201 protein-coding genes, 1 tRNA gene, 2 pseudogenes and 1 riboswitch (2 of these 205 running past the window's edge) are annotated in these 230,001 nt (G+C 64.2%); of the genes and pseudogenes, 108 read left to right on the forward strand and 96 right to left on the reverse strand.

Annotation, left to right across the window (positions count from 1 at the left end):
* A protein-coding gene (locus FJ946_RS14600) for an IlvD/Edd family dehydratase (protein WP_140497024.1) crosses the window boundary here: on the reverse strand, positions 1–1,184 show its 5' portion. It extends 622 nt beyond the left edge of the window; 1,184 of the gene's 1,806 nt are visible here — the first part of the coding sequence; the start codon lies at positions 1,182–1,184; its stop codon lies beyond the left edge, outside the window.
* A gap of 151 nt (positions 1,185–1,335) precedes the next feature.
* Between FJ946_RS14600 and FJ946_RS14605 the strand changes: the two genes are divergently transcribed.
* Positions 1,336–1,788, forward strand: a complete 453-nt coding sequence (locus tag FJ946_RS14605; protein WP_140497026.1) for a carbon monoxide dehydrogenase subunit G — start codon at positions 1,336–1,338, stop codon at positions 1,786–1,788.
* A gap of 37 nt (positions 1,789–1,825) precedes the next feature.
* Here FJ946_RS14605 and FJ946_RS14610 read toward each other — a convergent pair whose 3' ends face one another.
* From FJ946_RS14610 to FJ946_RS14620, 3 genes are all read right to left on the reverse strand, one after another.
* On the reverse strand, positions 1,826–2,995 hold the full coding sequence (locus FJ946_RS14610) for an Mrp/NBP35 family ATP-binding protein (protein WP_140497028.1): 1,170 nt from the start codon (positions 2,993–2,995) through the stop codon (positions 1,826–1,828).
* Positions 2,996–3,072: 77 nt separating this feature from the next.
* Entirely contained in the window at positions 3,073–4,077 is a 1,005-nt protein-coding gene (locus FJ946_RS14615; RefSeq protein WP_140497030.1) for an inorganic phosphate transporter, read from the reverse strand.
* A gap of 3 nt (positions 4,078–4,080) precedes the next feature.
* Positions 4,081–4,722, reverse strand: a complete 642-nt coding sequence (locus tag FJ946_RS14620; RefSeq protein WP_140550195.1) for a DUF47 domain-containing protein — start codon at positions 4,720–4,722, stop codon at positions 4,081–4,083.
* Positions 4,723–4,931: 209 nt separating this feature from the next.
* Here FJ946_RS14620 and FJ946_RS14625 point away from each other — a divergent pair, with 209 nt between their 5' ends.
* The 12 genes from FJ946_RS14625 to FJ946_RS14680 all read left to right on the forward strand — a co-directional run bounded on the left by FJ946_RS14625 (position 4,932) and on the right by FJ946_RS14680 (position 17,393).
* Positions 4,932–5,309, forward strand: coding sequence for a VOC family protein (locus tag FJ946_RS14625; protein WP_140513034.1), 378 nt, complete (start codon positions 4,932–4,934; stop codon positions 5,307–5,309).
* Positions 5,310–5,401: 92 nt separating this feature from the next.
* Positions 5,402–6,301: a LysR family transcriptional regulator gene (locus FJ946_RS14630; RefSeq protein ID WP_140523710.1), complete on the forward strand. Its 900-nt coding sequence runs from the start codon at positions 5,402–5,404 to the stop codon at positions 6,299–6,301.
* A 132-nt stretch (positions 6,302–6,433) separates the two neighbouring features.
* Positions 6,434–6,913: a formate dehydrogenase subunit gamma gene (locus FJ946_RS14635; RefSeq protein ID WP_140564912.1), complete on the forward strand. Its 480-nt coding sequence runs from the start codon at positions 6,434–6,436 to the stop codon at positions 6,911–6,913.
* The gene (locus tag FJ946_RS14640; RefSeq protein WP_140564914.1) at positions 6,910–8,466 is read left to right on the forward strand and encodes an NADH-quinone oxidoreductase subunit NuoF; all 1,557 of its coding nucleotides are present in this window, start codon (positions 6,910–6,912) and stop codon (positions 8,464–8,466) included. The genes FJ946_RS14635 and FJ946_RS14640 overlap by 4 nt, the downstream gene beginning before the upstream one ends.
* Before the next feature lie 10 nt (positions 8,467–8,476).
* Positions 8,477–11,386: a formate dehydrogenase subunit alpha gene (gene fdhF / locus FJ946_RS14645; RefSeq protein WP_140564916.1), complete on the forward strand. Its 2,910-nt coding sequence runs from the start codon at positions 8,477–8,479 to the stop codon at positions 11,384–11,386.
* 129 nt (positions 11,387–11,515) lie between these two features.
* Complete coding sequence (gene fdhD / locus FJ946_RS14650) at positions 11,516–12,346, forward strand: formate dehydrogenase accessory sulfurtransferase FdhD (RefSeq protein WP_140513024.1); 831 nt, start codon at positions 11,516–11,518, stop codon at positions 12,344–12,346.
* Positions 12,336–12,647 carry a formate dehydrogenase subunit delta gene (locus FJ946_RS14655; RefSeq protein ID WP_140497046.1) on the forward strand — a complete coding sequence of 104 codons (312 nt, stop codon included), beginning with the start codon at positions 12,336–12,338 and terminating at the stop codon, positions 12,645–12,647. Before fdhD ends, FJ946_RS14655 begins: the two co-directional genes overlap by 11 nt.
* A 112-nt stretch (positions 12,648–12,759) precedes the next feature.
* A complete protein-coding gene (locus FJ946_RS14660; protein ID WP_140497048.1) occupies positions 12,760–14,313 on the forward strand; it encodes an alpha/beta fold hydrolase in 1,554 nt (517 codons plus the stop codon).
* Between the two features lie 107 nt (positions 14,314–14,420).
* The gene (locus FJ946_RS14665) at positions 14,421–14,900 is read left to right on the forward strand and encodes a carboxymuconolactone decarboxylase family protein (RefSeq protein WP_140513022.1); all 480 of its coding nucleotides are present in this window, start codon (positions 14,421–14,423) and stop codon (positions 14,898–14,900) included.
* An 18-nt stretch (positions 14,901–14,918) separates the two neighbouring features.
* On the forward strand, positions 14,919–15,347 hold the full coding sequence (locus FJ946_RS14670; RefSeq protein WP_224680761.1) for a nuclear transport factor 2 family protein: 429 nt from the start codon (positions 14,919–14,921) through the stop codon (positions 15,345–15,347).
* 33 nt (positions 15,348–15,380) lie between these two features.
* On the forward strand, positions 15,381–15,695 hold the full coding sequence (locus FJ946_RS14675; protein ID WP_140513020.1) for a hypothetical protein: 315 nt from the start codon (positions 15,381–15,383) through the stop codon (positions 15,693–15,695).
* A gap of 288 nt (positions 15,696–15,983) precedes the next feature.
* Positions 15,984–17,393 (forward strand): FAD-binding oxidoreductase, encoded by a 1,410-nt coding sequence (locus FJ946_RS14680; RefSeq protein ID WP_140497052.1) that lies wholly within the window; start codon positions 15,984–15,986, stop codon positions 17,391–17,393.
* Between the two features lie 151 nt (positions 17,394–17,544).
* On the opposite strand, the gene FJ946_RS14685 is transcribed toward FJ946_RS14680, so the two are convergent.
* From FJ946_RS14685 to FJ946_RS14710, 6 genes are all read right to left on the reverse strand, one after another.
* On the reverse strand, positions 17,545–18,972 hold the full coding sequence (locus FJ946_RS14685) for a gamma-aminobutyraldehyde dehydrogenase (RefSeq protein WP_140559726.1): 1,428 nt from the start codon (positions 18,970–18,972) through the stop codon (positions 17,545–17,547).
* Positions 18,973–19,035: 63 nt separating this feature from the next.
* On the reverse strand, positions 19,036–19,851 hold the full coding sequence (locus tag FJ946_RS14690) for an ABC transporter permease (RefSeq protein ID WP_140556820.1): 816 nt from the start codon (positions 19,849–19,851) through the stop codon (positions 19,036–19,038).
* On the reverse strand, positions 19,841–20,806 hold the full coding sequence (locus FJ946_RS14695) for an ABC transporter permease (protein WP_140497058.1): 966 nt from the start codon (positions 20,804–20,806) through the stop codon (positions 19,841–19,843). The genes FJ946_RS14690 and FJ946_RS14695 overlap by 11 nt, the downstream gene beginning before the upstream one ends.
* Before the next feature lie 223 nt (positions 20,807–21,029).
* Positions 21,030–22,028, reverse strand: coding sequence for an ABC transporter ATP-binding protein (locus tag FJ946_RS14700; RefSeq protein WP_140564918.1), 999 nt, complete (start codon positions 22,026–22,028; stop codon positions 21,030–21,032).
* A 188-nt stretch (positions 22,029–22,216) separates the two neighbouring features.
* Entirely contained in the window at positions 22,217–23,371 is a 1,155-nt protein-coding gene (locus FJ946_RS14705) for an ABC transporter substrate-binding protein (RefSeq protein ID WP_140513012.1), read from the reverse strand.
* A gap of 125 nt (positions 23,372–23,496) precedes the next feature.
* Positions 23,497–24,423 carry a LysR substrate-binding domain-containing protein gene (locus FJ946_RS14710; RefSeq protein WP_140513010.1) on the reverse strand — a complete coding sequence of 309 codons (927 nt, stop codon included), beginning with the start codon at positions 24,421–24,423 and terminating at the stop codon, positions 23,497–23,499.
* Positions 24,424–24,512: 89 nt separating this feature from the next.
* Between FJ946_RS14710 and FJ946_RS14715 the strand changes: the two genes are divergently transcribed.
* Together FJ946_RS14715 and FJ946_RS14720 are read left to right on the forward strand one after the other, a co-directional pair.
* Positions 24,513–24,962 carry an Rrf2 family transcriptional regulator gene (locus FJ946_RS14715; protein ID WP_140497064.1) on the forward strand — a complete coding sequence of 150 codons (450 nt, stop codon included), beginning with the start codon at positions 24,513–24,515 and terminating at the stop codon, positions 24,960–24,962.
* Positions 24,952–25,851, forward strand: a complete 900-nt coding sequence (locus tag FJ946_RS14720; protein WP_140564919.1) for an NAD(P)/FAD-dependent oxidoreductase — start codon at positions 24,952–24,954, stop codon at positions 25,849–25,851. Before FJ946_RS14715 ends, FJ946_RS14720 begins: the two co-directional genes overlap by 11 nt.
* Position 25,852: 1 nt before the next feature.
* Here the strand turns inward: FJ946_RS14720 and FJ946_RS14725 are convergent, their stop codons facing one another.
* Positions 25,853–26,623, reverse strand: a complete 771-nt coding sequence (locus FJ946_RS14725) for a DeoR/GlpR family DNA-binding transcription regulator (RefSeq protein WP_140564921.1) — start codon at positions 26,621–26,623, stop codon at positions 25,853–25,855.
* A 443-nt stretch (positions 26,624–27,066) separates the two neighbouring features.
* Here FJ946_RS14725 and FJ946_RS14730 point away from each other — a divergent pair, with 443 nt between their 5' ends.
* Together FJ946_RS14730 and FJ946_RS14735 are read left to right on the forward strand one after the other, a co-directional pair.
* A complete protein-coding gene (locus FJ946_RS14730; RefSeq protein ID WP_140497071.1) occupies positions 27,067–27,945 on the forward strand; it encodes a phosphotransferase family protein in 879 nt (292 codons plus the stop codon).
* A 4-nt stretch (positions 27,946–27,949) separates the two neighbouring features.
* Positions 27,950–30,403, forward strand: a complete 2,454-nt coding sequence (locus FJ946_RS14735; RefSeq protein ID WP_140564923.1) for an FAD-dependent oxidoreductase — start codon at positions 27,950–27,952, stop codon at positions 30,401–30,403.
* Here FJ946_RS14735 and FJ946_RS14740 read toward each other — a convergent pair whose 3' ends face one another.
* Positions 30,404–31,036: a class I SAM-dependent methyltransferase gene (locus FJ946_RS14740; protein WP_181167620.1), complete on the reverse strand. Its 633-nt coding sequence runs from the start codon at positions 31,034–31,036 to the stop codon at positions 30,404–30,406.
* Between the two features lie 103 nt (positions 31,037–31,139).
* Here FJ946_RS14740 and FJ946_RS14745 point away from each other — a divergent pair, with 103 nt between their 5' ends.
* Positions 31,140–32,042 (forward strand): phosphotransferase family protein, encoded by a 903-nt coding sequence (locus tag FJ946_RS14745; RefSeq protein WP_140564926.1) that lies wholly within the window; start codon positions 31,140–31,142, stop codon positions 32,040–32,042.
* Here the strand turns inward: FJ946_RS14745 and FJ946_RS14750 are convergent.
* From FJ946_RS14750 to ilvD, 3 genes are all read right to left on the reverse strand, one after another.
* On the reverse strand, positions 32,039–32,962 hold the full coding sequence (locus FJ946_RS14750; protein WP_140497079.1) for a DMT family transporter: 924 nt from the start codon (positions 32,960–32,962) through the stop codon (positions 32,039–32,041). The genes FJ946_RS14745 and FJ946_RS14750 overlap by 4 nt on opposite strands.
* Before the next feature lie 102 nt (positions 32,963–33,064).
* Positions 33,065–34,345 (reverse strand): amidohydrolase family protein, encoded by a 1,281-nt coding sequence (locus FJ946_RS14755; RefSeq protein WP_140559733.1) that lies wholly within the window; start codon positions 34,343–34,345, stop codon positions 33,065–33,067.
* Positions 34,346–34,617: 272 nt separating this feature from the next.
* Complete coding sequence (gene ilvD, locus FJ946_RS14765) at positions 34,618–36,462, reverse strand: dihydroxy-acid dehydratase (protein ID WP_140559734.1); 1,845 nt, start codon at positions 36,460–36,462, stop codon at positions 34,618–34,620.
* A gap of 270 nt (positions 36,463–36,732) precedes the next feature.
* Between ilvD and FJ946_RS14770 the strand changes: the two genes are divergently transcribed.
* Positions 36,733–37,200 (forward strand): VOC family protein, encoded by a 468-nt coding sequence (locus FJ946_RS14770; RefSeq protein WP_140497085.1) that lies wholly within the window; start codon positions 36,733–36,735, stop codon positions 37,198–37,200.
* A gap of 170 nt (positions 37,201–37,370) precedes the next feature.
* Here FJ946_RS14770 and FJ946_RS14775 read toward each other — a convergent pair whose 3' ends face one another.
* Positions 37,371–38,963 (reverse strand): peptide chain release factor 3, encoded by a 1,593-nt coding sequence (locus FJ946_RS14775; RefSeq protein WP_140497087.1) that lies wholly within the window; start codon positions 38,961–38,963, stop codon positions 37,371–37,373.
* 139 nt (positions 38,964–39,102) lie between these two features.
* Here FJ946_RS14775 and FJ946_RS14780 point away from each other — a divergent pair, with 139 nt between their 5' ends.
* Positions 39,103–40,170: an FAD-binding oxidoreductase gene (locus FJ946_RS14780; protein ID WP_140564928.1), complete on the forward strand. Its 1,068-nt coding sequence runs from the start codon at positions 39,103–39,105 to the stop codon at positions 40,168–40,170.
* A 42-nt stretch (positions 40,171–40,212) separates the two neighbouring features.
* Here the strand turns inward: FJ946_RS14780 and FJ946_RS14785 are convergent, their stop codons facing one another.
* Positions 40,213–41,007, reverse strand: a complete 795-nt coding sequence (locus FJ946_RS14785; protein ID WP_140497091.1) for a class II glutamine amidotransferase — start codon at positions 41,005–41,007, stop codon at positions 40,213–40,215.
* Between the two features lie 14 nt (positions 41,008–41,021).
* Entirely contained in the window at positions 41,022–41,270 is a 249-nt protein-coding gene (locus FJ946_RS14790) for a DUF6356 family protein (RefSeq protein WP_140564929.1), read from the reverse strand.
* A gap of 115 nt (positions 41,271–41,385) precedes the next feature.
* Here FJ946_RS14790 and FJ946_RS14795 point away from each other — a divergent pair, with 115 nt between their 5' ends.
* The 5 genes from FJ946_RS14795 (at position 41,386) to FJ946_RS14815 (ending at position 45,063) form a co-directional block, all read left to right on the forward strand.
* Entirely contained in the window at positions 41,386–41,856 is a 471-nt protein-coding gene (locus tag FJ946_RS14795) for an Lrp/AsnC family transcriptional regulator (RefSeq protein WP_140497095.1), read from the forward strand.
* A 97-nt stretch (positions 41,857–41,953) separates the two neighbouring features.
* A complete protein-coding gene (dut, locus tag FJ946_RS14800) occupies positions 41,954–42,439 on the forward strand; it encodes a dUTP diphosphatase (RefSeq protein WP_140497097.1) in 486 nt (161 codons plus the stop codon).
* The gene (locus tag FJ946_RS14805) at positions 42,439–43,098 is read left to right on the forward strand and encodes an HAD family phosphatase (protein WP_181167621.1); all 660 of its coding nucleotides are present in this window, start codon (positions 42,439–42,441) and stop codon (positions 43,096–43,098) included. The genes dut and FJ946_RS14805 overlap by 1 nt, the downstream gene beginning before the upstream one ends.
* Before the next feature lie 152 nt (positions 43,099–43,250).
* Positions 43,251–44,051, forward strand: coding sequence for an oxaloacetate decarboxylase (locus tag FJ946_RS14810; RefSeq protein ID WP_140523629.1), 801 nt, complete (start codon positions 43,251–43,253; stop codon positions 44,049–44,051).
* 13 nt (positions 44,052–44,064) lie between these two features.
* Positions 44,065–45,063: a proline racemase family protein gene (locus FJ946_RS14815; RefSeq protein ID WP_140564931.1), complete on the forward strand. Its 999-nt coding sequence runs from the start codon at positions 44,065–44,067 to the stop codon at positions 45,061–45,063.
* Between the two features lie 11 nt (positions 45,064–45,074).
* On the opposite strand, the gene FJ946_RS14820 is transcribed toward FJ946_RS14815, so the two are convergent.
* Positions 45,075–45,788, reverse strand: a complete 714-nt coding sequence (locus tag FJ946_RS14820) for a sulfate transporter family protein (RefSeq protein ID WP_140564932.1) — start codon at positions 45,786–45,788, stop codon at positions 45,075–45,077.
* 416 nt (positions 45,789–46,204) lie between these two features.
* Positions 46,205–47,089, reverse strand: a complete 885-nt coding sequence (locus FJ946_RS14825; protein ID WP_224705481.1) for an EamA family transporter — start codon at positions 47,087–47,089, stop codon at positions 46,205–46,207.
* Positions 47,090–47,306: 217 nt separating this feature from the next.
* On the opposite strand from FJ946_RS14825, the gene FJ946_RS14830 reads away from it, so the two are divergent.
* Together FJ946_RS14830 and FJ946_RS14835 are read left to right on the forward strand one after the other, a co-directional pair.
* A complete protein-coding gene (locus FJ946_RS14830) occupies positions 47,307–48,299 on the forward strand; it encodes an adenosine kinase (protein ID WP_140523618.1) in 993 nt (330 codons plus the stop codon).
* A 470-nt stretch (positions 48,300–48,769) separates the two neighbouring features.
* Positions 48,770–49,465, forward strand: a complete 696-nt coding sequence (locus tag FJ946_RS14835) for a hypothetical protein (protein WP_140564934.1) — start codon at positions 48,770–48,772, stop codon at positions 49,463–49,465.
* A gap of 48 nt (positions 49,466–49,513) precedes the next feature.
* Here the strand turns inward: FJ946_RS14835 and FJ946_RS14840 are convergent, their stop codons facing one another.
* Positions 49,514–51,793 (reverse strand): NADP-dependent malic enzyme, encoded by a 2,280-nt coding sequence (locus FJ946_RS14840; RefSeq protein ID WP_140497115.1) that lies wholly within the window; start codon positions 51,791–51,793, stop codon positions 49,514–49,516.
* Between the two features lie 217 nt (positions 51,794–52,010).
* Between FJ946_RS14840 and mutS the strand changes: the two are divergent.
* Positions 52,011–54,772, forward strand: a pseudogene (gene mutS / locus FJ946_RS14845) (DNA mismatch repair protein MutS).
* A gap of 254 nt (positions 54,773–55,026) precedes the next feature.
* Here the strand turns inward: mutS and FJ946_RS14855 are convergent.
* From FJ946_RS14855 to FJ946_RS14865, 3 genes are all read right to left on the reverse strand, one after another.
* Positions 55,027–55,872 carry an aldo/keto reductase gene (locus FJ946_RS14855; RefSeq protein ID WP_140512968.1) on the reverse strand — a complete coding sequence of 282 codons (846 nt, stop codon included), beginning with the start codon at positions 55,870–55,872 and terminating at the stop codon, positions 55,027–55,029.
* Positions 55,873–55,950: 78 nt separating this feature from the next.
* Entirely contained in the window at positions 55,951–56,343 is a 393-nt protein-coding gene (locus FJ946_RS14860) for a DUF305 domain-containing protein (RefSeq protein ID WP_140564935.1), read from the reverse strand.
* Between the two features lie 43 nt (positions 56,344–56,386).
* Positions 56,387–58,891: a heavy metal translocating P-type ATPase gene (locus FJ946_RS14865; RefSeq protein WP_140564937.1), complete on the reverse strand. Its 2,505-nt coding sequence runs from the start codon at positions 58,889–58,891 to the stop codon at positions 56,387–56,389.
* A gap of 187 nt (positions 58,892–59,078) precedes the next feature.
* Between FJ946_RS14865 and FJ946_RS14870 the strand changes: the two genes are divergently transcribed.
* The 5 genes from FJ946_RS14870 to FJ946_RS14890 all read left to right on the forward strand — a co-directional run bounded on the left by FJ946_RS14870 (position 59,079) and on the right by FJ946_RS14890 (position 66,217).
* Positions 59,079–61,880, forward strand: coding sequence for a [protein-PII] uridylyltransferase (locus FJ946_RS14870; RefSeq protein WP_140564938.1), 2,802 nt, complete (start codon positions 59,079–59,081; stop codon positions 61,878–61,880).
* A 46-nt stretch (positions 61,881–61,926) separates the two neighbouring features.
* Complete coding sequence (murJ, locus tag FJ946_RS14875) at positions 61,927–63,534, forward strand: murein biosynthesis integral membrane protein MurJ (RefSeq protein WP_140564940.1); 1,608 nt, start codon at positions 61,927–61,929, stop codon at positions 63,532–63,534.
* A 172-nt stretch (positions 63,535–63,706) separates the two neighbouring features.
* Positions 63,707–64,774: a tryptophan--tRNA ligase gene (trpS, locus tag FJ946_RS14880; RefSeq protein ID WP_140564941.1), complete on the forward strand. Its 1,068-nt coding sequence runs from the start codon at positions 63,707–63,709 to the stop codon at positions 64,772–64,774.
* Positions 64,775–64,877: 103 nt separating this feature from the next.
* A complete protein-coding gene (locus tag FJ946_RS14885; protein WP_140497131.1) occupies positions 64,878–65,369 on the forward strand; it encodes a universal stress protein in 492 nt (163 codons plus the stop codon).
* A 278-nt stretch (positions 65,370–65,647) separates the two neighbouring features.
* Entirely contained in the window at positions 65,648–66,217 is a 570-nt protein-coding gene (locus FJ946_RS14890; protein ID WP_140497133.1) for a NifU family protein, read from the forward strand.
* Positions 66,218–66,366: 149 nt separating this feature from the next.
* Here FJ946_RS14890 and FJ946_RS14895 read toward each other — a convergent pair whose 3' ends face one another.
* Positions 66,367–66,984: a L,D-transpeptidase gene (locus tag FJ946_RS14895; RefSeq protein ID WP_140564943.1), complete on the reverse strand. Its 618-nt coding sequence runs from the start codon at positions 66,982–66,984 to the stop codon at positions 66,367–66,369.
* 223 nt (positions 66,985–67,207) lie between these two features.
* Between FJ946_RS14895 and cueR the strand changes: the two genes are divergently transcribed.
* From cueR to FJ946_RS14910, 3 genes are all read left to right on the forward strand, one after another.
* Positions 67,208–67,627 carry a Cu(I)-responsive transcriptional regulator gene (gene cueR, locus FJ946_RS14900; RefSeq protein WP_140497137.1) on the forward strand — a complete coding sequence of 140 codons (420 nt, stop codon included), beginning with the start codon at positions 67,208–67,210 and terminating at the stop codon, positions 67,625–67,627.
* A gap of 50 nt (positions 67,628–67,677) precedes the next feature.
* Positions 67,678–68,097 carry an OsmC family protein gene (locus FJ946_RS14905; RefSeq protein WP_140512955.1) on the forward strand — a complete coding sequence of 140 codons (420 nt, stop codon included), beginning with the start codon at positions 67,678–67,680 and terminating at the stop codon, positions 68,095–68,097.
* A 177-nt stretch (positions 68,098–68,274) separates the two neighbouring features.
* Complete coding sequence (locus FJ946_RS14910) at positions 68,275–68,775, forward strand: MmcB family DNA repair protein (RefSeq protein ID WP_140513550.1); 501 nt, start codon at positions 68,275–68,277, stop codon at positions 68,773–68,775.
* Between the two features lie 31 nt (positions 68,776–68,806).
* Here the strand turns inward: FJ946_RS14910 and nhaA are convergent, their stop codons facing one another.
* The 5 genes from nhaA to FJ946_RS14940 form a co-directional block, all read right to left on the reverse strand.
* Positions 68,807–70,003 (reverse strand): Na+/H+ antiporter NhaA, encoded by a 1,197-nt coding sequence (nhaA, locus tag FJ946_RS14915; protein WP_140497141.1) that lies wholly within the window; start codon positions 70,001–70,003, stop codon positions 68,807–68,809.
* Between the two features lie 280 nt (positions 70,004–70,283).
* A complete protein-coding gene (locus FJ946_RS14925; protein WP_140497143.1) occupies positions 70,284–70,847 on the reverse strand; it encodes an ActR/PrrA/RegA family redox response regulator transcription factor in 564 nt (187 codons plus the stop codon).
* 63 nt (positions 70,848–70,910) lie between these two features.
* Entirely contained in the window at positions 70,911–72,242 is a 1,332-nt protein-coding gene (locus FJ946_RS14930) for an ActS/PrrB/RegB family redox-sensitive histidine kinase (RefSeq protein WP_140513548.1), read from the reverse strand.
* A gap of 72 nt (positions 72,243–72,314) precedes the next feature.
* Entirely contained in the window at positions 72,315–74,906 is a 2,592-nt protein-coding gene (gene hrpB, locus FJ946_RS14935) for an ATP-dependent helicase HrpB (RefSeq protein ID WP_140564945.1), read from the reverse strand.
* A 47-nt stretch (positions 74,907–74,953) separates the two neighbouring features.
* Positions 74,954–75,844, reverse strand: coding sequence for a DMT family transporter (locus FJ946_RS14940; protein WP_140564946.1), 891 nt, complete (start codon positions 75,842–75,844; stop codon positions 74,954–74,956).
* Positions 75,845–75,871: 27 nt separating this feature from the next.
* Between FJ946_RS14940 and FJ946_RS14945 the strand changes: the two are divergent.
* The 5 genes and pseudogenes from FJ946_RS14945 to FJ946_RS14965 all read left to right on the forward strand — a co-directional run bounded on the left by FJ946_RS14945 (position 75,872) and on the right by FJ946_RS14965 (position 81,100).
* A pseudogene (locus FJ946_RS14945) lies at positions 75,872–76,560 on the forward strand (PIG-L deacetylase family protein).
* A gap of 243 nt (positions 76,561–76,803) precedes the next feature.
* Positions 76,804–78,711: a propionyl-CoA synthetase gene (locus FJ946_RS14950; protein WP_140564948.1), complete on the forward strand. Its 1,908-nt coding sequence runs from the start codon at positions 76,804–76,806 to the stop codon at positions 78,709–78,711.
* Positions 78,712–78,852: 141 nt separating this feature from the next.
* Complete coding sequence (locus FJ946_RS14955; RefSeq protein WP_140564950.1) at positions 78,853–79,932, forward strand: acyltransferase; 1,080 nt, start codon at positions 78,853–78,855, stop codon at positions 79,930–79,932.
* A gap of 135 nt (positions 79,933–80,067) precedes the next feature.
* Positions 80,068–80,388 (forward strand): putative quinol monooxygenase, encoded by a 321-nt coding sequence (locus tag FJ946_RS14960; RefSeq protein ID WP_140564951.1) that lies wholly within the window; start codon positions 80,068–80,070, stop codon positions 80,386–80,388.
* Positions 80,389–80,734: 346 nt separating this feature from the next.
* Positions 80,735–81,100 (forward strand): hypothetical protein, encoded by a 366-nt coding sequence (locus FJ946_RS14965; protein ID WP_181167622.1) that lies wholly within the window; start codon positions 80,735–80,737, stop codon positions 81,098–81,100.
* Positions 81,101–81,192: 92 nt separating this feature from the next.
* Here FJ946_RS14965 and FJ946_RS14970 read toward each other — a convergent pair whose 3' ends face one another.
* From FJ946_RS14970 to FJ946_RS14995, 6 genes are all read right to left on the reverse strand, one after another.
* The gene (locus tag FJ946_RS14970) at positions 81,193–83,574 is read right to left on the reverse strand and encodes a polysaccharide biosynthesis tyrosine autokinase (protein ID WP_140497157.1); all 2,382 of its coding nucleotides are present in this window, start codon (positions 83,572–83,574) and stop codon (positions 81,193–81,195) included.
* A gap of 237 nt (positions 83,575–83,811) precedes the next feature.
* Positions 83,812–84,708: a UTP--glucose-1-phosphate uridylyltransferase gene (locus tag FJ946_RS14975; protein WP_140512943.1), complete on the reverse strand. Its 897-nt coding sequence runs from the start codon at positions 84,706–84,708 to the stop codon at positions 83,812–83,814.
* A 74-nt stretch (positions 84,709–84,782) separates the two neighbouring features.
* A complete protein-coding gene (locus tag FJ946_RS14980; RefSeq protein ID WP_140523580.1) occupies positions 84,783–85,751 on the reverse strand; it encodes a glycosyltransferase family 2 protein in 969 nt (322 codons plus the stop codon).
* Entirely contained in the window at positions 85,741–86,691 is a 951-nt protein-coding gene (locus tag FJ946_RS14985) for a glycosyltransferase (RefSeq protein ID WP_140523578.1), read from the reverse strand. Before FJ946_RS14985 ends, FJ946_RS14980 begins: the two co-directional genes overlap by 11 nt.
* Complete coding sequence (locus FJ946_RS14990) at positions 86,691–87,680, reverse strand: glycosyltransferase family 2 protein (RefSeq protein ID WP_140564953.1); 990 nt, start codon at positions 87,678–87,680, stop codon at positions 86,691–86,693. Before FJ946_RS14990 ends, FJ946_RS14985 begins: the two co-directional genes overlap by 1 nt.
* Before the next feature lie 15 nt (positions 87,681–87,695).
* On the reverse strand, positions 87,696–88,868 hold the full coding sequence (locus FJ946_RS14995) for a glycosyltransferase (protein WP_140523572.1): 1,173 nt from the start codon (positions 88,866–88,868) through the stop codon (positions 87,696–87,698).
* A gap of 189 nt (positions 88,869–89,057) precedes the next feature.
* On the opposite strand from FJ946_RS14995, the gene FJ946_RS15000 reads away from it, so the two are divergent.
* Both FJ946_RS15000 and FJ946_RS15005 read left to right on the forward strand, forming a co-directional pair.
* On the forward strand, positions 89,058–90,554 hold the full coding sequence (locus tag FJ946_RS15000) for a lipopolysaccharide biosynthesis protein (RefSeq protein ID WP_140497169.1): 1,497 nt from the start codon (positions 89,058–89,060) through the stop codon (positions 90,552–90,554).
* A gap of 49 nt (positions 90,555–90,603) precedes the next feature.
* The gene (locus FJ946_RS15005; RefSeq protein WP_140564955.1) at positions 90,604–91,626 is read left to right on the forward strand and encodes a phosphoribosyltransferase family protein; all 1,023 of its coding nucleotides are present in this window, start codon (positions 90,604–90,606) and stop codon (positions 91,624–91,626) included.
* A gap of 197 nt (positions 91,627–91,823) precedes the next feature.
* Here the strand turns inward: FJ946_RS15005 and FJ946_RS15010 are convergent, their stop codons facing one another.
* The 8 genes from FJ946_RS15010 to FJ946_RS15045 all read right to left on the reverse strand — a co-directional run bounded on the left by FJ946_RS15010 (position 91,824) and on the right by FJ946_RS15045 (position 100,228).
* A complete protein-coding gene (locus tag FJ946_RS15010) occupies positions 91,824–92,903 on the reverse strand; it encodes a glycosyltransferase (protein WP_140564956.1) in 1,080 nt (359 codons plus the stop codon).
* A 65-nt stretch (positions 92,904–92,968) separates the two neighbouring features.
* A complete protein-coding gene (locus FJ946_RS15015) occupies positions 92,969–93,415 on the reverse strand; it encodes a hypothetical protein (protein WP_140497175.1) in 447 nt (148 codons plus the stop codon).
* A 14-nt stretch (positions 93,416–93,429) separates the two neighbouring features.
* Positions 93,430–94,872, reverse strand: a complete 1,443-nt coding sequence (locus FJ946_RS15020) for a GMC family oxidoreductase (protein WP_140497177.1) — start codon at positions 94,870–94,872, stop codon at positions 93,430–93,432.
* 93 nt (positions 94,873–94,965) lie between these two features.
* The gene (locus FJ946_RS15025; protein WP_140556874.1) at positions 94,966–96,297 is read right to left on the reverse strand and encodes a UDP-glucose/GDP-mannose dehydrogenase family protein; all 1,332 of its coding nucleotides are present in this window, start codon (positions 96,295–96,297) and stop codon (positions 94,966–94,968) included.
* A 73-nt stretch (positions 96,298–96,370) separates the two neighbouring features.
* Complete coding sequence (locus FJ946_RS15030; protein WP_140497181.1) at positions 96,371–97,246, reverse strand: family 16 glycosylhydrolase; 876 nt, start codon at positions 97,244–97,246, stop codon at positions 96,371–96,373.
* Between the two features lie 136 nt (positions 97,247–97,382).
* Positions 97,383–97,784: a hypothetical protein gene (locus tag FJ946_RS15035; RefSeq protein ID WP_140512927.1), complete on the reverse strand. Its 402-nt coding sequence runs from the start codon at positions 97,782–97,784 to the stop codon at positions 97,383–97,385.
* A 223-nt stretch (positions 97,785–98,007) separates the two neighbouring features.
* The gene (locus FJ946_RS15040; protein WP_140564958.1) at positions 98,008–99,030 is read right to left on the reverse strand and encodes a glycosyltransferase family 2 protein; all 1,023 of its coding nucleotides are present in this window, start codon (positions 99,028–99,030) and stop codon (positions 98,008–98,010) included.
* Between the two features lie 70 nt (positions 99,031–99,100).
* Positions 99,101–100,228 (reverse strand): nucleotidyltransferase family protein, encoded by a 1,128-nt coding sequence (locus FJ946_RS15045; protein ID WP_140523548.1) that lies wholly within the window; start codon positions 100,226–100,228, stop codon positions 99,101–99,103.
* 522 nt (positions 100,229–100,750) lie between these two features.
* On the opposite strand from FJ946_RS15045, the gene FJ946_RS15050 reads away from it, so the two are divergent.
* The 6 genes from FJ946_RS15050 to FJ946_RS15075 all read left to right on the forward strand — a co-directional run bounded on the left by FJ946_RS15050 (position 100,751) and on the right by FJ946_RS15075 (position 106,592).
* A complete protein-coding gene (locus FJ946_RS15050) occupies positions 100,751–100,903 on the forward strand; it encodes a lasso peptide (RefSeq protein WP_140497189.1) in 153 nt (50 codons plus the stop codon).
* Between the two features lie 166 nt (positions 100,904–101,069).
* On the forward strand, positions 101,070–101,369 hold the full coding sequence (locus tag FJ946_RS15055) for a PqqD family protein (RefSeq protein WP_140564960.1): 300 nt from the start codon (positions 101,070–101,072) through the stop codon (positions 101,367–101,369).
* A gap of 118 nt (positions 101,370–101,487) precedes the next feature.
* Positions 101,488–101,862, forward strand: coding sequence for a lasso peptide biosynthesis B2 protein (locus FJ946_RS15060; protein ID WP_224618327.1), 375 nt, complete (start codon positions 101,488–101,490; stop codon positions 101,860–101,862).
* A gap of 3 nt (positions 101,863–101,865) precedes the next feature.
* Positions 101,866–103,773 (forward strand): lasso peptide isopeptide bond-forming cyclase, encoded by a 1,908-nt coding sequence (locus tag FJ946_RS15065; RefSeq protein ID WP_140564963.1) that lies wholly within the window; start codon positions 101,866–101,868, stop codon positions 103,771–103,773.
* A complete protein-coding gene (locus tag FJ946_RS15070; RefSeq protein ID WP_140512918.1) occupies positions 103,770–104,741 on the forward strand; it encodes a serine kinase in 972 nt (323 codons plus the stop codon). Before FJ946_RS15065 ends, FJ946_RS15070 begins: the two co-directional genes overlap by 4 nt.
* 6 nt (positions 104,742–104,747) lie before the next feature.
* Positions 104,748–106,592, forward strand: a complete 1,845-nt coding sequence (locus FJ946_RS15075) for an ABC transporter ATP-binding protein (protein ID WP_140564965.1) — start codon at positions 104,748–104,750, stop codon at positions 106,590–106,592.
* 18 nt (positions 106,593–106,610) lie between these two features.
* Here the strand turns inward: FJ946_RS15075 and FJ946_RS15080 are convergent, their stop codons facing one another.
* Positions 106,611–106,886, reverse strand: coding sequence for an exopolysaccharide production repressor exox (locus tag FJ946_RS15080; RefSeq protein WP_140512914.1), 276 nt, complete (start codon positions 106,884–106,886; stop codon positions 106,611–106,613).
* A gap of 600 nt (positions 106,887–107,486) precedes the next feature.
* Between FJ946_RS15080 and FJ946_RS15085 the strand changes: the two genes are divergently transcribed.
* Together FJ946_RS15085 and FJ946_RS15090 are read left to right on the forward strand one after the other, a co-directional pair.
* A complete protein-coding gene (locus tag FJ946_RS15085) occupies positions 107,487–108,164 on the forward strand; it encodes a sugar transferase (protein ID WP_140497203.1) in 678 nt (225 codons plus the stop codon).
* A gap of 110 nt (positions 108,165–108,274) precedes the next feature.
* Entirely contained in the window at positions 108,275–109,540 is a 1,266-nt protein-coding gene (locus FJ946_RS15090; protein ID WP_181167418.1) for a polysaccharide biosynthesis/export family protein, read from the forward strand.
* Positions 109,541–109,764: 224 nt separating this feature from the next.
* Here the strand turns inward: FJ946_RS15090 and FJ946_RS15095 are convergent, their stop codons facing one another.
* From FJ946_RS15095 to FJ946_RS15115, 5 genes are all read right to left on the reverse strand, one after another.
* Positions 109,765–111,066 (reverse strand): O-antigen ligase, encoded by a 1,302-nt coding sequence (locus FJ946_RS15095; RefSeq protein WP_140512908.1) that lies wholly within the window; start codon positions 111,064–111,066, stop codon positions 109,765–109,767.
* Between the two features lie 254 nt (positions 111,067–111,320).
* Positions 111,321–112,148: an SDR family NAD(P)-dependent oxidoreductase gene (locus FJ946_RS15100; protein WP_140559760.1), complete on the reverse strand. Its 828-nt coding sequence runs from the start codon at positions 112,146–112,148 to the stop codon at positions 111,321–111,323.
* A gap of 109 nt (positions 112,149–112,257) precedes the next feature.
* The gene (locus tag FJ946_RS15105; protein WP_140564966.1) at positions 112,258–112,764 is read right to left on the reverse strand and encodes an acetone carboxylase subunit gamma; all 507 of its coding nucleotides are present in this window, start codon (positions 112,762–112,764) and stop codon (positions 112,258–112,260) included.
* A gap of 5 nt (positions 112,765–112,769) precedes the next feature.
* Entirely contained in the window at positions 112,770–114,965 is a 2,196-nt protein-coding gene (locus FJ946_RS15110) for a hydantoinase B/oxoprolinase family protein (protein WP_140512902.1), read from the reverse strand.
* A 13-nt stretch (positions 114,966–114,978) separates the two neighbouring features.
* Positions 114,979–117,120 (reverse strand): hydantoinase/oxoprolinase family protein, encoded by a 2,142-nt coding sequence (locus FJ946_RS15115; RefSeq protein WP_281406130.1) that lies wholly within the window; start codon positions 117,118–117,120, stop codon positions 114,979–114,981.
* A gap of 110 nt (positions 117,121–117,230) precedes the next feature.
* On the opposite strand from FJ946_RS15115, the gene FJ946_RS15120 reads away from it, so the two are divergent.
* From FJ946_RS15120 to FJ946_RS15135, 4 genes are all read left to right on the forward strand, one after another.
* Positions 117,231–118,010, forward strand: coding sequence for a helix-turn-helix transcriptional regulator (locus tag FJ946_RS15120; RefSeq protein WP_140497217.1), 780 nt, complete (start codon positions 117,231–117,233; stop codon positions 118,008–118,010).
* Positions 118,011–118,195: 185 nt separating this feature from the next.
* Positions 118,196–118,948 (forward strand): SDR family NAD(P)-dependent oxidoreductase, encoded by a 753-nt coding sequence (locus FJ946_RS15125; RefSeq protein ID WP_140564970.1) that lies wholly within the window; start codon positions 118,196–118,198, stop codon positions 118,946–118,948.
* 213 nt (positions 118,949–119,161) lie between these two features.
* Entirely contained in the window at positions 119,162–120,505 is a 1,344-nt protein-coding gene (locus FJ946_RS15130) for a glucoamylase family protein (protein ID WP_140497308.1), read from the forward strand.
* A complete protein-coding gene (locus tag FJ946_RS15135; protein WP_140564971.1) occupies positions 120,495–122,024 on the forward strand; it encodes a mercuric reductase in 1,530 nt (509 codons plus the stop codon). Before FJ946_RS15130 ends, FJ946_RS15135 begins: the two co-directional genes overlap by 11 nt.
* A gap of 31 nt (positions 122,025–122,055) precedes the next feature.
* On the opposite strand, the gene FJ946_RS15140 is transcribed toward FJ946_RS15135, so the two are convergent.
* Together FJ946_RS15140 and FJ946_RS15145 are read right to left on the reverse strand one after the other, a co-directional pair.
* The gene (locus tag FJ946_RS15140) at positions 122,056–122,637 is read right to left on the reverse strand and encodes a DUF1349 domain-containing protein (protein WP_140564973.1); all 582 of its coding nucleotides are present in this window, start codon (positions 122,635–122,637) and stop codon (positions 122,056–122,058) included.
* A 57-nt stretch (positions 122,638–122,694) separates the two neighbouring features.
* Complete coding sequence (locus FJ946_RS15145) at positions 122,695–124,134, reverse strand: aldehyde dehydrogenase family protein (RefSeq protein ID WP_140512893.1); 1,440 nt, start codon at positions 124,132–124,134, stop codon at positions 122,695–122,697.
* Positions 124,135–124,399: 265 nt separating this feature from the next.
* Here FJ946_RS15145 and FJ946_RS15150 point away from each other — a divergent pair, with 265 nt between their 5' ends.
* From FJ946_RS15150 to FJ946_RS15170, 5 genes are all read left to right on the forward strand, one after another.
* A complete protein-coding gene (locus FJ946_RS15150; protein ID WP_181165292.1) occupies positions 124,400–125,059 on the forward strand; it encodes a TetR/AcrR family transcriptional regulator in 660 nt (219 codons plus the stop codon).
* A gap of 93 nt (positions 125,060–125,152) precedes the next feature.
* Positions 125,153–126,406, forward strand: a complete 1,254-nt coding sequence (locus tag FJ946_RS15155) for a sarcosine oxidase subunit beta family protein (protein WP_140564975.1) — start codon at positions 125,153–125,155, stop codon at positions 126,404–126,406.
* 71 nt (positions 126,407–126,477) lie between these two features.
* The gene (locus FJ946_RS15160) at positions 126,478–126,744 is read left to right on the forward strand and encodes a sarcosine oxidase subunit delta family protein (protein WP_140564976.1); all 267 of its coding nucleotides are present in this window, start codon (positions 126,478–126,480) and stop codon (positions 126,742–126,744) included.
* Entirely contained in the window at positions 126,741–129,620 is a 2,880-nt protein-coding gene (locus FJ946_RS15165; protein ID WP_140564978.1) for a sarcosine oxidase subunit alpha family protein, read from the forward strand. The genes FJ946_RS15160 and FJ946_RS15165 overlap by 4 nt, the downstream gene beginning before the upstream one ends.
* A complete protein-coding gene (locus FJ946_RS15170; RefSeq protein WP_140523503.1) occupies positions 129,613–130,131 on the forward strand; it encodes a hypothetical protein in 519 nt (172 codons plus the stop codon). Before FJ946_RS15165 ends, FJ946_RS15170 begins: the two co-directional genes overlap by 8 nt.
* Here FJ946_RS15170 and FJ946_RS15175 read toward each other — a convergent pair.
* From FJ946_RS15175 to FJ946_RS15185, 4 genes are all read right to left on the reverse strand, one after another.
* A complete protein-coding gene (locus FJ946_RS15175) occupies positions 130,121–130,606 on the reverse strand; it encodes a hypothetical protein (protein ID WP_140523500.1) in 486 nt (161 codons plus the stop codon). The two genes, FJ946_RS15170 and FJ946_RS15175, sit on opposite strands and share 11 nt — an antisense overlap.
* Before the next feature lie 37 nt (positions 130,607–130,643).
* Entirely contained in the window at positions 130,644–130,799 is a 156-nt protein-coding gene (locus FJ946_RS30775; RefSeq protein WP_181165293.1) for a hypothetical protein, read from the reverse strand.
* A 56-nt stretch (positions 130,800–130,855) separates the two neighbouring features.
* Positions 130,856–130,931, reverse strand: a tRNA-Ala gene (locus FJ946_RS15180).
* A 173-nt stretch (positions 130,932–131,104) separates the two neighbouring features.
* Positions 131,105–131,494, reverse strand: a complete 390-nt coding sequence (locus FJ946_RS15185; RefSeq protein WP_140497238.1) for a TIGR02300 family protein — start codon at positions 131,492–131,494, stop codon at positions 131,105–131,107.
* 207 nt (positions 131,495–131,701) lie between these two features.
* Here FJ946_RS15185 and aroA point away from each other — a divergent pair, with 207 nt between their 5' ends.
* The 3 genes from aroA to rpsA all read left to right on the forward strand — a co-directional run bounded on the left by aroA (position 131,702) and on the right by rpsA (position 135,875).
* A complete protein-coding gene (gene aroA, locus FJ946_RS15190) occupies positions 131,702–133,060 on the forward strand; it encodes a 3-phosphoshikimate 1-carboxyvinyltransferase (protein ID WP_140564979.1) in 1,359 nt (452 codons plus the stop codon).
* A 263-nt stretch (positions 133,061–133,323) separates the two neighbouring features.
* On the forward strand, positions 133,324–133,974 hold the full coding sequence (gene cmk / locus FJ946_RS15200; RefSeq protein WP_140564981.1) for a (d)CMP kinase: 651 nt from the start codon (positions 133,324–133,326) through the stop codon (positions 133,972–133,974).
* Positions 133,975–134,177: 203 nt separating this feature from the next.
* Positions 134,178–135,875 (forward strand): 30S ribosomal protein S1, encoded by a 1,698-nt coding sequence (gene rpsA / locus FJ946_RS15205; RefSeq protein ID WP_140497246.1) that lies wholly within the window; start codon positions 134,178–134,180, stop codon positions 135,873–135,875.
* 111 nt (positions 135,876–135,986) lie between these two features.
* Here the strand turns inward: rpsA and FJ946_RS15210 are convergent, their stop codons facing one another.
* The 4 genes from FJ946_RS15210 to FJ946_RS15225 all read right to left on the reverse strand — a co-directional run bounded on the left by FJ946_RS15210 (position 135,987) and on the right by FJ946_RS15225 (position 140,000).
* Positions 135,987–136,694, reverse strand: coding sequence for an SDR family NAD(P)-dependent oxidoreductase (locus FJ946_RS15210; protein ID WP_140497248.1), 708 nt, complete (start codon positions 136,692–136,694; stop codon positions 135,987–135,989).
* 212 nt (positions 136,695–136,906) lie between these two features.
* Positions 136,907–138,487, reverse strand: a complete 1,581-nt coding sequence (locus FJ946_RS15215; RefSeq protein WP_140556907.1) for a 5-guanidino-2-oxopentanoate decarboxylase — start codon at positions 138,485–138,487, stop codon at positions 136,907–136,909.
* A complete protein-coding gene (locus tag FJ946_RS15220; protein WP_140497252.1) occupies positions 138,487–139,158 on the reverse strand; it encodes a TetR family transcriptional regulator C-terminal domain-containing protein in 672 nt (223 codons plus the stop codon). The genes FJ946_RS15215 and FJ946_RS15220 overlap by 1 nt, the downstream gene beginning before the upstream one ends.
* Positions 139,128–140,000 (reverse strand): dimethylarginine dimethylaminohydrolase family protein, encoded by an 873-nt coding sequence (locus FJ946_RS15225; protein WP_140525839.1) that lies wholly within the window; start codon positions 139,998–140,000, stop codon positions 139,128–139,130. Before FJ946_RS15225 ends, FJ946_RS15220 begins: the two co-directional genes overlap by 31 nt.
* A 211-nt stretch (positions 140,001–140,211) precedes the next feature.
* On the opposite strand from FJ946_RS15225, the gene FJ946_RS15230 reads away from it, so the two are divergent.
* The 7 genes from FJ946_RS15230 to FJ946_RS15260 all read left to right on the forward strand — a co-directional run bounded on the left by FJ946_RS15230 (position 140,212) and on the right by FJ946_RS15260 (position 146,453).
* Positions 140,212–141,027, forward strand: coding sequence for an ABC transporter ATP-binding protein (locus FJ946_RS15230; RefSeq protein ID WP_140497256.1), 816 nt, complete (start codon positions 140,212–140,214; stop codon positions 141,025–141,027).
* A gap of 53 nt (positions 141,028–141,080) precedes the next feature.
* Positions 141,081–141,881, forward strand: coding sequence for a transporter substrate-binding domain-containing protein (locus FJ946_RS15235; RefSeq protein ID WP_140512875.1), 801 nt, complete (start codon positions 141,081–141,083; stop codon positions 141,879–141,881).
* Between the two features lie 260 nt (positions 141,882–142,141).
* Positions 142,142–142,807: an ABC transporter permease gene (locus FJ946_RS15240; protein WP_140556911.1), complete on the forward strand. Its 666-nt coding sequence runs from the start codon at positions 142,142–142,144 to the stop codon at positions 142,805–142,807.
* Positions 142,807–143,616, forward strand: coding sequence for an ABC transporter permease (locus FJ946_RS15245; RefSeq protein WP_140497262.1), 810 nt, complete (start codon positions 142,807–142,809; stop codon positions 143,614–143,616). The genes FJ946_RS15240 and FJ946_RS15245 overlap by 1 nt, the downstream gene beginning before the upstream one ends.
* Positions 143,617–143,712: 96 nt before the next feature.
* Complete coding sequence (locus tag FJ946_RS15250) at positions 143,713–144,714, forward strand: Ldh family oxidoreductase (RefSeq protein WP_140564982.1); 1,002 nt, start codon at positions 143,713–143,715, stop codon at positions 144,712–144,714.
* Between the two features lie 238 nt (positions 144,715–144,952).
* The gene (locus FJ946_RS15255) at positions 144,953–145,234 is read left to right on the forward strand and encodes a hypothetical protein (protein WP_140564983.1); all 282 of its coding nucleotides are present in this window, start codon (positions 144,953–144,955) and stop codon (positions 145,232–145,234) included.
* A gap of 244 nt (positions 145,235–145,478) precedes the next feature.
* Positions 145,479–146,453 (forward strand): complex I NDUFA9 subunit family protein, encoded by a 975-nt coding sequence (locus FJ946_RS15260; protein WP_140559777.1) that lies wholly within the window; start codon positions 145,479–145,481, stop codon positions 146,451–146,453.
* A gap of 21 nt (positions 146,454–146,474) precedes the next feature.
* On the opposite strand, the gene FJ946_RS15265 is transcribed toward FJ946_RS15260, so the two are convergent.
* The gene (locus tag FJ946_RS15265) at positions 146,475–147,845 is read right to left on the reverse strand and encodes a cytochrome P450 (RefSeq protein ID WP_140564984.1); all 1,371 of its coding nucleotides are present in this window, start codon (positions 147,843–147,845) and stop codon (positions 146,475–146,477) included.
* 231 nt (positions 147,846–148,076) lie between these two features.
* Here FJ946_RS15265 and FJ946_RS15270 point away from each other — a divergent pair, with 231 nt between their 5' ends.
* The 3 genes from FJ946_RS15270 to FJ946_RS15280 all read left to right on the forward strand — a co-directional run bounded on the left by FJ946_RS15270 (position 148,077) and on the right by FJ946_RS15280 (position 152,609).
* Positions 148,077–148,646 (forward strand): NADPH-dependent FMN reductase, encoded by a 570-nt coding sequence (locus FJ946_RS15270; RefSeq protein ID WP_140497272.1) that lies wholly within the window; start codon positions 148,077–148,079, stop codon positions 148,644–148,646.
* A 346-nt stretch (positions 148,647–148,992) separates the two neighbouring features.
* Positions 148,993–151,464, forward strand: a complete 2,472-nt coding sequence (gyrB, locus tag FJ946_RS15275; protein ID WP_140512864.1) for a DNA topoisomerase (ATP-hydrolyzing) subunit B — start codon at positions 148,993–148,995, stop codon at positions 151,462–151,464.
* Positions 151,465–151,691: 227 nt separating this feature from the next.
* On the forward strand, positions 151,692–152,609 hold the full coding sequence (locus tag FJ946_RS15280) for a hypothetical protein (protein ID WP_140564986.1): 918 nt from the start codon (positions 151,692–151,694) through the stop codon (positions 152,607–152,609).
* Positions 152,610–152,679: 70 nt separating this feature from the next.
* Here FJ946_RS15280 and FJ946_RS15285 read toward each other — a convergent pair whose 3' ends face one another.
* The 10 genes from FJ946_RS15285 to FJ946_RS15330 all read right to left on the reverse strand — a co-directional run bounded on the left by FJ946_RS15285 (position 152,680) and on the right by FJ946_RS15330 (position 165,022).
* Positions 152,680–154,080, reverse strand: a complete 1,401-nt coding sequence (locus FJ946_RS15285; RefSeq protein ID WP_140512860.1) for an NAD(P)(+) transhydrogenase (Re/Si-specific) subunit beta — start codon at positions 154,078–154,080, stop codon at positions 152,680–152,682.
* Position 154,081: 1 nt separating this feature from the next.
* Positions 154,082–154,507 (reverse strand): NAD(P) transhydrogenase subunit alpha, encoded by a 426-nt coding sequence (locus FJ946_RS15290; protein ID WP_140512858.1) that lies wholly within the window; start codon positions 154,505–154,507, stop codon positions 154,082–154,084.
* The gene (locus FJ946_RS15295) at positions 154,507–155,835 is read right to left on the reverse strand and encodes a Re/Si-specific NAD(P)(+) transhydrogenase subunit alpha (RefSeq protein WP_140732240.1); all 1,329 of its coding nucleotides are present in this window, start codon (positions 155,833–155,835) and stop codon (positions 154,507–154,509) included. The genes FJ946_RS15290 and FJ946_RS15295 overlap by 1 nt, the downstream gene beginning before the upstream one ends.
* Positions 155,836–155,922: 87 nt before the next feature.
* On the reverse strand, positions 155,923–156,147 hold the full coding sequence (locus tag FJ946_RS15300; protein ID WP_140501115.1) for an aa3-type cytochrome c oxidase subunit IV: 225 nt from the start codon (positions 156,145–156,147) through the stop codon (positions 155,923–155,925).
* Between the two features lie 213 nt (positions 156,148–156,360).
* Positions 156,361–156,510, reverse strand: a complete 150-nt coding sequence (locus tag FJ946_RS15305; protein ID WP_140501117.1) for a DUF3096 domain-containing protein — start codon at positions 156,508–156,510, stop codon at positions 156,361–156,363.
* Between the two features lie 114 nt (positions 156,511–156,624).
* Positions 156,625–157,392, reverse strand: coding sequence for a hypothetical protein (locus tag FJ946_RS15310; protein WP_140501119.1), 768 nt, complete (start codon positions 157,390–157,392; stop codon positions 156,625–156,627).
* A gap of 340 nt (positions 157,393–157,732) precedes the next feature.
* Complete coding sequence (locus FJ946_RS15315; protein WP_140567808.1) at positions 157,733–160,048, reverse strand: EAL domain-containing protein; 2,316 nt, start codon at positions 160,046–160,048, stop codon at positions 157,733–157,735.
* Between the two features lie 136 nt (positions 160,049–160,184).
* A complete protein-coding gene (locus FJ946_RS15320) occupies positions 160,185–163,661 on the reverse strand; it encodes an indolepyruvate ferredoxin oxidoreductase family protein (protein WP_140567810.1) in 3,477 nt (1,158 codons plus the stop codon).
* 220 nt (positions 163,662–163,881) lie between these two features.
* A complete protein-coding gene (locus FJ946_RS15325) occupies positions 163,882–164,433 on the reverse strand; it encodes a hypothetical protein (protein WP_140558751.1) in 552 nt (183 codons plus the stop codon).
* Positions 164,408–165,022 carry a CGNR zinc finger domain-containing protein gene (locus tag FJ946_RS15330; RefSeq protein WP_140567812.1) on the reverse strand — a complete coding sequence of 205 codons (615 nt, stop codon included), beginning with the start codon at positions 165,020–165,022 and terminating at the stop codon, positions 164,408–164,410. Before FJ946_RS15330 ends, FJ946_RS15325 begins: the two co-directional genes overlap by 26 nt.
* Positions 165,023–165,173: 151 nt before the next feature.
* On the opposite strand from FJ946_RS15330, the gene FJ946_RS15335 reads away from it, so the two are divergent.
* From FJ946_RS15335 to FJ946_RS15350, 4 genes are all read left to right on the forward strand, one after another.
* Complete coding sequence (locus tag FJ946_RS15335) at positions 165,174–166,079, forward strand: branched-chain amino acid ABC transporter permease (protein WP_140501129.1); 906 nt, start codon at positions 165,174–165,176, stop codon at positions 166,077–166,079.
* Between the two features lie 291 nt (positions 166,080–166,370).
* Positions 166,371–166,955, forward strand: coding sequence for a TRAP transporter small permease subunit (locus tag FJ946_RS15340; protein WP_140501131.1), 585 nt, complete (start codon positions 166,371–166,373; stop codon positions 166,953–166,955).
* A complete protein-coding gene (locus FJ946_RS15345; RefSeq protein ID WP_181167623.1) occupies positions 166,952–168,748 on the forward strand; it encodes a TRAP transporter large permease subunit in 1,797 nt (598 codons plus the stop codon). The genes FJ946_RS15340 and FJ946_RS15345 overlap by 4 nt, the downstream gene beginning before the upstream one ends.
* A 19-nt stretch (positions 168,749–168,767) precedes the next feature.
* Positions 168,768–169,796 carry a zinc-dependent alcohol dehydrogenase family protein gene (locus FJ946_RS15350; protein WP_140567815.1) on the forward strand — a complete coding sequence of 343 codons (1,029 nt, stop codon included), beginning with the start codon at positions 168,768–168,770 and terminating at the stop codon, positions 169,794–169,796.
* Positions 169,797–169,944: 148 nt separating this feature from the next.
* Here the strand turns inward: FJ946_RS15350 and FJ946_RS15355 are convergent, their stop codons facing one another.
* On the reverse strand, positions 169,945–171,054 hold the full coding sequence (locus FJ946_RS15355) for a TRAP transporter substrate-binding protein (protein WP_140525590.1): 1,110 nt from the start codon (positions 171,052–171,054) through the stop codon (positions 169,945–169,947).
* Positions 171,055–171,316: 262 nt separating this feature from the next.
* Here FJ946_RS15355 and FJ946_RS15360 point away from each other — a divergent pair, with 262 nt between their 5' ends.
* A complete protein-coding gene (locus FJ946_RS15360; RefSeq protein ID WP_140567890.1) occupies positions 171,317–172,090 on the forward strand; it encodes a gamma-glutamyl-gamma-aminobutyrate hydrolase family protein in 774 nt (257 codons plus the stop codon).
* On the opposite strand, the gene FJ946_RS15365 is transcribed toward FJ946_RS15360, so the two are convergent.
* The 5 genes from FJ946_RS15365 to FJ946_RS15385 form a co-directional block, all read right to left on the reverse strand.
* Positions 172,091–172,495: a hypothetical protein gene (locus FJ946_RS15365; RefSeq protein ID WP_140501137.1), complete on the reverse strand. Its 405-nt coding sequence runs from the start codon at positions 172,493–172,495 to the stop codon at positions 172,091–172,093. It abuts the gene before it with no gap.
* A gap of 86 nt (positions 172,496–172,581) precedes the next feature.
* Positions 172,582–173,565 carry a 2-hydroxyacid dehydrogenase gene (locus FJ946_RS15370; protein ID WP_140501139.1) on the reverse strand — a complete coding sequence of 328 codons (984 nt, stop codon included), beginning with the start codon at positions 173,563–173,565 and terminating at the stop codon, positions 172,582–172,584.
* Positions 173,562–174,584 carry a LacI family DNA-binding transcriptional regulator gene (locus tag FJ946_RS15375; RefSeq protein WP_140501249.1) on the reverse strand — a complete coding sequence of 341 codons (1,023 nt, stop codon included), beginning with the start codon at positions 174,582–174,584 and terminating at the stop codon, positions 173,562–173,564. Before FJ946_RS15375 ends, FJ946_RS15370 begins: the two co-directional genes overlap by 4 nt.
* Positions 174,585–174,650: 66 nt before the next feature.
* Positions 174,651–175,535: a DMT family transporter gene (locus tag FJ946_RS15380; RefSeq protein ID WP_181165295.1), complete on the reverse strand. Its 885-nt coding sequence runs from the start codon at positions 175,533–175,535 to the stop codon at positions 174,651–174,653.
* Between the two features lie 173 nt (positions 175,536–175,708).
* Positions 175,709–176,116: a DUF2000 family protein gene (locus FJ946_RS15385; RefSeq protein ID WP_140567817.1), complete on the reverse strand. Its 408-nt coding sequence runs from the start codon at positions 176,114–176,116 to the stop codon at positions 175,709–175,711.
* Between the two features lie 49 nt (positions 176,117–176,165).
* Here FJ946_RS15385 and FJ946_RS15390 point away from each other — a divergent pair, with 49 nt between their 5' ends.
* Positions 176,166–177,035 carry an AraC family transcriptional regulator gene (locus FJ946_RS15390; protein WP_140525593.1) on the forward strand — a complete coding sequence of 290 codons (870 nt, stop codon included), beginning with the start codon at positions 176,166–176,168 and terminating at the stop codon, positions 177,033–177,035.
* A gap of 16 nt (positions 177,036–177,051) precedes the next feature.
* Here FJ946_RS15390 and FJ946_RS15395 read toward each other — a convergent pair whose 3' ends face one another.
* Positions 177,052–177,522 carry a MarR family transcriptional regulator gene (locus FJ946_RS15395; RefSeq protein ID WP_140525594.1) on the reverse strand — a complete coding sequence of 157 codons (471 nt, stop codon included), beginning with the start codon at positions 177,520–177,522 and terminating at the stop codon, positions 177,052–177,054.
* A 414-nt stretch (positions 177,523–177,936) separates the two neighbouring features.
* On the opposite strand from FJ946_RS15395, the gene FJ946_RS15400 reads away from it, so the two are divergent.
* The 5 genes from FJ946_RS15400 to FJ946_RS15420 all read left to right on the forward strand — a co-directional run bounded on the left by FJ946_RS15400 (position 177,937) and on the right by FJ946_RS15420 (position 183,758).
* Positions 177,937–179,016 carry a GTP-binding protein gene (locus tag FJ946_RS15400; protein WP_140501147.1) on the forward strand — a complete coding sequence of 360 codons (1,080 nt, stop codon included), beginning with the start codon at positions 177,937–177,939 and terminating at the stop codon, positions 179,014–179,016.
* A gap of 128 nt (positions 179,017–179,144) precedes the next feature.
* Positions 179,145–180,119 (forward strand): WD40 repeat domain-containing protein, encoded by a 975-nt coding sequence (locus tag FJ946_RS15405; protein ID WP_140567820.1) that lies wholly within the window; start codon positions 179,145–179,147, stop codon positions 180,117–180,119.
* Positions 180,120–180,217: 98 nt separating this feature from the next.
* Entirely contained in the window at positions 180,218–181,591 is a 1,374-nt protein-coding gene (locus tag FJ946_RS15410) for an aspartate aminotransferase family protein (protein WP_140567824.1), read from the forward strand.
* Between the two features lie 47 nt (positions 181,592–181,638).
* Positions 181,639–183,024 (forward strand): glutamine synthetase family protein, encoded by a 1,386-nt coding sequence (locus FJ946_RS15415; RefSeq protein ID WP_140567892.1) that lies wholly within the window; start codon positions 181,639–181,641, stop codon positions 183,022–183,024.
* Positions 183,021–183,758 (forward strand): UdgX family uracil-DNA binding protein, encoded by a 738-nt coding sequence (locus FJ946_RS15420; RefSeq protein ID WP_281405505.1) that lies wholly within the window; start codon positions 183,021–183,023, stop codon positions 183,756–183,758. The genes FJ946_RS15415 and FJ946_RS15420 overlap by 4 nt, the downstream gene beginning before the upstream one ends.
* Positions 183,759–183,767: 9 nt before the next feature.
* Here the strand turns inward: FJ946_RS15420 and FJ946_RS15425 are convergent, their stop codons facing one another.
* The 4 genes from FJ946_RS15425 to FJ946_RS15440 all read right to left on the reverse strand — a co-directional run bounded on the left by FJ946_RS15425 (position 183,768) and on the right by FJ946_RS15440 (position 188,332).
* Positions 183,768–185,033: a glycerate kinase gene (locus FJ946_RS15425; protein WP_140567827.1), complete on the reverse strand. Its 1,266-nt coding sequence runs from the start codon at positions 185,031–185,033 to the stop codon at positions 183,768–183,770.
* 169 nt (positions 185,034–185,202) lie between these two features.
* Positions 185,203–185,709 carry a heme-degrading domain-containing protein gene (locus FJ946_RS15430; RefSeq protein WP_140567829.1) on the reverse strand — a complete coding sequence of 169 codons (507 nt, stop codon included), beginning with the start codon at positions 185,707–185,709 and terminating at the stop codon, positions 185,203–185,205.
* Positions 185,710–185,798: 89 nt separating this feature from the next.
* Entirely contained in the window at positions 185,799–187,112 is a 1,314-nt protein-coding gene (gene guaD / locus FJ946_RS15435) for a guanine deaminase (protein ID WP_140567832.1), read from the reverse strand.
* Positions 187,113–187,114: 2 nt separating this feature from the next.
* Entirely contained in the window at positions 187,115–188,332 is a 1,218-nt protein-coding gene (locus FJ946_RS15440) for a urate hydroxylase PuuD (protein WP_140567835.1), read from the reverse strand.
* A 138-nt stretch (positions 188,333–188,470) separates the two neighbouring features.
* Between FJ946_RS15440 and FJ946_RS15445 the strand changes: the two genes are divergently transcribed.
* From FJ946_RS15445 to FJ946_RS15455, 3 genes are all read left to right on the forward strand, one after another.
* Positions 188,471–189,391, forward strand: coding sequence for a LysR family transcriptional regulator (locus tag FJ946_RS15445; RefSeq protein ID WP_140501163.1), 921 nt, complete (start codon positions 188,471–188,473; stop codon positions 189,389–189,391).
* A 108-nt stretch (positions 189,392–189,499) separates the two neighbouring features.
* Positions 189,500–190,483 (forward strand): LLM class flavin-dependent oxidoreductase, encoded by a 984-nt coding sequence (locus FJ946_RS15450; RefSeq protein WP_140567837.1) that lies wholly within the window; start codon positions 189,500–189,502, stop codon positions 190,481–190,483.
* The gene (locus FJ946_RS15455) at positions 190,480–191,736 is read left to right on the forward strand and encodes an LLM class flavin-dependent oxidoreductase (protein WP_140567840.1); all 1,257 of its coding nucleotides are present in this window, start codon (positions 190,480–190,482) and stop codon (positions 191,734–191,736) included. Before FJ946_RS15450 ends, FJ946_RS15455 begins: the two co-directional genes overlap by 4 nt.
* A 13-nt stretch (positions 191,737–191,749) precedes the next feature.
* On the opposite strand, the gene xdhC is transcribed toward FJ946_RS15455, so the two are convergent.
* From xdhC to uraH, 4 genes are all read right to left on the reverse strand, one after another.
* Complete coding sequence (gene xdhC / locus FJ946_RS15460) at positions 191,750–192,757, reverse strand: xanthine dehydrogenase accessory protein XdhC (protein ID WP_140567843.1); 1,008 nt, start codon at positions 192,755–192,757, stop codon at positions 191,750–191,752.
* Between the two features lie 62 nt (positions 192,758–192,819).
* A complete protein-coding gene (gene xdhB, locus FJ946_RS15465; protein WP_140567895.1) occupies positions 192,820–195,165 on the reverse strand; it encodes a xanthine dehydrogenase molybdopterin binding subunit in 2,346 nt (781 codons plus the stop codon).
* Positions 195,165–196,646 carry a xanthine dehydrogenase small subunit gene (gene xdhA / locus FJ946_RS15470; protein ID WP_140567846.1) on the reverse strand — a complete coding sequence of 494 codons (1,482 nt, stop codon included), beginning with the start codon at positions 196,644–196,646 and terminating at the stop codon, positions 195,165–195,167. Before xdhA ends, xdhB begins: the two co-directional genes overlap by 1 nt.
* A 3-nt stretch (positions 196,647–196,649) precedes the next feature.
* Positions 196,650–197,024 carry a hydroxyisourate hydrolase gene (uraH, locus tag FJ946_RS15475; RefSeq protein ID WP_140501174.1) on the reverse strand — a complete coding sequence of 125 codons (375 nt, stop codon included), beginning with the start codon at positions 197,022–197,024 and terminating at the stop codon, positions 196,650–196,652.
* Between the two features lie 201 nt (positions 197,025–197,225).
* Between uraH and puuE the strand changes: the two genes are divergently transcribed.
* The 14 genes from puuE (at position 197,226) to FJ946_RS15545 (ending at position 213,295) form a co-directional block, all read left to right on the forward strand.
* Positions 197,226–198,650 (forward strand): allantoinase PuuE, encoded by a 1,425-nt coding sequence (gene puuE, locus FJ946_RS15480; protein ID WP_140567848.1) that lies wholly within the window; start codon positions 197,226–197,228, stop codon positions 198,648–198,650.
* Positions 198,651–198,660: 10 nt separating this feature from the next.
* A complete protein-coding gene (locus FJ946_RS15485) occupies positions 198,661–199,524 on the forward strand; it encodes a bifunctional allantoicase/(S)-ureidoglycine aminohydrolase (RefSeq protein WP_140567850.1) in 864 nt (287 codons plus the stop codon).
* Positions 199,521–200,024 (forward strand): ureidoglycolate lyase, encoded by a 504-nt coding sequence (locus FJ946_RS15490; RefSeq protein WP_140567851.1) that lies wholly within the window; start codon positions 199,521–199,523, stop codon positions 200,022–200,024. The genes FJ946_RS15485 and FJ946_RS15490 overlap by 4 nt, the downstream gene beginning before the upstream one ends.
* Positions 200,024–200,617 carry a nucleoside deaminase gene (locus FJ946_RS15495; RefSeq protein ID WP_140567853.1) on the forward strand — a complete coding sequence of 198 codons (594 nt, stop codon included), beginning with the start codon at positions 200,024–200,026 and terminating at the stop codon, positions 200,615–200,617. The genes FJ946_RS15490 and FJ946_RS15495 overlap by 1 nt, the downstream gene beginning before the upstream one ends.
* 92 nt (positions 200,618–200,709) lie before the next feature.
* Complete coding sequence (locus tag FJ946_RS15500; RefSeq protein ID WP_140567855.1) at positions 200,710–202,695, forward strand: CocE/NonD family hydrolase; 1,986 nt, start codon at positions 200,710–200,712, stop codon at positions 202,693–202,695.
* 153 nt (positions 202,696–202,848) lie between these two features.
* Positions 202,849–204,435 carry an ABC transporter substrate-binding protein gene (locus FJ946_RS15505; RefSeq protein ID WP_140512805.1) on the forward strand — a complete coding sequence of 529 codons (1,587 nt, stop codon included), beginning with the start codon at positions 202,849–202,851 and terminating at the stop codon, positions 204,433–204,435.
* Between the two features lie 15 nt (positions 204,436–204,450).
* Complete coding sequence (locus tag FJ946_RS15510) at positions 204,451–205,410, forward strand: ABC transporter permease (RefSeq protein ID WP_140512803.1); 960 nt, start codon at positions 204,451–204,453, stop codon at positions 205,408–205,410.
* 11 nt (positions 205,411–205,421) lie between these two features.
* The gene (locus tag FJ946_RS15515) at positions 205,422–206,246 is read left to right on the forward strand and encodes an ABC transporter permease (protein WP_140512801.1); all 825 of its coding nucleotides are present in this window, start codon (positions 205,422–205,424) and stop codon (positions 206,244–206,246) included.
* On the forward strand, positions 206,246–207,901 hold the full coding sequence (locus FJ946_RS15520) for an ABC transporter ATP-binding protein (RefSeq protein WP_140501254.1): 1,656 nt from the start codon (positions 206,246–206,248) through the stop codon (positions 207,899–207,901). Before FJ946_RS15515 ends, FJ946_RS15520 begins: the two co-directional genes overlap by 1 nt.
* 117 nt (positions 207,902–208,018) lie before the next feature.
* Complete coding sequence (locus tag FJ946_RS15525; protein ID WP_140567857.1) at positions 208,019–209,602, forward strand: ABC transporter substrate-binding protein; 1,584 nt, start codon at positions 208,019–208,021, stop codon at positions 209,600–209,602.
* A 69-nt stretch (positions 209,603–209,671) separates the two neighbouring features.
* A complete protein-coding gene (locus FJ946_RS15530; protein ID WP_181167429.1) occupies positions 209,672–210,523 on the forward strand; it encodes an alkaline phosphatase family protein in 852 nt (283 codons plus the stop codon).
* A gap of 126 nt (positions 210,524–210,649) precedes the next feature.
* Positions 210,650–211,216, forward strand: coding sequence for a sigma-70 family RNA polymerase sigma factor (locus FJ946_RS15535; RefSeq protein WP_140512795.1), 567 nt, complete (start codon positions 210,650–210,652; stop codon positions 211,214–211,216).
* A complete protein-coding gene (locus tag FJ946_RS15540) occupies positions 211,213–211,881 on the forward strand; it encodes an anti-sigma factor (RefSeq protein WP_140558770.1) in 669 nt (222 codons plus the stop codon). Before FJ946_RS15535 ends, FJ946_RS15540 begins: the two co-directional genes overlap by 4 nt.
* Positions 211,871–213,295, forward strand: coding sequence for a S8 family serine peptidase (locus FJ946_RS15545; RefSeq protein ID WP_140567863.1), 1,425 nt, complete (start codon positions 211,871–211,873; stop codon positions 213,293–213,295). The genes FJ946_RS15540 and FJ946_RS15545 overlap by 11 nt, the downstream gene beginning before the upstream one ends.
* A 74-nt stretch (positions 213,296–213,369) precedes the next feature.
* Here FJ946_RS15545 and FJ946_RS15550 read toward each other — a convergent pair whose 3' ends face one another.
* From FJ946_RS15550 to FJ946_RS15560, 3 genes are all read right to left on the reverse strand, one after another.
* Entirely contained in the window at positions 213,370–214,716 is a 1,347-nt protein-coding gene (locus tag FJ946_RS15550) for an FAD-binding oxidoreductase (protein WP_140501202.1), read from the reverse strand.
* 168 nt (positions 214,717–214,884) lie between these two features.
* A complete protein-coding gene (locus FJ946_RS15555; RefSeq protein ID WP_140501204.1) occupies positions 214,885–215,907 on the reverse strand; it encodes a substrate-binding domain-containing protein in 1,023 nt (340 codons plus the stop codon).
* Positions 215,908–215,923: 16 nt separating this feature from the next.
* Complete coding sequence (locus tag FJ946_RS15560; RefSeq protein WP_140512791.1) at positions 215,924–216,148, reverse strand: hypothetical protein; 225 nt, start codon at positions 216,146–216,148, stop codon at positions 215,924–215,926.
* Between the two features lie 122 nt (positions 216,149–216,270).
* On the opposite strand from FJ946_RS15560, the gene FJ946_RS15565 reads away from it, so the two are divergent.
* From FJ946_RS15565 to ugpC, 5 genes are all read left to right on the forward strand, one after another.
* Positions 216,271–217,626, forward strand: a complete 1,356-nt coding sequence (locus FJ946_RS15565) for an ABC transporter substrate-binding protein (protein ID WP_140567866.1) — start codon at positions 216,271–216,273, stop codon at positions 217,624–217,626.
* Positions 217,627–217,889: 263 nt separating this feature from the next.
* Positions 217,890–218,903 carry a sugar ABC transporter permease gene (locus tag FJ946_RS15570; protein WP_140501210.1) on the forward strand — a complete coding sequence of 338 codons (1,014 nt, stop codon included), beginning with the start codon at positions 217,890–217,892 and terminating at the stop codon, positions 218,901–218,903.
* Position 218,904: 1 nt separating this feature from the next.
* Positions 218,905–220,059, forward strand: coding sequence for a carbohydrate ABC transporter permease (locus FJ946_RS15575; RefSeq protein WP_140501212.1), 1,155 nt, complete (start codon positions 218,905–218,907; stop codon positions 220,057–220,059).
* A gap of 4 nt (positions 220,060–220,063) precedes the next feature.
* On the forward strand, positions 220,064–221,728 hold the full coding sequence (locus tag FJ946_RS15580) for an alpha-glucosidase (protein WP_140567869.1): 1,665 nt from the start codon (positions 220,064–220,066) through the stop codon (positions 221,726–221,728).
* Positions 221,729–221,753: 25 nt separating this feature from the next.
* Positions 221,754–222,866, forward strand: a complete 1,113-nt coding sequence (gene ugpC / locus FJ946_RS15585; protein ID WP_140501216.1) for a sn-glycerol-3-phosphate ABC transporter ATP-binding protein UgpC — start codon at positions 221,754–221,756, stop codon at positions 222,864–222,866.
* An 86-nt stretch (positions 222,867–222,952) separates the two neighbouring features.
* Here ugpC and FJ946_RS15590 read toward each other — a convergent pair whose 3' ends face one another.
* The 3 genes from FJ946_RS15590 to FJ946_RS15600 all read right to left on the reverse strand — a co-directional run bounded on the left by FJ946_RS15590 (position 222,953) and on the right by FJ946_RS15600 (position 223,734).
* Positions 222,953–223,189, reverse strand: a complete 237-nt coding sequence (locus tag FJ946_RS15590; RefSeq protein ID WP_140512784.1) for a DUF680 domain-containing protein — start codon at positions 223,187–223,189, stop codon at positions 222,953–222,955.
* A gap of 71 nt (positions 223,190–223,260) precedes the next feature.
* Positions 223,261–223,467: a DUF680 domain-containing protein gene (locus tag FJ946_RS15595; protein ID WP_140559804.1), complete on the reverse strand. Its 207-nt coding sequence runs from the start codon at positions 223,465–223,467 to the stop codon at positions 223,261–223,263.
* A gap of 69 nt (positions 223,468–223,536) precedes the next feature.
* Positions 223,537–223,734: a DUF680 domain-containing protein gene (locus FJ946_RS15600; RefSeq protein WP_140501224.1), complete on the reverse strand. Its 198-nt coding sequence runs from the start codon at positions 223,732–223,734 to the stop codon at positions 223,537–223,539.
* A 478-nt stretch (positions 223,735–224,212) separates the two neighbouring features.
* Positions 224,213–224,415, forward strand: a riboswitch (cobalamin riboswitch).
* 130 nt (positions 224,416–224,545) lie between these two features.
* On the opposite strand from FJ946_RS15600, the gene FJ946_RS15605 reads away from it, so the two are divergent.
* Positions 224,546–225,793, forward strand: a complete 1,248-nt coding sequence (locus tag FJ946_RS15605; protein WP_140567898.1) for an aromatic ring-hydroxylating dioxygenase subunit alpha — start codon at positions 224,546–224,548, stop codon at positions 225,791–225,793.
* A gap of 19 nt (positions 225,794–225,812) precedes the next feature.
* Positions 225,813–226,913 carry a hybrid-cluster NAD(P)-dependent oxidoreductase gene (locus tag FJ946_RS15610; protein WP_140567874.1) on the forward strand — a complete coding sequence of 367 codons (1,101 nt, stop codon included), beginning with the start codon at positions 225,813–225,815 and terminating at the stop codon, positions 226,911–226,913.
* Positions 226,914–227,008: 95 nt separating this feature from the next.
* On the opposite strand, the gene FJ946_RS15615 is transcribed toward FJ946_RS15610, so the two are convergent.
* The 4 genes from FJ946_RS15615 to FJ946_RS15630 form a co-directional block, all read right to left on the reverse strand.
* Complete coding sequence (locus tag FJ946_RS15615; RefSeq protein ID WP_140567877.1) at positions 227,009–227,407, reverse strand: type II toxin-antitoxin system VapC family toxin; 399 nt, start codon at positions 227,405–227,407, stop codon at positions 227,009–227,011.
* Positions 227,404–227,637, reverse strand: coding sequence for an AbrB/MazE/SpoVT family DNA-binding domain-containing protein (locus FJ946_RS15620; RefSeq protein ID WP_140501232.1), 234 nt, complete (start codon positions 227,635–227,637; stop codon positions 227,404–227,406). The genes FJ946_RS15615 and FJ946_RS15620 overlap by 4 nt, the downstream gene beginning before the upstream one ends.
* Before the next feature lie 143 nt (positions 227,638–227,780).
* Entirely contained in the window at positions 227,781–229,325 is a 1,545-nt protein-coding gene (locus tag FJ946_RS15625; protein ID WP_140558907.1) for a DegQ family serine endoprotease, read from the reverse strand.
* A gap of 197 nt (positions 229,326–229,522) precedes the next feature.
* Positions 229,523–230,001 carry the 3' portion of an MBL fold metallo-hydrolase gene (locus FJ946_RS15630; protein ID WP_140501235.1) on the reverse strand. It continues 241 nt past the right edge of the window, so only the last 479 of its 720 coding nucleotides appear in the window; its start codon lies beyond the right edge, outside the window; its stop codon occupies positions 229,523–229,525.

Consider the following 230,001-nt stretch of genomic DNA (forward strand, 5'->3'; position numbering starts at 1 on the left):
TCGAACAGATTGCCCTTGAGATTGATGAAGCCGGCATTGGCCTTCAGCGGCTCGGCGACAGTGCGGATGACCTCGCGGTTCTCGTTGACGGCATCGCGGCAATTGTCGCCCATTGTCTTGCCGTTGGCGGTCAGAGCATCCGGATGCGGCAGCAGCCCGGCTTTCATGAGCTCCGCCACCACGGCCGGCACGCCGCCCGCGTGATGGTAGTCCTCGCCCAGATATTCGCCCGTCGGCTGGAGATTGACGATGAGCGGCACGTCGAGGCCGATCTTCTGCCAGTCGTCATTGTCGAGCGGCACGCCGAGATGGCGGGCGATGGCGTTGAGATGGATCGGCGCGTTGGTGGAGCCGCCGATCGCCGAATTGACGACGATGGCGTTCTCGAACGCCTTGCGCGTCATGATGTCGGAGGGCTTCAAATCCTCGTGCACCATATCGACGATGCGTTTTCCCGTCTCGTAGGCGATCTGGCCGCGCTCGCGATAAGGAGCCGGAATCGCGGCCGAACCCGGCAGCTGCATGCCGAGCGCCTCGGCCAGCGAGTTCATGGTGGTGGCGGTGCCCATGGTGTTGCAGTAGCCGGTGGACGGCGCCGAGGAGGCGACGATGTCCATGAACTCGTCGTAGCCGATCTCGCCGGCCGACAGGCGCTGGCGCGATTCCCAGACGATGGTGCCCGAACCGGTGCGCTTGCCCTTGTGCCAGCCGTTAAGCATCGGACCGACCGACAGCGCTATGGCCGGAATGTTGACGGTCGCCGCCGCCATCAACAGCGCCGGCGTCGTCTTGTCGCAGCCGATGGTGAGCACGACGCCGTCAAGCGGATAGCCATAGAGCACTTCTACCAGGCTGAGATAGGCAAGGTTGCGGTCGAGAGCTGCGGTCGGGCGCTTGCCGGTCTCCTGGATCGGGTGGCACGGGAACTCGAAAGGAATGCCGCCCATCGAGACGATGCCTTCGCGCACGCGTTTGGCGAGCTCGATGTGGTGGCGATTGCAAGGCGACAGGTCGGAACCGGTCTGGGCGATGCCGATCAGCGGCTTGCCCGACATCAGTTCGGCGCGCGTCAGCCCGTAATTCAGGTAGCGCTCCAGATAGAGTGCCGTCATTCCCGGATTGTCGGGGTTGTCGAACCACTCCTGCGAGCGAAACTTTTTCTTTCCTGTGGGGGCGCCAGCCATCATGGTCTCCGTATTTGTATGACAAATCGATATGACAACGCGCGGATGCAGGCAAGGGGCACGCGTGATCTGAATCCGGACTTTGGTGCGATAGACATCAATCGGGCCGCACGCTACCAACAATCCGACATTGGTCGTCCGGGAGGTTCTGATGGCTTTGGTGATCGAGGGCGAGGAGCGCATCGCCGCACCCCTCCAGAAAGTTTGGGAAGCGCTGAACGATCCGGCGGTGCTGAGAGAAAGCATCCCCGGCTGCCAGAGCCTCGAAATGAAGTCGCCGACCGAGATGGCGGCGACGGTGGTGCTGAAGATCGGCCCGATCAAGGCGACCTTCAACGGCGAGGTGACGCTGAGAAATCTCAATCCCCCGCATGCCTACACGATCCAGGGCGAAGGCAAGGGCGGCATCGCCGGCTTCGCCAAGGGCGGCGCCGACGTGACGCTGACCGAGGATGGGGCGGACGCGACGGTGCTCAAATACGCTGCCAAGGCCGAAGTCGGCGGCAAGATCGCCCAGCTCGGCAGTCGGCTGATCGAATCGACCTCGAAGAAATTGGCGGGACAGTTCTTTTCGAGCTTCGGCGAGAAGGTGGGGGCTGCTTAGGCTGGTCTATCCAGCGTTAGCGCCGCCTGGACGAAAATTACTCGAAGACGATGCTCGGCACGGCGTCCGCGGCCGCGCCGCGCTCTTCGTTGACCCTGTCCCAGACCTTCGAAGCGATATCGCGATAGATCTTCGCTTCGGCACTGTCGGGCTTCGATGCCACCACCGGCGCACCTTCATCCGAGCTTTCGCGAATGCCCATCTCCAGCGGCACCTCGCCAAGGAAGGTGACGCCGAGGCGCTCGGCCTCACGGCGTGCGCCGCCATGGCCGAAGATGTCGTAGCGCTTGCCGGTGTCGGGGGCGAGGAAATAGCTCATGTTCTCGACGATGCCGAGCAGCGGCACGTCGACTTTCCTGAACATGTTGAGGCCCTTGCGAGCATCGATCAGGGCCAGATCCTGCGGCGTCGAGACGATGACCGCGCCGGCCAACGGCACCTGCTGGGCCATGGTGAGCTGGGCGTCACCGGTGCCAGGGGGCATATCGACGACGAGCACGTCGAGCGGCCCCCATTCGACTTCGCGCAGCATCTGCGTCAGCGCCGACATCACCATCGGCCCGCGCCAGATCATCGGCGTTTCCTCGTCGACGAGGAAGCCCATCGACATCACCTTGAGACCGTAATTCTGCATCGGTTTCAGGATCTTGCCGTCGACGGTCTGCGGCCGGCCGCGGATGTTGAGCAGCCTTGGCATGGACGGGCCATAGATGTCGGCATCGAGCACGCCCACTTTCAGCCCGTTGGCGGCGAGGCCGAGGGCCAGATTGACGGCTGTGGTCGACTTGCCGACACCGCCCTTGCCGGACGCAACCGCGATGATCGCCTCGATGCCGGGCACGCCGCGCTTGCCCTGGCTGTGCGAGGCAGGCGCATGGGGCGCCGGGCGCGGCGCGGCAACGGGCGGGGCGGGACGTGGCGCCGGGCGCGCCGCGACAGGCGCCTCCATGCCGCCGCCCTTCTTCTCCGCCGTCAAGGCGACGACGGCGCCGGCGACACCAGGAATAGCTTTCACGACACGCTCGGCCGCGGCGCGCAATGGCTCCATCTCCTGCGCCCTGGCGGCCGGAACGGTGATCGAGAAGAACACTTTCGAATCGGCGATGAAAATCTCGGAAACCATGCCGAGGTCGACGATGTTGCCGGTGAAATCGGGGCCATTGACCGTTTTCAGGCGCTCGATGACGGTTTCCTTGGTGACGGACATGGCTGTTGCTTCCCTGGCGTTCGGCTGCTGCTCACATAGTGCAGATCGCCGGCGGCTCCAAGCGCCAGGCCGCGACATCAGCCTGCCAGGCGAACCGCCAGATAGGTCAGTGCAGAAATCGCCGCCGTCGCCGGCAAGGTGACGACCCATGCGATGACGATGTTGCCGGCTATGCCCCAGCGCACCGCCGAGACACGGCGGGCGGCGCCGACGCCGATGATGGCGCCGGTGATGGTGTGCGTGGTCGAAACCGGAACACCGAGCCATGTCGCGGCGAAGAGGGTGATGGCGCCGCCGGTCTCGGCGCAGAATCCCTGCATCGGGTTGAGCCTGGTGATCTTCGAGCCCATCGTGTGGACGATGCGCCAACCGCCGAACAGCGTGCCCAGCGCCAATGCCGACTGGCAAGTCAGGACCACCCAGAGCGGCACGTAGAAATCCGTTCCGAGCATGCCTTGGGAATAGAGCAGCACGGCGATGATGCCCATGGTCTTTTGCGCATCGTTGCCGCCATGACCGAGCGAATAGAGGGAGGCGGAAAAGAACTGCATGACACGGAAGGTACTGTCGACGGCAAACGGCGTCTGGCGCACGAACAGCCAGGAAACCACCAGGATCAGGAGAAGCGCCAGGACAAAGCCCGTCGCCGGCGACAGGACGATGGCGGCGACCGTCTTGCCGAGCCCCGCCCAGACGATGGCACCCGTGCCGGCCTTTGCGACGCCTGCCCCCACCAATCCGCCGATCAACGCATGCGAACTGCTCGATGGGATGCCGGCGATCCAGGTGACGATGTTCCAGACGATGGCGCCGACCAGGGCGGCGAAGATCACCGCCGGGGTGACGATGCTTGCATCGATGATACCCTTGCCCACGGTTTCGGCGACATGGAGGCCAAAGAACATGAAGGCGATGAAATTGAAGAAGGCCGCCCAGAACACCGCGTAATGCGGTCTCAGCACCCGGGTCGAGACAATGGTGGCGATCGAGTTGGCGGCGTCGTGCAGGCCGTTGAGGAAATCGAAGAACAGCGCGACGGCGACAAGGCCGACCAGCAGGGGAAAGGCGATCGCGACTTCCATCGCCTAGACGTTCTCGATGACGATGCCGCTGATCTCGTTGGCGACGTCCTCGAAGCGGTCGACCACCTTCTCCAATTGGCCATAGATCTCCGAGCCGATCAGATAGGCCATCGCATCGCTGCGGCCGTGCCGCCTGAAGAGATCCTTCAGGCCCTGCTCATGCAGATCGTCGGCTCGGCCTTCGGCACGCATGACTTCCTCGGCGAGTTCGTTCAGGCGCGCACTGTTGGCGCCGACCTTGGCCAGCAGCGGGATCGCCTCCGCGACGAGCCTGGCGGCATCGACAATGACGGCGCCCATTTCCTGCATCAGCGGATCGAATTCCCTCTTCTCGAACAGCCGCACCGTCTTGACGGTCTTGTGCATCATGTCGATGGCGTCATCCATCGACTGGATCAGGTCCTTGATATCGCCGCGGTCGAAAGGCGTGATGAATGAGCGCCGCACGGCAAGCAGGACTTCGGCGGTGATATGGTCGGCCTCGTCCTCGAGATCGACGATCTTTTGGCACCAATGCTCGATGTCCTTGCCCAGGAGGAGCTGCTGCAGGGCCTCCGCGCCACCGACCACCGTGCGGGAATGCCGCTCGAACAGGTCGAAGAAGCGATCTTCGCGCGGCAACAGCTTGCGGAACCAGCCCAGCATGTTCGTCCCTCCCGGCGCACCAGTTCCATCCACATAGCGCCGCACGCGCCCATGGGGAACAGTAAGCCGGCTGAAAGATGTGGATGCAGCCAATTGCAGGCACCGCTCGCAATTGGCTGGCCGCCGGCAAAGCGGGGGTCGTCAAGCGACCGGAGCGACCTATTTCCAAGGAGACGCCGGGGACGACAAGCAGCGAAGGAGAAACGATCATGCTTGCAAACAGCAACGCGACGGCCAACCTCGCGGTGAAAGAGCTGGCGAAGGCAAAGGCTTTCTACGAGGGGACGCTCGGCCTGAAACAGGTGCATGACGAGGGTGGCGAACTGATCGTGTACAAAAGCGGCGACACCACGATCAATGTCTATCGCTCTCAGTTCGCCGGAACCAACAAGGCGACGGCGGTGACGTGGACGGTCGGCGATGAGATCGACACCGTCGTCAGCGGGCTGAAATCGAAAGGCGTTGCGTTCGAGCACTACGAGATGCCCGGCCTGACACTGGAAGGCGACATCCATGTCGGTCACGGCATGAAGGTCGCCTGGTTCAAGGATCCGGACGGCAACATCCTCAATCTCGTCGACCGATAGGTTTCTGCGATCAAGCATCGGCTTGGGGCGATCGACATCGCAGTGGCCGGCAGCCCTCTGGCGCGGTGCGGCGGCGGCGGTTAGCTTCAGATATGATCGACAAGCTGGAATTTTTCATCGCGCTGGCCAAGGAAGAGCATTTCGGGCGGGCTGCCGAAGTGTGCGGCGTCACCCAGCCCACCTTGTCGGCCGGCATCAAGCAACTTGAGGGTCAGCTGGGCGTGATGCTGGTCCTGCGCGGCTCGCGCTTCCAGGGCCTGACCCCGGAGGGCAAGCAGGTGCTGGTGTGGGCGCGCCGCATCGTCGGCGATACCAGAACCATGCGCGAGGAGATGCGGGCGGCGCGGCACGGCTTGTCGGGACGTATCCGCATCGCCGCCATTCCCACCGCGCTCGCCATGGTGGCGCGGCTGACGACGCCATTCCGCGAAAAACACCCCGGCGTCACCTTCTCGGTACTGTCCCGGACCTCGATCGAAGTGCTGTCGCTGCTCGGCAATTTCGATATAGACGCCGGCATCACCTATCTCGACAACGAACCGCTCGGACGAGTGACCAGCGTACCACTCTACGATGAGCGCTATCAGCTGATCACCGCCATCGGAAACCCCTATTCCGACCGCGACAAGGTGACATGGGCCGAGATCAGCCACCTGCCGCTCTGCCTGCTGACCCCGGACATGCAGAACCGCCGCATCATCGACCAGCACCTGGCCGAGGCCGGTGTCGAGGTCCGGCCGACGCTGGAATCCAATTCGATGATCGTGCTGTTCTCGCATATCCGCACGGGCAAATGGTCCTCGATCATGCCGCTCAACCTCACGGAAACGTTCGGCTTTTCCGAACCTATCAGGGCTATCCCGATCGTCGAGCCGGACGCCAGCCACACGGTCGGGCTGGTGGCCGCGTTGCGCGAACCGCATACGCCGCTGGTTTCGGCGCTGCTGGACGAGGCGATGGCGCTTGCAGACGATTTCCGCGCCCACCGGTAGGTTAGGGAATGCAGGCGCTGGAGCTCGATAGAAAATTTCTATCGAGCGACGGATCAGCTTTATTGATTTCAGGGGTTTCTCCTGATTTTGTAAAGACTTAGCGATAAAGCCACCGACCAGGGAGGGCGCTGCGTGACGATGCAGCCTGCAAGTACCGAGATCGCATCGCGCACGGCCGCGATCATCCAGGAGCTGAAATATCTCGAAGGTCCGCTGCTGCCGATCCTCCATAACATTCAGGAAGAGTTCGGCCATGTGCCGCAGGCAGCACTCCCGGTCATTGCCGACGGACTGAACCTTTCCAGAGCAGAGGTGCACGGCGTCGTCACCTTCTATCACGATTTCCGCGCCCGCCCGGCAGGCCGGCATGTGCTCAAGCTCTGCCAGGCCGAAGCTTGCCAGTCGATGGGTTCCGACGTGGTCGCCGCCAGGATCAAGCAATTGCTCGGCATTGATTTCCACGAGACGGCGAAAGACGGTTCGGTGACCCTGGAGCCGGTTTATTGCCTCGGGCTGTGCGCCTGCTCGCCCTCGGCGATGCTCGATGGCGAGGTGATCGGGCGGCTCGACAACGAGAAGATCGAAGAAATCGTCGCAAAGGTGCGCTCATGATCCCGCGCATCTACATTCCCGGCGACTCCGGCGCGCTGGCGCTCGGTGCCGAAAGGGTCGCCAAGGCAGTTCGCGCTGAACTCGCCGAGCGCGGCGTTGAGGCCAAGATCGTCCGCAACGGGTCGCGCGGCGCCTATTTCCTAGAGCCTATGGTCGAGGTCGCCACAGCAAACGGCCGCGTCGCCTACGGGCCGGTGAAGCCGTCCGACGTCAAGAGCCTGTTCGACAATGGCTTTCTCACAGGCGGCCACCACAAGCGCTGGCTGGGCGCGCCGGACAAGATCCCGTTCCTGGCCAAGCAGACCCGTCTGACCTTCGCGCGCTGCGGCATCAACGACCCGCTGTCACTCGACGCCTATAAGTCGCTTGGCGGACTGAAGGGCCTGCAGAACGCGGTGGCCATGGCCCCGGCCGACATCGTCAAGCAGGTCACTGACTCGGGGCTGCGCGGCCGCGGCGGCGCCGGCTTCCCGACCGGCATCAAATGGAAGACCGTGCTCGATACGACATCCGAGCGCAAATACATCGTCTGCAACGCCGACGAGGGCGACAGCGCCACCTTCGCCGACCGCATGATCATGGAGGGCGATCCCTTCGTGCTGATCGAAGGCATGGCGATCGCCGGCATCGCCACCGGCGCGACCAAGGGCTTCGTCTACATCCGCTCGGAATATCCGCATGCGGTGGCGGTCATGAACAAGGCCGTCGAGGTCGCCCGCAAGGCCGGCGTGCTCGGCGTCAGCGTGCTCGGTTCGGCCACCGCCTTCGACATGGAGATCCGCGTCGGCGCGGGCGCCTATGTCTGCGGCGAGGAGACCTCGCTTCTGAACAGCCTGGAAGGCAAGCGCGGCGTGGTGCGCGCCAAGCCGCCGCTGCCGGCAATCCAAGGCCTTTTCGGCAAGCCTACGGTGATCAACAACGTCATCTCGCTGGCTTCGGTGCCTGTCATCATGGACAAGGGCGCCGCCTACTACAAGGATTTCGGCATGGGCCGCTCGCGCGGCACGATCCCGATCCAGATCGCCGGCAACGTCAAGCGTGGCGGCCTGTTCGAGGCGGCTTTCGGCATGACACTGGGCGAAATCGTCGACGATATCGGCGGCGGCACGGCCACCGGCCGGCCGGTGAAAGCGGTGCAGGTCGGCGGTCCACTCGGCGCGTATTTTCCGCGCGCTTTGTTCGACACGCCGTTCGATTACGAGGAATTCGCCAAGCGCGATGGACTGATCGGCCATGCCGGCATCACCGTGTTCGACGACACTGCCGACATGCTGAAGCAGGCGCGCTTCGCCATGGAGTTCTGCGCCATCGAAAGCTGCGGCAAGTGCACGCCCTGCCGCATCGGCGCGACGCGCGGGGTGGAAACCATCGACAGGCTCGCCGCCGGCATAGAGCCCGAGAAGAACCTCGCTCTGGTCACCGACCTCTGCAACACGATGAAGTTCGGATCGCTCTGCGCGCTGGGCGGCTTCACGCCCTACCCGGTGATGAGCTCGATCACGCATTTCCCCGAGGATTTCAAGCCCGCGCCGGCGCGCGTGGCTGCTGAATAGGAGCTGGCAGATGAACATCAAGGCCGACTTCCCGACGCTCATCGAAGAGATCGATTACGGAACTCCGCAATCGAAAGCTGAGAAGCGGATCACGCTGGCCGTCGACGGCCGCAGCATCAGCGTGCCGGAAGGCACGTCGATCATGCGCGCCGCGATGGAAAGCGGGGTCGAGATCCCGAAGCTATGCGCCACGGACATGCTGGACTCGTTCGGTTCCTGCCGCGTTTGCCTGGTCGAGATCGAAGGGCGCGGCGGCACGCCGGCGTCCTGCACGACGCCTGTCGGCGAAGGCATGGTGGTGCGCACGCAGTCGGAACGGCTCGACGCCATTCGCCGCGGCGTCATGGAACTCTATGTCTCCGACCATCCGGTGGGCTGGAACCAGAAGGCCGGCACCGGCGCCAGTGAGTTCGACGCGGTGGCGAAGTCGGTTGGCCTGACCGAGAACCGCTACGGCGTCGAAGGCCGCAATCACGTCAAGGAGGATGGCGTCGCGCCCGGCCACGGCTCGCTGGCCGTCGACTACGTCGCGCGTGACGAATCCAATCCGTATTTCACCTATGATCCGGCGCAATGCATCGTCTGTTCGCGTTGCGTGCGGGCCTGCGAAGAGGTGCAGGGCACGTTTGCGCTGACGATCGAGGGCCGCGGCTTCGAATCGCGCATGGTCGCCGGCATGCACGAGGATTTCATCGCTTCCGAATGCGTGTCCTGCGGCGCCTGCGTGCAGGCCTGCCCGACCGATGCGCTGCGCGAGAAGACAGTGCTCGCCAAGGGCCTGCCGGAACGCTCGGCCGTCACCACCTGCGCCTATTGCGGCGTCGGCTGCTCGTTCAAGGCCGAAGTGAAGGACGACGAGGTCATCCGCATGATGCCCTACAAGGAGGGCAAGGCCAATCACGGCCATTCCTGCGTGAAGGGCCGCTTCGCCTATGGCTATGCCACTCACAAGGACCGCATCCTGTCGCCGATGATCCGCGAGAAGGTCAGCGATCCCTGGCGCGAAGTGAGTTGGGAGGAGGCGATCGCCCACACGGCCAAGGAGTTCCGCCGCATCCAGTACCAGTACGGACGTACGGCGATCGGCGGCATCACCTCGTCGCGTTGCACCAATGAGGAGACCTATCTGGTCCAGAAGCTGGTGCGCCAGGGCTTCCGCAACAACAATGTCGATACCTGCGCGCGCGTCTGCCATTCGCCGACCGGCTACGGGCTCGGCCAGACCTACGGCACCTCGGCCGGCACGCAGGATTTCGATTCCGTCGAATTCACCGACGTCGCCGTCATCATCGGCGCCAATCCGGCTTCCGCACACCCGGTGTTCGCCTCGCGGCTGAAGAAGCGGCTGCGCCAGGGGGCCAAGCTGATCGTGCTCGACCCGCGCCGCACCGAGATGGTCAAGTCGGCGCATATCGAAGCCGACTACCACCTGCCGCTGAAGCCCGGCACCAATGTCGCCGTGCTGACGGCGCTCGCACATGTCATCGTCACCGAAGGCCTGTTCGACGAGGCCTTCGTCCGCGAGCGCTGCGACTGGACGGAATTCCAGGACTGGGCGTCCTTCGTCGCCCTGCCGGAGAACAGCCCCGAAACCGTCGGCAAGCTGTCCGGCGTCGATCCCGAACTGATCCGCGGTGCGGCACGTCTCTACGCCAAGGGCGGCAACGGGGCGATCTACTACGGCCTCGGCGTCACCGAGCACAGCCAGGGCTCGACCACGGTGATGGCGATTGCCAATCTCGCCATGGCCACCGGCAATATCGGTCGCCCGGGCGTCGGCGTGAACCCGCTGCGCGGCCAGAACAACGTGCAGGGCTCGTGCGACATGGGCTCCTTCCCGCACGAACTGCCAGGCTATCGCCATGTCTCGGGCGACGCGGTGCGCGACATCTATGAAAGCCTGTGGGGCGTGAAGCTGGACGACGAACCCGGCCTGCGTATCCCCAACATGCTGGATGCCGCCGTCGACGGCTCCTTCAAGGGCATCTACATCCAGGGCGAGGACATCCTGCAGTCCGATCCCGACACCAAGCATGTCGCCGCCGGACTGGCCGCGATGGAATGCGTGGTCGTGCACGACCTTTTCCTCAACGAGACGGCGAACTACGCGCATGTGTTCCTGCCGGGCTCGACCTTCCTTGAGAAGGACGGCACCTTCACCAATGCCGAGCGCCGCATCAACATGGTGCGCAAGGTGCTGGAACCGAAGGCGCGTTACGCCGATTGGGAAGCGACGCAGGAGCTTGCCCGTTCCGTCGGGCTGGACTGGAACTATGCGCATCCGTCCGAGATCATGGACGAAATCGCCAAGACGACGCCGAGCTTCGCCGGCGTCTCCTTCGAGTTGCTCGACCGCCTCGGATCGGTGCAGTGGCCCTGCAATGAGAAGGCCCCTCTCGGCACCCCGGTCATGCATGTCGACGGCTTCGTGCGCGGCAAGGGCAAGTTCATCCGCACCGAATATGTGGCGACGGACGAGCGAACCGGGCCACGCTTCCCGCTGCTTTTGACCACCGGCCGGATCCTGTCGCAGTACAATGTCGGCGCGCAAACGCGGCGCACCGACAATATCATGTGGCACTCCGAGGACCGGCTGGAGATCCATCCGCACGACGCCGAGAACCGCGGCCTGCGCGACGGCGACTGGGTGCGGCTGACCAGCCGCTCCGGCGAGACGACGCTGCGCGCGCAGATCACCGACAGGGTGTCACCGGGCGTGGTCTATACGACCTTCCACCATCCCGACACGCAGGCCAACGTCATCACCACGGACTTTTCGGACTGGGCGACCAACTGTCCGGAATATAAGGTGACGGCAGTGCAGGTCGGTGCCTCCAACGGACCATCGGAATGGCAACGCGACTATGACGAGCAAGCGCGCAACAGCCGCCGCATCGCCCCGCTGGAAGCGGCGGAGTAGAACTTGGACGAGACATTCGACAATAAGAGCTTCAATCTTGACGGTTGATCGCCCCCTACTTCGTCGAGCTTCGCTCGACACCTCTTCCCCGATCGACGGGGGAGAAGAAAGGCGCGAGGGGTGCGTCTCGTGACTCGCAAACGCCCCGCCATCACCGAAATGTCCCGTCTCGCTCGCCGCGCCAGCGGCACGGCAGCGGCCCGCCGCATGGTGCCGGAAGAAACGCCGGTGGCGTTCTCCTTTGCCGGCACGGCGCACGCGGTGATGATGGCGAGCCCGGCCGATTTGAAGGATTTCGCGCTCGGTTTCTCGCTGACCGAAGGCATCATCGCTTCACCCGAAGAGATCGAGGCGATCGAGGTCGAGGATCTCGGCGCCGGCATCGACATCCAGATTCGACTGAAGGACCAGGCCAACACGCGCTTCGAGGCGCGGCGGCGCAGGCTCGCCGGACCGGTTGGCTGCGGGCTCTGCGGCATCGAATCCATCGAGGAAGCGATGCGCGCGGTCGATTCGGTTGGTGCGTCTAAACTTACGCTTGATGCCGGCGACATCGTCCGTTCCGTCAAGCTTCTCGCCAAGATGCAGCCGCTGCACAGCGAGACGGGCGCGGTGCACGCCGCCGGCTTCTATATCCCCGGCAAGGGCGCCGTCATGGCGCGCGAGGATGTTGGCCGTCACAACGCACTGGACAAGCTGGCCGGTGCATTGGCCAAGGCCGGCATCGACGGCGCGACCGGCGCGGTAGTGGTGACGTCGCGCGTCTCCGTCGAGATGGTGCAGAAGACGGCGACGATCGGCTCGCCCTTCATCATTGCCGTCTCTGCGCCGACCGCGCTCGCCGTCCGCACCGCCGAACAGGCCGGCATGACGCTGGTGGCCTTGGTTCGCGGCGACGATTTCGATATTTTCACCCATCCGGACCGGGTGGTTCGCGGAGTTGCCAAACATGTCGCATGACGAAGACCACATCATGAGCACCAGCGAGAAGCTGGTGCGGATGGCCAACCAGATCGCGGCCTTTTTCCACTCCAGGCCGCGCGAAGAAGGCGTGGCCGGGGTGGCCGAGCATATCAACAAATTCTGGGAGCCGAGGATGCGGCGTCAGTTCTTCGAGATGCTGGACAGCGGCGGCGACGGCTTCGATGAACTCGTCGTGGCTGCCTCGACCAGGATCAAGCAGCCGGTCTCGCCCGCCGAGGCCGATCTGAAGCTCGGGCTCAAGCTTCCCCCAGGCGACGTAGCCGCCTCGCAAAAATAGCCATTGGTTCGCGTCCGCTTATATTTCCTTCCGCTAAAGTTTAAGCTGCCGCAAGCGACGCAGCTCTGCTATGGTCGGCGATCCGAAATCGTCAGGCCGGGCGGAACAACTCGTGAGGCCGATCGAGACCCGATACGCCCGTAGCGGCGACGTGCGGATCGCCTATCAGGTGGTCGGCCAAGGCGCGTTCGATCTCGTCTTCGTGCCGGGCTTCATCTCCAACCTCGACCTGCATTGGGAGGATGAAGGCTATAGCAGGCTGCTGAAACGGCTTTCCGCCTTCTCAAGGCTGATCCTATTCGACAAGCGCGGCACCGGCCTGTCCGACCGCGTCGATGCCAACCATCTCCCCAGCCTCGAAACGCGCATGGACGACGTGCGTGCGGTGATGGACGCGGCCGGCAGCGGCCGCGCGGCCCTGCTCGGCGCCTCGGAAGGCGCTCCGATGGCCATGCTGTTCGCCGCCACCTATCCGGAGCGGACACGCGCCCTGGCGCTCTATGGCGGCTATGCCCATTTCCACCGATGGGTGATGCCGCCGGAACGGCTGGAGGCATTCATCGCGACGACGGAAACCGCCTGGGGCACAGGCGCCACCTTGCCGCATTTTGCGCCCGGCCGCGTCGAAGACAGTCACTTTGCCGCCTGGTGGTCGCGGTTCGAGCGGCTGTCGGCAAGTCCAACGGCGGCGGCGGCGCTGGCGCGAATGAATGCCGGCATAGACGTGCGCGGCATACTCTCGGCGATCAGCGCGCCGACGCTGCTGATCCACCGCCGCAACGACGCGCGCGTCGATCCCGATGCCAGCCGCTTTCTCGCCCGGAAAATCCCGAACGCCCGGCTTGTCGAAATCCCCGGGCGCGACCACCCGGTGTGGACCGGTGATGTCGACCGGGTCGCCGACCTGATCGAGGAATTCCTGACCGGCGAGCCGGCCGTGGCCGACAGCGAGCGCGTGCTCGCCGCATTGCTGGTGACGCGTATCTACGATACGGCGCGCCTCGGCGACCGCATGTGGAGCGAGCGCAGCCAGCGATTCCAGGAGACCTGGCGATTGCTGGTGGGGCGCCATGGCGGACGTGTCGCAGGCACGCATGGCGAGCTGATGATCTCGCGCTTCGACGGTCCGGCGCGCGCCATACGCTGCGCGGCGGCATTGCGCGAAGCGGCGCAGGAGATCGGTGTGGCCAGTGCACAGGGCGTGCATGTCGGCGAGATCGAGATGCGCGGACCGCCGGTCGGCTTGACTGCACGCGTGACCATACAACTTGCGGCCCATGCCAGCCGCGGCGAGATCCTGGCGTCGCGGCTGGTTTCCGACCTGGCGACCGGCTCCGGCCTACACTTCATCGATGGCGGACGCATTGCGCTCGACGAGTTGGACGAGCCGTTGGCGTTTGTTCTTGCGACGTCCGAGCAGCATCTGGAACCCGCCTGCCGATCCAAGCCCAGGCCTGCCGAACCGGCCGCGCTGACGGCGCGCGAAAGCGAGGTGGTGAGCCTGATCGCCGACGGCAAAAGCAATGCCGCGATCGCCGCCGAGCTCAACCTCAGCGAGCATACGGTCAAGCGTCACGTCGCCAACATATTGCTCAAGCTCGACCTGCCGTCGCGGGCGGCGGCGGCCGCGTTTTCGGCACGGAACCCTGGCCCGCACGGGCCATAAAGGCCATGGCGCTTTCGGGCGAAGCGGCCGATGGCGTCGGGGATTATCAATTCTTCCCATGCAGGCCAGGCGATATCGCCGTGACGGTACTGCGAAGGGAGGATGAAATGGTGAAATCAAGTCGCAAGACCAGATTGCTCGTCATCGCGGCCGGCGTCGGCGCCTTGCTGGCCCTGGCTCCGGCGCGGGCCGAGGATGCCTCGGCGACGGCAGCATACAAGGACATAGAGGCCACGCTCGGCTCCATACCGGACATGTTCAGGACTTTGCCTGACGTGGCGGTCGCCGGTGCCTGGGCCGAGATAAAGTCGATGCAGCTCAACCCCAAGACCGCACTCGACGGCAAGACCAAGGAACTCATGGGGCTTGCCGTCGCCTCGCAGATTCCTTGCCAGTACTGCGTCTACTTCCACACCGAGGCCGCCAAGCTCAACGGCGCGACCGACGAGGAGATCAAGGAAGCGGTGGCGATGGCGGCGATCGTTCGCCACTGGTCGACGATGCTCAACGGCAGCCAGGTCGACCTCACAGCCTTCAAGAAGCAGACCGACGACGTGTTCGCGGCCGTGAAGGCCAAGTCGCAGTGACACTATCGCTGCACGGCGATGATCGCCGGGCAGCACTTTGCTCATCAACCGCCCGATCGGGAAGACGGGCCCATGGAGGACGAAATGCTGACCAAGACACAGACCGTTGACGGCGCGGCAATCAAGAAAGCCATCGAAGGGCGCGACGGACAGATGCTGTCGAGCTTTTACGCCGACGATGCGGTGTTGCGGGTCGTCGACCGCAATAATCCGCCGAGCAAGCCGCGCGAGATCCGCGGCCGAGCGGCGATCAGCACATTCTGGGACGACATCTGCAGCCGGGCAATGACCCACAAGGTCGATACCACCATTGCCGATGGCGACAATCTCGCCTTCACCCAAGCCTGCGCCTACCCGGACGGGACCAAGGTGTTCTGTGCGGCGATGCTGGAACTCAAGGGCGGGCGGATTGCACGGCAGACCGTCGTGCAGGCCTGGGACGAGTAAGCGGCATCAGCCGCATCTTCGGAGGAGGAAAACATGTTCAGCGCCAGATGGCAGATCGACGCCAGGTTCGGACACAAGCAGACCGTGCTCGACCTCTTGCGGAAATGGGAATCCGAGATCGGTTTTCAGGTCGGCGTCGCCGACCTGAAGTTCCAGATCATGACGGGTTCGATCGGCGCGCGGGAGGCGACGGTCGAATCTCACCACCAGGTCGAAAGCCTGGCCCAGTTGGAAGAGTTCTTCGCCAGGATCGGCAAGATCGACGCGCATGCCAAATGGGGCAAGGAGATCGAGCCTTACGTCGTGTCGGGCACCAGCCTCTGGCAGATTTTCCGCATCGTCGAATAATGCATGTCGCCCAAAGGTGCCCATAGAACAACGATCTGAAGCGCGCCGCATCGGTCCCTTTCGACGCGACGCGCTTTCGCTACCATGACGGCTTCCGCCTGCCCGCTATGGCTCTCCCGGGCCATTTCCCCACTGGCCCTTTCGGGCGAAGCAGCGAGGAGCCGGATCGGTGCAATGTGCTCTCCTGCACCATCCTGCGCACCCGACGGATGGACGGCACAAGCAAAGCAACAAGATAAATCGTCGCGTCGAAACCATATGGCGCGGGCGCGATCAGGGAGGAAACCGATGACCGACGAAACCTATGCAAAACTGCGTGAAGGCTTGCGCGGAGAGCTGATCCTGCGCGGCGAAGCCGGCTATGAGGAGGCCCGCAAGGTCTACAACGGCATGATCGACAAGAGTCCGGCGCTGATTGCACGCTGCGTCGATGTCGCCGACGTGATCACCGCTGTAAGGTTCGCGCGCATAAACGACCTCCTCATCGCCGTGCGCAGCGGCGGCCACAACGGCGCGGGATTGGGGATTTGCGACAACGGTCTCGTCATCGACCTGTCGATGATGAAAGGCGTCCATGTCGACCCGAAAACCCGCACCGTGAGGGTCGCGCCCGGCTGCACTTCGGGCGACGTGGACCACGCCACCCATCCTTTCGCGCTCGCCGTTCCGTTCGGCATCGTTTCGACCACGGGCGTCGCCGGCCTTACCCTCGGTGGAGGAACCGGCTATCTCACGCGCAAATACGGCCTCACCATCGATAATCTGATCGAGGCCGATCTGGTGCTGGCCGATGGCAGCATGGCGAAGGCCAGCAAAAGCGAGAATCCCGACCTGTTCTGGGCGCTCCGGGGCGGCGGCGGCAATTTTGGCGTGGTAACCAGCTTCCTGTTCCAGGCTCATCCGGTGAACATGATCTTCGGCGGTCCGGTGTTCTGGGACGCCAGGCACGCGTCGGCGGTCATGCGTACCTATCGCGACTACCTGCCGGAAGCGCCGGAAGACCTCGGCGCTTTCGTCGGCCTCAAATCCGTCCCTTCGAGCGATCCTTTCCCGCGCGAGCATTGGGGCAAGCGCGCCTGTGCCATCATCTCGTGCTACAACGGCACGGAGGAGGACGGGCGCAAGGCCATGGCGCCGCTGCTGGACACCTTGCCGCCGCCAATGTTCAACTGGATGGGCGTAATGCCGTTCCCGGCGATGCAGTCGCTATTCGACCCGCTCCTTCCGAAAGGCCTGCAATGGTACTGGAAGGGCGATTTCGTCAAGTCGCTTCCCGACGAAGCGATCGCGACCCATATCGCACAGGCCGCCCAGGCGCCCAGCGAATTGTCGCTCATGCATCTATACCCGATTGACGGCGCCGTCCGCCGCGTCGGCAAGGACGAGACCGCCTGGAACGCGCGTGACGCAAGCTGGTCGATGGTCATCGCCGCCATCGACCCCGATCCGGGCAAAGCCGCCGACCTGACCGCGTGGGCACGGAATTACTGGGCGAGCGTCCATCCCCATAACGGCGAGGGCGGCTACGTGAACTTCATGATGGACGATGAAGGAGACGCGCGCTTGCAGGCGAGCTATGGCGGAAATTACGAGCGGCTGAGCCAGGTTAAGCGAACCTACGACCCATCCAATGTCTTCCGGGTCAACCTGAACATCAAGCCTGCGACATCGGCGATGCCGGGCCGGACGGCCGCGTAGTGCCGGGGTCTCGCCGCTGATGCCGTTCGGCGGCCGTGCCTGTCAGATGCAGCGCAATCGCGAAGTGGAATGGCGCTGACGACCCTCTCAAGCGGGGTCGCCGGCGCCGGCCACAGCCATATAAGATCTGCCTTTGCCGGAAGGAGACAGATTACCCGTGCGCCACCATCACATGGCGCACAGCGGTATAATCCTCCAGTGCGTAGAGCGACATGTCCTTGCCGTAACCGGACTGCTTCAGCCCGCCATGCGGCATCTCGTTGGTCAGCATGAAGTGGGTGTTGATCCAGGTGCAGCCATATTGCAGGCGAGCGGCGGTCGCCATGGCGCGCGAGACGTCCCTGGTCCACACCGACGATGCCAGGCCATAATCGCTGTCATTGGCCCAGTTCACCGCCTCGTCGACATCCGAGAAGCGGGTCACCGAGACGACCGGACCAAACACTTCGCGGCGCACGATCTCGTCCTCCTGCAAGGCACCGGCGACGACGGTCGGCTGGTAGTAGAAGCCGGTGCCCTCGCCCGGCTTGCCGCCGGTGGTGATCTCGATGTGCTTCAATTCCGAGGCGCGCTCGACGAAGCTCGAGACACGGTCGCGTTGGCGGCGCGAGATCAGCGGGCCGATCTCGTTCTCGGCATCGTCCGGCAGATTGTACTTGATGGTCGACACGGCCGAGGAGAGATCGGCGACGAGCTTGTCGTAGACCTTCTTGCCGGCATAGATGCGGCAGGCGGCGGTGCAGTCCTGGCCGGCATTGTAGTAGCCGAAAGCGCGCAGGCCGTTGACCACGGCGCCGAGGTCGGCATCATCGAAGACGATGACCGGGGCCTTGCCGCCGAGTTCCAGATGCGTGCGCTTGACCGACTTGGCGGCCGCCTGCAGCACCTTCTTGCCGGTGGCGACATCGCCGGTGATCGAGATCATGTTGACCTTGGGATGGTTGATCAGCGTATTGCCGACGCTGTCGCCGCGTCCGAGCACGACATTGACGACCCCTTCGGGCAGGATTTCGGCCAGGATCTTCGCCAGTTTCAGCGCCGTCAGCGGCGTCTGTTCCGACGGTTTGAAGACGACCGTATTGCCGCCGCCGATCGCCGGCGCCAGCTTCCAGGCCATCATCATCAACGGGTAATTCCACGGCGCGATGGAAGCGACGATGCCGATCGGATCGCGCCGGACCATCGAGGTGTGGCCCGGCAGGTATTCGCCGGCTACCTGGCCTGGCATGGAGCGGACGGCGCCGGCGAAGAAACGGTAGCAGTCGACGATCGCCGGGATTTCATCATTGAGCACGGCATTGATCGGCTTGCCGCAGTTCAGCGCCTCGAGCGCCGCGAATTCCCTGGCTTCGGCCTCTATGCGGTCGGCGATCTTAAGGAGATAGCCCGAGCGCTGCGCGGGCGTGGTACGCGACCAAGCCGTGAACGCCTTCCCGGCAGCCGCCACCGCCGCCTCGATCTGCGCCGGGCTCGCCTCGGGGAGATTGAGAATGGTCGCCCCGGTCTTCGGATTGAGGACCGACTCCTCGGTCTCGGTGCCTTTCTCGAACTTCGAGCCGATCAGCATCTGGGTGTCCATTGGTTTCTCCTTGAAGAGGAGCGAATGCGAATAGTGCTACCCGCTATTCCCTATTCGCTGTTTTCATTTCCCGCTGCCGGCGATCTGGTCGCCGTCGCGGGTCAGGTAGTAGGCGGCGAGGATCGGCAGCAGCGTCACCAGCACCACCACCATCGCCACGACATTGGTGACCGGGCGCTGGCGCGGGCGGATCAGTTCTTCAAGCATCCAGATCGGCATCGTCTGCTGCTGGCCGGCGGTGAAGGTGGTGACGATGACCTCGTCGAACGACAGCGCGAAGGCCAGCATGCCGCCGGCAAGCAGCGCCGTGGCGATGTTGGGCAACACGATATGCCGGAAGGTCTGGAAACCATCCGCGCCGAGATCCATCGAGGCCTCGATCATCGAGCCCGAGGTGCGGCGGAAGCGGGCAACGGCATTGTTGTAGACGACAACCACGCAGAAGGTGGCGTGGCCGAGCACGATTGTCCAGAACGAGAACGGAATGTCGGCCAGCGCGAAAGCCGAACGCAGCGCAATGCCGGTGATGATGCCGGGCAGCGCGATCGGCAGGATGACCAGCAGCGAAATGGTTTCACGGCCGAAGAATTTCGTCCGTGACACCGCGGCGGCGCACAGCGTGCCGAGAACCAGCGCGATGGCCGTCGAGATGGCGGCGACGCGCACCGAGAGCGACAGCGCTTGCCACACGTCCGGCCGGTTCCAGGTGACGGCGAACCACTGCGTGGTGAGCCCCGGCGGCGGCCAGACGAAGCTCTTCTCCTCCGTCGTGAAGGCATAGACGAAGATCAGCAGGATCGGCAGATGCAGGAACAGCAACCCGCAAGCGGCGGCGATCTTCAGGCCAAGCGGAGCCGATTGGGCACGGTCAGAGCGCATCGAAGGCCCCCATGCGCTTGGCGCCCCAGAGATAGAAGCCCATGATGACGATGGGCACGACCGTGAAGGCGGCGGCGAGCGGGATGTTGCCGGCCGTGCCTTGCTGCGAATAAACGGCCTGGCCGATGAACAGGCGCGACGTGCCGATGATCTGCGGGATGATGTAGTCGCCCAATGTCAGCGAAAAGGTGAAGATCGAGCCGGCGACGATGCCGGGCAGCGCCAGCGGGAACAGCACATTGCGAAAAGTCTGGCCGGGCGACGCGCCAAGGTCGGAAGAGGCTTCGACCAGATTGCCGGGCACGCGCTCGAGGGCTGCCTGCACCGGCAGGATCATGAAGGGCAGCCAGACATAGACGAAAACGATAAAGGTGCCGGTGAACGACACCGACAGCGAGTTGCCGCCGACGACCGGCAGCGACAGCCAGGCGTCAAGCAGCCACAACAGGTTCAGCTTGGCGAGCAGCCAGGTGAGAATGCCTTCCTTGGCCAGGATCAGTTTCCAGGCGTAGATCTTGACCAGGTAGCTCGACCACAGCGGCAGCATGACGCCGAGATAGAACAGCGCCTTCCAGCGGCCGCGCGCATAGCGCGCCGCGTAGTAGGCGATGGGGAAAGCGACGACGGCCGAGGCCAGGGTCACCAGGGCCGCCATCGTCACCGTGCGCAGGATGATGTCGAGATTGGCGGCCTGCAACAGGTCGCCATAGGTCTTCAACGTGAACTCACGATTGATGAGGCCGGAGAACTCGTCGATCGAGAAAAAGCTCTGCGCCAAAAGAGCGAACAACGAGCCGATATAGACGATGCCGAGCCACAGGACCGGCGGCAGCAGCATAAGCAGAAGGAGCAGTTGCGGCCTGCGCCAGAAGAGGTCGGAGAGCGCGCCGCGTATGCCGCCGCTGCCGGGCAGGATGGCAGGGGCTGGGCTGGGGTTGAGCGCGGCAATGGTCATGGGGCCGCCGTGTGCTGAAGAGAATTATATGAGAGGCCGCGTTCTGCGTCGCCCCCCTCTGTCCTGCCGGACATCTCCCCCTCACGGGGGGAGATTGGCAATTTCTCGGCCTCGCCAATTCTGCGACGTTGGAAATTGGCGAAACCCGAAAGGGCAGCCAATCTCCCCCCTTGAGGGGGAGATGTCCGGCAGGACAGAGGGGGGTGCTTCGCGCAAGCCTTCATCACACCGGCTCGTCCATCAAATGCAGGCTCTCGCGGTTGAAGGTGAGCACCACCGCCTCGCCTTCCCCAGGCAAGGCCGTGCCGGCAGGCACGATGGCGTGCAGCTTCAGACCGTCGGCATCGAGCGCCAGCCTGGTGGTGGCGCCGAGATAGTTGGTCGCGACCAGGCGCGCGGCCACGCCGTCGCCTTTCGCGGCGCGGCCGACGCGGATCGATTCGGGTCGCAGGCTGCCCCAGCGGCGCTGGCCGCAATAGCGCTGGACGAAATCCGGCGGCAGCACGTTGGAGGAACCGACGAAATCGGCGACGAAGCGGGTGCTCGGCCGCTGGTAGATATCTTCCGGCGTGCCGATCTGCATGATCCTGCCGTCGTTGAAGACGGCGACGCGATCGGCCATCGACAGCGCCTCGCCCTGATCGTGAGTGACGAAGACGAAGGTTATGCCGAGCGCCTTTTGCAGCGACTTCAGCTCTTCCTGCATGTTCTCGCGCAGTTTGAGGTCGAGCGCGCCGAGCGGCTCGTCGAGCAGCAGCACCTTGGGCTGGTTGACCAGTGCGCGGGCCAGCGCGACGCGCTGGCGCTGGCCGCCGGAAAGCTGGCCGGGGCGGCGGGCGCCGTAGCCGGGCAGCCTGACCAGCGACAGCGCCTCTTCCGCTGCCTTGTGCCGCCCGGCCTTGCCGACGCCCTTGACCATCAATCCGTAGGCGACATTGTCGAGCACATTGAGATGCGGGAACAGCGCATAGTCCTGGAAGACAGTGTTGACGTTGCGGCGATAAGGCGGAACGCCCTCGGCGCGCTCGCCGAAGATCGAGATCGAACCCGCCGTCGGCTGCTCGAAACCGGCAATGAGGCGCAGGCAGGTCGTCTTGCCGGAACCGGACGGCCCGAGCATGGCGAAGAACTCGCCAGGCACGATTTCGAGGTCGACCGTGTCGACGGCGCGCACGCTGCCGAAATGGCGCGAGACTTTTTGAAAGGAAACGGCTGAGGTCATGGAGTGTCCTGATCTGCCGGGCTCATCGATCTCAGGCGGCGCCGCCCCTCATCCGCCTGCCGGCACCTTCTCCCCGTGAAGGACAGGGGAAGGGACGCGCGCCAACGCTGGCGATACCCTCTCCCCGTTCTTCACGGGGAGAGGGTAAGGGTGAGGGGCGGCGCCGGCTTCGGCAAAGTAAGGCTAGGTCACCGCCCGCCGATGACGCCGATATAGTCCGACACCCAGCGGTAATAGGGCACGCACTGGTCGTTCTGGGTGGCGCATTTGGTCACTGGCGTCTTCCAGAACTTGATCTTGTCGAAGTTTTCGTAGCCGTTGGTCTTGCAGCCTTCGTCGGTCAGGAGCTCGTTGCCCTTGCAGGCGGCGGGGACGACCGGCAGCGAGCCGAACCAGGCCGAGACGTCGCCCTGCACCTTGGGCGAAAGCGAGTGTTCGAGCCACATATAGGCGCAGTTCGGATGTGCCGCGTCGGCCTCCATCATAGTGGTGTCGGCCCAGCCGGTGACGCCTTCCTCCGGCACGGTCGAGGCGATGGGCTTCTTGGCCGCGATCAGCGTGTTGACCTGGTATGGCCACGAGCCGGAGGCAACCACGCCTTCGTTCTGGAAATCGTCGACCTGGATGGCGGCGTCGTGCCAGTAGCGGCCGACCAGCGTGCGCTGGACGCGCAGCAACTCAAGCGCGGCCTTGTACTGGTCCTCGTTCAACTCATAGGGGTCCTTGATGCCGAGCTCCGGCTTGTGGAACATCAGGTAGTTGGCGGCATCGGCAATGTGGATCGGGCCGTCATAGGCCTGGACGCGGCCCTTGTTGGACTTGCCGTCCGGCAGCTTCATCTCCTCGAAGACGATGTTCCAGCTCTTGGGCGCTTCCTTGAAGACATCGGTATTGTACATCAGCACGTTCGGCCCCCACTGGTAGGGAACGCCGTAATGCACCTTGTCGACGGTGAACCAGGGGGCGTCCTTGATGCGGTCGTCGACCGTCTTCCAACTCGGGATGAGATCGGTATTGATCGGCTGCACGCGCTTGCCGGCAACGAGGCGCAGCGATGCATCGCCCGAAGCGGTGACGAGGTCGAAGCCGCCCTCGTTCATCAGCGAGACCATCTCGTCCGACGTGTTGGCGGTCTTGACGTTGACCTTGCAGCCGCTTTCCTTCTCGAAGGCGGTGACCCAGTCATAGCCCTTGTCGGTTTCGCCACGCTCGATATAGCCCGGCCAGGCGACGATATCGACCTCGCCTTCACCCTTGCCGAGTTCCGTGACCTGAGCGATGGCCTGGCCGGAGAAGGTCAGCGCGACCGTCAATGCAGTGCATGACTTCAGGAATGAATTCATCATCGATCTCCCATTGATAGGCCCGCGCTTCGGCGGCGGCTTTGTTCCCTGAAGCGAAGTTGCTGTGAAAATCCCGGTTTCGCAAATTCATTTATCAGAAGGGGGATATCGGTTTTTCCGATAGATTAGCGGCCGTTCTTGTCGGGGCGCTGGCGAACCATGCGCTGCGACTGCGCCAGACCGATGAAATCGCGCGCAGCCTGCGGCAGGCCGGAGCCGCGGCGCCAGACCATCCCGACCTGGACGACGGGTAGGGCACCGGAGACGTCGCGCGACTCGATGCGGTCGCCTTCCAGCGACCACGGCCGGTAGACGAGGTCGGGCAGCAGCGCCACGCCCGCGCCGGTGGCGACGAGGCTGCGCACCGCTTCGACCGAACGGGTGCGGAAGGCGACATGCGGCTTGGCGCCGATTGCCGTCAGCAACTTGCCGGTGTTCTCCTCGATCTCGTCGACGGTCAGCATGATCAGCGGCTCCGAAGCGATGTCGCCGATGCCGATGATGTCGGCGCCGGCGAGCGGATGCCCGAGCGGCAGCCACAGGCGGTAAGCCGAGACTTCAAGGATTTCCGATTGCAGCGCGGTTCGGTCGCGCAGATTGGACGTGACCATCACGGCGATGTCCAGCTTGCCGCCGATCAGCAGATGCTCGAGATAGTCGCCATTGTCCTCGATTGCCGAGACCTCGACGCCGGGATAGGCACGACGGTAGCGGGAAAGCAGGTCCGACAGCACATAGCCGGCGACCAGCGAGGTGACGCCGAGCTGCAGCCGGCCGCCCGCTGTCGCCTGCTCGCCGAGGAAGGCGCGGCGCGCATCGGACACATCGGCCAGGATCTTGGTGGCATGACGCAGGAACTGGTGGCCCTTGTGGGTGATGTTGAGGCCGCGCGGATGGCGGTCGAACAATTCGACGCCGAGATCGCCTTCGAGCTCCTTGATCGCTTCGGTGACCGAGGATTGCGAAATGGAGAGGTTCTGCGCGGCACCCGACACCGTGCCCTGCTCGGCGACGGCGATGAAGAACTGCAACTGGCGGATGGTGAAAGCCATGGCCGGACTAAACACGGCGGGGACGACACTGGGAAGTGGAAACGGATCGGCAACTTGACGGCCCCCAGAATTGTAACCAAATAAGTTACATGAAACGCAACAGCCGGCTGTCTTCCACCTTGCACATTCTGGTCCACATGGCCGAGAAGCCCGAGCGGGCGCTGACCTCGGAGCAGCTTGCCACCTTCATCCATACCAATCCGGTCGTGGTGCGCCGCAACATCGCCGGGTTGCGGGATGCCGGCATCGTCACCTCTTCACGCGGACATGGCGGCGGCTGGCTGCTCGGGCGCCCGCCCGACGAGATCTCGCTGGCCGAAATCAGCGCCGCGCTTGGCGAGACGCTGCTGCCGTTCGGCACCGAGCCGGAGAGCCCCGGCTGCCTTGTCGAGCAGGCCGTGATCGCCGTCCTCGACGATTTTCGCATCGCGGCGGAGAAGCTGCTGGCGGAGAAGCTCAGCCGTATCACGCTGGCCGACCTGACCGCCGACTTCCGCCGCCGTTACGACCTCATCGGAGTCTCCAGCCATGCAGTATGATCTTGCCGTCGTCGGCGGCAGCTTTGCCGGCTTGTCCGCCGCCATCCAGGCGGCCCGGGCCCGGCGCAACGTCCTGGTGATCGACGCCGGCCAGCCCCGAAATCGGTTCGCCGCGCATTCGCACGGCTTCCTCGGCCAGGACGGGCGCACGCCAGGCGCCATCCTGGAGGAGGCAAGACGGCAGTTGCTAGCCTATCCGACGGCTCGCCTTGTCAACGGACGTGCGGACAAGGCGGTCGCCAATAGCAGCAGCGACTTCGAAATCAGCACAGAGGGCGGCGAGACCTTTGGCGCCGCGCGGCTGGTTCTGGCCACCGGCGTGCGCGACATCCTGCCGGAAGTTCCCGGGCTTGCCGAGCAGTGGGGCAAGACCGTGCTGCACTGCCCCTATTGCCACGGCTACGAGGTTTCCGGCGGGCCGCTTGGCGTGCTGGCGACCGGGCCCATGTCCCTGCATCAGGCGCAGTTGATCGCCGACTGGGGCGACGTCACGCTGTTCGGCAATCGCCTGATCGAGCCCGATGCCGAACAGATGTCTGCCTTGGAAGGCAAGAATGTGAGGTTCGAACCCGCTGCGGTCGCCGAACTGCGGGAGGATGGCACGGGCGGCTTGACGGTGATCCTCGACGACGGCCGAAAGGCCGGGGTTCGCGCGATATTCACCGCGCCGCGCAATAGCATGGCGAGCCCGATGGCCGAACAGCTCGGTTGCGGCTTCACGGACGGTCCCCTCGGCCCGGTGATATCAATCGATGACAGGCAGCAGACGACGGTCCCCGGCGTCTTCGCCGCCGGGGACGCATCACGCGCGATGCACAACATCGCCTTCGCCGTATCGGGCGGTGCCTTCGCCGGCATATGCGCCCACCAGTCACTGGTATTCGGTTAGGTCAGGCTGCGTTGCCCGCGACGCTGAGCCGCGCACCGGCCTGCGCCAGGCCGGCAGCGATGTCGCGCGGCGGCGGCCGGTCGGTGGCGAGCTCGGAAAAGCCATCGAAGCCGCAGACCTGGACCAGGCCCTGGCGCCCGAACTTGGAATGATCGGTGACGACGAGCGAACGCTGGCCGCGCGACAGCACCATGCGGGCGAACTCGGCCTCGTCGAGATCGTAATCCATGACACCCGTCATCGCATCGACGGCACCCGTCGAGATCACCGCATGGCTGACCGAGAAGCGGCTGACGAAGTCGATGGCCGAGGCGCCGAAGGCGGCGCCGGAATCGCTGCGCAGCTCACCGCCGGCCATGTAGACCTTGTTGCCGTTGACGGTGGCCAGCGTGCGGGCGATGTCGGATGAGTTGGTGACGACCGTCAGCCGCCGATGGCCGAGCAGTTCACGCGCCAGGAACGAGGTGGTCGTTCCCGTGTCGAGCATGATCGATTCGCCGTCGCGGATGGTGGCGGCGACCATGCGGGCGATGAGGCGCTTGGCCTCGGCGTTCTCTCGCATGCGCCGTTCGAACGGCGCTTCGCCGATCGTCGACGGCAGGCCGACGGCGCCATGCATCTTCAGGAGCGAGCCGTCGCTGGTGAGGGGCTTGACGTCGCGGCGCACGGTCTCCAGCGAAACGCCCAGCCGGTCGGCCAGGCTGGCGATGGTGACGGTGCCTTCCTCCTGCAGAAACCGCAGGATTTCGCCGTGCCGCTTGGAATGGCTCATCGGGTCATTTCCAGTCGCGCCATGATGCAGTGACCGCTTCTATGGCAAATCTGCCGCATATTACAAGGAATCTCGAAAGAATACGGGCAGGAAAGCAGAAAAAGCCACAGAATCTCGTTGACAACGTGGCTTACCCGGCGTGACACTGATGCCGTGTCAGGCTCGCACTGCCACGGAAAAGCGATAGCGGAGCCTGATCCGAATTTGTGTGCCCCAAGGTCTGGAAACTGCCTGACGCGAGGGCGACTGGAAGAATTTTCTCATCCGCGGGGGCGGATGCCGGCCTCGAAGAGCCCGGCACGTGGGGCTCGTCGGTGCGGCGCGGGATACCGATCCCGAATGCCGCGCCGGCGAGGTCTTTGCCAGAACGAGCGTCCGGACAAACGGCGGGTCCCCACGGCGGCGCCGCCCCGTCGGCGCCTTGCCGTACGAAGGGCGAATTCATGACGGCCGAGGACCGCATCCGCGCCCTGCCTTGCTGGACAGGCAGCGTCGAGATCGAGCCGCTGCCCGGCGGGCTGAGCAATGCCAATTATCGGGTTAAGGACGCCGCCGGGAGGCATGTCGTGCGTTTCGGCAGGGACTATCCCTTCCACCACGTCTTTCGCGAGCGTGAGGTGATGACCGCACGCGCCGCGCATGCCGCCGGTTTCGCGCCGGCGGTCCGCCATGCCGAACCCGGCATTCTCGTGACGGAGTATCTCGGCGCCAAGACCTGTCTGGCTGAGGACGTGCGCGCCAATCTCGGCCGTGTCGCCGCCCTGATGCGCGGCTTCCACCGCGAGATGCCCAACCACGTCTCCGGTGCCGGCTTCATGTTCTGGGTGTTCCACGTCATCCGCGACTATGCGCGCACGCTGGAGGACGCCGGCAGCCGCAAGGCGAGCGACCTGCCGCGTCTGCTGATGCTGGCCGACGAGCTCGAACGCGCCCAGAAACTGCTGCCGATCGTGTTCGGCCACAATGATCTTTTGCCGGCGAATATTCTCGACGACGGCAGCAGGCTATGGCTGATCGACTTCGAATATGCCGGCTTCAATACCGCGATGTTCGACCTTGCCGGCGTCGCCTCGAACGCGGGCATGAGCGACGAGGAATCCTTCGCCTTCCTGACCGCTTATTTCATGAAGGAGCCGGACGAGGCGATCCGCCGCTCGCATGCAGCCATGCAATGCGCCTCGCTGCTGCGCGAGGCGATGTGGAGCATGGTTTCGGAACTCTACCTCGACGTGCCCGGCATCGACTACGTCGCCTACACGGAAGAGAACCTGACGCGGCTCGATGCCGCGCTGGAAAACTACCGGACAAAATACGGGACCTGAATTCATGACCTTGCCAACCCAGGCAGCGATCGTCGTCATCGGCGGCGGCATTATCGGCTGCTCGACGGCCTACCATCTGGCCCGCGACCACAAGGCAGATGTGGTGCTGCTCGAACAGGGCAAGCTGACTTCGGGCTCGACCTGGCACGCCGCCGGCCTGGTCGGGCAGCTGCGCTCGTCGGCCTCGATCACCCGCGTGCTCAAATATTCGGTCAACCTCTACAAGGGGCTGGAGGCCGAGACCGGCCTCGCCACCGGCTGGAAGATGAGCGGGTGCCTGCGCCTTGCCACCAATGCCGACCGCTGGACCGAGTACGAGAGGCTGGCGACGACAGCGAAGAGCTTTGGCATGGACATGCAGTTGCTGTCGCCGGCGGAGGTCAAGAACATGTGGCCGCTGATGGAAACCGGCGATCTCGTCGGCGCTTCCTGGCTGCCGAGCGACGGTCAGGCGAGCCCATCCGACGTCACCCAGTCGCTGGCCAAGGGCGCGCGCATGCATGGCGCAAGGCTTTACGAGGAAGTGCGCGTCACCGGCTTCGAGATCAAAGGCGGCCGCATCATTGCGGTGAAGACCAACATGGGCGACATCGCCTGCGACAAGGTGGTGAACTGCGCAGGACAATGGGCACGGCAGGTTGGCGCCATGGCCCGCATCAACGTGCCGCTGCAGCCGGTGAAGCACCAGTTTATCGTCACCGAGAAGATCGACGGGCTGGCGACCGATGTCCCGACCATCCGCGACCCAGACCGGCGCACCTATTTCAAGGAAGAGGTCGGCGGGCTGGTGATGGGCGGCTATGAGCCAAACCCGCAGGCCTGGACGACTGATCTCCCCGGAGGCGACGTGCCCAATGACTGGGAGTTCCGGCTGTTCGACGACGACTATGATCATTTCGAACAGCATATGAGCCAGGCGATCGCGCGCGTGCCGGCGCTGGAAACCGTCGGTGTCAAGCAGATGATCAACGGGGCCGAGAGTTTCACGCCGGACGGCAATTTTATCCTCGGCGTGGCGCCCGAATGCGCCAACATGTTCGTCGGCGCCGGCTTCAACGCCTTCGGCATCGCTTCGGGCGGCGGCGCCGGCTGGGTGCTGGCGCAATGGGTGGTCGATGGCGAGGCGCCGTTCGATCTGTGGGTCGTCGACATCAGGCGCTTTTCCAGCCTGCACCGCGACCGGCACTGGGTCCGCGAGCGCACGCTGGAAGCCTATGGCAAGCACTACACGATCGGCTTTCCGCATGAGGAGTATCTTTCCGGCAGGCCGCGCATCGTTTCGCCGCTGTACAACAGGCTGAAACAGCATCGCGCCGTGTTCGGTTCGAAGCTCGGCTGGGAGCGGCCGAACTGGTTCGCCCCCGAAGGCGTCGAGCCGCGTGACGTCTATTCCATGGGCCGGCAGAATTGGTTTTCAGCCGTCGGCGACGAACATCGCCATGTGCGCGAGAAGGTCGGCATCTTCGACCAGTCGTCCTTCGCCAAATACGAGCTGACCGGGCCCGACGCGCCGAAGGCGCTGGACTGGATCTGCGCCAACGACGTCAACAAGCCGGCCGGCCGGCTGACCTATACGCAGCTTCTCAACACGCGCGGCGGCATAGAGGCCGACCTCACCGTGTCGCGGTTCGGCGAGGACAGGTACTACATCGTCACCGGCACGGGCTTCCGCACCCATGACCTGTCCTGGATCAGCGACCATGTCGAAAAGGAGCTCGATATCACGCTCACCGACGTCACCGAGGATTTCGGCACGCTGTCGCTGATGGGACCGCGCGCCCGCGAAGTGCTGGCCGGCGTGACCGATGCCGACGTTTCCAACAGCGGTTTCCCATTCGGCCATGCCCGCGAGATTGTCGTTGCCGGCCACACCGTGCGGGCGTTGCGCGTCACCTATGTCGGGGAACTCGGCTGGGAGCTGCACGTGCCGATCTCCGCAACCGGCGAGATCTTCGACGCGTTGATGGCGACAGGCAAACAACATGATATCCGCCCGGTCGGCTACCGGGCCCTGGAATCCCTGCGACTGGAAAAGGGCTATCGCGCCTGGGGCTCCGATATCACCCCCAACGACACGCCGCTGGAAGCCGGCCTCGGCTGGGCGGTGAAGCTTCGCAAGAACACGGATTTCGTAGGGCGGCGCGCCTTGGAGAAAATCACTGGCGGGCCATTGAAGAAGCGTTTCGCCGGCTTCACGGTCGACGATCCTGAAATCGTGCTCGTCGGGCGCGAGACGATCCTGCGCAATGGCGAGCCGGTCGGCTATCTCAGCAGCGGCGGCTATGGCTACACCGTGGAGAAGAACATCGGCTACGGCTATGTGCGCAATGCCGGCGGGGTGAGCGACGATTTTCTCGCCTCGGGCTACTATGAGCTGGTCGTGGCTATGCAGCGCACGCCGGCAAAGATCCATCTCGAGCCGATGTATGATCCGGCGGGCACCAGGATCAAAGCCTGATCAGTTCACACGCAAGGCGAGGCAGCGGCTGGGCACCGTGTCGGCCTCGCCCGGCATCGAGACGTACGGGCGCGTTTCCTCGATGCGGGTGACCAGCCCCTGCGCCTCCAGCTCCGCGACCCGCGCGTTAAAGCCCAGATCCCAGATCGTGTTCTTGACCGTCAGCACGATCACGCCGCCCGGCCGGCAGATGCGGATCAGTTCGTCCAGCCCTTCGGCACCGACATGGCCCGAGGTAAAGACGCCGGCCGAGATCACCCCGGCATAGGCATTGTCGGCAAAGGGCAGCGGCCCGCCAAGCGCCAGGCAATGCAGGGCCGAATAGACGCCCTTGCGCGCGGCCTGATCCAGCATGCCTTGCGAGATGTCGAGCGCCTCGACCTCCGGATAGCCGGCAATGTCCAGCCATTCGCCGATGAGCCCGGTGCCGGCCCCGGCATCGAGCAGCGGGGCCGAGCCACGCGGCAGATGCCTTGCCAGCAAGGCCAGGCAGATGGTGGGATGGCGATAGCCGGCGGCCGACATGTCGCTGTCGTAGGTCTGCGACCAACGGTCATAGAGCGCCGCCACTTCTTCCGGGCGCTTGGCCGCGTAGGCAGCGCCAAGCGCGCCCTTATGCTTGCTGTCGGTCACTTTCGTCCTGTCCGCCATGCCTAAATTGGTCTCGCACGGATGATAGCCAAAGCACGAATTTTGTGGAACCGTCTCTGCGACAAATAACAGCGGGGGAGCGGGCATGACAATGGACGAGGCACGGACAAAACTTGCCGCCATTCCCATGCTGGCCGGCTATAACGGGACGCTGGAGCGGCTTGGCGGCCTCACCAACCTGGTTTTCAGGGCCGGGGACTTCTGCCTGCGCATTCCAGGCAAAGGCACCGAGGAATATATCAACCGCGCCAATGAGGCGGTGGCGGCGCGCGAGGCGGCTAAGGCAGGCGTCAGCCCCGAGGTGCTGCATGTCGATCCGGGCACCGGCGTGATGGTGACGCGCTTCATCGCCGGCGCCGTAACCATGTCGCCGGAAAAATTCAGGGTTCGGCCGGGCAGCCCGGCGCGTGCGGGAGAGGCCTTCCGCAAGCTGCATTCGTCCGGTGCCGTGTTTCCGTTCCGTTTCGAACTGTTCGCGATGATCGATGACTATCTGAAGGTGCTGTCGACCAAGGAGGTCGCCCTGCCCGCCGGCTATCACGACGTGGTGCGCGAGGCCGGTGGCGTGCGCGCGGCGCTGTCGGCCCACCCGCTGCCCGTCGTCGCCTGTCATTGCGACCCACTGTGCGAGAATTTTCTCGATGCGGGTGACAGGATGTGGATCGTCGACTGGGAATATTCAGGAATGAACGATCCGCTCTGGGATCTTGGCGACCTTTCCGTCGAAGGCAAGTTCGATGCCGCGCAGGACGAGGGGATGATGCGCGCCTATTTCGGCGGCGAGGCGAAACCGGCGGAGCGCGGCCGCATCGTCATCTACAAGGCGATGTGCGACCTGTTGTGGACGCTGTGGGGACTGATCCAGCTCGCCAACGACAATCCCGTCGACGATTTTCGGGCCTATGCCGACGGCCGCTTCGCGCGCTGCAAGGCGCTGATGGAGACGGCGGAATTTTCACGGCACCTGGCGGCGATCCGCGAGGGCTAATTCACACCCTTCGGCACGTTTTCAGGCGGCACCGTCGTGTCGACCACCTTCTGGCGATGGAAGATGAACAAGCCGGCCAGCACGACGATGACCGAGCCGATGAGGATGCGCGGGCCGGGAACGTCGCCGAAGAACGCCAGCCCGAAGACCACCGCCCATAGAAGCAGCGTGTAGTGCAGCGGCGCCAGCGTCGAGGCCGGGGCCAGCTTGAGCGCCCGCGTGATCATCAGATGGGCACCGCAGGAGACGATGCCGAGCAGCAGCATGGCGCCGAAATCGAGCGCCGACGGCGTGTGCCAGGCGCCGATGGTCAGGGCGCCGCCGACCAGCAGCGTGCCGATGGTCTGCCATGTCACCAGATTGGTGTCGCTGGTGCCGCGCAAACGCCGGTTGAGGATGATGGCGAAAGCGAAGGCAATGCTGCCCGCCAGCGCGAAGCCCGACGACAGCGAGAAAGCCGCCGAGGAGGGCTTGAGCATGATCAGCACGCCGCAGAAGCCGAGCAGGATCGCCATCCAGCGGCGCCAGCCGACCTTCTCGCCAAGCAGGAGATGCGAGAGTGCCGCCACATAGATCGGCCCGGCCATATAGAAGCTCATCACATCCGCAAGCGGCAGATAGACGACGGCGGCATAGAAGAGCCCGGTATCGAGCGTGGTCATGATGACGCGCAGGACCTGCAATTCGGGCCTTTCCATGCGGAACAGCTTGGCGGCGCCCTGGTGGGCGATCATCGGACCGAGCACGAAAAACGCGCCGATCGACCTGATCAGAACCACCTGGCCGACGGAAAAGCTGGCGACCAGCCATTTGCCCATGGCGTCGTTGAGCGCAAACAGGAAGTCGCCGGCCAGCATCAGCAGAATGCCGGCCAGAAGCACGTTCCTGATTGTGGTATTCTGCGCCACGGGTTGCGTCATGCCGATCCCTTGCCTGTCCAAGCCGCGTCGTAGACGGAAGCGGCCGCTTTGACGAGGAGAAATCCGGGAATCGGCAAGGCCAGCGCCGGGAATCGGCTGGGTCTAGGACGATGTGTGCCGCCGGTTCACCAGTGCCGGCCTGCCGGGGATGGCAAGCCGGGTGTCCTGCCTGGTTCGTTCCGCCACCACTTTGCCCCTGGCGATGACGCAAATGCGTTCAGGGCGCAGGCGAATGGCCTCGACCGGATTGCCGGCGTCGAGGACGACCAGGCTGGCGCGCTTGCCGACGGCGAGGCCTAGATGATCGAGCCCCATGATGGCGGCATTGACGTTGGTGACCATGTCGAAACAGCGCGCCATGTCGGCCGGGCTCGACATCTGGGCGACGTGAAGCCCCATGAAGGCGACGTCGAGCATGTCGGCGGTGCCCAGCGAATACCAGGGATCGAGCACGCAATCCTGGCCCCAGCCGACGCGGATGCCCAGCGCCAGCATCTCCTTGACCCGCGTCATGCCGCGGCGCTTGGGAAACGTGTCGTGGCGCCCCTGCAGCATGATGTTGATCAAAGGATTGGGGATGACGGAGACGCCCGCCTCGGCGATCAGCGGCAGGAGTTTCGAGACGTAGTAATTGTCCATGGAATGCATCGAGGTAAGATGCGAGCCGGCCACCTTGCCCTGAAGGCCGAGACGCTGCGTCTCATAGGCCAGTTGCTCGATGTGACGCGACAGCGGGTCGTCGGTCTCGTCGCAATGCAGGTCGACCATCAGGCCGCGTTTTGCCGCGATCTCGCAAAGCTCGGTCACCGAGCGGGTGCCGTCGGCCATGGTGCGCTCGAAATGCGGAATGCCGCCGACGATATCGACACCCAGATCCAGCGCGCGGATGGTGTTTTCCCGTGCACCGGGCGAGCGGTAGAGCCCATCCTGCGGAAAGGCGACCAATTGCAGGTCGATATAGGGCGCCACCGTCTTCTTGACATCGAGCAGCGCCTCGACCGCCAGCAGCCTGTCGTCGCAAACGTCGACATGGGTGCGGATGGCGAGCAATCCCATCGACACCGCCCAGTCGCAATAGGCGAGCGCGCGATGGCGCACCGCTTCATGCGTCAGAAGCGGCTTCAGTTCGCTCCACAGAGCAATGCCTTCAAGCAGCGTGCCCGAGGCGTTTATCCGCGGAATGCCGTAGGAAAGCGTCGCATCCATATGGAAGTGCGGGTCGACGAACGGCGCAGAGACCAGATTGCCCCGCGCGTCAATCGTCGTGCCGGCGTTGCCATCGAGCTTCGGCTCGATCGTCGCGATCGTCTCGCCGACGATGCCGATGTCGGCAACCCTGCCGTCAGGCAATGTGCCGCCGCGAACGATAAGGTCGAAATCCATCTGTGTCGTCCCCGAAGAATCAGCACCTGTCGGCTGCCGCCGTGATCGCGGCGGGCGAAAAATCTTGCCACGTGGCGCCGCCCCTCATCCGCCTGCCGGCACCTTCTCCCCGTATAGAGACGGGGAGAAGGGAGATGCTGCGACCTCGCCGCCATTTTTGCAACGTCTACAATTGGCGAAATCTTTGGTTATAGCCCTTTCTCCCCGTCACTTACGGGGAGAAATGTCCGGCAGGACAATGAGGGGCAGCACGAACCTGGCCGATTCGAGCGCTATTCCGGAACGTGCCTCACCGCACCCTTGTCGGCGCTGGTGGCGAAGGCGGCGTAGGCGCGCAATGCGGTCGTCACCTTGCGCTTGCGTTTTTCTTCGGGCTTCCAGGCCAGGGCACCCTTGGCCGCCATCGCCGCCCGGCGGCTGGCGAGCTCCTCATCGCTCACGGCGAGGCGGATCGAGCGGTTGGGGATGTCGATCTCGATCGTGTCGCCTTCCCGCACCAGCCCGATCGTGCCGCCTTCGGCGGCTTCGGGCGAGACATGGCCGATCGAGAGCCCCGACGTGCCGCCGGAGAAGCGCCCGTCGGTGATCAGCGCGCAAGCCTTGCCCAAGCCCTTCGATTTCAAATAGCTGGTCGGATAGAGCATTTCCTGCATGCCGGGGCCGCCGCGCGGTCCTTCATAGCGGATGACGACGACGTCGCCGGCCTTGATCTCATTCGACAGGATCGCCTTGACCGAGGCATCCTGGCTTTCGAACACCCGCGCCGGGCCGGTGAATTTCAGGATCGACTCGTCGACGCCGGCCGTCTTCACGATGCAGCCGTCGAGCGCCAGGTTGCCCTTGAGCACGGCAAGGCCGCCGTCTTTGGAAAAAGGCGTCTTCGCCGAGCGGATAACGCCCGTCTCGCGGTCCAGATCGAGCTCGTCCCAGCGACGATCCTGGCTGAAGGCGACCTGCGTCGGCACGCCGCCGGGCGCGGCGAGGAAGAAATCTCGCACGTTCTGGCTTGAGGTGCGCGAAATATCCCAATGATCGAGCGCCTCGCCGAGGCTTGATGTGTGCACGGTCGGCAGGTCGCGGTTGATCAGTCCGGCTTGGTCGAGCTGGCCGAGGATCGCCATGATGCCGCCGGCGCGGTGGACGTCCTCCATGTGCACGTCGGACTTGGCCGGCGCCACCTTGCACAGCACGGGCACCCGCCGCGACAGCCGGTCGATATCCTCCATGGTGAAGTCGACCTCACCCTCATGCGCCGCGGCCAGGATGTGCAGCACGGTGTTGGTCGAGCCACCCATCGCGATGTCCAGCGTCATGGCGTTCTCGAACGCGCCCTTTGAAGCGATGCTGCGCGGCAGCGCCGTCTCGTCGTCCTGCTCGTAATAGCGTTGGGCGAGATCGACGATCAAGTGTCCGGCCTCGACGAACAGCCGCTTGCGGTCGGCGTGCGTCGCCAGTGTCGAACCGTTGCCCGGCAGCGACAGGCCGAGCGCTTCCGTCAGGCAGTTCATCGAATTGGCGGTGAACATGCCCGAGCAGGAACCGCAGGTCGGGCAGGCGGAGCGCTCGATGACCTTGACGTCCTCGTCGGAGATCTTGTCGTCGGCGGCGGCGACCATGGCGTCGACCAGGTCGAGCGCCTGCGCCTTTCCGGCGAGCACCACCTTGCCCGCTTCCATCGGCCCGCCGGAGACGAAGACGGTCGGGATGTTGAGCCGCAGCGAGGCCATCAGCATGCCGGGCGTGATCTTGTCGCAATTGGAGATACAGACCATGGCGTCGGCGCAGTGGGCGTTGACCATGTACTCGACGGAATCGGCGATGAGCTCGCGCGACGGCAGCGAATAGAGCATGCCGTCATGGCCCATCGCGATGCCGTCATCGACGGCGATGGTGTTGAATTCCTTGGCGACGCCGCCGGCCTTCTCGATCTCGCGCGCGACCAGCTGGCCGAGATCCTTCAGGTGGACGTGGCCCGGCACGAACTGGGTAAAGGAGTTGACCACGGCGATGATCGGCTTGCCGAAATCGCTGTCCTTCATGCCGGTGGCGCGCCAGAGGCCGCGGGCGCCGGCCATGTTGCGGCCATGGGTGGTGGTGCGGGAGCGATAGGCAGGCATGAACTTTCCTTAGCTGGCTGGCTGCGCCCGATGCGGAGCGTCGCGGCCCTGAATATGGATCGCAGGCGTTATAGACCGGCAATTATTGTCTGGCCACATTTTTGCAATGCGCCAGATTCTCCAGAAAAATTCAGAGTTTGCGAAAAAAGATGGCCTCCCGTGTCGGATCGCCTACCGGGCGCCCGTCCTTGGATCAACGGCAAGGGAGTGGGACCATTTTCTCAGACAGCCGTTCCATTGTAGCAGCAAGAAGCAACCGAGGAGCACGACATGCAAAAGATCACCACCTGCCTGTGGTTCGATGGACAGGCCGAAGAGGCGATGAACCACTATGTCTCCATCTTCAAGAATTCGAAGGTGCTGAGCGTCATGCGTTGGCCCAAGGGCCACGCCGATGAAGGCAAAGTGCTGCTGACCACGTTCGAGCTCGACGGCGTGCCGTTCCAGGCACTCAACGGCGGACCGCAATTCAAATTCAATGAGGCGATGTCACAGTCGATCGACTGCAAGACGCAGGAAGAGGTCGACTATTTCTGGGAGAGGCTCACCGAGGGCGGCGAGCCCGGCCCCTGCAGCTGGCTGAAGGACAAGTTCGGCGTCTCCTGGCAGGTGGTGCCGGAACAGCTGCCGCGCCTGCTCCAGGATCCGGACCGGGAAAAGGCCGGCCGGGTGATGAGTGCGATGATGAAGATGGGCAAGATCGACATCGCCAAGATCGAAGAGGCGGCGAAGGGGTGAGAAGTGGTCCGCGTAAGCGGACGGAAAGCCAATTGATTGGCTTTTCCGAGCTTCGAACGCCCTGAGCCTGCGAAGGGCAGGGCTGTCCATTGATTTTTGAGGCCGGCGCTGCCCCTCATCCGCCCTTCGGGCACCTTCTCCCGTGAACGGGGAGAAGGGAAGACCGCCCCTCAAGCCGCCTTGTCGCGGACCTGGTAGTCCTTGATCGTGGCGAAGCGGATCGCCTTCCAGCGCTCGGCCTCGTAATTCAGCGAGAAGGCGTGCTGGGCGAGGAACACCGGGTCGTTGTCGAGATCGCGGGCAATGTCGCCGCGATGGGCTTCGATGAAGCGCTGCACTTCCGTCTTGTCGTCAGCCGATATCCAGCGGCAGACCGAAAAACGCGACATCTCGAATTCGACCGGCAGCGTGTATTCGAAGTTCAGCCGCTCCTTCAGCACGTCGAGCTGCAGCGCACCGACGACGCCGACGATGGCCGGCGAGCCGTCCTCGGGCGAAAACAGCTGCACGACGCCCTCCTCCGCCATCTGGTGCAGCGCCTCCTTCAGCTTCTTGGCCTTCATCGCATCACCGAGGCGCACACGACGCAGGATTTCCGGGGCGAAGTTCGGCACGCCGCGGAACAGGATTTCCTCACCCTCGGTCAGCGTGTCGCCGATGCGCAGCGTGCCGTGGTTGGGGATGCCGACGACGTCGCCGGCAAAGGCCTCGTCGGCGGTGACGCGGGTGCGGGCGAAGAAGAATTGCGGCGCAGACAGGCTCATCGGCTTGCCGGTGCGCACCAGCTTGGCCTTCATGCCGCGCTCGAGCTTGCCCGAGCAGACGCGCACGAAGGCGATGCGGTCGCGGTGGTTGGGATCCATATTGGCCTGGATCTTGAAAACGAAGGAGGTCATCTTGTCCTCGGTCGCCTCCACCATCCGGGTGTCGGCATCCTGCGCGCGCGGCGGCGGCCCGAAAGCGCCGAGCGCCTCGATCAGGTCGCGCACGCCGTAATTGCGCAGCGCCGAGCCGAAATAGACCGGCGTCAGATGGCCCTCGCGAAAGGCGTCGATGTCGAGCGGACGGCAGGCTTCGCGCGCGAGTTCCAGCTCCTCGATGAAGGCCTCGCGCTCGTTTTCCGGCAACAGGCCGGCGACGCGGTTGGAATCGGGACCGTTGACCGGAGTGCGTTCCTTCTCGTCATCGCCCTTGCGCACGGCGTTCAGCGCCAGGTGGTAAGTGCCCGAAAACGTCCTGCCGCGGCCGATCGGCCAGGTGATGGGCGCGGTATCGAGCGCCAGCTTCTGCTCGATTTCGTCCAGTATCTCGAAGGGATCGCGGCTCTCGCGGTCCATCTTGTTGACGAAGGTGATGATCGGGATGTCGCGCAGCCGACAGACCTCGAACAGCTTCAGCGTGCGCGGCTCGATGCCCTTGGCGGCGTCGATGACCATGACCGCCGAGTCGACCGCCGACAGCGTGCGGTAGGTGTCGTCGGCGAAATCCTCGTGGCCGGGCGTGTCGAGCAGATTGAAGACGTTGTCCTCATACTCGAACGTCATCACCGAGGTGACGACCGAAATGCCGCGTTCGCGCTCGATCTTCATCCAGTCCGACCGGGTCTGGATGCGGTCCTTCTTGGCCTTGACCTCACCGGCAAGCTGGATGGCGCCACCGAACAGCAGCAGCTTTTCGGTGAGCGTCGTCTTGCCGGCGTCCGGGTGGGCGATGATCGCGAAAGTACGGCGGCGCGATACCGCCTGTTCGATGTCTTCAGCCAATTATGAAATCCTGTCTGTGGCGCGGGCTTCTAGCAGCGCTTTCCCGGCCTGTCGAACAGATTTGCCCGGATCGGTCCGCCGGCTCTTGAGATAGGGAAGACGCGATGGCATCAGAAGACCTGTTCGATGGAGATCCTGCATGAGCAAGAAAGTGATCGTCATCGGCGCCGGCATCATCGGCGCCTCGATCGCCTGGCACCTGGCCAAGGCGGGCGCGCAGGTGACGGTAATTGCCGACAGCGCTGCCGGCGGCGTGGCGACGCCGAACTCGTTTGCCTGGATAAATGCCAGCTGGGGCAATCCGGAACCGTATTTCCGGCTGCGCATCCGCTCCATGGCGGAATGGTCGCGGCTGGCGCAGGACCTGCCCGGCCTTCCGCTCGCCTGGTGCGGCGGGCTGTGCTGGGACTTGCCGGCGGACAAATTGGAGGCCTATACGGCGGAGCATTCGTCCTGGGGTTATGGCATCAGGCGGGTCGACCGCGCCGGCGCGGTCGGCATCGAGCCCAATCTCGCCGGGCTTCCCGACTTTGCCTTACATGTCGCCGAGGAGGGTGTCGCCGAGCCGGTCGCAGCGACGAACGCGCTGCTGGCCGACGCCGAACGGCGCGGTGCGCGCTTCGTCTCCAGCACGGTTACGGCGTTGGTCCAAACCGGCGGCAGGACGACGGGCGTGGACACGTCGCATGGGCTGTTTGCAGCCGACGAGGTGGTGATCGCGGCCGGCGTCGGCTCGCCGGAGATTGCCGCGACGGCCGGCATAAGGCTACCGATCGAAATGCCGCCCGGCCTGATCGTCCATTCGCGACCTTACAGAAAATTGCTCAACGGTCTGGTGCTGGCCGAGCGGCTGCACATGCGCCAGACGGCGCAAGGCCACATCATCGCCGGGTCTGATTTTGGCGGTGCCGACCCGGGGATGGATGCGGCGGCGACGGCGCGCGAGCTGTTTGCGGCGGTGCAAGCCATGCTGCGCGGCGGCGATGGCCTGGAACTCGATTTCCATACGGTCGGTTACCGGCCGACGCCGATCGACGGCTTCCCGATCATCGGCCGCGCCGAGGGCATGGACGGCCTCTACATCGCGGTCACGCATTCCGGCATCACGCTGGCGCCGGCGGTCGGCTTGTTCGCGGCGCGCGAAATCCTCGACGGCGAGCGCGATCCGCTGCTGGCGTCCTATGGATTGGGTCGGTTCGCTCAATAGCTTGGTGGACGGCTCTCTACGGCAATTCGCGCCGCGAGGAGGCTACCCGGCCAGCGCCAGCTTCGCCGGGGCCGGCGCAAACGGCTGAATATTCACGCCATCCCTGGTCATGGTGACGAAGCTCGATGGCGGGATCGCCTGCCAGTCGCCGCCTTCACGGTCGAAGGGTTCGGAGACGATGCAGCGGCCGCCGCCCTTGGCGGCGGTATAGAGGGTGGGCGCGTGGTCATCCGTGGCGTAGCGGACCGCGTGGAGCGCCTGCCCGTCGGAAAAGGCGGCCGTCAGCTTCAGCGCCGGCTCGATGCCGGCACGCCGCGAAGCCTCCAGCACGCGGCTGGTGGCACAAGCGACGGCGCCTTGCGGATCGGCGGCCAACCCTTCATCGATCATCAGGAGAAAAAACAGCTCGGAATCGGTGGTGCCCTCGCGCTGGTCGAAGACGGCGTCGGACAGCGAATTTTCCAGCGCGCGGCGGATCTTCTCGAAGCCGCCGATCTGGCCGTTGTGCATGAACGACCAAGGGCCCGAGATGAAGGGATGGCAATTCATGCGGCTGGTGGCGCCGCCGGTCGAGGCGCGCACATGGGCGAGAAACAATCCGGATTTGATCTGTCGGCACAAGCTCTTCAGATTGGGATCGGACCAGGCCGGCAGGATGTCGCGGTAGAGGCCGGGCTCGGGCCGGTCGCCATACCAGGCAAGGCCGAAACCATCGCCATTGGTCGGCGACTTGGCTTCCTCGGCGCAATGGCTCTGGGCGATCAGCGAGTGGCAGGGCGCCGTGAGGATGTTTTCGAGGAAGACCGCTTCACCGAGATAGGCCGCCCACCGGCACATCGCTTCGTCCGTTCCTAAGCGCGGTCCGGAAGGGCCTTGGGCTCCTTGACCGCGTGCGAACCTCTGTTGTGCGTCCGCTCGTAAAGTTCGCGGACGATTTGGCTGGCGGTAGTCTCGAACAGAAATGGCAAGAAAGCGTGAACGAGGGCGGCCCCGGCGGCCGTCAGCAGGCGCGAGGAAAACCAGGCGGCAAAGGCCATGTGACCGAAATAGGTTTCGCCGACCTTGGCCGGATGGGAGGTAAAAATCCTTGCGACCCACATGTTGCTTCCCCTTCAGCGCTTCAAGTTCTCGATAGGGGTATCCTGGCACGGTTCGTCGGTTCATCGGTCTCAAAATGTCCTTGTATTTTGCTTGTTCGTGGGACAAACATCCCACATGGCCATCGAAATCGACGAAATCGATCGGAAATTGCTCGCCGAATTGCAACGCGACGGCACGTTGTCGGTCGACCAGCTGTCGGAGCGGGTGGCGTTGTCGCGCAACGCCTGCTGGCGGCGCGTCAAGCGGCTGGAGGAGGATGGCGTCATCACCGGCCGGGTGGCGTTGGTCGATGCCGAGAAGCTCGGGCTCGGCCTCTCCGTGTTCATTCTGGTCCGGACTTCAAATCATGATCCCGAGTGGTTGCAGAAATTCCGGGCGGCGGTGACAGGCTTTTCCGAGATCACCGGAGTCTACCGCATGTCCGGCGACCTCGACTATGTCTTGCGCGCCCGCGTCGCCGACGTGAAGGCCTATGACCGGCTCTACCAGCGGCTGATCGCCAAGGTGGCGCTGTCGGACGTTTCGGCGTCCTTCGTGATGGAGGAGATCAAGGAGACCACAGTGGTGCCGATGGAAGTGCGCTAAGGATTGGCTCCGGCCATAGTGATGCCCGAAAGAAAGCCGTTGATAGGGTCGAGGGCGAATTGACCGAATCGGCAATCGCGCCGATAGGATCGATTTTATGCGCGCAGCCATCCAAAATTCCTCCGTCATCGGTCCGACCGTCGGCTTCGTAAGGTTGCCGCATGGGGAAGGACTCCCCCTCCCTGCCTATGAAAGCCCCGGCGCCGCCGGCATGGACCTGCGCGCGGCGGTGCCCGACGATCGGCCGCTGCTGATCCTGCCGGGAAAACGTGCGTTGGTGCCGACCGGACTGATCCTGGAAATCCCCGAAGGCATGGAAGGCCAGGTGCGGCCGCGCTCCGGCCTTGCCTTCAAACACGGGCTGACCGTCCTCAACACGCCGGGCACGATCGACAGCGACTATCGCGGCGAGGTGAAAGTGCTGCTGGTCAATCTCGGCGACGAGGATTTTGCGGTGACGCGCGGCATGCGCATCGCCCAGATGGTGTTCGCCGCGGTGACCCAGGCGGGCGTCGAAGAGCGCGACCTGGCCGGCGGCACGGCGCGCGGTTCGGGCGGGTTCGGCTCGACCGGCACGGCCTGATGAACATACCGAAACTTGTCATCTTCGACTGCGACGGGATTCTGGTCGATACCGAGAACCTGGCCAACCGGCGTCTCGCCGAATGGCTGAGCGAAGCCGGGTATCCCACCAGCTTTGAATATTGCCGCAAGAACTTCTCCGGCCGCAGCATGGTCTCAGTGCAGAAGCAGATCGAAGAAGAGACCAGCGTCAGGCTCGGCGCAGACTTCGTCGAGCGCTGGAATGCAGGGCTGCCGGACCTGTTCGCCCATGGGGTCGAGGCGATTCCCTATGTCCGGGAGTTCGTCGAGGCTGTCCGCGCGGCCGGCATCGCCTATTGCGTCGCCACCTCGGCCAGGGTGTCGAAAATGCACATCACGCTTGGCCAGACCGGCCTGCTGCCGCTGTTCGAACATGCGATGTTTTCCTCGACCATGGTCGCGCGCGGCAAGCCGTTTCCGGACCTCTTCCTGCATGCGGCCAAGACGATGGGCTTTGCGCCTGCCGACTGCATCGTCATCGAGGACAGCGTCGCCGGCACGCAGGCCGGCATCGCCGCCGGCATGCGGGTATTTTCCTATCATGGCGATCCCTACAGCGACCGTGACGGCTTGATGCGAGCCGGCGGCATCCTGTTCGACGACATGCGCACACTGGCCGGACTGGTGCCGATCCACTGATCTGGACCGTTTTTCTGGGGTTGCGAGGACGCGCCGGACGAATTGTCAGCAGAGAACGCGAAACGCTTCTGAGCCAACCGCATTCGTTTGCCCGGGCAAGGCGGGCAAGCTAAAATCCGCGCCATCGCACTCAACACGATGGGGGAACTTCCATGGACAAGGGCAAGATCTTTCGCGACCTGCATGCCTCGACCTTCGTCATGCCCAACCCTTGGGACGTCGGCACGACGAAGCTGCTTGGATCCTTCGGTTTCAAGGCGCTGGCGACGACCAGCGCCGGTTTCGCCTTCTCGCGCGGCCTGCCGGACGGCGCGGTGACCTTCGACCAGATGATCCATCATTGCCGCGAGGTGACGGCGGCAACCGAGCTGCCGGTTTCGGCCGACCTCGAACGCGGCAAGGGCGACAGCGCCGAGCAGGCCGCCGAAACCATCTTCGCGGCTGAAGCCGCCGGCCTTGCCGGCTGCTCGATCGAGGACCACACCGGCGACCCGAACAAGCCGATCTATGATTTTTCGCACGCGGTGGAGCGCGTTGCGGCGGCGGCGGAAGCGGCCCGCGCGCTGAAACGCGATTTCGTCTTCACCGCGCGGGCGGAGAACTTCCTCTGGGGCAAGTCCGACCTCGACGACACGATCAAGCGGCTGCAGGCATTCGAGAAGGCGGGCGCCGACGTGCTCTACGCGCCGGGCATCGGCGACGTCGAGATGGTGCGCACGGTCTGCTCGGCGGTGAGCAAGCCGGTCAACGTCATGGCAAGGCCCGACTTCACCATTGCCGATCTGACCGCGGCCGGGGCAAAGCGCGTTTCGCTTGGGCCGTGGCTCACCAACTTCGCCTATGGCATGCTGGAAACGGCGGCGCGCGAGATCCAGCAGGACGGCACGTTCGGCTTCGCCCGCGCCGCCATGCCCTTCGGCAAGTTGCAGGCGCTGTTTGGCAAATCGGGATAAGCGGGCCGGACACATGACGCTGACCGTCGTCGACATGCACACCGGCGGCGAGCCGCTGAGGATCGTCACCGGGGGTTATCCCGATATCCCGAAGGGCACGATCCTGGAAAAGCGCGCCTATGTGCGCGACCATCTCGATCATCTCCGGAAAATCCTGATGTTCGAGCCACGCGGACATTACGACATGTACGGCGCGCTGCTGGTCGAGCCCGATTTGCCGGGCGCCGACCTTGCCGTGCTGTTCATGCACAATGAGGGCTATTCGACCATGTGCGGCCACGCCATCGTCGCGCTCGGCCGCTATGCCGTCGACGAAGGGCTGGTGGCCAAGCAGGAACCGGTGACGATGGTCAACATCGAGGCGCCCTGCGGCATGGTCGTCGCCTCGGTCGAGGTGCGCGACGGCAAGGCGGGTGCTGTGTCGTTCGACAGCGTGCCGGCTTTCTTGTTCGCACGCGACCGCAGGATCGAGCTGCCCGGCTACGGCGCGATCGGCTTCGGCATCGCCTATGGCGGCGCCTTCTACGCGCTGGCCGACTGCCACCAGTTCGGATTGGAATTCGGCCGCGATCGGGTGCGCGATTTCGTCGATGCGGCGACGGCGCTGACCGAAAGGCTGAAGCAGGAATTCCCCCTGTCACACCCCGACCATGTCGACCTCGCCTTTCTCTACGGCACCATTTTGACGGACGGGCGGGATACGTTTTCGGGTGAGCCGACGAAAAACGTCTGCGTCTTCGCCGAGGCGCAGGTCGACCGGTCGCCGACCGGCTCCGGCGTCACCGCCCGGCTGGCGGCGATGCATGCCAAGGGCGAGATCGCAACAGGCCAGACACGCACTTTCGAGAGCATCGCCGGCTCGCGCTTTTCCGGCGCGGTGGCGCGGACGGCGAAAGCCGGACCGCATGAAGCGATCATCGCCCGCGTCGGCGGCCGCGCCTACTATTGCGGCCGGGCGGAATTCATCGTCGAGCCCGACGACGAACTGGGGCGCGGCTTTCTGCTGCGGTAGGGACTGGCGCATCAACGGGACGGCTTGCTCCCCCGATCGGGCCGGGCCGAGATCGCCTTGTGCAGATGCACCATCATGGCTGCGGCGAAGAGCGGCGTCACCAGATTGAGCACCGGCACGGCAAGGAAGGCCGCTATCACCAGGCCGGCGAGAAAGACCGTCCCGGCATGGTGCCGGCGCAAGGCCCTGGCCTCTTCTTCCGGACGGAAGCGCATAGCGGCGAATTCGAAGAACTCGCGCCCAAGCAGGTAGCCGTTGACGATGAAAAAGGCGGCGATGTTGATGCCCGGCACCAGCAGGAGCAACAGGGCGACGATGTTGCCCAAAACGACGACGCCGAAGAACTTTATCGCCAGCACCAGCGAGCGCAGCGCCGGCATGGCGCGGCCGGGCGGATCGCCGGGATAATCGGTACGCTCCACCACTTCGGCGACATCGTCGAGGAACAGACCGGCGATGACGGCCGTGACCGGCGCGACGAGCAGCGCCATGCCGAAAGCAAGCGCGATGGCCGCGATGATGCCGCCCAGCCAACCGGCCCAGGACGGCAGGCCGGGAAAGAGCGTCTGCAGCCATGGCAGCGCCAGCCACTCGACGAGGCTGGTCAGCCCGAACCACAAGGCAACCAGAGCAAGCACAGTCAAGCCCAGCGTCTTGAGGAAGACGGCGCGGAATTCGGGCGACAACAACTGGCCGGCGGCGGCACGGGCGGCGCTGGAGATCACGGTGCTTCCTCGCTTCGGCGGATTGCCCCTGGGAGGATAGGCAGCAGGTTCGCCGGTCACAAGCTCTATTGCCTGCCGTGGGTCAAGGCGGTCGTTTCAGGTTTCGAACTCTCCGCATCACCCCTCTTGCGAGCGCCGGCGCCGCCCCTCACTGTCCTGCCGGACATCTCTCCCCGTAGAACGGGGAGAGAGGAGCTGGCGGCAACCCCGGTGCCTCCATCGCAACGTGGTGATTGGCGAAACCAGTGATGACAGCGCCCTTCTCCCCGTCACTTACGGGGAGTTGAGGAGCGTCCGCGAAGCGGACGAAAAGCCAACTGCTTGGCTTTTCGAGTGACGAACGCCGGCAGGCGGATGAGGGGCGGCGCTACCTCGACAATCGGAGCCATGTGGTCTGAGGCGATTGCCCTGTCTGCCTATTGTGCGAGCGCCGGCTTGCGGGTGGGAATGGTCATGGCCGCGACGCCGGCGACGACGAAGGCCATGCCGAGCCAGGCCGTGGAACCCAGGCTTTCGCCAAGGAAAACGGCGCCGATGCCGACGCCGATCGGCACGCGCAGATAGGCCTGCGAGGTCGTGCCGACCGAGCCCAGCGTGTGGATCAGGCGGAAATAGATGACGAAGGCCAGCGCGGTCGAAAACACCGACAGGCCGAGCAAGGCCAGGATCGACGCCGTCGACGGCGCCAAGGTCCAGGGCTGGTCGACGGCGAGGCTGAGCGGCACCAGGATGACGGCGCCGCAGAGCATCGAGCCGGCGGCGGGCAGCATCGGGTCGAGGCCCTTGAAGCCTCGGCCGAAGATCGCCGCCCCCGCATAGCAGACCGTTGCAAGGACGATGGCAAGCTGCGCCCAAAGTTCATGGCCGAGACCGCCCAGCGCCTGTGTGCCCACGATGAGGCAGATGCCGGCAATGCCGGCGCCGACGCCGATCAGTTTGCGCAGCGTCACCGGTTCATGGCGGGTGATGAGCGCGGTCAACAGGAAGGTGAAGATAGGCGACGTCGCGTTGAGGATGGTGGCGAGGCCGGCATCCACCGAGCGCTCGGCGGCGGCGATCAGGGTGAACGGGATGACGCTGTTGAGGCACGCCTGGAAGGCGAAACGACGCCAGCTCGCTGCATCGCCCGGCATGGCGAGCCCGCGCCAGCGGATGATGGCCAGCAGGATCGCGCCCGCGATCAAGGTGCGGGCGGCGATGAACGTCACCGGCGGGATCGTCTCGACGCCGATCTTGATGAACGTATAGGAGGCGCCCCAAAGCACCGCCAGGAGGGCGAGCAGCGCCAGATCGGTGTTCATGTCGTTTCTTGCAGGCATGGGCTTGCCGCCTTCGGACCGGGATCGAACGGCCCTTTTTAGGCAAAGCCGCGGTAAAATGCTTCGGCCACGACCGAATTGTCGTAGCGCCTAGGCGTCAGGCGATATGAACATGGCCTAGGCAAACCGGTTGCAAATCGCTAGACCCGCGCCCGGCCGGCATGGCAAGAAGCCGGCGCGGATTTTGGCGGAGACATTGATGCCGGACTATGACGTGCTTTGCATCGGCAACGCGATTGTCGACATCATCGCCCAGTGCGAAGAGGAATTCCTGGAGACCAATGGCATCATCAAGGGCGCGATGAACCTCATCGACACGCACCGCGCCGAACTGCTCTACAGCCGCATGGGCCCGGCGATCGAGGCGTCCGGCGGCAGCGCGGGCAACACGGCGGCCGGCGTTGCCTCCTTCGGCGGCCGCGCCGCCTTCTTCGGCAAGGTCTCCAACGACGCGCTCGGTGAGATCTATGCGCATGACATCCATGCCCAGGGCGTCGCCTTCGACACCAAGCCGCTTCAGGGCGAGCCGCCGACGGCGCGCTCGATGATCTTCGTCACCCCCGACGGCGAGCGCTCGATGAACACCTATCTCGGCGCCTGCGTCGAGCTCGGGCCGGAGGATGTCGAGGCCGACAAGGCGTCGGGCGCCAAGGTTACCTATTTCGAGGGCTATCTGTGGGATCCGCCGCGCGCCAAGGAGGCGATCCGGCAGACGGCCAAGCTGGCGCACGCGGCGGGCCGCGAAGTGTCGATGACCTTGTCGGATTCGTTCTGCGTCGACCGCTACCGCGACGAGTTCCTCGAGCTGATGCGCTCGGGCACCGTGGACATCGTCTTCGCCAACAGCCACGAGATCAAGTCGCTCTACCAGACCTCGTCCTTCGACGAGGCGCTGGCCCGGATCCGCAAGGACTGCAAGGTCGCCGCCGTGACGCGCTCGGAAAAAGGATCGGTCATCGCGCGCGGCGACGAGACCGTCGTCATCCAGGCGACCGCCATCAAGGAGCTGGTCGACACGACAGGCGCCGGCGATCTCTACGCTGCCGGTTTCCTGCATGGCTACACGCAAGGCCGCGACCTCAAGACCTGCGGCGATCTCGGCTCACTGGCGGCCGGCCTGGTGATCCAGCAGATCGGGCCGAGGCCAAGGCAGAATCTGCGTCGCGAGGCCGAACTGGCGGGGCTGCTGTAGGGGGGCGGTGAAGCTGCCGATCTCCCCCCTCGTGGGGGAGATCGCCGGCAGGCCAGAGGGGGCGCTGTCCCGCTGGCATCTCCAGGGTTCTACACTGCCGCCAAGCCCGAAATGAACGGCATGAGCGTACTGTCATGTCGGGGCGCCAGTTCGAAGAGTATGGGCACGCGGAAGGGAACCACCGCAACCTAGCGATCCTTCGCGCCCCCCTCTGCCCTGCCGGGCATCTCCCCCACGAGGGGGAGATCGGCAGCTTCACCGTCGCGCGGCTGTCACACATCGCACCTACACGCAATCGGGGCGTCCTTGACTGACATTTGGGCGCCCTCAGCCAGTTGGGGTGCCAAGATGCAAGACAGCAAGCTGTCGGGCGGCCGGATTTGTTGCCGCCGCGATTTCCGCTTTCCACATTAGAAATTCAGCAACGGGCCGCGATCGGGGAGGAGCGCTCGCGGCCAGAAGACAGACGCATGAACAGATTTCATACAACCAAACAAGACGACTTCGCGGACATGGTCGCGGAGAAGGTCGAGCGGGCGCTTGCCCACTATGACGAGGCCATCAACAAACCCACCATGGTCTCGGTCGGCAAGATCGCTGGCAGCATAGCGTCCGCCCTCACCTTGTTGCCGCCGAAGCATCAGCGCGCCATCGATGCCATCCATGCCGACCTTCCGGGGCTGGCGTCGAAATTCGTGCGTGCGCTGGCCGCGGAAGCCGCGCGCCGCAGCGAAGCCGGCACCGCGGGCGCCACAAATCCATCGGCGGGTTTCGACGGCCCCGCCTCCCCGCTTCCGCGCACCCAGTCCGACGATCTCGAATCGATGCTGATCGAAGACTGGGCCGGGCGGGTCGCCGGTTCGACCTATCTGGAGGAACACCTGCGCATTGCCCGCTCGACCCTGCACCGCTGGCAAAGGCGGGGCGAGGTGGTCGCCTTGCGCAAGGGCGGCCGCAAGCACGTCTTCCCGCTGGCGCAGTTCGTGGACGGCAGGCCGGTGGCGGGCATTCGAGACGTGCTGTCGTTGATCGGCAATCCGAGGCTGGCATGGCTGTGGCTGACCCGCCCCTCGGCGCTGCTCGACGAGCGCATTCCCATCGACCTGCTGCGGCAAGACCAGGTCAAGGAGGTCGTCGAGGCGGCGCGGGTGTTTTCCGCGGATTAAGCGCGACCAGATCCGCCGCAGCTTTCGCATCCGACGCGCGGACCTTCCTCAGGTCCCCGCCGTGTAGGCCGCGATCGCCGCCATGTTGACGATATCGCTGTCCTTGGCGTTCAGCGAGACGATCTGCACCGGCTTGTTCAGCCCGACCAGCAGCGGGCCGATGACCGTCGAGCCGCCGAGCTCCTGCAGCATCTTGGTGGAGATCGAGGCGGAGTGGAAGGCCGGCATGATCAGCACATTGGCCGGGCCGGTCAGCCTCATGAACGGGTATTGCGCCATGGCACGGGCGTTGAGCGCGACGTCGGCGGCCATCTCGCCGTCATACTCGAAATCGACGCGGCGCTTGTCGAGGATGCGCACGGCTTCCTGGATGCGCTCGGAGCGCTCGCCGTGGGGATGGCCGAAGGTGGAATAGGCGAGCATGGCGAGCCTCGGCTCATAGCCCATGCGGCGGGCAAAGCCTGCCGCTTCCTCCGCGATATCGGCGATCTGCTCGGCGTTCGGCATGTCGTGCACGGCGGTGTCGGCGACGATCACGGTGCGGCCGCGCGCCAAAACGATCGACACGCCGATGACGCGATGGCCCGGCTTGGCGTCGATGACGCGCCTGACATCGTCGAGCGCGGTGGAATAGTTGCGGGTGACGCCGGTGACGATGCCGTCGGCATCCCCCAGCGCCACCATGCAGGCGGCGAAATGGTTGCGGTCGTTGTTGATCAGGCGCTGGCAGTCGCGGAACAGGAAGCCTTTGCGCTGCATGCGCTCGTAGAGATAATCGGTATAGACCGAATTGCGGCGCGACAGGCGAGCATTGATGATCTCCAGCCCCTGCTTGTCGAGGTCGATGCCGGCGTGCCTGGCGTTCTCCTTGATGACGTCGTCGCGGCCGAGCAGGATGGCGGTGCCGAGCCGCTGGTTCACATAGGAGACGGCGGCGCGCATCACTTGCTCCTCCTCGCCCTCGGCGAAGACGATGCGCTTGGGCTGGCGGCGCACACGGTCGTAAATGCGCTGCAAGGTCGAGGCGATCGGATCACGGCGGGCCGACAGCTCCTGCGCGTAGCGGTCGAGATCGAGGATCGGCTTGCGGGCGACGCCAGAATCCATCGCCGCCCTGGCGACGGCCAGCGGAATGGCCGAGATCAGGCGCGGATCGAACGGCACCGGGATGATGTAGTTGGGGCCGAATTTCGGCCGGTTGCCCTGGTAGGCTGCGGCGACGTCGTCGGGCACGTCCTTGCGTGCCAGGTCGGCAAGCGCACGCGCGGCGGCGATCTTCATGTCGTCATTGATGGTGGTGGCCCGCACATCCAGCGCGCCGCGGAAAATATAGGGGAAGCCGAGCACGTTGTTGACCTGATTGGGATAATCCGAACGCCCGGTCGCCATGATGGCGTCGGTGCGGATCTCCGCCACTTCCTCGGGCGTGATCTCGGGATCGGGGTTGGCCATGGCGAAGATGATCGGGTTCTTGGCCATGGAACGCACCATGGCGGTGGTCAGCGCGCCCTTGGCGGAAAGGCCGAGGAAGACGTCGGCGCCGTCCAGCGCCTCGGCCAGCGACCGCGCGTCGGTCTTGACCGCATGCGCCGACTTCCACTGGTTCATGCCTTCGGTGCGGCCCTGGAAGACCACGCCCTTGGTGTCGCACAGGATGATGTTTTCGGGCGCAAAGCCCATCGCCTTCATCAGCTCGATACAGGCGATGCCGGCCGCACCGGCGCCGTTGCAGACCATCCTGGTGGTCTTCATGTCGCGGCCGGTGATCTCCAGCGCGTTGATCAGGCCGGCGGCCGAGATGATGGCGGTGCCGTGCTGGTCGTCGTGGAAGACCGGGATGTCCATCAGCTCGCGCAACCGCTGCTCGATGATGAAGCATTCCGGCGCCTTGATGTCCTCCAGGTTGATGCCGCCGAAGGAGGGCCCAAGGAAGCGCACGCAGTTGATGAACTCGTCGGCGTCCTCGGTGTCGACCTCGAGGTCGATGGAATCGACGTCGGCGAAGCGCTTGAACAGCACCGCCTTTCCCTCCATGACCGGCTTGGAGGCCAGCGCGCCGAGATTGCCCAAGCCCAGGATCGCGGTGCCGTTGGAGATGACGGCGACCATGTTGCCGCGCGACGTGTAGTCGAAGGCGCGGCTGGGATCCTCCGCGATGGCCAGCACCGGCACGGCGACGCCAGGCGAATAGGCGAGGCTCAAATCGCGCTGCGTGGCCATCGGCTTGGTGGCGACGATCTCGAGCTTGCCGGGCCGCCCCATGGCGTGGAATTCGAGCGCTTCCTGCGCGCTGACGGACGGACCGCTGTTTTCGGTTTTCCTTGCCATGATGCTTTTGATTTCCTCGCCATGCGGCACCTCCTTGAGGCGGGTGCCTTGTGTGATTCCGAATTAAGACTACGCGCCGCCGCGTGTAAACCGCCAAGCGTTACCGAACTGGCGTCGGAAGGACGCATGGCGTTCAATGGTGGTTGATCTCCGTTCTTCCCCTGCTTTTCCAATGGCCGGCATTAAACCCCGCCGCCACATCTGCTAGCGTGAGCGCATGAACATGCACATTCAAAACGAACCGGACGCTCCCGAGGCGATCACGCCGGCAGCCGCTGGCGGCGTCACGCCGATGATGGAGCAGTTCATCGAGATCAAGGCGGCGAACCCGGATTCGCTGCTGTTCTACCGGATGGGCGATTTCTACGAGCTGTTCTTCGAGGATGCGGAGAAGGCGAGCCGGGCGCTCGGCATCGTGCTGACCAAGCGCGGCAAGCATCAGGGACACGACATCCCGATGTGCGGCGTGCCAGTGCATGCGGCGGACGACTATCTGCAGAAACTGATCGCGCAGGGTTTCCGCGTCGCCGTCTGCGAGCAGATCGAGGATCCGGCCGAAGCCAAGAAGCGCGGCTCCAAATCGGTGGTGCGCCGCGATGTGGTGCGGCTGGTGACGCCTGGCACCATCACCGAGGACAAATTGCTGGCGCCGTCGGAATCGAGCTTCCTGATGGCGCTGGGACGGGTGAAGGGCAGCAGCGATGCAAGAGGCGGGGAGCGCGGCGGCGCGACCGGGAACCAGGGGAGCTTTGCCCTAGCCTGGATCGACATTTCGACCGGCGCTTTCCGGGTCACAGACACCACCGCAGACCGGCTGCTCGCCGACATCTTCCGCGTCGATCCGCGCGAGCTGATCGTCGCCGATCCGGTGTTCCACGATCCCGAATTGCGACCGGTATTCGACATGCTCGGCCGCGTCGCCAACCCGCAGCCGCCGAGCCTGTTCGATTCGGCCTCGGCGGCCGCGCGCATCGCCCGCTTCTTCGAGGTGGCGACACCGGACAGCTTTGGTGCGTTTTCCCGTGCCGAGCTGTCGGCGATCTCGGGCGCCATCGCCTATGTCGAAAAGACGCAGAAGGCCGAGCGGCCGCCGCTGTCGCGCCCCGAGCGCGAGGAGGCCGGCTCGACCCTGTTCATCGACCCGGCGACGCGCGGCAACCTGGAACTGCTGCGCACGCTGTCGGGCAGCCGTGAAGGCTCATTGTTCAAGGCGATCGACCGCACGGTGACCGGCGGCGGCGCCAGGCTGCTCGCCGACCGGCTGATGGCACCGCTGACCGATCCGGCGGCAATTGCCGCGCGGCTGGATTCGGTGTCGTTCTTCCGTTCCGAGACGCGGCTTTGCCAGGCGGTGCGGGCGAGCCTGAAGAGCGTCGCCGACATGCCGCGCGCGTTGTCGCGGCTGGCGCTCAACCGCGGCGGCCCGCGCGACCTCGGCGCGCTGCGCGCCGGCTTCGAGGCGGCCGGCACCATCGCGGGGATATTTGCCGCGACCGCCCTGCCCCAGGAATTGGCGGCGGCGCTCGCCGCCATCCGGGCGCTGCCGCACGCGCTTGCCGGGCATCTGACGCAGGCACTTGGCGAGGAACTGCCGCTGCTGAAGCGCGACGGCGGCTTCATCCGAGGCGGCTACAACGCCGAGCTCGACGAGATGCGGGCGCTGCGCGACGAGTCGCGAAAAGTGATCGCCGGGCTGGAGCGTTCGCTGATCGAGGAGACCGGCATTCGGTCCCTGAAGATCCGGCACAACAATGTGCTCGGCTACTACATCGAGGTGACCGCCAACCACCACGCGGTGATGACCGGCAGCGACGGCGCCAAGGCGCGCTTCATCCACCGCCAGACCATGGCCAACGCCATGCGCTTCACCACGACGGAGCTGGCGGAGCTGGAAACAAAGATCGCCAATGCCGCCGACCGGGCGCTGAGCATCGAGCTTGCGGCCTTCGACGCGCTGACGGCGGAAGCGGTCGGCGAAGCGGAGAAGATCCGCGCCGGGGCCGATGCGCTCGCCGTGCTGGACGTGTCGGCGGCGCTCGCGCTTTTGTCGGAAAGCGAGGCCTGGTGCCGGCCGCTGGTCGATGCCAGCCTTGCCTTCGAGATTTCGGGTGGGCGCCATCCCGTGGTCGAACAGGCGCTGCGGCGCTCCGGCGAAGGGCCGTTCGTGGCCAATGACTGCGACCTGTCGCCGGAGGGCAGCGCCAAGAACGGCGCGATCTGGCTGCTGACCGGCCCCAATATGGGGGGTAAATCAACATTCCTGCGGCAGAACGCGCTGATCGCCATCCTGGCCCAGACCGGCTCTTTCGTCCCGGCGACATCGGCCCATATCGGCGTCGTCGACCGCCTCTTTTCCCGCGTCGGCGCCTCGGACGATCTGGCGCGCGGCCGATCGACCTTCATGGTCGAGATGGTCGAGACGGCGGCGATCCTCAACCAGGCCGGCCAACGGGCGCTGGTAATCCTCGACGAGATCGGCCGCGGCACCGCCACGTTCGACGGCCTGTCGATCGCCTGGGCCGCGGTGGAATATCTGCACGAGAAGAACCGCTGCCGGGCGATCTTCGCCACGCATTTCCACGAAATGACCTCGCTTGCCGGCAAGCTGGCGCGGCTCCACAACGTCACCATGCGGGTCAAGGAATGGGAGAACGACGTCGTCTTCCTGCACGAGGTCGGCAAGGGCGCGGCCACCGCTCCTACGGCGTCCAGGTGGCGCGGCTGGCCGGCCTGCCGGAGGCGGTGGTGGACCGTGCCAAGGAAGTGCTGCACCAGCTCGAGGAAGGCGAGGTTTCGGGCAAGACCAACCGGCTGGTCGACGACCTGCCGCTGTTTTCAGTGGCGGTGAAGCGGGAAGCGCAGAAGCCGGTCAAGAGCGACGCGCTGGGCTTCGCACTCAGTGACATCAATCCCGATGAGATGACGCCGAGGGAAGCGCTGGAAGCGCTTTATCGGTTGAAGGGGTTGGCGGGGACGTAAATTGAACCTGCTGGCACGGCGGTATCGCCGAAACCGCCAATCTCCCCCCTTGAGGGGGAGATGTCCGGCAGGACAGAGGGGGGCCTCGTAGAGTGCCGGCCTTGATTAACTTGCCCCCTGACGATGCCCGCCGGAGCATGCCAGCGCGGAAGCCGTCGTTGTAAAAATTAATATGTTGGCGGGACAGCGCCCCCCTCTGCCCTGCCGGGCATCTCCCCCTCGAGGGGGGAGATTGGCAGCTTCACCGACAACGCTCAGATCATCTCCAGCCCGCGTTTGCGGCTCGGCGGCGGGAAGGCGCGGTCGAGGTCGGCGAGGTCTTCGCGCGTAAGCTCGATGTCGAGTGTCGCGACATTCTGGCGGACATGGTCCTGGCTGCTGGCCTTGGGAATGGCGATGACGCCATCCTGGTGCATCACCCAGGCCAGTGCGATTTGCGCCGGTGTCACGCCATGGCGGGCTGCGACCGCGTCTAAACTGGCGTTGCGCGCCAAGGCGCCCTGCTCGACCGGCGAATAGGCCATCAGAGGAATTCCGCGTTTCCGGCTCCAGGGCGCCAGATCGAACTCAAGGCCGCGCCGGACCAGATTGTAGAGCACCTGGTTGGTCTGGACGTTGCCGCCGTCGGGCAGGCCGACCAGCTCTTCCATCTCCCCTGTGTCGAAATTGCTGACGCCCCAGTGGCGGATCTTGCCGGCTTTCTTCAGCGCCTCGAAAGCTTCGACGGTTTCGGCCAGGGGCACGCTGCCCGGCCAATGCAGCAGATAAAGATCGATACGGTCGGTGGCGAGGCGCTTCAGGCTGTTTTCGCAGGCGCGCTGCACGCCGGCGCGCGAGGCGTTGGACGGCAGCACCTTCGAGACCAGGAAGACCTCGGCACGCTGCCCGGCAATGGCTTCGGCCACCACCTCCTCGGCGCCGCCGCTGGCGTACATTTCGGCGGTGTCGATCAGCTTGACGCCGAGATCGAGACCAAGCTTGAGGGCATTCACCTCCTCCGCGCGGCGGCGCGAATCCTCGCCCATTTTCCAGGTGCCCTGGCCGAGAACGGGGATGGCTTCGCCGCAGGGCAGCGTGGTGGTTCTGACGCTCGATGGCATGGCAGGCTCCAGTTGAGACGGGATCGCATCACAGGCCGGACGAGAAATTCAGAGGCGTTCTCGCCGAGCCGCGAAAGCTTACTTCACCGGATGGGCGGCGAGCCAGTCCTGCATCTGCTTGATCTCGGCTTCCTGCGCCGCGATGACCGCCTCGGCCAGCTTGCGGATCTCGGGGTCCTTGCCGTTGGCGAGTTCGACCCTGGCCATGTCGATGGCGCCCTGGTGGTGAGGGATCATGCCGCGGACGAAATCGACGTCGGCATCGCCGGTGTATTTGGAGGCCATCATGTCGGCGTGCATCTTGTCCATCGCCGCCTTGTAGCCTGCGGTCGATGGGCCTTCCGCCCCCGTCGCCATGCCGGCCATGTCGTGCCTCATCTCCTCGCTTTGCGCGGGAACGCTTTCGAGGAAGACGGCAACCAGCATTCCAGCCGCCATCAGCAGCAGCACGATTTTCTTGGCCAAGGTCATTGATGGTCTCCTGTTGATCGGGTTTCGTATTTGGGGGATCGGCTCAAAGTTTCAATGTCCTCAGCCGCAACGCATTGGCGATCACTGAAACCGAGGACAGGCTCATCGCCGCCGCCGCCAGCATCGGCGACAACAGCGTGCCGGTCAGCGGATAGAGCACGCCGGCCGCAACCGGCACGCCAAGCACATTGTAGAGGAAGGCGAAGAACAGGTTCTGCCTGATATTGCGGATGGTCGCCTGCGCCAGTGTGCGGGCACGCACGATGCCGTTGAGGTCGCCCTTGACCAAAGTGATGCCGGCGCTTTCGACGGCGACATCGGCGCCGGTGCCCATGGCGATACCGACATCGGCGGCGGCCAAGGCCGGTGCGTCGTTGACGCCGTCGCCGGCCATGGCGACGGCGGCGCCCTTGCCGCGCAATTCCTCGACCAGCGCGCCCTTCTGTTCCGGCAACAGGCCGGCGCGGACTTCGTCGATGCCGAGACTCCTGGCGATCGCGTTTGCCGTGCGCTCATTGTCGCCGGTCGCCATGATGATCCTCAAGCCGCTGTCGTGCAGGGCCTTGATCGCCTCGGCGGTGGTCGCCTTGACCGGATCGGCGACGGCCACGATGCCGGCCAGTTTCCTGTCCACGACGACGAACATCGCCGTCTTGCCATCGCCTTGTAGCGCTTCGGCCGCGGCCGAAACGGTGGACACGTCGGCACCGAGATCACGCATCATCGCGGCGTTGCCGAGCGCTACATTCCTGCCCGAAACGGCACCGGAAACACCCTTGCCGGTGACCGCCTCGAAGCCATTGGCTTCGGCGACCCTTACACCGCGGGTCGCGGCGCCTTCGACAATAGCCTCGGCCAGGGGATGCTCCGAGCCCTTCTCCAGGCTCGCGGCGAGGCCCAGCAATTCCTCCTCCGAAAACCCATCGGCCGCCACGACATCCGTCAGTTTCGGCCGGCCTTCGGTCAGTGTCCCCGTCTTGTCGACGATCAGCGTATCGACGGAAGCGAAGCGTTCGAGCGCGGCGGCCTCCTTGATCAGCACGCCGGCGTGGGCGCCACGTCCGGTAGCGGTCATGATCGACATCGGCGTGGCGAGGCCCAGAGCACAGGGACAGGCGATGATCAACACCGAGACCGCCGAGACGATGGCGAAGATCAGGCTGGGCTCGGGGCCGAAGACCGCCCAGGCGACAAAGGCAGCGATGGCGACCAGAACGACAGCCGGGACGAAGTAGAAGGAAACGCGATCGGCCAACCCTTGTATCGGCGCGCGCGAGCGTTGCGCCTTGGCGACCAGCTCGACGATGCGCGAGAGCGTGGTCTCGGCGCCGATCCGCTCGGCGCGCATGATCAGCGAGCCATTCTTGTTGAGCGTGCCGCCGGTGAGGGCATCCCCTTCGGCCTTCTCGACCGGCAACGGTTCGCCGGTGATCATCGATTCATCGATGGAAGAGCGGCCTTCGAGCACGGTACCGTCGACCGGCACGGCATCGCCGGGCCGGATGCGCAGGCGCTCGCCGGCCTTGACGCTGTCCAGCGGCACATCGCTCTCGGAACCGTCCTCTCCTATGCGGCGGGCGGTCTTGGGCGCAAGGTCGAGCAGGGCGCGGATCGCCGAGCCGGTCTTTTCGCGGGCGCGCAGTTCCAGCACCTGGCCGAGAAAGACCAGCGCGACTATGACGGCTGCGGCCTCGAAATAGACCGGCACCGCCCCGCCATGGCCGCGGAACTGATGCGGAAAAATGTCCGGGAACAGCGTCGCGACGACGCTGTAGAGATAGGCCGCACCGACGCCGAGCGAAATCAGCGTCCACATGTTCGGGCTGCGGTTGCGGATCGAGTCCCAGCCGCGATGAAAGAACGGAAATGCGGCCCAAAGCACGACCGGGCTCGCGAGCGCCAGCTCGATCCAGACCTTTGTCCGGTCATCTATCAGGTTCTCGAGCGACAGACCGATCATCGGCGCCATGGCGACGATGAGAAGGGGCACCGAGAGCACCGCACTGACCCAGAACCGCCTGGTGAAATCGACCAGTTCGGGATTTTGCCCCTCATCGCCTGTCGGCACGCCCATCGGCTCGAGAGCCATGCCGCAGATCGGGCAGGAGCCGGGCTTGTCACGGATGATCTCGGGATGCATCGGGCAAGTGTATTGCGTCCCCTTCGGCATCGCTTCCGGCGCCGGTCTGTCGCCGAGATAGGTTTGCGGCGCCGCCTCGAATTTCGACTTGCAGCCGGCGGAGCAGAAATAGAAGCCCTGGCCGTCATGGCGCAGAAAATGCTTTGCCGTGGCGCGGTCCACGCTCATGCCGCAGACGGGGTCGGTGGCGGTCAGGTATTGTTTCGGCTCGGCTTGGAACTTTGTCCGACAGCCTTCGCTGCAGAAATGATAGAGGCGGCCAGCATGCTCCGATACCGGCTTGCCGGCGGCTGGATCGACGATCATGCCGCAAACCGGATCGCGCGTGACGGCGCCGGCATCCACGGCCGCGCCTTTTGCCGCGCAGCAACCACCATGCGCGTGATGATCGTGATCTGAATGCGTCATTTCGAATGCCTCTATCAAACTGCTTCGAGCCGGAGGTAGTCCTTCCAGTAACTGGAAGGTCAAGGACTGGCTTGAATTTTATTGTCGCGGGTGTCCCGCACCATGGAAACGCGTCAACCCGCCCCCATACCCAGCGCCGCGGAAACGCGCTATAGACGCCGCCCAAAAGGCAAGGCCAACCGGTACCATGGCGAAAATCTCCTTGAAGCTCGATGAACTGATCGACGGCGACGCCTTGCGCCGCGAGATGACCGCGCTGACGGCGGCCACGACCGGGGACGGCTCCGGATCGGCCGCCCGCGCCGGGGTTCTCCAGCTTCTCAAGGGCCGGCTCGCCGCGGGCCGCAAAACAGCCGAGGCCATGCTGAAGCAGGATGGCGGCGGCAATGCCTGCGCCGAGCGGCTGTCGCATCTGATGGATGAGCTGATCCGGGCGCTCTACGATTTTGTCGCGACCCATGTCTACCGGGTAAAGAACCGGTCGGTCGCCGAACGCATGGCCGTCGTCGCGGTCGGCGGCTATGGGCGCGGCACGCTGGCGCCGGGATCCGACATCGACCTCCTGTTCCTGCTGCCCTACAAGCAGACGCCGTGGGGCGAACAGACAGTCGAATACATGCTCTACATGCTGTGGGACCTCGGGCTGAAGGTCGGCCACGCGACCCGCAACATCGAGGAATGCCTCAGGCTGTCGCGCACCGACATCACCATCCGCACCTCGATCCTGGAAGCGCGCTTCCTGTGGGGTGAGCAGAAGCTCTACGACGAACTGATGCTGCGCTTCGACCATGAGGTGGTGCGCACCACCGGACCGGAATATGTGCAGGCCAAGCTCGCCGAACGCGACGAGCGCCATGCCAAGGCCGGCGAAAGCCGCTATCTGGTCGAGCCCAACGTCAAGGACGGCAAGGGCGGCCTGCGCGACCTGCAGACGCTGTTCTGGATCGGCAAATATTTCTACCGGGTGCGCACCGGCGAGGAGCTGGTCGAGAAGGGCGTCTTCACGCAGGCCGAATACCGCGAATTCCAGAAGGCCGAGGATTTCCTGTGGGCCGTGCGCTGTCACATGCATTTCCTCACCGGCAAGGCCGAGGAGCGGCTGCATTTCGACATCCAGCGCGAGATCGCGGAGCGGCTGGGCTACACCACGCATCCCGGCCTGTCGGCGGTCGAGCGCTTCATGAAGCACTACTTCCTCGTCGCCAAGGATGTCGGCGACCTGACCCGCATCTTCTGCGCCGCGCTCGAAGAGGAGCAGGCCAAGCATGTGCCGGGCTTCAACCGCATCTTCCTCACCTTCCAGCGCCGCAAGCGCAAGCTTGCCGGCACGTCGGATTTCATCGTCGACAACCACCGTATCAACATCGCCGACGACCAGGTGTTCGAGCGCGATCCGGTCAATCTGCTCAGGCTGTTCTGGTTCGCCGACAAGCACGGGCTGGAGTTTCACCCCGACGCGCTGAAGCTGCTCACCCGCTCGCTCGGCCTGGTCAACAAATCGCTCCGGCGCGACGAGGAGGCCAACCGGCTGTTCCTCGACATCCTGACCTCGGACCGCAATGCCGAGCTCAACCTGCGCCGCATGAACGAGGCGGGGCTGCTGGGCCGGCTGATCCCTGATTTCGGCAAGATCGTCGCCATGATGCAGTTCTCGATGTACCACCACTACACGGTCGACGAGCATCTGATCCGCTGCATCGGCGTGCTGGCCGAGATCGAGCGCGGCGACGGCGAGAAGGTGCATCCGCTGTCGCATTCGCTGATGCCGGGACTGAGAAAGAGCCGCGAAGCGCTCTACGTCGCCGTGCTGCTGCACGACATCGCCAAGGGCAGGCCGGAGGACCATTCGGAAGCCGGCGCGCGGATCGCCCGGCGCATCTGCCCGCATATGGGACTTTCGACCGCCGACACCGAAACGGTGGCCTGGCTGGTCGAGAACCATCTGGTCATGTCGATGACGGCGCAGACGCGCGATCTCAACGATCGCAAGACGATCGAGGACTTCGCCTCGATCGTGCAGTCCGTCGAGCGGCTGAAGCTGCTTCTCATCCTCACCGTCTGCGACATCAGGGGCGTCGGACCGGGCGTCTGGAACGGTTGGAAGGGCCAGTTGCTGCGCACGCTGTACTACGAGACCGAACTGCTGCTCACCGGCGGCTTCTCGGAAGTGTCGCGCGCCCAGCGCACGGCGGCGGCGCGCGAGTGCCTGGCCGAAGCCCTCGCCGGCTGGCCCGACAAGATCCGCAAACGCTATGTCGGCCTGCACTATGAGAATTACCTGTTGACCGTCGACCTGCCGGACCAGCTTCGCCACGCCGAATTCATCCGCGAGGCGGATGCGTCCGGCAACAAGCTCGCCACCATGGTCAAGACGCACCAGTTCGAGGCGGTGACCGAGATCACCGTTTTGGCGCAGGACCATCCGCGCCTGCTGTCGGTGATCGCCGGCGCCTGTGTGGCGGCCGGCGGCAACATCGTCGACGCGCAGATCTTCACCACCTCGGACGGCCGCGCACTGGACACGATCCTGATCTCGAGGGAGTTCGACCGCGACGAGGACGAGCGCCGGCGCGCCGAGCGCGTCGGGCGGCTGATCGAGGACGTGCTGTCGGGCAAGAGCTGGCTGCCGGAGATGATCGAGAAGCGCACCAAGCCCAAGCGCGGCGCCAAGGTCTTCCGGATCGCGCCGCGCGCCGAAATCCGCAACACGCTGTCGAACCGATTTTCGGTGATCGAGGTCGAGGGGCTGGACCGGCCGGGTCTGTTGTCGGAGATCACCGGAACGCTGTCCGACCTGTCGCTCGACATCGCGTCGGCCCACATCACCACCTTCGGCGAAAAGGTGATCGATACGTTCTATGTCACCGACCTCACCGGCCAGAAGATCGACAGCCCGTCACGCACCACCACCATCCGCAACCGGCTGACGGCGACGCTCGAGGGCACGGCCTCCGAACGCGGCAGCAGGACCAGGGCCGCCGCCGAGTGAGCGCCACCATCACTTTGTCCCAATCGCGCAGGCAGTCTCCAAACGCATGAGCCTCGTCAAGAAATTCGCTACGGTCGCTTCCGGCACGCTGATGAGCCGCGCGCTCGGTTTCGGCCGCGAGATGCTGATGGCGGCAGCACTGGGCACCGGGCCGGTGGCCGACGCCTTCAACGCCGCCTTCCAGTTTCCCAACACCTTTCGCCGGCTGTTCGCCGAAGGCGCCTTCAACGCCGCCTTCGTGCCGCTGTTCGCCAAGGAGATCGAGACGCACGGCACCGACGGCGCCAAGCGCTTTTCAGAGGAAGTGTTCGGGGTGCTGTTCACGGCGCTGCTGGCGCTGACCATCGCCATGGAACTGGCGATGCCGCTGATCGTGCGCTACCTGGTGGCGCCGGGTTTCGCCGACACGCCGGGCAAGTTCGAGACGACCGTCACTCTGGCGACGATCATGTTCCCCTATCTCATCTGCATGTCGCTGGCCGCCATGATGGCGGGCATGCTGAATTCGCTGCGCCGCTATTTCGCCGCGGCGATCGCGCCTGCCTTTCTCAACATCATCCTGATCAGCGTGCTTGGCTATGCCTGGTATCATGGGCTGGATGCGCATGCCGTCGGCTTCAGCCTGTCCTGGGGCGTTCTGGCGGCGGGCCTCGTGCAGCTCGCCATCGTCTGGGTGGCGGTTCGCAACGCCGGCATCTCGATCGGTTTCCGCCGGCCGAAGATGACGCCGAACGTGAAGCGGCTCCTGATCCTGGCGCTGCCGGCGGCGATCACCGGCGGCATCACCCAGATCAACCAGCTGATAGGCACCGCCATCGCCTCGGCGCAGGACAGCGCCGTCTCCTCGCTCGCCTATGCCGACCGCGTCTACCAGCTGCCACTTGGCGTGGTCGGCGTCGCCGTTGCGATCGTGCTGTTGCCGGAACTGTCGCGGGCGCTGAAGTCGGGCAATCTGATCGAGGCGGCCAATCTGCAAAACCGCTCGGTCGAATTCACCTTGTTCATGACCTTGCCGGCTGCGGTGGCGCTCTGGGTCATGTCTGAGCCGATCGTGCGGCTGGTCTATGAGCGCGGCGCGTTCGCCACCAACCATTCGACGCCTGTCGTGGCGGCGATCCTGGCGATCTTCGGGCTCGGCCTGCCGGCCTTCGTGCTGATCAAGGCGTTCACCCCGGGCTATTTCGCCCGCGAGGACACACGCACGCCGATGATCTTCGCCGCCATCTCGGTGGCGGTGAACGTCGCCACCGCGCTGACGCTGTTTCCGAGGATGGGCGCGCCCGGCATCGCCGTGGCCTCGGCGGTGGCCGGCTGGGTCAACGCGCTGATGCTGCTCGGGGTGCTGATCCGGCGCGGCCATTGGGGCCGCGACGTGCCGCTTCTGAAGCGCATTCCGCGTCTGGTGCTCTCGGCGGGGGTGATGGGCGTCGCCCTCTATTTCGCCGAACACTGGCTGAGCGCCAGCCTCGGCTCCGGCTCGCCGCTGGTCGTCAAGGCGACGACGCTGCTGGGGCTGGTGGCCGGCGGGGCGCTGCTCTACTTCGTCACGGCCTTTGCCAGCGGCGGCGCCGATTTCGGCATGATCCGCCGCAATGTGAAGCGCGGCTCAGGCAAAGCGACACCACCAGCCGTAAACGCCGAGCTGGACGAGTAGGCCGGGCAGCCCGACTGCAATAGCAGTCTTGATCGCAGCGTCATGTTCGTCCATAAGCGCGCCGTCGCAAGACTTTCGCCGCACGCGGTTTCCAGCCGCGTGATTGGCTCCGAAAAGTCTGCAACTTTTCGGAATCACGCTTATACGGCCCTCCACAAGCCACGAGGAAACCATGTCCGCCTTCAAGCCACTCGTCTTCTCCGGCGTCCAGCCGACCGGCAATCTGCATCTTGGCAACTATCTCGGCGCCATCAAGAAATTCGTCGCTCTGCAGGACACGTCCGATTGCATCTACTGCGTCGTCGACCTGCATTCGCTGACGGCCCAGCTGGTCTATGACGATCTCAGGGACCAGACGCGCTCCATCACGGCGGCATTCCTGGCCTCCGGCATCGATCCGAAGAAGCACATCGTGTTCAACCAGTCGCGGGTGATGCAGCACGCCGAGCTCGCCTGGATTTTCAACTGCGTGGCGCGCATCGGCTGGATGAACAAGATGACGCAGTTCAAGGACAAGGCCGGCAAGGACCGCGAGAACGCCTCGCTCGGCCTGCTTGCCTATCCCTCGCTGATGGCAGCCGACATCCTGCTCTACCGCGCCACCCATGTGCCGGTCGGCGAGGACCAGAAGCAGCATCTGGAACTGACGCGCGACATCGCCCAGAAATTCAACAACGACTTTTCGGACCGCATCGCCGGTCTTGGCGTCGGCGTCGAGATGCAGGTCGGAGAGGAAATTGTGAACGGCTACTTTCCGATCACCGAGCCGGTCATCGGCGGGCCGGCGGCGCGCATCATGTCGTTGCGCGACGGCTCCAAGAAGATGTCGAAGTCGGACCCGTCGGATCTGTCGCGCATCAATCTGACCGACGATGCCGACGCCATCTCCAAGAAGATCCGCAAGGCCAAGACCGATCCGGAAGCCTTGCCGAGCGAAGTGGACGGCCTCGCCACCCGGCCGGAAGCGGAAAACCTGGTCGGCATTTATGCCGGCCTTGCCGACATATCGAAAGAGGCGGTGCTGAAGGAGTTCGGCGGCCAGCAGTTTTCGGTGTTCAAGCCGGCACTGGCCGACCTGGCGGTCGAAAAACTGGCTCCCGTCGCCGCCGAAATGCGCCGCATTTCCGATGACCGCGCCTATGTCGACGCGGTACTGCGGGACGGCGGCGAGCGCGCCGGCGTGCTGGCCGAAGCGACGATGAAGACGGTGCGCGACATCATCGGGCTGCTGCAGGACTGATCCGCATCCTTATGCCCCGCACCATACCGGCCAAAGACCGGCGGCTTGCCGCCGGTCAGCCGCAGTGGCAGATTGCGGCCGAAATGACATCGAGTAAATAGACATGGTCTCCAAACGCCTCAGCCGCGAAGCCGGACATCGCCGGAAGTTCCTGGCGATCATCGACGATACGCCCGAATGCGAGCGCGCCGTCGCCTACGCCTCGAAGCGGGCGCTGAGCACCAGCGGCGTGCTGGTGCTGCTCTATGTCATCGAACCGGACGATTTCCAGCACTGGCTGGGCGTCGAGAAGATCATGCGCGAGGAGGCGACCGCCACCGCACGCACCGCGCTCGACAGCTATGCCAACAAGGTGCGCCAGAAGCTCGGCATCGAACCGGAGATGGTGGTGCGCGAGGGCAAGCCCACCGAAGAGATCCACAAGCTGATCGAGGAAGACCAGGATATCGCCATCCTGGTGCTGGCGGCCGGCGCCGGCAAGGAAGGGCCCGGGCCGCTGGTCGGCGCGGTGGCCGGCAAGGGCGCCGCCTTCCCTATCCCGGTGACCGTGGTGCCGCAAAACCTTTCGGACGAGGAGATCGACAGCCTCGCCTGAAGTGTATCGATATTCGGGTGATGCCGGCCTACAAATGGCGGGTTCCTGCGCTTCCGGTGCTCACGTACTTCAAGTACGCTCCGCTCCGGTTCTCGGAAACCACCATTTTCGACTCGGCCTGACCCGAATCTCGACACACTTCATAGTGCTTGGCAGGAGTCGCAAAAACATTCCGCCAGCCAGCCGTTCGGGCGACGCGTTTCGCTTGAATGTCCAGCCGATAGAGCTTATTTAGAATTATTCCAAACTATCTGCCCGAGACGGGCACGGAGACGGCCATGTTCATCCAGACCGAATCGACGCCAAACCCGGCGACGCTGAAATTCCTGCCCGGCAAGGAAGTGCTTTTGGAAGGCACCGCCGATTTCCGTGATGCCGATAGTGCGGCGACGGCCTCGCCGCTGGCCGGCCGGCTGTTCGAAATACCGGGCGTCACCGGCGTCTTCTTCGGCTACGACTTCATCACCGTGACCAAGGACGGGCCCGACTGGCAGCATCTGAAGCCGGCGATCCTGGGCGCCATCATGGAGCATTTCATGTCCGGCGCGCCTGTCATGGCCAATGCCGGCCCCGCCGCGGAGACTAGCCAGACCGGCGAGTTCTACGACAAGGCCGACGAGGAACTCGTCATCACCATCAAGGAGCTGCTCGACACACGGGTGCGCCCGGCAGTGGCCCAGGATGGCGGCGACATCACCTTCCGCGGCTTCGAGAACGGCACCGTGTTCCTGCACATGAAGGGCGCCTGCGCCGGCTGCCCGTCATCGACGGCGACGCTGAAGCACGGCATCCAGAACCTGCTCCGCCACTTCGTTCCCGAGGTCCAGCAGGTCGAACAGGTCGCCTGACCATTCGTCTTCGCCGAGCGCGGCGACGATTCTCAAAAAGCAAGCAACAAAAAACCGGGCCGAATTGCCCGGTTTTTTGTTGGGGACGTCCGTTGTTGCCTAGACGGTCCGCGTACGAACGGTTTTGACCATGAACCTCGCGGTCACGGTCAGAGAACGATGACCTTGGCGCCGACCTCGGCGCGATCGTAAAGGTCGATGATGTCCTGGTTCATCAGCCGGATGCAGCCCGACGACATCGCCTTGCCGATCGAGTTCCATTCCGGGCTGCCATGCAGGCGATAGCCCATGTCACCGCCCTTGTTGAACAGGTACAGAGCGCGCGCGCCGAGCGGGTTCTTCAGGCCCGGCTCCATGCCGCCGGCGAACTTGGCGAGTTCCGGCTGGCGCTTGATCATCTGCGACGGCGGCGTCCAGGTCGGCCATTCGCGCTTGATGGCGACATGGGCGGCGCCATGCCACTCGAAGCCCTCGCGGCCGACGCCGATGCCGTAGCGAATTGCCCGGCCGTCACCCTCGACGAAGTAGAGGAACTTGTTCTGCGTATCGACGATGATGGTGCCCGGCTTTTCCTTGGTGTCGTAGTTCACCTCCTGCCGGTGATACTTCGCGGGCACCTTTTCGATCGGGATGCGCGGCAGCTGGTAGCCGGCGTCGGTCACCGCGCCATAGTCGTTGGAGAATATCTGCCCGCCAATGGTGCTGCAACCGGCGAGTGCGGTGGACAGCGCCAGTGCGGCAATTACTGCAAGCGACTTCATGCGCATGAGGTGATCCGTGCCCCGCCAAACATCCGCGGCACGAGTCGGCCGCTTTCTTGCCATCATTCATGCTGGCATTTGCTTTGCTTGCCAAGTACGCGATGCCTATATGCAAGACCTCACCTGCCGGTAAGCCAGCAACTGCGGCATTTCGGCAACAGCCTTCACCGGATTGTGAAGGAAATTCAATGGCCATGACTCTCGGGCCAGCAGGAATCGAGGAACAACCATGAATGTCGGCGACGCCGCCCAGCGTTCCGGTCTGCCAGCCAAGACCATCCGCTACTATGAGGAAATCGGCCTGATCGCGCCTGCGCGTGCCGGCAACGGCTATCGCGACTATTCGGGCGACGACATCCATCGGCTGACCTTCCTGCGCCGTGCCCGCAACCTGGGCTTTTCCATCGACGATTGCCGCCAGTTGATGGCGCTTTACCAGGACCGCAGCCGCGCCAGCCACGACGTGCGCGAGATCGCCACCGCCCATGTCAGGGCGATCGAGGAGAAGGTGCGCGAGCTGCAGTCGATGCGATCGACCCTGCAGAAGCTCGTCCAGGCCTGCCATGGCGACGACCGGCCGGACTGCCCGATCATCGATGACATTGCGGGAACCGCGCCGCTCGGCGATAAAGCCGTCACGGTCGCATAGATCCGTGCCGGCTAGGCCCGACGCCTCTCGGCTACGGAGGGAGGATGCCGATGGCCTCGATGACTGTCGAACTGCACAATGTCGAAGGCACCGAAGCCGCCATGGGCTGGGCCGGCGGCCACACGATCGTCGTCGACCGGCCCGAGGGCAAGGCCGGCGGCATGGGCCTGGGCTTCAATGGCGGCCAGCTGCTGGCGCTGGCGATTGGCGGCTGCTTCTGCAACGACCTTCGCTATGTCGCCGACGAGATCGGCGTGAAACTCGGCAGGATCGCCGTCTCGGTGAGGCTTGATCTCGACGGCAAGCCCCTGCTGGCGACCGCAGCAAGGATGACGGTTTCCTGCGAGACCTTGGACGGGTCCGATCCCCAAAGGATCATTGACCGTGCCAGCGCGGTTTCGACGGTCAGCAACTCGTTGCGCCAGGGCGTGCCGGTTACGATCGAAACGACGGGGCCTGGTCGCTCATAAACGCCAGGACTTCTCCCGCGCCGTAGGTCGTCCCGCCACGTTCACCCATCACGGAAAGTGAAGGTGGCCATACGGTTCTCCGTGCCTGCTCATGCCATCGAGCACCCATTGATTTGGGTGGCCACCAAATGAGCGGTACGGGTTCAAATCGTGAACAAAATCTGGCATGGTCCCGTCATGCCAATCATCTCACCGATTCCCCTGAACCCGCTCATCGATGGCCGCCAGTCTGAACGCGCCATGCTGGTGCGGCGCGGGGTGCAGCGCCTGCTCCGCGAAATGGGCGCGCATGTGCTGCCCGAACTGTCCCTGGCGACCGGCCGCCGCGCCGACCTCGTGGCGCTGACCCGCCAGGGCGACATCTGGATCATCGAGATCAAGTCCTCGGTCGAGGATTTTCGCGTCGACCGCAAATGGCCCGACTACCGGCTGCACTCGGATCGCTTCTTCTTCGCCACCCATCCCGGCGTGCCGGCGGAGATTTTTCCCGAAGAATGCGGCTTCATCCTCTCCGACGGCTATGGCGCCGAGATTTTGCGCGAGGCGCCCGAGCACCGCATGGCGGCGGCTACGCGCAAGGCGCTGATGCTGCGCATCGCGCGGGCCGGTGCTGCGCGGCTTTTGGCGGCGGAACTCGCCGGAGTGGCCGTGCCGGCGCTGGAGGGGGAGAGCGAGTAGGCTGCCTCGCAGAACCTGCGCTTGTGGACCTCTACTCCTCGCCTTCATCCGCCCCGCTCGCCGCCGGCGCCATCAGCAGGACGGCCGCGCCGAGCAGCGCTGCGACCAGGGAGCCGGAGAGAATGCCGACCTTGACCGCGTCCTGCAGCGCCGTGTCGCTGGCGAAGGCGAGCAGGCCGATGAACAGGCTCATGGTGAAGCCGATGCCGCACAGCAGCGAGATGCCGATCATGTGCAGCCAGCCGGCATGGGCCGGCAGGTCGGCGAGACCGAAGCGGATGGCAAGCGCGGAGGAGCCGAACACGCCGACCAGCTTGCCGACGACGAGGCCGGCGGCAACGCCGAGTGTCAGCGGCTCGAACAGCGCGCCGACGCTGAGGCCCGCCAGCGAAACGCCGGCATTGGCAAAGCCGAAGATGGGGATGACGACGAAGGGCACTATTGCGTGCAGGCCGTGCTCGAGCCGGTGCAGCGGCGAATGGTCGAGATCGTGTTCGATGCCGGCTGTGCGTTCGAGCGGAATGGTTAGCGCCAGCGCCACGCCGGCAAGCGTGGCATGCACACCCGACTTCAGCACCAGCACCCACAGGATCGCACCGAGCACGAGGTAAGGCACGAGGCTCATCACCCGCATGCGGTTGAGCACGACAAGCGCGGCGATCACCGCGAAGGCGGCGCCCAGATAGGCAAGCGACAGACCGCTCGTGTAGAAGATCGCGATGATGATCACCGCGCCGAGATCGTCGATGATGGCAAGGGCGGTGAGAAAGATTTTCAGCGAGGCCGGCACGCGGCTGCCAAGCAGCGATAGCACGCCGAGCGCGAAGGCGATGTCGGTAGCGGTCGGGATCGCCCAACCGGACAGCGCGCCCGCATTGTCACGGTTGATGGCGACATAGGCCAGCGCCGGCACCACCATGCCGCCGGCCGCCGCGATGCCGGGCAGCACCCTGCGCGGCCAGGTCGAGAGCTGGCCGTCCAGCATCTCGCGCTTGATCTCCAGGCCGACGAGCAGGAAGAATACCGCCATCAGCCCGTCATTGACCCAATGCGACACGCTGAGCGGGCCGAGATAGGCGTGGAGGACGGCAAAATAGGTTCCGGAGAGCGGTGAGTTGGCGACGATCAAGGCCAATGCCGCCGCTACCATCAGCATGATGCCGCCGGCCGCCTCGCTGTCGAGAAATTCGCGCAAGACGGAAACCGGCCGCTGTTTCAAGTCCCGCATGTCACCCTCCGTTGCCTTTCCAAACGCTGGCGCCGCCCCTCACCTGCCTGCCGGCATCCTCTCCCCGTATAGTGACGGGGAGAGGGACGCTGTCATCGCCGGTTTCGCCAATCGCCAGCGTTGCGGAATGGGCGCCAGCGTTGCGGCCAGCCTCTTTCTCCCCGTCACTATACGGGGAGAAATGCCCGGCAGGGCAATGAGGGGCGGGGCCGAGTTCGACAATTGGATGCTTCCCCGTAAGCAGAAACCGGTCCGAAGGAATGCTCAGCGCATCGCGCTCCTAGCGCGGCGCGCGCTTGGCCAGGATGCGCTGCAGGGTGCGGCGATGCATGTTGAGGCGGCGCGCGGTCTCGGAGACGTTGCGCTCGCACATTTCGTAGACACGCTGGATGTGCTCCCAGCGCACGCGGTCGGCCGACATCGGATTTTCCGGGGGCGCGGCGCGCTCGCCGGCCGTGCGGGTTAGCGCGGCAAAGACGTCGTCGGCGTCGGCCGGCTTCGACAGATAGTCGACGGCGCCGAGCTTCACCGCCGTCACCGCGGTGGCGATGTTGCCGTAGCCGGTCAGGATGATCGCGCGGGAATCCTCGCGCTTCTCACGGATGGCGGCCACGACGTCGAGGCCGTTGCCGTCGCCAAGCCGCATATCGACCACCGCGTAGGCGGGCGGATTGGCGCGTGCCTTGCCGACCGCCTCCTCGACGCTCTCGGCCGTTTCGACCACGAACCCCCTGGTTTCCATGGCGCGGGCCAGACGGGTCAGGAAGGGTTTGTCGTCGTCGACGATCAGAAGCGAGGTGTCCTCGCCCTCAACCATTGCGCCACTGTTTTCATCGCCTGTCATCGTCTTGAAATTCCTGCTGCCTTAATTTTACGCAGATATAGTTTTGCGTCGCGATTGTCCAATTTACGCGGTGTCAAACATCGTCGCGGGCGCCGATTCCGGGTTCAGGAAAACATTTCTAGGCCATGAAATCCGCACCATGGCGCCCTCGCCCAGTCCGCTCGAATTGCGAAAGTCGAGCGTGGCGCCCGATCGCTCGAGCAATGTCTTGGCGATGAACAGGCCCAGCCCCAGCCCGCCGCCGGCCTCCGTGCCCTGGCGTGTCGACATATAGGGCTCGCCGATGCGGTCGATGATCTCGGGCGGAAAGCCGGGACCGTCATCGATGATCGAGAAGGTGACGGTGGCCTCGTCCCAGCTCCAGCGCACGGTGACGCTCTCGCGGGCGAAATCGACGGCGTTCTCCACCAAATTGCCAAGGCCGTAGATGACGCCGGGATTGCGGCGCCCGACCGGCTCGGGGCCGCTGCGCTCGCCGGGCCTGAGCTTGATCGAGATGCCGAAGTCGCGGTGCGGCGCGGTGACCTCCTCGACCAGCGAGGTCAAAGGCAGGCGGGACAAATGCGCCTCTCCCTCGGACGACAGGCTGGTCAGGCGCTTGAGTATCTCGCGGCAACGCTCGCTCTGGGAGCGCAGCAGCGTCACATCCTCCCCGTATTTCGCGTCCTTGCCGAGCGCCTTTTCCATCTCCTTGGCGACCAGCGTGATGGTGGCGAGCGGCGTGCCGAGCTCATGCGCGGCGGCGGCGGCTAACCCGTCGAGCGCCGACAGATGCTGCTCGCGCTGGAGCACCAGTTCGGTGGCGGCGAGCGCATTGGCCAGCAGGCGGGCTTCCGCGGCCACGCGGAAGGCGTAAATAGCGGTGAAGGCGATCGATGACAGCACCGCCATCCACATGCCGGCAACATAGATGAAGGGCATCGCCAGCGGCGCGCCTTCATGCCAGGGCAATGGCAAGTGGAAAAAGACCAGCAAGGTCGCCGCCGTCATCACCAGCCCCCCAAGCACCGCGGTCAGGCGCAAGGGCAGCGACGTCGCCGAAATGACCACGGGCACCGTCATCAGCAGCGAGAACGGATTGGTAAGGCCGCCGGTCATGTAGAGCAGGCCGGCAAGCTGGAGGCTGTCGAAGATCAGGATGCCGAAGGCCGCGAACGGCGTGAGCCGGTGCGCGGCCGGGAACCGAAAGGCAAGGAGCAGGTTCATCCAGGCCGAACAGGCGATCAGGGCAAAGCACAGGCTGACCGGCAGTGGGAATTTCAGGCCATAGGCGACGAAAAGCACCGTCACGCTCTGGCCGACAATGGCAAGCCAGCGCAGCCGGATCAGCGTGTTGAGGCGCAGTCGCTGGCTCTGCTGGAAGTCGGGAGAACGCAATACGTTGATCATGGCCATGAAATACAGCCGCGAAGCGGCGAGCGCTAGGTGGATGACGAAGCGATGGCGTTTGCGCCAATCGCCAAGCAACTACGTCCCGCGCGGCTTGGCGCGGCTGGTGGCGGCGGCGAGCAGCGGATTTTCCGGCCACACGTGCTTGGGATAGCGACCGCGCATGTCGGCGCGCACATCGGCCCAGGAGCCGCGCCAGAAGCCGGGCAGGTCGCGCGTCGTCTGGATCGGCCGGTGCGCGGGCGACAGCAGTTCGAGCGTCAGCGGCACGGTGCCGCCTGCGATTGCGGGGTGCCGGTCGAGACCGAACAGTTCCTGGACACGAACCGCCAAAACGGGCCATTCGCCGTCATAGCGGATCGGCACGCGACTGCCGGACGGCACGTCGAAATGGGTCGGCGCAAGTGCGTCGATCCGGCGCTGCAAATCGTGCGGCACAAGCGCCGTCAGCCCGGCCGGGACGACACCCGGATCGATGGCCGAGAAGGATGCGGCACCCGACAGGAACGGCAGCAGCCAGTCGTCGAGGCGATCGATAAGCGCCGTGTCGGACATATCGGGCCACGGCGTCCCAAGGCCGCGATGCAGCCAGGACAGGCGCTGGCGCAGCGTCTCGGCCTCCTTGCTCCAGCTCAGCAGCGAAAGTCCATGTTCGCGCAAGGCGTCAAGCATGGCGCGGTCGGCCTCACTGCCGGTTGGCGGAGGCAGCATGCGCTCGGCCAGCGTGATGGCGCCGAGGCGTACGGTTTCGCGCACGCGCACGGCGCGGCGCTCGCGATCGAAGCTCGTTTGCCTGCGGGTTTCGATCCTGTCCGCCAGTGCTGAACGAATATCGTCCTCGCTGATCGCCGCCGCCGCCGTGATGCGCGCATTCTGCGCCTTGCCCTGCAGGTCGGCGACAACCAGAAACGCCTCGCCGGCAAGCGGATCGGCGGCGTCGAGCATGGCGCCGGAGCCGTTGGCCAGTACGAAACGCCCCCGCTCGCCGCGCGCCTTGGCGACCCGGTCCGGCCAGGCATGGATGAGGAGAGGACCAGCGCTGCCACCCTCCCCCTTGTGGAGAGGGTCGGCGCGTAGCGCCGGGGTGGGGGTGCGGCGCCAAAGCCCCCCGCCCCGCTCCGCTTCGCGGATCGACGTTCCGGGGCGAGCCACGGGTCTCGCCCGTCCTTCGGACCCCCATAAGGGGGAGGGTAAAGAGGCCTGCCTCGCCAGGCGTTCGGCGAGTTGCCGCGCGGCGGTGGCGCGCGGCGATCTTTCCTGGCGAAAGCGCATCAGCCGGCGTTCGAGATCGGCGCCGTCACCGCCCAACCCGCGCTCGGTCAGCAGCACCGCGAGCATGGCCGCCTCGCCGGCATGGCCGCCGCGGGCCGCCTCGGCGACCATATGCGCCAGCCGCACCGGCAGAGCGAGCTTGCGCATCGCGGCGCCCGCTTCCGTCAGCCGCCCCGCCTCGTCGATGGCATCAAGCGCGCGCAGCAGCGCCCTTGCCTCGTTGAGCGCCGGGGCCGGCGGCGGATCGAGGAAGGCGAGGCTCGTCGGATCGGCGACACCGAAGGCGGCGCAGTCGAGCAGCAGGCCGGAAAGGTCGGCCTCGAGGATTTCCGGCGGGGTGAAGGCTGGAAGCGACGCCGTCTGTTCGGCGCGCCACAGTCGGATGGCGACGCCGGCCTGCGTGCGTCCGGCACGGCCGGCGCGCTGGTCGGCGGAGGCCTTGCTGGCGCGCACCGTCTCCAGCCGCGTCAGGCCGCTGGCCGGCTCGTAGCGCGGCAGCCGCGACAGGCCGGAATCGATGACGACCCGCACGCCGTCGATGGTGATGGAGGTCTCGGCGATCGACGTAGCCAGCACCACCTTGCGGCGGCCCGCCGGCGCCCGCCTGATCGCCGCGTCCTGCGCCTTGCCATCGAGCATGCCGTAGAGCGGCACGATATCGGTGTCGGCGCCGACCTTGCCGGCAAGCCGCTCGGCGGTGCGCTCGATCTCGCGCTGGCCGGGCAGGAAGGCAAGCACGCTGCCGCTTTCGTCGGCAAGAACGTCGCGGATCGCCTTGGCCATGGCGTCCTCGATTGCGGTGCCGGCCGGCCGCTCGTCGTAGCGAATGTCGACGGGAAAGGCACGGCCTTCGCTTTCGATCACCGGCGCGCCCGACAACAGCTTCGCGACACGGGCGCCGTCCAGCGTCGCCGACATCACCAAGACGCGCAGGTCCGGCCGCAGCGCGCCTTGCACGTCGAGCGCCAAAGCGAGGCCGAAATCGCCGTCGAGCGAGCGCTCGTGGAATTCGTCGAAGATCACGGCCGAGATTCCGGGCAGTTCGGGATCGTCAAGGATCATCCGCGCCAGCACACCTTCTGTGACGACCAGTATTTTTGTCCGGGCCGAAGTGTGGTTCTCCATGCGCATGGCATAGCCGACGGTGGCGCCGGGCTCCTCATCAAGCAATTCGGCCATGCGGCGGGCGGCGGCGCGGGCGGCGAGCCGGCGCGGCTCCAGCAGCACGATCTTGCCCGTGCCCAGCCATGGCGCATCGAGCAGCGCCAGCGGCACCAGCGTCGTCTTGCCGGCGCCGGGCGGCGCCACAAGCACGGCGCCGTTGCCGGAGCCGAGTGCATGGCCCAGCGCCGGCAGCACGGCGGATACCGGAAGCTCCGGCAAGACTTTTGTCGTCATCGCGCCCGCATATCAGCGCTCGTGGTCGCCATGCAACCGGCGCCAGATCAAAGCCGGGTGCGCGAAAACGGGTTCCAGCGCACCGTGCCCAACCGTACTTCCTCGCGCACCATGGTGAGCAGGCCGGACCCACCGACGACCGCGAGGCCGACCAGCGACAGCCAGTCAGGATATTCCCGGAAGAACAGCGCACCGAGGATGACCGCCCAGACCATCTGCGAATAATGCGTCGGCGCGATCCGGTTGGCGGGCGCGTATTTGACGGCCAGCAGCTGCAGCAATTGTCCGCATGCGGTGAAGGCGCCGGCCATCATCAGCCATGCAAGTTGCCTTGCGTCGGGAAGCGTTAACGAGGTGGCGGCGATGCCGATGCCGTTGAACAACAGGCCGTAGCCGATCAACACGCCGAGCATGGTCGTGCGCTTTTCCTGCTTTGCCAGCGAGCGCATCAGAATGACGCTGGCGGCAGCGAGGAAGGCCACACCAAAAGCGGCGAGGTGTCCAAGATTGAGTTCGCGAAAACCCGGTCTCACCACCAGCATGACGCCGGCAAAGCCGGCGACCACCGCCAGCCAGCGCCATGGACCCACCTTTTCCTTGAGGACGACCGTGGAGAGGATAGTGACGCAGAGCGGCGCCAGAAAGACGAGCGCGTAGACTTCGGCCAGGGGAATGGTGGTGAAGGCATAGACGCTAAGCACGCCCGAGGCGATGCCGGCCCAGGCGCGCGCCTGCACCGCCCAAGGCCGTTTAGTGCGCCAGAAATCACGCCAACGCTCGTCCGCCGGCCGGGTGAAGAAGAGAAAGCAGCCGGCAAACAATATCGAGAAGAAACCGATCTCGAACACCGTGAACTGCCCACCCAGGCTTTTGACAACGGCATCGCTGCCCGAATAGCTTGCATAGGCGATCAGGGCGAGCAGGATTCCGTTCGTCACGTTTTTCCATTTCCGGGGAGAGAAGCGTTGAAAATACTGGCGCTCGGCGCGCATCCTGACGACATCGAGATATTCATGTTCGGTACGATGGCGGCCTATGCGGCGCAAGGCGCAGAACTGACTTTTGCCATAGCCACGGATGGTGCCAGAGGCGGCAAGAGCGATCCCACGGTTCTCGCCCGTGTCCGTCGCGAGGAGGCAACGGCCGCGGCCGCGCTGCTCGGGGCGGCGCCGCGCTTCCTCGACTTTCCCGACGGCGGACTGGTGGCGGATGCCGCGCTGATCGGCGCGCTGAAGACGCTGATTGGCGAAACCGGACCGGATCTGGTGATTACCCATGCGCCCAACGACTATCACGCCGACCACCGCGCGCTGTCGGACGCCGTGCGCATCGCGGCGTCGTTCGCCGTACCGGTGCTGCATGCCGACACGATGGGCGGCACCGGATTCTCCCCGACCCATTATGTCGAGATATCAGCCCAGGCCGAGATAAGGCCAAGGCGATCCGCCTGCACCAGTCGCAGGATCCGGAGCGCTTCGTCGACATCGCCCGCACGCAGAATTTTTTTCGCGCCGGCCAGTGCAACGGCGCGCCGGGATCACAGGCCGAAGCCTTCCGCTTCGAGCCGATGTTTCCCTTTGCAGACATTCGCGACCTGCTGCCGCCGGCGCCGCCGATCCGACCGGTCATCGTGAGCACCAAAAGGGTCGACTGAGCCGGGAGACGGCTGCTCCATCGCGGTGACCATGCCCGACGACGAGACCACCGGCCGACGCGCCGGTGCACACGGCCACATGGGAACGCCCGGGCCGGACCGTTGCTTTTCTTCCCGGAGGGCCACGATGTCGCACCTTTGCGACCAGGACCGGACCGGATCAGACGAATTGAGGGAAGACATCGCCGGAAAAAACAGCATAGGCTATTGCCAAGACGGCAAATCTTCCTGGGGAGGAAACGGATGGCTTCACGCTATCACGAGGTCTATGACGGCTGGAAACGCGACCCGGAAAAGTTCTGGGCGGACGCGGCGAACGCCATCGATTGGTACACGCCTTACGACAAGGTGTTCGATGCGGAAGCCGGCGTTTATGGCCGCTGGTTTACCGGCGCCACCTGCAACACCTGCTACAATGCCCTCGACCGGCATGTCGCCGGCGGGCGTGCCGACCAGATCGCGCTGATCCATGACAGCGCCATCACCGGCAGCGTGAAGACATTCACCTATGCCGAGCTCAAACGCGAAGTGGTGGCGCTGACCTCGGTGCTGAAGAACCGCGGCGTCGGCAAGGGCGACCGCGTCATCATCTACATGCCGATGGTGGCGGAAGCGGCCATCGCCATGCTTGCCTGCGCCCGCATCGGCGCCGTGCATTCGGTCGTCTTCGGCGGTTTTGCCTCGCATGAGCTCGCCACCCGCATCGACGACGCCAGGCCGAAGGTGATCATTTCGGCCTCCTGCGGCCTGGAGCCCGGCCGCGTCGTCGCCTACAAGCCGCTGCTCGACAAGGCGATCGAGATATCCCGCCACAAGCCGGACGCCTGCCTGATCCTGCAGCGCGACCAATTGCGCTGCGAGCTCAGGGACAATTACGACATCGACTATGCGGACGCGGTCGCGCGCGAGCGGGCGGCCGGCGCCAATGTCGACTGCGTTCCAGTGCTTGCCACCGACCCGCTCTATATCATCTACACGTCAGGCACGACCGGCCAGCCCAAGGGCATCGTTCGCGACAATGGCGGCCACATGGTGGCGCTCGAATGGACGATGGAAAACGAGTTCGGCGTCAAGCCCGGCGAAGTGTTCTGGGCGGCGTCCGACGTCGGCTGGGTGGTCGGCCATTCCTACATCGTCTACGGGCCGCTGCTGCATGGCTGCACCAGCATCCTGTTCGAAGGCAAGCCGGTCGGCACGCCCGATGCCGGCACCTACTGGCGGGTGATCGCGCAGCATGGCGTGGTCGCCCTGTTCACCGCGCCGACGGCGTTCCGCGCCATCAAGGGGCAGGATCCCAGGGGCGAATTCGTCGCCAGATACGACCTGTCGAAATTCCGAACGCTGTTCCTCGCCGGCGAGCGCGCCGATCCCGAAACCATCAAATGGGCGGAGCAGAAACTGAACGTGCCGGTCATCGACCATTGGTGGCAGACCGAGACCGGCTCGCCAATGACCATCAACCCCGCAGGCCTTGGCCTGCTGCCGGTAAAATACGGCTCACCCGGCGTGCCGATGCCCGGCTACGACATCCGCGTGCTCGACGATGCCGGCCACGAGGTGCCGCGCGGCACGCTCGGCAATGTCGTGGTCAAGCTGCCGCTGCCGGCGGGCTGCCTGCCGACGCTGTGGAACGCCGACGCCCGTTTCCGCCAAGCCTATCTCGACGAGTTCCCCGGCTTCTACAAGACCGCCGATGCCGGCATGATCGACGATGACGGCTACCTCTACGTGATGGCCCGCACCGACGACATCATCAATGTCGCCGGCCACCGGCTGTCGACCGGCGCCATGGAAGAGGTGCTGGCAACGCATCCCGATGTCGCGGAATGCGCCGTCGTCGGCATCGCCGATTCGATGAAAGGCCAGGTTCCGCTCGGCTTCGTCGTGCTCAACGCTGGTGTCTCGCGCGAGATCGGCCTCATCGAGAGCGAAGTGGTGGGGCTGGTGCGCGAGCGCATCGGCCCGGTCGCCGCCTTCAGGACGGTGGTGACGATCAAGCGGCTGCCGAAGACGCGGTCGGGAAAGATCCTGCGCGGCACCATGCAGAAGATCGCCGACAAGGAAGACTGGACCATGCCGGCGACGATCGACGACCCGGCCATCCTCGAAGAGATCACGGCCGTGCTGAAGGAGCGCGGCATCGGGGTCTAGCTAGATGATCGGGCGCAGCAGAGCCGATCCTTCCGTTTGTTGAGCGGTCGGCGCCAACTGTCACATCTGGCCAATCTTTTGTTGTGCAATGCAACAACAGACTCTAGGGTTTGGCTTGGGGGGCCATTCCAAAGGCACGGCATGGCTCAGCACAAGGCGACATTCGGCGGCGTCGACATATTGCGTTTCCTGGCCGCCGTCATGGTGATGTTCTATCACTATGGCTTCTGGGTATGGGCATTCCCTGACGGGGTTTCGGCGCGCGCGACCGGCGGCATCCCGCCCCATCCCGAAATGGCCTTCGTCGGCTCCGGCTGGGTCGGCGTGCAGATATTCTTCGTCATCAGCGGTTTCGTCATCGCCTTCAGCGCCGAGAATTCGACGCCGCTGCGGTTTTTCGAGGCAAGGGTGAAAAGGCTGGCGCCGGCGGTCTGGATCTGCGCGCCGGTGACCGCGGCGGTGCTGCTGCTCACCGGTCTGAGCTGGCCGACCGATGCCGTGATCAGGCTCGTTCGCACCGGCCTTTTCGCGCCCTACGGCCCCTGGGTGGACAGCGTCTACTGGACGCTCGGCATCGAGATCGCCTTCTACGCTGTCGTCTGGATCCTGTTGCGGCTTGGCCGCTTCCACCTGATGGAGACGGTGGCAATCGTGATCGGCCTCGTCAGCACGCTGTTCTGGTGCCTCTATTATCCGCTCGGCTGGTCCGACCTCGCCGAGACACGCTGGCTGCAGCTCGTCCTGGTGCACCATGGCTCTTTTTTCGCCGTCGGCGTGCTCATCTGGCTGATGCGGTTCAAGGCGGTGACGGCCTCGCGCCTGGCCTTCTGCCTGCTGTTCCTGGGCGGGGGCGTGCTGCAAATCGCCAGCTCGGTCGACGTCCACAGCATCAAGGTCGGCGCCGCGATGCCCTATGCGCCGCCGATCCTTGTCTTCCTGGTCGCCATCGCCCTGATGGCATGGTCGCTGCGGCTCGACCTCAGCTGGAGCGGCTGGCGCCGGATCGGCTTGATGACCTACCCGCTCTATCTGATCCACGACGTCATCGGCGCGGCGGTGCTCGGCGCGATGGTCCGCGCCGGGCTGCCTTATCTGTTGTCCATGGCAACGGTCGGAGCGACCATGATCGCGGCAAGCTGGCTGGTGGCGACCGAAGCCGAACCGCGCATCCGGCTGCTGCTCGACCACACGGTGTTCCGCTACCGGCTCAGGGCCGCGTAGTCGCGATCTTGTTGACCAATGAGGATTGACCAACGGGCACCTCGGTGCCTTCCTCGCAGGAGCGCACTGTCCAGCCGCAGGGTTCCGAGGCCTGGATAGGGAGTCGCGGCCCTGTACAAAGCTAGGGACCAATCGATGCGGATCGTCACGATAGCCGAACTGGAAATCGATCCTGACCAGATCGACAGCTACAAGGCCCTGATTGCCGAAGAGATCGAGGCCTCCGTGCGAATCGAGCCGGGCGTGCTTTTCCTTCATGCCGTGTCGGAAAAAGGTGCGCCTGAAAAGGTGCGCGTGATCGAATGCTACGCCGATCAGACGGCGTACGAAGCCCATCTGACCACACCGCATTTTCTCAAGTACAAGACGCAAACGGCGAACATGGTGCGGTCGCTTCGGCTTATCGAAACCTACCCGATCGCGCTGTCTGCGAAACCCGGTCAGAACTCAAACTGACCAGGGCTTGGACCGACACCGCCCTCCATCCAGAGCGGACGATCGACCTGCCGTCGAAATCGCTGGCAAGCGAAATAGACTGATCTGCTCTGGGGCCGACCTGCTTCCAATCCATGTCGCCAACCTCAAAGCGCGTCGATTCTGCGCAATACAATATTGCTCCGGATGTCATTTCATAGACATCGCCAATCAGCCAAAGAAACCGGGCGTCACGGGCTAGCATGGGTCTTTGGATCGGGCGCGGCTGCTTGAATCCGCCAAGCAGTACGGAAGCTACCTCGTTATAAATTCGACCCTTGAAGATGCCCGTACTTGTTTCGCCGGCTTGTTCGCTTTACGAACGGCAATGACCCTCATCTCTCGCATTGCCGCCATTGCTTTGCTCGCCGTCATTGTCTTCGCGACGCTGTCGCCAATCCAGATGCGGCCCCACCTGGGTGACCCAGATTTCGAACGCGCCCTCGCCTACGTTCTGTTCGGCGTGGCAATGGGGCTCGGCTTTCCAAACCGCTTGGCTGGAACTGTCACTATAGTTGTCGTCGTAGCCACTGTGCTGGAGCTGATGCAGCTCCTCGAACCCGGTCGGCATGCGCGCCTTTCGGACGGCTCACTGAAGGCTTTGGCAGGCATCCTCGGAATAGTTGTCGTCCATCTCAGTCTTTTGGTGGCGAGCCGCTATTGGCCGCGTAAGCTGACATTGCCTGCCGGATGATGCCCGGGTTTAGACTCCCATTGTAGCCCGCCGCGGCCACATAGGCGATGACCTGCCTCGTCACTCAGGCACGGAAATCGCCACGGTTGAACTCAGACCGTTGTCTTGCTGCGCACTTCGGTCTTGTCGAGATAATAGCTCGAGTACTGGCCGAAGAATTTTTCGGACGCTCCGAACGAGCCGTATTTGGCGAGCTTCTTGAGATCGACCTTGTTCAGCACCGCGCCGACGATCTTGTTGGCGACATAGGGTTCGGATTCGAGCATCGATCTCACCATCGCGCGCGGCGTGCGGCCCCATTCGGTGACCAGCACGAAGCCGTCGACAAGCGGCGCGAAGGCCTTGGCGTCGACCACCGGCCCCAGCGGCGGCAGATCGACGACGATGTATTCGAAGGTCTCCTTGGCGTTGTCGATGAAGCGCCGCATGCCGGCCGAGGAGAGAAGCTCGCTGGTATGCGAGAAATTGCCGCGCAGCACGGCCGGAATGATCGCCAGCTTGGTCTGCCGGTCGATCTTGCCGACCGACTGCCAGGTCTGGCCGCTCACCACCGCTTCCATCAGTCCCTGCTCGGCCTCCATGCCGAGGCTGCGGCTCAAGCCCGGATTGCGCAGGTCGCCGTCGATCAGCAGCGTCCTGGCGCCGTTGGCGGCGAGCAGTCCGGCCAGATTGGCCGCGACCGTCGACTTGCCTTCGCCGGGAAGGACCGAGATGACGCCGATGACGCGGCTGCCCTGCCCTTCCATGACGACGTCGAAGGCGATCTTTGCGCTGCGCAGCGTCTCGGAGAACATCGACGCCGGAGCATCGACGCTGACGCGCATGCGCGCGCGCTTTTCGGCGGCGGCCGGCGATTTGGCGGTTTTGAGATCCGGGTCGGCCGGCTTTTCCTCCCTGGCGGTCTTGCCGCCGATGACAGGCAGATAACCGAGGAATTTGAGGCCGACGCGGTCGCGGACATCCTCGCCGGTCCTGAAGAAACGCTCGTTGAATTCGTTCAGGCCGCCGAGCCCGGCACCCATCAACGTGCCCAGCACAAGCGAGAGCGCCAGCACAACCACCGTGCGCGGGCTGGAGGCGCTGAGCGGCGTCGATGCATCCGAGATGATGCGGATCTTGCCGACCGGGAAGGATTGCTGCTGGGCGGCTTCCTCGTAGCGGCCGAGGAATGTCTGGTAGAGCGTGGAGAGCGCCGTCGCCTTCTGGTCGAGTTCACGCAGCTTGACCTGCGACTGGTTGTCGATGGCGCTCTTGCCTTGCGCCGCGGCGACATTGGCCCTGAGCGCGGTCTCGCGCGCCAGCGCCACTTCATATTCATTGCGATAGCTTTCGGTCAGCTGCTTCAGCTCGCCGAATATCTGCGCCGATATGTCGGCCTTCTCCTTGGCGAGCGCCACCGCCTGCGGATGCTGCGGCCCAAAATTGGCCTCGACATCCTGCTGCCGCTTGGCGACGGCGAGATAGCGCGTCTTGAGCGCCGCGATGACCGAGCTGCTCGGCTGGTCGCTCGATATGGCGGCATCCTTGAAGGCGTTCTCCGAACCGCTTTCGACGATGGACTTGTATTGCTGGTAGCGGGCGCTGGCCCGGGCGGTATCGGCCTGCGCCACGATAAGCTGGGCGTTGAGGTCGGCAAGCTGCTTGGCGCTCATCAGCTGGCCGTCGCTGTTGGCGGACAGGCCGTGCTCGGCCCTGAATTTCTCGACCGCGAGCGATGCCGCCTGCGAGCTTTCGCGCAGTTCCGTCAGCCGGCCCTGCAGCCAGACCGCTGCGCGCTCGGTGGCATCGAAGGAGGCGTCGAGCTGGTCGGCGAGATAGGCATCGGCATAGGCTTTGGTGATCGCGGTCGCCAGTGCCGGGTCCGTCGCCTGGTAGCCGAGCGCGATGACATAGCTTCGCCCGACGCGCTCCGCCTGCACCTCGTTCTGCAATTTGAGGATCGCGTAGTCGCGACGAGAGGTCGCGATCAGCGCATCGCGGGTGGCGGGGTCGAGCTTGGTGACGTCGCCGACGCCCGGCATGGGAGGACTGGGGCGAACATACTGGATCAGGCCACGGATCAGGCCGATGCCCTGGGCGAGCGCCGACTGGGGCGGGTTCATGAACGCGTCGTTGCGGTCGAGCTTCAGCTTGTCGACGACCACGGCGGCAAGCCTCGTCGAGGTCAGGATTTCGATCTGGCTCAGGATGGCCGAATCGGTCTGCATGGTCGTCGACGCCGCCGAAATGTCGTCGACGATCTTGTTCAGCCCCTCATCGATCAGCACGCTCGAGACCGATTGGTATTTGGGCGGCGTGGTCTGCAGATAGAGCAGGCCCAGGACAAGACCAATGACCGCGCCCAGGACAACCACCTTGGCCTGCCGCGCTGCCATGCCAAGCAGCCGCTCGACATCGATGAAGTCTTCGCCGTCTCCTGCTTCCGAATTCGGCAGTGGCATCCTCTTGTCGAGAGGAAAGTTGGCATAGTTCATCTTCGGTCCAATTCCAGAGCCCGTCCATCCCAATCATCGGGATGGGCTCTATCTCACTGTTTGAACATGATCTTTTCCGAAAACCGCCTTGCGCTTTCCGGGATCATGCCTTGGCTCCCAGGCACTTCGAAGATCGGGAGCATTGCCAAAAAGCAACGCAAGTTCCATGCCGGACGCCACAGGGCGTTGCGCGCATCGCACCGTCAGCCGTCCGACAATGCTCCCGAAACATGGGCATTATGCGGCTTCTTCCTGTCGTTCATGCGACCGGACGAACTCCTGGAGCATCTCGAAAACCGGACCCTTCATGTCGTCGCGCGCCAAGGCGAAGGCGATGTTGGCCTGGATAAAGCCCTCCTTCGAGCCGCAGTCGAACATGCGGCCCTTGAAAGGCTGGGCAAAGAAGGACTGCTCCTGCGCCAGGCGGACCATGGCGTCGGTCAGCTGGATCTCATTGCCCGCGCCGCGCTGCTGGTTGCCGAGCAGGGCGAAGATCTCGGGCTGCAGGATATAGCGGCCGTTGATGTAGAAGTTCGACGGCGCATTGGCCGGCGCCGGCTTTTCGACCATCGCCGTCACCTCGAAACCGCCGCCAATGTCGGCGCCGCGGCCGACAATGCCGTATTTGTTGGTCTCGGTCGGGTCACAGCGCTCGACCGCAATGACGTTGCCGCCGGTCTCGGCATAGAGGTCGGCGACCTCGGCCAGGCAGCCGCGGCCGCCGAACGAAACCATATCAGGCAAAAGCAGGGCGAAGGGCTCGTTGCCGATGACCTCGCGCGCGCACCAGACGGCGTGGCCAAGGCCTTGCGGGGATTGCTGGCGGATGAAGCTGGTGGCGCCGGCCACCGGCAGCAGGCTTTCCAGCGACTGCAATTGCGCCTTCTTGCCGCTCTGCTCCAGTGTTCCGATCAATTCCGGATGCAGGTCGAAATAATCCTCGATAACCGCCTTGTTACGGCCGGTCACGAACACGATGTGCTCGATGCCGGCCTCGAAGGCCTCATCGACGGCGTATTGCACGACGGGCCGGTCGACGACGGGAAGCATTTCCTTCGGCATCGACTTGGTCGCCGGCAGGAACCGCGTTCCAAGCCCCGCCACCGGTATCACGGCCTTCCTGATTTTCTTCATCGCAAATTCCTTCTGAGGAGATCGACTTCAGTCCATTCGCAGGCCAGGAAAAATCCCTCCATGTGCCTGCATCTTCACCTCCCCGCCCCTACGGCAAATTGTGCCGCTACTCGTCGCAACCGCACGGCGATCGGCATGCCCATATGCCTGACCGCCGCCGGGTCGCTGAGCGCCGTCCGGATCGCCTTGAGCGGGGACCGCGCCTTGATGTGCTGGACCATCGACAGGAACGAGGCTGCCTTGCGCAGGCTGCGGCTGCGCCGGGCGAAGGCCGCTTGCGCGGCCGCGTCCATCTGATGGCTTTGAGCGAAAATCGCATCGGCCTTGCGCATCGCCTCGACATGATGAGGCTCGAGCACGCGCGAAATGGAGCCGCTGCGGATGTGATAGGCATAGCCGATGTCAGGCTCGACCACGCACCTGCCGCCCTTGGCCAGGGCGTTGGCCAGGAATATGTAATCCTCGCCGATGATCAGGTCCTCGTCGTAGCGAAGTCCGTTTTCTTCCAGGAAGCGGCGCTCGAAGATCGGCTTGAGATAGCCGAGATTGAACTTCGATTCGAAGACGACGTTGCCGGCGATATAGCTGGCCAGCGAGATCTCGCCCAATTCCTCCAGATAGCGCGTCGGGAACATCGCATCCTCGATCACGCCGTCCTCGCGGACGACCTGGAGGTTGTCGACGGCGATTTGCGCGCCCGCCCTTTCGGCCCGCGCGATCATGGCGGCGATGCGGCCGGGATAGACCGCATCGTCGGAATCGAGGACCGCGACCCAGCGGCCGCGGGCAGCCTCGAGGCCGGCGTTCCTGGCGCCGCCGGGGCCCCTGTTCTGCGCGAGCGCCACGACGCGCACGATGTCCTGCGGATAGGCCCTTGCCACGTCGAGCGTGGCGTCGCGCGACTTGTCGTCGACGACGACGACCTCGACGCTGACACCCTTCTGCGCGATGGCGCTGGCGATCGCCCGGTCGAGGGTCGCCTCGGCGTTGTAGGCTGCAATGACGAAGGAAACGTCCGGGACGAAGCTGACGTCAGGCTGCACGCTTGCCTCCTTCCTGTGGCGAGGGCTGGCCGTAGAGACGAATCTCGCGGATGCCGACAAGGCCGCTGACGACGCCGACATGCATAATGCCGCGCAGCACGCTGCGGTTCCGCCGCACGGGGCTGGCAAGGAAGGGAAACGCCGCGGCGAAGCAATAGGCTGCCTTTGCCGAGGCAATGGCGACCTGTTTGAGCAGGCCAATGCCGCTGGCATTGCGCCCCAGGAGATGGCCATGCGTCTGCCCGACGCGGAAGCGGCGGCGGCCAAGCCAGTCGAACGCGGCCCTGGTCCGTGGCACGACCTCGTCCACCCAAGCCTCCGGAGAAAACGCGATCGTGCCGCCTGTCTTGTGCATCTGGTCGAAGAATTCGGTGTCCTCGCCGCCGGTCTGGCCACGCGCCAGGCTGAAGCGGCGCCCGCGCAGGCTGTCCGACCCCATGTCGAGCAGCACGTTGCAGGTGTAGCCGGTGCGGATCTCGCCGCGCACCCAGACCGGCAAGGTCGAATGGAAGTCGCCACGCCGCATCCAGTCCGGCGCATCGGCCCCATAGCGCGCCTTGACCGGGCCCAGCACGGCGGCGGCGCGACTTGCCTGGGCTGTTGCGACGAGCTCGGCAAGCCAACGCGGCGAAGCCGTCTCGTCGTCATCGATGAAGGCGACGAAATCCGACGTGCTGGCGTCAAGACAGGCATTGCGGGCGATCGAGATGTTGCGCGCCGGGCAGTGGTGATAGCTGATCGGCAGCGTCAGTTCGCGCGCCAGGGCCGTCACCAGATCCCTGGCGCTCGGCGTGTCGTCATTGTCGGCGACGATGACACGGACATCGAAACCGGCCAGCCTGTCCATGGCGTCGAGCGAGCGCAGCGTGTGGGCCAATTCCGGCCGGCGGAACGTGCACACGCCGATATCGATGCTGCGGTTCTTGCCTGGAACCGCCATCACGCGACCCCGCGCTGTTTGCCAAGGCCGAGAAGCTGCAGCCAGAAACCGACGGACCAGCCGAAATGCATGACCATCGCCGAGACGCCGGCAAGCGCGATGTCGGCATTGCGCTGGCTTACCGCCGTCCACAGGCCATAGCCGAGGCATACGGATGCCCAGATCAAAAGCGGCACCGCCGCCAGCCAGTGCACGAAGGAAAAGGCCGCGAGCACCACCACCGGGAACACCAGCAGCGGCACCATCTGCCGGACCTTCGGGATGACGCGGTGCTTCAGGACATTCTTGGCGCGTCCGCGGCCGTAGCCGAGATACTGGAAATAGAGGCCGCTGAGCGACGCGCGCGGATAGTAGACCATCTGCGTCCTGCCGCTCATCCAGATCCTGTAGCCGGCCTGTCTCAGCCGGTAGTCGAGCTCGGCGTCCTCATTATGGCTGAACGTCTCGTCATAGCCGCCGACGGCCTGGAAGGCAGAAATCCGCATCAGCGCGTGATGGCCGTGATCGACCCATTCTCCGGCGGACAGATGCCTGTGCTTGGAACCGCCGGTGCCGAGCTTTGAATTCTGTGCCGCCGCGGCCGCCTTCTGCACGGTGCCGCTGCCGCTGGTCAGCATCGAGACCACGACCGAATCGGCGCCCGTGGCCAGCGCTTCCTCGACCAGCCGGTCGCAATAGTCGGCGGGGTAGCCGCCATGGGCATCGATGCGGATCAGATATTCGGCACCATCGCCGAATCTGGCGACGGCAAGATTGATCGCCGCGCTCTGGATGCGCTTTTCATTGTGGAGCAGGACGATGCGGGGATCCTCTTTCGCGCGTTCGCCGACAATGGCCGGGGTATCATCGGTGCTGCCGCCATCGGCAACGACGATCCTGGCACCGAGCCTCGCCGCCGCGGGGCTGAGCTGGTCGAGCAGCCCACCGATATGGGCTGCCTCGTTGAGGCAGGGAATCACGATCAGGCTGGAGGGGAGCGCTTGCATCATCGGGCGATCTCCATCCTAGGCCAAAGCCTCGGCCGCGAAGGGTTGGCGCATGGCGGCCAGGCTGCGAAGCTTGTCGACCAGCGCCTGGCAATCGCTGCGATCATAGCTCCATATCCTGGGGTTGCGCGACAGAACGCGCTCCTTCAACGTGCTGAAGCGGCGCTCCTCCATCTTGCCGATGGCGGCTTCGAGCGCGTCGGGTGAGGCTTCGGGCAACAGAATGCCGATGCCTTGCCGGCCGAGGAACCGCCCGGTTTCCGTGTTGGCCATCGAGATCGGCACCGCGCCGAAACGACAGCCTTCATAGAGTCGGTTGGGCAGCAGCCATTCGGAATTCTGGCCCGCCTCGAAGAAATCGATCGCCCAGGAGAAATGCACGTCCCGGTAGATCGCCGCCATGTCCTCCGGGTTGCGGTAGGGTCCGCGAAACGAAAGCCAGGGCTCGGCCTCTACGAAGGCGTGGAAATCCGGGAATTCGGTCAATGCCGGGCGGCCGCGCAGCACGATCTCGAACCGGCCATCGGCGCGGCGCGAGAAATCGGCCAGGAGTTCGAGCGAGCGGCGGCAGCGCAATGCCCCGAACCAGCCGATGCGCCAGGGTGGCGCGACAGGCGCCTCGGCCATCTCATGCTCGGCCGGCAGGATCGCCGCTGCCTCGAAATATTTGTTTTCGACCAGTTCGACCGGCGCCGTCACCTGGCCGAACGGTTCGAAATAATTGGCGGTGAACGCGGGCGAGCTGGTCACCAGCAGCCTTACGTCCCTGGCAAGGTAACGTTCCGTGGCACGCAGCGCCCTGCCAACCGCATCGCTGCGAAGCATCAGGCGATGGATGTCGAGGCATTCATAGACGATCGGCACCGCGGCGCCGAACGCCGTGTTGGCGCGGCGGGCGAGCGCCAGCATTTCCAGGTTGCGCGCGATGATGAGATCGGGCCTCGGCATGCCGCGGAGCCTGGCGCCGATCGAAACCGCCGCCTTGGCGACTGCCGTCAGACGCTGGGCGAATCGCCCGTCACGCGTCGCGCCGAGATCCAGCGGCCGCAAACCCTCGACGTCGGCAATGGGATTTGCCGTGCGACGGAAGCCTGCGAGCGTGACCTGGGCGCCACCTGCCCTGAGCATGGTAATCCGCCGGCGCACTGCCGGGTCGGAAACGTCATGCACAAGGTACAAGACATTCAGCATGAAAACTCGACCGCTGTTGGCCCACCCACGGCGAACCTAGTACAGGTCTTGCTGCATCGCAACATTTTTGGTGCAGCGTAGCAAAATCCACGTTTTTTGTTGCACTGCAAAATAAATGCCGTAATTTGGCCGCGGCGGCGGTTGCAGGGTTCCTGGTCGGAACCTGCACAAGAATCAGGAATCCTGAATTTGGAAGCCAATCCATTCGATCCGCCAGAAGGCTCGCTGCGCAAATCCGTCGGGCGCGGCGCGGTCGTGACGGCCTTGTCGCAGTCCGTGCGGGTCGCCACGCAGATCATTTCCGTCATCGTGCTGTCGCGTCTCCTGTTGCCGCAGGATTTCGGCGTCGTGGCGATGTGCGCGCCGGTGCTGGCCTTCATCGCGCTGTTCCAGGATTTCGGCCTCACCCAGGCGACCATCCAGAAATCGGGCATACGGCACGACGAGGTGAACTACCTGTTCTGGATCAATGTCGCCGTCAGCGCCATCCTGGCCTGCGTGCTTGCCGGCGCGGCACCGCTGGTCGCCGCCTTCTACGGCGAACCGCGTGTGGCTGGCCTGGTGGCGGCGCTGGGCCTGCAGATCATGGCCTACGGCCTCGGTGCGCAACATCTGGCGCTCCTGACCCGCCGCATGCAGTTCGGCCGCCTGGCCATCATCGATGTCGCAGGCGCCGTGGCTGGTCTTGCCGTGTCGATCGCCTGGACCTTCATCGACCGCTCCTACTGGGCACTTTTCGCCGGCACCTTGACCGGAGCCGTGCTGCCGACGCTGTGCTACTGGGCCAGTTCGCGCTGGCGGCCCAGCCTGCCGCGCAAGGTCGCCGGGATCAGCGAGCTGATCAATTTCGGCGCCGGCATAACCGGCTTCAACTTCGCCAATTTCTTCGCCCGCAATCTCGACAACGTGCTGATCGGAAAATACTGGGGCGAGGCGCAGCTCGGCCTCTATGACCGTGCCTACAAGCTGCTCCTGTTCCCGCTGAGCCAGATCACGAACCCGCTGTCGAAGGTGATGGTGCCGGCTCTTTCCAGGCTGAAGGACGAGCCCGACCGCTACCGCAGCGCCTATCTTCGCGTCATGCCGCTGATCCTGCTGGTGGCGCTTCCCGGCGTCGCTTTCGCCACCGCCATGTCCGACATACTCATCCCCTTCGTGCTCGGTGAGCAATGGCGCGCAAGCGCCTCGATTTTCCTGGCGCTGGGCTTCGCCGGGCTGCTGCAGCCGCTCAACAATCCGGCCGGATGGCTGTTCGTCAGCCAGGGCCGCTCCGGCGACTTCATGCGCTGGGGCATCATCACGGCGGTGACGTCGGTGCTCGCTTTCGTGCTGGGCCTGCCTTATGGCGCGCTCGGCGTGGCGATCGCCTATGCCGTCAGCGAATATCTGCGCACGCCTTTCCTGTGGCTCTATGTCGGCAGGAGCGGGCCGCTGCGGGCAAGCCACGTGCTTCGCGCGGCGACGCCGTTCGTGCTCGGCGCGCATGTGGCGCTGGCGGTGGTCTGGTTGGTCAAGCCGCTGCTGCCGCAGCAGCATGTCATTGCCTTGGCCAGCGGCGCGATCCTTGCCTATCTCATCACCATCGTCATCGCGCTGGCCTTCGCAGCCGGCCGTGAAGCCTTGCGCGAGGCCTTGAAAATGCTGCCGGCAAGGCCGCCGGCGGCAGCACCGCGCGAGGCGCAATAATTTTGGCGCTTTCGACCCTTACCGTTCACCCGAGCATCAGGCCTGATCCATGCATTACCGATCGATCTCAGACATGAACGACGCGATCGTGAGCAACCTTCACCGGTTGCCGCGCGACATCGACCTGGTGGTCGGCGTCCCCAGAAGCGGGGTGCTGGCAGCGACGCTGGTCAGTCTCGCGGCGAACATACCGATGACCGACCTGGACTCCTTCCTCGAGGGTCGCGTCTACACATCGGGCATCACCAAGCGCCGTGCGGTGCTCGACCGCAAGGTCGCGGAAATGCGCAAGGTGCTGGTGATCGACGACAGCGTCTCCGGCGGCAACGCCATGCGCGACGCCCGCGCCCGCATAGAGGGTGCCGGCATCGAGGCAGCCTACACCTTTGCCGCCGTGTTCGGGCTTGAGCCGCAGCATGCCGAGACCGATGTCGTCTTCGAGGTCGTGCCGCACCCGCGCATGTTCCAGTGGAACTTCATGCATCATAAATTCCTGGCGCAATGCTGCGTCGACATAGACGGGGTGCTGTGCCTCGATCCGACCGAGGCGGAAAACGACGACGGTCCGGCCTACGAGAAATTCCTCAGCGAAGCGCGGCCGCTCCATACCGCGACCCGCAAGATCGGCTGGCTGGTGACCAGCCGGCTGGAGAAATACCGCGCCTTGACCGAGGCATGGCTGGCCAAGCACGAGATCAAGTACGATCATCTGATCATGCTCGACCTGCCGAGCAAGGCGGAGCGCCAGCGGCTTGGCGCGCATGGCAGTTTCAAGGCCGAATTCTACCGCAAATCCGATGCCATCCTGTTCATCGAGAGCGAGCACGAGCAGGCGCTGAGGATCACCGAGCTGTCGGGCAAACCGGTGCTGTGCGTCGAAACGCACATGGTCAGCTTTCCCAACGCGCTGTCGCTCCCGGCGCTCGGCCAGGCGGCGCGCAACCTGCCGGCCAGGTTGCGACAGGCCAAATCACAGGAAGGCCGCAAGGGCGCCGCCAAGGCCCTTGCCCGCGCGCTGCTTGGCGCCCGCGGCTACGAGACGCTGAAAAGCCGGGTCAAGCGCCTGGCCTGATCCGCCAAGGCTGCAAGTTCAGATTAACGGGTTCCTTGGAGTGTTCGCCGGCGCGTCTGTCGAGAAGCATCAAACGAAAAACCCGCCTGTGCGGCGGGCCTCCGGCGCAACTCAGCACCATAACCGAAAATCTATCATAGCTGCCTTCACCCTGTCAAGAAAAAATTCCTATCACAAGGCTGCCGGGCTGGCCGTCATCAGGCCGCCTGCCGCGAGCGCTGCTGTGTGGCCTTGTCCAGTATGGAAAAGAAGGTGAGGAACTGGCGGTCAGGATCGAGCTCCGGACGCTCGGAGAAGCTGCGCGCCGTGGCCGAGAGCCGGTCATATTCCTGGCGGTCGTTCCACAGCAGCCTGACGGCCGCGACCCAGTCGGCGAGCGGGGCATCGTAATCCAGCACCACGCCGCCCGGGCCGATCGCTTCGGGCAGCCCGCCGCGCCGCGAGCCGACGACGGGAATGCCGCTGCAATGGGCTTCCGAGGCCACACGGCCCCAGGCCTCTTCCCATTTGCTGGGCGCCAGCAGGATCCTGGTGCGGCCATAGACGGTCTTCATGTCGCCGGTGCGGTTCTCCAGCCTGATGTTGGAGAACGGGGCGATGGTCTGCTCGATGCGGGCGCGATGATCGTCGGCGAGCTTCCAGCTCTCCACGAACAGGAACGGAATCTCGGGGCAGGCGCCGGCGATGCGCACGGCGAGCTCGAAGCCTTTCTCCTCGTACGGATTGATCAAGGTGACGAACTGGCCCGTGGTCGGCGTGCTGTAGAGGGCGGCATTGATGGTCGGCGGCAGCACCGCCGCATCGATGCCGAACTTCTGTTTGTAGGCGCGCGCGGTGAATTGCGAATTGGCGATGTAGAGCGCCGAATGCAGCTCGCGCAGATCGCCGCCCAGCTCATGGAACTCGACGTTCCTGAGATAGACGACCAGCGGCACGCCTTCGGCCTGCAGCGCCTTGCCCACCGGAACCGACTTGTGGCATTGGACGACGGCCACGTCCGGCTTCAATCTGCGGACGGCAAAGTCGGCCGCCTTCCAGGGAAACCAGGCCCGCACCACCGGATAACCGGGAAAACTGTCGATGACCGCCGGCTGACGCAGCAGCTTCATCTTGGCGCGCGCCTTGAAGCCGAAGACACCGTCGCCGAACAGGGCGGCCAGTACGGCCGCCTCATGGCCGTGCTCGATCAACTGTTCCGCCAGATGATGGGTGCTCGACTGGACGCCGCCGCTGAATTCGGGCGTGTATCCGTTTCCGCCTGCAAAAAGAACTTTCATGGTCCTGGCTCCTGGTTCTTTCGCGTTTCGTTCAATGTGGCCCGAGAGCTTGCTCCGGCACCGCCTCAGGCACTCTGTTGCTCGAGATTGGCGAACGGATTGGTGCATGGCTGCCATCCGGTGAACCGGATCGGATCGCCCGGCGAACTGCGCCAGGCGTAGTCGGTCAGCATGTGGAATTCGGCGATCAGCCAGCGGTCGAAATGCAGGAGGTCCTGCTTCTTCTGCTCCGGCAGCAGAGCGCGGGCTTTGCCCAGCCTTGTCTCCTCGAGCAAGGTGACGGCGTCGCTGAGTTTCTTGCTCGGGAATATCCACGGGTTCCTGTCGCGGAACGCCAGGACGAACTGCTGCAAATGCTCGATGCGCATGTTGAGCTTGCCGAAATATTTCTCGAGCGTGACGCGCACCAGATCCTCATCCGAAAACGAGGATACTGCCGCGTAGGCAATGCCGGTCGACACCACCCCGCCCGCCATGACGGCCAGTGCGGAGCGTCGCGAGATCTCTATCATCTGGTTTGCTCCTCTCACGCCATCCGGCTCGCCGCCCGCAGGGACAGCGCTGCCGCGGTCAGGCTCGGATTGGCGCATGAACAGCTCGGATATGTGCTGGTGCCGACCACGACCAGATTCCTGAGCTGGTGATGAATCATGCCGCTGTCGACCACCGAATCGGCCGGGCCCGTTCCCATCCGGAGCGTACCCTGGACATGCGATTCGGTTGGCCGGATGCCGCGATCGAAAAGCTGTTCGACCGGCAGCGGGGCGAGCAGCCCGGGCAGTTTCTCCAGCGCCCGCGCCATGCCCTTGACTGCGTAGTCCGACGGCGCCTTGAAGCTGACGAAGGCGTTGTCGTCCTCGTCGAGCGTGACGAAATTCTCATGGTCGAGCAGGTTCTCGGTCACCACGACGAGCGGCAGCGCCTGGCGCAACCGCCCCTTCTCGGCGCGCATGCCGTGTTGCCAGCGGTTCTCGAAATAGACCAGCGCCGCGGCGTGCTCGGACCGGTGCGGACCGTCATAGAGACCGAAATTCAAGCCGGTGGTGATGGTGCTGCCGTCGAAATTGTCGACACCGTCGAGATAGACCTCGAAATTCCAGCCATAGGATTCATGCAGGCCGCGGCCGACGAATTCGCCTCCCAGGCCGGAGCGCAGCATGATCGCGGCGCTCTGGATGGCATTGGCGCCGAGAATGAAGAGGTCGCCGCTGACCTGATATTCCTTGCCGCCATGGACGAAGGTGACCGAGCGGACCGTCCCGCCGACATGATCGAGCCGGCGCACTTCCGAACCGAGGCAGACCGACACGTCGGGATGCTCGAAGACATGCATCAGGCCATTGTTGGCGGTGAACTTGGCGTCGACCGGGCATAGCCAGCATCTGAGGTTGGCGCAGCACGAGGTGCGCTGCGCGGTCGGCACGCGGGCGCGCGCGGTGGGCATGACGAAATGCTGGCCGGGCTGCGCCGCCTTCATGATCCGGTCGGGCGTCGACATGCGGTGCGGCGGCTGCGGAAAAGGCTTCGAACGCGGCAGCATCGCCGCCATGTCGGGATCGCCCGAGATCGACATGATGTCTTCGGCGTCGCAATAGAACGGTTCGACGTCGTCATAGCTGATCGGCCAGTCATTGCCGATGCCGTAGGTGCTTTTCAGCCTGAAGTCGTTGGGATGGAACCTCGGCGTCTGCGCGAACCAGCAATTGGTGCCGCCGCCCAGCCCGATCGTGTAGTTCCAGGGCTTGTCGGAATTGGTCTTGTAGGTCGACTCGTCCTCGATGTCGGTGTTGACGTTCTGCTTGAGCTGCCATTCATGCGTGTTGTGGCGGCCCCATTCCAGGAGCAGGATGCGCGCCTTACGCCGCTTCGTGAATTCGTGCAGGAAGAAGGCCGAACCGAAACCGGAACCGATCGCGACAACGTCGAAGTGGTCCTTGGTGATCTGCTCCGGCTTTACGTCCAGCACCATCAGCCGCAACTCCTTTCCGGGTCTTGTGCGTTCGTCATGGCAAGCACACCGGCCGGCCGCGGCGATCCCACATTGGATTGCCCAAGCCCGGTCTCATGCCGCCATCCTGCCGATCGAGTGATATTCGATGCCGTGGCGGGCGATGACCTTGGGATCATAGAGGTTGCGGCCGTCGAAGATGATCGGCGTGGTCAGCGCGTCCTTCAGCGCGTCGAAGGAAGGCGCACGAAAACTCTTCCACTCGGTGGCGATCAGCAGCGCATCGGCGCCGCGCAGCGCCGCTTCCTTGGTGCCGCACAGAAGCAGGTCGTCGCGCAGCCCGTAGATGGCTTGGCATTCCTGCATCGCCTCGGGATCATAGGCCTGCACGGTGGCCCCGACGTTCCAGAGTGCCTCCATCAGCGTGCGGGCGGGCGCCTCGCGCATGTCGTCGGTGTTGGGTTTGAAAGCCAGGCCCCAGAGCGCGAAGGTCTTGCCCTTGAGGTTGCCCTTGAAATAGCGGTTCACCTTGTCGAACAGCACGGATTTCTGCTCGTTGTTGCGCTCCTCGACGGCGCGCAGCAGCTTGGCGTCGAACTTGACGCCTTCGGCGGTCTTGATCAGGGCGCGCACGTCCTTGGGAAAGCAGGAGCCGCCATAGCCGAGGCCCGGATAGATGAAGTGGTAGCCGATGCGCGGATCGCTGCCGATGCCCTTGCGCACCTCCTCGATGTCGGCGCCAAGCTGTTCGGCCAGGTTCGCCATTTCGTTCATGAAGCTGATCTTGGTGGCGAGCATGCAATTGGCCGCGTATTTGGTGAATTCGGCGCTGCGCACGTCCATCACGATCATCTTCTCGTGGTTGCGGTTGAAGGGGGCGTAGAGCTCACGCATCACCGCCTCGGTGGCCTCGCTCGATGTGCCGACGATGATGCGGTCCGGCCTCATGCAATCGGCGACGGCGGACCCTTCCTTGAGGAATTCCGGATTGGAAGCGACGTCGAAGGTCAGGTCCTCGCGGCCTCTTTTCTTCAGCGTTTCGGCGATCCTGGCCTTGATCTTCTCGCAGGTGCCGACCGGCACGGTCGACTTGCCGACGACGATCTTGGGCGCATCCATTTCCCGGCCGATCGCCTCGGCGACCGCCAGCACATATTTGAGATCGGCCGAGCCATCCTCGCCGGGAGGCGTGCCGACCGCGATCATCTGGATTTCACCATGCCTGACGGCGGCGGCCGCGTCGGTGGTGAACTTGATGCGGCCGGCGGCATGGTTCTCCCTCACGATGCTTTCCAGGCCCGGCTCGAAAATCGGGACGAGACCTTGATTGAGCCGCTCGACCTTGTTCGCGTCGATGTCGACGCAGACGACCTGGTGGCCCACTTCGGCAAGCACAGCAGCCTGCACGAGACCGACATAGCCGATACCAAACACCGTCAAATTCATTCTGTTTTGTTCCTGTCCAGGGCAGCGGACCGTGTTCGGCCCGGCCGGTTCAAATCGACTTTCCCAATAGGTTCTACTTTACGCTGCATGCCAGCGATTCCGGAAACTGGCAGGGTTCGCCCTGCGCGGTGAAGGCGACGCGCTCGATCTGCAGCGAAAGCTTGCGTCCGGGATCGGCGAATGCGCCCAACCATCCGGTCATCGTATCGCTGCCCCAGAGGCTGAAGAAGATCTTCTGAGCATGGCTGGGCAGCTTTGCCGGATCGGTGATGGTGTTCACCAGCTGGCCGTTGACGTACCAGCGCAAACTGTCCTTCTGCCAGACGAAGGCGTAGTCGTTGAAGGCCTTTTCCGTGCCGCCCGGCACGTCGACCAGCTTCTCGTTCTTGCCCTTGCCGGCGATGTAGGCATTGACCTGCACCTTGGACGTGTCCTTGGTCAGGATCTCGAAGTCGATCTCGTCCCAGGGCTGCTTGTCCGACGGTCCGATATAGGAGAAGAAAGCCGCGTTGAGGCCGGGACCGGTGTCGGTCTTCATGCGCGCCTCGTAGGTGCCGTAGCCGAATCGCTGCTTGGTCTGGATTTCGCCGCAAGCGTAGTCGCGATCCTTCGTCTTCTGCTTCTCGAAACCCAATGACAGCACGCCGTCCGCCAGGCTGACCTGCCCCTTCGCCCAGGTGCAATTCTGATGGCCGCCATTCGTCCAGCCATCGGAGACATACCAGCGCTGGCGGTTGAAGCTGGTGAAATCATCGACGAATGAGGGCGCCGACTTCAGATCCTGCGACCAGGATGGCGCCGGCCCGGCGAACAGGCCAGCGAGAGCGGCCAGCGCGACCAGGGCAGCCCTGCGTCCGGTGGAACCGCCCGGGCGGGCTTGCCTGGCCTGGCGCGTTGACGATATGCCGCGAACTGCGACGGTGAACGTGGTTCTCGGATCCGCATTCATACGAAACTCAACCTTTGCGCTGTGCATCCCCAACCCAAAGTAGCCATTCGAGCCGTTGCCAAACGGCGCTTTCTTTCTCTCGTCAGCCCCTCCCCAAGCTGCCTTCTCGCCTCGCGCCAAATCCACCCTTCAGCTTTCACCCTCTGCCGGCGCCTGCCGGTTTGGCGAGCCCCTCGCTGGCCGTCATATCGGACGACCCGTCCTCATCGAAAACCATATCCAGCGAATGACGAAGCTCCCGGACCATGCCGTTCTGGCGTGACAACGCCGCGATGCGGCGCTCGCAATTCAGAATCGAGGTCGTCAATTCATCGACCTCGGCGGAGCGGCGCGCAGACGCCGAGCCGTTCTCCATGGCCTCGACCAAAAAGGCGGCGTTGGTGGCCGTCGCCTTGTAGCGATTCTCCAGCCCGTTTCGCTCCGCCTCGATCTCGGCCGCGATCTGCTCGAACAGCTTCGCCAGGCGGTCGAGGCGCGAAATGTCGGTCTGGCGGTCGCGGGCCGGATTCCTTGATCTGAAGCCGAATATCGAGGCCATGCGTTCAAAGTCCTATGGTGGTCCGGCCGTCGGCCGGACCCCTTACCGGTTCAATATCGGGCAGTCCGATCGGAGGCCAGCTCATTGGCCATCCTAATTGCTGCACCGCAACATAGACTGCCATCCCCGGGCCGCGTAGGCAACCACCCAATTCGTAAACTCATAAATCCGCCGGAAATGGTTTGCGCGACGGGCTGGCAAGAGCGCGGCCGGATACCCGCATTCAAGGCTGCTTGCCCGTGCTGGTGCCGGCCATGAGAAAACGCATTGGCGGCACATGTTGACGACGGGAGGCAAACCCGACGCGGCGAAACAGCGCCTCGAGCTTGTCGGACGCCACGCCCTGGACGATGGGAACCAGGTTGGATTGGCTTGCGAAGGCATAGGCCGCGGCCGACGCCAGGCCCCGCTCGGCCTTGACGTCGAGGAAATTGCGCAGCCGATATTTGTCGCGCACGTGGCGCTCGTGGCGGCGCAGCACCGCTTTGGAACCCTCAGGCAGGCTGTCGATCGCCAGCAGCGCCAGGTCGGCGTCGGCAAGACGCTTCAGGTCCTGGGTCTTGTGGCGGCCGCTCAGCGAATCGGCACGCACGATGGCGCCGTAACCGCAGGAGCGGATGACCTTGAAGCGCGCGCCGCTGGCGACCGCGCGCGCGTAGAGTTCGTAATCCTCGCCCAGACGCAAGCTCTCGTCATAGCGCAAGCCGTGCCTGTCGAGAAAAGCGCGGCTGATCACCGGCTTGAGGAAACCGAGTTCGCCTCTGCGCACGTTGCGCCTGGAGATGTTGCCTTCGACGAAGCGCTCAAGGTCGAGGAATTCCGGCTCGGCCGCGAACTGCGGTGCGACGATCTGGGTGACATCGCTCAAGGCGTCGTCCCTGATGAGCATGATGTTGTCGGCCGCGAAATCCCAGTCCGCGCCGGCAAACAGATTTTGAAATCTGCCCGCGAGAAAGAAGTCGTCGGCGTCCAGAATGGCGATGAATGGCGATTGCGAGGCGGCGATGGCGGCGTTGCGGGCGAAGGAGGGGCCGCGATTGACGTCGAGACGGATCACCGCGAGCCGGTCGCTGCCGTCATCGGCGGCGCGGGCGACTTGGGCCGTGTCATCGGTGGAGGCGTCATCGACGACGACGACTTCGGCCACTTCCGGTTCGCGCAGCGCAGACGCGATGGCGACCGCGATTGTTCGCGCCGCGTTTCGGGCCGCGATGATCACGCAGACCTTTGATTTTGTCATCGACATGAATTTGCCTCTTGCACAGGTTCCATTCTGCCCTCGCCCTGTACGTGTTCGATGCCCGACAGGCTTCCCGTCACGGGCTGCCCTGCCGTTCGAAGATGCGGCGGCTGATGTCGGCCGATGCCGCCCAGCCGGCTTCCGCCAGATAGCGGACCGGCGCACGACCGCACAACTCCCACAACACGGTGCGCCGCTGCGGCCAGCGCAGGGATGACAGCCATGGCGCGATGACCATGTTGAGCAGGTCCTCATTGCCGATACGCGACAGCATCCGCGCGGCGCGCTGCGACAGGAGCGTGTCGGCGCCGCCGAGGAGCACGTCGGCGGCGCGCAGGCCAAGCAGCAGCGTGTCGTCCAGCCCCTGCGCCGCGGCGGCATCGAGCAGGCGCTGCTGCTCGGCTTCGTCCAGGCGGTCGGCGCTGGCGCGCACGTCGCAGACGTAACCGGCGCAGGGTTCCCGGTTGAAAAGCGCCTTGGCGACGCTGATGCAGGACAACAGCAGAGTGTCGGCCGCCGATGTGAACGGCACCTCGACGCCGGTGATCTCGACCTGCCGTTTGCGCCGCAGGAAGCCATCCGCGTCGCGCGGGCTGGGCGAGCCGGGTTGCTGGAGCCGATAATGCAGATCGACAGTGGATTGCGTCGGCCCGTCGCCGCGGATCATGTGCTGTTCGCCGAGGAAACGGACCCACCAGACGGAGCGCGACTTGCCGGCGATCTCGTATCCGATCGAGCGGAGCGCCTCGCGCGCCCTGAAAAACCCGGCCGGCGCCACCAATATGTCGACATCGCCCGAAGGCTTCATGAAATGATCGTCGTAAAGCAGATGCTGCTGGAAGGGACCTTTCAGGAAAACGAAATCGATCTGCCTGTCGCGCAGCGCCGCCTGGATCGCCATCGAATCCATGATGCAGGACGCGTTCATCGAAACGGTCTTCCGGCGGTAGGCGTCGAGCCATTGGGAGAACTGAGCCGGCGGCCCGTTCGCGGGTGCGCTCGACAGCACCTTGAGGATAAAGGTCGCGACCTTGTTCAACCTGGCTATGTCGGTGACATTGGCCACGGAGAGGCCGGAGGCATCGCCGGGCGCGGCGCCGGATCGCGCCGCGAAGAACAGCCGCAGACAGGCCTGCACATAGGCGATCTCGCTGGCGCAATCGGCGGCGCGCAGTCGCTCATATGAACGTTCGGTCAGGGCCATCGGGCGCACGGTTCTCCAGAAGCGATCGGCGCGACGCCTATGCTGCAGGTGCGAAGCAAAGCATCGCCAAAAACTTTTGCGCCGTCCAGTTTTTCCTTTTGCAGCGCAAAAATCCGGCCCCGACGTTTATCGAAACCGGCTCGGGCGAACGATGAGGAGAACTGCTGGACCACAAGGGACGAGTGGCCTTTTCGGCGTTCCGTAGCAAACCTACCGGGAGACCCGGTGCTACGGCATTATTGTCGCCATGCCTTGAAGTGACAGGGCTTAAAAAGTTTATATATGCAAATCAATTTCTTATGCTGACCTAGTGCATTAGGCCCATATGCAGGGATCTCGAGGCGATCAAGGCCAAAGCTTGAGATCGTTACTCACGACTGTGTCTGCGCGCGCAGTCCATAATTGATTAATGCGCGGTAAATCAGGCTTGACTCATAAATGCTGCCATGCAGCTATTGCATCGCAGCATGAAAGTGCCGCCGGCAATCGACAGGCCGTTTCCAGTCCTTGATGGAGTGTAAAATGGAACAGAATGTTGAAAAACAGGAGTACGAAACGCCCAGCCTGACGGTTCATGGTTCGATTGAAACCATCACTCAGGGCGGTGGCGGCAACACGGCGCTCGACGCAGCATTTCCTGCGCACACGCCGATTGGCGACCTGACGTTCTCCTGAACCTGTCCTGATTCTGGAGGGACACGTTGGGCCTCTGGAATCCAAGAACCATACAGGGAGTCGGGGTGAAAATCCCGGCTTCTCTTCATTGCCTGACCCGGCTTTTCTTCATCGCCAGAATGGTCGGCACGCATTGCGGACAGTGTGTAGCAAACGAGGTTTTCGGATGAACTGGAACCCATCTGACCACGATCGCGTAAGTGCGACCAAGGAAGCGGTTGCCTGCGAATTCGGCAATGGCCTGGCGCTTCTTAACCTGAAATCCAACATCTACTACAGCCTCAACGGGGTGGGCACGTTCATCTGGGAGTTGATCCAGGAGCCGAAACCAATTGCCGAAATCCACCGGGCCGTGCTCGCGCGCTATGATGTCGACGCCGAGCGCTGCAGGGCCGATGTCGACGCACTGTTGAAAGGTCTGGCCGATAGCGGACTTGCGAGGCTGCATCATGAGGAACCTGTGTAAGCAGGTTCCGCAAAAGCGGGTCACGGTTTTGCGGCAAGAACCTGCGACGGAGAAAAGTCCCGGCCAGACGAAGCACCGGCGGCGCCTGCTTCGAGCTCTCTCCCTGAGCGGCCCGGAAATGCTGTTCCTCTGCCGCTGCCTGCTGGTGGTCGCGGCCGTTCGCCTGGGGCTGACCCTGTTCTCCTACAACCGCCTTCGCGGCATCGTCACCCGGCTGGAGGCGCGTGAATGCGCCAGCACGGGAGAACTGCGCCGTGTCGCCTGGGGCGTTGCCGCCGCGGCCCGCCTGGTGCCGCGCGCAAGCTGCCTCACCCAGGCGCTCGCCGGCCAGTACATTCTCGCCCGCCAGGGCAACGCCTCGAAGATCCGCATCGGCATCGAGCGCGACACCGGCCGGCAGCTGAAGGCGCATGCCTGGCTGATCAGCGGCAACCATGTCGTCCTTGGCGGCTCGATAGACAGGTTTGTCCCTCTCGTCGACTATGGTCAATGACCGATGAGCGGCGTGGCCGGTATCCTGCACGGGCACGAGGCGCCGGAGTCCGCAGCCGATATCCAGCGCATGCTGGCCCGCATGCGTCATCGCGCCCGCGACGGCAGTTCGTGGTGGACCGACAAGGCTGTCGCGCTCGGCCACGCCTGGCTCAACACGACCGATGAAGCCGGCCCCGGCCCGCTGACGATGGCGGGCGGCAAACTGGCCGTCACCGCGGATTGCCGCCTGGACAATCGCGACGAGCTGACGGCACGGCTCGGCGTCCGCGACGCATCGGTTGCCGACGCCGTGCTCCTGATGTGGGCCTATCTGCGCTGGGGCGAAGCCTGTCCCGTGCACCTGCAAGGCGACTTCGCCTTCGCCATCTGGGATGCCGAGCGGCAGGTGCTGTTTTGCGCGCGCGATCATTTCGGCGTCAAACCGTTCTACTATCACGCGGACGGGCAGCGCTTTGTCTTTGCCTCCGAGATCGGCCCGATCCTTGGCGTCACCGGGGCCGGCGCCCGCCTCAGCGAACATCAGATCTCGGGTTTCCTGGCAGGGCTGCCAGACGATCCGCAAGCGACGCCTTATACCGATATTTTCCGCCTGCCGGCGCGCCACAGCCTCACTGTGACGGGGCAGCGCGTGACGCTGCAGCGATACTGGCAGATCGAGCCGTCGTCGCGGCCTATGCGGCCGGACGCCGCCGAGGAATTCGCCCACCTCTTCTCGCAGTCCGTGCGCAACCGCATGCGCGGAAGCGCGGCGGTCGGGGCCATGCTGAGCGGCGGCCTGGACTCCTCTTCGATCGCCTGCGTGGCGGGCCGGCAAAACCTGTCCGAGGAAAAGCCGAGGCTGCCCACCTTTTCGCTGGTTTTCGAACGCGGTTCGGCGATGGACGAAACCCCCTTCATAGACGCGGTGCTGGAACAAGGGCGCGTCGACGGCACGCTGATCCCGGTCGGCAACTACGCGCCGTTCGCGGAATTCGAACGGGTGCTGGAAGAGCAGGAAGGAACGTTCCTGGCGCCGGGCCTTACGCTCACCCGGGAGGTATACAGGACGGCGGGCGCCAAAGGCGTCAAGGTGCTTCTCGACGGCCATGGCGGGGACGAAGTCGTATCGCAGGGGCACGGCCATCTGCACGAGCTTGCCAACGCAGGCAAGTGGCTGGAGCTGTGGCGCGAGATCCGCAGCGCTTCCAACACCTATGGCGACGGCATGCTCGGCATGTATTTCCAGTTCCTGACCATCTACGGGCCTGCCTGGCGCGTGGCCAGGCTCAGGCACGCCGCGAACCGGCTCCTGCACAGGCTGCGAAAGCCGGCCCAGGGCGGAAGCTGGCGCGACCTGATCAATGCCGATCTTGCCGGCCGCACCGAGCTCATCGAGCGGGTTCACCGAGCCGGCTACAAGCCGCCCGACGTCAGCGCCAGCGAGGCGCTGACCCACCGCTGGATTCTTTCCAACGGCTATGTGCCGCATGCTTTCGAAGTCCTCGACAAGGCGGCCGCCAATTTCGGCGTCGAACCTCGTTATCCCTTCTGGGACAAGCCGCTGGTCGAGTTCTGCCTGGCATTGCCGGGCGAGGAGAAGCTCAGCCGCGGTTTTGGCCGCTACGTGCTGCGCCGCGCCATGCAAGACGTGCTGCCGGCGGCGGTCCAGTGGCGGCGCGACAAGATCGATTTCACCGGCAATCTCGTCAACGGCATGCTGCGCAACCACCGCGACCTCCTGGAACAGGTGCTCGGCCCGGACGCCGGCCGCATCGAACCCTACATAAACCTGCCGGCCGTGAAGGCTGCCTATGCCCGGCTGCTCAGTCGGCCCGACCGGCCGGCGCCGCTCGATGTCCAGTATGTCTGGCGCTCCGCGTCGCTGTCGCTGTGGCTGCGGCAGGTGCAGCGCGCCGGGAGTGCCGCATGACGCCGTTGAACGAGCCGCTGGCCCTCCGCCCGCGCGCGCAAGGCTGGCCGCGCGGACAGCGCCGTTTTTATCGGGCCTACGGCCTGACCATCGCTTCCGAGGTGACATTGCCAGAACTGGAGCCGGCCGAACCCGCAGCGGCGGATATCGTGATCAGTGTCGGCGCGATCGATATGCCGAAGCCTTCGCCCGAGGCCGCGACCATTTTCCGCTTCGAACCGGATCGGCAATATCTGGCATGGCACGCCGTCGCCGCGTTCCTGATCAGCGACGCCTGCCGCATCGAGGTCGAGCCGGCGCCCGGCATCGACGACGCACTGATCGCGTTCCCGCTGCTGGGACCGGTGATGGCGCTCATCCTGCACCAGCGGGGCCTGCTCGTGCTGCATGCCAGCGCCGTCGCGATTGCCGGCAAAAGCGCCATCTTCATGGGCGACAAGGGCGCCGGAAAATCGACGACGGCAAGCGCCATGATCCGTGCCGGACACGAACTGCTTACCGATGACGTCGTGGCGCTCGATCTCAGCCATCCGGACGAGCCGATGATCGTGCCGGGTTTTCCCCAGATCAAGCTGGCGGCCGACGCCGCTGCCGCGATTTCGCTTGAAGGGGCACAAGTGCGGCCGCAGGTGCATCCGGCCATCAACAAGGCCCAGCACCGCTTGCAGAGTGCCTTTTCGCGCGACAGGGTTCCGGCGACCCGCATCTACATTCTCGAGCGCGGCCGAAAGGCTGAGATCTCGCCCATGCCTGGCATCGCCGCTTTGCCGGCCGTGATCAGATTTTCATATGTCACGCGCTTCGGCCGCGCCGCCCTGGTCGGCGATTTCGCGGCGGCGCATCTCGGGCATTGCGCGCGGCTCGCCGATCGCGTCGGCGTGTGCAGGCTCGAAGTGCCGACGGGCTTCGACAGAATCGGCGAGGTCGTGAGCCTCGTCGAGCATGACCTGATGGCAGGACAGGGGTAGCAGGAGATGTCGAAATCATCGCTCCTTCGCCCGTCATTGTTTCGGGAAATCGCCGGGTTCGGCGCCGTTATCGCCCAGATAGGCGGGCGGCGGACCTGGACGGCACTGCTCTTCCTGATCATGGGCAGCCTGACCGAAGGCATCTCCATCCTGTTGCTGGTTCCGCTGTTGCAGCTAGTCGGACGCTCCGGCCAGGACTTCGCGATCAAGCTGCCCGACAATGATTTCATGCGTTGGCTGGTGCCGGACGGCACGCTGAAGCTGACCACGATGCTGTGCATGCTGGTGGCGCTGGTCGCGCTGCAGGCCGCCTTCAACCGCTTCAAGTCGGTCTACATGGCCAGTCTTCTCTTCGATTTCATCAACCGCCTGCGCATGAACCTGTTCGAAAGCATCGGCAAGGCACGATGGGGCGTCTTCACGCGCATGCGCGGCTCCGACCTCGACCATGCGCTGACCGGGGACATAGACCGCGTCCAGGGCGCGGCCTTCTCGCTGCTGATGCTGGTGCAGATCGCCGTGCTTCTGGCCGGCTATCTCGTGATCTCCATGTTCATTTCGCCGGTCATGACGCTGTTCGCCGTGGTCATCGGCATGCTGATGTTCCTCGCGCTGCGGCCATTCCGGTCGCGGGCCACCGCCTTTGGCCAGGTCCTGACCACCAACCGCCAGGATCAATACCGGACGGTCTCGGAATTCCTCGGCGGCATCAAGGTGGCCAAGAGCCTGAACATCGAGGCGACCTATTTCGCGCAGTTGCAGGCGACACTTGAAAGAATGAAGGCCGACAACATCGCCTATGTGCGCAACAGTTCGACCGGCACCGCCCTGTTCCAGGTGGCGAGCGTGATCGGCTTGAGCCTGTTCATCTATGTTGCGCTGGTTCGCTTCGACCTCTCACTGGCCGAGATCGTGGTGCTGCTACTGGTCTTCATGCGCATCGCGCCGCGCTTCATGGACATGCAGACGCAGGCGCAGCAGGTCCTGATCAACCTGCCCGCCTATGCCGCGATGCGTAGTCTGCAGATGCGTTTCGACGCCGAGCGGGAACCTGGCCATGCCGGGATCCAGGACGCTCGAAAGCTGTCGCTCGATTTCGGACTGAATGTTCGCGGCGTCTCCTTCGCCTACGAGGACGGCGCCGCCAAGACGGCGGTGAGCGACATCACCTTCGGCCTTCCGGCCGGCAAGGTCACCGCCCTTATCGGCCCTTCGGGATCAGGCAAGAGCACGATCGCCGACATGCTGCTCGGCCTGCTCGAGCCGACAGCCGGCACGATCCTCGTCGATGGCGTCGAGATCGACGCCGCCAATCGCCGGGGCTGGCGCGACCAGGTCGCCTACGTGCCGCAGGACGTGTTTCTCCTGCACGACACGATCGCGGCGAACCTACGCCTGGCCGCACAGCAAGCAAGCGACGATGAACTGTGGGCCGCATTGCGATCGGCCCATGCGGCCGAATTCGTCGAACGGCTCGACCTCAAGCTGGAAACGGTGGTCGGCGACCGCGGCGTGCGGTTGTCGGGCGGCGAACGCCAGCGGATCGCGCTGGCGCGCGCCTTGCTGCGCAAGCCGTCACTGCTCATCCTCGATGAGGCGACCAGCGCGCTCGACTGGCAAAACCAGGCACTGATCGCGCAATCGATCGACGGGCTGCGCGGCTCGATGACGATCCTGACCATCGCGCACCGGCCATCGATGATCGCGTTCGCCGACTGGGTGGTCGCGATGGAAAACGGCCGTGTCGTCGAGGTCGGGCAATATCGGCGGCTGAAGGCGAAAGCAGGAAGCCGGTTGTCCCGGATGCTTTCGGGCGAACAATCTGAGTCCGAACCCGCCGACGTGGCCTGAGGCCAAGCCTGGTCTGGGTCAGTGAAGGCTTCGCCCGGCGCCGCCCAGCTTTTCACCCTCGGCCACCTCGGCCGAACTCAGCTTTCTTTCGGCCTCGCGTGTCCTGTCGGCCGGCGTCGGCGCGCTTTTGACGATCATGGCATAGACGAGCACGAAGTAGCCCGCCTGGATGACCACGGCACAAATGATGACGCGCAGCAGCGTCGTGCCTATTGAAGCGCCGCCCAGCCATGACCAGCCAACGACGATCGCAAGAGCGAAAATCATCCCAACGATGAATTTTGGAAGCGACATACCCAACAGCCCACAAACCGGCCCGGGTATATTCCAATCGTTGCCCCACCCGAGCGTCGTCCCTTGTCATGCGGGCTTGTTAAGTCGCCCGCTCCCGGCCGGTTGCTTCCGGCCTTTCAACCTGTCGCCACTTTGACAGGTATAATTTGCAATTCTATTAAGGCGAGCAAAAGGCCGCAAGGGCAACTGCATTTATTTTTAGGTGAGCTTTTGCGCTCGACTCGCTCATGCTGCAACGCACACGACGGGATTACGCGCAACTTCGGCTCTTTGGTGTTTTTCAGTAGAATCTACAATATTGAATAGTATTTTATATGAATACCACCGAATATCGTGCCGCGCTAAAGCACCAACGAGCTCCATTCAAGGGCATAAAGAACGCCCCGCCTAGAAGTTGCCCCAAAAGCGCCTCTATCTTTCCGGCTATGCCCATTTATTGTCATAAATGTGCTAAATATTCCGAAATTTGTGCAGGGCACGCTTATTATTTAGTCAATTCATGACGTGACTATTTCAAAGGTGCGGGAAATTGTGTGTTGCGCTGCAACATTTTTTTGATATCGTGCCGTAAACCATCCGGTCAACGCATGGAGTTTTGGCATGAGGGATGTTGCCAAGTCGGCCACAGCGGAGTTTTCGCAGGCTGGCGTCGATTTTCCACCGCCGATCGGCGGCCTTATCAAGCGCAGTTTCGATATTGCCGGTTCACTGGCCGCCCTGATCGCTCTCAGCCCGCTGTTCGTGATGATAGCGCTGCTCGTCAAATTCTCCGATGGCGGATCGATTTTTTACGGTCACCGGCGAATCGGACGTGGCGGACGGGTTTTCCCTTGTCTCAAGTTCCGCACCATGGTGCCGGACGGTGAAAGGGTGCTGGCCGCCTATCTGGCGGCCAATCCGGAAGCCAAGGCGGAATGGATAGCCACCCGCAAGCTGAAGAACGATCCGCGCGTCACCCGGGTCGGCGCGGTCCTGAGGAAACTCAGTCTCGATGAGTTGCCGCAGGTCATCAACATCCTTCAGGGCGACATGAGCCTTGTCGGACCTCGCCCGGTCGTGCGCGACGAACTGGAGATCTATGGCAGCGCCGCCGTGTATTACCTGAAGTCCCGCCCCGGCCTGACCGGCCTGTGGCAGGTCAGCGGCCGCAACGACGTCTCCTATGACAGCCGCGTCGCGTTCGATCGCCACTATGTCGAGAATTGGTCACTTTTTGAGGATATTCGCATCATCATCAAGACAGTTCCGGCTGTCTGGATGTCGCGCGGCTGCTACTGAGCGGTCGCGAACCGGATCGCACGCGGGAGATTTCTCCCGGCAGGCATCGGGCGCAGGCTCATCGGGCTGGTGGGGCCAAAGCGGATCGGAACATTCAGTTGAAGATAGACATGTTCGAAGTTTTTTGCAGCGGCCCGCATTCGGGCCGCTCGCGGCGTTTGCGGCTCGTGGCCAGCTGCCTGGCCCTGTCGCTCGCCCTGCCTCGGATCGCCATTGCCGACGAGTACCATCTCGGATCGCAAGACAAGCTCACCATCCGTATCGCGGAGTGGCAGACCGTCGAAGGCACGTTCCGCGACTGGTCGGCGGTGAATGGCGTATACACGGTCGGGCCGGCCGGAATGCTGTCGGTGCCTTTCGTCGGCGAGCTGCCGGCATCCGGCAAGACAACGGCCGAAGTCGCGGCGGCGATCGGCGAGGCGCTGCAGCACAAGCTCGCTTTGTCGGACCGGCCCGAGGCATCGGTCGAAATGGCGCAGTTCCGGCCGTTCTATATTTCGGGTGAGGTGCAGAACCCCGGCCAATTCCCCTATGTGCCCGATCTTACGGTGCTGAAGGCGGTCAGCATCGCCGGCGGCATCCGGCGAAGCGCCGACTACGGCCCGCAGCTCGGCAAGGACCTGGTCACCGCCAAAGGCAATTTCGACATATATGACGATCAGCGCGTTCGACTGATCGTCAAGCGCGCGCGCATCGATGCCGACCTTGCGGGCAAGTCGAGCTTCGACGTGCCGAAGGAGGTCGAGGGCGATCCTAGACTGCAGGCCATCGTCGCGGACGAGATGACGATCCTCACGGCTGACCAGAAGGCGCTGAAGCTGAAGCTCGAGGCGCTCAGCGATCTGAAAGGAGTTCTGCAGGCCGAGATCGAATCGCTGCAGAAGAAGATCGTCAACCAGCAGAAGCAGGTCGACCTGGCGCAGCAGCAACTCACCAGCATCGGTCCGCTGGCCCAGAAAGGTCTGGTCGCCAACGCAAGACTGCTGGATTCGCAGCAGTCCGTCACCGACCTTCAGGGCAAGATCCTGGACTACGAAACGGCCATCCTCACCGCCAAGCAAGCGATCAGCAAGGCAACGCAGGATGCCATCGATGCCCAGAACACGCTGAGCTCGAGCCTCGCCGCCGACCGGCAGCAGACCGAAGCCGACCTGAACGAGGCCGCGCTGAGGGTCAACATGCAGAAAGGATTGATGGCCCAGGCCACCGATCCTGCCACCGTGGCCGCCAGCGCAACCAACGAAGAGCCCACCCTGATCTATTCACTGCTGCGCGCTGCCGACGGCAAGACGAGCGAGATTGCGGTCAAGGAAGACACGCCGGTGCTGCCGGGCGATGTGATCAAGGTCAAGCTGGCGCCAATGCCCAGCCAGTAAGTGGTCGAACGGCCGAGATAAGAGCAGCTCACCGTTCACGAAAACGGTGAGCTGCTCTATCCCTTTGTTTTTGCGCAATTCCGGACGGAAAGCGCTGCGCGCGTTTCCCGGGGAAGCCGTACACACTTTCCTGAAATTGCTGGAGCGGGGCGGCGTTTGAGGGAATCGCCAGCCGCTCTATCGCCTTGCTTTGACGCAATCCCAAACGGGAAACCGATCGGTATTCATCGAGCGGCGTCCGTGCCAGGCTCGGGGCCGCTCCAGCCTCTGGCGGCATTTGCCTCTTCGATCCTTGCCGCAGACAGGCGAGGACGGGCAACGGGCAGTCGCGCCAGCTTGAAGAAGCTGAAATACATCAGGAAGGAACCCATGATGTAGGGGTTGAGGATCTCGACCTCGACGAAGGAGCGGATCAGGAGCAGCACCATGACGCCGGCCAGAACGACCGAATCCGCCCGCCATGTTCCGAACGCGACCGCCGAGACATGGCCGTAAAGCGTGCGCAGGATGACCAGCGAAACCAGCGTCGCCCCGACGAAGCCGAGTTCGACAAGGGCTTCGATGTAGGTGTTGTGGAAGTGGAAGCCGGTGCGGGTGGTGATGTAGAACTCGTTCCACAGGCGCTCGGCCTCGGCAAAACCCTGGACCCAGTATGCGGCATAGCCGACGCCGAGCATGGGCGCCCTCTGCGCGGCGTTCCAGCCCTGCTCCCACAGATAGGTGCGCCCGGTGAGCGTCGAATCCTTGCCGAACAGGCCGAGGACGAAGTCCATGAGGCCGAGATTCAGCGCCACAAGGATAGCGACGACCAGCATGCCTGTGCCGACCAGGAAGATCACCCGGCGGTAGCGTCGCGACAGCACCTTGCTCATGGCAAGCAGCATCACCAGCGCCAGCACCGCCGGTGTCGAGGCCATCGAGGTGGCCGAATGCGAGATGACCAGCAGATAGGCCGACAAAAGCACCACCGGCACGGTCAGGAACAGGCTCAGCCGGCCGTGCCTGAGGAAGGCGATGAAGACGACGCTGAAATAGATGCCGAGCGAGGCGACGAAGCCGATCTGGTTCTTTGAGGCGAAGGCGCCGACGAAATTATAGGTGCCGTCGAGGACGTCCTCGGAATAGGCCCCGACCTTGAGAGAGTAGAGCAGGACGACGAATATGCCGACCAGGGCGCCTATTGTCAGGGTCCGCACACTGACGGCTCGCGCCGCGACATAGGCGCAGGCGATGTGGGAGAAGTACTGGACGGCCGTTCTCGCGGTGATGCCGGGAGCGTCCGACCAGAAGACGGAGAAGCATACATAGGCCGCGAACGACAATGGCAGCCAGGCGCTGGACAGATGCCGCAGGAACCGCCTGTAGTCAACCATGATGAGGGGCAGCCACACCGCATAGTAGGCCAGGATCAGCACCTGGCCGAATATGACGGAGTAGGAGAATGCCCAGACCGAGACGGCAACGGCAAAACTGCCGTAGACCGAGTTCCTCTCGGGATCGACCAGCAAGGACTTTGGAATCTTCATCTCAGGTTCTCGCCGAGCCTACCCCGGACCGCCGCGTAATCGGCAGGCATCTCCGTAAGAAGGGTGCAATCGACGGCATCTCCATTGTGCAGTGCAATATAACCTATCGCGCCGCGCGCTCAATGGCAAATGCGGTCACCTTGTCTTACAGCCAGGCGAGCGCCGAGAGATCAGGTCCCGGACACGCCCGGACGGGATCGGACTTCTCTTTCCATTGCCGGCCTCTCCATCGAGGCCGCAACCAGCCGTGCGCGCTACCAAAGTGCTCCGCCGGTGACCTGTATGTTTTCCATGGTGATGCCCTTGGCCATATCAGAGCAGAGGAACACGGCCAGCGCCGCGATCTCCTGCGGCTGGAGGATGCGCTGCTGCGGGTTGCCCCTGGCGATCTCGGCCATCGCGTCCTCGGCCGTGCGGCCCTTGCCCTCGCGCTCGACGACCTGCGCCACGTTGCGGCGCATCAGTTCGGTCTCGACCCAGGTCGGGCTGATCATGACGCAGGTGACGCCATGCGCCGCCCCTTCGAGCGCCACGCAACGGGTGAGGCCGAGGAGACCGGCCTTGGAGGCGCAGTAAGCGGGATTGTCCTTCCAGCCGACCGAGGCGGCGGTCGAGCCGATGTTGACGATGCGGCCCCAGCCGCGCTCGATCATGCCGGGCAGCACAGCGCGGGTGGCGCGGAAGGCGCCGGTGAGATTGGTGTCGACGATCTTGTCCCACAGCGCGTCGGAATGGCCGCAGACCGGCTGCTCGGCCGTGGTGCCGGCGGCGTTGACCAGGATGTCGACAGGACCCACCGCCGCCTCGGCGTCGGCCGCGAAACGGTTCGTCACGCCGCTGTCGCGCACATCGAGATGGGCGGCGTAAATCCTCGTTCCATGCGCGCCGAGAGCCGAACGCACGCGCTCTATCTCGTCGGCGCCGGGATAGTAGGCGGCGTCGGATCTCTCCACGCCGCCAGGTGCGACATAGGAGCCGACGGCGACATTGGCGCCGGCCTGCGCCAATGTCGTGGCAATCGCCAGGCCCATTCCGGAGAAGCCACCGGTGACGATTGCGCCGCGGCCGGAAAGGTTTGTCATCGGGCATGGCCTCCGCGCGGCACGGGACGGTCCATCAGTCCCGAGAGGATTTGAACTTCATAGGCCAACATAACCTTCGGAGCCGGTGACGAAACTTGTGTCCTTGCCATCAGCTTTCCTTGTCCATCGGCTCCAGCGGCTTGCCCAGCCAATCGCGGTAGAAACCTTCCAGGTCGGGTTCGAAATCATGGACGATGGGATAACCCGGCGCCGCGGCCTCGACCTCGTGCAGCGTGCCGCATTGCGGACAGATGAACTCGCGGATTTCCATCCATTCGGGATCCGGCAGGTCGCTGTTGGGATAGATCTCGCGCAGCGCCTCCTCGCTGTCGCGCACGATGATCGAAGCCTTCAGCTTCCAGTTCTTGCGGTAGTCGCCGAAGGAATGGCCGCATTCGCAACGGGTTACCCGCTCATCGCCGCTCTGGCAGATGAAGAGGTGGTCGCCAACAGGGAGCAGTATCGGATCGCTCCAGCCGACACGGTCCTGCAAAACCGCGACATATTTGAAGAACCGGTCGTCGTCCTTGTAGGCGCTCATGACGCGGCGCGTCTGCGGCCAGGGCAGCGTGCCCGCGACCAGATCGGCGATGACTTCCTTGCTGTATGAGGTCATGGTCCCTACTCCACGCCGAAGGTCGATTTGGCATCGACATCCCAGAAGGTTGAAAAATCCCTGGTGAAGCGCGGCGAAAGCTTGATGGCGCTGGCATACATCTTCTTCACCTCGGGCGCGAAATCGACCGCCTTCACCCGCTCGCGCTCCTTGGCCATCCACTCCGAGACCGGCCTGGCCCGAGCGAGCCGGCGCGACCGCATCTCGGCGCGGTGGCGCTTGGTGGCTTCGAGATTGGCGACGGGATAGCCGTCCTCGTCCTCGTCAAGCACGATCCCGAAGACATTTTCGGCAGCTTCCCTGGTGAGATAGCCGTTCTCGACGTCCGATGCCGTCTTGAGCGGGTCGCGCTCCAGCACGTCGCCATAGCCGCCACCGCCATTGTAGGAATGGGTGAACACGTCGCCGGTTTTGTGGGGCGCGGTGATATAGGGCCCTTCCATCGTCACGTGCTGGCCTTCGAGCCGGACCTCGAGTTCGGAACGATAAGGATTGGTGCCGGTATGGTGCGCCAGCGGCGCGCCCTTTTGTGCGAGCTCGAAGATGTTGCTGTCGCGCACCGCACGGTGTTTTTGGCAGGTCGGCGCCGGATAGCCGCCGCAGAGCCCGCCATTGTCGAAGACGCGCGAGGAGTGTTCCGAGGTGACCAGCCGGAGATGGTCGGTCTTGCTGACCAGCCAGGTCGACAGGAAGGCGCAGCCGCCGCGATATTTGCCGGCGCCGCCGGAATTGGCAACGATCGAGCGGCCGATATAGACCATCGGCATGTTCTGTTCCCAGATCTCGATGTTGCCCATGTCGGATTCAGGGTTCCAGCCGACATAGGCGGTGTCCAGCCCGTCCTTGATGGCAAGCGCGCCGGAACCGGCGGCCGCGCATTCGAAATGCGCCATGCCGAACAGCGTGCCGTACTGGCTGGTTCCCCCCATCTCGATCATCGGGCTGTTGACCTGGCCGACGAAGGCCTCCTCGACGAAGCCGCGGGCGATGAATGATCTCGACAGGAGCCGCTGGAAGACGCCATAAGCCGGCAAGAGCAGCGCCCAGGACGTGGCGGTGGCCACCATCTCATTGTCGGGATTGGTCCAGGTGCCATGCGGCAGCTTCAGCTCCGTCGCCATCCAGGCGCCGTCATTGACCAGGCCTTCGAAATTCATGTGCTGGGTCAGCGTCACGAACATGCCGCCATCCATGCCGGCCGGCGTGCAGTTCATGGAATGGTAGCCCCAGGGCTGCGTGCCCTCGAAATCCATGATGATCTTGCCGCCTGTGGTGATCTCCATTTCGATCGGTATGTTGTAGAGCCAGTCGGGATCGCCGAGCGGCTGGTAGCCCGGCTTGCCCTTGGTGACGTGACCGTAAAAAGTATGCCCCCGATAGATGCCGGGAACGGTCAGTTGCCGCGTGCGGGCGAGTTGCGCGCGGCGGCCCTCCTCGATGAATTCCTTCGACACCTTCATCCAGTAGTCGAGGCCGATCTCGTCGATCAGCGCCTTGACGCTTTCGCGCATGTCGATGCAGGAGGCGACCTTGGCCTTCTCGTCCAGCACCCAGTAGATGGGCATGCGCAGATTGCGCTCGCAGCGGATCACGTAGTCGCGCCGCAGTTCGTCGTTCTGGCCGACTTTTTCGGCGCAGACGAACAGGCCTTCGGTGAAGCGCTCCTGTGCCAGCGCCACGTCGCCGCCCGGCGTGATGCCGCCGGCCTCAAGTTCGTGGCAGACCGCGCCCGCCCAGCCGACGAGTTTGCCCGTGTGGAAGATCGGCACCACGTCCATCACGTCGGGCACCTGCACGGTGCCGATGAAGGCGTCGTTGTTGGCGAAGATGTCGCCGTCGACGATGCGGGGATTTTCCTCGTAGCCTTGTCTGATCATCCATTTGATGAAGCGGCTCATCGTGTGCACATGCACCATGATGCCGTTGGAGAGCGCGATCGCGTCGCCCTCGGGCGTGTAGATGGCGACGACCATCTCGCCGACTTCGCGCACGCCGGGCGAAGCCGAGATGCGACGCGCCATCTCGCGCGCCGAGACGCAGTAGGCGCGCAGCTTGGTGTGCAGCGTCTCGAACTTCAGCGGATCCTGGTTGCGCAGTTCGAGATCGGTGATGCCGTCATAGCAGCCGGTCTCGTCCATGAGCCGTTCGGATTCGATCAGCCGCTCACGGAGGCGCAGGGCGGAGGCGGGTTTGTCCAGCATGGCGTTCGCCCTCTCAAGCGTGGGAGTAGTGGAGCAGCGTCCATTCGTCGACGAAGACACGGTCCCGCGGATGGACGACGAGGGTGGTGGCGGGGTGTTCGATGATGGCCGGGCCGATCACCTCATGCCCCGGCAGCAGGAGATCCATCTCGTAGAGATCGGCCTTGTGCCAGCGGCCGCCAATATAGGCCTCGCGCACGCCCTTGTGCGCGGATGCGGGGCTTGAGGGGCCGAGCGGCCGCTTGAGCAGCACGGGCTTGACCTTGTCGGCGGTGGCGATGAGACCGAGTTCGGTGATCGAGAAGCCGGCTTCACCATAACGCGAGACGCGATGGTTGACCTTGGCGTAGACCGCTTCGAACTCGTCGATGACCTTGCGCATGTCGTCGGCCGAATTGATGGCCGATAGGGGCGCCATCACCTCGACGTCCTCGAGCTGGCCGGTATAGCGCATCATCAGGAACGGCACCGTCCTGATCTTGTCCAGCGCATGACCGTCGGCCACCATCTCGTCGACCGCGGCCCTGGTGAGATCGTCCCAGACCGCAGTCACTCTGGCACCGAAGGCCAGCAGCTCGGCCTCACTCGCCCGCGCGCCGATGTCGATCTGGGTCGATACCGAATGCCGGCGCATGAAATCCGCCGTGGTGCAGCCGAACGCGGAGAAGGCGGCGGCGAACTGGAAGGTGATGATATCCTTGAAGCCGATGCCCCTGGAGCAGCCGGCCAGATGCAGCGGCCCCGAGCCGCCATAGGAAAGCAATGTGAACTCCGAAGGGTGGATCCCCTGGCCGGAGATGACGCGGCGCAGCGCGTTGTTGGCGTCGGCCTCCAGCATATCGATCATGCCTTCGGCGGCTTCCTCCACGCCGACGCCGAGCTGGCTGGAGCACTTTTCCTCGAAGGCCTTGCGCGCCTTCTCGACCTGCAGCACGACCTTGCCGCCGAGGAAATAATGCGGGTTCAGCCGGCCAAGGATGGCGTCGCAATCGGCGATGGTCGGCTCGGTGCCGCCCCTGGCGAAGCAGATCGGGCCGGGATCGGCACCGGCGCTTTCCGGCCCGAGCGAAACTTTCTTCGTCAGCGGATCGACTTTGAGGATCATGCCGGCGCCGGCGCCGATCGTGTCGAGATGCAGCGTCGGCACATTGAGCTTGAACCGGTCCATCAGCGGCTCGTTCTCGATCCGGGTCTGGCCGCGCGTGATGACGCCCATGTCGAAGGAGGTGCCGCCCATGTCCGAGCAGATCAAGGAATCATTGCCGATCAGCTTGCCGACATAGGCCGCGCCCAAAATGCCGCCGATCGGGCCGGAGATCATGGTTTCGTGCAGGCGCGGATGGTTGATCGAGGTGAGGCCGCCGAAGGAGAGCAGCGTCTGGACGCCATATCTGAAGCCGTATTTCTTCGAGACGTCCTCGATCCCCTTGAGCTGCTTGCGGCCGCGCGAGGTGGCGTAGGCCTCGATCAGCACCGAGTTCAGCCGCGACTGCTCGCGGATGACCGGGCGCACCTCATGGCTGCTGTAGACGAGGATGTCGGCTCCGGCGGCGGCGATCTCCTCGCGGCAGATCTCGGCGATGCGCTTCTCATGCACCGGATTGACATGCGAGAAGATCGTCATGATGCAGACCGCCTCGACCTTGTCGGCGATCAGCTTTTTCGCCGCGGCACGGACCTCATGTTCGTAGAGCGGCAGGATGATGTCGCCGAACTGATCGATGCGCTCGGTGACGCCGTGAGTGTGGCGGCGCGGCACCAGCGGATCGGGATGATGATGTGTCACAGCGTGCAGCCGGTCGGCATAGGAATAGTCGGCCCAGGCCTGCAGGCCGCGACCCATCAGGATCATGTCCTCAAGGCCCTTGGTGGTGATCAGGCCGAGTTTCCTGCCGGTGCGCGACAGCAGCGTGTTGAGCATGCCGGTGCCGGAATAGAGCACCACATTGACGCCCGAAAACAGGGCCTCGAGCGAGATGCCCCAGGCGTCCGCCGCGTCCTCGGCCGAGGCGAGGAACCCCTCGGCCTCGTTCTTCGGCGTCGTTGCCGACTTGCCGATCTTGAAGCGGCCGTCCTGATCGACAAGGATGGTGTCGGTCATGGTGCCGCCGGCGTCGATGCCGATGACGATGGGATTGGTAGAGATATGGTCCACGGGTCGCCTTCCCTTGCCGAGCATGACCACAGGCTAGATTCGCGGGACCGGATCGCGCCATATGCCTAAAGGCACAATGACGGACGGGAGCTCGTCGCCGAAAAAGAGGCATGCGCATGGGCAACATCTGGGCGCCGCTCGCCATGGCGATCGCCGCCACCGGCACCGACAGGCATGTCGACTGCCTGATCGACCTGATCGGCGCCGACATCGCGCATGACTTGGTGACGGTGACGCGCTATTCGGCGACGCAGACGCCGCAATTCGTCAAGCACCGGCGCTTCTCCGACGAGATGGTGCGGCGCTATCTTGATAATTACTATGTGTTCGACCCCTTCTACGCTTCCTGGCGGCGCGAGCGCCGGTTGGGCATCATGCCGCTCAAGCGGCTGGCCGACGACGAGGCCAAACGCGGCCAGTACATAGCCGGCTTCCTCGCGCAATCGGAGATCTGCGATGAAGTCGGCATCATGCTGGCCGATGGCGGCGACTGGTGCCTCGGCATTTTCCTCGATCGTTCGACCACGGCGTTCAAGGACAACGAGATCGCCCTGCTGGCTGAGCGGCTGCCGGTGTTCGAGGCGCTGCACGCGCTCGACATCAAGACGCGCGGAAGCGATTTCTCGCGCAGCTCGGCGCCGTCCAGCCCCGGCGCCTCACCGCGCCAGCAACCCACAATCCCGGCGAGCCTATGGCCGGAACTGTCGCTCAGGGAAAGAGAGCTCGTGCAATTGATCCTGGCCGGCCATCCGACCGCCAACATTGCCGAGCGGCTCGGCATCACCGTCGGCACGGTCAAGAACCATCGCCGGCGCATCTATGAGAAACTCGACATCACCACCGAGCGGGAATTGTTCCTGCAGTTCTTCCTGTACCGCTCGGACAAATAGGCCTGGCGCTGGTGCAAGCGCTGGACAGGCAGATCGAGGGGAGCCCGGCATAACGCGCCTCAGGGATTGGCCCAGACGATCGAGGTGCATGCCGGCTTGAACTTGGCCGGCGGCGACCTCACAGTCACCCCCGAACATGGTTTCGCCGAGCGGAGCCGATTTGCGCCAGGACAGGGGAAAATGAGATGCCGACGATTCTCGCGGAACGGTTTGCCGGACGCTCGGCAGTGATTACGGGCGGCGCATCCGGCATCGGCCTCGCCGTCGCACAGAGGCTGGTCCAAGAGGGCGGGCGCGTTTCGGTTTGGGACCGCGATCGCGCCCAGATCGAAGCGGCCAGGGCTTCGATCCCGACGCTGCATGGCCAGACCGTCGATGTCGCCGACCCGGCGGCGGTGGATCGGGCGGCGCGGTCGACGATCGAGGCGCTTGGCGGGGTCGACATCCTGATCACCAGCGCCGCCATCACCGGTCCCAACATGACCGCCTGGGACTATCCGGTGGAGGACTGGCGTCTGGTCATCGACATCAACATCAACGGTGTCTTCTACTGCAACAAGGCGCTCGTCCCGCACATGCTGGAGCGCAATTACGGCCGCATCGTCAACATCGCCTCGATCGCCGGCAAGGAAGGCAATCCCAACGCTTCCGCCTACAGCACATCCAAGGCCGCGGTGATCGGCCTGACCAAATCGCTCGGCAAGGAACTGGCCAAGACCGGCATAACCGTGAACTGCGTCACGCCGGCGGCGGTGCGCACGGCGATCTTCAAGCAGATGAGCCAGGAGCATATCGATTTCATGCTCTCCAAGATACCGATGGCGCGCTTTGGCGAGGTCGACGAGGTGGCGGCGCTGATTTGCTGGATCGCCTCGGAGGAATGTTCGTTCACGACGGCTGCCGTCTTCGACGTCTCCGGCGGCCGCGCCACCTACTGATGTGGTGCGGCGCTTTCCGGCTGGCGGCAAGCAACTACAATTGCGCGTGAGGAAGCAACCAACGGAGCTGGACAAGCGTACAATGGCCGAAGCCGGAACCCGGCAACGGCAACAATGAGGGCGAAGACATGACCATGCGTGACAGATCGGCCCGCGCGCAATTCCTGCACCTTTCCCCGGCAATCGCGACGACCAGACCGGAGCTTGCCGCATTTGCTTAAAGTCGAGCCTGCCATCCTGTCGGACGACGACCTTCTGGATCGTTTCCAGCGCGCGGCCTTCGGCTATTTTCTGGAAAACGTGAACCCCGAAAACGGGCTGGTCGCCGACACGTCGCGGCCGAATTCACCGGCCAGCATCGCGGTCGTAGGCTTTGCGCTCTCCTGCTATCCGATCGGGGTCGAGCGCGGCTGGATGGCGCGGGAAGCAGCGGTGGAGCTGACGCTCGCCGCGCTGCGTTTCTTCTGGACCAGCACGCAAGGCAGTGGCGCTGACGTCACCGGCCACAAGGGTTTTTACTATCATTTCCTCGACATTCGCACCGGACTTCGGGTGTGGCGCTGCGAACTGTCGATGGTGGATACGGCATTGCTGATGGCCGGCATTCTCGTGGCGGGCGCCTATTTCCGGGGCGACGATGACGAGGAAGCCGAAATCCGCCGGCTGGCCGAGGCGCTCTACCGGCGCGTCGACTGGCGATGGGCGCAAGGCAGCAGTCCGACGTTGCGACAGGGCTGGAAACCGAAGAGCGGCTTTCTCCACTATGGCTGGGAAGGCTACAATGAGGCGACGATCCTCTATGTCCTGTCGATGGCCTCGCCCGACAGCCCGACGTCCGACGACAGCTACGCGGGCTGGACGGCGACCTATCAGTGGGAAAACATCTACGGCTACGACGTGCTTTATGGCGGTCCGTTGTTCATGCACCAGTTCTCTCATGCCTGGATCGATTTCGCCGGCATCCGCGACGCTTTCATGCGCGAGAAGAATTCGGACTATTTCGAAAACAGCCGCCGCTCGACCTACCTGCACCGCGACTATGCTCGGCACAATCCGTATGGCTATGACGGCTACGGAGAGAACCTCTGGGGGCTTTCGGCCGGGGACGGACCGGGCGGCTTTCGCAGCAGCATACAACGGCGGCGGCGCCGGTTTTCCGGCTACGTCGCGCGCGGTGCGCCTTTCGGGCCGGACGACGGCACGATCGCGCCGTGGTCCTATCCGGCGTCGCTGCCTTTTGCGCCTGATATCTGCATGGCGGCGCTGCGCCATCTCGCGGATCGCTACCCCCAGGTGATCGACAATTTCCGGCTGCCGAGCGGCTTCAACCCGACGCTGGCCAACCGGCGAAAATTTGGCCGCTACGGCTGGGTGTCGGAAGGCCATTTCGGCCTCGACCAAGGCATCGTGGTGATGATGATCGAGAACCACCGCTCGCGCCTGGTGTGGGAGCTGATGCGTTCCAACCAGTACATCCGCCGCGGCCTGAACAAGGCGGGGTTCACAGGCGGATGGCTGTCGCAGTCGGCAAGCCCGGATGGCCGCGATGTCGCTTGAAAGGACGAAAGCTGCCGGTTTTCCGGCCGACCACAATGATGTCGAGTTGGTCAGGGGCGCCCATCCGCCGCATTGGCGAAACCCGCCGCCCACCGGAGCATACAATCTCGTCGTCGTCGGCGCCGGGCCGGCCGGCCTGACGGCGGCGAGCGAAGCGGCAAGCCTCGGCGCGAAAGTGGCGCTGATCGAACGCGGGTTGATCGGCGGCACGTGCATCAACACCGGCTGCATCCCGTCCAAGTCGATCATCCGCACATCCAGGCTCTATGCCGACATGCGCGATGCCGAGAATTTCGGAGCCGATGCGCCGGACCATCTTCGCGTCGATTTCCAGCGCGCGATGACCAGGATGCGGCGCATCCGGCAACGGATCAGCCATGCCGACAGCGCAGAGGCGCTTGCTGCGCTGGGCATCGACGTTCATTTCGGCGAAGCCCGGTTCGACGGAAGCGATTGCGTGACCGTCGCGGGAACGACGCTGCGCTTCCGCAAGGCGCTGATCGCGACAGGCGCGAGGCCGGAGTTTCCATCCATTCCCGGCCTGGTCGAGGCTGGCTATCTCAGCAACGAGACGATGTTCGACCTTGTCGACTGCCCGAAGCGGCTGCTGGTCATCGGCGGCGGGCCGCTTGGCTGCGAGACAGCGCAGGCCTTCTGCCTGCTCGGTGCGAAGGTCATCCTGGCGCAGAGCGATCCGATGTTCCTGCCCGGCGAGGAACGCGACGCCGCGCAGATCCTTTCGGAAGCGCTGGCGCGCGAGGGGGTCGAGGTCCGACTGAACACCGAAGTGGTGGCGGTGCGCAGGGAAGGCGACAAGAAGCTCGCCGACCTGGTGCGGGACGGCGACACGACGACCATTTCCGTCGACGAGATCATCACCGGCATAGGCCGCTCGCCCAATGTCGACGGTCTTGGCCTCGACGAGGCGGGGGTTGCCCACGATGCCAAAGGCATCAAGGTGGACGACTATCTCAGGACCTCAAACCCGCGCATCTATGCGGCGGGCGATGTCTGCCTCGACTACAAATTCACGCATACCGCTGAAGCAACAGCCCGCATGGTCGTGCAGAACGCCCTGTTTCTCGGGCGCAAGAGGCTGAGCGAATTGGTGGTTCCGTGGTGCACCTACACCGATCCGGAAATCGCCCATGTCGGCCTCTATCCGGTGGAGGCGCGCCGCGACGGCATTCCGGTCAAGACCTATACGGTGCTGATGCACGATGTCGCCCGCGCGGTGATGGACGGCGAGGAAGAGGGTTTCGTCAAAATCCATGTCAGGGAAGGATCAGACCGCATCCTCGGTGCGACCGTGGTCGCCGCCCATGCCGGCGAGATGATCAACGGGGTGTCGCTCGCCATCAGGTCGGGCATGGGATTGCACGCGCTGGCCGACGTCATCCATCCCTTCCCGACACAGGCGCAAGGCATCAAAATGGCCGGCGACGCTTACCGGCGAACGCGGTTCACCCCTTTGTGGAGGCATCTGGCGGCACGCTGGCTGGCGTGGTCCAGGCGATGACACTTGTGTCCCGTCGGCGTTGGCGCGGGCTTCAGCCGTGCAGGTCCCGCGAAATCGGCGGGCCGACCGAAAAGCCGGTGAAGGTGACCTCGAAGCCTTCGCGCTGCGGCGAACAGCACATCATGCCGACATCGACCGCCTTCGAGACCGGGAAGTAGGCGAGCCGCACCGGCTTCCAATGACCGTCGGAGACATCCAGGTACTGGACGCGGATGGTCTCGGCATGGCGGGTCAACCGGATCGCAACGCCATCCGGACCGGCCGGAATGGTGGCCAACGACCAGTCCGAGGCATCGTTGGTGACGACGACCGAAAAATACATGACGCCGTCGGTGTATTCGATGCCGGCCTTGATCCAATGCGTTTCGCTGAGGCGGAGCATCAGCCCCGCCTGGTCGTAGAGCACCTCATAGCGTCCGTTGACGGTGACTTCCGCGGTGAAATCGCCCTCTACGCGCTTGTAGAGGAAATGGCCGTTGTCGCGCCAGAAACCGTAAAAGGTCTCGCGCCAGAAGTCCGTCTCCTTGCCGGTGCGCACATGAACCGCATCGCCGTCGACGGAATGATGCGGCGGCGGATTGAGCCAGGTCAGATCCTTGTCTTGAACTGTCATCGCCTTGTCTCTTGGTGCACGCGAAGGCTTCGCCGGCCCGGTCAGCCGGCGCCCCGATCAGCCTGCAAACGTGTAGGCGGTCTTCACGGTGGTGTAGAATTCCATGGCGTATCGGCCCTGTTCGCGCGGACCGTAGCTCGAGCCCTTGCGGCCACCGAAGGGAACATGGAAATCGACACCCGCCGTCGGCAGGTTGACCATCACCATGCCGGCCTCCGAATTGCGCTTGAAATGCGTGGCGTGCTTGAGGCTGGACGTGCAGATGCCGGACGTCAGCCCGAATGGCGTATCGTTGGCGACGGCGAGCGCCTCGTCGTAGTCCTTGACGCGGATGACGCTGGCGACAGGTCCGAAAATCTCCTCACGCGAGCTGCGCATGGCGTTGGTGGCATCGGTCAGCAGCGCCGGCCGCAGGAAGAAGCCCGGCGTCTTGCGGTCAAGCCGCTCGCCGCCGAAGGCGAGCGTGGCGCCTTCCCTGACGCCGATGGCGATATAGTCTTCGTCCTGCTTGAGCTGCGTCGCATCGACAACGGGACCGATCTGGGTCTGCGCGTCGAGCGCATCGCCGACGACCAGTTTGTCCATCCGTTCCTTGAGCGCTTCGACGAAACGGTCATGAATGCCGTTCGTCACGATCAGCCGGGACGAAGCCGTGCAGCGCTGACCGGTCGAGAAGAAAGCGCCGTTGATCGCGCAATCGACAGCCGTAGCGAGGTCGGCATCATCGAGCACCACCAGCGGGTTCTTGCCGCCCATTTCGAGCTGGAACTTGCGCATGTGCTCGACGCTCGCCGCGGCGACGCGCTTGCCGGTGCCAACCGAGCCGGTGAAGGTGATGGCGTTGATGTCCGGGCTGTCAAGCATCGCCTGGCCGACCACCGAGCCCTTGCCCATGACGAGGTTGAGCACGCCCTTGGGCAGACCGGCACGGTGCAGTATGTCGACGATGGTCCAGGCGCTCTCGGGAACGAGATCCGCCGGCTTGAAGACGATGGTGTTGCCGTGGGCAAGCGCCGGGGCGATCTTCCAGGCGGGAATGGCGATCGGGAAGTTCCACGGGGTGATGATGCCAACCACGCCGACCGCTTCGCGCGTGATCTCGACACCGACGCCCGGCCGCACGCTAGGCACGACTTCGCCCGAGAGGCGCAGTGTCTCACCGGCGAAGAAATCGAAGATCTGGGCGGCTCGAATGGTCTCGCCAATGCCTTCGGCCAGCGTCTTGCCTTCCTCGCGCGCAAGGTTGCGGCCGATCTCGTCCTTGCGCGCCAGGATCTCGTCCGACGTCTTCTTCAGCACCGCGTGACGGACCAGCAGACCCGAGCGCGACCAGGCGGGAAAGGCCGCCTTGGCCGCGGCGATCGCCTGTGCCGCCTGTTCGACACCTGCGGAAGCGTATTCGCCGACGATGTCGCCGGTATCGGACGGGTTGATGTTGCGGGAGCCGGCATCGCCGACCCACTCGCCGTCGATGAGGTTCTGTCGAAGCGGTGCCATGTCGTGTCTTTCCTGCTGGTTCGCCGCGCGGCGGCATCTGTGTGATTGTATTTGCCAGACAATTGCGCTGCGGGAAAGCACGCTTTGCGCGGACGGCCGCGACAAAGTCTCTCGGTTCGCGGCCCCGCGCGACCTGCTGCCCGCGTCGCGTCGTCCTTGGCCCAACAGGTTCGGCGACACATCGTTCCAATCACCGCGAAACGGGTCTGTACATATATGTCCATAGTCTTGATTTGCCCGGGGCGGCGTGTCATGCGTCGTGCCGATGGAAGCCACCGACACGACAACCCAGCGCGCCGGCGCCACCGGCAACATCAAGGTCACCCGGGAAGACTGGCTCAAGCTCGCGCTTGAAACGTTGATTTCGGACGGCGTCGAAAGCGTCCGTGTGCAGACGCTCGGCCAGAAGCTCGATGTGTCGCGTTCCAGTTTCTATTGGTACTTCAAGAGCCGCCAGGACCTGCTCGACCAATTGCTGGATTATTGGCGGCAGACCAATACAAGGTTCATCGTCGAACGCGCCGCGCGGCCTTCCGCGACCGTCATCCGCGGGGTGATGAGCATCTTCGAGTGCTGGGTGGACGAGAAGCTGTTCGATCCGCAGCTGGATTTCGCGATCAGGGCGTGGGCCCGGCGATCGCCCGCCATCAGGCGGGCTCTCGACGAGGCCGACGAGGAGCGCGTCGACGCCATTCGCGACATGTTCAGGCGCCACGGCTATGACGAGGAAGACGCCTTCGTGCGCGCCCGCGTGCTCTATTTCATGCAGATCGGCTACTACTCGCTCGAGCTCGACGAACCGATGAGCAGCCGTCTGCCGCACGTCGCGTCCTATCTGCGCAGCTTCACCGGCCAGGAGCCCACGGCACAGGACGTCGAGGATTTTTCGCGCTATGTCGAGGAAACGCTTTCGCGCAGCCGTTAGCGACAGCCGCCGCTTTCACACCACGGCACGAACTAGACATATATGTACAATAGCGTTACGCCTCAGCCCATTGAACCAACCTCTTCAGACGCCATGACCAGACGCTATTCCGCTTTGTCGCTCTTCAGGGAAGGCCTCGCCGGCCAGACCGGCTGGGAGCCGGCCTGGCGCTCGCCCGAGCCGGAGCGGTCCTACGACGCGATCGTCATCGGCGGCGGCGGCCACGGGCTGGCGACAGCCTATTACCTGGCGAAGAATCACGGCATCGCCAGAGTAGCGGTTTTGGAAAAGGGCTGGATCGGCGGCGGCAACACCGGCCGCAACACGACCGTGGTGCGCTCCAACTATTACTATCCGCAGAGCGTCGAGCTCTATGGGCTGGCGCACCGGCTCTATGAGGGACTGTCGAAGGACCTCAACTACAACGTCATGCTGTCGCAGCGCGGCATGGTCAGCCTGTGCCACTCGACCGCCGAAATGGAGATCGGGGCACGCACAGTCAATGCCATGCAGATCAACGGCATCGATGCGGAGCTGTTTTCGCCCCAGGATGTGCGCCGGGTGGCGCCGATCTACAATTTCACGGCCAATGCGCGCTTTCCCGTGTTCGGCGGCATCTGGCAAAGCCGGGCCGGCACCGCGCGCCACGACGCGGTCGCCTGGGGTTATGCACGGGCCGCGAGCCGACTCGGCGTCGACATCATCCAGAACTGCGAAATCACCGACTTCATCGTCGAGGGCGGGCGCTGCCGCGGCGTCCAGACGACGCGTGGCGCCATCCGCGCGGACCGCATCGGCATGGCCGTGGCAGGACATTCCTCGGTGCTGGCGGCCAAGGCCGGCTTCCGCCTGCCGATCAATTCCTATGCGCTGCAGGCCTGCGTAACCGAACCGGTCAAGCCGATCCTCGACACGGTGGTGCTGTCGCCCGGCACGGGCGTCTATGTCAGCCAATCCGACAAGGGCGAGATCGTCATCGGCGGCGGGCTCGACCGCACTCCCTCCTATGCCCAGCGCGGTAACCTGCCGACGCTGGAGGGGGTGATCGCGGGGCTGTTGGAAATGTTCCCGATCTTCGGCCAGTTGAAGCTGATGCGGCAATGGGCCGGGATCGTCGACGTCGTGCCCGACTCCTCGCCGATCATCGGTCAATCGCCACTGCCCAATCTGTTCCTCAATTGCGGCTGGGGCACGGGCGGCTTCAAGGCGATCCCCGCCGGCGGCACGCTTCTGGCGAACCTTTTGGCAACGGGCGGGCACAACGACATCAGCCGCCCCTTCGATCTCGACCGCTTCGCCAGCGGGCGGCTGATCGACGAAGCGGCTGGTTCCGGCATCGCGCATTGATGCATGTCGCGCAAAAGCGCCGAGCGGCCTTAGGGCAACGACATGCATAAAGACGAAGACTGAGGTTTGCCATGCAACTTTTCCCTTGCCCGTTCTGCGGCCCGCGCGACGAGACCGAATTCCACTATGGCGGCGATGCCGGCAATGTCAGGCCTGATGGCGCCGAGGTGCCGATCGAGCATTGGGCCAACTATCTCTATCTGCGCTCCAACCCAAAAGGCGCGGCGCGCGAGATATGGGTGCATATGAACTGCGGCGAATTCTTCGTCATGGAGCGGGACACCGTTACGCACAAGGTGCTGTCTTCGGCTGCCCTGGGCTGGGAGCACGCGGCGTGACCGCCTCGCGCCTTAGCACGGGTGGCAGCGCCATCGACCGCTCGCGCCCGATCCGCTTCAGCTTCGACGGCGCCACCGTGCAGGGATTCACAGGCGACACCATCGCCTCCGCGCTGCTGGCCGCCGATGTCGCGGTCGTCGGCCGCAGCTTCAAATACCACCGGCCGCGCGGCATCTGGGGCGCGGGCGTCGAAGAGCCGAACGCGCTGGTGGATATCAGCGGCCCGCAGACGACGCCGAACACGCGCGCGACGACCGAGCCGGCGCGCGACGGGCTGGTCGCCAAAAGCGTCAACGCGACACCCAATGCGCTGGCCGACCGCAACGCCTTCCTCGACCGCTTTTCCCGCTTCATTCCGGCCGCCTTCTACTACAAGACCTTCATGTGGCCGGACTGGCACATGTTCGAGCCACGCATTCGCGCCATGGCGGGACTGGGTCAGGTAGACAAGGACTGGACGTCGCCCGGCCCGGCCGACCAGATCAACCACCATTGCGACGTGCTGGTGATCGGCGCCGGACCGGCCGGGCTGGCAGCGGCAAGGCTGGCGGCCGGCGCAGGCCGGTCCGTCATGCTGGTCGACGACCAGCAAAAGCCCGGCGGATCGCTCGGTCACCGAGCTGGCGAGATCGACGGCAAACCGGCCGCCATCTGGGTCGAGGAGACTGTTGCGGGGCTTTCCGCCGGCGGTCACCTGGTCCTGCCTTCGACCACCGCATTCGGTATCTACGACCATAATCTGGTCGGGCTCAACCAACGCCATTTCGACGGCCGGCCGGACACGCTGTGGCGGGTCAGGCCGCGCCGGATCGTGCTGGCGACGGGCGCCATCGAGCGGCCCCTGCCATTCGCCAACAATGACCTGCCGGGCATTCTCTCGGCGGACGCAGCGCTCAGCTATCTCAGGCGCCATGCGGTGCTGGCCGGCCGCCATATCGTCGTCGCCGCAAACAATGACAGCGCCTATGAAGTGGCGGAGGCGGCCGCCGAGGCTGGCGCCGACGTCACGCTTGTCGACATCAGGCGCGACGGTATGCCCGCCGCGCCCGCCAAGGTGCGGATGCTCAAGGGCCGCGCGCTCACCGCCGCGGCCGGCAAGCTGCGCGTCGAGGGTGTGATGCTGGACGACGGCACCAGGCTCGACGCCGATTGCGTGCTGGTGTCGGGCGGCTGGACACCGACCATCCATCTCTTCGGCCAGGCCAAGGGCAATCTCGCCTGGAGCGAGGCGCGCGCGGCCTTCCTGCCGGGCGACCCGGTCGAGGCCATAGCGATGGCCGGAGCTGCCGCCGGCGCGGTTTCGTTGTCGGAGGTATTCGCCGGTTCGCAGAAAGCCGTCGCGTCGCTCGGCCCGACGAAGGCAGCAGTGCCGCGCAGCAGCGGAACGGAGGCGACCAGCGGGATAGTAGCGGCATGGCCAACGCCGGGTTCGAAGGGACGCATCTGGATCGATTACCAGAACGACGTGACGGTGAAGGACATAGAGCTGGCGGCGCGCGAAAATTTCGTCTCGGTCGAACATCTGAAGCGCTACACGACGCTCGGCATGGCGACCGACCAGGGCAAGACCTCCAACCTGCCGGGCCTGGCGCTGATGGCCGGGATCACCGGCCGCACGGTGCCGGAAGTCGGCACCACGACCTATCGTCCGCCGTTCACGCCGGTTCCGCTGGCAAGCTTCGCCGGCGCGCGCAGCGGCGAACTGATGGCGCCGGTTCGGCGGCTGCCGCTGGAGAGCGTGCATCGTGCCAGCGGCGCCGTGCTCCAGGAGTATGGCGGCTGGCTGCGCCCGGCCTATTATGGGGGCGGCGATGCGGATCGCTCGATCCAGGACGAGGCCCGTCGCGCCCGCCAGTCCGTCGCATTGTTCGATGGCTCGACGCTGGGCAAGATCGAGGTGATCGGACCCAAGGCGGCCGCGTTCGTCGATTTCGTCTATTACAACACAATGTCGACGCTGAAGCCGGGCCGCTGCCGCTACGGCTTCATGTTGTCCGAGAATGGCGTGGTCTTCGATGACGGCGTGCTGGTGCGGCTGGACGAGCATCGCTTCGTCGTGTCGTGCTCGTCCTCGCACGTGGCCGCCGTGCGTGCGCGGCTGGAGGAGTGGCGCCAGGACCGGTTCGGGCGCGGCGCGGTCTACATCCACAACGCCACCGCGGAAATGGCGACCCTGACCGTTTCGGGACCGAACGCCCGGAAACTGCTCGAAACGGTTGATCTCGGCCTTTCGCTCGACGATGGCGAGCTGCCGCACATGGCGGTCGGCCAGGGCAGCTATGACGGCGACGAGGTGCGCATCACCCGCGTCAGCTTCACCGGCGACACAAGCTACGAGATCTCCATCCGGGCCGATCGCGCCGAGCCTTTGTGGGCGCGCCTGCGCGACGCCGGGCAGGCGTTCGATGCGGTTGTCATCGGCCTCGAGGCGCTGATGATCCTGCGCGCCGAGAAAGGCTTCATCGTGATCGGCAAGGACACTGACGGCACCACGCTGCCGCATGACCTTGGCGTCGAGGCCCCGCGGGTAAAGCGCCAGACCGAATTCGTCGGCCGCCGCTCGCTGTTCACCGAAGAGGCTTCGCGCGGCGACCGCATGCAACTGGTCGGGCTGACGGTGCCGTCCGGCGAAGCGCCGCTGCCAACCGGTGCGCATGGCATCAAGCGCAGCGGCGGCAAGCTGCGCAGCCAGGGCTTTGTCACATCGAGCTACCGGAGCCCTACGCTTGGCCGGCCGGTTGCGCTCGGCCTGATCGAGCGCGGTGCGGCCCGCCACGGCGAAACGATCGAAATCCAACATCTCGGCAAGGCGATGACGGCGACGATCGCCGCTCCTTGCGCCTTCGACCCGGCAGGAGACCGGTTCAATGCGTGATCTCGCCCAAAAATGGCCGGTAGCGCCGGACTGGCAGTCGGCAACCATCGGTGCACCGGGTCTCGAGGCGCGCACGATCCCCGGCCTTCACCAATTGCTGGTCAGCGGCGATCTCGACGCCTGGGCGCGGATATCCGGCATGGACGGCAACGGCGTGGGCGCCTTTGGCAGCGCGCAAGGTGACCGCTATGCGGCGCGTCTGGCGCGCGACCGCCTGCTCGTCGTGTCGAGCACACCGCTCGCCATCGCCGCGGGTTGGCACGCGGAAGGTTTCGCGGTGACGGCGATCAGCGCTGGACTTCATGTGTTCGAGGTCAAAGGCTCGGCCATCGACGCTTTCATCGCGCGCGGATCAACGCTCGACCCAAACAAGGAAAGCGCCAGTGCCGCACTTTCCTTCGCCGGCGTCAGTGCCATCGTCTACCGCCACCGGGACAGGCTGCGCATCCATGTCGATCGCGGCCTGGCATCCTACCTGTGGACGTGGATGGAAACGGCTCTCAGAGCGTGAACGACCAGAACAGGCAGGCCAGCGTGGCCGCCGCGAAGACGACGAAAAACAGACTGCGCAAGAGCACGTTGCGGCGAAGCTCGTTCATGACGAAGTGGCAACCGACGATAGCCGCCGCAAACAGGAACCGCCAGTTCAGCAGCGCCCATAGGGCGTCGCGCTGGCTGAATGCCCATCTGGCGACGAGACAGCCTACGATGGAGGCAAGGAGCACGATCACGGTCCAGAAGATGGCATCGGCTGCATGGGTGAGCACGATGCTGGCGGCTCTGATCGGCAGGATCATCATCAGCAGCGCGCTGAAGAAATAGACGGCGGCGAGTGGTATGAACATCCCGGCATCGGCAATGCCGTCGAGGCGCCTGACGCCGATCGCACCGTAGGGGTAGCCGTGCCTGGCCACCACCAGGCTCAAGGCCATGAGCAGCGCTGTCAGCACCGCGACCAGGGCGAAGGACGTGAGGGCTTTGCTCATGACGGTCCCGTTCAAAGCGAATCAAACAGGAACCGTTTTAGTCAATGGCCGCATATTGCGTAAGCACCGGCGCGCCCGACGGCAGCGAAATCGGCAGGCAGCCCAGCATCAGTGGAGCGGGCGGCCAGAACGAAACCGCCGCGTCGACCGCCTGACCGGCGCGCTTCAGGCTGCGGCGGGCAGCGATGTCCAACAATTCCGAAGCTGAATCCGGTTTCTACAACCCCGAAATTTGGAAAAGTGACTGTTTGGTGGAGCCAATCGGAATCGAACCGACGACCTCTTGAATGCCATTCAAGCGCTCTCCCAACTGAGCTATGGCCCCACTTCCGGCAGTCAACCGGCGCCGTTTCCGGCGAAGAGATCCGGCGCGGGTTGGAGACCGCGCCGTTAGTGCAGGCGGCTTCTAACCCCGCCCTTCGTCAATATCAAGCCTTCATCAGCGGCTTTTTCTTCACAAGCTGCGAAAGCCGGCAAACGCTTGCGTTCCCGGCCTTGTCAGACCTCGTCGTCGTCGTCGCCGACGCCGATCATGTCGGCGACATCGTCGTCCTCTTCCTCTTCGTCGGCGAGGAACGTATCGTCCTCGTCGTCGCCCAGGTCGACATCATCCTCGTCGTCGCCGAGATCGGGCAGATCGTCGCCCTTGACGTCTTCGTCAGCCTCTTCGAGCGAGACGACTTCAACGCCCTCCTCGTCCTCGGCGTCCACTTCCTTCTCGGCCACTTCCTCTTCCTCCTCGAGGGCGGCGATCTTGCCTTCCTCGAAATAGGAACGCGGATAGGTCTTGCCGGTATAGGGCGAGACGATCGGGTCCTTGTTCAGGTCGTAGAATTTTCGACCCGTTTCAGGGTCGATACGCTTTGTGCCAAGTTCGGTTTTTGCCACGGCAAGCCTCGTCGATAAAAGAGTGGTCCCCTTAACCACTGTTTGCAGCGCTGTCAAAGCCAAAAGCCGGCGTCACAAAACCATGCGTTGAAAGGCCTAGCATCAAGTGACGACCATGGGGGATGACCATTTCGGCCCACCGTGATACGAGACCGCCGCAACAAATGAAAAGCGCCGGCCCGCCGGCATTCCGTCCAGGGAAATTCCATGTCTCACGCCGCCGCTTCCAAGCCGGCCACCGCCCGCAAATGTCAAGCGCTTTCCGGTACGGCGCGCGTGCCGGGCGACAAGTCGATCTCGCACCGCTCCTTCATGTTCGGCGGGCTCGCCTCCGGCGAGACCCGCATCACCGGCCTGCTCGAAGGCGAGGACGTGATGCGCACCGGCGCCGCCATGAAGGCGATGGGCGCACATATCGAGAAGCGCGGCGACGAATGGGTGATCCGCGGCACCGGCAACGGCGCGCTGCTGCAGCCGGAAGGGCCGCTCGACTTCGGCAACGCCGGTACCGGCTCGCGGCTGACCATGGGGCTGGTCGGCACATATGACATGGAAACGACCTTCATCGGCGATGCTTCCTTGTCAGGCCGGCCGATGGGCCGCGTGCTGGAGCCGCTGCGCCAGATGGGCGTGCAGGTGCTGAAGGCAACGCCCGGCGACCGCATGCCGATCACGCTGCATGGACCAAAGCATGCCGCCCCGATCACCTATCGCGTGCCGATGGCCTCCGCGCAGGTGAAATCGGCGGTGCTTCTCGCCGGCCTCAACACGCCGGGCATCACCACCGTCATCGAGCCTGTCATGACGCGCGACCACACCGAAAAGATGCTGAAAGGCTTTGGCGCCAATTTGTCGGTCGAGACCGACGAGCGCGGCGTGCGCCATATCTTCATCGAGGGCCAGGGCAAGCTCACCGGCCAGACGATCGCTGTGCCGGGCGACCCATCCTCGGCCGGCTTCCCGCTGGTGGCCGCGCTGATCGTGCCGGGTTCCGAGATCGTGATCGAAAACGTGCTGATGAACCCGACCCGCACCGGGTTGCTTTTGACTTTGCAGGAGATGGGCGGGCAGATCGAGATCTTGAACCCGCGTAACGCCGGCGGTGAGGATGTCGCGGACCTGCGCGTGCATTACTCCGAACTCAAGGGCGTCACCGTGCCGGCCGAACGGGCGCCGTCGATGATCGACGAATATCCGGTGCTGGCGGTTGCCGCCAGCTTCGCCGAGGGCGAGACGCTGATGCAGGGGCTGGAGGAACTCAGGGTAAAGGAATCCGACCGGCTGTCGGCGGTAGCCAATGGGCTCAAGCTCAACGGCGTCGACTGCACAGAGGGTGAGGCATCGCTCGCGGTGCGCGGAAAGCCCGGCGGCAAGGGGCTCGGCGGCCACCCCAATGGCCCGGACACGACCGTGCAGACCCATCTCGACCACCGCATCGCCATGAGCTTCCTGATCATGGGGCTGGCGACCGAGGAGCCGGTGACCATCGACGACGCCAACATGATCGCGACAAGTTTCCCGGAGTTCATGAGCCTGATGACGGGGCTTGGGGCGGAGATCGGGTGAGAGTTGATGGGTTGGGGCCAAACTGAAATGCCGGCAGGACAGCGCCCCCCTCTGTCCTGCCGGACATCTCCCCCACGAGGGGGGAGATCAGCCGTCACAGCGGCCTTCGCAAATCGCCCGCGTTGCAGAAGTGAGCGAGGCGTCGGAACTGCCAATCTCCCCCCTTGTGGGGGAGATGTCCGGCAGGACAGAGGGGGGCGCGACGGATCGCAAGCTCTCTCCGGACCGCTACGCTGTTCGGTTTCAGGTATGCTGGCCTGCCAATGACACACGTCTTCACCATCGCCATCGACGGTCCGGCCGGAGCCGGCAAGGGCACCCTCGCCCGGCGTCTGGCCGATCACTACCGACTGAACCTGCTCGACACCGGCCTCACCTACCGTGCCGTCGCCCATGCCTTGCTGCGGCTTGGCTTGCCGCTCGACAATGTCTCGGCGGCCGAAACGGCAGCACGTCAGGTTGACATGGCGAAGCTCGACCGGGCCGTCTTGTCGGCGCATGCTGTTGGCGAAGCGGCCTCGAAGGTCGCGGTGTTTCCGACCGTGCGGCGCATCCTGGTGGAGAAACAGCGCGAGTTTGCCAAATCCCCCCCGGGCGCCGTGCTCGACGGTCGCGACATCGGCACCGTGGTGTGCCCCGATGCCGACATCAAACTCTATGTGACCGCGAGCGCCGAAGTGCGGGCAAGACGCCGGCTGGCCGAGATCGAGAGCATCGGCGGCACGGCTGATTTCACCGAAATCCTCGCCGATATCCGGCGCCGCGACGAGCGTGACATGGGCCGCGCCGACTCGCCCTTGAAGCCTGCCCCCGACGCGCACTTGCTTGATACCAGCGAAATGGCTATAGAAGCCGCGTTTCTCGCGGCCAGAGCTGTCATCGACGACGTGCTGTCCAAGGGAAACAAGGCCTGATCCGGGTTTTTCCTCGTGCTTCCGTTGCTGGAGGCGAAGGAAATACCCATATCGGGCACGAACCAGCCTGCCAGCATTCTTCATGCGCCGGACTTGCCGCCTTAAGCGGCCAAGGGCTCTTTGCCCGGAACGCCGGCAGGCCAACGCAACGCTAACCCACGGCGCACGCCCCGCTAAAGATGCGGGGTATTCCAGGAGAAACAATGTCTGTAGCAAATCCCTCTCGCGACGATTTCGCGAGCATGCTCGAAGAATCATTCACCGCCGGCCATTCCGGCGAGGGCCAGGTTGTCCGGGGCACGATCACCGCGATCGAAAAGGACATGGCCATCATCGACGTCGGCCTCAAGGTCGAAGGCCGCGTGCCGCTGAAGGAATTCGGCGCCAAGGGCAAGGAATCCACCCTGAAGGTCGGCGACACGGTCGAAGTCTATGTCGAGCGTATCGAGAACGCGCTTGGCGAAGCCATGCTGTCGCGCGAGAAGGCTCGCCGCGAAGAGAGCTGGGTGCGTCTCGAAGAGAAGTTCACCAAGGGTGAGCGCGTCGAAGGCGTCATCTTCAACCAGGTCAAGGGTGGCTTTACCGTCGACCTCGACGGCGCCGTGGCGTTCCTGCCGCGCAGCCAGGTCGACATCCGCCCGATCCGCGACGTCTCGCCGCTGATGCACAACCCGCAGCCTTTCGAGATCCTCAAGATGGATCGCCGCCGCGGCAACATCGTGGTGTCGCGCCGCACCGTGCTCGAGGAGAGCCGCGCCGAACAGCGTTCGGAAATCGTGCAGAACCTCGAAGAGGGACAGGTTGTCGAAGGCGTGGTCAAGAACATCACCGACTACGGTGCGTTCGTCGACCTCGGCGGCATCGACGGCCTGCTGCATGTCACCGACATGGCATGGCGCCGCGTCAACCATCCGACCGAGATCCTCAACATCGGCCAGACGGTCAAGGTGCAGATCATCCGCATCAACCAGGAAACGCATCGTATCTCGCTCGGCATGAAGCAGCTCGAGAGCGATCCTTGGTCGGAGATCGGCACCAAGTTCCCGATCGGCAAGAAGATCAAGGGCACCGTCACCAACATCACCGACTACGGCGCGTTCGTCGAGCTGGAGCCGGGCATCGAAGGCCTCATCCACGTTTCGGAAATGTCGTGGACCAAGAAGAACGTGCACCCCGGAAAGATCCTGTCGACGACGCAGGAAGTCGATGTCGTGGTGCTCGAAGTCGATCCGGCCAAGCGCCGCATCTCGCTCGGTCTCAAGCAGACGCTGGAGAACCCGTGGGAGGCTTTCGCTCGCAGCCATCCGGTCGGCAGCCAGGTCGAGGGCGAGGTCAAGAACAAGACCGAGTTCGGCCTGTTCATCGGCCTGGAAGGCGACGTGGACGGCATGGTGCACCTTTCCGACCTCGACTGGACCCGTCCGGGCGAGCAGGTGATCGAGGAGTACAATCGCGGCGACATGGTCAAGGCGCAGGTGCTCGACGTCGACATCGAGAAGGAGCGCATCTCGCTCGGCATCAAGCAGCTGGCCCGCGACACGGTTGGCGAAGCGGCGACTTCAGGCGAGCTGCGCAAGAACGCCGTCGTCACCTGTGAGGTCATCGGCGTCAAGGATGGCGGTCTGGAAGTGCGGCTGGTGGAAAGCGGCATCGAGACCTTCATCAAGCGCTCCGACCTTTCCCGTGACCGCGACGAGCAGCGCCCCGAGCGCTTCACCGTCGGCCAGAAGGTCGACGCCCGCGTCATCGCCTTCGACAAGAAGACCCGCAAGCTGCAGGTCTCGATCAAGGCGCTGGAAATCGCCGAGGAGAAGGAAGCGGTCGCCCAGTACGGCTCGACCGACTCCGGCGCCTCGCTGGGCGACATCCTGGGCGCCGCGCTGAAGAAGCAGGGCAGCTAATCGCCCTTTCGCACAGGCCCGAAACAAAACCCCGCCGGAGCGATCCGGCGGGGTTTTTCTTTGTCGGAAACTCGGACGCAGCCCGAGGATCGTCGAAGTCAACTATGCGCGTTATGCGCGACCGTAGAGCGGCACCAGCGTGCCGCTCATCGCCTGGTTGGCGGGCGAGGCAAGGTAGGCGATGGCCTCGGCCGCCGCTTCAAGGCTGACCCATTTGCTGAAATCGGCATCCGGCATGTCGGCACGGTTGGCCGGCGTGTCGAGCGTCGAGGGGGCCACCGCATTGACCAGGATGCCCTGGTGCTTCAGCTCTTCCGCCATCGCCACCGTCATCGCCGCGACCGCTGCTTTGGAGGCGGCATAGGCGACCATGCCCGAGCCGCGGCGCGGATCGAGCCCGGCGCGTGCCGTGACATTGACGACGCGGCCGGCGGTGCCCGCCGCCAGCATCGAGCGCACCGCCGCACGGCTGCACAGGAACGCGGTGCGGGCATTGGTATCCATCATCTCGGCAAAGGAGGCGGATTCGATCTTCTCCACAGGCGCCTTGGCAAAGCCGCCGGCCAGATGGATCGATCCCCACAGGGCGGGAACCTGGGCATAGAAGGCTTCGACCTTGGCGGAGTCCGACAGGTCGACATTGTGTGCCAGCCTGACGTTCTCGTGTGTGGTGAAAGGGAAATGCGAAGGTGCCGCGGCATGGGCGTTCGGCACATGGCAGACCGCGCCCTCGCCCAGCAGCTTGCCGACGACCGCGCCGCCGAGCGCACCGGTCCCACCGGTCACAACGATGTGCCTGCCCTGAAGTGTTTCCGTCATCCTGGACCGCTCCTGTCTTTTTTTGATTATGTCGCTTGTTTCGCCGCGCCGACGCGAAGCGTCGCGCCTTTCGTGCGATCACTCAATTGATATCTCGACATGGCAGCCGTCGCGTCTTTGCATGTGTCGGGCAGCGGCGATTGTTGCCGCGCAAAAGCCAAGCCGGCGAATGACCACGATGCAGGTAGGAAAATCGACGCCGGCGTGAAGCTTCACTCGACCGTGATTTCGATGACGCGCGGCAACCCCGTTGCCCGGGCGCGCTTCAGCGCGAGTGGTAAGGCGCCGGTATCGGCGATCCGTTCGGCGCCGATGCCATAGGCCTCGGCCAGTTTGCAGAAATCCGGCGGTGCCGGGGACACGCCGACGGGTTCCACGCCGACGTCGAGCATCGAAGTCTCGATCTCGCGATAGCCCCTGTTATTCCAGACGACGAAGATAACGGGTGCCGCGGCATCGAGCGCCGCGCCGAGCTCGGGTAAGGTGAACTGGAAGCCACCGTCGCCGGTGAGGCAGACGATCGGCGCGTCGGGCATGGCGAGCGCCGCGCCCACCGCCGCCGGCGGGCCGTAGCCCAGCGCGCCGAAGCCGGTGGCGGCGTTGAACCAGCCGCCCGGCCGGTCGTGATCGTAATAGAGGTTGGCGGCGTAGACGGGCTGGGTGGAGTCGCCGACGATGATCGCGCCCGGCAGGGCGTCGCGGATGGCTTCCACCGCATGGACCTGCGCCGCATGGACGGGGGTCAGTTCGGCGCGAGCCGCCTTTCGCGCCGCCGCGGCGCGGTTCTTCCCGTCCTGCCTGCCCGCGTCGACCGAGCCGAGCGCGGCAAGCAAGGCTTCGATCGCCTCGGCGCAGTCGGCCTGGATGGCCACCGTCGCCGGACGGCGCGCCAGCTGATCGGCGCCGATGTCGATGCGGATCAGATTGGCCGGCAGGACAAATCCGCCATCGCCATAGCCGTCATAATCGGTCGGGCCGAACTCGGTGCCGGCGGCAATGACCAGATCGGCCTCGCCCATCAGCGCGCGGATGGCTTTCAGGCTGGGACTGGCCGGTACGCAGAGCGGATGGCGGTGGAGCAGGCCGCGCGCATTGGTCGTCTCGACGACCGGCGCGCCCAGCCTTTCGGCCAGGCGCCGCAGCGCATCCTCGGCGCGCTTGGCGCCGCCGCCGGCCAGGATGAGCGGGTGCCGAGCCGCCGCACAAAGGCTGGCCGCCGCGGCGATGGCCGTCGCCCCGGCAGCCGGTGGCGCGGCATTGCTCAGCACCGCCGCGATCCCATCGGCAGGCTTGACCATGACGTCGGTCGGAATCTCGATATGCACCGGGCCCGGCCGCGACGAGGAAAACAGCGCGAAGGCACGGGCGAGCGCGCCGGGCAGTTCGCCGGCCTCGGTGATGCGTTGCGAAAACAGCGCCACCTTTTCCATCATGCCGCGCTGGTCCGGCAGCTCGTGCAGGAAGCCCAGGCCCTTGCCAAGCGTCGGCGTGGCGTTGACGCCCGAGATTACCAGCATCGGCACCGAATCGGCGCGCGCCTGTGCCATGGCGGTGATGGTGTTGGTCAGACCCGGGCCGGTGATGACGAAGGCGACGCCCGGCCGGCCGCCGGCGCGCGCATAGCCGTCGGCCATGAAGCCCGCGCCCTGCTCGTGGCGCGGCGTGACATGGCGGATCCTCGAACGCGCCAACCCGCGATAAAGCTCGACCGTGTGGACGCCGGGAATACCGAACACGGTGTCGACGCCATGCGCCTCGAGCAGTGATATCAACGCTTCGCCAATGGTGGTCATTAGTGTTCTCCCCTTTCCGGCTCGAGGCCGAGCTCGGCTTCGACAGCCTTGATCCCAATCGCCGCCAATTCGCCGGGCGAGAACATCTCGCCGGCCAGGCAGCCTTCGATCCAGAGTCCGTCGATGATCGCGTTGATCGCGATGGCATGGTGGCGCAACTGGCTTGCGTCCGGCTTGCACTGTTCGGCGGCGAGCACTTCGGCCACAACCGCCTCCACCTCGTTGCGAAAGCCGAGATAGCCTTCGCGGTGGGCACGGGCCAGGGTCGGATCCGCACCGGCGCGGCCGATGAAGGTTGCCCAGAGCGAAAAAACCCGCGCGTCGATGATCGGCGCGTTGAGGTTGGCGGTGACGAAAGCCGCAAGGCGTTGCCGCGGCGAGGCATCTTCCATGACCAATGCTGCTTTCGCCTGCTCGGTCATGCGGCCGACCAGTGCCGTATAGGCCTCCTGCAGCAGTTCTTCCTTGCCGGGGAAATAGTGCCGGATCAGCCCCGCGGTGACGCCGGCACGCAATGCGATGGTGCGCAAGGTGGCGCCCTGCAGCCCATGTTCGGCCACGCTGTCCAGAGTCGCCTCGATCAGATCCTGCCGCCGCCGCTCCTCGCCCTCGCGACGAAACTTGCGGCGGGATGGCGCATTCATTGGCGCAGGATCGGCCGCGTCAGGCATGTCGGCCCACCTTCGCAGGCGATGCAGAGCGCATCCGCCTCGAAGACTTCAACCATGCAGCCCGCGGCCTCCATCGCGGCCTTGGTCTTGGGAAAGCCTGCAACGGCAATGACCTTGAGCGGGCTAGTCGGCAGTACGTTAAGGCTGAGGCCGTTGGAAGCAGCGAACTCCTCGGCATCGCCTTCGACCAGCCGGATGCCGCGTGCCTTCAGCATTTGATAGAACGGGGCCGGCAAAAGCGGCGAATAAACCAGCGCGAGGTCGTCGGCCAACGGGCTGATCACCGACATCAGGTGCAGGCACGCCTCTTCGCCCTGCCACAGCGGCAGATCAAAGCCGTAGACGGAAACGCCCAGCGGCGTCAGCAGGTTGGAAACCTGCTGGATGCCTTCCTGGTTGGAGCGGACACCGCGCCCGATCGCCAGCGTGCGGGCGTCCACCCAGACACAATCACCGCCTTCGACCTGACCAGGAGCCTCGACGCGGCCGAGGATCGGAATGCCCAGCCTTGTGTAGGTTTCCTCATGCAGCGAGGGCTCCCTGGCGCGTAGTGGCTTACCCATGGACAGGATCAGCGCGCCGCGACCGGTCATCAGCGATGGGTCGTGCGTGAACACCGAATCCGAAAGTCCGTCGGCCTTGTCTTCGATCCATTCGATTTCAGCGCCGGAAGCCGCTACCAACTCAGCAAGGGCCGCGTGCTGCGAGGCAGCTTTCGCCGGATTGAACCCCGGGCCATAGTGCCAGGCAGATCTGTCGGCGTCGCGCATGGCGTTGGCCGCCGACCGCATCAGCACGCGCCGCAGCGTCGCCGCCATGGACTGTGATCCGAAAGCGCTCATCGGTGCCCTTTTTAGCTGAAAAAAATCGAGAAAATTTCATGAAAGGCTATTTATACACTTGCACAACAAGGCCGCAAGTGCCGTAATGAGCGGGATTGACGGGCTCGCGCTGTTGGGTCCATGCTGAAGTCTGGAGCGGGGCAGTACAGCGTATGTTGATTAGCCGGGTAGACGTTCGACGAGCTGCCATCGACTGCACGGAGGTCACCTGTTGAGCACGGCGGGAGTTGCCGCAGCCCCATCCGGTGAGGCGCAAAATGGCGCCGCCGAAGCCATCCACGTCGAGAACCTGCACAAGAAATTCGGTGAGCTGCATGTGCTGAAGGGCGTCTCGCTGTCGGCGCGCGACGGCGAGGTCATCGCCATCATCGGCGGCTCGGGCTCAGGCAAATCGACGCTGTTGCGCTGCATCAACTGCCTGGAGAATCCGACCAGCGGCATCATTCGCGTCAATGGCGAGGAGATCAAGCTGAAGGCGGACAGCCACGGCCATACCGTGCCGGCCGACCGCAGGCAGATCGAACGCATCCGCTCCAAGCTCGGCATGGTGTTCCAGAATTTCAATCTGTGGAGCCACATGACGCTGATCGAGAACGTCATCGAGGTTCCCGTGCATGTGCTGGGCGTCAAGCGCGACGCGGCGATCGCCCAGGCCGAAAAGCTGCTCGTCCGCGTCGGCCTCGCCGAAAAGCGGGACGTCTATCCGGCCTATCTATCGGGCGGCCAGCAGCAGCGCGCCGCGATCGCTCGCGCATTGGCAATCAATCCGCGCGTCATGCTGTTCGACGAACCGACGTCGGCGCTCGACCCCGAACTGGTCGGCGAGGTGCTGAGAGTGATCGGCGACCTGGCGCGCGAAGGCCGCACCATGGTGCTGGTCACCCACGAGATGAAGTTCGCGCGCGAGGTCGCGACGCATGTCGTCTATCTCTACAATGGACTGGTCGAGGAGGAAGGCCCGCCGGAGCAGATCTTCGGCGCGCCCAGATCCGAAAGGCTCAAGCAATTCATTCGCAACATCGGCTAGCAAACCGAGGGCGGAAGAAAACCGGGAACCAACAACAAACTGGGAGTCGTGAAATGAAGACTGTTCTGAAGACGTTCGCCGCAGCGCTGCTGCTCGGCGTCGCCGCCATGGGCGTGGCCAAGGCCGATCCGGTCAAGATCGGCATCGCCGCCGAGCCGTATCCGCCGTTCACCTCGCCGGATGCTTCGGGCAAATGGGTCGGCTGGGAGATCGAGTTCATCGACGCCGTCTGCGCCGAGGAGAAGCTCGACTGCGTCATCACGCCCGTCGCCTGGGACGGCATCATCCCGGCGCTGACCACCAAGAAGATCGACCTTATCGTCTCTTCGATGTCGATCACCGACGAACGCAAGAAGACGATCGACTTCTCGGATAAGTACTACAACACGCCGACGGCGATCATCGGACCGAAGGACCAGAAATTCGGCTCCGCGCCGGACGATCTCAAGGGCAAGATCCTGGGCGTCCAGGTATCGACCGTGCATGCCGTCTACGCCAAGAAGCATTTCGGCGCCACGGCATCCGAGATCAAGGAGTACCAGACGCAGGACGAGGCCAACAACGACCTTGCCGCCGGGCGCCTCGATGCGGTGCAGGCCGATTCCATCGCGCTTGGCGAGTTCCTCAAGACCGACCAGGGCAAGGCCTGCTGCGACCTGAAGGGCATGGTGGCTCCGGACGACGAAGTGCTCGGACCGGGCGTTGGCGCCGGCGTGCGCAAGGAAGACACCGAGCTGAAGGAAAAGATCAACGCCGGCATCAAGGCGATCCGCGCCAATGGCAAGTATGACGAGATCTCGAAGAAATACTTCGATTTCGACATATATGGTGGCAGCGGCGCGCAGTCGAACTGACGTGGCGATGCCATGCAGCCGGACTGACGCGGCGGTGCCACGCAGTCGGACTGACGACCATCGCATGGGCTGGAAGACAAGGCACTGACGCCAAGTCCTCCAACCCGACCTTTCCCACGCACCCTTGCCGCCGGCGGCTTGCGCCGGCGGATTGAGCCAGCAATCCGGGGGCGAAGCTGATCGATTCATTTCTTCCGGCCTCTGCGGCCGGCATCATCGAACTCCTGTCGCCCGCGCCCGTCGGCTGGGGCGGGACGCTCATGCTTGGGCTGCTGCATTCGCTTGAGATCGCCGTCGGCGCCACGATCGTCGGACTGTTGATCGGAACCGGCGGTGCCTATGGCAAGCTTTATGGCGGCCCCGTGGTGCGCGACCTGCTGGCGGTCTACACGACCATCGTGCGCGCGGTACCGGAACTGGTGCTGATCCTGCTCCTCTACTACGCCGGTACCGACCTGATAAACCAGATGCTGACCGCCATGGGCTATCAGCGCGTCGACATCAGCGGGCTGGTGGCCGGCATCGCGGTGCTCGGTTTCGTCCAGGGTGCCTACTCGACCGAGGTCATACGCGGCGCCATTCTTGCCGTCCCGCAAGGCCAGATCGAAGCTGCCCGCGCTTACGGCATGTCTCCCGGCCTTCTCTTGCGGCGCATCACGTTGCCGGCAATGCTGCCCTTCGCCATTCCAGGTCTCGCCAATCTGTGGCTGATCGCCACCAAGGATACGGCGCTGCTGGCCGTGGTCGGCTTCTTCGAATTGACGTTGGCGACGCGGCAGGCGGCGGGCGTCACCAAGGCCTATCTGATATTCTATCTCGCGGCCGGCATGCTCTATCTGGCCGTGACGCTGTTTTCGAACCTCATTCTTGGTCGCGTCGAGAAATGGGCGCGGCGCGGCATGCCTTCGATCAAGGAAGCACACTGATGGCGAGCGAAGCGGCCATCATCAACAGCGCGGCTCGCGCCTCGCTCTGGCTGCAACCGCATCGCATCGTCCTGATCCTGATTGCGCTCGGGCTGGTGCTGTCCGCGGCGTTCTTCATGCGCTGGGACTGGCTGCCGCAATATTACGGCCTGGCCCTGCTCGGCATCTGGCGCGCGTTGTGGATCCTGGCCGTCACCTGTCTGTTGGGCTTCCTGATCGCCGTGCCGGTCGGATTGGCACAGGCTGGCGGCCCGATCTGGTTCGCGGCGCCGGCGAAGGTCTTCTGCACCGTCATCAGGGGAACGCCGCTGCTGTTGCAGCTGTGGCTGCTCTATTACGGGCTGGGTTCGTTGTTTCCGCAATATCCGTGGATCCGCGAATCCTGGATGTGGCCCTATCTCAGGCAGGCATGGCCTTACGCCGTCCTGGCGCTGACGCTCTCGTTCGCGGGTTACGAGGGCGAAGTGATGCGCGGCGCCTTTGCCGGCGTGCCGAAGGGGCAGCTCGAAGCCGCACGTGCGTTCGGCATGAGCCGCTGGAAGATCTTCCGGCGTATCTGGCTGCCGCAGGCCTTCTACCGGGCGCTGCCGACGCTGACGGGGGAAACCGTGCTGCAGCTGAAATCGACGCCGCTGGTGGCGACCATCAGCGTCATCGACATCTTCGCCGTTTCGTCGAAGGTCAGACAGGACACTTACCTCACCTATGAGCCCTTGCTGCTGCTTGCCTTGATCTATATGGCGATCACCGGCATTCTGGTCTTCGCCTTCGGCAGGATCGAGGCGCGGATTCCGAACAAGATCGGCTAGGGACCTAGTGAGTAGGGATTGGTGAGTAGGAAGTGGCTAGCCGCCACCACCCAATGCTGACTACTCACTACTCACCACTCACTAAAGGCAGTCGCCATGCAACTCAGTCTCGAACAGGCAACCGGGCTGTGCCGCATGGCGGCGCTGGGTGCGGGCGCCAACGAGGAAGCGGCGCAATCGCTCACCGCCTCGATCATATCGGCCGAGGCAGAAGGACTCTCGACCGTCGGATTGTCGCATTTCATCGACTATCTCGAAGCGCTGGAGGCCGGCCGCATCGACGGCAATGCCGAGCCGGTGATCACCCGGCCGGCGCTCGCAGTCTATCTTTCCGATGCGCAAGGCGGGCTGGCGCATACCGGCTTCGACCGCACGCTCGACGATCTCGCCAAGGCGGCAAGACTGTTCGGCGTCGCCATCTTTTCGCAGAAGAATGCCTATACATGCGGCGCCCTCGGCTACTTTACCGGAAGGCTGGCAGCGCAGGGGCTGGTCTCCTTCGCTGCCACCAACGGTCCCGCCGTGCTTGCCGGTTCGGGCTCGGTCAAGCCGGTCTATTGCACCAACCCGATGTCCTTCGCCGCACCCGCCGCCGACGGCCCGCCGCTGGTCATCGACCAGTCGTCGAGCGCCACCGCCTTCGTCAATATCCGCAAGGCGGCCGAGGACGGCAAGAAGATCCCCGAAGGCTGGGCGCTCGATGCCAGCGGCAATCCCACTACAGATCCGGCCGCAGCCATGAAGGGCGCCATGCTCGCCTTCGGTGGCCAGCGCGGCGCCAACATCGCGCTGATGGTCGAGGTGCTGGCGGCGGGTCTGTCGGGGGCAAACTGGTCGCTCGATGCGCCCTGGTTCACCGGCGGCCCGGACAATCCCGGCACCGGCCTGTTCGTGCTGGCCGTCGAGCCCAAGCTGCTCGATCCGGATTTCGAGCAGCGGATGAAGGATCAGCTCGACCGGCTGCGCCGGCGCTACGGCGTGCACATACCGGGCCGCTCCCGGGCCGAGGCGGCGGAGAAGGCCGCGGCACGGGGCATCAAGGTCTCCAAGGCCGTGGTGCAGCGCATTTCCGAATTCGCCGAGCGCTATTCGGCCTGAAATAAATTCTTCTTTTCAGCTCATCAGCTGCCGGCGCCTGCCCGCGGCATGGCCATGCGTGTTTTTTTCGCGCGCGGTCTGAACCTTTTCGAGCGTCGGGGCGACCAATGCCTGTCCAGGGCAGGATGAGCTTGCCCGATTCAGACCGGGGGAACAGCAAGTCACATCGAAACCTGCTCCACGCCAAGGCATGCCCTTCGCGTCCCGGAAAGCCCAACCTCAATGAAAGGATACCACCATGACCAGCACCAAGACAACCATTCTGACCGCAGTCCTTCTCCTCGGCTCGTTCATGGGCGCGACCCAGGCGGCCAACCTGAAGGGCGCGCCGGTCAAGCCGTCCAGTCCAGGCGTCATTGCCGCGCCGGGCGGCGGCGCTACCGAGGACCACTATTGCAAGAACGGTCACGCGAAATTCGCCAGTTGCAGCACCGATTTCATCGCGGCCTGCAAGAAGGTCGGTGGCACCATGTCGGATGTCCAGGGCTGGGGTGGGCGTACTTGCTTCACGCCCTCCTGATACCGTCTCAGGTCAGGCCGCTCCGTCGGCCCCTGGCTTCGCATGGATGTCATCCGGAAAACCCCGCCTCGGCGGGGTTTTCTGCGTCAGGCAAGGCGTTCTGAAGCGCATTTGTCCTGATGCAATTCCCAAGCTGTTTTTCCTGGGAAAGCCGCTTCACAGCGACGACGCGTCACCCTTTGCGTTTGACGCGAAACGGATTATGAAACGGCTTCAGCCAAGCTTTCGAGCGCCGGAGCCAGCCATGACCGAAATCCTGCAGACCCCCAAGCTCGTCGTCATTTTCGGCGGGTCGGGCTTTGTCGGCCGCCACGTGGTGCGGGCCTTGGCCAAGCGCGGCTATCGCATCAGGGTCGCCTGCCGCCGGCCCGATCTCGCCGGCCATTTGCAGCCGCTCGGCAATGTCGGCCAGATCCAGCCCGTGCAGGCCAATGTGCGCGTGCGCTGGTCGGTCGATCGCGCCGTGCAGGGCGCCGATCATGTCGTCAACCTGGTTGCCGTGCTGCATGAGAGCGGGCGGCAGAAATTCACGGCCGTGCACGAATTCGGCGCTCGCGCCGTGGCCGAAGCGGCACGCGCAGCGGGCGCCGGCCTGACCCATATTTCGGCCCTGGGCGCCGACCTGGAAGCCGCATCCAACTATGCACGCACCAAGGCGCTTGGTGAAAAGGCCGTTCTGGAGACGATCAAGGACGCCGTGATCCTGCGGCCGTCGATCAATTTCGGACCGGAAGATAGTTTCTTCAACCGCTTCGCCAACATGGCGCGTTATTCGCCGGCACTGCCGCTGATCGGCGGCGGCCACACCAAGTTCCAGCTGGTCTATGTCGGCGACGTCGCCGAAGCGGTGGCGCGCTCGGTCGATGGCAAGGTCAAGGGCGGTCAGATCTACGAGCTTGGCGGCCCGCAGGTGCTTACTTTCAAGGAAAGCATGCAGGAAATGCTCGCGGTGATCGAGCGCAAGCGCCTACTGGTTCCGGTGCCGTGGTGGGTGGCGAACCTGCAGGCGTCGATCCTGGGCCTCTTGCCCAACCCGCTGCTGACCAAGGACCAGGTGCTGCAATTGCGCGAGCATAATGTCGTGTCGGAGGAGGCCGCCAGGGCCAACCGCACGCTTGCCGGCCTCGGCATCCAGCCGCAGGCGCTCGGCACGATCCTGCCAAGCTATCTCTGGCGTTTTCGCGCGGCCGGCCAGTTCCAGCGCAAACCGGCGGTCTGAACATAGGCCGACGGCGGGCGATTACAGGCGCGAAGTGATCCGCATGGGCAGCCCGCCTTGCGGCTGGGTGGTCAGCTTCTGGACCGGCCACGGCCTGGTTTGCGCGATGGAATCGAAGCGGAAACGCGACAGCAGGACGGCGAGCGCGATGATCGCTTCCTGCATGGCGAAGCTGGCGCCGATGCAGACGCGCGGCCCGGCGCCGAACGGCAGATACTGAAAGCGGTCGATCTTTTCGCGGTTGCCCGGATGGAACCGCTCCGGCATGAACGCGTCCGGCCTGTCCCACAGCTTCCTGTGACGGTGGACGACCCAAGGCATGACCAGCACGGCCGCGCGCCCCGGGATGTGGAGATCCCTCCAGTTCTCCGGCTCGATCGGCTCGCGGTTGATCGACGGCGCCGGCGGATAGAGCCTGAGCGCCTCGTCGAAGGCGGCGCGGGTGAGCGGCATGGCGTCCAGCCATCTGGTCGGATCGGGCTCGCGCGCCAGCACGGCATCGATCTCGCGCTCGATCTTTTCCCGCTCCCATGGCGCCTCGGCCAGGCAATAGAGCGTCCAGCCCAAGGCTCGCGCCGTGGTCTCATGGCCGGCACCGATGAAGGTGATGATGTTGTCCTCGACTTCCGAGCGTGTCAGCCCGTCCGGCCCCTCGGCCTTGAGCAGGAGGGTCAGGAAATCCTGCGGCACGGCATCGGCATCGCGCCTGAGTTTCTGTTCGCGTATCTTGACCGTATTGCTGACGATCTTGCGGAAATAGGCCATGGTCTTGCGGCCGCGGATGCGGGTAAGCCGTGGCAGCCATTCGGGCGCGCGCAGCAGGTCTAGCGGATCGACGCGGCCCATGGTCTCGAACAGCCGGTCGATCTCCTTGGCGAAACTGCCCGGCTCCCCCGCGATTTCCCCGGAGAACAGCGTCTCGGCCAGGATGTCGTAGGTCAGCAGCGTCATGTCGTGGGCAATGTCGGAGGTGCCGCCATCCTCGTAACGGGAGGCGAATTCAAGCGTGCGCTTGAGCATCGGCCCCGCGAAACCAAAGATGTGACGCGGCGTGAACACCGGCGCCATCGCCTTGCGCGAACGCTTCCAGACCTCGCCTTCGGCCGTCAGCAAGCCGTCGCGCAGGATCGGCCGCAGGATGAGCTGGCGCACCGTCGCCATCTTGTAGTTCCTGGCATTGTCGACCAGGACATGGCGAATGAGCCCCGGGTCATTGGCGATGACCAGCGGTCCACCGACGCCGTTCACCGAGATCCAGGGCTCGTTGTAGGTCGGCTCTCCCCACAGCTCGAGCGGGTTGCGGTAGACGATGCGCATCATCTCCAGCGTCGAGGGCGGCGATGTGCGCGGCCTCGGCGCCGGCGGAACGAAGGGGGCGGGCTGAGTGTCCATGGCTGCTCCGCTGGCAAGCGCGTCGCGCTAGTCCTTGCCTCCGTTCGATGTAGTGACTGACGCACGGCGCGTCCATGTGGCCTGACGGTAAAAGCCCGTGCCCCGACGGGACGGAGCGATGCTCCCATCATCCGATTGTGACCGCTCGCCAAACGGCGCGGTCTTGTCCATGACGGCGCTCTGCCGTAGGTCACAGTCACCAACAGATACCGTCAATCGAAGGAGCCCGCCTTGAAGCACCAGTTGAACATCATCATCGGCAGCACCCGGCCGGGCCGGGCCGGGCCGGTTTTCGCTCACTGGCTGGAGCGGTTCGCGCGCGAGCACGGCAAGTTCGAACCGGTGCTGACCGACATCGCCGCCTTCGATCTGCCGGTGCTGGACGAGCCGCACCATCCCAGGCTCGGCAACTACCTGAACGATCATACCAAGGCCTGGTCGAAGGCCGTCGATGCCGCCGACGCTTTCGTCTTCGTGGCACCGGAATATAATTACTTCGTCGCACCGGCCATCGTGAACGCGATCGACTATCTCTCGCGCGAATGGAAATACAAGCCCGCCGCCATCTTCAGCTATGGCGGCGTTTCCGGTGGCCTGCGCGCGGCACAGGCGCTCAAGCCGCTGCTGACCTCCGTCGGCGTCATGCCGGTTCCGGAAGGCATCGCGCTGCCGCTGTACCAGAAGCTGCTGGGGACCGACGGCTCCTTCGAAGCGAGCGAGCAGGTGCAGGGCGGGGCAAGAACCATGCTGGAGGAGTTGCTGCGCTGGAGCGAGGCGCTGAAGCCGATGCGCGCCGGCTGATGCAAGCCGGCTCGCCCGCGCCGTAGACAGGCGGAATGTCGGCAAACGACCGAACCGTGGGCGGTTCGGCCTGCGTTTGCCATGCGCTTTGCTGCTGATGCTTTTGATGGCCGCCATCGCGGCAGCCGGCGCCAAGATAGAAGTTCACGATCAAAATTCCTGCGCGACCGGCTGGCTAAGGTCAAAGCCTCTCGCCAATAGCTGGCCGACGGTGCGCTTTTCCGCCCGGAAATGCCTGCAAACCTTGGAAAAACCACCTTTAACGCCTATATCTAGGCCATATTGAAAGCGCGATTCGGGGGCGATTTTTCGCGCTCCACCAGCCGCCTCTAGACAACAGGTTTTCATGAGCGACCAGACTGAGAACGCCAACGGCGCCGAAGCCGAATACGGCGCAGATTCCATCAAGGTTTTGAAGGGCTTGGATGCCGTCCGCAAACGGCCCGGCATGTATATCGGCGACACCGATGACGGTTCGGGCCTGCATCACATGGTCTATGAGGTCGTCGACAACGCCATCGACGAGGCACTGGCCGGTCATGCCGATCTCGTCACGGTGACGCTCAATCCCGACGGTTCGGTCACCGTCATCGACAATGGGCGCGGCATTCCCACCGATATCCATCCCAGCGAAGGCATTTCGGCAGCCGAAGTGATCATGACGCAGCTGCATGCCGGCGGCAAGTTCGACCAGAACTCCTACAAAGTGTCCGGCGGCCTGCACGGCGTCGGCGTCTCTGTGGTCAACGCCCTGTCGGCCTGGCTGAAGCTCAAGATCCGCCGCAATGGCAAGATCTTCGAGATGAGCTTCACACACGGCAATGCCGACGCGCCGCTGAGCGTTACCGGCAGCTATGAACAGGACAAGCAGCCCGGCACCTATGAAGGCCGCAGCGGCAGCGAGATCACCTTCTTTCCGTCGTCCGAGACCTTCACGATGGTCGAATTCGATTTCGGCACGCTGGAGCATCGGCTGCGCGAGCTTGCGTTCCTGAATTCGGGTGTGCGCATCGTGCTAACCGACGCCCGCCACGCCGACGTCGTGCGGCATGAACTGCACTATGATGGCGGCCTGGAGGAATTCGTCAAATATCTCGACCGGGTCAAGAAACCGCTGATCGACAAACCGATCGCCATCAGGGCCGAGCGCGACGGCATCACCGTCGAAGTGGCCATGTGGTGGAACGACAGCTACCACGAGAATGTGCTGGCCTTCACCAACAACATCCCGCAGCGCGACGGCGGCACCCATCTCGCCGGTTTTCGCGGCGCCCTGACGCGTCAGATCACCGGCTATGGCGATTCCTCGGGCCTGACCAAGAAGGAAAAGGTGTCGCTGATCGGCGACGATTGCCGCGAGGGGCTGACGGCAGTGCTGTCGGTCAAGGTTCCCGACCCGAAATTCTCCTCGCAGACCAAGGACAAGCTGGTCTCCTCGGAAGTCCGGCCCGTGGTCGAAGGGCTGGTCAACGAGGCGCTCGGCACCTGGCTCGAAGAACATCCGAGCGAAGGCAAGGTCGTGGTCGAGAAGGTAATCCAGGCCGCCGCGGCGCGCGAGGCCGCGCGCAAGGCGCGCGACATCACCCGCAAGACCTCGCTGGGCGTCACCTCGCTGCCCGGCAAGCTTGCCGACTGCCAGGAACGCGATCCGGCGAAGTCTGAGATCTTCATCGTCGAGGGCGATTCGGCCGGCGGCTCCGCCAAGGGCGGCCGCTCGCGCCAGAACCAGGCCATCCTGCCGCTGCGCGGCAAGATTCTCAATGTCGAGCGCGCCCGCTTCGACCGCATGCTCAGTTCCGACATGATCGGCACGCTGATCACCGCGCTCGGCACGTCGATCGGCAAGGACGAATTCAACGCCGACAAGCTGCGCTACCACAAGATCATCCTGATGACCGACGCCGATGTCGACGGCGCGCATATCAGGACGTTGCTGCTCACCTTCTTCTTCCGGCAGATGCCGGAATTGATCGAACGCGGCCATCTCTATATCGCCCAGCCGCCGCTTTATAAGGTGACGCGAGGCAAGAGCTCGCAATACATCAAGAACGAAAGCGCGTTCGAGGAATTCCTGATCGGCTCGGGACTGGAAGAAGCCTCGCTCACGCTCGGCTCCGGCGAGGTTCGCGCCGGACAGGACCTGCGGGCGGCGATCGACGATGCGCTCGCCGTGCGCCAGCTCATCAACGGCCTGCACACGCGCTACAACAGAGGCGTCGTGGAGCAGGCGGCGATCGCCGGCGGGCTCAATGCCGACGTCGTCGCCGATCTTGGCCGCGCCAATGCGATGGCGGAGCGGATCGCGCAACGTCTCGACATCATTGCCGAGGACACCGAGCGCGGCTGGACCGGCCGGATGTCGACTTCGAATGAGGGTATCGGCGGTTATGTGTTCGAACGCACGGTGCGCAGCGTCAAGGAATACGCCCATCTCGATATGGCGTTGATCAATTCAGCCGATGCGCGACAGCTCGACCGCTACGCGCAGCGGCTCAGCGACGTCTATGGAGCGCCGCCCGTGCTGCGCCGCAAGGATGTCTCGGAACCCATCTCGGGACCGTTGGCACTGCTCAACGCGGTGTTCGCGACCGGCCGCAAGGGCCTGACCATGCAGCGCTACAAGGGCCTGGGCGAGATGAACGCCGAGCAGCTTTGGGAAACCACGCTCGATCCGAACGTGCGTTCGCTGCTGCAGGTCAAGGTAAACGACGCCACCGACGCCGACAGCCTGTTCTCGCGGCTGATGGGCGACGAGGTCGAGCCGCGGCGCGAGTTCATCCAGGACAACGCGCTGTCGGTGGCCAATCTGGACATTTAATCCGGAGTCATCCCGGGACCATTGGCGCGCGTCGGTCGCGCCAGTGTTTCCGTTGCGAGATTCATTCGAACCGCCGGAACGGAAGCTTCTTTCCAGCATTGTGACAGTATCGATCACAATTCCTGGCGAAGGAGGCTCCCATGGGACGCGGCATCTTGCTCTGGTTACTCGGGGTTCCAATCCCGATCATCCTTCTCATCATGCTTTTCGCGCGATAGGGGGCTGTCATGCAGTCCACCCTGTCGATCACGGATGATCCCGGCGCGGTGGAATCGTCCGCCACCGCTATCAGCTGGGGTCCGATCATCGCCGGTGCCTTCGCCGCCTCGACATTGACCTTCATCCTGATGCTGCTCGGCTCCGGCCTGGGGTTGAGCATGGTCTCGCCATGGTCGGGCTCAAGCGCCTCTATCACCAGCTTCGCGGTTTCGACCGCGGTCTGGCTGATCGTCGTGCAATGGCTGTCATCCGGCCTCGGTGGCTATCTTGCCGGCCGGCTGCGCACCAAATGGGTGGGCGTGCATACCGACGAGGTTTATTTCCGGGATACGGCTCATGGCTTCCTGGCATGGGCGCTGGCGACGCTGCTGGTCGTCGGCGTACTCGGCTCGGCGCTGTCGGCGGCTGTGGGTTCCGGCGTCCAGGCTGTATCCAGCGTGGCCGCCGGCGCCGCCCAGGGCGCTTCGGCCGGTGCATCGGCCAATGCAGGCGGGGCATCGACGGACAATGCCACATCCTATCTGGTGGACTCGTTGTTCAGGCCGGCGGACGCGGCGAGACTGGCGGCAGCCAATCCGCAAAACGACGCGGCGGCGGCGGCGCAGGCATCGCGCATCCTGGTCGCCAGCGCTGCGGCTGGCGAGGTTTCGCCCGAGGACAAGACATACCTGTCGCAGCTGGTCGCGGCACGCACCGGCCTGTCGGAAGCAGACGCCAAGACGCGTGTCGATACGCTGCTGGCAAAGGCGCAGGACGCCAAGGCCAAGGCCCAGCAGGCGGCCGATACCGCCAGGAAGGCGAGCGCCACATTTGCGCTCCTCGGCGCCCTGTCGCTGGTCATCGGCGCCTTCATCGCCAGCGCCGCGGCCGCCCTCGGCGGCAGGCAGCGCGACGGCGAGGAGGCCGTGTTCCTGACCAGCCGTTGAACATCGTCCCAAGTCCAAAACTGAAGAAGCCCGGCGAGCCGGGCTTCTTCATGCGGACGATCTGACCGGGTCAGTGATCCATGGCCTTGACGATTTCCTCGGTCATCTTCTTGGCGTCGCCGAGCAGCATCATGGTGCCGTCCTTGTAGAACAGCGTGTTGTCGATGCCGGCATAGCCGGAGCCGAGCGAGCGCTTGACGAACAGGCAGGTGCGCGCCTTGTCGACGTCGAGGATCGGCATACCGTAAATAGGTGAGGACTTGTCATCCCGCGCGGACGGGTTGGTGACGTCGTTGGCGCCGATGACATAGGCGACGTCGGCCTGCGCGAATTCGGAATTGATGTCCTCGAGCTCGAACACTTCGTCGTAAGGCACGTTGGCTTCGGCCAAGAGCACGTTCATGTGGCCCGGCATGCGGCCGGCCACGGGGTGGATGGCGTATTTGACGTCGACGCCATTGGCCTTGAGCTTGTCGGCCATCTCGCGCAGCGCATGCTGCGCCTGGGCGACGGCCATGCCGTAGCCCGGCACGATGATGACCTTCTGCGCGTTCATCATCAGATAGGCCGCATCGTCGGCCGAGCCCTGCTTGACCGTGCGCTCGATCCCATCATCAGCGCCCGCGGCCGCAGTCTCACCACCGAAGCCGCCGAGGATGACGGAGATGAAGGAGCGGTTCATGCCCTTGCACATGATGTAGGACAGGATGGCGCCCGACGAGCCGACCAGGGCGCCGGTGATGATCAGCGCCAGATTGCCGAGCGTGAAGCCGAGTGCGGCCGCCGCCCAGCCCGAATAGGAATTGAGCATCGACACCACGACCGGCATGTCGGCGCCGCCGATGGGGATGATGAGCAGCACGCCCAGCACCAGCGATGCGGCAACGATGAGCCAGAAGACGAGCTTCGATTCGGTGGTGACCAAAAGCACGATCAGCACGACCAAGGCGATGCCAAGCGCGATGTTGATGAAATGGCGGCCGCCGATCATGATCGGCTTGCCGGACATGCGCCCGTCAAGCTTGAGGAAGGCGATGACCGAGCCGGTGAAGGTGATGGCGCCGATGGCCACACCCAGGCTCATTTCGACCAGCGCCTGGGCGTGGATGTCGCCCGCCGTGCCGATGCCGAAGCTTTCCGGCGCATAGATGGCGGCGGCAGCGACCATCACGGCGGCAAGGCCGACGAGCGAATGGAAGGCGGCGACCAGTTGCGGCATCGAGGTCATGGCGATGCGCCTGGCCGTGACGGCACCGACGCCGCCGCCAATGGCAAGGCCGAGCACGATCAGGCCGAAGCGTCCGGCCGATGGCGTGGCCAGCGCCAGCGTGGTGGCGATGGCGATGCCCATGCCGATCATGCCGTAGAGATTGCCCTGCCGGCTGGTGGTCGGGTGCGACAGGCCGCGCAGCGCCAGGATGAACAGAATGCCGGAGACCAGATAGAGGAAGGAGGCGAGATTGACGGTCACGTCACTTGTCCTTCTTCTTGTACATTGCCAGCATGCGCTGGGTGACGAGGAAGCCGCCGAAGATGTTGACCGACACCAGCATCAGCGCGACGAAGCCGAAGCCCGCGGCGACGCCCGAGGCGGCAATGCCGACGGCAAGCAGCGCGCCGACGACGATGACCGAGGAGATGGCGTTGGTGACGGCCATCAGCGGCGTGTGCAGCGCAGGCGTCACCGACCAGACGACGTAATAGCCGACGAAGATCGCCAGCACGAAGATGGCCAGGCGGAAGACGAAGGGATCGATGGCGCCGCCCGACAGCGCGTGCGCGGCGTCGCCGGCCGCCTCAGCGCCTCCGGGAGCATTTGCCAGGTTCTGCACCGCCAGCCGGACGGCGGCACTTGCCTGGTCGAGCTGGTCGAGGGCTTTCTGCAAGGTCTGATCCATCACGCGGTCCCTTTCGGCTTGGGCGAGGGCGACTTTGGCGAGGGCGACTTTGGCAGCGAGGGCTTGGATGCGGCGGCTTGCTTGGGCGCGGCTTTCCTAGGCGCGGCTTTCTTGGGCGCCGAAGCATCGGCGACCATTGTGCTGGCCGGGATCGCCGGCGGTTCGATATATTGGCCCTTTGGCGGCTGCTGGTCGGCCTTGGCGAAGGCCGGATGGACGATCTTGCCGCCGTCGGTCAGCATGGTCGCCTTGACCAGGTCGTCATCGCGGTTGATGGCAAGCGTCTTCGTCGCCTTGTCGACCAGGGTCTCGAGGAAAGCAAAAAGGTTCCTGGCGTAGAGCAGCGAAGCGGAGGCCGCGACGCGGCCCGGCACGTTGAGATGGCCGACGATCTTGACGCCGTTGGCCGTCGTCACGACCTTGCCAGGCACAGCGCCCTCGACATTGCCGCCGCGCTCCACAGCAAGATCGACGATCACCGAAGCGGGCTTCATCGAGGCGACCATGTCAGCCGACACCAGCCTCGGCGCCGGGCGGCCGGGGATCAGCGCCGTGGTGATGACGATGTCCTGCTTGGCGATGTGCTCGGCGGTCAGCGCCGCCTGCTTGGCCTGGTATTCCTTGGACATCTCCTTGGCGTAGCCGCCGGCGGTCTCGGCCGCCTTGAACTCTTCGTCCTCGACGGCGAGGAACTTTGCGCCAAGCGAGGCGACCTGTTCCTTGGCGGCGGGGCGCACATCGGTCGCGGTGACGACCGCGCCGAGCCGGCGCGCTGTGGCGATCGCCTGCAGGCCGGCGACGCCGACGCCCATGATGAACACCTTGGCGGCAGGAACAGTGCCGGCCGCCGTCATCATCATCGGCAGCGCCCGGTCATATTCGGCAGCGCCGTCGATCACCGCCTGGTAGCCGGCAAGGTTAGCCTGCGAGGACAAGACGTCCATCGACTGGGCGCGCGTGATGCGCGGCATGAATTCCATCGCAAAGGCGGTCACCCCGGCCTTGGCCAGTGCCGCGACGGCGGCATCGTTGCCATACGGATCCATGATGGCGATGACCGCAGCGCCTGACTTGTAGCTTTTCAGCTCCGCATCAGTCGGCCGGCGCACCTTCAGCACCACGTCGGTCTTAGCCACATCGCCGGCCTTGCCGATTGAAGCGCCCGCCTTGGCGAACTCCTCATCGGGAATGCGCGATCGCGTGCCGGCACCGGCCTCCACAACCACTTCAAGACCCAGGCCGGCCAGCCGTTTCACGGTATCGGGCGAAGCCGCGACGCGCGGCTCGTTCGCATCGAGCTCACGAGGGATGAAAACCGTCTGTCCCACCGCATGATCCTTTCGGCTGGAACCTGTTTGCGCAAAGTGTCGGCCGGGGCGTCCGGCGACGTCAAAGGCAATGGGGTTTTGGAAAGACTATCGCAGAATGAAGGCGCCGACGGCCATGATCAGGACGAACAGGATAGTCGCCGAGAAGAAGCCGCCCGCGAAGAAACCGAAAGCCATCGCCAGAAGTATGGCGCCGCAGAAGAGTGATCCGTATTTGGCCAGCATGAGGAAGCCCGCATAGGTGCGGTCGTGCTCGGCATAGTCCATCTTCGCGCCCAGTTCGACAGGACCGGTCGGCGTGTGCTCAGCCATAGGAATACCCCTTCGAAGACATCTTTCAGGCACATAGCGAAAAGCCGCGCCGAGAGCAATGGCGCTATTGCCGCATCGCAGCCGACAACTGCCTCAAGGGAAATTTGAAGCAAAGCGCCCCTGCGTTCGGCAGAATCGCCGAACCGCTCCGGCTGCTTGTTTTCGCGCAATCCCGGACGAAGCCGGCTGGCGCGTCAACCGCGCTGTCCGTCTTTAGCCGGCGAGGTGCGGAAACAATCCAAGCAGGCCGGCTATGATCAGGTAGAGCGCGACGATGTAGTTCAGCAGCCGTGGCATGACCAGAATCAGCACCCCGGCGATCAGCGAGATAAGCGGCGTGAGCGCGAGCTGGGAAATATGCATGTCGGGGTCCTTTTGGCAGATACGTCGAAATGAAGACGCGGAGGGTCAACGCGCCGCCGTCATCAAAACGCGGATCTGGCCGGAAAGCTCCGGAGCTTTGCAAAATCAGGGGCCTCAGGCGGCCTCACGATAATATTTCGCCGTCGGCACGATAGACAAGGGCGTCAGCCGATTGATGGCCGGATTGGCGAACATCAACCGCTGTTCCATGGGCGTCGACCTGAAGAATGGGAAACGTTCGAGCGTCAGGCGCATATTTTCGCCGGCGGGGATTTCGAACAGGGCGATCCGGGTAAGAACGCCCGGAAACTCCTTAGCCTCGGTCCTCTGCACGGCATTGAAGTAACGAGAATAAAAATTGGAATGCTCGACCTTGACCGGCGTCAGCACAGAGTTCTGGCCAAAATAGAGCGAGGCCACCATGGCAAGCCTGAGTGTCAGAAACGGCAGCACTCCGGGTGCCGGCGCGGCATCAGGATCGGTTGCGAAGCGGGTTCCGTCGATGAAGGTTTCTCCGCGGGCAAGCCGCTCGATCAGTATTTCCGGATAGGCATCAACGGAGGGCGAATTCGGGTGCTCGATGGAAATGTAATGGAAGCGGATTGTGCTCACCAATTCGCCGTAGCAATAGACACCGAATCGGTAGGAATTGGGTAGATTGTCCCAGCGATCCTCGAACATGCCGCTGGCGAGCGGGCCGCACATGCCGGAGCGCAGATAGGACTTATAGCGAAGCCGGTAAATCGCTTCCAAATCCTCGCCCCCGGTAATGAGGCGATAATCGACATGCTCAAGCAGTTGCATCATCGATCGATTCAGCACCGAATCCCCGGCTGTGCTTACCCCGCCAGACGCATTCCTTGTAGCTGTTGCAGCATCCATCGTCTGTCCTCGAATTCGACCTAGGATAGGCTATTCGAGTTGAAATGAGACACAAGCCGAAATTTAGATCTTGTTGATTTACATTCCGTTAACCTTAATGGCCGGGAGCCGCTTGAGAATATCTTACTGAGCAATCGTCCGAGCGATTGCCACTGAGAGGATGTGGATCATGCCTCCGATACATCTGCGTAGTGAGGAAGACCTTTCAGCAGCATTGCGCAAAGGCAAAATCACGGCGGAACCGTATCCTGTCATCGAACGATTGAGTTCGACATCAAAGAGCATCGTGCGACTCGCAACGCGCGGGGAATCCAATCGAGCGAAGTCGAAAATTACGGCGCTAACGGACCGTCCGTTTACCGGTGCGACGCAGGTCAGCGGCGAATGGCCAGGTGACATTCGACATCGTCTCGATACCCGACGCACTGAGCGCGGCACCGAACAGGAAGCCCTGCACGAGATCCGGTTTCACTTGCAAGGCCAGGATCTTGAGCTGCTCAAAGGTCTCGACGCCTTCGACAGTCACCGAAAGTCCAAGCGGCCGCGACAGATTGACAATGCCCTTCAGCAGCTCCAGCGAACGCTTGCTCTGGGTGACGTCCATCAAGAAGGAGCGATCGATCTTGATCTTGTCGAGCGGCAGCTTGTGCAGATAGCTCAGGCTCGAATAGCCGGTACCGAAATCGTCAAGTGCGATGCGCACACCGATCTGCTTCAGTTCCTCGATATATTGACGTGTCAGCGACTTGTCATCGAGCAGCGCCGTTTCGGTGACCTCGATCTCCAGCCGGCCGGCGGCAAGGCCGGAGCTGGCCAGAGCGTCGCGAACCTTCTGGATGACGTCCCGGTTGCGGAAATCCTTGGCGGAGAGATTGACCGAGACGCTGGTGTGGTCCGGCCATTTGGCGCATTCGGTGCAGGCTGCCTGCAGCACGAAGGTGCTGATCTCGGAAATGATGCCCATTTCCTCCGCCAGCGGAATGAAGATGCCGGGCGAAATCGGCCCGAGGTCGGGATGGTCCCAGCGGCACAGCGCCTCGCAGCTGGCGATGCGCATCGTGCTCATCGCCACGATCGGCTGGTAGACGACGCGCAGGGCCTTGCCTTCCACCGCGCTGCGCAGATCCGCCTTCATCAGCTGGCGGTTGCGGAACGCAGCGTCCATGGCGGCCTCGAACAGCCGCCAGCCGTTCTTGCCGAGCTCCTTGGCCTTATAGAGCGCCAGGTCCGCCTTGACGATCATGGCATCGACGTCGGTATCCCTGACCCGTGACAGCACGGCGCCGGCGCTGGCCTGGATGCGCAGCCCGTGGCCGGCGACGTCCACCTCCCCTTGCAACGCTGCAAAGATCTCGTCGATCTGAAGGGTCAGATGGCTCTCATCCTCTATGCGGTCGAAGAAAACCATGAATTCGTCGCCGCCGAAGCGGCTGACGGTGATGCCTTGTCCCGCAACGGCGGCAAGACGCTCGGCCACCGCGTAGATCAATCCATCGCCGATCGGATGCCCGAGCGTGTCGTTGACGCTCTTGAAATCGTCGAGGTCGAGCACGGCAAGGCCGCAGAGGCGGTCACGGTCGCCTGACGCCATCGCCTCGCCGATCAGTTCGTGGAAATAGGCGCGATTGGGCAGGCCGGTGAGATTGTCATAGCGCGCCATGAAGCGGATCTTGTCTTCCGCCTCGACGCGCGCCGTCACGTCCTCGAAGGTGATGACCCCGAGTTCCTGGCTGCCTTCGCGGGCGGAGAATTCGTAGTGCTGGCCATTGGCGAGCGAAACCAGGACCTTACGGTCGCGGCCCTCGCGCAATGCACGCGTCAGCTGGGCTTCGATGTAGCGGCAGTCCTTTGGGGCCAGCATGCCGCCCACGACGCCGCGCATCAACAGACCATGGATTGACCGCCCAAGCAGAGCATCGGCCGATTTGAGCGACATCAGATGCGCGGCCTCGGCATTGGCGACCGCCACCCGACCGTCCGGGCCAAGCATGACGAGGCCATGCGACATGGTATTGAGCGCGCGATCGAATCTGAGCGCGAGCTTCCTCGCTTCCTTGTGGCCGATGACGGCCGAGAAAAGCACATCGCGGACGTGGTCGGCGCTGTTGATCGTGACGAAAGTCAACGGGATGATCATCAGACCGAGAATGACCGAAGGCACATCCATGCGCAGCAAAAGTGCAAGTGCTGCCGGACCGATGAAGGTCACGGAAAAAACCCGCACCATAATGGGAGAGCCATAGTTCCTGCCAACAACCGTCACCAAGGTCGCGATGGCCAGCGACGTCGCGGCCAGTTCGGCAAAGGGATCGGGATAGACATAGATCGATATGAAGCACAGTGCGCCCAACGTGAGGCCCTGCACGCTGCCCTTGAGGATGTAGTTGCGCTCCCACCGATGCGCCTCCTGGACGTCGGCTATTACACCGCCTGACTTCCGGAAGGCGCGAATGCCGAAATAGCGGTAAAGGCAGATGGACAGCAGAACAAAAGAGAAAGCCAGGAACAACGGATTGTTCGTACGCAAGTAGATCATTAGCCCGAGGATCCAGTAGCACACGCCACCGATCACCAGCATGTGGGCGTTGTCGAACAACGACCGCACAAACTGGATATAGACATCCGCTGGGATGTTTTCGGTCTTTGTTCTGCCCATGTCGTCGGCCCAACGCTAGGCCTCGTCATCTCACATCCGCCTTAAGAAAGGCTTAGAACAGCGGTTTTGGGCGGCTTGCCGAAGGCGCGCAAAGCAGGACAGACTGGGAGAATTGGGCTTTAGGTAAACAAGGCCATCACTCGGCGGCCTGGAGTTCCGCCCTCGCTGATGTGCCGGACAGGCGCTCGAGCAGCCTTTGGCGCTCGCCGGCTGCCTTTTGAGCGCTGGCTTGGCGAACATGGCCGTAACCGCGGATGAGTGCCGGCACCGAGACGAGGGCCGTGGCGGCCTCGATGGTGTCCGGTGCCAGCGAGTTGGCGACGCGTTGCAGGTCGGCCTCATATTGCGCCAGCAATTGCCGCTCCATGCGCCGCTCGGCGGTGTAGCCGAACAGGTCGAATGCTGTCCCGCGCAGGCCCTTCATCGCCGCCAGCATGCGGAACCCTTTCATCATCCAGGGACCGAAGCTCGATTTCCTCGGTTTGCCGTCATTGCCGCGACGGCCCAGAACCGGCGGCGCCAGGTGGAATTCGAGTTTTTCGTAACTCTGGAACTGCTTGCCGAGTTCGGCGGCGAAGGAGCCGTCGGTATAGAGCCGCGCCACCTCGTATTCGTCCTTGATCGCCATCAGCTTGAACAGGTTCCTGGCCGCCGCTTCCGTCACGGCGCTCGAACCGGGCGCTGCCTTGGCTTCGGCCGCGCGCAGGGCAGCGATCCTGCCGGCGTAGCGCTTGCCATAGGCGGCGTTCTGATAGGCGGAAAGGAAAGCGATCCGGCGGGCAATGATTTCGTCCAGCGTCTGGGCAATGGTGGCGGGTTGGCCGTCCTTGTCCGGCTGGACGAGGCCACGCACGAAGTCCGGCTGATGCGCGGCGCGGCGGCCCCAGCGGAAGGCGGCGATGTTCATCCCCACCGCCTCGCCGTTCAATTCGATCGCCTTTTCGACGGCTTGGGCCGACAGCGGCAGACCGCCATGCTGGAAGGCGAAGCCGAGCATAAACATGTTGGCGCCCAGCGAATTGCCGAACAGGACGGTGGCTGTGCGGGTAGCGTCGAAGAAATGCGCCCTGTCGTCGCCGGCAGCAGTGCGGATCGCCTTCTTCAAGCGCTCGATGGGCAGCGAGAAATCGGCCGAGCGGGCAAACTCGCCCGGCATGATCTCGGCAGTGTTGGCGAGGAAGATGGTGTGGCCCTCGCGCACCGCGGCCAGCACCTTCTTGGCGCCCGACACGACGAGATCGCAGCCGAGCACGAGATCGGCTTTGCCGGCCGAGACACGGATGGCGTGGATGTCATCGGGCGTGCGGGCGATGCGGACATGTGTGAACACCGAACCGCCCTTCTGGGCAAGCCCGGCCATGTCGATCATGCCGCAGCCCTTGCCTTCGAGATGAGCCGCCATGCCGAGCACGGCGCCGACGGTGACGACGCCGGTGCCGCCGACGCCGTCGATGATCGCCGCCCAGCCCTGTTCGCCGAGCGGGAATTCGGCGGCTGCTGGAACGCCGTCGAGCGGATCGGTCTTGCCGGCGATGCCTTCGGCCTTGCGGATCTTGGCGCCATGCACCGTGACGAAGGACGGGCAGAAGCCATTGACGCAGGAAAAATCCTTGTTGCAGCTCGACTGGTCGATCCGGCGCTTGCGGCCGAACTCGGTCTCCACCGGCTGGATGGAGACGCAGTTCGATTGGACGCCGCAGTCGCCGCAGCCCTCGCAGACCAGTTCGTTGATGAAGACCCGCTTGTCGGGATCGGGAAAGGTTCCGCGCTTGCGACGGCGGCGCTTTTCGGCGGCACAGGTCTGGTCGTAGAGCAGGATCGAAACCCCGCTGACGCCGCGCAGCTCGCGCTGGACGAGATCGAGATCGTCGCGGTGATGGATGGTGGCGCCAGCCGGGAACTCGACCTTGCCGGCATATTTGTCGGGTTCGTCGGTGACGACGGCGATGCGCTCGATCCCTTCGGCTCGCACCTGCCTGGCGATCATGTCCACCGTCAGGCCGCCTTCATGCGGCTGGCCGCCGGTCATGGCCACCGCGTCGTTATAGAGTATCTTGTAGGTGATGTTGGCGCCCGACGACAGCGCGAAGCGGATCGCCAGCGTGCCGGAGTGGTTGTAGGTGCCGTCGCCGAGATTCTGGAAAATGTGGTCGCGCTTGGAAAAGGGCGCCTGGCCGACCCACTGCGCCCCCTCGCCACCCATGGCGGTGAAGCCGACAGTATTCCTGTCCATCCACAGTGCCATGAAATGGCAGCCGATGCCGGCCGCGGCGATCGAGCCATCCGGCACCTTGGTCGAGGAATTGTGTGGGCAGCCGGAGCAGAAGAAGGGCGTGCGGGAGCCGATGTCCGACGCGTCTGCGAGCATGGCCTGGAACTGGCGCAGCTTCGCCACCCGCGCTGAAATCTCTTCCGACGGACCGATGGTTTTCACGATCCTTTCGCCAAGGGCAATGGCGATTTCGTTGGGGTCGAGCGCGCCCTTGGCCGGAAACAGCCAGTCGCCGCGCTCGTTCTTCTTGCCGACGATGACGGGCTGCGTGGCGGTGCCGTAGAGGCTCTCGCGAAGCTGCACCTCGATCAGCGAACGCTTCTCCTCGACGACGACGATGGTGTCGAGGCCGCGCGCGAACTCGGCAATGTGCTGGAAATCGAGCGGCCAGGGGCAACCGACTTTGAACAGCCGCACGCCGATGCGGCCGGCGGCCGCCTCGTCGATGCCGATATCCTCGAGCGCCTGGCGGACGTCGAGATAGCTTTTGCCGATGGTGATGATGCCGATCCTGGGATTGCGGCCGCCCGAATAGACGACGCGGTTCAGCCCGTTGGCATGGATGAAGGCCGACGCGGCGGCGCGCTTGTACTCATGCAGCCGCTCCTCCTGGCCGAGCATGTCGATCTCGTGGCGGATGTTGAGGCCGCCGGGCGGCATGTCGAACTCGGGATTAACGATGTTCAGACACTCGATCGAGGCATCGACCGAGGCCGTCGATTCGATGTTGTCCTTGACGCATTTGATGGCCGCCCATGTGCCGGCGAAGCGCGACATGGCAAAACCGTAGAGCCCGTAATCGATTATCTCCTGGACACCGGCCGGGTTGAGGATCGGCACCATGGCGTCGACGAACAGGAATTCGGTGGCATGCGCGTTGGTCGAGGATTCGGCCATGTGGTCGTCGCCCATCAAAGCGAGCGCACCGCCATGTTTCGACGAGCCGGCCAGATTGGCGTGGCGGAAGACGTCGCCGGAGCGGTCGACCCCCGGACCCTTGCCGTACCAAACCGAAAAAACGCCGTCATGGGTGCCTTCGCCCAGCAGTTCCGTCTGCTGCGATCCCCAGCAGGCGGTAGCGGCGAGTTCCTCATTAAGGCCGGGCTGGAAGACGATGTCGGCCTGGGCGAGCTGTTTTTTTGCCTTCCACAGCTGCATGTCGAGGCCGCCCAGCGGCGAACCGCGATAGCCGGAGACGAAGCCGGCCGTGTTCAGGCCCGCGCGGCGGTCGCGCTCGCGCTGCATCAGCAGCATGCGGATGACCGCCTGGGCGCCGGACAGGAAGATGCGTTCCTTCCCCAGGTCGAACTTGTCGTCGAGCGCGACGTCGTGCAGCGTCATCAGGCATTTCCTCTGCGGAGGCCGCGCGGGGGCAGGCAGCCAGCGTCGGGATCGGATGACGCATCCTTTCTCCCCTTGCAAGACAGGTCAAACGAAATCGGACGTGACAGGCAACGCGCAACGAACGATCCGCCGTCATCTCTTGCCCGGTATGAAATCGCCCCGCGAGCAATGTCCGGCGTACGAAAATTTCGCTTGCTTTTCGGCTTGGCGGCGAGCGTCAGGTCCCCTTGGAGCAGTCGGGCTTCGGCTCGCCCGGCAGCTTGCCGTCGGGGTGGCCGACGAGATCGGGATTGGCGGTGTAGAGCTGGTCAATGACGAGCGGCCGGTCGGGCAGGATGGACTGGTCTTCGGTGGACATCAGCGTGGTGTCGATCTTCTGCAGGACCGCGCCGTCGGAACCCTTGATAGCGATGGCGATCGTATAAGGCTTGTTCTTGACGACGCAGGTCAAAGCCGGGCTCTCCAGCGTCACCTTGTCGAGCTTGGGCCAGACCTTCTGCTCGACCACCAACGGCGCGCCGCCGGCCGGATCCTGGAAGCTGGCGACCGCGACCTGGCCCTCTCCCATCGGGCGCAGGGGCCGCAGCGTCACGACATAGGTCGCCCTGGCAAGACGATAGTTGAAGACGAATATCTTGCCCGAAATCTCGAACAACTTGCCTTCACCGTCCTTGGCGGTGTCGCGGCAGGCGCCGAGCGCCATCGCCGCGATCAGCGCCATGCCGAGCAGGGCTGAACGAGAGCTAATCCTGGACATTGTTGACCTCATTGGCCGCCCTGCGGCGGCGATAGTGGCGGCTTGCCTTCTGGCGGTTGCCGCAGACCGCCATGTCGCACCACAGGCGGCTGGAATTGCGGCTGCGGTCGACGAACAGCCAGGTGCAGTTGGGGCAGATCCTGAGCCTGGCGACCGTGTCGTTGCGCAGCAGCGACAGGGCGGAAACCGCCAGTGCCGCTTCGAATGCGATCGGCGTTGCCGGATCGCCGAACGGCTTTCCGGGCGCTACGATCTCGGTCCGGCTGCCGGCAAGGCCGTCGGCGCAGGCCCCCAGCAAGCCTGAGAGATGATCGGTGGCGACGGCGCCCCTCAACACGGCGTGGCGAAACAACCGGTCCGTCGCCTCGCGGATCGCCAGCACGACAGGCGCGATTGCTGTCGGCGCGGAGACCGCCAGCCGCCTGCCGCCAAGCTCGGCGGCGCGAAAGCCGCTCGCCGCGTCCGCGAAGCGGGCGATCTCGCGCGGATCGTCAAAACGGTCGAAGGTCCTCTCGGGATCGGCACGCAGCACGACGGTGTTCGCCGTGTCGAGCGCGAGCAGGCCGCCGGTGAAGCGGTGCGGGGTCCAGGATACCGTCATGTCCGAAATCTAACCGATAAATGGCATTTGACAAGTTAGATTCGACGATGCAAGTCTGCCCTGAAGCGGGTATTGCCGCTCTCTGTCTGGAGCGTATCGTCGTCCCAAAACCGCTATGCGCTTTGGGCGACATGCCCCCGAGGATTTTCGCATGCTGTATCTGTTCCAGCAGGTCCTGAACGGGCTGCATTCAGGCGCACTCTATGCGCTGCTGGCGTTCGGCTATGTGCTGACCAACGGCATCCTGCACCGCACCAACCTGGCCTATGGCGCGCTGTTCGCCTTTTGCGGACAGACGATGATCCTGACCGCCGCCTTCGGCTATCAGGTGCTGTGGCTGACGCTGACGGCGGCGGTGGTGCTCGGCGTCGCAGCGGCTTTCCTCTACGCCGCGCTCATCAGCCGCGTCCTGTCGCGCAGCGTCTTCGAACCGCTGGCCGACCGCTCGCCCAATGCGATCGTGGTGACCACGCTTGGCATCCTGCTGGTTTTGTCGGAAGCAAGCCGCATCGCGGCCGACACGCATGATCTGTGGCTGCCGCCTATGCTGGCGCAGCCTGTCGTTTTCGCGCAGGATGCCCGCTTCAAGGCGACATTGACGCTGATCCAGCTGCTCGATTGCGCCGTGGTGCTGGCGGCGGTGGCGCTTGCGGCATGGGCCTTTGCCCATTCGAATTTCGGCCGGCGCTGGCGCGCCGTCTCCGACGATCCCAAGGCGGCCGCCATGTGCGGCGTCGATGTGCGCGCCGTGTTCCGCCACGCAGTGCTGTTCGGCGGTTTCTGCGCCGCGCTGGCCGGCGTCATGGCCGGCCTCTATTACGGCAATGTCAGTTTCGGTTCCGGCCTCGTCTACGGGCTGAAGATCCTGTTCGTGACGGCGGTCGGCGGCTATCTCTCACCGCCGCGGGCGGCCCTGGGCGCTGCCGCCTTCGGCATGGCCGAGTCGCTGTGGGCCGGCTATTTCCCGGTGGAATGGCGCGACGCATGGATGTACCTGTTCCTCGTCGCCATGCTGGTGCTGATCGGCGCTGGCCGCGACCAGACCAAGATCGCGTGATCAGCATCAGACTTTGGTTGCATGACGCCTGCCACCGATGAGCCTGTTTCGGCAACGAAACGATCTCCTTAACGCTTTGATTTTGCCCACGAACCCTGCCGGAAGCCGGTTCCGGTTTTCCGAGCCCTGCGCCGCAGCCCTGCGCTTCGTCGGCTTCCTCGTCTCACAACCGCGTTGACAGCGCCGCTCCTGTGTTGACCCGTCCTGCCACGCACGGCATACGGTTAGGCCACAGCGGCGCGGCGTAAAACAACGGGGAGCCGTCGCGCCTCGGACAAAAGGGAGGAATGCATGGCAGGGCTTCTCGCTCTATCCAGGACGATCGACCGTGTGAACGAGTTCATCGGCAAATGGATATCGTGGTTGATCCTGCTGGCAATCCTGGTGAGCGCCGCTAACGCGACCATCCGCAAGGTGTTCGACACCTCGTCGAATGCGTGGCTGGAGCTGCAATGGTACCTGTTCGGCGCCGCCTTCATGCTGGCGGCGGCCTACACGCTGAAGCAGAACGACCATATCCGCATCGACATCGTCTATGGCCTGTTCCCGCGCCGCGTGCAGCACTGGATCGACCTTTTCGGCCATGTCTTTTTCCTGATGCCGTTCGTGACGCTGATGGTGATCTATTTCGTCCCCTACGTGTCGCTTTCGTTCCGCAGCGGTGAAATGTCGAACAATTCCGGCGGGCTGATCATCTGGCCGGCAAAGGCGATCCTGCTGGTCGGCTTCTTCCTGCTAGCGCTGCAGGGCATCTCCGAGATCATCAAGAAGATCGCCATCATGCGCGGCGACATGGACGACCCGACCCCGTTCATATCGGCGCATGAGCAGGCGGAACTCGAAGCCAAGGCACTGGCCGACGAGGTGCGCTCGTGATCGAGTTCATCGCCCAGAACATGGCGCCGATCATGTTCGCCTCGCTGGTCCTCTTCCTGCTGATCGGCTATCCCGTCGCCTTCTCGCTCGCCGCCAACGGACTTTTGTTCTTTTTCATCGGCGTGCTGGTCTCACCCTATTCGGGCGGCTCGATCAATCTCGCCTGGCCGCTGCTGCATGCGTTGCCGGATAATTTCTACGGCAGCCGGGTGATGTCGAACGACACGCTGCTGGCGATCCCTTTCTTCACCTTCATGGGCATCGTGCTCGAGCGATCGGGGATGGCGGAAGACCTGCTCGATACGATCGGCCAGCTGTTCGGGCCGATCCGCGGCGGGCTTGCCTATGCCGTGATCTTCGTCGGCGCGCTGCTGGCCGCGACGACCGGCGTGGTGGCGGCATCGGTCATCGCCATGGGGCTGATCTCGCTGCCGATCATGCTGCGCTACGGCTATGACCGCCGGCTGGCGTCCGGCGTCATCGCCGCGTCCGGAACGCTCGCCCAGATCATCCCGCCGTCGCTGGTGCTGATCGTGCTCGCCGACCAGCTCGGCCGCTCGGTCGGCGACATGTATGCGGGCGCGCTGATCCCCGGCATCGTGCTGACCAGCCTCTACATGCTCTACATCCTGATCATGACGATCGTCCGGCCGAATTCGATGCCGGCGCTGCCGCTGGAAGCACGCACGCTCGGCCATGGCGTCGTGTCGCTGCTGGTCGCGTTGCTGGCGACGGTGGCGATCTCCTACGCGGCCTACCGCTATCTCGCACCGACCCATGGCGACAATGCCGACATCCTCGGCGCCAGCATCGGCGTGGCCGTGATCTATATCGTTGCGATCGCCGATCAGCGCCTGAAAATCAACATGATGTCGCGGCTGGCGCAGCAGGTCGTGATCGTGCTGATCCCGCCATTGGCGTTGATCTTCCTGGTGCTGGGCACCATTTTCCTTGGCATCGCCACTCCAACCGAGGGCGGAGCCATGGGCGCTGTCGGCGCGCTTGCGATGGCGGCGATCAAAGGCCGGCTGTCGCTCGATGTGGTCAAGCAGGCGCTCGCTTCGACGACAAGGCTGTCGTCCTTCGTGCTGTTCATCCTGATCGGCGCGCGCGTCTTCTCCCTCACCTTCTACGGCGTCAACGGCCACATCTGGGTCGAGCATCTCTTGACCTCGCTGCCGGGCGGCGAGGTCGGCTTCCTGATCGGCGTCAACATCCTGGTCTTCGTGCTTGCCTTCTTTCTCGATTTCTTCGAACTGGCCTTCATCATCGTGCCGCTGCTGGCACCGGCCGCCGACAAGCTCGGCATCGACCTGATCTGGTTCGGTGTGCTTCTGGGCGTCAACATGCAGACCAGCTTCATGCATCCACCCTTCGGCTTCGCGCTGTTCTACCTGCGCTCGGTCGCCGCCCGGGTGCCCTATCTCGACCGCTTGACCGGCAAGCAGATCGCGCCGGTGACCACGGGCCAGATCTATTGGGGCGCCGTGCCGTTCGTCTGCATCCAGGTGATCATGATCGGGCTCACCATCGCCTTCCCGCAAATGGTGATGCACTACAAGGGCACAGCGGTCGATTCCGGCACGATCGACTATACGGTGCCGGAGGTGCCGGGACTGACGCCGCTCGGCACGCCGCCGGCCGGTACCGGAACCGCACCCGCCACTGGCGCCGCGCCGCCCGCCGCGCCTGCCGCACCCGACCTGTCGCAACCGCCGAACTTCGGCGACACGGCGCCCGCCAAACCGGCGGCACCACAGCCGGATCTGTCGCAGCCGCCGAACTTCAACTGATGCCGGAGGTCGCAAAATCATGAAAGCGGTACGGCTGGAAGCGGTTGGCAGCATCACGCTGCGCGAGGTCGCCAAGCCGGTTCCCGGGCCTGACGATCTGCTGGTGCGCATCGAGTCCTGCGGCGTCTGCGGCACGGACCGGCATCTCTTCCACGGCGAGTTTCCCTGCCGGCCGCCGGTAACACCCGGCCATGAGTTCTCCGGCATCGTCGAGGCAATGGGACATTCGGTGAGCGGCTTCTCGCTCGGCGACCGCGTCACCGGCGACCCCAACATCGCCTGCGGACGCTGCCGCCATTGCCATGCCGGCCGCATCAATTTGTGCAGCAATCTCAATGCCATCGGCATCCATCGCGACGGCGGCTTCGCCGACTACGTCGTGTTGCCGCAGAAACAGGCCTTCATCCTGCCCGCGGACTTGAAGCCGACGCACGGCGCCTTCTGCGAGCCTCTCGGCTGCTGCCTGCATGGCGTGGATCTGGCCGAGATCAAGCCCGGCTCCTCGGTCGCCATACTTGGCGGCGGCGTGATCGGCCTGCTCACAGTGCAACTGGCAAGGCTTGCAGGGGCGACGACCATCATCCTGTCGACGCGACAGGCCTCACGGCGCGCACTGGCCGAGGAGCTCGGCGCGACGGCAACGGTCGACGCAAGCGCCGCCGACGTCATCGATGCCATCTCCGGGCCAGCGGGACTGGTGCCCGGCGGTGTCGACGTGGTGCTCGAATGTGCCGGTGTCCAGAAAACGGTCGAGCAGTCGCTGCGGCTGGCGAGGGCCGGCGGCACGGTCGTCATTGTCGGCGTGGTGCCGCAAGGCATGAAGGCGGCGTTCGAGCCCTTCGATCTTCTGTTTCGCGAGTTGAAGGTTCTCGGCTCCTTCCTCAATCCCTACACGCACCGCCGCGCCGCCGAGCTGATCGCTTCGGGCGCGATCGAGATCGACCGGCTGATCTCCAGGCAGGTGCCGCTGGAAGAGGCCGCCGCGGTAATCGCCAACCCGCCTGCCGCCGGCGAGGTCAAGGTGGTGGTGGTGCCGGACCGAGGCTGAGTGCCGCTGTCGCTTCGAACCCGTTCGACCCCCGGCCCTGCGGCGCAAGTTTCGACGCCTTCGACTATCGATGTTTCCAGCACCGACGCCCAACGAATAAACCCCGGACTACCGAGTCCGGGGTCTTCGAAAAGGAGGCAGAAAAACCTTACAGCTTGCCGTTGCGCTGCTGGACCATCATGAAGGTGTCGTAATTGTACTCGGCCACCTGCGCCCAGAGATAGTGCTCCTTACGGAAGCCCTTGATCGAGTCCCAGATCTTCTTAAACGGCGCGTTCGAGGCTTCCATTTCGGCGTAGACCTCATTGGCCTTCTCGAAGCAGGCGGACATGATCTCCTGGCTGAACGGACGCAGTTTGGCGCCGCCGGCCACCAGCCGCTTCACCGCCGCAGGATTGAGATAGTCGTATTTCTGCAGCATGTTGGCGTCGGCGGCTTGCGCGGCGGTATGCAGCAGCGACTTGTAAGTCGGCGAAAGCTCTTCGTATTTCGCCTTGTTGAACATCAGGTGGACGGTCGGGCCGCCTTCCCACCAGCCTGGATAGTAGTAGTAGGGCGCAACCTTATAGAAGCCGAGCTTCTCGTCGTCATAGGGGCCGACCCATTCGGCTGCGTCAATGGTGCCCTTTTCGAGCGCCGGGTAGATGTCGCCGCCGGCGATCTGCTGCGGCACGACGCCGAGCTTCTGCACAACCTTGCCGGCGAAGCCGCCGATGCGCATCTTGAGGCCGGAAAGGTCGGCCACCGTGTTGATCTCCTTGCGGAACCAGCCGCCCATCTGCACGCCGGTATTGCCGCCAGGCAGGCCGAACAAGCCTTGCGTGGCGAGAAATTCGTTGAACAGGTCGATGCCGCCGCCATGATAGTGCCAGGCATTCATGCCGCGCGCGTTGAGCGAGAACGGAACCGCCGCGCCCAGCGCCCAGGTCGGATCCTTGCCCCAGTAATAATATGCCACCGTGTGGCAGGCCTCGACCGTGCCGGCGGTCGTGGCGTCGGCCGCCTGAAGGCCGGGCACCAGCTCGCCAGCGGCGAAGACCTGTATCTGGAAGTTGCCGTCGGTGGCTTCCGAAAGCATCTTTGAGAAGACCTCGGCGCCGCCATAGATCGTGTCGAGCGATTTGGGAAAGGACGACGCCAGCCGCCAGGTCACCTTTGGATTGGACTGGGCTATGGCCGGCGCGGCGAGCGTGGCGGCGGCCACAGCGGCGCCAACGCCGGTCGTCCCGGCCTTGCGGATGAATGAACGACGATCCATGAAGTCCTCCCTTTTGGATCAACAAACCGACGTGCGGCGCATGCTCGATGCCCCGCACGGCTGGGCGAAACAATACACGGGCAAGGAGTCGAGTCCAGCGTGGCGGCCTGATTTGACGGCGTGTGCGCAGGGCCTTGCAACTATAGTCTAACGGGCCGTTTGGTGGCCCATCCGACGGACCGAAACTTGTCATGGAAAAATGTGCTGGGATCGCCTATTTTGAGGGCAGGATTCCCCGGCCCAGATGGAAAACAAAGCCAAAATGCAGCAGCCGCTCGTCGCCGTATCGACCGACGTCCGTCAATTCGACAACTACACCTGGCATGCCGCCCCACAGCAATATCTGGAGGCGGCGATCGCCGGCGCCGGCGTGTTTCCGGTGCTGGTGCCCTCGTTCGGCGATCGGCTCGATTTCGATGAGCTGCTGTCGTCGGTCGACGGCGTCATGCTGACCGGCTCGAAATCCAATGTCGACCCCTCGCTCTATGGCGGCGATGCCAGCGAGGCGAACGGCCCCTATGACCCGGCACGCGACGCCACCACCTTGCCGCTGATTCGCAAAGCGATCGAGCGTGGCGTGCCGCTGCTTGCCATCTGCCGCGGCATCCAGGAGATGAACGTGGCGCTGGGCGGCACGCTGGGCACTGAAATCCAGGAGCGTGAAGGCTCGCTCGACCACCGCGCGCCGGTGAGCGACAATCAGGACGAACGTTTCGCGATTCACCAGACCGTTTCGATCAAGGCGGGCAGTTGCCTGGCCGGTGTGTTTGGGGCCGGCGACATGAAGGTCAACTCGTTGCACCGCCAGGCAATCGGCCGGCTTGGTTCGAAGCTGCAGATCGAAGCCGTGGCCGACGACGGCACCGTCGAGGCGGTCTCTGTAAAGGATGCCCGCGCTTTCGCGGTCGGCGTCCAGTGGCATCCCGAATACTGGGTCAAGTCGGATAGTAACTCGGCCAAGATCTTCCGGGCCTTCGGCGACGCGGTTCGCCTGCATGCGGCTGCCAAAGCCGGCGCCCGCGCGGCGGCGGAGTAATCAGTCGTCGGTGCTCGGGTCCCCGGCGGCCGCCAGCGACAGCAGCGGCAGTGCGGGAGCGTAGGATTCGAATCCGTCGCCATCGGCGACCGCGAAGGTGACGATCGGATCGACGCCGTTGACGCTGAAGGCGACCGTGCCGTCCTCCTGCTCGCGCCAGAATTTCGCCCGCTCGATGCCTGGCATGAGTCGGCTACAGTTCGGAGCCACCGTCAAAAGCGACAGGCCGTCCGAGACGGTGGCGCCGCGTTTGATTGCGCAAACCCCCTCATCACCATTGGCGACCAGCCTGTAGGTGTCGGGCGGCGCGGCCTCTTCAGCGACGCTTTCACCAGTGCCGCCATGAAACAGCTGAACGCCGCCAAACAGGGCGGCGGCTCCGATCAGTACGGAAAGCGTTTTCATGGTGATCCTCATCCATGCGTACGGACAGGATGAAGAATGATTTCAAAGGGTTAAGCTGACGTTAATAAATATGGCAGCCCGACCGCTCAGCAGCGCGCCTTCACATGCGCGGTCTCGGGCACAGGTGTGATCGACCGGCGCTCGCTGAACCAGGACACCAGATTGTCGACGCACAGATCCGCCATGGCGCGACGTGTGTGCTCCGACGCCGAACCGACATGCGGCAACAGACTGGCATTGGTCGCGTCAAGCAGCGCCCGCGGCACGTTCGGTTCGTCGGCGAAGACATCGAGCCCGGCGGCGGCGATAGTGCCCTTGGCGAGGGCTGTCGCAAGCGCCGCCTCGTCGACCGTGCTGCCGCGCCCGATATTGACGAAGACGCCGTTGGCGCCAAGCGCCGACAGGATCTCGGCATCGACCGCCTTTTCCGTCGAGGCGCCGCCCGGGACCACCGAAATCAGCGTGTCGACTGCTTCGGCGAGGCCCTTCAGCGTCGGATGATAGGGGTAGGACAGGCCCTCGACCCGGCGCCGGTTGTGATAGGCGACGGGCAATCCGAACGCCTCCAGCCGGCGGGCAATGGCGAGCCCGATGCGGCCCATGCCGAAAATGCCGGCGCTGCGGCCGCGCAAGGTAAGCCGGCTCAAGGGATAGTTGCCCTTGCGCTGCCAGCTGCCGTCGCGCAGCCAGGCTTCGGCGCGCGGCAGGTCGCGCACGGTGTTGATCAGCAGGCCGATGGCGGTGTCGGCGACCTCCTCGGTCAGCACATCCGGCGTGTTGGTGACCATGATGCCGTGATCGCCAGCGTGGCGGGCATCGACCGAATCGTAGCCAACACCGAAACTGGCGACGATCTCAAGCTTGGGCAATGCATCCATGAAGGCCGCGCTGATGCCGCCGAACGAGGCGATGGCGCGCACGTTGTCACGCATTTCATCGGTGACCAGGGACGGGTCGGCGCGCTCGATCCCGACACGCCTGAATGTCCGGTCGATGCGCTCGACCGCGTGGTCGTTGAAATGCCCCGGCACCAGGATGGCGACGGTTTGCAGTTGCTCGGGCCTTGTCATGCACGCTCCACCGGCTTGCCGGTCGACTGTCGCACATGCAGTTCCGGCTTGATCAGTTCCTGAGAGGGCCGCACCGTCTGCCCGTTCAGCTTGTCGAGCAGGGCGCTGGCGGCGCGGCGGCCAACCTCGCGCTGACCGTTCCACACGGTGGTCAGCGCCGGCGTGGCGATTGCCGCCTCCTCGAGATCGTCGTAGCCGGTGACCGATATGTCCAGGCCGGGCACCAGGCCGGCGCGCGCGATGCCGTTCATCAGGCCGATGGCGACGAGGTCGTTCCAGCAGCAGGCGGCTGTCGGCTTGTCCTTCAGGGCCAGAAACTGTCCGGCGGCCTCGAAGCCAGCCTGCTTGGTGCGCGGGCCGGGGATGCGCCAGGCCGGCCGCACTTCCAGCCCGGCGGCCTCCATGGCGTTGACATAGCCCTGGTAGCGATCGCGGCCGGTCGAGGTCTGGTCGGTGCCGCCGATCATGGCGATGCGCTTGTGGCCGAGCGAGATCAGGTGATTGGTGGCAAGCCCCGTGCCATAGGCATCGTCGCCGCGAAAAACCGGCACGTCGGCGCCCTCGACGGTGCGCGCGATCAGCACCGCCGGCAGGCCGTTTTCCTCGGCCATCAGAATATCCGAGGCCGGAGTGCCGATGGCCGGCGACATGATGACGCCGTCGGCGCCGAGCTGCAAAAGCGTGTCGATGAAAGTGCGCTGCTTCTCGAGCTGGTCGTAGTGATTGGACAGGATGAAGGTCTGGCGGCTGCGGTCGAGCTCGCTTTCGATCGAGCGCAGTATCTCGGCGAAGAACGGGTTCATGATGTCATGCACGACGACGCCGACAATGCCCGAACGCGAGGTACGCAGGCTGGCGGCACGGCGGTTGTAGATGTAGCCGATGGCGCGGGCATGTTCCTTGATGCGGTCACGGGTGCCGCCTGCCACCAGCGGGCTGTCGCGCAGCGCCAGCGATACCGTGGCCGTGGACACGCCGAGCGCATCCGCGATCGTCGACAGCTTGATCTTCTGTGCCAGCCTTCCCCTCCCCCGTCGTTTTTTAAACTGTTTAAAGGCGGCCTTATGCCACCCTTCGACGCTAAATCAAAGTTTTTTTGCCAGCGCTTCCGCCTCGACGTCCAGCACCGCACGATTGCGCAGGCGCAGCCGGTGCTCGCGATGAACGATGTAGAGACCGCTGGCGACGATGACGGCGGCGCCGACGAGTGTCCAGCGGTCGGGGAACTGCTTGAAGACGATGAGCCCGGAAAGGATCATCCACACCATCTGCGAATAGGGATAGGGGGCGAGCGCGGTGGTGGTGGCCATGCGATAGGCCTGCACCAGAAGCCAATGACCGACGCCGCCAAAGACGCCGAGCATGAGCAGGATGAACCAGTGCCAGCCATCATGCGGCAGGGAAAACGAGAACGGCAGCATGGGCAGGAGCACCACCGCCGGGGCCAGTGCCGAAAACAGGATGAGGCTTTCCGATGTCTCGGTCGCCGACATGCGCCGGGTCATGATCACATAGAAGCAGTTCGACAGCATCGAGCCGAGCGCGAACAGGTGGCCGATGCCGAAAACGCCGACTCCCGGCCTTGTGATGATCAGAACCCCGGCGAACGCGGCCAGGATCGCCAGCCACCGCCGCCAGCCCGCCCATTCGCCAAGCAGCGGGCCGGCAAGTGCGGTGATGACCATCGGCCCGAAGAAATAGATCGATGTCGTCTCGGCCAGTTGCAGGGACCGCAGCGCCAGCACGTTGAAGATGGTCGAGCCGAACAGGAACAGCCCGCGCAGGACATGAGCCGGCAGGTTGGCCGGACGGAACCGCGCCGGTTCACGCCAGCCGCGCAACAGCGCGCCGACCAGCACGACATGCACGGCAAAGCGCACCCAGGCGACGACAAGCGCGGAGACGCCGGCTAGGACGAGGTATTTGCTGCTGGTGTCGAGAAAGGTGAAGAAGACATAGGTGGAAAGCATGCACAGGATCGCCACCGGCGGCGTCGCGCTTTCTGAAGATGTTTGGGGAGCACTCACTTGCAGGCCGGATGGAAAGCTGGGCTGAGGCCCACCTTTTGCGGCAATTGCGGGCGTGCGGCAAGCCAAAAGCGGCTGGCACAACAAGAGCTGCGGACAGGCTCAGGCCCGGGTCGTCAGGGATGCATGCGAGCACCCTTGGTGATCTTGTCGACCGTCTTCTTGTCGGCGCGTAATGCGATGCCGACAACCTTGGCGTCTTCCGGCGCGAATTCGGCGAAGACGGCGCGGTTGGCGGCGTCGAACCCGGTCGAGAACATCTCCTCGACATAGAGCGAGCTCGTTACTCCGCGCTCCAGGGCGCGGCTGTGGATTGCGCCGAGTGTCGCCTGGTCGGCGGACAGCACGATGACGGGCTGGATCGACAGCGGATTGTAGACATTGCCGGCGCGGTCACGATAGGGCTCGCCGATGATATCGGGGAACTGCGCGACGACGCCGCTGGTCAGGAATGCGGTGACGTTGAGTTTTTGCCAGACCGGCAGATCATCCCTGAGCACGATTGCAAATTTCGTATCGAACATGAGACAGTGACCATTCGTGGTTATGCCCCTTTCAAGGCGAAAGGAAGCGATGTCGCTCGATCTAGGCAGCCAGGCGTTCCAGGGTCTTGGACGTTTGTGCGCGGAGGCTGCGGAAAACTGCATCATTCCCGCCCGCGACCCCGCCGGCATGGAGCGCATCGAGGCGCGATTCCACGGTAGCGCCTTCGACCTGCATCGCCACGACACCTATGCGATCGGGGTGACGCTGCAAGGCGTGCAGAGCTTTCGCTATCGCGGTGCGGTGCGGCATAGCCTGCCTGGCCAGATCATCGTCCTGCATCCCGACGAACTGCATGATGGCGGCGCGGGAACCGAGGACGGGCTGCGCTACCGGATCCTCTATCTGGAACCGTCGCTGATGCTGGACTGCCTCGGCGGCGCATCGTTGCCTTTCGTCAGGCAAGCCGTGGTGGCGGACGAACGCCTGCGCGCGACCTTGCTTTCGGCGCTGGGTCCACTGGAGGAGGAACTCGACGAGTTGTTCGTCGCCGACTTCCTGGCGCAACTTATGCAAGGGCTCGCCCGCCATGCCGGCCAGCCGGCGAGAGCGGTGCCGGGAACGGCCTGGCGGGCGGCCGCTCTGGCGCGCGACTATCTCACGGAAAACTCTGCCCGGCCCGTGCGATCCGACGAGTTGGAGGCGGTTACCGGGTTCGACCGCTATGCCTTGTCCAGGCATTTCCGCGCCGCTTTCTCCACCAGCCCGCATCGTTTCCTTTTGATGCGCCGGCTTCAGCGCGCGCGGCGCATGATCGCCGCCGGCGAGCCGCTGGCACAGATCGCGGCCGAAGCCGGTTTCAGCGACCAAAGCCACTTCAACAGGCAATTCAAGAAGGCATTCGGCATGACGCCGGGACGCTGGTCTTCGCTGATCCGTGGGTCCGCCGCGGTGGCCTGATCACCGCAACCGGCGGTCAGTCGTCCGACTCGGCGTCGTCGTCGATCAAGGCCAGGTCTTCGTTCGAAAGATTGGCCTCGATGCGGGCAAGAAATTTGAACAGTGCCTTCTGGTCCTTCTTGTCGAGGCCCTTCAGCGCCTGCTTTTCGGTCTTCTTCACCGACTTTTCGATGGCGCGGATGGTCTCGCGACCGGTGTCGGTGAGAAAGATATGCGCCTGGCGGGCATCGGCGTCGGAGGCGCGCTTTTGCAGAAAACCCTGTGCCTGCAGCCGATTGATGGTCTTGGTGATGGTGGGCGGGCGCACGCCGAGCCGGCCAGCCAGATTGCCCGGGGTCTGGCCGTCCTCGCGGTCGAGCGCCAGCATGATCTGGTCCTGGCCGGCATAGAAGCCATGCGCCAGCAGCCGTGCCGCAAGCGCTGTTCTTGCCAGCCTTGCCGCCGAATGCAGCCGGCTCATTGTCGCAGTCTTGTCCGCCTTGGCCATGGTCATCCCTCTTCGGCCATACCGGTGCGGGCAGCATAGACGCAGCCGGCCGGTTGGCAATCGACGATCAAAAAAGATTCCGGCGCCTGAAACAGCTTTGCCGGCAAGCATTGCGGTACCCGCCGTGGCTAATGCCAGATGATTATTTCAGTTAGATGACAAACGACTTTTCGCGAAAGCGATTGCGGTGGATCGGCCGGCCGTGGTCGTCCACAGGCTCTTTTTGCGCACCGATACCGCATGGCCTGCAGGGCGCCGCCAGCCGCCTAGTTCGACGAGACGCTGACCTAGGGATTGGACCGCAGCCATTCGCGGTTTGCCTCGTGCAAAAGCCCGCCGCGCATCCTATATGGAGCCGACAATCCCTTTCGAGGCCGCCGAAATCTTTCAAGGCCCATCCATTCGAGGCAAGCCATGAGCGACGCACAGACGCAGATCCCCGTAACCGTTCTGACCGGCTATCTCGGCGCCGGCAAGACGACGCTGCTCAACCGCATCCTGTCGGAAAACCACGGCAGGCGCTACGCCGTCATCGTCAACGAATTCGGCGAGATCGGCATCGACAACGACCTGATCGTGGAGTCCGACGAGGAAATCTACGAGATGAACAATGGCTGCGTTTGCTGCACGGTGCGCGGCGACCTGATCCGCGTCGTTGAGGGCCTGATGCGCCGGCCCGGCCGCTTCGACGCCATCGTGGTGGAGACCACGGGTCTCGCCGATCCGGTGCCGGTGGCGCAGACCTTCTTCATGGACGACGACGTGCGCTCCAAGACGAAGCTCGACGCCGTGGTGGCGCTGGTCGACGCCAAGCACCTGCCGCTCAGGCTGAAGGATTCCAAGGAAGCCGAGGACCAGATCGCCTTCGCCGACGTCGTCGTGCTCAACAAGACCGACCTCGTCACACCAGAAGAACTGGCCAAGGTGGAAGCGACGATCCGCGCCATCAACCCGGCCGCAAGGATCCATCGCACCACCCGCGCCGGCGTGGCGCTGTCGGAAGTGCTCGACCGCGGCGCCTTCGACCTGTCCAGGGCGCTGGAGAACGACCCGCATTTCCTCGAGGCGCATGACGACCACCATGGTCATGATCATGATCATGACCACGACCACGATCATCACCACCACGATCATGACGGGCACGATCATGACCACGATGGACACGACCATCACGCGCACCCATCCGACATCCATGACGTGACGGTGCAGTCGGTTTCGCTGCGGGGAGGCGAGATGGATCCGAAGAAATTCTTCCCCTGGATCGAGAAGGTCACCCAGATGGAGGGGCCGAACATCCTGCGCCTGAAAGGCATCATCGCCTTGAAGGGCGACGACGAGCGCTACGTCATCCAGGGCGTGCACATGATCATCGAGGGCGACCACCAGCGCGCCTGGAAAGACGGCGAGAAGCATGAGAGCCGGCTGGTGTTCATCGGTCGCGAACTGGACCCCGAACGGCTGAGGAAGAGCTTCGAGGCCTGCCAGGCCGCTTGATTTCCGGACTTTATGGCGGTAGCGCTGCCCGCTCTTCCTTCTCCCCTTGCGGGAGAGGGTGGGGCCGCGCCTGGCGCGCTGGCGGCTCCCGAGACGACCAGCAACAATCTGGAATGGACCTGTCCTACATGCCGACCGTCGCCCCGCTTGATCTCGAAGGCCATTGCCTTGCCGCCGCCTTCCTCCGCGACGTGCCGCATTTCGCGCTGGCCGACGGCACCGTCCATCGGCTCGACAATGGCCACAAGACGGTGCAGGCCAATGACGGGCTGCTCGCGGCCTTCCACGATGCCGCCAATGACCGGCTGCTCACCGGCGGCGAAGACGGCAAGGTGTTTGCGGTGAAAGCGGGCGGCGAGGCCAAGGAATTGGCGAGCGCGGGCAAGAAGTGGGTCACCAGCGTCGCCGCTGGCCCGCAAGGCGCCATCGCCTACGCTACAGGCAAGACCGCCTATGTGCGCTTTGCCGACGGCCACACAAAAGACTTCGCCCATCCGCGTTCGGTCGAGGGGCTGGCATTTTCGCCCAAGGGCATGCGCTTCGGCGTCGCGCGCTACAATGGCGCGACGCTGCATTTCCCGGCCGCCGAGGGCAAGCCGGTGGAGCTCGAATGGGCCGGCGCCCATACCGGCATCACCTTCTCGCCGGATGGCGCCTTCCTGGTCACCACCATGCAGGAAAACGCGTTGCACGGCTGGAAGCTGGCGGACGGCAAGCACATGCGCATGAGCGGCTATCCCGCCAAGGTCAAAAGCCTGTCATGGAGCGTGAAAGGCAAGTGGCTGGCGAGTTCCGGCGCGCCGGCGGCGATCGTCTGGCCGTTTTCAGGCAAGGACGGGCCAATGGGCAAGGCGCCGCTGGAACTCGGTACGCGCGGCAATGCGATGGTGACCTCAGTCGCCTGCCATCCGAGCCAGGATGTCGTCGCCATCGGCTATGAGGACGGCATGGTGATGGCGGTGCGTTTTTCCGACGCCAAGGAAGTGCTGTTGCGTCGCCCCGGCAAGGGCGCCATCACCTCGATGATGTGGGACAGGGAAGAACGCCGCATCGCCTTCGGCAGTGCCGCCGGCGACTGCGGCGTTATCGACATCACGGGTTAGGGGAGTAGGGGAGTAGGGCAATATGGGAGCGGGTTTAGAGCATCCGGGCCGTTGAGCGCCTACCCCACTACTCCACTACTGCGCCAGAGAGGGGTTTCATGCACAGCGCCCACACGTCCATTGGCGGCGTCAGCCGCGACCGCATTGCCGCATTGCGGGACGCCGAAGGCGCCAGCTTCCGCAAGGCGCGGCCGAAATCGCAGGCCAAGGCCGGCAACGGCCTGCCTGGCTTCTTCGGCGGGGTGCCGATGCACTGGATGAACGACTGGCCGACGCCGTTTCCGATCCTGGTCCAGAGCGCCAGAGGCGCTACGATCACCGACATCGACGGCAACAGGCTCGACGATTTCTGCCTCGGCGACACCGGATCGATGTTCGGCCACTCGCCGCCGGCCATAGCGCGCGCCATCCGCCGGCAGGCCGGACGCGGCCTGACATACATGCTGCCTTCGGAAGATGCGCTCGCCATCGGACCGCTGCTGCAACAGCGCTTCGGCCTGCCGTTCTGGCAGATCGCCACGACGGCGACCGATGCCAACCGTTTCGCGCTGCGCGTTGCCCGCGCCGTCACCGGGCGAGAAAAGATATTGGTCTTCAACGGCTGTTATCACGGCTCTGTCGACGAGACGATGGTGCGGCTGATCGACGGCAAGCCGGCCAACCGGCCCGGATTGGCCGGAGAATTCCGCGACCTGACCCGCACGGCCAAGGTCATCGAGTTCAACGACGTTGCCGCGCTGGAGGCGGCGCTCAGGGACAAGGATGTCGCCTGCGTCATCGCCGAACCGGTGCTGACCAATTCCTGCATGGTGCTGGCCGATCCCGGTTTCCACGAGGCGCTGCGAAAGCTGACGCGCGCGGCCGGCACGCTGCTTCTGATCGACGAGACACACACGATCTCGACCGGACCGGGCGGCTATTCCGCGAAATACGGGCTGGAGCCGGACCTGTTCGTGCTAGGCAAGCCGATCGCCGGTGGTGTACCGGCAAGCGTATGGGGCATGAGCGAAGAGGTCGCCTCGCGCTACGCCGACTACAACAGGACGAAAGAGCCGGGTTATTCCGGCATGGGCACGACGCTCTCAGCCAATCCTCTGCAGTTCGCCGCGATGCGCGCCGCGCTCGAAGAAGTGATGACGGCCGAGAACTACGACCGCATGGATCATCTGGCGCGGCGGCTCGATGCCGGGCTGACCACGGTCATCGACCGCTACCGCCTGCCATGGCATGTCGCCCGCGTCGGCGCCCGCGTCGAATTCATCTGCGCGCCGGGCCCGCTGCGCAATGGGGCGGAGGCGGAGGCCGCGCACGCGCCGGAACTCGAAGCCGCCATCCATGTCGCGCTGGTCAATCGCGGCGTGCTTATCGCGCCCTTCCACAATATGATGCTGATCTCTCCGGCGACCACTGGCGCCCAGGTCAACCGGCTGATCACCGCCTTCGGCGCAGTTGCGGCGGAGCTTGCGGCATGAGACAAGCCACCCAACAGACAGGCGCGCAAGCCAGGCCGGGCTCCATCATGACTTCACCTTCGGGCTCGACGCCCACCGAGGCGCAGGCCTTTCTCGACGCCCATCCTGAGATCGAAGCCTTCGATATCGTGCTGACCGATGCCAACGGCGTCGGCCGTGGCAAGATCGTGCGCCGGCACGAGCTGAAAGCCATCTTCGAAGGCGGCCGGCACATGCCGATCTCGATCCTCGGCCTCGACATCACCGGCGAGGACGTGCACGAGACCGGGCTGATCTGGACCACCGGCGACGGCGATCTGCGCGCCTGGCCGATTCCTGGCACGCTGGTGCCGCTCCACGGGACCAAACCGCCGCGCGGCCAGGTGCTGATGGCGATGTATCATCTCGACGGCGCGCCGATGTCATCGGACCCGCGGCTGGCGCTGGCAAGGCAGGTCGACATATTGGCGTCCAAGGGGCTGTACCCGGCCGGCGCCTTCGAGCTCGAATTTTTTCTCCTCGCCAATGAGCGCGACAGCGACGGCAAGGTGCAGCCGGCGCACGCCGTGCTGGATGGCCGCGTCTCGGGCAAGACCGAGGTCTACTCGGTCGACCATCTGCACGGCATGGAGCCGCTGTTTACCGACATCTATGCCGCGGCCAAGGCACAGGGCATTCCGGCCGAGACCGTGATTTCTGAATATGCGCCCGGCCAGTACGAATTGACGCTGAACTACCGCAAGGATGTGATGCGGGCGGCCGACGACCTCGTTATGCTGAAGCGGCTGGTTCGGGCGCAGGCGCGCCGCCATGGCGTCACGGCTTGCTTCATGGCCAAACCGATCGAGAAATATGCCGGCTCCGGCATGCATTTCCACGTCTCGCTGCAGGACAAGGCCGGCCGAAACGTTTTTTCGGAGGCCGGTGGCGAGAGTTGGTCGCTGCCACTGCTGCGCGGGCTGGGCGGCCTGATCCAGACCATGGCGGAATCGATGCTGGTGTTTGCGCCGCACGCCAATTCCTGGCGGCGCTTCGTCTCCCAATCCTATGCACCGGTGGCGCCGACCTGGGGCGTCAACAACCGGTCGGTGGCGCTGCGCGTGCCGGCGGGCGACGCCAGGAACCGGCGCATCGAGCATCGGCCGTCGGGCGTCGACGCCAACCCCTATCTGATCGCGGCAACCGTGCTTGCCGGCATCGTCAAAGGGCTCGACGAAGGCCTCGACCCCGGCCCCGAGACGACCGGAAACGGCTATGAGGCGGCGGTGACGCGCACGACCATGCCGGTCGACTGGCGCGCGGCGATCGAGGCGGCCAGAGCGTCCAGCTTCCTCAAAGCCGCGCTTGGCGAAGACCTGCACCGCACCTTCGTGGCGATCAAGCAGTCCGAATACCTGCGCGTGGCGCGCACGGTCAGCGAGCTGGACTATCACCTCTATCTGCACGAGGTCTGAGCCCTCGGAGGAACCATCGCCCTTCCCGTCCATTTCAGTGTCAGAACCGACAGGACAGGATGATGGCGACCACAGGCCAAACGCATGAAGCGAAGAGGCCGGCCAGGCGCATTTCCGGGCCGTCCGACGAGCCACTGCCAGATGTCACCTCGATCTCGGAGCTGCGTGAGGTAGCGAAGGCTTGCCACCGTTGCCCGCTGTGGCGCGATGCGACGCAGACCGTGTTCGGCGAAGGGCCTGACGGCGCCAAGGTGATTTTCGTCGGCGAGCAGCCCGGCGATCAGGAAGATCTCGCCGGCGCTCCCTTCGTTGGCCCGGCCGGCAGGGTGTTCGACGCCATACTGGAAGACGCCGGGGTCGACCGCCAGAAAGTCTACGTCACCAATGCGGTCAAGCACTTCAAGTTCGAGCCGCGCGGCAAGCGTCGCATTCATTCCAAGCCGAACGCCGGCGAGATTCAGGCGTGCCGCTGGTGGCTCGACCAGGAATTCGGACTGATCAAACCGAACCTTGCCGTGGCGCTTGGCGCAACGGCGGCATTGTCGCTGCTCGGCAAGGCGGTTCCGGTGACGAAGATGCGCGGCCAGGCGATCGAGCGGGAAGATGGCATGCGTGTGTTCATCACCATCCATCCCTCCTTCATCCTGCGCATCCGTGACCGTGCGGACAAGGAGGCCGAGCGAGAACGGTTCCTTGACGACATGAAGCAGGTGAAGCGGCTGATGGCTGCCTGATCCAAACGATTAGCGAATCAGAATGGCCCTGAGATCGTTGACATTGGTGCCGGTCGGACCGGGCACGAACAGATCGCCGACCGCGTTGAAAGCCGTCCAGGCATTGTTGCCTGCCAGCATCGCCTTGGCGTCGATGCCGGCCGCGCGCATGCGCGAGACCGTTGAACCATCGGCGAAGGCGCCGGCATTGTCCTCAGAGCCGTCGATGCCGTCGGTGTCGGCGGCCAGGGCGTGAATGCCCTTCACATCATTGATGCCGATGGCGAAGGCGAGCAGGAATTCGGAGTTGCGGCCGCCTTTCCCCTTGGCACGCAGCGTCACCGTGGTCTCGCCGCCGGACAGGATCAGCACCGGCTTTGAGAAAGGCCGATTGCGTGTCGCTACTTCGCGCGCGATGGCCGCGTGAACCCCGCCCACCTCGCGGGCTTCGCCTTCGATGGCATCCGAGAGAATGACAGCTTCGATGCCCTGTCGGCTCGCTTCCGCTGCGGCTGCTTCGAGCGACACGCCGGCGGAGGCGATCAGATGCACCTCGTTGCGCGAAAAGCGCTCATCCCCGGGAACTGGTGCATCGGCGGCCGGTGAATTGATATGCGCCATGACCGAGGCCGGCAGGTTTATGCCGTAGGCTGATATCGACGCCAGCGCATCCGCCCGGCTGCCGGTGTCGGGAACGGTCGGGCCGGATGCGACCAGCGCCGGATTGTCACCGGGAATATCGGAGACAACCAGCGACACCATTTTGGCCGGCCAGGCGGCGGCGGCCAGCCGGCCTCCCTTGATGGTGGAAAGATGCTTGCGGATGGTGTTCATCGCCGCGATCGGCGCGCCCGACGCCAGCAGCGCCTCGTTGACGGCGATCTCGTCGGCCAATGTCAGGCCGGTTGCCGGTGACGGCAGCAGCGCCGAACCGCCGCCGGAAATCAGCGCCACCACCAGATCGTCGGCGGTCAGCCCTTGCACCTTCTCGAGCAGCCGCCGCGAAGCCTCGAGGCCGGCGGCGTCCGGCACCGGATGCGCCGCCTCGATGATCTCGATGCGCTCGCATTTCGCGCCATAGCCGTAGCGGGTGACGACCAGTCCTTCGATCGGACCGTCCCACGCTTTCTCGAAGGCCGCCGCCATCTGCGCCGAGCCCTTGCCGGCGCCGATGACGATGGTGCGGCCCTTGGGCCTGGCCGGCAAATGATCGCGGATGGTGCGCTCCGGATCGGCGGCGGCGACGGCCGCGTCGAAGATTGAAACGAGAAAGGATTTGGGGTCGAACAAGGTCATCCTTTGGCGCCATCGGCGTCTTTCGAATTGAGCAACCGTCGGCGCTGCCCCTCACCCTCTCCCCGTAAAGAGACGGAGAGAGGGGGTCGCCGGCGCTGGTGCGCATCCCTTCTCCCCGTCACTATACGGGGAGAAGGTGCCGTCAGGCGGATGAGGGGCGGCGTCAACGTCACGATTTTTCCTCGGGCGGCAGCGAAAACTCGCGCTTGTCGATGCCCAAATGACTACACAGCGCATCGACCACCACGCCGTGATCCTCGCGCTCCGGCAACCCGGAGACGGCGATGACGCCGATGACCCCGACACCCTTGACCGTGACGGGAAAGCCGCCGCCGGCCAGCACGTAGTCGGCAATATCCAGGCCCTCGCCGATCTTGAAAGTGCGGTCGAGGCGCTGCTGTTCCAGCACCATGCGGTAAGTGCTTTTCAGGAACCGCTTGACGACGTTGATCTTGCGCCGCGCCCAGTCGGGATTGGAAGCGTTCGAGCCCGGCATGGCGGCGTAGAACAGCGGCCGGTCGAAGGTCCTGATGTCGACTATGACCGGGAGATTCTCGGTGAGCGCCCTGTCGCGGATCGCGGACCCGATACTGAACGCGACTGCCTCGTCGAAGGCGGGAAAGACAAGGACTTCCTCCTGTCTCTTGATCAGAGCGATGTCTTCGGCAACGGCCATGTCGTTCCCCTTTCAACGTCGCCGCACGCTTTGACGGATGGTTGCCGCTGGGTCAAGCCCGGGTCAAGCAAGGAACGCGCCGTCACGTTCTAAATTGCCAAATCGGTTTTTGCCGGCCGACCCGCCACATAGACCTCGCGCACGGCGCGATCATCGCCCAGCGTCTGCAAGAGAAAGAGTTCCTGCGCCAGCGTCTCGACGGTCTCCATCCTGAGCCGCATCGACGACGTCGCCCTGGCGTCCAGCACGACGATATCGGCATCGGTGCCTTCCTCCAGCGTGCCGATCCTTTGCGCCACCGACAGCGCCTCGGCGTTGCCGCGCGTGACCTGCCAGAAGGACTGGAACGGGTTCAGCTTCTCGCCGTTCAGCGCGATCACCTTGTAGCCCTCGTCCATGGTGCGCAGCATGGAATAGTTGGTGCCGCCACCGACATCGGTGGCGGCGGCGATGCGGAGGGCTTTATCGCGCGTGCGGTAGCGCTGATAGTCGAACAGGCCGGAGCCGAGGAAAAGGTTCGAGGTCGGGCAGAACACGGCTACGGAGCCGCTGTCCGAAAGCGCGTCCGCTTCCCGCTCCGACAGATGGATGCAATGGCCGAGCAGGCTCTTTCTCCCCAACAGCCCGTAATGCTCATAGACGTCGGTGTAATCGCGCGACCACGGATAAAGCTCCTGCGTGAAGGCGATCTCGGCATGGTTTTCCGACAGATGCGTCTGGATGTGCAGGTCGGGGTATTCGCGGCATAGCGCGCTGGCCATCTCCATCTGCTCCGGCGACGAGGTGATCGCGAAGCGAGGGGTGATGGCATAAAGCTGCCGACCCTTGCCGTGCCACTCCTTGATCAGCGCCTTGCTGTCGTCATAGCCCGATTGCGGCGTGTCGAGCACGCCATCGGGCGCGTTGCGGTCCATCATCACCTTGCCGGCGATGTTGAGCATGTTGCGGTCATGCGATTCGGCGAAGAAAGCTTCTGCGGAGGCCTTGTGCACGGAGCAGTAGGCGGCGACCGTGGTGGTGCCGTGGCGCACCATCTCGTCGAGGAACAGCCGCGCGACGCGCCGGCCATGCTGCGCATTGGCGAACTTCGTCTCCTCCGGGAAAGTGTAGGCGTTCAGCCAATCGAGCAGTTCCGCGCCGTAGGAGGCGATGATCTGCATCTGCGGGAAATGCACATGGGCATCGATGAAGCCCGGAAGCAGCAGATGCGGCCGGTGATCAATCCTTCTCGCTGTCTCGCCTGCTTTCCTTTCAACATCGACGTAAGCGCCCGCAGCGATGATCCTGCCGTCGTGGATCAGCAGGCCGCCATCCTCCTCGTAGCGCCAGGCGGAATGATCATCGATGCTTTCAGGCCAGCGCACGAAGGACAGCGTGCGGCCACGCAGAAGTGTCGATGTCATGCTTATTTCCCCGCGCCTTCGAACCAGGCCACCAGCAGCGCCCGCTCCTTGTCGGTGATCTGGCTGACATTGGCGGGCGGCATGGCATGGCTGCGGCCGGCCTGCAGATAAATCTCGCGGGCATGCTCGGCGATGCCGGCGTCGGTATCCAGCATCACGCCCTTGGGCGCATGGTAGATGCCCTCGTAGACCGGCTCCGGTGAATGGCACATCGAGCAGCGGCCGAGCACGGTGTCGCGCACGGCCGGGAAATGGGCCGAGGCGATATAGACTTGGGCCGAGGCGGACGCCTTTGGTTCGCCGCTCAACACCTTCGGCACGGTGGACAACCAGACGATGATGAGGAACAGGACAAGGGCGCCCAGCCAGGTCCAGTGCGGGTTGCCGGCGCGCTTGTGCACGGTGTTGAAGTAGTGGCGGACCAACACGCCGATGATGAACACCAGGGAGGCGATGATCCAGTTGAACTCAGTGCCGAACGCCAGCGGGTAATGGTTCGACAGCATCAGAAACAGCACCGGCAGCGTCAGGTAATTGTTATGGAGCGAGCGCTGCTTGGCGATCTTGCCGTATTTCGGATCCGGCTTGCGGCCGGCGATGAGGTCGGCGACGACAATCTTCTGGTTGGGGATGATGACCATGAAGACATTGGCCGACATGATCGTGGCGGTGATGGCGCCCAGATGCAGGAAAGCGGCGCGGCCGGTGAACAGATGGGTCAGTCCCCAGGCGATGAACACCAGCACGCAGTAGAGCACCAGCATCAGGCCTGTATCGCTTTTGCCCAGCGGCGAACGGCAGAGCAGGTCATAAACCACCCAGCCGACGCCGATCGTCGCCATCGACAGGACGATGCCGACCGGCACAGACATCGGCAGCACGTTGGGATCGATCAGGAACAGGTCGGCCCCGGCATAGTAGACCACGCACAGCATGGCGAAGCCGGACAGCCAGGTGGCGTAGGATTCCCATTTGAACCAGGTGAGGTGTTCCGGCATCTCGGCCGGCGCGACCAGGTATTTCTGGATGTGATAGAAGCCGCCGCCATGCACCTGCCACTCCTCGCCGAAGGCGCCGGCAGGCATGCCCGGTCGCTGGCGCAAACCGAGATCGAGCGCGACGAAATAGAAGGACGAGCCGATCCAGGCGATGCCGGTGATGACATGCAGCCAGCGCACGGCAAAGCTCAGCCAGTCCCAGAAAATAGCGAAATCCATCATTGAAGTCGTCCCTGCCGATGAAGCGACTTTACGGTGTGGCGTGCAAACGGAAAGAGGCGAGGCGTGCGATGACTTTCAAAAAAAATTGGAAAATACTAGGTTGCTCGCACGCAGCTTGATTGAAAGCCACTGAACCGCATGGCCTATCTCGACAACATCGCCGTCTTCGTCCGCGTCGTCGAGCTCGGCAATCTGTCGGCGGCCGGGCGCGACATGCGCATTTCGCCGGCGGTTGCCTCCAACCGCATCAAGGAGCTGGAGAAGCACCTTGGTGTGCGGCTGTTCAACCGCACGACACGACAATTGATGCCGACCGAGCATGGCACGGTGTTCTACACCGGCGCCAAGCAGGTGCTGGAAGCGATCACCGAGGCGGAGGCCGCGGTCTCGGCCCTTTCCGGCCAGCCGCGCGGCACCATCCGCGTGACCGCGCCGCTCGGCCTCGGCCGCCGCCTGGTCGCCTCGGGCATTCCCGATTTCCACGACAAATACCCTGATATCGAGGTGCGGCTGAGGCTCTCGGACCACAATGTCGATATCATGAAAGAGGGTATCGACGTCGCCTTCCGGCTCGGTATCATCGAGGATTCCAGCCTCAGGATGCGCGGCATCATGGAATGCGAGCGGGTGCTGGTCGCGGCCCCCAAATATCTGGAGGCACGCGGAGAGCCGGCCGAGCCGCAGGAACTGATCAGCAGGAAGCACGATTGCCTGATGCTGCGCTATTCCGGCGCGCGCGAATATGTCTGGACCCTGCAGACGCCGAACGGGCCGCAGAAATTCGAGGTGCACGGGCCCTATGATACGGACGATGGCGACGTGCTGACCGGCTGGGCGCTGTCGGGGCGCGGCATCATCAACAAGCCGCGCTTCGAGGTCGAGCCGTTCATCCGCGACCGGCGGCTGAAGATCATCCTGGCCGGCACGCCGCCCACGCCGGTGCAGTTCGCCGCCGTCTATCCGCACAAAAAGCTGCAGGACCCGAAAGTGCGCCTGCTGCTGGATTTCATGGCCGAGCGCTGCCAGCGGCTGATCAAGGACATACTGGTCGGCAAGTGAGCGGCTCCTGGCCCAGTCGCAAGGGTTGCCTTGCGCGAAGGCGAACTTAGGTTCGCGGATGCCGCCTCATGGCCGATGGGCTTTGCGCCGACTGACGAGCTAGCCACAATGCATCTCACCGTTTCGCTCAACATTGCCTCCACGGCCGGGCAGGCCGGCGCGCTCACCTTCAGCGACTTGGCCGGCTTCGCGCAGCGGGCGGAAGCGGCCGGGCTGGACATGATTGTTCTCGACGATGCGCCGCCGGGCAGGGCCGGGTCGGGCAACCCGTTCGAAGCGACGACCCTGCTTGCCGCACTGGCGACCGTGACGAGCAGGATCGGGCTGGTCGCCACCGCGTCGATGGTTGCCCACCAGCCCTACAATCTGGCGCGCCGGTTCGCCTCGCTCGATATCATCAGCCACGGTCGCGCCGGATGGAACGCAACCATGGCGCAGGCGCCGAGCGAGGCGGCCAATTTCAGCCGGCTGGATGGATTTTCCAGCGACGAGTTTCGCCGCCGCTCCGAGGAATATATCGGCATCGTCCAGGGCTTGTGGAATGGCTGGGAGGCGGACGCGCTGTTGTTCGACAAAGACAGCGGCCGCTTTCACGATCCCGGAAAAATGCACCAGCTCGACCACAAGGGCGAATTCTTCGCCGTGCGCGGACCGCTGAACGTGGCGCGTTCGCCGCAGGATACGCCGGTTCTGGTCCTGTCCGGCCTGGCGGCAGGCGACCTCGACATTGCCGCGCGCACAGCCGATGTCATCCTGCTGGACGAAAGGCAGGCAGCGCGGCGCAAGGCACGCCATGACGAATTCAGGCGCCGCGTTTCCGCGTCCGGGCGCGAACCGGATGCCGTGAGGATATTGGCTGACATATCCCTCGCCGCCAACGGCGTCGCCGGGCTGGCCGACAGGATGGAGGAAGAATTCCGGGCGAACAATTGCGACGGATTCAACATCCGGCTCTCCGCGCACATTTCAGCGCTCGACGATTTCACCAATCGCGTTCTGCCGGAGCTGCGGCGGCGCGGCGTGATTCGACAGAGCCATGGGGGCACAACGCTGCGCTCGCATCTGGGACTCAGCGGCGGAGGCGACCGATGACCGCGCGCCAGATGAAGCTCGGCGCCTTTCTGTGGGCGACGGGCCACCATATCGCCGCCTGGCGGCATCCCCAGGCCCATGTGAAGGCCGGGATCGACATCGATCATTACGTCGCGCTGGCGCGCACGGCGGAAGCGGCGAAATTCGACCTGTTGTTCTGCGAGGATGCGGCCGGCCTGCGCGAAGCCGATGTCAGCATCGCCAGCCAGACCTCGCGTTCGATCGGCTTCGAGCCGATCAGCCTGCTTTCCGCACTCGCTGTCCAGACCAGCCGCATCGGCCTCGTCTCCACGGCTTCGACCAGCTACAACGAGCCTTACGGGCTGGCACGAACCTTCCTTTCGCTCGACCAGCTGAGCGGCGGGCGCGCCGGCTGGAACCTGGTCACGTCGGCCAGCCCGATCGAGGCCGCCAACTTCGGCGCAACGGGTCTCAGACCCCACGCCGATCGTTATGAACGGGCACGAGAATTCGCCGAAGTCGTCACCAGGCTTTGGCACGGCAAGCTCGGCGCCTCCGGCCATGACGGCCAGAGCTTTTCGGTGTGCGATCCACTCGATTTGCCGCGTTCGCCGCAGGGCGCCCCGGTCATGGTTCAGGCCGGCGCCTCGGATGTCGGCCGCGATCTCGCCGCTCGCACCGCCGATGTGGTGTTCACCGCCGCGCAGACTTTCGCGGAAGCGAAGGCTTTCTACGACGATCTCAAGGGCCGTCTGGCGGCCTATGGACGCGAACCGGACGACATCAAGATCATGCCCGGCGTCGCCCCGGTGGTGGCGGAAACCGAAGCGGAAGCGCGGGCGAAATACGAGGAGCTGCAGGAGCTGATCCCCGATGACGTCGGCGTAGCGCTGCTGTCCAGCTATCTCAGCATCTCCGATCTTCGGCGCTATCCGCTCGACGGGCCGCTGCCCGAATTGCCGGAGAGCGAAGGCATGAAAAGCCGGCAGGCCCTGGTCATCGAGCAATCGCGCCGCGACGGCCTTTCCATCCGCCAGCTTGCCCGCCATTTCGCTGGCGCACGCGGCCATTGGCGCATCGTCGGGACCGCGGTGCAGATCGCAGACGAACTCCAGGCCCGGTTCGAGGGCGGTGCGGCGGACGGCTTCAACGTCATGCCGTCATATTTCCCCGGCGAACTCGATGCCTTCGCCACCCTGGTCGTGCCGGAGCTGCAGCGGCGCGGCCTGTTTCGCAGGGATTATGAGGGCCGCACACTGCGCGATCATCTGGGCTTGAAGCAACCGGTATAGCCGCGACGTGACCTTACCCGGCCGTCGTCCTATCATGCGGCACCTGGTGCTCGGCATTTGCCGCGGCGCCGTGATTGACCAGCGCCGTCATGATCTCGGCGGCCGCTAGCGCGGCAATGACGGATGGGCGCTTGTCTTTCACGGCATCACCGCCAATTGGGGAAACGAGGCGGGCAAACTGCGCTTCCGTGCCCTCAGCCGACTTCAGGAACCAATTCCTGAATGTCGCTTTCTTGGTCTTTGAGCCGATCATGCCGACATAGGCGGTGTCATCACGCTTCAGGGCTTCGGCGACAATCAGGAAGTCCAGCGCATGATCATGGGTGAGGATGGCGAAGGCGCTGCCTGCAGGCGCGTTGCGCACCTCGGCTTCAGGCATCGGGGTCAGCCGCGTCTCGATGGCTTGCGGCATTCCTTCAAGCGCGTCTGCCCGTGTTTCGATGACAACGGGGTGCACAGGGAGAAGGGCGACCGCGGAGGCCAGCGCCTGGCCGACGTGGCCGCCGCCGAAGATGTAGACACAAGGCAGTTCAGCCTGCTCGACTTCCGCGGCCGAAATCAGCTCCTGCGCCAACGTCGCATCGACGAGGCGGATCGACACTTCGACACGCCCGCCACAGCATTGGCCGATCTCCGGGCCGAGCGCCACGTCGAGGATCACGTGGGCGTCGGGGCGGGTCTCTTCACCCTCCCCCTTGTGGATAGGGTTGGACGACGTCGTCGTCGAGGGATCTGTGAACGCCGCTCCCCCGCCCCGTTTCGCTGACGCCGCTTCGCGGCGTCCGCTCGCCGACCCTCCCCGCAAGGAGGAGGGTAAAGAGCCCAGCATCTGCCGTGCCTTGTCGATGGCCATATATTCCAGTTGGCCGCCGCCGATCGTGCCCGATGTCGCTGCTTGCGAGACGAGCATGAAGGCGCCCTTCTCGCGCGGCGTCGAGCCCTTCGTCGCCGCGACCTCGACGAGCGCGACCCGGCCGGTTTGGCCAAGAAAGGCTTTCAGGCTTTGCACAGTCGTGTTCATTTTTTACATTCCCTGTCGGGAAATATAGGCCTTTTCGGCCTGTTTTGCACGTTTTGCCGGAGTCAGGTCTTCGCCTCTTTCTTCAGCCGCTCGATCGCCATCAGCACGCGTTCCGGTGTCGCAGGCGCATCGAGACGTGGACAGATCCTGTGGTCGGCGACGCTTGCCACCGCGTCGGACAGGGCATGCAGCACCGACATGCCGAGCGGGAAGGGCGGCTCGCCGACCGCCTTGGAGCGATGGATCGTCGGCTCACCGGCCTCCGGCCAATCGGCCAGTGTCACGTTGAAGATCTTGGGCCGGTCCGACGCCAGCGGGATCTTATAGGTCGAGGGCGCATGCGTGCGCAGCCGGCCCTTGTCATCCCACCACAGTTCCTCGGTCGTCAGCCAGCCCATGCCCTGGATAAAGCCGCCCTCGACCTGGCCGAGGTCGATGGCGCGGTTCAGCGAGCGGCCCGTCTCGTGCAGGATGTCGGTGCGTTCGACCATGTATTCGCCGGTCAGCGTGTCGACCGAGACTTCCGAGCAGGAGGCGCCATAGGCGAAATAATAGAAAGGACGGCCCTCGCCCTTGTCGCGGTCCCAGTGGATCTTCGGCGTCTTGTAAAAGCCGGCCGCCGAAAGCTGGATGCGGGCCATATAGGCCTGCTTGACGAGGTCGGCGAAAGGTATCTCCTGGTTGCCGATGCGCACCCTGTTGGGCAGGAACAGCACCTGGTCGCGTGGCACCTGGTATTTCTCGGCGGCGAAATCGGTCAGCCGGTCCTTGATCTGGCGGGCGCCGTTCTGCGCCGCCATTCCATTGAGGTCGGTGCCGGACGACGCGGCGGTGGCCGAGGTGTTCGGCACCTTGCCGGTGGTCGTCGCGGTGATCTTCACCTGGTCGAGATCGATCTGGAACTCTTGCGCCACCACTTGCGCCACCTTGACGTTGAGGCCCTGCCCCATCTCGGTGCCGCCATGGTTCAGATGCACCGAACCGTCGGTGTAGACATGCACCAGCGCGCCGGCCTGATTGTAATGCGTGGCGGTAAACGAGATGCCGAATTTGACCGGCGTCAGCGCCAAGCCCCGCTTGATGAAGCGGCTGTTGTTGTTGAAGGCCGAGATCTCGCGCCGGCGCCTTGCATAGCTGGCGCTTTCTTCCAGTTCCCCAACGATGCGGTGGATGATGTTGTCCTCGACCACCTGATGGTAGGGCGTGACGTTGCGGTCGGCGGTGCCGTAGAAATTCCGCTTGCGGATCTCGAGCGGGTCCTTGCCGACGGCGAACGCCACCTCGTCGATGATACGCTCGGCGCCGACCATGCCTTGAGGGCCGCCGAAGCCGCGAAAGGCGGTGTTCGAGACCGTGTTGGTGTAGAGCGGCGCCGACTGTGCATGCACAGCCGGCCAGAAATAGGTATTGTCGCAGTGGAACAGCGCGCGGTCGGTGACCGGCCCGGAAAGGTCCGCAGAAAAGCCGCAGCGCGCCGCGAACATGAAGTCGACGCCGAGAATATTGCCCTCATCGTCGAAGCCGGCTTCGTAGTCGATGAGGAAATCGTGCCGCTTGCCGGTGGCGATCATGTCGTCATCGCGATCGGGCCGGATTTTCACTGCCCGATGATGCTTCTTGGCGGCGATCGCGGCCAGCGCTGCAAACTGGTTGCCCTGCGTTTCCTTGCCGCCGAAGCCGCCCCCCATGCGACGCATTTCCACGGTAATGGCGTTGCTCGGCACGCCGAGTGCATGACCAACCATGTGCTGGACTTCGCTCGGATGCTGGGTCGAGGAATAGATGGTGACGTCCTGATCCTCGCCGGGAACCGCCATCGCGATATGCCCTTCGAGGTAGAAATGCTCCTGGCCGCCGACGCGCATTTTTCCTTTCAGCCGGCGGGGGGCCTGACGGATCGCAGCAGCCGCGTCGCCGCGTTTCAGCGTCAGAGGCGGCGTGACGAGTTTGTCCCTGGTCGGATCGAGCGCGCCGATGTCGGTGACGAAAGGCAATTCCTCGTATTCGACCCTTGCCAGCCTGGTGGCGCGCCGCGCCTGCTCGCGCGTCTCGGCAATCACGCAAAAGATCGGCTGGCCGAAAAACTGTACCTCGCCGTCGGCGAGTACCGGCTCGTCATGGCGCCCGGTCGGCGAAATGTCGTTCTCGCCCGGCACATCCTTTGCCGTGAGCACGTCGATCACGCCGGGGGCGGCGCGCGCCGCCGACAGGTCCATTTTGGCGATGGTGGCATGCGTGGCCGTGGCCAAACCGAGGCAGCCATGCAGCGTGCCCGCCGGTTCGGGCATATCATCGATGTAAACGGCGCTGCCGCTGACATGCTTGTGCGCGGAATCATGGCGCTGGTCTGTGGCGACGCCGCCGACGATCTTTTCGGCCTTTAAATTGGCGCTGGCGTGCTTGTTCATCATGCCGCCTCGTTGCGCGACACCTGGAACGGTGCCCTGGTGCCGGTGGTTTCGACAAAGAAACGCAGCAACAAGTTTTTCGCCGCCAAAGCCCGATATTCAGCGCTTGCCCGCATGTCCGTGAGCGGCGTGAAATCCGTTGGGTATTCGGTCATCGCCGCCTCGACTGTTTCTTCGGTCCAGGGTTTGCCGAGCAGAGCTTTCTCGACCGCCGCAGCCCGCTTCGGCGTCGCCGCCATGCCGCCATAGGCGATGCGGATATCGGCCACGGTGCCGTCCCTGGCCAAGGTCAGAAAAAACGCGCCGAGGGCGGCGGTGATATCCTCGTCGCGGCGCTTGGTGACCTTGTAGACGCCGAACTTCGTTTCGTTTGCCGGAACCGGCACATGCACGGCCTCGACGAACTCGCCGGCCTGCCGGTCCTGCTTGCCATAGGCGATGAAGAAATCCTCGAGCGGGATCGTGCGCCGCTTGCTTCCACGGCGCAGCGTCAGCCGCGCGCCGAGCGCGATGAATGGCGGCGGTGTGTCGCCGATCGGCGAGCCATTGGCGATGTTGCCGCCGATCGTGCCCATGTTGCGCACCTGTTCGCCGCCGATGCGATCGAACAATGGCCCGAGCGCCGGGATGCGTTTCGACAGCATCGCGAAGGCATCGGAATAGGTGACGCCGGCTCCGATCGAGATCACGTGCTTGTCCTCGGCAATGGCGCACAGCCCGTCGAGATTGCCGATGAAGATGACAGGCGAAATATCGCGCATGTGCTTGGTCACCCAGAGACCGACATCGGTCGAGCCGGCGACGATGGTGGCGCCCGGTTCCTTGTCGAGCACGGCGGCGAAATCGTCAACGTCAGCCGGCACGACGAGCCGCGCCTTGCCGGCGCCGATCTCGATCCGTGCCCCGTCGCCCATCGCCTCGAGTCTGGCCATGATCGACTGACGCTCCAGCGCCAGCGGATCCTTCTGTGCTTTGCCGTAGCTGGAGATGGCGCGAGCCGCGCGCATGATCGCCTCATAGCCGGTGCAGCGGCAGAGATTGCCCTGCAAGGTCTTTTCGATGGCCGCGTCCGACGGCTCCGGTGATTTCATCCACAAACCGTAAAGCGACATGACGAAGCCTGGCGTGCAGAAGCCGCATTGCGAGCCGTGGAAATCCACCATCGCCTGCTGCACCGGGTGCAACTGGCCCGGCGTTCCACGGAGATGCTCGACCGTCACGACATGGGTGCCGTCCAACGAACCCAGGAAGCGGATGCAGGCGTTAACACTTTCATAGACCAGTTCGCCGGCGGAAAGCCTGCCGACCAGTACGGTACAGGCGCCGCAATCGCCTTCTGCGCAGCCTTCCTTGGTGCCGCGCAGCGATCGGTCGAGCCGCAGCCAGTCAAGCAAGGTCGCGTCAGGCGCCACGGATGACAGCACGACATCCCTGCCGTTGAGGATAAAGCGGATGTCGTTGCGGATCTTGACCTCGGCCACGTCTCAGCTCCCCCTGTAAGTCGAATAGCCATAGGGCGAGACGAGCAGCGGCACATGATAGTGCACGGCATCCGCCATGCCGAAGCGGATCGGCACGGTGTCGAGGAAGGCCGGCTCGGGCAGTTTCGTTCCCTGGCGCCGCAGATAGTCGCCAGCGGCGAAAACCAGCTCGTATTCGCCGGTCTGGAAATCCGCGTCGGCCAAAAGCGGTGCGTCGCAACGGCCATCGGCGTTGGTGGCGACCGTCTTCAGATGCGTCCTGGCCGGGCCATCGATCCGGTAGAGCGCGATCGACAATCCCGCCGCGGGCTTGCCGGTTGCCGTATCCAGGACATGGGTCGTCAGACGCCCGCCATCGATTTTCGACGTTTCTGCCATTGTCCGCCTCCCATTCCAATACGAACAAACCGGCCGGTACAGCCAAACATTGCTGATGAATTGTGCGCCAATTAAAGGCGATGCATAAGTCCCGGTCGAGCGGAGTGCGACAAAAACACTTTCAAAAATTTTCGGGGGAATGCGAGAAGCACCCTTTCGATATCCTGATCATACTTCGGGCGATGCCCCGTGGGAGGGACGATGCGTTACACCAGAGACATGCGCGGCTACGGAGCCAATCCGCCGGATCCCAAATGGCCCGGTGGCGCGCATGTGGCCGTGCAATTTGTCGTCAATTACGAAGAAGGCGGCGAGAACTGCGTCCTGCATGGCGACAAGGCTTCGGAAGCCTTCCTGTCGGAAATCGTCGGCGCGGCTCCCTGGGCGGGCCAACGCCATTGGAACATGGAATCGATCTACGAATATGGGGCGCGGGCAGGCTTCTGGCGGCTGCTTCGCCTGTTCACCGAGGCCGAGGTGCCAGTGACCTGTTACGGCGTCGCCACGGCACTCGCCCGCTCGCCCGATCAGGTGACGGCGATGCAGGATGCCGGCTGGGAGATCGCCTCGCACGGACTGAAATGGATCGACTACCGCGACCACAGCGCCGAGGACGAGCGCCGCGACCTCAAGGAGGCGATCCGGCTGCACTACGAAGTGACAGGCGCGCGCCCGACGGGCTGGTACACCGGCCGGACGTCGGTCAACACCGTGCGGCTGGTGGCGGAGGAAGGCGGCTTCGACTACGTCTCCGACACTTATGACGACGAGCTGCCCTACTGGTTCGCGGATGACGGGACCGACAGGCCACAGCTCATCATCCCCTACACGCTCGATGCCAACGACATGCGCTTCGCCACGCCGCAGGGCTTCAACTCGGGCGACCAGTTCTTCGCCTACCTGAAGGACAGTTTCGACACGCTCTATGCCGAAGGCAAGGCTGGGCGGCCGCGCATGATGAATATCGGCCTGCACTGTCGCCTCGTCGGGCGGCCGGGGCGGGTGGCGGCGCTGAAGCGCTTCGTCGACTATGTGAAGTCGCACGACAAGGTCTGGCTGGCGCGGCGTATCGACATCGCCAGGCATTGGCGCGAGACCCATCCATACAAGCAGCCGGTGCTGCGCCCTTCGAGGATGGAATTCGAGGCCTTCGTGCATGCTTTCGGCGGCGTTTTCGAACATTCGCCGTGGATAGCCGAGCGCGCCTACGAGCTGGAACTTGGCCCGGCGCACGACAGCGCCGGCGGCCTGCACAATGCGCTCTGCCGCGTTTTCCGCGCCGCAAGCGAAACGGAGCGGCTCGGCGTGCTCAACGCCCATCCCGACCTTGCCGGCAAGCTGGCAAGGGCCAGGCGGCTGACGGCTGAATCGGCCAGGGAACAGGCTTCGGCCGGCCTCGATGAGCTGACCGACAAGGAGCGCGAGCTGTTTTCCAAGCTCAATGCCGCCTACGTCACCACCTTCGGTTTCCCGTTCATCATCGCGGTGAAGGGTAAGACCAGGCAAGAAATCCTGGCGGAGTTCGAAAGGCGCATCGGCAACAGCCGCGGCGTCGAATTCGAGACCGCCTGCAAACAGGTCGAGCGCATCGCGCTCTTCCGCCTCAAGGACATGCTTCCGCAATAGGTTTGAACCCATGGATACGATCAGGATGCCCGAGCGAACCTATTATGCTCCACATGGCGGCCATTCCGGCCAGAGTGAGCTTCTGACCGGCCGCGCCGTCTTCACCGAGGCCTATGCCGTCATTCCCAAGGGCGTGATGCAGGACATCGTCACCAGCGCCCTGCCATTCTGGGACAAGACCCGCGTCTGGATATTGTCGAGGCCGCTGTCGGGCTTTGCCGAGACGTTTTCGCAGTACATCGTCGAGATCGCGCCCGGCGGTGGCAGCGACCGGCCGGAACCCGATGCCGGCGCCGAGGGCGCCTTGTTCGTGGTCGAAGGCGAACTGACCGTCCTGCTTGCCGGCGAAAGACATGTCTTGCGGCCGGGCGGCTTCGCCTTCCTGCCGCCGTCGAGCGGCTGGACTGTTCGCAACGAAAGCAATGCGGCTGTCCGCTTTCACTGGATACGCAAGGCTTATGAGTCCGTCAGCGGCCTCGAGGTCCCGCAAGCCTTCTTCACCAACGAGCAGGACATCGGGCCGACGCCGATGCCCGGTACCGACGGCCGTTGGGCGACGACGCGCTTCGTCGATCCGGCCGACATGCGCCATGACATGCACATGACCATCGTCACCCTCGAACCGGGCGCGGTCATTCCCTTTGCCGAGACCCATGTCATGGAGCACGGGCTCTATGTCCTGGAAGGCAAGGCCGTCTACCGGCTCAACCAGGACTGGGTCGAGGTGGAGGCCGGCGACTATATGTGGCTGCGCGCCTTCTGTCCGCAGGCCTGCTATGCCGGCGGACCGGGAAAATTCCGCTATCTGCTCTACAAGGACGTCAACCGGCACGCCAAGCTCGGCGGTGCCGGGATCGCGGGGCGTGCGCCGTGACCCGCATCGTCGCGCGGCCGCTGACCCGCGAGGGCTTTGCCCCGTTCGGCGATGTCATCGACATGGGCGGCGACAACCACTACCCGATCAATGGCGGCAAGGCCGAGCGCTACCATGATCTGGCGACCGCCGAGGCGGTAGGGCCGAATGCGCGCGTGCTGATCTCGATGGTGCGCGGCACGCCTTACGAATTGCCGCTGGCGCTGACCATGGTCGAGCGTCACCCGCTCGGCAGCCAGGCCTTTATCCCGCTGTCGCCACGACCGTTCATGGTGGTCGTCTGTCATGACGGCAAGGACGGTCCGGCCGAGCCGCATGCCTTCATCACCAAGCCAGGGCAAGGCATCAATTATTCACGCAATCTATGGCACGGCGTACTGACGCCATTGGGTGAGCCCCAGGATTTCCTGATCGTCGACCGTGGCGGCGACGGCTCCAATCTCGAAGAATTCCATTTTTCGCACGCCTACGAGATTCATCTCCCCGACGAGATCCTTTGATGACCGACATTTCGCTGATCGACCGCCTGCTCGACGTCATCGAGCACGACATCGTGCCGAAGACGCAGGAAGGCGTCGCCCATGGCAACAAGCTGTTCGGCGCGGCGATCCTGAAGAAAGGCGACCGCTCGCTGGTGCTGGCCGAAACCAACAACGAGATCGAAAACCCGCTCTGGCATGGCGAAGTGCACTGCCTGAAACGCTTCTACGAAATGCCGAGCGCCGAACGTGTCGACACCACGGAGGCCATCTTCCTGGCCACGCACGAGCCCTGTTCGCTCTGTCTGTCGGCGATCACCTGGACCGGTTTCGACAATTTCTACTATCTGTTCAGCCACGAGGATTCGCGCGACAGTTTTGCCATCCCGCACGATCTGAAAATCCTAAAAGAGGTCTTCACCCTCGATCCCGGCGATTACAATGCCGAGAACGCCTATTGGAAGAGCTTTTCGATCCGCAGGCTGGTGCGGGCGCTGCCCGAGGCGGAACGCGGGCGGCTGGAGACGCGCATCGGCAAGATTGCAGCACTTTATGAAGCGCTCTCTGGCGACTACCAGGCGAACAAGGCCGAGAACGACATTCCGCTGAACTGAGGGCACCAAGCAGCGGCACAGGTCGCATATTCCGCTGCTCCAGTCGCGAATGGCGATTGAAACTTGCCGCGCCGCGAGGCGTTATGCGCGCCATGAAAACCGTCACCGAGTTTCCCCGCAAGGTCGTCGAATTCCCTGACATGGCCATCGTCATGCCGGATGGCTGCCGGCTGTCGGCGCGGGTATGGATGCCGGAAGATGCCGGCGACGATCCGGTGCCTGTCATCCTCGAGCACCTGCCTTACCGCAAGCGCGACGGCACCATCTTTCGCGACCAGCTGACGCATCCCTATTTCGCCGGCCACGGCTATGCCTCGATCCGTGTCGACATGCGCGGCAATGGCGATTCCGAAGGGCTGATGGACGACGAATATTCCGAGCAGGAGTTGCAGGACGCCTGCGACGTCATCGCCTGGGCGGCGGCTCAACCCTGGTGCAACGGCAATGTCGGCATGATGGGTATTTCCTGGGGCGGCTTCAACTGCCTGCAGGTGGCCGCCAAGCAGCCGCCGGCGCTCAAGGCGGTGATCAGCCTGTGCTCGACCGTCGATCGCTATGCCGACGACATCCACTACAAGGGCGGCTGCTTGCTGCTGGAGAACTTCGGCTGGGCCTCGACAATGCTGTCCTATTCGTCACGGCCGCCGGACCCGCTGCTGGCGGGCGACAACAGATGGCGCGACCTGTGGCTCAGCCGACTGGAGAACCAGTCGTTCCTTTTGCCGCTCTGGCTTGGCCACCAGCACCGCGACGCCTACTGGAAACGCGGCTCGATCTGCGAGGATTTCTCCGCCGTCAAGGCCGCGGTGCTGTCGATCGGCGGCTGGCATGACGGCTACCGCAACACCATCTCGCATCTCGTCGCCAACATCGAGGCGCCGGTCAAAGGCATCGTCGGCCCCTGGATCCACAAATACCCGCATTATGCCGGGCCCCAGCCGGCAATCGGCTTCCTGCAGGAAGCGCTACGCTGGTGGGACCGCTGGCTAAAGGGCGTCGAGACCGGCGTCGAGGCCGACCCGGCCTACCGCGCCTATGTGATGGACAGCGTGCGGCCGGCGCGCTGGCATCCGGAACGGCCGGGCCGCTGGGTGGCGGAGCGGCAGTGGCCTTCGCCCGACATCAAGACGCAAACGATCGAATTGATCCCGGCGGGCGGTAAATCCGTCACCATCGCTTCGCCGCAAAGCTGTGGGCTGGCCGGCGGTGAGTATTTCCCGTTCACCTTCGGCCCGGAATTGCCGGGCGACCAGCGTCCCGACGACGCGCTGTCGGTGTGTTTCGACCAGCCGGAACTCGCCGAGGCGATCGACGTCGTCGGCGCACCGGAAGTCTACGTCCGGTTATCCTGCGACCGCCCGCAGGCCAACATCGCGGTGCGGCTTTGCGACGTACATCCCGATGGCGCCTCCGAGCTGATCTCCTATGGCGTGCTCAACCTCACGCATCGCCTCTCCCACGAATTCCCGCAAGCGCTTGTCCCCGGCGAGAGCGTTTCGGCACGCGTCGTGCTCGACCAGTGCGCCTATCGCGTGCCGGCCGGCCACCATTTGCGCATAGCCGTCTCGAACGCCTACTGGCCTATGATCTGGCCCTCGCCGGAGCCGGTCCGCCTAAGCCTGTCGGCGGCGACGCTGAAGCTGCCGCTGCGCCCGCTGGCGACGGGCGACGAGGTCACGTTCGCCGCGCCGGAGGCCGCTTCCCCCTGGGCAACCGAGACCATCCGCCCGGCCAATTCGGAACGCCGCGTCGACCGCGACGAGAAGACCGGCATCGTCACGCTTTCCATAGAAGACGATTTCGGCGAGGTGCGCGATCTTGCACATGGCCTGGCGAACGGCAGCATCGCCCGCGAGACCTGGACGATCCATCCGGACGATCCGTTGTCGGCTGGGGGACGGACGCATTGGACGCAAACCCTGTCGCGAAGCGGATGGTCGGTGCGCACCGAAACATCGGCCGAAATACGCTCGGACGCCAAAAACTTCATCGTAAGCGCCCGAATTGAAGCTTACGAAGGCGAAAAACTCGTCTTCGAACGCGATTTTGAACAGGCGGTTCCGCGCTCGCTTGTTTGAGCGGCAAGGCATTGGTCCAATTGCGACGTGCCATTTACGCCACGGCATGTCGCATTCGGTCTTGCTTACCGCTTTCCCTTGCGGTCATTATTCCCCTCACAAGAAACAAGAAAACGACCACTAAGGTCGAACCAACAGAGTGAGGAACTCAAAATGTCAAACGAACTGGAATTCCTTAGCCGACGCGTCGCCTCAGGCAAGCTCAGCCGTCGGGATTTTCTCGGCCGGGCGGCAGCGCTCGGCGTCACCGCGACCTTCGCCAACTCACTGCTTTCGAGCGCGGCGCGCGCAGCCGGCCCGGTCAAGGGCGGCACGCTCAAGGCAGGCCTGGTTGGCGGCGAGTCCACCAACAGCCTGGATCCAGCCCTGTTCATGACGCAGGTGCCGTTCGCCTTCGGCAAGATGTGGGGCGAACTGATCGTCGAGCTTTCCCCAGAGGGCAAGCTCGAGAACCGCATCGCCGAGGAGATCGGCTCGTCCGACGATGCCAAGGTCTGGACGCTGAAGATCCGCGACGGCGTCGAATTCCACAATGGCAAGACGGTGACCGCCGAAGACGTCGCCGCCACGCTCGAGCGTCATTCGGACGAGAAGTCGAAGTCCGGCGCGCTCGGCTACATGAAAGGCATCGAAAGCATCAAGGCCAGCGGCAAGGAAGTGGTGCTGACGCTGAAGGAGGCCAATGCCGATCTGCCCTACCTGCTCAGCGACTACCACCTGATCGTCCAGCCCAATGGCGGCAAGGACAAGGCCGATGCCGGCATCTCGGCGGGCCCTTACAAGGTCACCACCAACGAGCCCGGCGTGCGCCATGGCGGCGAGCGCTTCGCCAATTACTGGCAGGGCGACAAGATGGGCCATGCCGACCAGATCGAGATCATCGTCATCAACGACGCTACGGCCCGTACGGCCGCCCTGCAGGGCGGCCAGGTCAACATGGTCAACCGCGTCGAGCCGAAGATCGTCGACCTGATCAAACGCGTGCCGGGCGTCACCATCCGCAACCATGCGGGACCGGGCCACTACGTCTTCATCATGCACTGCAATACGGCGCCGTTCGACAACAACGACCTCAGGATGGCGCTGAAGCTGGCGATCGACCGCGAAGAAATGCTGAAGAAGGTGCTGCGCGGTTACGGTTCGCTCGGCAATGATTTCCCGATCAATGCCGCCTACCCGCTGTTCACCGAGATCGAGCAGCGCACATACGATCCGGACAAGGCCAAGTTCCACTACAAGAAGTCGGGGCATGACGGCGCGGTGCTGCTCAGGACCTCCGATGTCGCCTTTCCCGGCGCCGTCGACGCGTCCCAGCTTTTCCAGCAGAGCGCGGCCAAGGCCGGCATCCAGATCGAGCTCAAGCGCGAGCCGGGCGACGGCTACTGGAACGAGGTCTGGAACAAGCAGCCCTTCTGCGCCTCCTATTGGGGCGGACGCTCGACCCAGGACCAGATGTACTCGACCGCCTACCTGTCGACCGCCGACTGGAACGACACGCGTTTCAAGCGCCCGGATTTCGACAAGATGGTGCTGGCGGCGCGCGCCGAGCTGGACGAGGCCAAGCGCAAGGCGATGTATCACGACATGGCCGTCATGGTGCGCGACGAAGGCGGCCTGATCCTGCCGATGTTCAACCAGTTCATCGACGCCACCGGCGCCAAGGTGGGCGGCTGGGTGGACGATCCGCACCAGGAGTTGATGAATGGCTATGCCCTGGCAAAGTGCTGGCTCGAAGCCTGAGCCGGCCTTGCCCAGATGTCCTCACCCATCGTGAAACTGGTGGCCCAGCGCGTCGCGCTGGGCATCCTCCTTTTGTTGGCCGTCTCGGTCCTGATCTTCGCCGGCACACAGATCCTGCCCGGCGACGTCGCGCAAGCCATCCTAGGGCAGTCGGCGACACCGGAATCGCTCGCCAATCTGCGTGAGCAGCTTGGGCTCAACGATCCGGCCTATATCAGGTATTTCCGCTGGCTCGGCGGCGTTTTGACCGGCGATCTCGGGACCGCCATGTCGAGCGGACAGGATATCGCGACATCGATCAAGGGCCGGCTGTGGAACACGCTGTTCCTCGCCTTCTGGGCGGCGATCGTGGCCATTCCGCTAGCCATAACGCTTGGCCTGATCGCGGTGCGCTACCGCAACGGCTGGGTCGACAAGCTGATCTCGGGACTGGCGCTCGCCTCGACCTCCTTCCCGGAATTCTTCATCGGCTACTTGCTGGTCTTCTACTTCGCGGTTCAGCATCAGTGGTTCCCCGCCATCTCGACCGTCTATGACGGCATGCCTTTCGGTGAACGCATGCAGGCGATCGCGCTGCCGGCGGCGGCGCTGACGCTGGTGGTGCTTGCCCATATGATGCGCATGACGCGCGCCGCGATCCTAAACGTCATGCAATCGGCCTATGTGGAGACCGCCGAGCTCAAGGGGCTCTCGGCTTTCGCAGTCATCCGCAAACATGCCTTCCCGAACGCCATCGCGCCGATCATCAACGTGGTCATGCTCAACCTCGCCTATCTGATCGTCGGCGTGGTCGTGGTCGAAGTGATCTTCGTCTATCCCGGCATGGGGCAGTATCTGGTCGATCACGTCACCAAGCGCGACGTGCCGGTGGTGCAGGCGGTCGGACTGATCTTCGCCGCCGTCTATATCGGCCTCAACATCATCGCTGATATAGCGGCAATCGTCGCCAATCCGCGCCTGAGGCATCCCAAATGAAGAGGGCGGGCATGCTCGACATCAAACGCATCCCCGTGCCCGCGCTGGTCGGCCTGGTGCTGACGGCCCTGTTCGTGTTGGCGGCCATCTTCGCGCCGTGGCTTGCGCCGCACGGCAATGGCGAGATCGTCGGCGACGTCTGGGAGCCCATGTCGGCGGCGCACTGGCTGGGCACCGACAACCTTGGCCGCGATCTGCTGTCGCGCATGATCTATGGTGCGCGCATCACCCTGTTCATCGCAGTGCTCGCCACGGCGTTGTCCTTCTCGCTTGGCGCCATTCTCGGCTTTTCGGCGGCGGTGTTCGGCGGCTGGTTCGACACGCTGCTGTCGCGCCTCGTCGATCTCCTGATGTCGATCCCGACGCTGATCATGGGCCTTGTCGTGCTCTCGGTGCTGCCGACAAACCTGGTGACGCTGATCCTGGTGATGGGCATTCTTGACTCGACCCGCGTCTACCGCCTGTCGCGCGCGGTGGCCGTCGACATCAACGTCATGGATTATGTCGAAGCCGCCAAGCTGCGCGGCGAAGGCAGCGCCTGGATCATCTTCCGCGAGATCCTGCCCAATGCGCTGTCGCCGCTGGTCTCGGAACTCGGCCTGCGCTTCATCTATGCCGTGCTGTTCCTGTCGACGCTCTCCTTTCTTGGCCTCGGCGTACAGCCGCCGGATGCCGACTGGGGCGGCATGGTCAAGGAAAACAAGGACGGCATCGTCTTCGGCATTGCCGCGGCGCTCATACCGGCGGCCGCGATCGCGGCGCTTGCGATCTCGGTCAATCTCGTCGCCGACTGGGTACTCAACCGCACGACAAGCCTGAAAGGAGGACGCGGATGATGGCCGACAGCAAAGCCAAATCCAGCCCGCTCCTCGATATCCGCAACCTGCGCATCGAGGCCATGGTCTACCCACCGGGCGAAGCGCCAAAGACCATCACGCTCGTCCATGACGTCTCGCTGACCCTGGAAAAGGGCAAGGTGCTCGGCCTGATCGGCGAATCCGGTGCCGGCAAGTCGACCATCGGCCTGTCTTCGATGGGTTATGGGCGCGGCGGCGTGCGCATCACCGGCGGCGAGGTACTCCTCAACGGCCGCGACATCCTCAAGGGCGGCAAGGAAGGTTTCCGCAGACTGCGCGGACGCGAGGTCTGCTATGTCGCGCAGTCGGCGGCAGCGGCTTTCAACCCGGCGCACAGGCTGATGGACCAGGTCGTCGAAGCCACCCTCCTGCACGGCAGGGCGACGCGCGCGGAGGCCGAGAAACGCGCCGTCGCGCTGTTCAAGAAGCTGAGCCTGCCCAATCCCGAAACCATCGGCGAGCGTTTCCCGCACCAGGTCTCCGGCGGCCAGCTGCAGCGTGTGATGACGGCGATGGCGCTGTGCTCGGAACCGGACCTGATCGTCTTCGACGAGCCGACGACGGCGCTCGACGTGACCACGCAGATCGACGTGCTGTCGGCGATCAAGGACGCCATCCGCGACACGCATGTGGCCGCGCTCTATATCACCCACGACCTCGCCGTCGTCGCCCAGGTTTCGGACGAGATCATGGTGCTGCGCCACGGCCGTCTGGTCGAATGGGGCGGCACCCGCCAGATCATCAAGGAACCGCGCCAGGAGTACACCAACGCTTTGGTGTCAGTGCACGAGATCGAACACGCCGAGCAGAAACCCGGCGTCTCGCCATTCCTGTCCGTGAAGAACGTCACCGCCGCTTATGGCGGCGGTCATGTCAAGGTGCTGAAGAACGTCTCCGTCGATATCTATCCCGGCCAGACGCTGGCGGTGGTCGGCGAGTCCGGCTCCGGCAAGTCGACGCTGGCGCGCGCCATCACAGGGCTCCTGCCGCCCGAACAGGGCACGGTGACCTTCGACGGGCGCCCGCTTGCCAACCGGCTTGCCGACCGGCCGAAGGAGGATCTGCGGCAGCTGCAGATGATTTACCAGATGGCCGACGTGGCCATGAACCCGCGCCAGACCGTCGGCACCATCATCGGCCGGCCGCTGGAGTTCTATTTCGGCATGCGGGGACGTGAGCGCGACCGGCGCGTCGCCGAATTGCTCGACGAGATCGAGATGGGCAAAGGCTTCCTCGACCGCTATCCGGCGGAGCTGTCGGGCGGCCAGAAGCAGCGCGTCTGCATCGCCCGCTCGCTCGCCGCCAAACCGAAGCTGATCATCTGCGACGAGGTGACCTCGGCGCTCGACCCGCTGGTGGCCAACGGCATTCTCAAGCTTTTGTTGAACCTGCAGCAGCACGAGAAGGTCGCATATCTCTTCATTACCCACGACCTTGCGACGGTAAGGTCGATCGCCGATTCGATCGCGGTGATGTATCGCGGCGAGGTGGTCCGTTACGGTTCCAAAAGCAAGGTGCTCACACCGCCTTTCGATGCCTATACCGACCTCTTGCTGTCCTCGGTTCCGGAAATGGAGATCGGCTGGCTGGAAAAGGCGATCAAGGGGCGACGCATGGCGAGCGCCGGGAACTAGGCAGCGGTTCGCCAGTCAAGGAGATGACGACCGTGATCCGCATGCAACACTGGAGGGCCACGCGTCCCTTCGGACGGGCGTCGCCTGTGTGCGGTTGTTTCAAAAAGGGGGTAGGACATGAAGACTGAACTCGACCATCTCGCTGAACTCGCCGGCCAGGGCCGGATATCTCGGCGTGATTTTCTTGGGCGCACCGCGGCGCTGGGCATGTCGGCGGCGCTGGCAACGACGCTGGCCGGGAAAGCCTTCGCGCAGACGCCGGTCAAGGGCGGCATTCTCAAGGCCGGCCTGCAGGGCGGCGAATCGACCAACAGCCTCGATCCGGCGCTTAACCTCAGCCAGGTCACCTTCAGCTTCGGCAAGCAGTGGGGCGAATATCTGGTTCGCCTCACCCCCGACAACAGGTTGGTCAACCTGATCGCCGAGGACATCGGCGCTTCCCCGGATGCCAAGACCTGGACGATCAAGATCCGTGACGGCATCGAGTTCCACAATGGCAAGACGGTCGGCGCGGAGGATGTCGCGGCCACCATCGAGCGCCACGCCGACGAGAAGTCGAAGTCGGGCGCACTCGGCATTCTCAAAAACATCAAGGGCATCAAGGCCAAGGGCAAGGAGGTCGTCGTCACGCTTGCCGACGCCGATGCCGACTTCCCCTATCTGATGGCCGACTATCATCTCGTCATCCAGCCCAATGGCGGCAAGGACAATCCGAACGCGGGCATCAGCGCCGGCCCCTATAAGGTGACCGTCAACCAGCCCGGCGTGCGCCACGGCGGCGAGCGCTTCGCCAATTACTGGCAGGGCGACAAGGCGGGCCATGCCGACCAGGTCGAGATCGTCGTCATCAACGATGCGACGGCGCGGCTGGCGGCCCTGCAAGGCGGCCAGGTGCACATGATCAATCGCGTCGAGCCGAAGGTGGTCGATCTCGTCAAGCGCATCCCCGGCGTCAGCATCGAGAACGTTTCGGGCAAGGGCTATTACCCGTTCAACATGTTCTGCGACACCGCGCCCTTCGACAACGGCGATCTCAGGATGGCGCTCAAGCTCGCCATGGACCGCGACGAGATGCTGGAAAAGATCCTGCGCGGCTACGGTTCGGTCGGCAACGATTTCCCGATCAACGAGGCCTATCCGCTGTTTTCGGCCATCGAACAGCGCAAGTTCGATCCGGAAAAGGCGGCGGCGCTCTACAAGAAGTCGGGCCACAGCGGCTCGATCCTGCTGCGCACCTCCGACGTCGCCTTCCCCGGGGCCGTCGATGCGGCACAGCTCTATCAGCAGAGCGCCGCCAAGGCAGGCATCAAGATCGAGATCAAGCGCGAGCCTGGCGACGGCTATTGGTCGGAGGTCTGGAACAAGCAGCCTTTCTCGCTGTCTTACTGGGGCGGGCGTGCCACGCAGGACCAGATGTATTCCACCGGCTATGTGTCGAACGCCGACTGGAACGACACGCGTTTCAAGCGGCCCGAGTTCGACAAGATGCTGTTTGCAGCGCGCGGCGAGCTCGACCAGGACAAGCGCAAGGCGATCTATCACGACATGGCCGTGCTGATGCGCGACGAAGGCGGATTGATCGTGCCTTTCTTCAACCAGTTCATCGACGCCGCCACCGACAAGATCGGCGGCTTCGCCAAGAGCCCGATCGGCGAGATGATGGACGGCTACGCGCTCGCCGAATGCTGGCTGAACGCCTGACATCAAGTTCCCGCCGAAAGCGCCGCGTGTCCGTGCGACACGCGGCGTGCTCGTTCCCCCGACAATCGCATGGAGCAGCTCGTGGCGCTCAAGACCAAACTGTTGCTGATCATCCTCGACGGCGTGCCTTACCGGAACTGGCGCCGGCTGATGGGCAACCTCGAAGGCTGGGTGCAGTCGGGCGAAGCGCGGGTATGGAGGATGCGCTCGGTGCTGCCGTCGACCTCGGCCTGCTGTTATGCTTCGATCCACACCGGGGTGCCGCCGCAGGCGCATGGCATTCTTTCCAACGAGAACCGCTTCCGCGTCAGCCGGCCCGACATCTTCTCGGAGGTCACCAGGGCCGGGGGAATAACCGGCGCGGTCACCCACTCCTACTGGTCGGAGTTCTTCCGTTCCTACCCGTTCGACCTCGTCGAGGACATGGAGTATGACGAGCCGGGCGGGCCGATCACGCATGGCCGCTTCCACACCATGACCGGCTACAACGCGCGCAACCAGATGACGCCGAGCGACGTCGACCTGTTCGCCACGCTGACCATGCTGAGCAGCCGCCACGGCATCGACTACGGCATCCTGCACACTTGCACGCTGGACTCGATGGGCCACCGTTTCGGCCATGACTGTCACGAGATGGACCATGCCTGCTACGCGATGGACGGCATGCTGGCCGCTTTCCTGCCGCGCTGGCGCGACGCCGGCTATGAAGTGATCGTCACCGCCGATCACGGCCAGACCGACCGCGGCCACCATGGCGGCCATGATGAGGAGATGCAGGATTTCGCGCTGTATTATTTCGGCGGCGGCAACGGCCCAGATGCCGACACGCTGCTCGACCAATTGCAGCTGGCACCGACGGTTCTGAGCCGGCTTGGGGTGGCGATACCCGAGACGATGAAGGCGAAGCCCTTCCTGAGCTAGCTTCCCCTTCACCCACTGGCAAGGCTCATCTTCTTCGGTTAGCCTCCGCAAATTCCTTGGCGGAGGATGAACCTTTTTGAGCCGATCAGCGACAGAGCAGGCAGGAGCCAGGCGGCTCGATCGGTCATGACCGGCGCGATGGAGACCGATCGCGCGCTTGTCGAGCGGGTCGCGAAGGGCGACCGGGCCGCCGTGCGGCTCCTGTTCATGCGCCACCACGCGCGGATATACCGCTTCGTGGCGCGCCAGACGGGATCGGAAATGATGGCTGACGACATCGCGAACGAGGTGTTCCTCGAACTGTGGCGCCAGGCGCCGGGTTTCGAGGGACGTTCCGAAGTCTCGACATGGCTGCTCGGCATCGCCCGCTTCAAGGCGCTGTCCCTGTTGCGCAAGAAAAAGGAAGACTGGATCGACGACGAGGCCGCAGCCGCGGTGCCCGACGGCGCCGATACGCCCGAGATCGTTGCCATGAAGGAGGACAAGAGCACTGCCTTGCGCCGCTTCATCGATGCCTTGCCGCGCGAGCATCGCGTGGTCATCGATCTCGCCTATTATCAGGGGCAATCGGTGACCGAGATCGGCGAGGTGCTCGACATCCCGGTCGCGACCGTCAAGACCCGCATGTTTTATGCCCGCAAGAAACTCGGCGAAGCCCTCAAGGCCGCCGGTTACGACAGGGGGTGGCCATGAGCGCCGCTGAAAAGATGTCGCGCCGCGACGAAATGGAAACGTTGCTGCCGTTCTACCTGAACGGTTCGCTGGAAGGCTCGGAACTGGAGGCCGTCGAGGAATGGCTGGCCAGCGATCCGACGGCGATGGCCGCCCTTGGCGAGGCGGAGGCTGAATTCTCCAGCACCGCGGCCGCCAATGAGGCGATCCGTCCGCCGGCCGACGCGCTGAGCCGCTTTTCCAGGGCGCTCGATGCCGAGGCTGGCCCGGCGCGCGCCGCCGCCGGTTCGTCCTGGCTGGCGCAGGCCTGGGGCCGTTTCATGGCGCTGCCGGTCGGCGTCGCCTGGGCGGCGGCCGCGGCTCTGCTGGCGCTGGTCATGGTGCAGTCGTTCGTGCAGCCCGGCGGCAAGGACGGCAATTTCGAGATCGCGGGCGCGCAGGACGAGATGGCGAAGATGCCGTTCGCCCTGGTCAAGTTCAAGCCCGACGCGAAAATGTCCGACATCGCCGCCTTTCTCGGCAGCAGCGGCCTGAAGATCCTGGACGGACCGACCGCCGGGGGCGTGTTCCGGCTCGGCATTCCGGCCGCCAACGCGGCCGACTACACCAGGCAACTCGGCCTTGTTGCCGCCCAGCCTTTCACCGACACCGTGATCGAGGGAAGGAAACCGGCCGATGGCGGCTGAGGCGGTCATCCGATTCGCGGCAATCCTTGCGGCGGCGATGATGATCGCCACCGGGCTTGCGTCGGCGCAGGGCAACGACGCCAATGCCGACCGGGGAAAGATCGACTGCCGCGACGGCACCGATGCGGCAGGCGCCGGCTGTGGCAAGGACGGCGGCGACACTGGCAGCGCGGCCGGTGCCGTGTTTCTTCCCGCCCTGATCGTCGACCTGTTCCCCAATCCGGCCGCTCCCGCGGCACCGGTGCCGACGCCACGGCCGGACCCGGCGACGCCGCACGGCGGCACGCCGGCCGGACCGCCTCCGGGCGGGCCAATCGTCTCGCCGAGCGATCTCATCGCCGTTCAGCCGCCACGCGCCGTGGCCGGCGATTTCGTGCCCGACGAGGTGCTGGTGACCGTCGATGGCGATGCGGGCGCCGTGCAGCAGATCGCCGCTTCCTTTGGCCTCGATGTGCGCTCGCAGCGGCGGTCGTTTCTGCTCGGCACCACCCTTGTGCGCTTCGGTATTCCGGACGGCCGCCCCGTCGGCGTCGTGCTGGCGCAGCTTGCCGCCGACAGCCGCACGGAGCGGCGTGAACCCAACCATACCTATTCGCTTCAGCAGGCGGCGGGCATCGTCAACTATGCGTTCGAGCGCATCGCGCTCGACGCCAACCATGCGAGCGGCGAGAACGTCCGCGTCGCGGTAATCGATACCGGCGTCGACGACACCAATCCGACGCTGGCCGGGGTCATCGCCGGCCAGTTCGACGCCATGCCCGGCGTGCCGGTCAAAAAGCGCGACCACGGCACCTCAATCGACGGGCTGATCGCCGGCGTCGGCGCGCTCAGGGGCATGGCGCCCGGCGCCAGGATCTATCACGCACGCGCCTTCGAAGGCGGCAAGTCGACAATGGACGTCATCCTCGCTGCGCTCGACTGGGCGGCCGAGCAGGACGTGCGCATCATCAATATGAGTTTCGTCGGTCCGAAGAACGACCTGCTCGGCGTCGCCTGCCGCAATGCACGCGCGCTCGGCATGGTTCTGGTCGCCGCCGCCGGCAACAACGGGCCCAAGGCGCCCTATGGCTACCCGGCCGCCTTCGACGGCGTCATCGCGGTGACCGCCACCGACGCCAGGGATGGGCTGATGCCGCAGGCCAATCGCGGCGCCTATGTCTTCATCTCGGCGCCGGGCGTCGAGATGGTGGCGCCGAGCGGAGCGGGCTCGGATGTCGTCACCGGCACATCGTTCGCCGCCGCGATCGTCTCGGGCGCCATCGCCAATCTCATCCACGCCGCGCCGGACCGCTCGGCCGTCGCCATCGAAAAGGCGCTTGCCGCAACGGCCCGGGATCTCGGTTCGAAAGGGCGGGACGATGATTTCGGCTACGGGCTGCTGGACATCAAGGCCGCCGAGACGGCGAAGGAATGATCCTTGGCAACATGCTCCTAAATTCAGTCGGCTATTTGCGATGGCCGAGACGGGACGAATGCTGGACTAAACATCTAGAGGGCCGGACCCAACCGAACGGCGCTTCCATCATAGAAGCGTGACAGCCGAAAGCGGCTGAGATCATGCCCACTCGCGTTACCCTGAATCAGGTCGGAAACGACGCGACCGATTCCAGGTCCGATACCGAAGCCGTGACCACTCATTCCCGTCGCCACGAAAAGACCGACGACTGCCCGGGCGTGATCCACGACGGGGACGACATCGGGCATGGCGTCAATCATGCCTCCCCAGCCTGCCTTCAAGCGAACTGTTTCGAACTGTGGAAAAAGGCGTCTGAAATTGCGCTCTACAGAACGGAGGCCGGAGCGTTCAGCGGCCGGGTTGAGCACCCGCATTCTTTCGAAAGGACTCTGGGAATCCGGGGTCCAATCGCGCGGGGTCGACCAGCTATCAGGGTAACCCGATGGAGCGCACGGAAAGTAGCGGGTTCCGAGCGGATTGGCCATGAGGGCGGGAAGATACTTGGTGGCGTGCCGGAATGCGTCAGGCCCCAGGTAAAGCAAATTACTACCTCCCGGGGCGAGCGTGTATCCGCCATCCTGTCGGCGCCTGAAAGCGATGTGTTCGTCCGCTGCCGCACCTGCATAGATTTCAGGCATAGGCTCCGTTGCGGCTACGGTTACCCTGACGCTGAGTTGGGGGATGGAGACGCCGTGTCTTCTCAGGAACAGCGACGACCAGGCGCCGCCCGCGACCAGTACGCTGGAGGTTTCAATGTATCCCGCCTCGGTCCACACTCCTCTGATCCTGCCAGCTGAGATTTCGAGGGTTCGCGCTGCGCAATTCTCTATGATCTTGGCGCCTTTTCGGACGGCAAGACGAGCAAGCGCAGGCACCGCCAACCAAGGCTCCGCACGCATGTCGGAGGGCGTCGTCATCGCGCCCTTGAACTTGCGCGACATGCCCTTGATGAGTTTCGCGGTTTCGTCTGCGTCCAGGAGGCGAGTGTCGAGCCCATGGATCGCGGCGATCTTCATGAATTCTTCGAAACCGGCCATGTCCTTGTCGGAGTTCGCCAGATAGGTCACACCTGTCTGGTCCAGCCCGATGTCTTCGCCGCATTCCTCAGCCAGTTGCCGCCATAGGCGAAAAGCCTCGATGACAATTGGCAGTTCATCTGCGTCGCGCCCCTGCTTTCGAATCCAGCCCCAATTTCGGGACGATTGTTCGGCCGCAACGCGGCCTTTTTCCAGCAGCGTGACCGGAATGTTCCGCTCCGCCAGGAAAAGAGCCGTCGTTACGCCGATAATGCCGCCACCAATGATGACCACCTCCGAACGCTTCGGCGGTGGGCCAGGATGTTGGATTGGATCCATTTCGGAGAACGGGAATATGGGCAAGTGGGCATCCAGGAGGGCTGGTTGATGGCTTCGGCTTACTGGTTGCCACCCTCTAAAAGCCAAAGCAAGCGCGGTGCAGGCAGACCACTATCCATGACACTGCAATCGATCTTCCGGCAACGCCCGCAAGCGGTCGAACTCGGCCCCTCGGAGCGATTGGCTCTAACCCTAGGCAGGCGCTCCGGCAACCGACCCCCTGATCACCAGGTCGACCGGCCAGACCTCGCCGCGCGGGCCCTCTTCCAGGCCCGATATCCGTGCGGCCAGACGCTCGGCGATGCGGGCGCCGGCGAGCCGGATCGAGGAGCGCGTCGTCGACAGCGGTACGGAGAAATTCTCCGGCTTCAGCCATGGGAAGACGTCGTCATGTGCAATTAATGAGATGTCGCCGGGGATGCTCAGGCCGAGGTCGCGCACGGCGCGCACGACGCCGAGCGCCATGATCAGGCTGGAGCAGGCGATCGCGGTCGGCGCGCCGTCCTGTTCGAGCAGGCGCCGGGCGGCGCGATAGCCGTTCTCCTCGGTCATGGCAACGGAGCAGACATGGCGGTCGCCCAAGGTCAGGCCGCTCGCGGCGAGCGCCCGGCGCACGCCTCGCTCGCGATGCACGGCGAAGGTTTCGCGGTCATCGCCATTGATCAGCGCCAGCCGCCGGTGGCCGAGCTGGACGAGCAGCCGTGCCGCCTCGTGAAAGGCGCCCTCATTGTCGATGTCGAGATAGGGATAATCGAAATCGAAACCTTCGCTGCGGCCATGGATGATGAAGGGTATGCCGAGCGTGTTGACCAGCGCCACGCGCCGGTCGGCCGGCGTCGGCGAGGAGATGTAGACGGCGTCGACCTGGCGGTTGGCGACGATGCGCCGGTAAGTCGTCTCCTGGTCGTCGGCGTCGGCGGGAGACAGCACCAGGTCGAGCTCGTGCGAGCGCGCATAATCGCCAAGGCCGGACAGGAATTCGACGAAGTGCGGGTCGATGTCGACGGCAGCACCCGTCGGCAAGACATAGCCGATCATTCCGGACTTGCCGGTCGCAAGCCGGCGTGCGCTCGGATTGGGGCGATAGCCATGGCGCTTGGCGGCGTCCATGACGCGCCGGCGCGTCTCTTCGTTGACCTCGGGATAGCCGTTCAGCGCCCGGCTTACCGTGGTCTGCGAAAGCGCCAGCATGTGCGCGAGTTGCTTCAGGTTCACGAGAGGCCTCCATGCCTCAAAGCGCTTTTAAATTGAATCGACCCAAGCCCTGCGGCAGGCCCGGCATGTCATGGCGACCATAGGCAGGCTTGGTGCAGGTTTGAAACATAAATTGCTGCTGCACTGCCAAAAAAGCATGCTGCAGCGCGATTTTCCAGGCGCCAGACTCCGGAATTAAATCGATTAAGTTACCACGCCTCTTGACTTCTGGACGATTCAATGGCGAGATCGAAATAGCCAAAGCGCTTTGGAAGACTCTTCGAAAGGTTGCGGTTCCTTTCCGACTGAGTCACAGTCCTGCGGCGTCGGCGGGCGGAATGGAGGTTCCGTCCGGTGTTTGTGACCCACTGGGAGGGAATACCGATGAAGAAAATGCTTTTGCTGGGCGCCGCGCTTGCCGTGCTCGCCCTCGGCGCGCCCGCGCAGGCCGAACTGAAGTTCAAGCCGGGCGAGGACAAGCGTTTCAACTGGGCAAACTACGAAGAACTCAAGAAAGTCGACCTCAAGGGCGAGACCCTGTCGATCTTCGGGCCATGGCGCGGCGAGGACGAGACCCTGGTGCGCGGCGTACTCGATTATTTCTCGGAAGCCACCGGCGCCGAGATCAAATATTCCTCCTCGGAAAATTACGAGCAGCAGATCGTCATCGACACGCAGGCCGGCAGCCCGCCCAACATCGCCGTTCTGCCGCAACCCGGCCTGATCCAGGACCTTGCTTCCAAGGGTCTCTTGACGCCGCTCGGCGACGACACCGCCAAATGGGTCAAGGACAATTACGGCGCCGGCCAGTCATGGGTCGACCTCGGCACCTTCAAGGACAAGGACGGCAAGCCGGGCTTCTTCGCCTTCCCCTACAAGGCCGACGTGAAGTCGCTGGTCTGGTACTCGCCGGACAATTTCGAGGAAGCCGGCTACAAGGTACCGAAGACGCAGGAAGAACTCGCCGACCTCGAGAAGAAGATTATCGCCGACGGCGGCACGCCATGGTGCATCGGGCTCGGCTCGGGCGGCGCCACCGGCTGGCCGGCGACGGACTGGGTGGAAGACCTGATGCTGCGCACGCAGTCTCCGGAAACCTACGACAAATGGGTGAAGAACGAGATCCCGTTCAACGACCCGGCCGTGGTCAATGCAATCAACATCTTCGGCAAGATCGCGACCGACGACAAGATGGTCGATGGCGGCGCCAAGGCGGTCGCGGCGACCGATTTCCGCGACAGCCCCAAGGGCCTCTTCGCGGTGCCGCCGAAATGCTACCTGCACCATCAGGCGTCGTTCATCCCGACTTTCTTCCCGGAAGGCACGAAAATCGGCCAGGACGCGGACTTCTTCTACTTTCCGCCCTATGCGTCCAAGCCCGAACTCGGCACTCCCGTGCTCGGCGCCGGAACGCTGGCGATGATCACCAAGGACTCGAAGGCCGCCCGCGCGTTCATCGAATTCCTTAAGATGCCGCTGGCCCATGAGATCTGGATGGCCGAAGGCGGTTTCGTGACGCCGTTCAAGGCGGTCAACAAGGATGCCTATGCCAGCGATGCGCTGCGCAAGCAGGGCGAGATCCTGGCCAATGCCTCGACTTTCCGTTTCGACGGGTCGGACTTGATGCCGGGCAAGATCGGCGCCGGCGCCTTCTGGACCGGCATGATCGACCTGGTCGGCGGCAAGTCGGCGCAGGACGTCGCCACCGACATCCAGAAGAGCTGGGACGCGATCAAGTAAGAGCCGCACCCGCGGAGGCCTAGGCTTCCACCTCCCGAGCGGATCCGGGCCAGTTGGCCCGGATCCGACCGGCCCCATCGCAACATCCCAGCCCGGCCAACCGGGACGGGTCAGATCCAGTCGTGACAGCGTAGACATTCCGGCATGCGGCGGGCACGGAGCCACACGCTTCCCTGCCTGCCCGCGCTCAACAACGAGATCGGCGCGCGGCGCAATCGCAAGGATCGTTTCCATCCTGGCGGGTCGTGCAGGGAGAGGGACCCATGGCGGCTCAGATTTTCTCGGCCATATTCGTCATCATCATCGGCGTCGGCGGCTGCGTCGCCTATTTCTGGGGCGCCAACAAACTGCTCGATGTCACCTTTCCCTCGCGCGGCGTCTCGGGTGCCGCCGCCGTCGACAATCTGCGCCGGCAAGGGCTGATCCGGCCCTGGCTGTTCGTCGGTCCGGCGATGATCATCCTGACCATCTATCTCATCTATCCGGTGGTCGAGACGCTGCGGCTGTCCTTCCTCGATCGCGGCGGCGCCAATTTCGTCGGCCTGGCCAATTATCAATGGGCTTTCGGCGACCGCGAGTTTCGCAATTCGATCCTCAACAATGTGCTCTGGCTGGCCGTAGTGCCCGCCGCCTGTACCTTCCTTGGCCTGATCATCGCCGTGCTTACCGACAAGATCTGGTGGGGCACGATCGCCAAGAGCCTGATCTTCCTGCCGCTGGCGATCTCCTTCGTCGGCGCCAGCGTCATCTGGAAATTCATTTATGAGTATCGCGGCGAAGGCCAGACGCAGATCGGAATCCTGAACGCCATCATCCAGCATTTCGGCGGCCAGCCGCAGGTCTGGATATCGCTGCCGTTCTGGAACAATTTCTTCCTGATGGTGATCCTGATCTGGATCCAGACCGGCTTTGCCATGGTCATCCTGTCTTCGGCGCTGCGCGGCATTCCGGAAGAGACGCTGGAAGCCGCCGTCATCGACGGTGCCAATCCGTTCCAGATCTTCTGGAAAATCATGGTGCCGCAGATTTGGGGCACCATCGCCGTGGTCTGGACCACAATCACCATCCTGGTGCTCAAGGTATTCGACATTGTCCTGACCATGACCAACGGCCAATGGAACAGCCAGGTGCTGGCCAATCTGATGTTCGACTGGATGTTCCGTGGCGGCGGTGATTTCGGCCGCGGCGCGACAATCGCCATCATCATCATGATCGCGGTCATTCCGATCATGGTCTGGAACATACGCCAGGCCAACAAAGAGACGGGAGGACATTGAGATGACCGTCGCGACCGGAAACTCCTTCGCCAGCCGCTTCGGCGTTCACATCGCCGTGCTGGTCTTCGTTGCGATCTGGACCATGCCGACGCTCGGCATCCTGGTATCGTCGCTGCGCGACAAGGACCAGATCATCGCCTCGGGCTGGTGGAACTCGTTCGCAAGTTCGACCCAGACCGAAGCTGGACGCCTGCCGCCCGCCTCGGCGCAGGTCGAGAAGGACGGCAAGTTCGTCCTCCAGGGCAACATTTTCGGCGATGGCGCCAAGCGCGAGATCAGCGCCTTCGGCGTCAAGTCGGCGGCACCGACACAATATCCGGCCGGCACATCGGCCGATCTCGGCGATGGCGTTACCTTGCAGCTCAATGCCGACGGCAGCTTCGTCATGACCTCGCCCAAGGCGTTCGAGGGCGACCGCGGCCAGCGCGTCTACTATGCCTCCTCGGCGCCGCCGAAATTCACCACCGACAATTACAGGACCGTGCTGTTTTCGGAAGGCATCGGCCGCTCCTTCATGAACTCGCTGACCGTCACTATCCCGGCGACCGTCATCCCGATCCTCATCGCCGCCTTTGCGGCTTACGCTCTGGCCTGGATGCGCTTTCCCGGGCGCGCGCTTCTGATCGCGGTCATCATCGGCCTGCTGGTGGTGCCGCTGCAGATGTCGCTGATCCCGCTGTTGAAGCTCTATAACGGCGTCGGCGCCTTCTTCGGCGTGCCCTCCAAGACCTATCTCGGCATCTGGCTGGCGCATACCGGCTTCGGACTGCCCTTCGCCATCTACCTCTTGCGGAGCTACATTGCCGGCCTGCCGCGCGAGATCATGGAATCGGCGCGCATCGACGGCGCCAGCGATTTCGAGATATTCGTCAAGATCGTGCTGCCGCTGTCATTTCCCGTGCTGGCGTCCTTCGCCATCTTCCAGTTCCTGTGGGTATGGAACGATCTCCTGGTGGCGATGGTTTTCCTTGGCACGGAGGCGGATCAGATCGTGCTGACCGCCAAGCTCAATGCCTTGCTCGGCTCGCGTGGCGGCGACTGGGAGATCCTGACGACGTCGGCTTTCGTGACCATCATCGTGCCGCTGATCGTGTTCTTCTCTTTGCAGCGCTATTTCGTCCGCGGGCTGCTCGCAGGCTCGGTGAAAGGAGGCTGAAACCATGCAATCCGCTTTGAAAGCCAGTTCGAGGCCCGATCTCGCCGTCGATAGCGACTGGTGGCGAGGTGCCGTGATCTACCAGATCTATCCGCGCAGCTACCAGGACTCGAATGGCGACGGCATCGGCGACCTCAAGGGGATCATCGGGCGGCTGCCCTATATCGCCGCGCTCGGCGCGGACGCCATCTGGATCTCGCCCTTCTTCAAATCGCCGATGAAGGATTTCGGCTACGACGTCTCGGATTACTGCGACGTCGACCCGATGTTCGGCACGCTGGCCGATTTCGACGCGCTGACGGCGGAGGCGCACAGGCTGGGGCTGAAGGTGATGATCGACGAGGTGCTGTCGCACACCGCCGACATCCATCCCTGGTTCAGGGAAAGCCGATCGAACCGCAGTAATCCGAAAGCCGACTGGTACGTCTGGGCCGATCCCAGGCCGGACGGCACGCCGCCCAACAACTGGCTGTCGATCTTCGGCGGATCGGCCTGGCAATGGGACACCAGCCGCCAGCAATATTACCTGCACAACTTTCTCGCGGAACAGCCGGACCTCAATTTCCACAACGGCGAAGTCCAGGACGCGCTGCTCGACGTGACCCGCTTCTGGCTGGAGCGCGGTGTCGACGGGTTCCGCCTCGACACCATCAATTTCTACTTCCACAGCCAGGGGCTGGAAAACAACCCGCCGTTGCCGCCGGAGCAGCGCAACGACCAGACCGCACCCGCGGTCAATCCCTACAACTACCAAGACCACATCTACGACAAGAGCCGTCCGGAGAACCTCGGCTTCCTCGAACGCTTCCGCGCCCTGCTCGACGAATATCCGGCAACGGCCGCGGTCGGCGAGGTCGGCGATTCACAGCGCGGACTGGACGTTGTCGCGGCCTATACAGCCGGCGGCAAGCGCGTGCACATGTGCTATTCCTTCGACTTCCTGGCGCCGGAAAAGATCAGCGCCGCCAAGGTCCGTTCGGTGCTGGAAACCTTCGGCAAGGTTGCCAGCGACGGCTGGTCGTGTTGGGCCTTCTCAAACCATGACGTGATGCGCCCGGCCTCGCGCTGGGCCGCCAACGAAGCCGACCCGACCGCCTATCTCAAGGTTATCTCGGCATTGCTGATGTCCTTGCGCGGCTCGGTCTGCATCTATCAGGGCGAGGAACTGGGGCTCGGCGAAGCCGAATTGCGGTTCGAGGATCTGCAAGATCCCTACGGCATCCGTTTCTGGCCGGAATTCAAGGGCCGCGACGGCTGCCGCACGCCGATGGTGTGGGACGGCAGCGCCAGGAATGGCGGCTTCTCCCAGGCAAAGCCGTGGTTGCCGGTGCCGGCCAAGCACCTGTCGCAAGCCGTCAATGTCCAGCAAGGCGACGAGCATTCGCTGCTCGAACACTACCGACGCTTTCTCGGCTTCCGCCGTGCCCATCCGGCGTTGGCCAAGGGCGATATCAATTTCATCGAAAGCCAGGGCGACACTGTCGCCTTCACGCGCCGCGCGGGCAACGAGCAGATCGTCTGCGTCTTCAACCTGGGATCCGGGCCAGCGGAGGTTGACCTTGGCGGTCGATCGCTGCAACCTTTGCCCGGACACGGATTTTCGGGACAGCAGAGCTCCGGCTCCATCCGCCTCGGCGGCTACGGCGCCTGGTTCGGGCGCATCGACTGAATTCTAGGGACCACTGGAGGGAAACATGGCCGATGTCACGCTGAGGCAAGTGAAGAAATCATACGGCAATCTCAACATTCTGCACGGCATCGACCTCGACATCAAATCGGGCGAGTTCATCGTCTTCGTCGGGCCGTCGGGTTGCGGCAAGTCGACATTGCTGCGCTCGATCGCAGGGCTCGAGGAGATCACCTCGGGCGAGCTCAGAATAGCCGGCGAGGTGGTCAACGACGTGCCGCCGTCGAAACGCGGCATCGCCATGGTGTTCCAGTCCTACGCGCTCTATCCGCATATGACGGTCTACGACAACATGGCGTTCTCGATGAAGATCGGGAAGGAAAGCAAGGCCGAGATAGACAAGCGCGTGCGCCAGGCGGCAGAGATCCTGCAGCTGACCAACTATCTCGACCGCCTGCCCAAGGCGATGTCGGGAGGCCAGCGCCAGCGCGTGGCCATCGGGCGCGCCATCGTGCGCAACCCGAAGGTGTTCCTGTTCGACGAACCGCTGTCGAACCTCGACGCCGCGCTACGCGTCGCCACCCGCATCGAGATCGCCAAGCTCAAGGAATCGATGCCCAACACCACCATGATCTATGTCACCCACGACCAGGTCGAGGCGATGACGCTGGCCGACCGCATCGTGGTGCTGAAGGAGGGCCATATCGAGCAGGTCGGCACGCCGATGGAACTCTACAAGAAACCCGGCAATCTGTTCGTTGCTCAGTTCATCGGCTCGCCGGCCATGAACATCCTGCCGGCGACCATCGACAAATCGGGCAATCCGACCGTCATCAGTCATGTCGGCGGCCGCAAGGCTACGGTGCCGATCGCGACGCCGGCCTCGGCCAAGGGCGCGTCGGTGAGCTTCGGCGTGCGGCCGGAGGACCTGACGATCGCCGGCGGCACGGACTATCTGTTCGAAGGAACGGTGGATTATGTCGAGCAGCTCGGCGAGGTGCAACTCGTCTATGTCGACATCGGCCGCGCCGACCTGCCGCTGGTGACCAAGCTGCCGGGCAATGTCGAGGTCAAGCGCGGGGCGACGCTGCGGCTGAGCGCCGACGCCGGAGACCTTCATATCTTCGACGCGGATGGCCGATCCTTCGCGCTGCACGAGACGGAAGCGAAAGCGGCCTGAGAGCAGGCCATGAATTAATTGCCGGTCACGCAAAAAAGGAGCGGCGGGCAAAGCCCGCCGCTCCTGTTTGGTGTCAGCTTCGGCTGTTAGTGGCCGAAGAGATTCCGGTCACTGCCCTGAGGGGCGGACTTGTGTTCATCGCCCGACGAATTGAGCAGCTTGTAGACCGGCGAGCCGCTGTCGCGGATCGAAGCCGTGTGCGCATTGTCGACCGAGGTGACGGCAGGCTGGTTGGCGCCATTGGAGCCATAGTTGTCGCTGCTGGCAAAAGCGCTGCCCGAAACGGCCAGGACGGCGGCGGCAGCAAGGATGATCTTTTTCATTTCAAGTCTCCTGAATTCTCAAATTCCACCGCAGAGGCGGGCTTGCCCGCCATCTGCTGCAGGATCGGCTGTTAGTTGTTGCCGAAGAGGTTACGGTCGGCACCCTGAACAGGTGCCTGGGCAGCCGGAGCCGACGTCTTGGTCGAAGCGGTGTATGAGCTGTCCGTCGAAGTGGCCGCGGGCTGGTTGGCGCCATTGGAGCCATAGTTGTCGCTGCCGGCGAAAGCGCTGCCCGACACGGCCAGGACGGCGGCGGCAGCAAGAGCGATCTTCTTCATTTCAAGTCTCCTGAATTCTCAAATTTCGCCAGGACGGCGGAAGGCCCGCCGTCAACTGGAGATCGGCTGTTAGTTGTTGCCGAAGAGGTTGCGATCGGCACCCTGGACAGGCGTCTGGGCAGCCGGTTCCGACTTCTTGGTCGAAGCGGTGTACGAGCTGTCGACGGCGGTGGCCGCAGGGGCATTCGAACCATAATGGTCGCTACTAGCGAAGGCGCTGCCGGAAACAGCCAGAAGGGCGGCGGCAGTGAGAATGATCTTTTTCATTTTTTGATACTCCAGTATTTTTCCGTCCGTCTAGCGGCGTGTCTTGGGAGGAAATCGCGTCGTTCGGACAGCCCCGATGTGGGAAAGCCATACCGCCATTTCCAATCACGAAGTTTTTCCGTGTGGACCAAGTTTCCACCACTTGAAATTGTGCCAGAGCCTTCTACATTCGTTTTTTCCATTTGTTATCAAATAGTTATTCTAACAGACGGCGCGATCACCAACTGTGTCGAAGGCCCAGTGTTCACACCGTCCTGCACGCATCGTCAACAGAAACGAACCGTTCGGTTCGATTTTAGAGGGCGCTAACAGTCACTTTTCGAAACCGTTAACCTTTTTTGCCTCCGCCACGAGACGGAATCCGAGGCGGCGACCTGAGGCTTTCTGCCCTGCAACGGCGGCCGCGCCGTTTCCAATGCGTGTCGCGCGGCATGGATGCGATGTCGTTTTCATGCCGACGACAAGTCGGCGATCATGGTTAGATCCTGCCATCTCAGGTGCCGCCGCGTGACGACGAGGCGGAGAATTGGGAAGCCGGTCAGAATCCGGCGCTGCCCCCGCAACGGTGGTGGAGTTCAGGTCGCAACGGGAGACCACTGGGCAAAGGCCTGGGAAGGTGTCGCGACAGTCCGCAAGGACAGCTCCAGAGCCCGGAAACCAGCCCGAGATGTTGGACTCGACTGATCGCGGCGGGCGGTCAAGAGGCGGATGGTGCATGTCCGGCGCAAGCCGGCGCGCGGCTTGATCCTTCCTCTCTCCCCTCCGTTCAGTCCTTCGATGCGAGGACAGGACTTCAATGCGAGGACAGGACATGGATGCGCGCAACGACATGCTGAAACGGCTGCAAGGCCGCAGGGACGGCTTCTCGCTCGAGCAGCCCTTCTATACCGATCCCGACTACTTCAAGCTCGACATGGAGCTGATCTGGTACCGCGACTGGCTGTTCATCGGCCATGATTGCGAACTGCCCCGGCCCGGCAGCTTCATCACCGTGCAGATCGGCGACTATCCTGTGGTGCTGGTGCGTGACCAGAAGGGCAACATCAACGCCTTCCACAATTCTTGCCGCCATCGCGGCAGCCGCGTCTGCAACACAGACAAGGGCACGGCGGCGAAGCTCGTCTGCCCCTACCATCAGTGGACCTATGAACTGGACGGCAGGCTGCTGTTCGCCAGGCAGATGGCCGAGGGTTTCGACAAGAGCCAGTTCGGCCTGAAGCCGGTCGCCTGCGAAAGCGTCGGCGGCTACATCTTCATTTGCCTCGCCGACGAGCCGGCGGATTTCGCGCCGATGCGGACGATGATCGAACCCTATTTGCTGCCGCATCGGCTGCGCGAAGCAAAGGTCGCCTTCGAGAGCACCATCGTCGAGAAGGGCAATTGGAAGCTGGTCTGGGAAAACAACCGCGAATGCTATCATTGCGCCGGCAACCATCCGGAGCTCTGCAAGACCTTCCCGGAGGCGCCGACCGTGACTGGCGTGCAAGACGCCGACAGCGACCCGGAGATGCTGGTGCACTGGGCCAAGTGCGAGGCGGCAGGCCTGCCGAGCAGGTTCCGCATCGACCCGGCCGGACAGTACCGTGCCACCCGCGCGCCGCTGCTGCGCGATGCCGTCAGTTATACGATGACGGGAAAACGCGCGGTCAAGAAGAACCTGTCCGACGGCGTTGGCACCGACCGCATCGGCTCCTTGCTGCTCTATCACTATCCGACGACCTGGAACCACATCCTCGGCGACCACGCCGTCACGTTCCGCGTGCTGCCGATCAGCGCCACCGAGACTGCGGTGACGACCAAATGGCTGGTTCACAAGGACGCGGTCGAGGGCGTCGACTACGACCTCGCCGAACTCACCCATGTCTGGACCGAGACCAACGGCCAGGATCGTCGCATCGTCGAGGAAAACGCCTTCGGCATCCTGTCGCCGGCCTATGAACCCGGCCCCTATTCCGAACTGCACGAAGGCGGCGTCATCCAGTTCGTCGACTGGTACGCGCGTTTCATCGGTCCGCGCCTCGCCGAAGACGGCCGGCCGGCCCTGCGCAGCGTTGCTTGAGAGGTGAGGGATGAATGCGATGACGGATCTCGGCCTCTATCGCCATCTCGATCAGATGGCGCCCTGGAACGACAGGCTCCAGGTGCTGGAAGTGATCGGCGTGAGCGACGAGGCGCCTGATGTAAAGACTTTCACCTTCCGCTCCGACAACCAGACCTGGTTCCGCTACAAGCCGGGCCAGTTCGTGACGCTGGAACTGCCGACAGCGGATCGGTTGCTGATGCGCACCTACACGCTGTCGTCTTCGCCTTCACGGCCATTCTCGATCGCGGTGACGGTGAAGGCGCAGGCCGGCAGCACCGGCACACGCTGGATGTTCGACCATTTGAGGCCTGGTTCGCACGTCAAGGCGTATGGGCCGGCCGGAGACTTTTCGCTGCACAGCCACCCGGCGGCCAAATATCTGTTCATCTCGGCCGGCTCCGGCGTGACGCCGATGATGTCGATGCTGCGCTGGCTGAATGACTGCGCGCCATGGACCGATGTCGGCTTCGTCAACTGCGCACGCCGCCCCGAAGAGATCATCTTCCGCAAGGAGCTGGAATTGCTCGGCAGCCGCATGCCCGGCCTGTCGCTCGGTTTCATGATCGAGGAGCGGTCGAGCCGGGAAGGCTGGTTCGGCCATATGGGCCGCATCGACGCCATCCGGCTGCCGCTTCTGGCGCCCGATTTCCGAGAGCGCGAAATCTTCTGCTGCGGCCCCGACCCCTTCATGCGTGCCGTGCGCGGCATGCTCGAAGCCGCCGGCTTCGACATGGCGAGATACCATCAGGAGAGCTTTGCAGCGCCGCTGGTGGAGGAAATCCCGGCGCCGTTCGCCTCGCCGACTGGAGACGGCGCAGCCATTCCTGTCGAAGCCGCGACGCCGATCCGGTTCTCGATTTCGGATGTCGATGCCGCATGCGTCGCCGGCCAGACGGTGCTGCAGACGGCGCGCGCCTCGGGAGTCAGAATCCCCGCCGCGTGCGAATTCGGCCTGTGCGGAACCTGCAAGGTCAAGAAGCTCTCGGGCGAGGTCGAGATGAGCCACAATGGCGGCATCCTCGATCACGAGATCGAGGATGGCTTCATTCTCGCCTGCTGCTCCAAGCCGCTTTCGGCGCTTGAGATCGAGGCGTGACCGGCGGCTGGCTGCGAGCCTCCGACGCCGCTTAGTGAGCGTCGCCTGAGTCCGTTTCGCTGCGACACGCTTTTGGAGCGAAATCCGACGGCCATTCAGGGAGTGATCAGCTTCACAGAAGGGAAATAAGTCCGGTAGCGGCCGATATCACGCGTCAGCAGCGGAAGGCGTCCGACGGCTGCGTGGGCGCCGATGAAAAAGTCAGGCAGTACGCCGGTCCTGGATCCTCCCGATCTGCGATATTGTGTAAATGCTTTTCCGGCAAGGAAGAGGGCTGCTCTTGGCATCGGAACCATTTCTAGACCGGCCGCCTCGACAAACGCCTCCAGATCCTCGATGCGTGCGTAGCGGACGGCAAGCTCGGCATAGACCGCATCATTGATCAACAACGGCCCATCGAGGCTCGCTGCCTCGAGATGGGCGACCGACCAATCCGCCCAGCTCGGATCGTCCGTAACAACGTCGAGCAGAACGTTGGTGTCGACGAGCGTCACCGTTCGGAACGCGTCAGCGCCATGATCGCGTCGGTCGTGAGCCCCTCGCCGGCATGGCCTCGCAACCTGGCGAAGCGGCTCGCCGGCTGCTTTTTGTCAGCACGGGTCAGCACCACGCTGCCATCGGCAGCGCGCCGGAAGTCGACCTTGCTTCCCGGGACGATCTCCAAGAGATCGCGAACCGGTTTGGGGATGGTCACTTGTCCCTTCGCTGTAACGGTCGTCGCCATCTTCGTTCCTCGGTAATACCATGTCTTCCGAAGGTATTACCTTGCGGTTCGAATTTCAAGGCCTGAAGCGTCAATCCCCGGCCGGGGGGCGGGCTCGTCGACCGACAAGCCCGCCATCCCTGCATTCATGTCAACGCGATGTCTCAGCCATTGGCGAAGGGCACGGCGACATAGATCTGGGCATCGCCTCGTTCCACCAGCAGCAGCACCGATTTGCGGCCTGACTTGCCGGCCTGCGCGATCGCCTGCGTGGCCTGCCTGGCGCTCTTCACCGGCATCTGGTTGACGGCGATAATGATGTCGCCGGGCTGGACGCCGGAAGCCGCCGCCGCCTTGTTGGGATTGACCGCGGCGACCACCGCGCCACGCTGGTTGTCGGGGAGGTTCATCTGCTGGCGAATATCGGGCGTGATGTCCATCAGGCCGAGCCCGATCGCCGGCAGGCGGGCGCCCTGCCCGTTTCCCGGCGCGCCGGAATCACCAGATACCGACGCGGTCTGCGCATCGTCGCCATTGCGGCCGACGTCGACGGAAAGCTGCATGGTTTTGCCATTGCGCCAGACGTCGAGCGTTTCCTTCTTGCCGGGCGAGACATCGGCGACGGCACGCGACAGGTCCTTGGGATCCTTTATCTCCTGGCCGGCGAAGCCGGTGATGAGGTCCCCCGTCTGGATGCCGGCCGCGGCCGCCGGCGAGCCCTCGGTGACCGAGGAGACCAATGCGCCGCCGGGGTGATCGAGACCTATGGCACTGGCAACGTCCGGGGTCACCGGCTGGATCTGGACGCCAAGATAGCCGTATTCGATTTCGCCGCCCTTCATCAGCTTGGCGACCACCTTTTGCGCCTGGTCGGACGGAATGGCGAAGCCAACGCCGACGCTGCCGCCATTCGGCGAATAGATCGCGGTGTTGATGCCCACGACGTTGCCGCTCACATCGACCAGCGGACCGCCAGAGTTGCCGTGGTTGATCGGCGCATCGATCTGGATGAAATCGTCGAACGGCCCGCTGTGGAGATCGCGGCCGCGCGCCGAGACGATACCTGAGGTGACCGTGGTGCCGATGCCGAACGGATTGCCGAAGGCCAGCACTTGATCGCCCGGCATCAACTTATCAGAATCTCCCCATTTTACCGTCGGCAGGGGCTTGTCGGCCTTGATCTTGATCACCGCAAGGTCGTTCTTGGCGTCGCGGCCGACCAGCTTGGCGGGAAGCTCTGAACCGTCGTCAAGCGTCACCTTGATCGAGCTCGCGCCGTCGATGACATGGTTGTTGGTGACGATGGTGCCGTCGGCGCCGACGATAAAGCCGGATCCGAGCGCTTCGGCGCGCTGCGACTGCTGCGGCGGCGCTTTCGGCCCGGGCATGCCCTGGTCGCCGAAGAACTGGCGGAAATAATCGTCGAAAGGCGAGCCGCCGCCGTCCAGGGGCGAGGCATCGCTCATGGCGTCCGGTTGCCCCTTCATGACGGTCGTAACCGTCACCACGGCCGGCTTGTCGGCTGCCACGATGGGGGCAAAGGAGCCGTTCGGGGCCGCTACGCCGGCTACGGGGGTCTGTGTCGTACCGACGGCGTTGTGGACCTCGTTCGGGCTTTCGGCGAAGGAGGCCACGATGGGAGAGATGATCAGCGCAGCGCCCAGCAGGGCCGCGACGCGATGTCTACGAAGAATGCTTATGGGTGACATGGTCGTTCTGTCCGGGCGAGAGTTGAACCTGGGCCGCGGATGGTTCGGGGGAAAACACCCGTCGGCTGTCGACAGCCGGATTGCCTGTCTCGCCGCGCATGGCAGCCGGCCGGATCGACAAACCAGCATCTAGGGCGCGGATTGGCCCGATTTAGGGTTTTCGGGCGACCTTACGAAGATTTAATTTTAGAGCCGGCTTATGGACCAGCCGCTCGGCTGAGATAGGCCGAGGCGATCTCGCGCATGCGCTCGCCGTCGAAACTCGGGCCGTGACCGCCATGGCCGATGCGGATCGGCAGGTCGAGCAGACGCCGCATGGTGAGGCAATAGGCCGACTTGTCGGAGTCTGGCAGGTCGTCGATCAGCCGGTCGTCATAGATGGCGTCGCCGCTGAAGAACAGGCCGTCTGCTTCGTCGAACAGCGCGATCGAATCCGGCGAATGCCCGGGCAGATGCAGCACGCGGAAGCGGCGGTCGCCGAGATCGACGACATCACCCTCGTCGAGGGTGCGCGTCAGCGGCGCTGGCGGGATCTTGTAATCCGCAGCCTTCCAGCCCGGTGCCGGCAGTCGCGAGACGGCGCCGTCGAGGTCGTGGAACATGTAGGCGTAGGTCGCCGCCTCATCCATGTTCTCGAACTGCGCGGCACTCACCCTGGGTCCCGCGCGCAGCGCGA

Source organism: Mesorhizobium sp. B2-4-7, assembly GCF_006442685.1.
GTDB lineage: Bacteria > Pseudomonadota > Alphaproteobacteria > Rhizobiales > Rhizobiaceae > Mesorhizobium.

Bases quoted from the DNA above. Each gene is read 5' to 3' on its own strand.
- FJ946_RS14605 (WP_140497026.1), top strand. From the start codon at position 1,336: ATGGCTTTGGTGATCGAGGGCGAGGAGCGCATCGCCGCACCCCTCCAG.
- FJ946_RS14610 (WP_140497028.1), bottom strand. From the start codon at position 2,995: ATGTCCGTCACCAAGGAAACCGTCATCGAGCGCCTGAAAACGGTCAAT.
- FJ946_RS14615 (WP_140497030.1), bottom strand. From the start codon at position 4,077: ATGGAAGTCGCGATCGCCTTTCCCCTGCTGGTCGGCCTTGTCGCCGTC.
- FJ946_RS14620 (WP_140550195.1), bottom strand. From the start codon at position 4,722: ATGCTGGGCTGGTTCCGCAAGCTGTTGCCGCGCGAAGATCGCTTCTTC.
- FJ946_RS14625 (WP_140513034.1), top strand. From the start codon at position 4,932: ATGCTTGCAAACAGCAACGCGACGGCCAACCTCGCGGTGAAAGAGCTG.
- FJ946_RS14630 (WP_140523710.1), top strand. From the start codon at position 5,402: ATGATCGACAAGCTGGAATTTTTCATCGCGCTGGCCAAGGAAGAGCAT.
- FJ946_RS14640 (WP_140564914.1), top strand. From the start codon at position 6,910: ATGATCCCGCGCATCTACATTCCCGGCGACTCCGGCGCGCTGGCGCTC.
- fdhF (WP_140564916.1), top strand. From the start codon at position 8,477: ATGAACATCAAGGCCGACTTCCCGACGCTCATCGAAGAGATCGATTAC.
- FJ946_RS14655 (WP_140497046.1), top strand. From the start codon at position 12,336: ATGTCGCATGACGAAGACCACATCATGAGCACCAGCGAGAAGCTGGTG.
- FJ946_RS14665 (WP_140513022.1), top strand. From the start codon at position 14,421: ATGGTGAAATCAAGTCGCAAGACCAGATTGCTCGTCATCGCGGCCGGC.
- FJ946_RS14670 (WP_224680761.1), top strand. From the start codon at position 14,919: ATGATCGCCGGGCAGCACTTTGCTCATCAACCGCCCGATCGGGAAGAC.
- FJ946_RS14675 (WP_140513020.1), top strand. From the start codon at position 15,381: ATGTTCAGCGCCAGATGGCAGATCGACGCCAGGTTCGGACACAAGCAG.
- FJ946_RS14680 (WP_140497052.1), top strand. From the start codon at position 15,984: ATGACCGACGAAACCTATGCAAAACTGCGTGAAGGCTTGCGCGGAGAG.
- FJ946_RS14685 (WP_140559726.1), bottom strand. From the start codon at position 18,972: ATGGACACCCAGATGCTGATCGGCTCGAAGTTCGAGAAAGGCACCGAG.
- FJ946_RS14690 (WP_140556820.1), bottom strand. From the start codon at position 19,851: ATGCGCTCTGACCGTGCCCAATCGGCTCCGCTTGGCCTGAAGATCGCC.
- FJ946_RS14695 (WP_140497058.1), bottom strand. From the start codon at position 20,806: ATGACCATTGCCGCGCTCAACCCCAGCCCAGCCCCTGCCATCCTGCCC.
- FJ946_RS14700 (WP_140564918.1), bottom strand. From the start codon at position 22,028: ATGACCTCAGCCGTTTCCTTTCAAAAAGTCTCGCGCCATTTCGGCAGC.
- FJ946_RS14705 (WP_140513012.1), bottom strand. From the start codon at position 23,371: ATGAATTCATTCCTGAAGTCATGCACTGCATTGACGGTCGCGCTGACC.
- FJ946_RS14710 (WP_140513010.1), bottom strand. From the start codon at position 24,423: ATGGCTTTCACCATCCGCCAGTTGCAGTTCTTCATCGCCGTCGCCGAG.
- FJ946_RS14715 (WP_140497064.1), top strand. From the start codon at position 24,513: ATGAAACGCAACAGCCGGCTGTCTTCCACCTTGCACATTCTGGTCCAC.
- FJ946_RS14720 (WP_140564919.1), top strand. From the start codon at position 24,952: ATGCAGTATGATCTTGCCGTCGTCGGCGGCAGCTTTGCCGGCTTGTCC.
- FJ946_RS14725 (WP_140564921.1), bottom strand. From the start codon at position 26,623: ATGAGCCATTCCAAGCGGCACGGCGAAATCCTGCGGTTTCTGCAGGAG.
- FJ946_RS14730 (WP_140497071.1), top strand. From the start codon at position 27,067: ATGACGGCCGAGGACCGCATCCGCGCCCTGCCTTGCTGGACAGGCAGC.
- FJ946_RS14735 (WP_140564923.1), top strand. From the start codon at position 27,950: ATGACCTTGCCAACCCAGGCAGCGATCGTCGTCATCGGCGGCGGCATT.
- FJ946_RS14745 (WP_140564926.1), top strand. From the start codon at position 31,140: ATGACAATGGACGAGGCACGGACAAAACTTGCCGCCATTCCCATGCTG.
- FJ946_RS14750 (WP_140497079.1), bottom strand. From the start codon at position 32,962: ATGACGCAACCCGTGGCGCAGAATACCACAATCAGGAACGTGCTTCTG.
- FJ946_RS14755 (WP_140559733.1), bottom strand. From the start codon at position 34,345: ATGGATTTCGACCTTATCGTTCGCGGCGGCACATTGCCTGACGGCAGG.
- ilvD (WP_140559734.1), bottom strand. From the start codon at position 36,462: ATGCCTGCCTATCGCTCCCGCACCACCACCCATGGCCGCAACATGGCC.
- FJ946_RS14770 (WP_140497085.1), top strand. From the start codon at position 36,733: ATGCAAAAGATCACCACCTGCCTGTGGTTCGATGGACAGGCCGAAGAG.
- FJ946_RS14780 (WP_140564928.1), top strand. From the start codon at position 39,103: ATGAGCAAGAAAGTGATCGTCATCGGCGCCGGCATCATCGGCGCCTCG.
- FJ946_RS14785 (WP_140497091.1), bottom strand. From the start codon at position 41,007: ATGTGCCGGTGGGCGGCCTATCTCGGTGAAGCGGTCTTCCTCGAAAAC.
- FJ946_RS14790 (WP_140564929.1), bottom strand. From the start codon at position 41,270: ATGTGGGTCGCAAGGATTTTTACCTCCCATCCGGCCAAGGTCGGCGAA.
- FJ946_RS14795 (WP_140497095.1), top strand. From the start codon at position 41,386: ATGGCCATCGAAATCGACGAAATCGATCGGAAATTGCTCGCCGAATTG.
- dut (WP_140497097.1), top strand. From the start codon at position 41,954: ATGCGCGCAGCCATCCAAAATTCCTCCGTCATCGGTCCGACCGTCGGC.
- FJ946_RS14805 (WP_181167621.1), top strand. From the start codon at position 42,439: ATGAACATACCGAAACTTGTCATCTTCGACTGCGACGGGATTCTGGTC.
- FJ946_RS14810 (WP_140523629.1), top strand. From the start codon at position 43,251: ATGGACAAGGGCAAGATCTTTCGCGACCTGCATGCCTCGACCTTCGTC.
- FJ946_RS14815 (WP_140564931.1), top strand. From the start codon at position 44,065: ATGACGCTGACCGTCGTCGACATGCACACCGGCGGCGAGCCGCTGAGG.
- FJ946_RS14825 (WP_224705481.1), bottom strand. From the start codon at position 47,089: ATGAACACCGATCTGGCGCTGCTCGCCCTCCTGGCGGTGCTTTGGGGC.
- FJ946_RS14830 (WP_140523618.1), top strand. From the start codon at position 47,307: ATGCCGGACTATGACGTGCTTTGCATCGGCAACGCGATTGTCGACATC.
- FJ946_RS14835 (WP_140564934.1), top strand. From the start codon at position 48,770: ATGAACAGATTTCATACAACCAAACAAGACGACTTCGCGGACATGGTC.
- FJ946_RS14840 (WP_140497115.1), bottom strand. From the start codon at position 51,793: ATGGCAAGGAAAACCGAAAACAGCGGTCCGTCCGTCAGCGCGCAGGAA.
- FJ946_RS14855 (WP_140512968.1), bottom strand. From the start codon at position 55,872: ATGCCATCGAGCGTCAGAACCACCACGCTGCCCTGCGGCGAAGCCATC.
- FJ946_RS14860 (WP_140564935.1), bottom strand. From the start codon at position 56,343: ATGACCTTGGCCAAGAAAATCGTGCTGCTGCTGATGGCGGCTGGAATG.
- FJ946_RS14865 (WP_140564937.1), bottom strand. From the start codon at position 58,891: ATGACGCATTCAGATCACGATCATCACGCGCATGGTGGTTGCTGCGCG.
- FJ946_RS14870 (WP_140564938.1), top strand. From the start codon at position 59,079: ATGGCGAAAATCTCCTTGAAGCTCGATGAACTGATCGACGGCGACGCC.
- murJ (WP_140564940.1), top strand. From the start codon at position 61,927: ATGAGCCTCGTCAAGAAATTCGCTACGGTCGCTTCCGGCACGCTGATG.
- trpS (WP_140564941.1), top strand. From the start codon at position 63,707: ATGTCCGCCTTCAAGCCACTCGTCTTCTCCGGCGTCCAGCCGACCGGC.
- FJ946_RS14885 (WP_140497131.1), top strand. From the start codon at position 64,878: ATGGTCTCCAAACGCCTCAGCCGCGAAGCCGGACATCGCCGGAAGTTC.
- FJ946_RS14890 (WP_140497133.1), top strand. From the start codon at position 65,648: ATGTTCATCCAGACCGAATCGACGCCAAACCCGGCGACGCTGAAATTC.
- FJ946_RS14895 (WP_140564943.1), bottom strand. From the start codon at position 66,984: ATGCGCATGAAGTCGCTTGCAGTAATTGCCGCACTGGCGCTGTCCACC.
- cueR (WP_140497137.1), top strand. From the start codon at position 67,208: ATGAATGTCGGCGACGCCGCCCAGCGTTCCGGTCTGCCAGCCAAGACC.
- FJ946_RS14905 (WP_140512955.1), top strand. From the start codon at position 67,678: ATGGCCTCGATGACTGTCGAACTGCACAATGTCGAAGGCACCGAAGCC.
- FJ946_RS14910 (WP_140513550.1), top strand. From the start codon at position 68,275: ATGCCAATCATCTCACCGATTCCCCTGAACCCGCTCATCGATGGCCGC.
- nhaA (WP_140497141.1), bottom strand. From the start codon at position 70,003: ATGCGGGACTTGAAACAGCGGCCGGTTTCCGTCTTGCGCGAATTTCTC.
- FJ946_RS14925 (WP_140497143.1), bottom strand. From the start codon at position 70,847: ATGACAGGCGATGAAAACAGTGGCGCAATGGTTGAGGGCGAGGACACC.
- FJ946_RS14930 (WP_140513548.1), bottom strand. From the start codon at position 72,242: ATGGCCATGATCAACGTATTGCGTTCTCCCGACTTCCAGCAGAGCCAG.
- hrpB (WP_140564945.1), bottom strand. From the start codon at position 74,906: ATGACGACAAAAGTCTTGCCGGAGCTTCCGGTATCCGCCGTGCTGCCG.
- FJ946_RS14950 (WP_140564948.1), top strand. From the start codon at position 76,804: ATGGCTTCACGCTATCACGAGGTCTATGACGGCTGGAAACGCGACCCG.
- FJ946_RS14955 (WP_140564950.1), top strand. From the start codon at position 78,853: ATGGCTCAGCACAAGGCGACATTCGGCGGCGTCGACATATTGCGTTTC.
- FJ946_RS14960 (WP_140564951.1), top strand. From the start codon at position 80,068: ATGCGGATCGTCACGATAGCCGAACTGGAAATCGATCCTGACCAGATC.
- FJ946_RS14965 (WP_181167622.1), top strand. From the start codon at position 80,735: ATGACCCTCATCTCTCGCATTGCCGCCATTGCTTTGCTCGCCGTCATT.
- FJ946_RS14970 (WP_140497157.1), bottom strand. From the start codon at position 83,574: ATGAACTATGCCAACTTTCCTCTCGACAAGAGGATGCCACTGCCGAAT.
- FJ946_RS14975 (WP_140512943.1), bottom strand. From the start codon at position 84,708: ATGAAGAAAATCAGGAAGGCCGTGATACCGGTGGCGGGGCTTGGAACG.
- FJ946_RS14985 (WP_140523578.1), bottom strand. From the start codon at position 86,691: ATGGCGGTTCCAGGCAAGAACCGCAGCATCGATATCGGCGTGTGCACG.
- FJ946_RS14990 (WP_140564953.1), bottom strand. From the start codon at position 87,680: ATGATGCAAGCGCTCCCCTCCAGCCTGATCGTGATTCCCTGCCTCAAC.
- FJ946_RS14995 (WP_140523572.1), bottom strand. From the start codon at position 88,868: ATGCTGAATGTCTTGTACCTTGTGCATGACGTTTCCGACCCGGCAGTG.
- FJ946_RS15005 (WP_140564955.1), top strand. From the start codon at position 90,604: ATGCATTACCGATCGATCTCAGACATGAACGACGCGATCGTGAGCAAC.
- FJ946_RS15010 (WP_140564956.1), bottom strand. From the start codon at position 92,903: ATGAAAGTTCTTTTTGCAGGCGGAAACGGATACACGCCCGAATTCAGC.
- FJ946_RS15015 (WP_140497175.1), bottom strand. From the start codon at position 93,415: ATGATAGAGATCTCGCGACGCTCCGCACTGGCCGTCATGGCGGGCGGG.
- FJ946_RS15020 (WP_140497177.1), bottom strand. From the start codon at position 94,872: ATGGTGCTGGACGTAAAGCCGGAGCAGATCACCAAGGACCACTTCGAC.
- FJ946_RS15025 (WP_140556874.1), bottom strand. From the start codon at position 96,297: ATGAATTTGACGGTGTTTGGTATCGGCTATGTCGGTCTCGTGCAGGCT.
- FJ946_RS15030 (WP_140497181.1), bottom strand. From the start codon at position 97,246: ATGAATGCGGATCCGAGAACCACGTTCACCGTCGCAGTTCGCGGCATA.
- FJ946_RS15035 (WP_140512927.1), bottom strand. From the start codon at position 97,784: ATGGCCTCGATATTCGGCTTCAGATCAAGGAATCCGGCCCGCGACCGC.
- FJ946_RS15040 (WP_140564958.1), bottom strand. From the start codon at position 99,030: ATGTCGATGACAAAATCAAAGGTCTGCGTGATCATCGCGGCCCGAAAC.
- FJ946_RS15045 (WP_140523548.1), bottom strand. From the start codon at position 100,228: ATGGCCCTGACCGAACGTTCATATGAGCGACTGCGCGCCGCCGATTGC.
- FJ946_RS15050 (WP_140497189.1), top strand. From the start codon at position 100,751: ATGGAACAGAATGTTGAAAAACAGGAGTACGAAACGCCCAGCCTGACG.
- FJ946_RS15055 (WP_140564960.1), top strand. From the start codon at position 101,070: ATGAACTGGAACCCATCTGACCACGATCGCGTAAGTGCGACCAAGGAA.
- FJ946_RS15060 (WP_224618327.1), top strand. From the start codon at position 101,488: ATGCTGTTCCTCTGCCGCTGCCTGCTGGTGGTCGCGGCCGTTCGCCTG.
- FJ946_RS15065 (WP_140564963.1), top strand. From the start codon at position 101,866: ATGAGCGGCGTGGCCGGTATCCTGCACGGGCACGAGGCGCCGGAGTCC.
- FJ946_RS15070 (WP_140512918.1), top strand. From the start codon at position 103,770: ATGACGCCGTTGAACGAGCCGCTGGCCCTCCGCCCGCGCGCGCAAGGC.
- FJ946_RS15075 (WP_140564965.1), top strand. From the start codon at position 104,748: ATGTCGAAATCATCGCTCCTTCGCCCGTCATTGTTTCGGGAAATCGCC.
- FJ946_RS15080 (WP_140512914.1), bottom strand. From the start codon at position 106,886: ATGTCGCTTCCAAAATTCATCGTTGGGATGATTTTCGCTCTTGCGATC.
- FJ946_RS15085 (WP_140497203.1), top strand. From the start codon at position 107,487: ATGAGGGATGTTGCCAAGTCGGCCACAGCGGAGTTTTCGCAGGCTGGC.
- FJ946_RS15090 (WP_181167418.1), top strand. From the start codon at position 108,275: ATGTTCGAAGTTTTTTGCAGCGGCCCGCATTCGGGCCGCTCGCGGCGT.
- FJ946_RS15095 (WP_140512908.1), bottom strand. From the start codon at position 111,066: ATGAAGATTCCAAAGTCCTTGCTGGTCGATCCCGAGAGGAACTCGGTC.
- FJ946_RS15100 (WP_140559760.1), bottom strand. From the start codon at position 112,148: ATGACAAACCTTTCCGGCCGCGGCGCAATCGTCACCGGTGGCTTCTCC.
- FJ946_RS15105 (WP_140564966.1), bottom strand. From the start codon at position 112,764: ATGACCTCATACAGCAAGGAAGTCATCGCCGATCTGGTCGCGGGCACG.
- FJ946_RS15110 (WP_140512902.1), bottom strand. From the start codon at position 114,965: ATGCTGGACAAACCCGCCTCCGCCCTGCGCCTCCGTGAGCGGCTGATC.
- FJ946_RS15120 (WP_140497217.1), top strand. From the start codon at position 117,231: ATGCGCATGGGCAACATCTGGGCGCCGCTCGCCATGGCGATCGCCGCC.
- FJ946_RS15125 (WP_140564970.1), top strand. From the start codon at position 118,196: ATGCCGACGATTCTCGCGGAACGGTTTGCCGGACGCTCGGCAGTGATT.
- FJ946_RS15135 (WP_140564971.1), top strand. From the start codon at position 120,495: ATGTCGCTTGAAAGGACGAAAGCTGCCGGTTTTCCGGCCGACCACAAT.
- FJ946_RS15140 (WP_140564973.1), bottom strand. From the start codon at position 122,637: ATGACAGTTCAAGACAAGGATCTGACCTGGCTCAATCCGCCGCCGCAT.
- FJ946_RS15145 (WP_140512893.1), bottom strand. From the start codon at position 124,134: ATGGCACCGCTTCGACAGAACCTCATCGACGGCGAGTGGGTCGGCGAT.
- FJ946_RS15150 (WP_181165292.1), top strand. From the start codon at position 124,400: ATGGAAGCCACCGACACGACAACCCAGCGCGCCGGCGCCACCGGCAAC.
- FJ946_RS15155 (WP_140564975.1), top strand. From the start codon at position 125,153: ATGACCAGACGCTATTCCGCTTTGTCGCTCTTCAGGGAAGGCCTCGCC.
- FJ946_RS15160 (WP_140564976.1), top strand. From the start codon at position 126,478: ATGCAACTTTTCCCTTGCCCGTTCTGCGGCCCGCGCGACGAGACCGAA.
- FJ946_RS15170 (WP_140523503.1), top strand. From the start codon at position 129,613: ATGCGTGATCTCGCCCAAAAATGGCCGGTAGCGCCGGACTGGCAGTCG.
- FJ946_RS15175 (WP_140523500.1), bottom strand. From the start codon at position 130,606: ATGAGCAAAGCCCTCACGTCCTTCGCCCTGGTCGCGGTGCTGACAGCG.
- aroA (WP_140564979.1), top strand. From the start codon at position 131,702: ATGTCTCACGCCGCCGCTTCCAAGCCGGCCACCGCCCGCAAATGTCAA.
- cmk (WP_140564981.1), top strand. From the start codon at position 133,324: ATGACACACGTCTTCACCATCGCCATCGACGGTCCGGCCGGAGCCGGC.
- rpsA (WP_140497246.1), top strand. From the start codon at position 134,178: ATGTCTGTAGCAAATCCCTCTCGCGACGATTTCGCGAGCATGCTCGAA.
- FJ946_RS15210 (WP_140497248.1), bottom strand. From the start codon at position 136,694: ATGACGGAAACACTTCAGGGCAGGCACATCGTTGTGACCGGTGGGACC.
- FJ946_RS15215 (WP_140556907.1), bottom strand. From the start codon at position 138,487: ATGACCACCATTGGCGAAGCGTTGATATCACTGCTCGAGGCGCATGGC.
- FJ946_RS15220 (WP_140497252.1), bottom strand. From the start codon at position 139,158: ATGCCTGACGCGGCCGATCCTGCGCCAATGAATGCGCCATCCCGCCGC.
- FJ946_RS15225 (WP_140525839.1), bottom strand. From the start codon at position 140,000: ATGAGCGCTTTCGGATCACAGTCCATGGCGGCGACGCTGCGGCGCGTG.
- FJ946_RS15235 (WP_140512875.1), top strand. From the start codon at position 141,081: ATGAAGACTGTTCTGAAGACGTTCGCCGCAGCGCTGCTGCTCGGCGTC.
- FJ946_RS15240 (WP_140556911.1), top strand. From the start codon at position 142,142: ATGCTTGGGCTGCTGCATTCGCTTGAGATCGCCGTCGGCGCCACGATC.
- FJ946_RS15245 (WP_140497262.1), top strand. From the start codon at position 142,807: ATGGCGAGCGAAGCGGCCATCATCAACAGCGCGGCTCGCGCCTCGCTC.
- FJ946_RS15250 (WP_140564982.1), top strand. From the start codon at position 143,713: ATGCAACTCAGTCTCGAACAGGCAACCGGGCTGTGCCGCATGGCGGCG.
- FJ946_RS15255 (WP_140564983.1), top strand. From the start codon at position 144,953: ATGACCAGCACCAAGACAACCATTCTGACCGCAGTCCTTCTCCTCGGC.
- FJ946_RS15260 (WP_140559777.1), top strand. From the start codon at position 145,479: ATGACCGAAATCCTGCAGACCCCCAAGCTCGTCGTCATTTTCGGCGGG.
- FJ946_RS15265 (WP_140564984.1), bottom strand. From the start codon at position 147,845: ATGGACACTCAGCCCGCCCCCTTCGTTCCGCCGGCGCCGAGGCCGCGC.
- gyrB (WP_140512864.1), top strand. From the start codon at position 148,993: ATGAGCGACCAGACTGAGAACGCCAACGGCGCCGAAGCCGAATACGGC.
- FJ946_RS15280 (WP_140564986.1), top strand. From the start codon at position 151,692: ATGCAGTCCACCCTGTCGATCACGGATGATCCCGGCGCGGTGGAATCG.
- FJ946_RS15290 (WP_140512858.1), bottom strand. From the start codon at position 154,507: ATGGATCAGACCTTGCAGAAAGCCCTCGACCAGCTCGACCAGGCAAGT.
- FJ946_RS15300 (WP_140501115.1), bottom strand. From the start codon at position 156,147: ATGGCTGAGCACACGCCGACCGGTCCTGTCGAACTGGGCGCGAAGATG.
- FJ946_RS15305 (WP_140501117.1), bottom strand. From the start codon at position 156,510: ATGCATATTTCCCAGCTCGCGCTCACGCCGCTTATCTCGCTGATCGCC.
- FJ946_RS15310 (WP_140501119.1), bottom strand. From the start codon at position 157,392: ATGGATGCTGCAACAGCTACAAGGAATGCGTCTGGCGGGGTAAGCACA.
- FJ946_RS15315 (WP_140567808.1), bottom strand. From the start codon at position 160,048: ATGGGCAGAACAAAGACCGAAAACATCCCAGCGGATGTCTATATCCAG.
- FJ946_RS15320 (WP_140567810.1), bottom strand. From the start codon at position 163,661: ATGACGCTGCACGACGTCGCGCTCGACGACAAGTTCGACCTGGGGAAG.
- FJ946_RS15325 (WP_140558751.1), bottom strand. From the start codon at position 164,433: ATGAGGTCAACAATGTCCAGGATTAGCTCTCGTTCAGCCCTGCTCGGC.
- FJ946_RS15330 (WP_140567812.1), bottom strand. From the start codon at position 165,022: ATGACGGTATCCTGGACCCCGCACCGCTTCACCGGCGGCCTGCTCGCG.
- FJ946_RS15335 (WP_140501129.1), top strand. From the start codon at position 165,174: ATGCTGTATCTGTTCCAGCAGGTCCTGAACGGGCTGCATTCAGGCGCA.
- FJ946_RS15340 (WP_140501131.1), top strand. From the start codon at position 166,371: ATGGCAGGGCTTCTCGCTCTATCCAGGACGATCGACCGTGTGAACGAG.
- FJ946_RS15350 (WP_140567815.1), top strand. From the start codon at position 168,768: ATGAAAGCGGTACGGCTGGAAGCGGTTGGCAGCATCACGCTGCGCGAG.
- FJ946_RS15355 (WP_140525590.1), bottom strand. From the start codon at position 171,054: ATGGATCGTCGTTCATTCATCCGCAAGGCCGGGACGACCGGCGTTGGC.
- FJ946_RS15360 (WP_140567890.1), top strand. From the start codon at position 171,317: ATGCAGCAGCCGCTCGTCGCCGTATCGACCGACGTCCGTCAATTCGAC.
- FJ946_RS15365 (WP_140501137.1), bottom strand. From the start codon at position 172,495: ATGAAAACGCTTTCCGTACTGATCGGAGCCGCCGCCCTGTTTGGCGGC.
- FJ946_RS15370 (WP_140501139.1), bottom strand. From the start codon at position 173,565: ATGACAAGGCCCGAGCAACTGCAAACCGTCGCCATCCTGGTGCCGGGG.
- FJ946_RS15380 (WP_181165295.1), bottom strand. From the start codon at position 175,535: ATGCTTTCCACCTATGTCTTCTTCACCTTTCTCGACACCAGCAGCAAA.
- FJ946_RS15385 (WP_140567817.1), bottom strand. From the start codon at position 176,116: ATGTTCGATACGAAATTTGCAATCGTGCTCAGGGATGATCTGCCGGTC.
- FJ946_RS15390 (WP_140525593.1), top strand. From the start codon at position 176,166: ATGTCGCTCGATCTAGGCAGCCAGGCGTTCCAGGGTCTTGGACGTTTG.
- FJ946_RS15395 (WP_140525594.1), bottom strand. From the start codon at position 177,522: ATGGCCAAGGCGGACAAGACTGCGACAATGAGCCGGCTGCATTCGGCG.
- FJ946_RS15400 (WP_140501147.1), top strand. From the start codon at position 177,937: ATGAGCGACGCACAGACGCAGATCCCCGTAACCGTTCTGACCGGCTAT.
- FJ946_RS15405 (WP_140567820.1), top strand. From the start codon at position 179,145: ATGCCGACCGTCGCCCCGCTTGATCTCGAAGGCCATTGCCTTGCCGCC.
- FJ946_RS15410 (WP_140567824.1), top strand. From the start codon at position 180,218: ATGCACAGCGCCCACACGTCCATTGGCGGCGTCAGCCGCGACCGCATT.
- FJ946_RS15415 (WP_140567892.1), top strand. From the start codon at position 181,639: ATGACTTCACCTTCGGGCTCGACGCCCACCGAGGCGCAGGCCTTTCTC.
- FJ946_RS15425 (WP_140567827.1), bottom strand. From the start codon at position 185,033: ATGACCTTGTTCGACCCCAAATCCTTTCTCGTTTCAATCTTCGACGCG.
- FJ946_RS15430 (WP_140567829.1), bottom strand. From the start codon at position 185,709: ATGGCCGTTGCCGAAGACATCGCTCTGATCAAGAGACAGGAGGAAGTC.
- guaD (WP_140567832.1), bottom strand. From the start codon at position 187,112: ATGACATCGACACTTCTGCGTGGCCGCACGCTGTCCTTCGTGCGCTGG.
- FJ946_RS15440 (WP_140567835.1), bottom strand. From the start codon at position 188,332: ATGATGGATTTCGCTATTTTCTGGGACTGGCTGAGCTTTGCCGTGCGC.
- FJ946_RS15445 (WP_140501163.1), top strand. From the start codon at position 188,471: ATGGCCTATCTCGACAACATCGCCGTCTTCGTCCGCGTCGTCGAGCTC.
- FJ946_RS15450 (WP_140567837.1), top strand. From the start codon at position 189,500: ATGCATCTCACCGTTTCGCTCAACATTGCCTCCACGGCCGGGCAGGCC.
- FJ946_RS15455 (WP_140567840.1), top strand. From the start codon at position 190,480: ATGACCGCGCGCCAGATGAAGCTCGGCGCCTTTCTGTGGGCGACGGGC.
- xdhC (WP_140567843.1), bottom strand. From the start codon at position 192,757: ATGAACACGACTGTGCAAAGCCTGAAAGCCTTTCTTGGCCAAACCGGC.
- xdhB (WP_140567895.1), bottom strand. From the start codon at position 195,165: ATGAACAAGCACGCCAGCGCCAATTTAAAGGCCGAAAAGATCGTCGGC.
- uraH (WP_140501174.1), bottom strand. From the start codon at position 197,024: ATGGCAGAAACGTCGAAAATCGATGGCGGGCGTCTGACGACCCATGTC.
- puuE (WP_140567848.1), top strand. From the start codon at position 197,226: ATGCGTTACACCAGAGACATGCGCGGCTACGGAGCCAATCCGCCGGAT.
- FJ946_RS15485 (WP_140567850.1), top strand. From the start codon at position 198,661: ATGGATACGATCAGGATGCCCGAGCGAACCTATTATGCTCCACATGGC.
- FJ946_RS15495 (WP_140567853.1), top strand. From the start codon at position 200,024: ATGACCGACATTTCGCTGATCGACCGCCTGCTCGACGTCATCGAGCAC.
- FJ946_RS15500 (WP_140567855.1), top strand. From the start codon at position 200,710: ATGAAAACCGTCACCGAGTTTCCCCGCAAGGTCGTCGAATTCCCTGAC.
- FJ946_RS15505 (WP_140512805.1), top strand. From the start codon at position 202,849: ATGTCAAACGAACTGGAATTCCTTAGCCGACGCGTCGCCTCAGGCAAG.
- FJ946_RS15510 (WP_140512803.1), top strand. From the start codon at position 204,451: ATGTCCTCACCCATCGTGAAACTGGTGGCCCAGCGCGTCGCGCTGGGC.
- FJ946_RS15515 (WP_140512801.1), top strand. From the start codon at position 205,422: ATGCTCGACATCAAACGCATCCCCGTGCCCGCGCTGGTCGGCCTGGTG.
- FJ946_RS15520 (WP_140501254.1), top strand. From the start codon at position 206,246: ATGGCCGACAGCAAAGCCAAATCCAGCCCGCTCCTCGATATCCGCAAC.
- FJ946_RS15525 (WP_140567857.1), top strand. From the start codon at position 208,019: ATGAAGACTGAACTCGACCATCTCGCTGAACTCGCCGGCCAGGGCCGG.
- FJ946_RS15530 (WP_181167429.1), top strand. From the start codon at position 209,672: ATGGAGCAGCTCGTGGCGCTCAAGACCAAACTGTTGCTGATCATCCTC.
- FJ946_RS15535 (WP_140512795.1), top strand. From the start codon at position 210,650: ATGACCGGCGCGATGGAGACCGATCGCGCGCTTGTCGAGCGGGTCGCG.
- FJ946_RS15540 (WP_140558770.1), top strand. From the start codon at position 211,213: ATGAGCGCCGCTGAAAAGATGTCGCGCCGCGACGAAATGGAAACGTTG.
- FJ946_RS15545 (WP_140567863.1), top strand. From the start codon at position 211,871: ATGGCGGCTGAGGCGGTCATCCGATTCGCGGCAATCCTTGCGGCGGCG.
- FJ946_RS15565 (WP_140567866.1), top strand. From the start codon at position 216,271: ATGAAGAAAATGCTTTTGCTGGGCGCCGCGCTTGCCGTGCTCGCCCTC.
- FJ946_RS15570 (WP_140501210.1), top strand. From the start codon at position 217,890: ATGGCGGCTCAGATTTTCTCGGCCATATTCGTCATCATCATCGGCGTC.
- FJ946_RS15575 (WP_140501212.1), top strand. From the start codon at position 218,905: ATGACCGTCGCGACCGGAAACTCCTTCGCCAGCCGCTTCGGCGTTCAC.
- FJ946_RS15580 (WP_140567869.1), top strand. From the start codon at position 220,064: ATGCAATCCGCTTTGAAAGCCAGTTCGAGGCCCGATCTCGCCGTCGAT.
- ugpC (WP_140501216.1), top strand. From the start codon at position 221,754: ATGGCCGATGTCACGCTGAGGCAAGTGAAGAAATCATACGGCAATCTC.
- FJ946_RS15590 (WP_140512784.1), bottom strand. From the start codon at position 223,189: ATGAAAAAGATCATCCTTGCTGCCGCCGCCGTCCTGGCCGTTTCGGGC.
- FJ946_RS15595 (WP_140559804.1), bottom strand. From the start codon at position 223,467: ATGAAGAAGATCGCTCTTGCTGCCGCCGCCGTCCTGGCCGTGTCGGGC.
- FJ946_RS15600 (WP_140501224.1), bottom strand. From the start codon at position 223,734: ATGAAAAAGATCATTCTCACTGCCGCCGCCCTTCTGGCTGTTTCCGGC.
- FJ946_RS15605 (WP_140567898.1), top strand. From the start codon at position 224,546: ATGGATGCGCGCAACGACATGCTGAAACGGCTGCAAGGCCGCAGGGAC.
- FJ946_RS15610 (WP_140567874.1), top strand. From the start codon at position 225,813: ATGACGGATCTCGGCCTCTATCGCCATCTCGATCAGATGGCGCCCTGG.
- FJ946_RS15620 (WP_140501232.1), bottom strand. From the start codon at position 227,637: ATGGCGACGACCGTTACAGCGAAGGGACAAGTGACCATCCCCAAACCG.
- FJ946_RS15625 (WP_140558907.1), bottom strand. From the start codon at position 229,325: ATGTCACCCATAAGCATTCTTCGTAGACATCGCGTCGCGGCCCTGCTG.